The following is a 221983-nucleotide window of genomic DNA, read 5'->3' as shown; positions in this document are numbered from 1 at the left end:
GCTTCCTTCGGTCCCGTTTCACCGGGGCCCTCCGGGCGCTTCCCTTCGTTCTTGCGTTTCCGACTCTATCAGACTCTTTCGTGTCCGATTCCCGGCCGAAGCGGGTTCCTGCTCGACAGCTAATTCACTGCCGCGCTTTCCAGTTCTTCGCTTCCGCGTTTCCCTTTCCGGCGGTTCCAACTTTACCAGACTCTTTTTCGTTCCGTTTCCGGTCCGAATTTGATTCCGGCGACCTGTGGAGTGGTCTTTGCCTTTCGGCTGATCCGACTTTATCAGAGGTTCTGAGTCGAATTTCCCGCCTCATCGAGGGGCTCCTGGCGCACAGGTGCGCGGGGTGCTTCCCGTTCAGGCGGAATGGCAAACGTACTGGAGCGGGGCGCCTCGATGCAAATCGAGGCGCCCCGCTCCTGGTTGGTGGCCTGACGGCGGCCGTCGGGTCAGACCTCGACGACGACCGGAAGGATCATCGGACGCCGGCGGTAGGTGTCCGACACCCACTTCCCCACCGTGCGCCGCACGAGCTGCTGGAGCTGGTGCGGCTCCATCACCCCGTCCTGCGCCGACTTGTTCAGGGCGTCCTCGACCTTGGGCACCACCGCGGTGAAAGCACCGTCGTCGATGCCGGAGCCGCGGGCCTGGATATGCGGACCGCCCACGATCTTGCCGGACGAACTGTCGACCACGATGAAGACCGAGATGATCCCCTCGTCGCCGAGAATGCGGCGGTCCTTCAGGGATGTCTCCGTGACGTCGCCGACCGAGAGGCCGTCCACGTACACGTAACCGGCCTGGACCTTGCCGACGATCTTCGCCCTGCCGTCGACGAGGTCGACGACGACGCCGTCCTCGGCGATGACGATGTGGTCCTTCGGCACTCCGGTCAGTGCACCGAGTTCGGCGTTGGCCCTGAGATGGCGCCACTCGCCGTGCACCGGCATCAGGTTCTTCGGCTTGCAGATGTTGTAGAAGTACAGCAGTTCGCCGGCCGAGGCGTGACCCGAGACGTGGACCTTCGCGTTGCCCTTGTGGACGACGTGGGCGCCCCAGCGGGTCAGACCGTTGATCACGCGGTAGACCGCGTTCTCGTTGCCGGGGATCAGGGAGGACGCCAGGATCACCGTGTCGCCCGGGACGATCCGGATCTGGTGGTCCCGGTTGGCCATACGGGAGAGAGCGGCCATCGGCTCGCCCTGGGAGCCCGTGCAGACGAGCACGACCTCGTCGTCGGGCAGGTCGTCGAGGGTCTTGACGTCGACGACCAGCCCTGCGGGAACCTTCAGATAGCCCAGGTCACGGGCGATCCCCATGTTGCGGACCATGGACCGGCCGACGAAGGCGACCCTGCGGCCGTACTCGTGAGCGGCGTCCAGGATCTGCTGGATGCGGTGGACGTGGCTGGCGAAGCTGGCCACGATGATGCGCTTCTGCGCGTTGGCGAACACCGTGCGCAGGACGTTGGAGATGTCCTTCTCCGGTGGGACGAACCCGGGGACCTCGGCGTTCGTCGAGTCGGAGAGAAGAAGGTCGATGCCTTCCTCGCTCAGCCGCGCGAAGGCGTGCAGGTCGGTGAGACGGCCGTCCAGCGGGAGCTGGTCCATCTTGAAGTCACCGGTCACGACGGCCATGCCCGCAGGGGTGCGGATGGCGACCGCGAGGGCGTCCGGGATGGAGTGGTTGACCGCGATGAACTCGCAGTCGAACACACCGATGCGCTCACGCTGTCCCTCGGTCACCTCGAGGGTGTAGGGACGGATCCGGTGCTCCTGGAGCTTGGCCTCGATGAGCGCGAGGGTCAGCTTGGAGCCGATGAGGGGGATGTCCGGCTTCAGCCGGAGCAGGTACGGGACGGCGCCGATGTGGTCCTCGTGGCCGTGCGTGAGGACGATGCCCTCGACGTCGTCCAGGCGGTCCCGGATGGTGGTGAAGTCCGGCAGGATCAGGTCGATGCCGGGCTGCTCCTCCTCGGGGAAGAGCACACCGCAGTCGACGATGAGCAGACGGCCGCCGTACTCGAAGACCGTCATGTTGCGGCCGATTTCGCCCAGGCCGCCCAGCGGGGTGACCCGAAGGCCGCCCTTGGGGAGCTTCGGCGGGGTACCGAGTTCAGGATGCGGATGACTCAAAAGACTCTCCTTACCACGCGCGCCACGTACCGCTGAGGGCACGTGGCGCGCATGTCATTCGTGCACTTGCTGTTGTCAGGTGGTGTTTCCGCCGCGAGTGTCCTCGCGTATTCAGTTGTGAAGTCCGTGGTTAGAGCTGTACCCCACCGGCGGCAAGATCGATCTTGAGCTGGGCCGTCTCCTGCGCGGTGAGTTCCACGAGGGGCAGGCGCAGCGGACCGGCGGGCAGGCCCTGCAGGGTGAGCGCGGCCTTGGCAGTGATCACACCCTGGGTGCGGAACATCCCGGTGAAGACCGGGAGCAGCTTCTGGTGGATCTCCGTGGCCTTCTGTACGTCGCCGCCGAGATACGCCTCGATGAGGGCCCTCAGCTCCGGGGTGACGACATGGCCGACGACGGAGACGAACCCGACGGCGCCGACCGAGAGGAGCGGAAGGTTGAGCATGTCGTCGCCGGAGTACCAGGCGAGGCCGGACTGGGCGATGGCCCAGCTGGACCGGCCCAGGTCTCCCTTGGCGTCCTTGTTTGCGACGATCCTGGGGTGCTCGGCGAGTCGCACGAGCGTCTCTGTGTCGATCGGCACACCGCTGCGGCCGGGAATGTCGTACAGCATCACCGGGAGTCCGGTGGAATCCGCGATGGCGTTGAAGTGCCGCAGGAGGCCCTCCTGCGGCGGCTTGTTGTAGTACGGCGTGACGGCGAGGAGGCCGTGGGCGCCGGTGCGCTCGGCGGTACGGGCCAGCTCGATGCTGTGCCGCGTGTCGTTGGTGCCGACGCCGGCGACGACGTGGGCACGGTCTCCTACGGCTTCCAGCACAGCCCGTACGAGCTGGTCTTTCTCCGCGTCGCTGGTGGTCGGGGACTCGCCCGTGGTGCCGTTGACGACCAGGCCGTCATTGCCTGCGTCCACCAGATGGGTGGCGAGCCGCTGGGCGCCGTCGAGGTCGAGTGCGCCGTCCGCCGTAAAGGGCGTGACCATCGCGGTGAGGACCCGCCCGAAGGGGGTCTGCGGAGTGGAGATCGGAGCCATGGGTAACACGCTACTCGTTGCTCGACGCGCCGCGCTCCCTCGGGGGACGAGGAAGAGGAGCCCGGCACTGCCTGCTCGGGGGTTCAAGCAGTGCCGGGTCCGTTTGATCAGCCTAGATGAACTTCATGAAACGCCGCAATACGGACACTGCCTATGGGGCTACCCGTCCATTTTTGTTGAAGGCGGCATGAGTGAGCGGCATCAGGGTCTGCCAGTGCTGTTCCATCTGCTCGCCGACCATCTCGATCTCGCGCTGCGGGAAGGACGGCACCTTGGCCAGTTCGTGCTGGGTGCGCAGGCCCAGGAAGTGCATGAGCGAGCGGGCGTTGCAGGTGGCGTACATCGTGGAGAACAGGCCGACGGGGAGCACCGCGCGGGCGACCTCGCGGGCGACCCCGGCCGCGAGCATCTCCTGGTAGGCGTCGTACGCCTGGCGGTACGAGTCCTCCATGGCGCGGCTCGTGAGCTGGTGCTGCTCGGGGGTTCCCTCGACGAATTCGTACTTGCCGGGGCGGCCCTGCTGGATGAGCTTGCGGGACTCCCCCGGTACGTAGAAGACCGGCTCGAGCTCCCTGTAACGGCCCGATTCCTCGTTGTACGACCAGCCCACGCGGTGCCGCATGAACTCGCGGAACACGAAGATCGGGGCGCTGATGAAGAAGGTCATCGAGTTGTGCTCGAACGGGCTGCCGTGCCGGTCCCGCATCAGGTAATTGATGAGGCCCTTGGAACGCTCGGGGTCCTTGGTGACCTCTTCCAGGGACTGCTCCCCGGCCGTGGACACGCGGGCTGCGAACAGCACGTCGGAGTCGCTGGCCGCTGATTTCACCAGGTCAACGGTGACATCGCTGCGGAAGTGGGCCTTCGTGGGCTCGGGGGTGTCGGTCACCGGCGGGGGTCCTTCCAATGGCGTCGCTCGGGCGGCGTCCACTCTACGGGCCTCGGGGGCGGCATCCGTCAGCGGGAAATCTTGGACGGGTTCGGCGATTCGGGGCACCGATCGGGCCTCTCGTACGTCTGACTCATTAGCAGCACCCGTCACAGAGTTCAAGGAGAGTTTCCTCATGTTCCGCCGGCGTGAATCCGTCCCGTTCTCGTTCGTCGCCGAGTCCGACCGATTCCGCAGTAATGTCACCCCGCCTCCCCGCCGGCGTGCCAGCCGCTCGCAGCTGGCCGCTCATTGCCTCGTAGGTCTGACGCTGGTCGCCGGCTTCGCCGGATCGCTGCTTCTCGGCCTGCCCGCGCTCGACACCGACCGGACGCCGTCCCACGGCCAGACGTCCGAGGCCTCCCGGCACCGCTGACCCGTACGGACCCCCTGGGGTGGTCGGCCGGAGGGCTGCTCGGTAGCCTCACCGGGCACAGCAATCGAGCGTGCTTGTGAGTGAGGATCAGTCGTGCCCCTGCCCTTCCTGACGGCCGACCGCGCATTCGACGCGGACGCAGAGGACATCGCACTGCCGTTCGACGACCATGACAGCTGGCGGCGACCCTACCGACCCGGCCCGTGGCGCGTCGCGGCAGCAGCCACCCTGCTGCTCCTGGCGTCCTTCGTGCTGCTCGCCGCGATGATCATCACGTTCGCCGGGTCACTGTCCGGTGCCTCCGCGTGCTTCGTCATCGCCGGCATCATGATCGTGGGTGCGCTTCGGCTCCTGCGGGTCGGTGCCTGGGTGAGCCGGCACGGCGTGCGCCGCGTGGGCTTCTTCCGTACGACCACCGTGCGGTGGCAGGACGCCGCCACGGTGCGCACGGTGCAGCAGCCGGTGAAGTGGCTCGGCCTCCCGCGGACCGTCCAGGGACAGGCCCTGATCGTGGTGCGCAGGAGCGGCGAGCCGCTGCCGCCCCTGGTCACCGACCACAACGGGGACTTCCTGGCCCGCGCGGAGGCGTTCGAGCGCGCCACGGACTCGATCGAGGCGTGGGACGCCGAGTACCGCACGGGCTGACGGCAGAAGGCCCCGGAAGGGGCCGCGGAGAACACGCACAAGCCGGTACGGCGCCGCTCAGGCGCGTACCGGCTTGTTCGCGTGCAGGGCGATGGCACGCTGCATCGCCTTACGGGCGCGTGGGGTGTCCCTCGCGTCCTGGTAGGCGACCGCCAGCCGGAACCAGCAGCGCCAGTCGTCCGGGCTGTCCTCGGTCTCCTCACGGCGCCGCGTGAACACGGCGTCGGCGGAATCGCGGTCGATGCGTCCGGACGGGGTGCGCAGCAGCTCGTCGACGGGGAGACCGCCCTCCGCGTCCAGCTCGGCCGCAAGGGCGTTGGCCCTGCGGACGAACTGGGTGTTCTTCCAGAGGAACCAGATCCCGATCACCGGCAGGATCAGTACCGCGACGCCGAAGGTGACCGTGAGCAGGGTGCCGTGCCGGATGAGCATGAGGCCCCGGCTGCCGGCCAGGACGAAGTAGAAGACCAGGACGGCGGCGGTGACGGCGTAGGTGAGCTTTGCGCGCATGGGGTTGGGCCCAGTCAGTTCAGGTCGAGGAAGTGTTCCAGGCCGAAGGTGAGGCCGGGAGTGGTCACCACGCGGCGGGTGCCGAGCAGGATGCCCGGCATGAAGCTGCTGTGGTGCAGGGAGTCGTGACGGATGGTGAGGGTCTCCCCCTCGCTGCCGAGCAGGACCTCCTGGTGGGCGAGGAGGCCGCGGAGCCGGACCGAGTGGACCGGGATCCCGTCGACGTCCGCGCCGCGCGCACCGTCCAGCGCCGTGACGGTGGCGTCGGGCTGCGGAGCCGCACCGGCCCTCTCACGGGCCGCGGCGATGAGCTGTGCGGTGCGGGTGGCCGTACCGGAGGGGGCGTCGGCCTTGTTCGGATGGTGCAGCTCGATGACCTCGACGGACTCGAAGTAGCGGGCGGCCTGTTCCGCGAACCTCATCGTGAGGACCGCGCCGATGGAGAAGTTCGGCGCGATGAGCACACCGGTCCCCGGCGAACCGGAGAGCCAGGTGTTCAGCTGCGCGAGCCGTTCGTCGGTCCAGCCCGTGGTGCCGACGACCGCGTGGATCCCGTGCCGTACGCAGAAGTCGAGGTTGTCCATCACCGACGCGGGTGTGGTCAGCTCGACGACCGCCTGGGCGCCGGTCTCCTTCAGGGTCTCCAGCGTGTCGCCGCGGCCGAGCGCGGCCACCAGCTCCATGTCGTCGGCGGCCTCCACGGCTCGTGCCGCCTCGGAACCGATGCGTCCCTTGGCGCCGAGAACGGCTACGCGCAACTTGCTCATGTGCTCTTTCCTTACGGAGTGGTGAGAGAGACCGCTTCCTGGAGGCGGTCCGCCTGCTTGCCCTTCAGCGGGCCGATGACCGAGAGCGAGGGCCGCTGTCCGAGGACGTCGGCCGCCACCGCCCGGACCTCGTCCGGGGTGACCGCAGCGATCTTGGCCAGCATGTCATCGACGGACATCTGTTCGCCCCAGCAGAGCTCACTCTTCCCGATGCGGTTCATGAGCGCGCCCGTGTCCTCGAGGCCGAGGACGGTGGAACCGGCGAGCTGGCCGACTGCGCGGCCGATCTCCTCGTCTCCGAGTCCGTCGCTCGCCACGCGGTCCAGCTCGTCGCGGCAGATCTTCAGGACGTCGTGCACCTGGCTGGGCCGGCAGCCCGCGTACACGCCGAAGAGCCCGCAGTCGGCGAAGCCCGAGGTGTACGAGTACACGCTGTAGGCGAGGCCGCGCTTCTCCCGCACCTCCTGGAAGAGGCGGGAGCTCATGCCTCCGCCGAGCGCCGTGTTCAGCACGCCGAGGGCCCAGCGGCGCTCGTCCGTCCTGGCCAGGCCGGGCATGCCGAGGACGACGTGGGCCTGCTCGGTCTTCCGGTTCAGCAGTTCGAAGCGGCCCGCGGCGCGCAGGGCACGGGACCCCTGACGCGGTGCCGTGGGCACGGCGTCGGTGCGGCTCAGGGCCCCTGCCCGCTCGAACGCCTTGCGGACCTGTCGTACGACCGTGGCGTGGTCGACGTTGCCGGCGGCGGCGACGACCAGATGCGTGGGGTCGTAGTGCTTCTTGTAGAAGCGGGCGATCTGGCCTCGGTCGAGCGCGTTGATCGTGTCGACGGTACCGAGGACGGGGCGACCCAGCGGGGTGTCGCCGAGCATGGTGTGCGCGAACAGGTCGTGCACGCAGTCGCCCGGGTCGTCCTCCGTCATCGCGATCTCCTCGAGGATGACGCCGCGCTCGGCGTCGACGTCCTCCGGGGCGATCAGGGAGCCGGTCAGCATGTCGCAGACGACATCGATGGCCAGCGGCAGGTCGGTGTCCAGGACCCGCGCGTAGTAGCAGGTGTACTCCTTCGCCGTGAAGGCGTTCATCTCGCCGCCGACCGCGTCGATCGCGGACGAGATGTCGAGGGCACTGCGCTTGGCCGTGCCCTTGAAGAGGAGGTGTTCGAGGTAGTGCGTCGCGCCGTTCAGGGTGGGCGTCTCGTCGCGTGATCCGACGTTGGCCCAGATCCCGAAGGTGGCGGAGCGTACGGAGGGCAGCGACTCGGTGACGACCCGGAGACCGCCCGGGAGGACGGTGCGGCGGACCGTACCGATGCCGTTGTTGCCCTTGAGAAGCGTTTGGGTACGGGCGACGGCCCGCCCCTCCGAGGAGGGGCGGGCCGTCGTCACGGAACTACGGGACGTCACTTGTCGGTGTCGTCCTTCTTCTCGTCGGCCTCTTCGCCCTCGATCACGGGGATCAGGGAGAGCTTGCCGCGGGAGTCGATCTCCGCGATCTCGACCTGCACCTTGGCGCCGACGCCGAGCACGTCCTCGACGTTCTCCACGCGCTTGCCACCGGCGAGCTTGCGGATCTGCGAGATGTGCAGCAGACCGTCCTTGCCGGGCATCAGGGAGACGAACGCACCGAAGGTGGTGGTCTTGACGACCGTACCCAGGTAACGCTCGCCGACCTCCGGCATGGTCGGGTTGGCGATGGCGTTGATCGTGGCGCGGGCGGCCTCGGCCTGCGAACCCTGCTGGGCACCGATGTAGATGGTGCCGTCGTCCTCGATCGTGATGTCGGCGCCGGTGTCCTCCTGGATCTGGTTGATCATCTTGCCCTTGGGGCCGATGACCTCACCGATCTTGTCCACGGGGATCTTGACGGTGATGATCCGCGGGGCGTTCGGGGACATCTCGTCCGGGACGTCGATGGCCTCGTTCATGACGTCCAGGATGTGCAGACGCGCGTCACGGGCCTGCTTCAGCGCGGCGGCCAGGACCGAGGCGGGGATGCCGTCGAGCTTGGTGTCGAGCTGGAGCGCGGTCACGAACTGCTTCGTACCGGCGACCTTGAAGTCCATGTCGCCGAAGGCGTCCTCCGCACCGAGGATGTCGGTGAGGGCGACGTAGTGGGTCTTGCCGTCGATCTCCTGCGAGATCAGGCCCATGGCGATACCGGCGACGGCGGCCTTGAGGGGCACACCGGCGTTCAGCAGGGACATGGTGGAGGCGCAGACCGAGCCCATGGACGTCGAGCCGTTGGAGCCCAGCGCCTCGGAGACCTGGCGGATCGCGTAGGGGAACTCCTCGCGCGACGGCAGCACCGGCACGATGGCGCGCTCGGCGAGCGCGCCGTGGCCGATCTCACGGCGCTTGGGCGAGCCCACGCGGCCGGTCTCACCGACGGAGTACGGCGGGAAGTTGTAGTTGTGCATGTAGCGCTTGCGGGTCACCGGGGAGAGGGTGTCCAGCTGCTGCTCCATGCGGAGCATGTTGAGGGTGGTGACGCCCAGGATCTGGGTCTCGCCACGCTCGAACAGCGCCGAACCGTGCACGCGCGGGATGGCCTCGACCTCGGCGGCGAGCGTACGGATATCCGTGACGCCACGGCCGTCGATGCGGACCTTGTCCTTGATGACGCGCTCGCGGACCAGCTTCTTGGTCAGCGCGCGGTAGGCACCCGAGATCTCCTTCTCGCGGCCCTCGAAGGCCGGGAGCAGCTTCTCGCCGGCGATCTCCTTGATGCGGTCCAGCTCCGCCTCGCGCTCCTGCTTGCCGGCGATGGTGAGCGCCTTGGCGAGCTCGGTGCTGACGGCCTTGGTGAGCGCCTCCAGGACGTCGTCCTGGTAGTCGAGGAAGACCGGGAACTCGCCGGTGGGCTTGGCGGCCTTGGCGGCGAGGTCGGACTGGGCCTTGCAGAGCGCCTTGATGAAGGGCTTCGCGGCCTCGAGACCGGCGGCGACGACCTCTTCGGTCGGGGCCTCGGCGCCGTCCTTGACGAGCTGGATGGTCTTCTCGGTGGCCTCGGCCTCGACCATCATGATCGCGACGTCACCGTCGTCGAGGACGCGACCGGCGACGACCATGTCGAAGACGGCGTCCTCGAGCTCGGTGTGCGTCGGGAAGGCGACCCACTGGCCCTTGATCAGGGCGACGCGGGTGGCGCCGATGGGGCCGGAGAAGGGCAGGCCCGCCAGGATCGTGGAAGCGGACGCGGCGTTGATCGCGACCACGTCGTACAGGTGGTCGGGGTTGAGCGCCATGATCGTCTCGACGATCTGGATCTCGTTGCGCAGGCCCTTCTTGAAGGAGGGGCGCAGCGGGCGGTCGATCAGGCGGCAGGTGAGGATCGCGTCCTCGGAGGGCCGGCCCTCACGGCGGAAGAAGGAGCCGGGGATCTTGCCGGCCGCGTACTGCCGCTCCTCGACGTCCACCGTGAGGGGGAAGAAGTCGAGCTGGTCCTTGGGCCGCTTGGAAGCGGTGGTGGCCGACAGCACCATGGTGTCGTCGTCCAGGTACGCGACGGCGGAGCCGGCGGCCTGCTTGGCCAGGCGGCCCGTCTCGAAGCGGATGGTGCGGGTGCCGAAAGTACCGTTGTCGATCACGGCTTCGGCGTAGTGGGTCTCGTTCTCCACTAGTGATTTCTCCATACTCGTCGTCTTTCGTCCTGCCGCCCGTGTGGCGGAGGACGGTGCGGAGAAGCGCACTGTGTGTGCGGGCCGGTCTTCGATCGAAGCTCCCGGGCGTTGTCCCGGGGGCCACTACCGAGGACCGGCGGCGGCCGTGGGGCGCCTCTCCTCGTTCTGGTGTTGTGCGTCCAGGTTACTGAGCCTGACCCCGGTCACGCACGTACAGCAAAGGGAGCGGCCCCCTGGAATCGGGGTGCCGCTCCCTTTCACAGCGTCCTTACTTGGCGCCGCCGGCCGCACCGCGGCGGATGCCGAGGCGGTCGACGAGCGCACGGAAGCGCTGGATGTCCTTCTTGGCCAGGTACTGAAGGAGGCGGCGACGCTGGCCGACCAGGATCAGCAGACCACGACGGGAGTGGTGGTCGTGCTTGTGCGTCTTGAGGTGCTCCGTCAGGTCCGAGATCCGGCGGGAGAGCATGGCGACCTGGACCTCGGGGGATCCGGTGTCACCCTCCTTCTGGGCGAACTCGGACATGATCTGCTTCTTCGTAGCGGCGTCGAGCGGCACGCGTACTCCTCTTGGTGTTCGATGCGCCCACGAGTGCCCCTGGTCTTGATCTCAGGAGAGCTTCCATGACTCGGAGGCGAAGGTCCGATGAGCGCAGCCCCCAGGATGTTCCGGGGACGCGTACACAAACGGCCACTGGTCAGAGTACCAGCCGTTCGGAGCGTCCCCGACGGGCGTCAGCTGGTGAGTGCCCGGATCGAGTGGTAGACGTCGAAGACGGCGAGGCACAGCGGCAGCAGCGTCAGGAGCACGCAGGCCTCGGCGATCTCCAGGAAGCGTCCCCAGAAGGGGGTGACTCCCTTGCGCGGCACGATCAGCCCGATGGCGGTGATCAGCGCGGCGACCCCGGCGACCGCTGCGGTCAGCCAGATCGTACGGATGTCGAGGCCCGTGGTGTCTCCGCCGAGCGCCTCCTTGATGAGGCCGATCGGCGGGTTGAGCGACAGCCCGAGGCCGAGGAGCACGAGCGCGGCGAGGCCCGCACCCAGGGCGCAGCCGACCTGGGCCGTGTAACGGAACAGGTGGGCGCGCATCAGCATCGCGACCCCGGTGGCGAGCGCCAGCAGCTGGCCCCAGACGTTGTCCGAGAAGCCGAGCACCGCGGCGGATCCCACGGCGACCAGCGCGCATCCGCCGACGAGGCCGAGGAGCAGCTCGTGGCCGCGCCGCGCCTGGGCGGTGATGCGCTCGGCGTCGACCGGGCCCTGCGGCGCCGGCTCGGACGTCCCGTAGTCACCGACGGTGGTGCGGGGCGGCTCGAAGCCGATCGGGAGACGGGCGAAGCGGGTGGAGAGCCCCGGCAGGAAGGCGAGGAGCCCCACCGACAGGGGCGCGCACACGGCCGCGGTCTCGGCCGGCTCCATGCCGGTGAGGATCGCCACGAAGGTCACCAGCACACCGATGACGGAGGCGAACACGAACGCGACGAACGTCCCGTCGCCTTCGGGTGCGGCGATCATGAGGATCACCGACGCCACCAGGACGGCGGCGCAGGCGAGCAGGAACTGCAGCCTGCCGATCCCCTGGCCGGCGCCGAGCGGCAGGAGCCCCGCTCCGGCGACGGCGGCGTTGGTGAGTGCGCCGATCCCCAGCGCGATGGACGAACCGCGGTCCGCGTAGACACGCGCGCGTACGCAGGCCAGCGCGAGGAGGAGCAGGGCGGTGACGCCGGCGAGGATGCCCGGCAGGCCGTGCATGTCGTGCCGGACGTCCGAGGTCCACAGCACGAAGCCGAGCAGGGCGAGCAGGACGGAGCCGCCGAAGAGCCCGGCCGAGCGCATGAGGCGGTCGCCCCAGAGGGTCCGGTCCCTCGCGACGGCCGTGGCGACGGCGTCGGAGACGTCGTCGAAGACGGCGGGGGGCAGCGACTCCGAGAAGGGGCGCAGCGACAGCAGCTCGCCGTCGAGGATGCGCAGGCCGGCCAGCGTACGGCCGCTGTCGAGGACGCTGCCGTCACGGCGCACCAGGTGGTAGCCGACCGGGGCGCCCTGGGCGGGGCTCTGTCCCGACAGCCGGAGGATCTCCGGGTAGAGGTCGGCGACGGGAACGTCCTCGGGCAGCGCCACGTCGACGCGGCTGTCGGGCGCGACGACCGTGACCCGGCAGAATCCGGTTCCGTTGCCGGCCGGAACTCCGGGACCCGGCCGTCCGGATCCGGTAGCCGCCGTTTGGGCCGTCATAGTCACGTGCTGCTCCCCCTCATGGTTCTCCTGGACCTCCTGATATACGCACCCCTGCGTCGCGGGCTCCGACTGCGTCCCGAATGACCCATTTTTTTGCGGTAGTTAGCGGATGCGTACACGCGTCGCGACACCCTACCGCCCTCGGGTCACCGGGTACGCCAGTAGGATCCTCCCGCGTACGGAACCCGTCGCCACGGGGGCGCCGATAGGAACAGTTCCGTCCGGCAAGGGAATTGGTGAGCTGTGAGCCAGATCGTCGTGAAGCGCCCACCGCGGGCCCTCCCCTCCGAAGTTCCGGGCGAGCAGGTGCAGTTGCAACCTCCGCCCGAGTTGCCCCGAGGGCAGCAGGAGGGGGTGATGATGCAGTTGCTGCCGATGCTCGGCATGGGTGGCTCCGTCGTCTTCTTCTTCATGACGCCGAACCCGATCATGCGGATCATGGGCATGATCATGATTGCGTCGACGGTCGCGATGGCGATCGCGATGATCATCCGCTTCCGTCGCGGCACCCAGGGCCAGCTCGCGGACATGCGGCGCGACTATCTGAAGTACCTGACCCAGACCCGGCGCGCCGTGCTGCGGACCGCTCGGCAGCAACGTGACGCGCAGTTCTATCTGCACCCGTCCCCGGAGCAGCTGTGGGCCCTCGTGGCCGAGGGCAGCCGGGTGTGGGAGCGCCGCGTGGGGGACGCCGACTTCGCGCACGTACGCATCGGTCTGGGCAGCCAGGAGCTCGCCACGCCGCTCGTCGCACCCGACACGGCTCCGGTCGACGAGCTGGAGCCGCTGACCGCCGGGGCGATGCAGCAGTTCCTGACGACGCACAGCACGCTGGACGGGCTGCCGATGGCGGTCTCGCTCCGCGCCTTCTACCACCTGACGATCAGCGGCGAGGCGGAGTCCGCGCGTGCCACGGCCCGCGCGATGGTCGGGGCACTCGCCTCGCTGCACTCCCCCGAGGACCTGGTCATCGCGGTCGCGACCGGCCCGGACGCCGCTCCTCGCTGGGAGTGGACGAAGTGGCTCCCGCACGTCCAGGTACCGGGTTCGACCGACGGCGCCGGAAGCCGCCGTCTGATCAGCACGAGCGTCGCCGAGCTGGAGGAGATGCTCGCCGGCCGCCTCGAAGGCCGGCCCCGCTTCCAGCCGGGTGGTCAGCCGATCCTCGACCAGCCGCACGTCGTCGTCGTGCTCGACGGCGAGTCCGTCCCGGCGACGTCGGTGCTCGCGTCGGCAGAGGGCCTCCAGGGCGTGTCGGTCGTCGAGATCGTCACCGGCCAGGTGAACGGAGCGCGCGGCGGCCTCTCCATCGTGGTCGACCCTCATTCGCTGCAGCTGGAGTCGGGCCACGGCCTGGTGTACGACGGTCTCCCCGACCTGCTGAGCCATGAGGCAGCGGAGGCACTGGCGCGCCAGCTGGCGCCGCTCCACGTGGCCTCGGGCGGGGACGACGACGAACCGCTGCTCGCCAATCTGGAGTTCACCGATCTGCTGAATCTCGGTGACGCGGCCTCGGTCGACGTCGCCCGGACCTGGCGGGCCCGCTCGCAGGCGGAGCGGCTCCGGGTCCCGATCGGCGTGGGCGAGGACGGCTCCCCGGTGATGCTGGACCTCAAGGAGGCGGCGCAGGAGGGAATGGGGCCGCACGGCCTGTGTGTCGGGGCCACCGGTTCCGGTAAGTCCGAACTGCTCCGCACGCTCGTGCTGGGCCTCGCCGTCACCCACACCTCGGAGACGCTGAACTTCGTCCTGGCCGACTTCAAGGGTGGTGCCACCTTCGCCGGTATGGCGCAGATGCCCCATGTGGCGGCGGTCATCACCAACCTCGCGGACGACCTGACGCTGGTCGACCGCATGGGCGACTCCATCAGCGGTGAGCTCAACCGCCGCCAGGAGATGCTGCGCGACGCGGGCAACTACGCCAACATCCACGACTACGAGAAGGCGCGGGCGGCGGGCGCCCCGCTGCAGCCCATCCCCTCGCTCGTCCTGGTCATCGACGAGTTCAGCGAGCTGCTGACCGCCAAGCCTGACTTCATCGAGATGTTCGTGCAGATCGGGCGTATCGGCCGTTCGCTGGGCGTCCATCTTCTGCTGGCCTCGCAGCGCCTCGAAGAGGGGCGGCTGCGCGGCCTGGAGACCTATCTGTCGTACCGGATCGGTCTGCGTACGTTCTCCGCGGGCGAGTCCCGCGCGGCGCTGGGCGTCCCCGACGCCTACCACCTGCCCAACGTGCCCGGCTCGGGCTATCTGAAGTACGGCACGGACGAGATGGTGCGCTTCAAGGCGGCGTACGTCTCCGGGGTGTACCGCTCGGGTGCCCGGCCGGCCGCGTCCTCCGGTCCGCTGCCGGTGGACCGGAGGCCCGTGGTGTTCACCGCGGCTCCGGTGCCGGTGCGTTACGTACAGCCCGCGGCGCAGACGGGCGTACCGGAAGCGCGCACGTCCGAGGACGACGCCCTGGCCGACACGGTGCTCGACGTGATCGTGCGCCGACTGGAGGGCCGGGGGGCCTCCGCGCACCAGGTGTGGCTGCCGCCGCTGGACAACCCGCCGTCGCTGGACGAGCTGCTGCCGGGGCTCTCCGCGGTCGAGGGACGCGGACTGACCCAGCCCGGGTTCGAGGGCTCGGGACGACTCGTCGTACCGCTGGGTGTGGTCGACAAGCCGTACGAGCAGCGTCGCGACACGCTCTACCGGGACTTCTCCGGCGCCGCCGGCCACATGCAGATCACCGGCGGCCCGCAGTCGGGCAAGTCCACGCTGCTGCGGACGCTCATCGCGGGCTTCGCCCTCACGCACACGCCCCAGGAGGTCCAGCTCTACGGGCTCGACTTCGGTGGTGGCGGCCTGTCCTCGGTCTCCGGCCTCCCCCACGTCGGCGGCATCGCGTCCCGCCTCGACCCCGAGCGGGTGCGTCGTACGGTCGCCGAGGTGTACGGGATCATGGCGCGCCGCGAGGAGTACTTCCGCAGCGCGGGCATCGACTCCATCGCCACCTTCCGCAGGCTGCGGGCGCGCGGCGAGATCTCGGTGACGGACCAGCCGTGGGGTGACGTCTTCCTGATCATCGACGGCTGGGGCAACTTCCGGACGGATTACGAGGCCCTGGAATCGGCGGCCATGGACATCGCTCAGCGGGGTCTCGGCTACGGCATCCACCTGATCGTCACGGCGTCGCGTTCCATGGAGGTCCGGGCCAACCTCAAGGACCACCTGATGAACCGGCTCGAACTGCGCCTCGGTGACGTCATGGACTCCGAACTGGACCGCAAGGCCGCGGTCAACGTACCCCCCGGTGTACCCGGGCGTGGCCTGACGCCGGAGAAGCTGCACTTCATGGCCGCGGTACCGCGGATCGACGGCATCAACTCCGACAGCGACCTCTCCGAGGCCACGGCGGCCATGAACCAGGAGGTCGCCCGGCACTGGACGGCGGCGCCCGCCCCCGCGGTCCGCCTCCTCCCCCGCGAACTCCCGGTCCACGAGCTGCCCGCGGGTTACGCGCAGCCTGAGCGGGGCATCGCGTTCGGAATCGACGAGAACAACCTGGAGCCGGTCTTCCTCGACTTCGAGCGGGACCCGTTCTTCCTGGTGTTCGGCGAGAGCGAGTCCGGCAAGTCCAATCTGCTGCGCCTGCTCATCAAGCAGCTGACCGAGCGGTACGACGGGAACGCCGCCAAGTTCTTCGTCATCGACAACCGACGGGCGCTCCTGGACGTCACCCCGGCGACGCACCTTGCGGAGTACGTGCCGATGTCCAACAACATGGAGCACCACGCGGACGCGCTGTACGACCTGATGAAGCGCCGTACTCCCTCGCCGGATGTCACGGCGCAGGAGCTGCGTGACCGCAGCTGGTGGAGCGGCCCCATGGTCTACGTGGTCGTCGACGACTACGACCTGGTCTCCACGTCCAGCGGGAACCCGCTGGCCAGGCTCACGGAGATGCTGCCGTTCGCCCGCGACGTCGGCGTGCGGTTCATCATCGCCCGCAGCACGGCGGGGGCGGGCCGCGCGCTGTACGAGCCCTTCATGCAGCGCATGCTGGAACTGGGGGCGCAGGGCCTGATGCTCTCCGGCGACCCCATCGAGGGAGACATCCTCGGCAACGTACGACCGCGCCCGATGCCCCCGGGGCGCGGGGTGTTCGTCACCCGACGCCGCGGGAATCCGCTGGTCCAGTCGGGGCTCATGGACGGGTAGCGGCAGGACGTCACGGCAGCGACGGGGCGGCGCGGTTTCACCGGTGCACGGTGGCACGCGCCGCCCCGTCACTACGTCTCTCCCCCTACGGGCAGCAGAGATTCCGAAAGTCCGGCATCGTCGGCACACACGGGAGGATCCACCCGTGGCATGGGCTGAGTGGGAGCAACTGAAGACCGACGCGGCCGCCAAGAGCGGCGCGCAGATGCAGCTCAACAAGGCCGGCCCAGGAGGCGGTGGCGGCAAGAAGGGTGACCTCACGGTCAACGACACCAACTTGTCGGGCGTCCGCGACGAGGCTTCGAAGCTGAACGGGCGCCTGTGGAAAGAGGCACGCGTAGCCGTCCCCACCAGCGAAACGGCGGCAGGCGGCCTCACCACCCAGGGGTTCGCACTCGGCGGCGCCCTCCAGCACGTGGCGGACCGGTGGGACGTGCAGACTTACGAGCTTGTCGAGGTCGCAGCCAAGACCGCTGGAGAGCGGTCCGGAAACCCATCGTCGAACATTGTCGCCTCTGTGGCATCCGCCGCAGAGAAGGGGTTACCAGTGCCGGCTCCAACACGCATTCATATATTGACGGCGAGGGAAATCCGGCAAAGCTCGAGGAGAAGAAAAAATAATGACGAAAAGCAAGGCTTGCATTTACGCAGCAAGTCTAGCTGCAGGTACAGCTTTGGCAGCGGGCGCCGCCTACCTGCTTGAGATACCTCCGTTCGAAGGAGTCGGGACCATCGAGGCCGGGGACGTCTGCGCAAATCTCGGACCATCAAGCAAAGTCGTCCCAGTGATCAGAAAAATGGCGCCACCAGAACCAAGTTACACGTTCATCGAACAACGAAATCAAGGGTCGGTAGACTTCTTCTTTTCCGCGTGTTCCGGCAAGACGGGCGACTCAGAGTTCCTGGCCACCAGAACCGAGGTCACCATGCTGGGCAACAGCATCTTCGAGTCCTGGAGCAATGGACCGGCAAGCAAGATGGTAGAAACAGTCGCCCCCAAGAACTTCGACCGATTCAACACCGACGCAGACACGTGGGGAGTCGTGTCAAAGAACAAGGCCGCTATAGTCACCCCTTGCTTAAGTCACGGCCATCAAGGCCTGACCACCATTGTCTTGCTGCGGGGTTCGGCAGAGCCGGAGGGAACCGCGGGCAGGTATCGCCAAGAGCTGATCGAACTGGCCACCAGTACCGCCAAATTCGCACACGAAGACGCTGGCTGCACCCTTCCTTTCAAGATCTGAGGGCGCAAGATGTGGGTGCCCTGCGGCAACAGGCTCGCCACCCAAAGCCCCTACATGCAGAAGGAGACGGACCCTGTCCACACTGATCGTGATCGCCTTGATCTTGGCTGTCGGACTCGTTGCCATGGGCTGCGTCAAGGCGGAACGGGTCCGGGGGTGGCGCACGTTTTCCAATCCTTCGGCGCCTGAAATTTCTGATTCCGTCTTTGTTCTCGCGCGCGTCGTTCTCTTCGGGACGGCAGCGGTCTGCGTCTTTTCGGGGTTCCGACTGCTGGCAGTCTCCGCAGATGCGGAGTGGAGCGATGACGAACTGTCCAGTGTAGTCAGCCAGGCCACGTCGGAGCTGCACGGCACTTCACGCTTCGGCGACACCTTCGGTGATGACAGCGGCTTCGATCAGGACATCGCGAAGATGATCGAGGAAGAGGTCATCGAGAACGGCGGCGGCGGTGCCCCGCAGAGCGGTGTGGACGCCGGCGCCGCGGCCGGCAACAAGCCCTCCGACGCCGACTACACGGTCCAGGCCGCGGGCGCGGACGGCGCCTTCTGCGTACACGTCGTACGCACGCGGTCGAAGGACGGGGACTACGAGCCCCCTGGCGTGGCAGGCGGCCCCGGCTCCGTGACTGTCCCGAGTCATGACTTCTCGGTGACGAGCCGCGAAGGCGCGTGCTGAGGTCACCGGCCACCAACGGCGATCCCGAACCGATCGCACTGATCGCACCGGCCGGGCCCGGAGCGCAGCACCGCCGCCGTGTACCCGGCCGTGGAGGACAGCGCGGGCGGAACCACACATTCCATCCTCGAATCGGTGAATGTCGAAATGGCAAGAGGCACTTTTTGGCCAGGCGGTCGCCAGGGTCGATCCGCCGCAAACGGTGCACGAACTACCTTTGCCATGCCCCTCACAGGCCCCTGAGACGTAGCCCGACGCCGGATCCGATACCGGCCGGGACAGTCGTCCGCAAGCCAACGAGGCCGGAATCTGTCGTACCCGGCCGCCGTACGCCTTGCTAACTTCCGTCACAGAGGCATCGCACAGTACATGTGAAAGGGCGGTACATGACCACCCCAGCTTCAGCGCCGAAGATCCCTCAGCTCTGGGTTCCTCTCCCCTCGGGGATCCATCCCAGCTGGCGTGAGATCGACGACCGCTCGGCCGCTTGGCTCGATCGATTCGGCCTCTACTCCGACCGGGCACAGCGCGAACGACTGACACGCATCTCCGTGGGTGAGATCACCAGCCGCGGCGCCCCCTCAGGGCGCGTCGCGGCGTTGCAGTGGACCTCGGACTTCCTGATGTGGCTCTTCGCCTTCGACGACGAGTTCTGCGACGAAGGGCCGGTCGCGGCATCCCCGGACGCCACTGTGCTCATCACCACCAAACTCCAACGCGTGGTGGACGTCCCCTGGGCGGCACCCACCGACGACAACTACAGCGTCGCCTTACGCGAGTTACGCCTGCGGCTCGACGACCTGACCTCACCCGTGCAGACCGCCCGCTGGGCCTCCAGCTTCCGTGCGTACCTGCAGGGCCAGATCTGGATGGCCGCCAACAGCGCCGAAGGGAGGATTCCCAGCCTCTCCGACCACCTGGCGGTCAGACTCGACTCCTCCGGAGTCAAGATCTTCTCCACCCTCAGCGAGATCATCCACGGATACGACCTCCCTGCGGCCGACTACGAGCGCCACGACATCCGGGGGTTCGTCGAGGTCTTCGCCTCGATCATCGGCTGGTCCAACGACCTGGTCTCGTACCACAAAGAACGCCAGCGCAGCCAAGAGGGATACGGAAACATCGTCGACCTCATCGCGCACGAACGAAACTGTTCACTCGACGAAGCGGTGCGCGAGACCGCGGTGATGCACACCCGCGCCATGGCTCTCTATCTCCGACTCCGCGACCAGATACTGCGCGACGCCGGGCCTGAACTCCGCCGATGGATCACGGACTGCGACTCCTGGATCCGCGCCGACTACGACTGGTCCCTGACCACCCACCGCTACGTCAATCCGGAGAACCCCGCCGACCTTCCCGCGGGCAGCGCCGCCTCGCCCTTCCAGGAACGGGAAGCGGACAATCCTTTGCCGATCGCCAGCATCGCTTGGTGGTGGAATCTGCTGAAGGGCTGACGGCGTCGTGTCTCAGACGTACGGCCGGCCGAGTGCGAGGCGCTCGAGCCAGGGATGACACGACACAGGTCAGGGTGGGCACCTCCCGTGCGTGCCCACCCTGACCTGCCTGCTCCGCTCCGCAGAGCGCTTTACTCGAAGTTGGCCCGCGCCCGCTTGTCGCCGCCCTGGTAGGCCGCGCCGGCGTCGCGTACCTTGCGGGAGATCTCGGTCAGGGCCTTCTCGATCGCCTCGGCGTCACGGTCCCAACCGGCCCGCGACTGGTCGTACGCCGTCTTGGCCTCGCCCACCCAGAGCTCGGACGCGCTGGCGACCACGCGCTTGATCGCCGCAAGGTCCTCCTGAAGCTGCCTGCTCTGCCGGTCGATGTCACCGGCGGCCTGCTCCAGGCTCGAGTAAGTGACAACCATCGTGCCGTCGTTGGTCGGCATACGGTCCTCCAGTTCAATCTAGTTCGATGTGATGGTCCGTACGCGGTACGGATGCCGGAAGGCTCAGAGAGAGTTGAGCGCCGAGGGCGGAGGGGTGATGGCAGCGGTCTTGGCCTCAGCGCCGGCCGAGTGACCTTCGACGACGTCGACACCCTGGAGGGCCGCCTTGATCTCGTCTTCGGTGTTACCCGAGATCACGCGCGCCGCCTTGATCGCTTCCTGGAAGTTGGCCAACCGGACGGCGATGTTGCCCATCCTCCGGTTGACTTCATCCTGCTTGGTGTTGAAGGCGGTGGCGCCAATACCCTTCCAAGCGCCTTCCAGGCTGTCGATCGTCCCCTGCAGGGTCTTGATCTGAGCCTTCACGGAGTCGAATCGCCTGCCGAGCTCATTCTCGATCTTGATGAGTGCATCATCTGAAAGCTTCTGATCTGCCATGGTGCTGGCTTCCCTTCTGGTGCTCTTCTTCGGTCCGGCATGAGAGCCGGGAGTGCGTATGAGGAACTACGGTCAGTCAGGCGCTACGGCGCCTGCGAGCCAGCAGGAAGCCGCCGACGCCGAGTGCGAGCACTACGGCCACTCCGCCGATGATCAGGCCGAGTTGACTGCCGTCACTCTTCTCCGTGCTGGAGCCTGCCATGGCTGCGTCCTCAGCCTTCTCCTTCTCCGCAGGCTGTGACGAAGCTGATGCCGATGCGGCGGGCGAGGCTGCGGAGCCGGACGTCTTCTCCTTGGTGAGGGGGCTGATGTCCGGGGCGCCAGGGGTGCCCGTGCCCTTGAGGATGTTGACAGCCGGGCGAATGATGCCGTGACCGAGATAGTTGCTGAGCGTGCCCTTCTCCCAGTCACCTCGCCCAGCAGTGTCGAAGAGGACGTTGAGGACCTGGTTCGCCGTCCACTCCGGGTGGGCGGACCAGATCAGGGCAGCGGCGGCCGATGTGATGGCTGTGGCCTGGCTGGTCCCGCCCTCAGAGGGGCAGTAATCCTGAAACTTCTCGTCGCACCACATTGGAATGCCATCGCCGGGTGCTGCGATATCTACGCTGCCTCCATGCTGGGAGTAGGCGGAGGCTCCACCACTACTGTCAGTTGCAGCGACGCCGACGACCTGCGGGTACGAAGCAGGGAACTGGTCTTTATTTCCCTGCTTCGCATTGTTCCCAGCCGCCGCGAACAACAGCTTCCCTTTGTCTTGCGCATACTCCACTGCTTCGCGCTCTTCGGGGGTCGAAAAATCGCTACCGAACGACATGCTGATGATCTGCGCATCACTATCCGCGGCAGAGCGAATGGCGTCTCGCGTGTCGTACGCGTTCACCGACTTTTCGTTCTGGAGAGCCGTGTCGGTGATTCGGAACGGGATGATCTTCGCTCCCGGAGCAAGGCCTTGCAGACCTCCTCCTTTGCCCGTCCCGGCGATCAACTCGGCCATCGTGGTGCCATGCCCACCGTTGTCGTCGTGCTCGTCACCGTCGGTCCCTGAGGCATCAGCCCCTTTGAGTACCTGCCCCTCCAAGGAAGGCGTCGAAGGGTTGACCCCGGAGTCGATGACAGCGACTTTGATGCCTTCTCCAGTGGTCGTCTTCCACATTTCTTCGGCATGCATGGGTCCGAGGTACCACTGTTTCGACTGCACATCTGCGGCAAACGCAGAGGGAGTAGCCCCAACAAGTCCCATGCTCAGCACAGCGGCCACCGTGCCGAGCAGGCGTCCACCCATTCCCAGAGGCACACGACGCATTCGGGTCTGGCTCATTACTGCTGTCATTCTGACTTCCGAACCTTCCGTGTACCTACTCGATCACCGGCGGTGCGGTACCCCGCCGGCCGGCCTCCCACGTCTCTCTGTCTTCCGTCAGGTAGTCCGGGCGGGGCGTGCCGTCGTCCTGGTCCTCGTCTCCGGAGTCCTTCCGACCCGCAGGGCCGCGTACAAGACCTGCGCCTCCAGCGGTGAAGCCCTTCGCGCCGGGGCCGAGCCGCACGGCGCCACCACGGGGTGTGCCCACAACTCCGCTGGTACTGGGAGTGCCTCGTCCACCGGAACGAGACGTGGTGCTCGCGCCGCCGGCTCCGACTACACCCCGCTGGCCGAAGGCACCAGCGCCGCCGGCCCGTCCCGTTCCTCCAGCTCCGATGACGTTGCCGCGAGCCACACCACGGGGGCCTCCGGACGTCCCTGCGCCTGGAACCGTGCGCTGCGGGGTCCCACCGACAATGCCGCCTTGGCCCGTACGCGGGCTGGTCGCTCCGGACGCACCTGCCTGGCCTACTGCTGTTGGCCTACCTCCAGTGACACCGGAACGGCCAGCCGTGGGGGTTTGTGGCCCGCCACCGCCACCAGAACGTCCGGTGGTTCCGGAGGCCGAGCCACCGTTCATAGGCGCCGGGCGCCCCACCGGAGCTCCGGTACGGCCGTTCGCTGAGGGACCGCCCCCCGAGGGGCCACTCGCTCTTGCCTGGCCAACAGCTCTGGGTGCGCCCGTTGCCGTTTGGGACGCCCGGGAGCTATTTGCCACGGGGCTCACAAAGCCGTTCGCCATGGGAGGAGTCGGGCCTCCCACAGGTGCCGCAGGACTCGTGGTCGGTACTGGAGATGGCGTAACCGGGGTAGCCGCCGCGGACGGCAGGGTGGCGACGCTGTTGATCTCTGTTGATGTGCCCTTATCCAAGACAGGCGCCACCGCCACGGGGGCCTCGTACCCACTGCCGTTCGCTGCGGGACCCTGGTTGCCGGTCGCTGTAGGACCCACCACGCTTCCAGAGCTTCCGCTGCCTGACGATGCGGAGCCTTCCGGCGAGTTCCCTGACCCAGGAGATGTGCCACCGTCGTAACTCTGCGGCCGAGGCATCGCCACATCGAGCTTCTTCTCGAACCGAGGCGGCTCCTGCGCCGCCAGGGTCTCCTCCGAGACCGCGTAGTACGACGCCAGCCGGTTGGCCTGGTTGATGGCCTCCTGGCGGTCCTTCTCGACCTTCACCGCCGCCTCGTACTCCGCGTTGCCCTCGACCCGCTTTGGGGTCTCGACCTCGTCGGGGGTCTTACGGACCAGGCGGCTGTCACGCGGGGGGAGAGAACTGCGTACGGAAGCGAGCCCCGTGCCCGCGACCGTGATCTGCGTACCTGCCACATCCGCGAAGTCGCCCAGCCTGTTGGCATGGGCGACCAGGCCGTTGCCCCAGTCGCGGAAGGAGGTGCCGGACTCGCCACGCCAGTCGACGCCCTTGATGAAGGTCCCCAGCTCCTCCGCCGCTTTCCTGATCGCGTCCCTGGCCTCCCAGAGTGCCTTGCCCGCTTCCTCGAGCTGCTCCGGCTTGGACTGCTCGATCAGATCGATCATGGCGTTGAGCTCATGGCCTTCGAAGGAGGTCCGCCCCGAGAGGCCGGAGCCCCCGAAGGCCTCCATCACGTTCTCCATCACACGGCCGACGTCCGTGACGACCAACTGCCCCTGAACGCGTCCCTCGTCCTGCTTCTGCTGTTGCGCAGGCGTCAGTTCCGGCTGCTTCTCGTCACTCATCAGCTGTCACCCAAGTCGTCGTAGGCAGAGCCGGTCCTGCTGTCGGAGCGAGGCTGCTCAGGCTGGTCCTTCTTCTCGCCCTGCGCCCGCTTCCGCTCTTCCTCCAAGTCCATCCGGATCTCGTGGAACCGCCGCCTGGTGTCGTCGTCGACGTTGTCGAAGCCGACCGCCGCCGCGTGCACACCGAGGCTCAGATACTCGATCTGGTCACCCAGGGACTTGGACAGTGTGACGAGCGATTCATGGACCCGGTTGTACTGGGTGTAAAGGCCATCCGCTTCTGCGAAGGATGTGTTCTGGCCGCTGAAGGCGCTGCGCGACACTTCCTGTGCCGCGATCTTCGATTTGCCGGCCGGTGAGCTCTCGAGGTTCGCCAGCAACGTGTTCACGCTTTTCTGGAACTTCTCCAAGGCGCCTACTCCGCGCCGGAGATCCCCTTCGCCTTCAGTCACGCTGCTGCCCTTCCCCGTTTCCCCGTTTGCTCAGTCCGTTTCGCGTTGCTATCGCACTCGCAGGAACAGCACTGAACCCATCACATCACTGTAGCCAATGGCACTGACAGGGCCAACTGTCTTGTCCATCACGTGACTTCCCGGACGTCGACGCCCGGCCCGCACCTCACGTACCGCTCGGCCGCCCACGACGCCGCCGGTCGCGCAGCGCGACGGCCGTGCCCGCGATGGCGGCGACCAGCACCCCGCCGCCGACCACGACGTAGGTCGCGAGGCGGGCGTTGCGCTCGTCGGCGGTCTCGCCCAGGTGGAGTGCGGCGGGGACCGGTGCCTCGCCCTTACTCACGCCTTCGTGTGCCACCGGCTTCTCGATGGGCTTGTCGTCCTCGGTCAAGGCGCGCACGGGGTCCACGACTCCCCAGCCGACCAGGTGGTCATGGCCCGCGGTCGAGCGTTCCGCCGTCTGTTCGATCTGGGCGACGATCTGCTCCTGCGTCCAGTCCTCGTGCTTGGCTTTGATGAGGGCCGCGACCCCGGCGACGTACGGGGCCGAGAAGCTGGTGCCGTTGTCCGAGCAGTGGCCTCCGCCCGGGACCGTGGAGATCATGTCCACGCCGGGGGCCGCGACGCCCACGAAGTCGCCGGACTGGGAGAAGGCCGCCCGTTCGTTGTTACGGTCCGACGAGGCGACGGCCAGCACACCGGCGTACGAGGCCGGGTAGGTCTTCTTGACCTTTCCGCCCAGTCCGTCGTTGCCGGCCGAGGCGACCACGACGATCTCCTTGGCCAGGGCCTCGTTCACCGCCTGTTCCAGGAGGGGCGTGGGCTTCACCGCGTTGGCCGTGTCCTGGGAGATGTTGATGACGTCCGCGTCCCCCTCGCCGGCGGCGTAACGGATGGCCTCTGCCAGTTTCTCCGCGGTCCCGTGGCCCTCGGCGTCGTTCTGCTGGATCGGGATGATCGTCGCGTCGGGGGCCAGGCCGGTGAATCCGGTGCCCTCCACCTCGCGCGCGGCGATGATGCCTGCGACCTTGGTGCCGTGGCCGACCACGTCGGTGGTGCCGTTCTCCTTGCCGCGCTCGATCTCCCTGCCGTCGTCGTCCTTGAGGTCCTTCGGCAGGAAGTTGCGGCCGCTCCCGGCGTCCACGGCCTTCGTCAGCTGGGGGTTCTTGACGTCGACGCCGGTGTCGATGACGGCCACCCGCACGCCCTTGCCCGTGGACTGCTCCCACAGTTCGTCCATCAGCACGCGTTGCAGCGCCCAAGGGCGGCCCGCGTACTTCTTCGACGGGAAGGTGCACTGGGTGGCGTCGTCCGCCGCCGCCGGCAGCGCCGGCAGCGTGACGAGGAGGACACCGGTGGCGGCAGCGGCCGTGAGCAGCCGTCGGCAGCGGATCGGAGTGGGGTGCGTGGTCACGTGGTCGCTCCTCACGAACCCTGCGGCTGACGTGCGGCACCCGTCGAGAGGCGAGGCCCCGTCGGCAGGAAGGCGGACCACGCGGCGGGGACCGGCGCGGGATCGACGTCCTTGTAACCGAGCCGGTTCTGCGCCTGCTGGGCCTCCTGCCGGCTCTGCTCCCTCTCCTTCTCCGTGCCGGACTCGCCGATGCCCGAGTCGTCCTGCACGCCGTCGCCGTTGGACTGCATGGCGTACCGCAGGCCGGTGTCGGTCACCAGGAAGAGAGGACCGGATTCGGGGCTGGACCCCTTGAACTGCCGGAAGAGCTGGCCGGATCCGGGGGTGACGTAAGCGCTGCTGGAGCCGGTGGGGAGCGTGGCGGGGAAGGCCGTGCCCGCCCAGGTGCTGAGCGTGGCGGCTCCGTCGTCCTCGGACACGCCGCGCAAGACGTTGCACACGGTGTTGCGGCTCCCGCTCGCCGTGCTCGCGGAGTTGACGGGTGTCGGCTCGCTCTTGGGCCAGTCCCGCTCCTGCCCGAACGCCTCACCTGGCTCGAAGGCGCCGGCGCTGACGGGCTTGGCCTTGCCGTCCTGGTCGAGGCTGACCAGGGCGCGGCTGCTGAGCAGGAGTTTGGCGACGAAGTCGGAGACCGGGGCGACCCTGCCCTGGAGGACCACGTACTGCTGGGTCCTGGTACCGGAGGTCGCCGCCAGGATCATGCCCACCCTGTTGTCCTCGGGCTGCAGCTTCCCCGGAACGCCCGCGTCGGTCCCGGGAGGTCCCTCGATGGCCGGGAAGGTCACCTTGTCGCCGGTGTGCAGGGTGGCGAGCCAGTCGCCGGAGACCCGCTGCGGGGTGCGGTCCTGGTCGACCAGGGTGCGCAGCAGCAGTTCGTCGTTCTCCACCGGGTACGCCTTGCCCGCGGCGTCGACGATGTAGCGGGTGCGGTCCGGCCCCGGGCCCTCGACGTACATCAGCTCGCCGCCGCGCAGCTTGCCCGTGCCCTCGGTCTTCTTCTGCTCGCGCTCGGCGAAGACGAAGGCTGCCTTCTGGATGGCCCGTCCGCCCTCTCCGGGCCGCTCGCAGACCGCCCAGCGCTTCGAGGAGCCGGCGTCGGACGTGCCGGGCAGGCGGTCCGGGGCGTACGGGATGCCGAGGGTCGCCCCGTGCGGGATCTTGCCGCTGTCGAGGACCGATTCGTCGACGTTGACGACCTTCCCCTTGTCCGGGGCGAGGAGGAGCTTGGCGCTGGACATGTTGAGCACCGGGTGGAGCTGCGTCTTGCCGTCGGTCTTCAACACCACATAGCGGGTGGTGGATTTGCTGGCGATGATGACGTTCTCATAGGGGGTGTCCCATTCCTGGGGCGCAACCGGCTTGAACATCCCCCACGCCCCGAACACCGCGAGGACGACCACGCCGACGATCGCTCCCGGCACCACCGCCCGGAGCGGGCGCGGGGCGCCCTCCTCCGAGCCGGACGGGTGGGGCTGCAGGAACTGTGCGACCAACCTCCGCTTCGCGAAGGTGTAGGCATTGAGTTCGTCCCGCCGTGATGCCATGTGCGCGCTGCCCCTTCTCCCCAGTGGGCGACCAGGTTCCCACACCCTCCGCGGGCCGCTGCCCCCGACCGGGACCCCTACTATGCCTGTTGGCACTTGGCTCTCACCGCTCAGGTAGGGTGATCGCCCGATCAACGCCCGTGCAAAAAACGGTGAATACGGACACGAGGGGGCAACGCGGCGATGGCTGCAGCGACGGGGGAGCGCACCAGGCGGTCCACCCACCGAACGTCCGGCTCTTCCCGGCGGCAACGCAGCAACGGGCCTGACGGCACGGCTCCCCACCGGCCGGCGGACGCTCCCGCCGCGACCACGCTCCATTCGATCTCCAGGACCGGCCGCGTCGGACCCGCGCTCCGGCAGATGGTGCTCGTCGAAGCGGCCCTGGCGGTCGCCGTGGTGGGGGCGGCGCTCGGCGGTGCGTGGCTGATCCCCGCCGGTGTGATCGCCTGTCTCCTGATCCTCCTCGCGGTGGTACGCCGCCGTGGCCGGGCCGTGCAGGACTGGCTGTCGACCGTGTCGTCCCTCCGCCACCGCAGGCGTACGGCGACGGCACCCACCGCCGATACGGAGCCGCAGTTGGCTCCGGTGGCGGAGAACGTGCCGGGATTCGCTCCCTATATCTATGTGGACGGCGCACGCCGCACCGTGGGCATGGTCGGGGACGGCACGTTCCTGACGGCGGTCGTACGGGTCGAGGCCAGTGGTGAGTCGCTCCGCCAGGCCATGGGCGCGCGGGCGCTTCCGCTGTCCCTCCTGGGCGACGCGCTCGCGGTGGACGACATCGTGCTGGAGTCCGCACAGCTCGTGCAGCAGGTGCGGCCCGCTCCCGCACCGCATCTGCCGGAGCGGTCGGTGGCCCGGCTCTCGTACGCCCCTCTCCAGGACCGGACCGGGGCGCCCGCCCTGCGGATGACCTGGGTCGCGGTGAAGCTGGATCCCGAGCTGTGCCGGGAGGCCGTGGAAGCCCGCGGCGGCGGGATGGGAGGCGCCCAGCGCTGTCTGGTGCGGGTCGCGGACCATGTGGCGAGCCGGGTCACCGGCGCGGGGTTCCGTGCCTCGGTCCTGGACCAGGACGAGCTGAACTCCGCCGTGGCGACGTCCGCGTGCGCCAACCCCATCCTGTCTGCGCGCGCCGGACGCCCCGATGCGGCGCCGCAGCGACGGACGGCGGAGACGACGCGGGTCTGGCGCTGCGACGACCGCTGGCACACCACCTACGCGGTGGACCGCTGGCCCGAACTGGGCCGGGGGGCGACGCCGCTGCCGCGGCTCGTCGCGCTGCTGACCTCGGTGCCCGCGTACGCGACGACGTTCAGCCTGACGGTGCGACGCGGCGCGCACCAGGGGCATGTGTCGGTGCGCGGCCATGTGCGGATCACCGGCGGCTCGGACACCGAACTGGTCGGCGTACGACGGACGTTGGAGCAGGCCGCACGGCACGCGGAGGTCGGCCTCGTGCGGCTGGACCGCGAACAGCTGCCTGGTGTCCTGGCCACGCTCCCGCTGGGAGGCGCGCAGTGACGAAGCACCTCGCTCCGAGGCGGGGCCTGCTGGGCCCTCGCCACGCAGGCCACACCCTGGCCGCCGACCACCTCGGCGCACTGTCCCTGCCGGTGGGGGACGACGGCGTGATCATCGGCGACGACGCCGAAGGACGCCCGCAGATGATCGGGTTCCACCGGCCGACGCCGTACGACGTCCTGCTGATCGGCGGTCTGTGGACCGCGCAGGTGCTGGCGCTGCGTGCGGCCGGTACCGGGGCGCGGGTGGCGGTCGAGACGGGACGCACCCAGGCGTGGACCACGCTGGCTCAGGCGGCGGGTGCCGGCCTGGAGTGCATCTCGCTCCATGACGTGGGCCGGGTCCCGCCGACCGGGGCGACCGTGGGCAGCCCGGTGGTGGTGGTGCGCGACTGCGGCATGCGTCCGCCTCGCGGCCGGGTGGTGTCCTCGCCGTGGCAGTCGGTGCTGACTCTGCTGCCCTATCTGAGCCCGGTGGCACCCCGGTTGATGCGGGCGGCGACGCTCGTGGGCATTCAGCGGGTGTCGCCGGCCGAGGCGGAGCAGATCGGCCGGATCCTGGGACTCGCCCGCGCCGAGAGTGACGCCCTGCCCACGCTGGCGGACGGTGTCACCCTCTGGGTGGCGGGCCGTGAGCGCCACTGGGTGATGACCGGTGCGACGGATGTCGAGACGGGATTGCTGGGCACCGCTCGCAGGATGGACTGAATCCTCTCTCGTTCGCCCTCCGGATCCGCCGCTTTTCAGGATCATGGACGGGGAACGGCACAGTTCGACCGAAGGGACGGGCGCATGGGCACCCAGCAGGAAAAGGACGAGCTCTACGCTCTCGACATCTCGGATGTGGAGTGGCTGAGCGCACCCGGTACCGAGAACGTGGAGGAACGCGTCGAGATCGCTCATCTCCCGGGAGGCGCGGTCGCCATGCGCTCGTCGCTGGACCCGGAGACCGTGCTGCGCTACACGGAGGCGGAGTGGCGCGCGTTCGTACTGGGCGCGCGCGACGGTGAGTTCGACCTCACGTAGCCGAGGGCGCGGTGCGGGGGCGGCTGTCCGGGACGGCCGCCCCCGCACCTTGTCCGGCCCCGTACCGGTGCGCGACAAATGACCCGTTCCCTCATGTTCTGCCGCTCCCTTCTCATGTGAGGGCCGTACGTGACCTACGGGACAGTCACCGCTGCGCGATACGGCCTGCCGTAGTGCGCCCCATGGCGATTAGGGTGGGTGGTGCGCGGCAGAGGAACCTGCGGGCAGGCACTGCGCGTCGCAAGGGGGAGAGCCGGGCGGACCGGACAACGGGAACGGTCGCCCCCACCCACCACGGCACAAGGGTGCTCGACCACACCAGGAGGCAAAGTGAACGGCGATCGGGACGAAATCAGCGGGGGATGGAACACGCCCGTCGACGAGTCGTCCGACGCGGATCCCGCCGAGATGACGGGTGAGTTCACCATCGACTACACCCCGCCCGCCTGGTACACGCAGAGCGCGCCGGGTGACGCGTCCGGGGGAACGGGGTCGCACCTGGCGCCGCCTCCGCCGCAGGGTGCGCCGCTGTCCGGACCGGGGCTGTCGGCCTCCGGCCGGTTCGAGCCCGGCTGGCAGGCGGCGCCTTCCGAGGCGGCGTCCGCCGCCTCGTCCGAGCCGCCTTCGCCTTCCTTCGCGCCCGTTCCGCCGGCACCCGCCCCGGCCACTCCCGCTTCGGTCACTCCCGCTTCGGTGTCCGAGGAGCCGGAGGCCGTGAGCGGAGCGTTCGGCGGCGGCGATGTGGAGAGCGGCTCCACCATGCGGTTCTCTCCTGCCGCGCTGAAGCAGGAGATCGCCGAGCGCGAGGCGGCCAAGACCGAGGCCCAGGCCGAGCCCTCCGGTACCGGCGATTCCGCTGGGCCCGCATCCCCGGCCGTCCCGTCCGAGGCCGACGGCAGGGAGTTTTCCGGTCCCGTGGACGAGAAGGCCCCGGAAGCGGACGACGCGGCCGACGCCCCGGAGACGGACACGGCGCGGGAACCCGTACGGGCAGGCGGCGGACCGGACACGGATGACGAGCGGGCCGACGAGCCCGCGGACTTCGTGACGGACCCGCCCCGGCCTGCGGCCCCCCAGGCCCCGGCACCGCAGGCCCCGGCACCGCACGCCTCGGCACCCCGGGGCACGCCGCCGGGCGGCACACCGTCCGCCGACGCGCCTCAGGGTGCCGTGCCGCCGAACGCGCCGGCCCCGTGGTCCCCCGCGATGCCCCCGCCGAGCGCCCTTCCACCGTTGCCGCCCGCCTTCCAGCCGGCCGCGCCGCAGCCGAGCGCCCCCCAGCCCGCGCAGCAGTGGCCCGCACAGCACCAGCAGGCGCCGGCCGCCGGAGCTCCGGGCGGCTACGGATTCCCGCAGAACCAGACGCCGCCACCGCCCTCGCAGCAGCCGGTCCCGCCGGCGCCCCAGCAGCCGGTTCAGCCCAACGCGCCCGCGGCGCAGGGTGGTTACGGATTCCCGCAGGCCCCCCAGCAGGGCGGTTACGGATTCCCGCAGGCACCGCAGCAGCAGTTCCCCGCCCAGGGCGCACCGCAGCTGCCGCCGGGCGCACAGCCTCAGGGCGGTTACGGGTTCCCGGCTCCGGGAGCAGGTCAGCAGCCTCGGTTCCCCGCGCAGGGCCTCCCGCTGCCCCCGCAGCAGCCGGCCCAGGGCTCCCCGAACCTGCCCGCTCAGCAGCAGCCACAGCAGCAGCCCGAGGGCTACCAGCCCCAGCCGCCCGCTCAGCAGGCCCCCCAGGCCCCGCCCGTCGACCCGCGCACCGGGGCCGCCTGGCCGACGCCGGTCACCCATGACCAGCGCGAGCGCTCGGTGCCGGGTGCCCCGCTCGGTTACACGGCTGCCGTGGAGCTGTCGTCGGACCGGCTGGTCCGGGGCAAGCAGAAGGCCAAGAGCAGCCGTACCCCGTCCGCCGCCTCCCGTTTCAAGCTGGGCGGGAAGAAGGAGGAGATCGAGCGGCAGCGCAAGCTGGATCTGATCCGCACACCGGTGCTGTCGTGCTACCGGATCGCGGTGATCAGCCTCAAGGGCGGGGTGGGCAAGACCACGACGACCACCGCGCTCGGCTCGACGCTGGCCACCGAGCGTCAGGACAAGATCCTCGCCATCGACGCCAACCCGGACGCCGGCACACTCGGCCGCCGGGTGCGCCGCGAGACCGGGGCGACCATCCGCGACCTGGTCCAGGCGATCCCGTACCTCAATTCGTACATGGACATCAGGCGCTTCACCTCGCAGGCGCCCTCCGGTCTCGAGATCCTCGCCAACGACGTGGACCCGGCGGTCTCCACGGCCTTCAACGACGAGGACTACCGCCGGGCGATCGAGGTCCTGGGCAAGCAGTACCCGATCATCCTCACCGACTCGGGCACCGGCCTGCTCTACAGCGCGATGCGCGGCGTACTGGACCTCGCCGATCAGCTGATCATCATCTCGACGCCGTCCGTCGACGGCGCCTCCAGCGCGTCCACCACCCTGGACTGGCTGTCGGCGCACGGCTACGCGGAACTGGTGCAGCGCTCCCTGACCGTCATCTCCGGTGTCCGCGAGACCGGGAAGATGATCAAGGTCGACGACATCGTGCAGCACTTCGAGACCCGTTGCCGCGGTGTGGTGGTCGTGCCGTTCGACGAGCACCTGTCGGCCGGCGCCGAGGTCGACCTCGACATGATGCGCCCCAAGACCCGCGAGGCGTACTTCAACCTCTCCGCGCTCGTCGCGGAGGACTTCCAGCGGGCCCAGCAGCAGCAGGGGCTGTGGACGACCGACGGCAGCAACCCGCCGCCGCAGTTCGCCCCGCCCATGCCGGGAGGCCAGCAGGTGCCCGGCCAGCAGCCGTACGGTGGACAGCCCGGTCAGCCGTACCCGGGACAGCAGTACCCCGGACAGCCGTACCCCGGGCAGCAGCCGTATCCGCCCCAGCAGCCGTACGGGGGACAGCAGCCCTATCCGGGACAGCCGCAGCAGCAGCCGTACCCGGGGCAGCAGCCCCCGCCGCAGCAGTCGTACCCGGCGCACCCCGCGCCGGGTCCGCAGAACAACGCCTGGCAGCAGCAGCCGCCTCCCCAGGCGCAGCCCGGCGGAAATCCGGCCGGTCCGCCTCCGCAGCCCGTGCACCACGATGGCCAGGCACATCAGCCCGGACAGCCCGAACCGCAGGGCCCCGTTCCGCCGGCGGGCTGGCAGCAGCACCCTCCGCAGCCGCCGTCGGCGCCTCAGCAGTAGGGCAGTAGAGGTCTGAACCAATGAGGGCCCGCACCGTATACACGGTGCGGGCCCTCATCGCATTCCCGCAGACCACACACGGTTTGACGGACCGTTGACGCGCTCGACCGGCGCTGATAAACCTCTCCATCACCAGCTGGCGAACCAGAGATCATCCCGCCTTCACCGTGCGAGTCATGACGTGAGGTCCCGTCCATGGTCACAAGATTCCCTCCACGCCCCTCCCGCCCACGCGGCCGTCTGCGTGTCCTTCTCGCCTCCGGAGTCGCCGCACTGGCGCTGGCCGCCGGATCCGTGGTCCCCGGAAACCCGCTCGGCCCCGCGCCGCAGGAGGCGCGGGCCGCCGACGGGAAGTCGACGCTCACGGTCGCGGTCGCGCAGAGCGTCGACTCCCTGAGCCCGTTCCTCGCGCAGCGGCTGCTCTCCACGAGCATCATGCGGCTGATGTACGACTTCCTCACCAACTACGACGCCAAGGACAATCACACGGTCCCGGGCCTCGCCACCGCGTGGGAGCCCTCGGCCGACAAGCTGACGTGGACATACACCATCCGGACCGACTCGACGTGGTCGGACGGCGAGAAGGCGACCGCCGAGGACGCGGCATGGACCTTCAACACGATGATGACCGACGAGGGAGCCGCGACCTCCAACGGCAGCTTCGTCTCCAACTTCAAGAAGGTGACCGCGCCCAGCCCGGACAAACTGGTCGTCGAGCTGAAGCAGCCGCAGGCCACGATGACGGCGCTGGACGTGCCCATCGTTCCCGAGCACGTCTGGGAGAAGGTCGGCGACTTCTCCAAGTTCAACAACAACACGAAGTTCCCGATCGTCGGGAACGGCCCGTTCATCCTGACGGACTACAAGGTCGACAGCTATGTGAAGCTGGAGGCCAACAAGGACTTCTGGCGGGGTGCGCCCAAGTTCGACGAGCTCGTCTTCCGGTACTACAAGGACCAGGACGCCGCCGTCGCCGCTCTCCGAAAGGGTGAGGTCTCCTTCGTCGCCGGCAGTCCGAGTCTGACCCCCGCACAGGCCGCGTCGCTGAAGACCGCCGACAACATCAAGGTGAACGACGCCCCGGGCCGGCGCTTCTACGCACTGGCGACCAACCCGGGCGCGCGGACCAAGGACGGCAAGAAGTTCGGCGACGGCCACCCCGCCCTGCTGGACCAGAAGGTCCGCCGGGCGCTGTTCATGGCCGTGGACCGCACGGCCATCATCGACAAGGTCTTCCAGGGCTACGCCACGGAGGGCGAGGGCTACATCCCGCCCCGCTTCGACTCGTACTTCTGGAAGCCGTCGGCGGAGCAGAAGCTCGCCTACGACCCGGCGAAGGCCGGCGCACTCCTCGACGAGGCGGGCTACAGGAAGAACGGCGCGGGCAAGCGGACCGGCAAGGACGGCAAGCCGCTCGACTTCCGCATCCTGTGCCATGCCACGGACCCGAACGACAAGGCGATCGGCAAGTACCTCCAGGAGTGGTGGGGCGACCTCGGCATCGGCCTGGACGTCGACTGCCGTGACAACGTCTCCGACCCCTGGTACGCCGGTGAGTACGACCTGGCGTTCGACGGCTGGTCCGTCAATCCGGACCCCGACTTCGTGATGTCGATCCACACCTGTGCCGCGCTCCCGGCCGAGCCGAAGGAGACGGCGGCGACCGACAACTTCATCTGCGACAAGCCGTACGACGAGCTCTACGCGAAGCAGTTGGCGGAATACGACCCCGCCAAACGGGCCGACCTCGTGAAGCGGATGGAGTCGCGGCTGTACGACACGGGGTACATGAATGTCATGGCGTACCCGAATGCCGTCGAGGCCTACCGCACCGACCAGATCGAGTCCATCACGACCATGCCGTCGGACGCGGGCAACATCTACGGTCAGGACGGCTACTGGAGCTGGTGGTCGGCGGTCCCGGCCGCCGGTGCCTCGGGCGACTCGTCCGACGGCGGCAGCTCCACCGGAGTCCTCATCGGTGTCGGGATCGCCGTAGTCGTCCTCGCCGGTGGCGGGCTCCTGTTCGCCATGCGTCGTCGTTCCACCGCGGAAGACCGTGAATAGTCCATGAGCACTGAAAGCACTCCCGCGCTCCTGAAGGGCGCGGCGGGCGTGGACACCGTGCGGGTCGACGACCCGGCTCCGGCCGGGCCGTCGGCCCGTGGTCCACGCTCCCGCAGCACGACCGCGTACCTCCGGTATGCGGCGGGCAAGCTGGCCGGTGCGGCCGTCTCGCTGTTCGCCGTGCTGGTCACCAGTTTCTTCCTGTTCCGTCTGATCCCAGGCGACCCGGTCAAGCAGATGACCGGCGGCCGACAGGTGTCGACCGAGCAGATCGCCGCGATGCGCAAGGAATTCGGCCTGGACCTGCCGCTGTGGCAGCAGTTCACCGAGTACTGCGGCAAGGCCCTGACCGGGGACTTCGGTACGTCGTACCAGTTCCGCGCCCCCGTCATGGACAAGATCAGTGAGGCGCTGCCGGCGACGCTGCTACTCACCGGCTCCGCGTTCGTGATCTACACGGCGATCGGCATCTGGCTGGGGGCCAGATCCGCTTGGCGTAACGGTTCGGCAGGCGACCGCTTCCACACCGCCTTCGCGCTGACGCTCTACTCGGTGCCCTCGTTCTGGCTCGGTCTGCTCCTGATCATCACCCTTTCGGTCGGCATCGGGCCGATCCCCGGACTCTTCCCGACCGGCGGCATGGAGTCCGGCAGCGAGAGCGGTCTCGCCTACGTCCTCGACGTGACCCACCACCTCGTGCTGCCGGTCGTCACCCTCGTGGCCGTCGAGTACGCGCGCACCCTGCTGGTGATGCGCTCCTCGCTGCTCGACGAGATGGGCAGCGACTACCTGACGACGGCCCGGGCGAAAGGGCTGCGCGACGACCTCGTACGCCGCAGGCACGCCGTCCCGAACGCGATGCTGCCGACGGTGACGCTGCTCTTCGTCAACCTGGGCAACACGGTGGCGGGCGCCATCCTGGTGGAGACGGTGTTCTCCTGGCCCGGCCTGGGCGGACTGTTCTACCAAGCGCTGAGCGTTCCCGACCTGCCACTGGTGCAGGCGCTGTTCTTCCTCTTCGCCGCCGCCGTGATCCTGATGAACACGCTCGCCGATGTGCTCTATCCGCTCCTCGATCCCCGGGTGGGCCGATGACGACCACGACCGACGCCGCGCCCGCCATCGGCCCGCGCGCGCTGACCTGGACCCGCCGGCGTCTCGCGGCGGCCCGGTTCTGGCGGCAGTACCGCGGTCACCGGGCCGGTCTCGCCGGCCTGGTCGCGCTCGCGCTGATCGCCCTGACCGCACTGGCCGCCCCGCTGCTGGTGGGCGCCGGCTCGCAGAGCGTCACCGACGCGCCGGGCGGCCCGCTGGAGTCGCCGAGCGCCGAGTTCCCCCTCGGCACCGACCAGTTCGGCCGCAGTCTGCTCGCCCTCCTGGTCTGGGGGACGCGCGTGTCACTGACCGTCGGCCTGCTCGCCGCGTTCCTCTCCGTGGCCATCGGAACCCTGGTGGGCATCACGGCCGGGCACTTCAAGGGGTGGTACGGCAACGTCGTCATGCGGATCACCGACTGGTTCCTGGTGATGCCGACACTGGTGCTCGCCATCGCGCTGGCCACCGTTCTCTCACGGTCCCTCTGGACGACGGTGCTCGCCATCGGTGTGACGACCTGGCCGACGACCGCGCGACTGGTGCGCGCCCAGACCCTGTCCGTGGAGTCACGTCCGTACATCGAGCGCTCCAGGGCCCTCGGCGGCGGGCACGGGCACATCATGTCCCGGCACGTGCTGCCCAATGTGATGCCCCTGGTGCTCGCACAGACGACGCTGGTGATCTCCACCGCCATCCTCACCGAGGCGACCCTCGCCTTCCTCGGGCTCGGCGATCCCACGATCGTCTCCTGGGGCGGGCTGCTCCAGGACGCCCGTGAGGCCGGAGCGGTCAGCTCAGGCAACTGGTGGTACCTCGCTCCGCCCGGACTCGCCATCGCGGTCGTCGCCCTCGCGTTCACGCTGTGCGGCCGCACCGTCGAGTCCGTGCTCAACCCCAAGCTGGGGGTGTCCCGTTGACCGCCGTGAAGACCGAGAGCGTTCCGAAGCCGGAGACCGGGCGGCCGCTGCTCGACGTCCGGAATCTGCATGTGACCTACGGATCCGGGGCCTCGGCCGTCCCCGCCGTGCGAGGTGTCGACCTGCGGGTCGAGGCGGGCCGGAAGCTGGGCATCGCCGGGGAGTCCGGCTGCGGGAAGTCGACGCTGGCGCTCGCGCTGCTGCGACTGCTGCCCGCCTCCGCGACCCTGAGCGGCGAGATCCTGCTGGACGGCGAGGACGTCCTCACCATGAAGTGGGGACGGTTGCGCGCCGTGCGCTGGGCGGGGGCGTCGATCGTGTTCCAGGGCGCGATGCACTCCCTGAACGCCGTGCACCGCATCGGGGACCAGATCGCCGAACCGATTCTGCTCCACAGCAAGGAGACCCCGGCGGCCGCGCGCAGGCGGGCGGGTGAACTGCTGGAGCAGGTGGGGCTGCCGGCCGCCCGCGCCGACGCCTATCCGCACGAGCTGTCCGGGGGTCAGCGCCAGCGCGTGATGATCGCGATGGCGCTGGCCTGCGACCCACGGCTGATCATCGCCGACGAACCCACCACGGCTCTCGACGTGATGATCCAGGCGCAGATCCTGCGGCTGATCGAGCAGCTCGTCAGCGACCAGGACCTCGGCCTGATCATGATCAGCCATGACCTGGCGGTGCTCTCCGACACATGCGACCGGCTGTCGGTGATGTACGCCGGCCGGGTCGTCGAGGAGGGCCCCGCCAAGCAGGTGTACGAGAGCGCCAGGCACCCCTACGGCAGCGCCCTCTCGGCCGCCTTCCCCCGCATCGGTGACCTCACGTCGCGGCACGCGCCGCGCGGCCTGCCGGGCGACCCGCCGGACCCGTCGGCTCTGCCCTCCGGCTGTACGTTCCATCCGCGCTGCACCGCGGCGCTCGACTCCTGTGCCACCGAGGACCCGGCGCTGCGCCCGGCCGGCCCGTCGCGGCGGGCGGCCTGCGTGCTGGTGGGACCGGAAGCCACCGCGACGCCCGGTCCGCACGGCGGCACCGAGGAAGCAAGGAGCAGCTCATGACGACCACTCCCCCGGCTCCCCTGCTCAGTGCCCAGGCCCTGCAGGTGGCCTTCCCCGGCCGGCGGGGCGCGGCGACCGCGCTGGCGGTCGACGGGGTCGACCTCGACATCAGCCCCGGTGAGATCGTCGCCCTGGTCGGCGAATCGGGCTGCGGGAAGACGACGCTCGCCCGGTCGCTGCTGGGTCTGGTGCCGCCCACGGCCGGCCGGGTCACCTTCGACGGTGTGCCTCTGGACTACGGGGGCCGGGCCCTCAAGGCGTACCGCAAGCGGGTGCAGCTGGTGCTCCAGGATCCCAGCGGCTCCCTCAACCCCCGCCACACGGTGTACGACGCGGTGGCGGAGGGCCTGCGTATCCACGGCTACGCGGGCGACGAGCGCGGAGCCGTGTCAGGGGCGCTGGCACGGGCGGGGCTGCGGCCTCCGGAGCGGTTCTTCCTGCGTTACCCGCACGAGCTGTCCGGCGGTCAGCGCCAGCGCGTCGTCATCGCGGGCGCGCTGGTCCTGGAGCCGGAGCTCATCGTCGCCGACGAGCCCGTGGCCTCGCTGGACGCCTCGGTGCGCGGTGAGATCCTGGCGCTGCTGCTGCGGCTGCGTGACGAGCTGGGCCTGTCGGCGCTGGTGGTGACGCACGACCTGGGACTGGCCTGGAACATCGCGGACCGGGTGGCGGTGATGTATCTCGGCCGGATCGTGGAGACGGGTGACGTCGAGCAGATCCTCACGGCTCCCCGGCACCCGTACACCCAGGCGCTGCTGTCCGTGCTGCCGGAGGCGGACGGCGAGCCGGTGATCCTGACGGGCGAGCCGCCGGACCCCTCGAAGGTCCCGTCCGGGTGCCGCTTCCACGCCCGCTGCCAGGTCCTCGCCTCGGGCGAGGCGGAGCGGGCGGGCGTCGCGGACGCGTGCCGCACCCAGGATCTTCCGGTGCTGGAGGGGGGCGGTCTGACCCAGGTGGCCTGCCACTGGGCGGCGGGGACGGGCGTCTCCTGACTCGGGGCCTGGACTCGCGGCCGTGGCGGGTCGCCCCGGCCGGATCGCCCGGCCGTCCCGCTTCGCCCACCCGGGCACCCCGCCGCCCGGCGATCCGGTCGGTGCGGGTGCGCCGGCCGGCGTCAGGCCCGTTCGTACGCCGCGATCAGCTCGCCGGACCGCTTCACGTCGTCGGCCATCGCCACGATCAGGTCGTCGATCGACTCGAACTTCAGCATGCCCCGTACATAGGCGAGGAAGTCCACCGCGACGTGCAGCCCGTACAGGTCGAGGCCGACGCGGTCGATCGCGTACGCCTCGACGGTCCGCTCGACGCCGTCGAACTGCGGGTTCGTGCCCACGGAGATGGCGGCGGGCATCGCCTCGCCGTCGACCGTGAGCCAGCCGGCGTAGACACCGTCGGCGGGGATCGCGGTGTGCGGCAGGGTCTCCACGTTGGCCGTGGGGAAGCCGAGCTCGCGGCCGCGCTGCGCTCCGCGCACCACGACGCCCTCGACCCGGTGCGGGCGGCCGAGGATCTCCGCCGCCCCCGCGACGTCGCCCTCGGCGATCAGACGGCGGGTGAGCGTGGAGGAGAACGGCTCGCCGCCGCCCGCGTCACCGCTCACGTAGAGGTCGATGACCTCGGTCTCGTAGTCGTACGTCGGACCGAGCTCGGCGAGGAAGGTGACGTTGCCCGCCGCCCGGTGTCCGAAGCGGAAGTTGGGGCCTTCGATGACCAGCTTCGCGTGCAGCTTGTCGACGAGCACCCTCGTGATGAAGTCGGCCGGCGAGAGCTGCGAGAAGGCGGCGGTGAACGGCAGGATCAGCACCGCGTCCACCCCGAGCCCGGCCATCAGCTCGGCGCGCCGGTCGTGCGGTGCGAGCAGCGGCGGGTGCGTGCCGGGGCGGACGACCTCGCTGGGGTGCGGGTCGAAGGTGACGACGACGGAGGGCACCCCGAGCTCGCGCGCCCGCTCGACGGCCCGGCCGATGATCAGCTGGTGTCCGCGGTGCACCCCGTCGTAGGACCCGATGGTGACGACGCTGCGTCCCCAGCCCTCAGGGATGTCCTCCAAGCCACGCCAGCAGTGCACTGTGACCGCTCCTCGCCCGAACCTGTGTACGTGTGTGTGTCCATTACGCAGGTCTAAGACTGCCATGCTCACGTCCCGCGGCCTGCATCGGCATCGGGATGCCGGACCGCGAACCGTCGAGGGCCTCGACCGTGCGCCGGGCGCCCGAGCCCACGACGGCGGCCCACTCCTGTGGGGCGTCCGCCAGCCAGCGGGTGACGAGGGCCGCGAATCCGGGGACGTCCCGGGCGAGTTCGACGAGCCCTCGGTCGAAGCGGGCCGCGCCCTCGGGTGTCCGAGCGAGGAGCGTCCCGGTGCGGTGGACCAGGGCCCGTGTGCGGGCCTCGGGGCGGCGGCCGGATCCTGCGGCGGCCGCCCGCAGCAGGGCGTCGAGGGCCTCCGGGTCCCTGCCGGTGTCCTGTTCGAACTCCAGCAGCGCCTCCAGCAGCTCGGCCCGCAGCGGCCTCGAAGCGGCGCTCCCCGGGGCTGCCAGCACCTGGGCGAGCGCGGCACGTACGGGCGGTGGCACGGGAGGGTCGCGCAGCAGCCCGGCCAGCAGGGGAAGCAGCAGCGCCCGGGCGGCCGGGCTCTGCTCCAGCCTGACGTCGACGTAGGCGGCGGTCCCCGGCCCGGCGTCCTCGCCGTGGCGGCCGCGGCTGTCGATGTAGTCGCGTACGAGGCCCGGGGCGTGCAGGGCCAGGGCGGGCGTGTCTGAGGAGGCCAGTTCCCGCAGGACGTCGCCCGCGGCCGCGCCGGGCAGCGACAGGCGCGCCTGGAGCGCGGCGAGCACCGGCTCGGGGTGCTCGGCGAAGACCTTCGTGAGCAGGGTGACCGGGAGCCGGGGGTCTCCAGCGGCGAAGACCCGCAGGGCCTGCGGCAGATGGCGGCCCCCCGTATCCGGATCCCCTACGAGGACGGTGAGCGCCTGGGCGTGCAGGGCCGTGTCGTCCGGCCGGGCCAGCAGGGACAGGGCCGCGCCGCGCAGCAGCGCGCGTTCGGGGCCGGGAAGGGTGCGGTCGGCGGCGAGCGTGGCGTGGGCGGCCGCGGCCGCGCGCCGCTCGGGCCGCTCCTCGTCGCGCGCCCAGCGGTCGACGGCTCGGCAGAGAGCGGCGGGTTCGTCCTCGGCGAGGGTGGCGAGCAGTTCGGTGGCACGCGGGTGGTCCGTGTCGACGAGTGCCTCGGCCAGGTCGTCGACGGCGAGCTCCCGGCGGGCGTACAGGAGGGCCTGCGCGGCGGCGGCCACGGTGAGCCGCATCGGCACGCCTTCCTCCGCGGGCAGCGGGCTCTCGTCGGTGAACCAGCGGCACAGCAGTGCCTGGACGGTCGTGGGACGGGCGGCCAGACGCCGGGACACGGCGTCCAGATAGCGTTCGGAGCCGTCCGTGCGGGAGGCGCCGTCGGCGGGCAGGAGACGGCGCAGCAGGTCGATCCGGTCGTCCTCGGGCAGCCGGACACGGCGCCAGAACCACGGCCCGTATGCGGCGTAGGGGCCGAGCGAGGCCGGCCCGCCGCCGGACAGGGAACGCCGGGTGATCCGTCCGGCGAGTACCCGCAGCACCCCGACGTAGGGCCGGGCGTCCTCGACCCTGAGCAGGCTCTCCCGGAGCAGGCGGGCTGCCCACCAGGTCGCGTCGGTGAGTCGGTCCCGCTGCCCCGGCAGGGACGGCAGGCGGTCCATCGCCTCGATCAGGTCCGCCATCCGGTGGGCCAGCGCCGCGTGTCCCTGCCGCCGTTCCAGCAGGAGCATCGCCTGGAGCACCGGGCCGATGCGATGGCGCGGCACGGGAAGGTTCCGGGGTTCCGCCGCCTCCGGCGGACCGGGCACCGGCCGCGGGGCGGGTGCGTGCTCCTCGGGCGTTCCCTCCGCGTGCCAGCGGTGGACCAGCGAGTGCAGTGCCGAGTCCAGGTCGAGGTGGGCTCCCTGCACCCAGTCGCCCAGCTCCTCGTGGGCGAAGCGGTATCCCGCGCCCGCCGGGACCAGCAGCCCTTCGGTGAGGACCGCCGAGGCCCAGCCCGTGCGCCAGGGGAAGATCTCCTCGAACGCCGTCCTGTCCAGCTCGCCCTGGCCCGGCCCGAGGCAGCGCCTGGCCGCCTCATGGACCTGGCCGGCCACCTTCGCCGCCAGCCTGCGGACCTCCGCGCCACGGAGCCGGGGCTCGGCCTGAGCCCCGATCCGGACGGCGATGCGGACGCAGGTGAGGTCCAGGTGGGCGGCGAAGACCTCCTCGGTCCCGGGCCTGCCCGGCACATCGGGGGGCAGCGCGGCCCGCACCTCGGCGAGCAGGCGCAGGGTCAGGGGGTGCCGGTCGTGCCCCGGAGTGATCGTGCCGGGCGGGATGCCGTACCGCTCCTGGGCCCGCTCGGCCTGTTCCGCCGTGAGGTCGCCGAGCCTGACGGAGGGCGGCAGCCCTCCCGCGGGCCGCTCGGGCTGGTGCAGGGCGTCCGGCGGGTACAGCGCGCCGGCCGTTTCCCAGTGCTCGGGGCGGCAGGCCACGGCCATCCGCACCTCGTGGGCCTGGAGCCACTCGGCCGTCGCGCCGGCCCACCCCGCGAGCCGGTGGGCCAGCAGGGGCGGCATCTCCTCCGGGCCGTCCACGACGACCAGCAGCGGGTCCCCGGACGCCGCCGCGAGGCGGGCCACCCGCTCGGGGGTGGCCGCCTCCATGTCGCCCCGGCCCCCGGCGGCGGTGATGATCCTCCCGGAGCGCCGGAGCGCCCGGCTCATCGCGTCGGTGACCGAGGCGTCGTCGGCCAGCAGATCCGCTCCGCGCAGCCAGAGCGTCAGGGCGGGGACGGGCCCCCGTGCCCGGCGGTCGGCCAGCGCGGCGAGCTCCGTGGTGCGGCCGCTCCCTGGAGCGCCGACCAGGCCGAGCACGGGCCGGGCCCCGGTCTCGAAGGCGGTGAACTCCGCCCTGACGCGCGGGCGTTCGACGGTCTCCGAGCCGCAGGGCCGGCCGTCGGCGTGGCCGAGCGAGGTCGCGGTCAGCTGGAGCGCGCCCGCGAGGTTGAGGTCACAGCCGTAGCCGGGGACCGTGTTCGCGTTGCGCCGGAGCACCTCGGCCAGCGGCCCGGGGGCGCCCTCGGGTGTCAGTGGCACCGCGAGGCCCGCGGTCTCGCGCCCCGCGCTCAGTGCGGTCGAGAGGACGCCCAGGACCGCCCCCGTACGCGGATCCGTCACGGGCCCTCCCACGGCGGCTCCGCCGGAGCTCAGCGCGTCGCGCCCGTCCGTGCCGAGGACGAGCTCCAGCGCCTCGCTCACGGGGTGGTCGCGTCCGCCCTCGGAGTACGTCGCCCGAGTCGTGCCGAGGACCCGTGCCTCGCGCCAGCCGTGGGCGGCGATCCGGACATAGGTGCCCGTCTCGATCTGTTCGCGCACGGCGATGGGGAGCGGCTCCACGCCGAGGGTCGCGTGGCCGCCGGTACGCAGCAAGGCCAGGCCCTGAGCGGGCAGCGCGATGACGTCGTCGGGACCGACGGAGCACCCGCGGCCGTCCGCGGCCCGTAACGTCAGGAGCTCGTGGCGTGCGACGGCCTGATGGCTGGTGACGACCGTGCCGCGGTCGTCCGCGACGAATCCGGTCCCCCGCGGCCGGCCGGCCTGATCGCAGATTCTCACAAGTTTCGACCGGTCCCCGCTGCCCATGGACCGACGGTAGATGCCGGAGATCGCCACCGAAAACGAACGGGGCGAAAGCGCCCCCCTCGCACCCCTCGATCACTCCGAGCGCCCGTCCATTGGGGTGAATCTCCGGGTTCGATTGGACAGGAATGGTCGCGGGAGGGGGATCGTGGGGCGGGCGCTCGGGGTGATGATCCGGGGGGAGGCGCCCGCTCCACGATGGGCCGTGAGGAGCCCGTCAGGCGAAGACGGCGAGGCTCTTGGCCTTGCCCTTCTGCTCCTCGACGAGCACCAGGAACGTCCCGTCGGGCCCGAAGACCCCGACCGGCCCCGGCGGATACGACGGCATGTCCACCCGTACGCCGTTGAGCAGGAGCTTGGCGCGCCGCTCGTCCACGTCCCAGCGCGCGAAGGCCGAGGCGGCGGCCTCGGCCACCGGCATCACGGTCAGTTCCTGCTGATGCTGGTCGAGGGTGCGCGCCGCATCCAGGCCGTACGGTCCGACGCGGGTCCGGCGCAGCGCTGTCAGGTGCCCGCCGACGCCGAGTCCGGCGCCGAGGTCGCGGGCCAGGGCGCGGATGTACGTACCCGAGGAGCAGACGACGGAGACGACCAGGTCGACGACCGGGGTGCCGTCCGCCGCGACGGCCTCGCGGACGTCGTGGACCTGGAAGGACGAGATGGTCACCGGGCGGGCCGGGATCTCGAACTCCTCGCCGCCACGCACCCGGGCGTAGGACCGCTTGCCGTCGATCTTGATGGCACTGACCTTGGACGGCACCTGCATGATCGGGCCGCTCAGGGCGGCCACCCCGACGTCGATTCCCTCACGGGTCACTCCCGAGGCGTCGGTGGACGAGGTGATCTCGCCCTCCGCGTCGTCGGTGACGGTGTCCTGGCCGAGCCGGATCGTACCGAGGTACTCCTTCTCGGTCAGGGCGAGGTGGCCGAGCAGCTTGGTCGCCCGCTCGACGCCGAGTACGAGGACGCCGGTCGCCATCGGGTCCAGCGTGCCGGCGTGGCCGACCCGCCGGGTGCGGGCGATGCCGCGCATCTTGGCCACGACATCGTGCGAAGTGAAGCCGGACGGCTTGTCGACGATGACAAGGCCGTCCGGCGTTTTGTTCTGCGTCATGCGGAAGGTGAGCCCTCGCCGTTCTCGTGCTCGTCCTCCGGCTTGCGGTACGGGTCCGCGTCGCCGGCGTACGTGGCCCCCGAGGACGCCTCGCGGACCTTGGCGTCCGAGGCACGTGCCCGGTCGAGCAGGTCCTCGATCGCCTTGGCGTTGTCCGGCAGGGCGTCCGCCACGAAGGCCAGGGTCGGGGTGAACTTCGTCCCCGCCGCGGCACCGACCGCGGAGCGCAGGATGCCCTTGGCGCTCTCCAGTCCGGCGGCCGCGCTGGCCCGCTCCTCGTCGTCGCCGTAGACCGTGTAGAAGACCGTGGCCTCCCGCAGATCGCCGGTGACACGGGTGTCCGTGATGGTCACGTGCGTGCCCAGACGCGGGTCCTTGATACCGCGCTGCAGTTTCTCGGCGACCACCACCTGGATGAGGTCCGCCAGCTTCTTCGCCCGCGCGTTGTCGGCCACTGGTCCGTCTCCTTCTTAAGCCTTGCTCAATCGTCTTCGTCGCTGTGCAGCCGCCGTCGTACGGACAGCAGCTCCACCTCCGGCCGGCCCGCGATCATGCGTTCGCACCGGTCGAGTACGTCTGTGAGGTGTCCGGTGTCCCCGGAGACCACGGCAAGGCCGATCTCGGCCCTGCGGTAGAGGTCCTGCTCGCCCGTCTCCGCGACGCTCACCGCGAACTTGCGGTGGAGTTCGGCGACGATGGGGCGGACGACGGAGCGTTTCTCCTTCAGCGACCGTACGTCGCCGAGGAGCAGATCGAAGGACAGAGTCCCCACATACATGTGTGTCCGGATGTCCCGCCGGTTCGGGTTCGCGCCCCGCCATCGCTTGGCAGGGACACCCAGAACCGTACACGGAACGGCCGGGGCCGATCGACGGAATTACGACCCGTCGACCGGCCCCGACTGTGCAGGGGACCCGGGGGTCTCCCCCCGGGAATCCCCGTTGATCAGCCTCGCGGCTTCTCGCGCATCTCGTACGTCGCGATGACGTCGTCGATCTTGATGTCGTTGAAGTTCCCGAGGTTGATACCGCCCTCGAAGCCTTCGCGGATCTCGGTGACGTCGTCCTTGAAGCGACGCAGACCGGAGATGTTGAGGCTCTCCGCGATGACCTTGCCATCGCGCAGCAGGCGCGCCTTGGTGTTGCGCTTGACCTCGCCGGACCGGACCAGCACACCGGCGATGTTGCCCAGCTTGGACGAGCGGAAGATCTCGCGGATCTCCGCCGTGCCGAGCTCGACCTCTTCGTACTCCGGCTTGAGCATGCCCTTGAGGGCCGCTTCGATCTCTTCGATCGCCTGGTAGATGACCGAGTAGTACCGGACGTCCACGCCTTCGCGCTCGGCCATCTGCTCGGCACGCCCTGCGGCGCGCACGTTGAAGCCGATCACGATGGCGTCGGAGCCGGTCGCCAGGTTGATGTCCGACTCGGTGACCGCACCCACACCGCGGTGCAGGACCCGGATGTCGACCTCTTCACCGACGTCGAGCTGGAGCAGCGAGGACTCGAGAGCCTCCACCGAACCGGACGCGTCGCCCTTGATGATGAGGTTGAGCTCCTGGACAAGACCGGCCTTGAGCGCCTCGTCCAGGTTCTCCAGGGAGAACCGGACACCCTTGCGGGCGAAGTTGGCGTTGCGCTCACGGGCGGCACGCTTCTCGGCGATCTGACGGGCCGTACGGTCCTCGTCGACCACCAGGAAGTTGTCGCCGGCACCCGGGACGTTGGTGAGACCCAGGACCAGGACGGGGGTCGAGGGACCCGCTTCCTGGACGTTGTTGCCGTTGTCGTCGAGCATCGCCCGGACACGGCCGTACGCGTCGCCGACGACCATCGTGTCACCGATGCGCAGCGTGCCTCGCTGGACGAGGACGGTCGAGACCGCACCGCGGCCGCGGTCGAGGTGGGACTCGATCGCAATACCCTGCGCGTCCTGCTCCGGGTTGGCCCGCAGGTCGAGCGAGGCGTCGGCGGTGAGGACGACGGCCTCCAGCAGCGCCTCGATGTTGAGGCCCTGCTTGGCGGAGATGTCGACGAACATCGTGTCGCCGCCGTACTCCTCGGCCACCAGACCGAACTCGGTGAGCTGACCGCGCACCTTGGTCGGGTCGGCACCCTCGACGTCGATCTTGTTGACCGCGACCACGATCGGCACCTCGGCCGCCTTGGCGTGGTTCAGCGCCTCGATCGTCTGCGGCATCACACCGTCGTTCGCCGCCACCACGAGGATCGCGATGTCGGTGGACTTCGCACCACGTGCACGCATGGCGGTGAACGCCTCGTGACCCGGGGTGTCGATGAAGGTGATCCGGCGGTCCTCGCCGTTGACCTCGGAGGAGACCTGGTACGCACCGATGTGCTGCGTGATCCCGCCGGCCTCGCCCGCAACGACGTTCGTCTTGCGGATCGCGTCCAGCAGTCGGGTCTTACCGTGGTCGACGTGACCCATGACGGTCACGACCGGCGGACGGGAGACCAGGGCCTCTTCGCCGCCCTCGTCCTCACCGAACTCGATGTCGAAGGACTCGAGCAGCTCGCGGTCCTCCTCCTCCGGGCTGACGATCTCGAGGACGTAGTTCATCTCGTCCGCGAGGAGCTTCAGCGTCTCGTCGGAGACGGACTGCGTGGCGGTGACCATCTCGCCGAGGTTCATCATCACGGCGACGAGCGACGCCGGGTTGGCGTTGATCTTCTCCGCGAAGTCGGTCAGGGACGCACCGCGCGACAGCCGGACAGCCTGCCCGTTGCCACGGGGCAGCATGACGCCGCCCACCGACGGGGCCTGCATGGCCTCGTACTCCTGGCGCCTCTGACGCTTCGACTTGCGGCCACGACGCGCGGGACCACCGGGACGGCCGAACGCACCCTGTGTGCCACCACGGGCACCCGGGCCGCCGGGACGTCCACCGAAGCCGGGACGACCGCCGAAGCCGCCGCCACCACCGGGACGGCCCGCGCCGCCACCGCCGCCGGGACCACCGGGACGGCCGGCGAAACCGCCGCCGCCACCACCGGGACCGGCCGGACGGCCTGCGAAGCCGCCGCCACCCGGACGACCGCCGCCGCCACCGGGGCGACCGCCGCCACCGGTACCGGGACCACGGCCACCGCCGGGGCCACCACCGGGACGCGGACCCGCTGCGGGACGCTGCGGCATCATGCCCGGGTTCGGACGGTTACCCGAGGGGGCACCGCCCGGACGGGGAGCCTGCGGACGGGGCATGCCGCCCGGAGAGGGACGTGCACCACCCTGGCCCTGGGGGCGCGGGGCGCCACCGGGACCACCCTGCGGGCGCGGGGCGCCGGGGCGCTCCTGACCGCCGCCGGGGCGCGGGGCACCGCCGGGACGGGGCGCCTGGGGGCGCGCCATGCCGGTGGAACCGCCGGAGGTGAAGGGGTTGTTGCCCGGACGGGGACCCGCCGGACGTGCGCCGCCGGGGCGCGGTGCGCCCTGGCCCGCGGGACGTGCGGGGCGGTCTCCGCCGCGCTCGCCGCCACGGCCACCGTCACGCTGGCCGCCTTCGCGGCCGCCGTCACGCTGACCACCGTCGCGCTGACCGCCGGCCGGAGCCGGACGGGCGGGGCGCGGTCCAGGGGTGGCACCCGCGGGACGCGGGGCCTGCTGGGGTGCGGCCGGCTGCTGTGCCGGAGCCGGAGCCGAGAACTCCGCGGCGGGCACCGGAGTGACCGGGGCGGGCTTCGGCGCGGGCTTCGGACCCGGACGGGGGGCCGAAGACGTGGAGGGCGCAGACGGCGCGGACGGCGCCGCCGGGGTGCTCGCCGGAGCCTCGGCAGCGGCCGGCTTGGGGGCCGGTGCGCCGGGCTTCGGGGCAGCAGGACGTGCCGCAGCGGCCGGGGAGGGCGCTGCGGGCTTTGAGGGGGCGGCCTTGCGGGGCGCGCCAGGCTTTGCAGCGGACTTGCCGGCGTTGCCACCGGGACCCTGCAGTGCGTCAGTCAACTTGCGTACGACCGGCGCCTCGATCGTCGAGGACGCCGAACGGACGAATTCACCGAGTTCTTGGAGCTTGGCCATGACGACCTTGCTCTCCACCCCGAACTCCTTGGCGAGTTCGTATACCCGGACCTTAGCCACTTCGCTCCTTTTAGGTCCGGGTTACCGCCGGACCGTCGCTACTTCATGGGCGTACTCATCGCGTACTCATCGAGTGCTCATCGCAATCTCGACCTACTTCCAACTCGCGAGGTACCTGACCGCACGGGGACCCGTGCCGTTCACTTTCTTACGGTGTCACCCGCTCGACGAACCGCTGCAGTGCCGCGGCGTCGAACGGCCCCTTGGCCTTGAAGGCCCGGGGGAATGCCCGGCGGCGGACCGCCAGGTCGAGACAGACAGAGGCGGGGTGTACGTATGCACCCCGGCCGGGCAGCGTACCGCGTGGATCAGGGACAACTTCTCCCTCGTCCACCACGATGCGCAGCAGCTCGCTCTTGGCCGCTCGCTCCCGGCATCCCACACAGGTTCGCTCGGGGCAAGCGCGGGCGTGCGTCCGGCCAGACACGCTAAGTCTACCTCCCCGCATCGACCTCACCCCTTTGGGGCAAAAATCGAACGGATGTTGTCGTGATCTCAGCGCCCAAGCGCCTTGATCTATTCCTTCGGACCCCTGCCGGGCCGCCCTCGGGCGGCCCGGAACAGGCCCGGGGTCAGCCGCGCTCGGACCGCTCCCGGGCGCGCTCGGCGCGCTCGCGGTCGGCGACGTCGCGCTCGGCCTCGGTCTCGGTGTCCGGGCGGATGTCGATGCGCCAGCCGGTGAGCCGGGCGGCCAGGCGGGCGTTCTGCCCCTCCTTGCCGATCGCCAGCGACAGCTGGTAGTCGGGCACGGTCACCCGGGCCGAGCGCGTCCCGAGGTCCACGACCTCGACCTTGCTCACCCGTGCGGGCGACAGGGCGTTGGCGACCATCTCGGCGGGATCGTCCGACCAGTCCACGATGTCGATCTTCTCGCCGTGCAGCTCGGCCATGACATTGCGCACGCGGCTGCCCATCGGGCCGATGCAGGCGCCCTTCGGGTTGAGGCCGGCCCGGGTGGACCGTACGGCGATCTTGGTCCGGTGGCCCGCCTCGCGGGCGATGGCCTCGATGACGACCGAGCCGTCCGCGATCTCCGGAACCTCCAGGGCGAAGAGCTTCTTCACCAGGTTCGGGTGGGTGCGGGAAAGCGTCACGGAGGGACCGCGCACACCCTTGGCCACCCGTACGACGTACGTGCGCAGCCGCAGGCCGTGGGTGTACTCCTCGCCGGGCACCTGCTCCTGCACGGGCAGGATGGCTTCCAGCTTGCCGATGTCGACCAGGACGTTCTTCGGGTCCTTGCCCTGCTGGACGAGGCCCGTGACGACGTCACCCTCGTGGCCCGCGTACTCCCCGAACGTCCTGTCGTCCTCGGCGTCGCGCAGCCGCTGCAGGATGACCTGCTTGGCGGTGGTCGCGGCGATACGGCCGAAGCCGGACGGCGTGTCGTCGAACTCCTTGGGCTCCTGGCCCTCCTCGAGCTCCGCCGGGTCGTCCTTCGCCCACACCGTGACGTGGCCGCCGGCGTCCAGCTCGACGCGCGCACGGCGGTGACTTCCGTCGGTGCGGTGGTACGCGATGAGGAGGGCCGACTCGATCGCCCCGACGAGCACGTCGAAGGGGATCTCCTTGTCCTGCGCCAAGCCCTTCAGAAGCTTTACATCGATGTCCACGGCTACGCCTCCTCTTCCTTCTTGTCCTTGCGGTTGAATTCGATCTCCACGCGCGCCTTGGTGATCTCGTCGAAGGCGACACGGCGCGACGTGGGCTTGCGGCCCTTGACGCCCGGCACTTCCAGATCGAGGCCCTCGGCGTCCACCGCGAGGATGCGGGCCACCAGCTCGCCGTCCTCGCCCAGCGTGAGCCTGGCCAGCCGGCCGGTGGCGCGTACGTAGTGGCGGTGCTCGGTCAACGGGCGGTCGGCGCCCGGAGAGCTCACCTCGAGGACGTACTCGCCCTCACCCATGGCGTCGGTCTCGTCCAGCGTCTCGGAGATGTCGCGGCTCAGTTCGGCGCAGGTGTCCAGCTCCACGCCGTCCTCGGAGTCCACGACGACCCTCAGCACCCGTCGGCGGCCCGCACGGGACACCTCGATCTCCTCGAGGTCCAGCTCCTGGGCGCTGACGAGCGGCTCCAGCAATTCGCGCAGCCTGTCGCTCTGGGTGGTGCTCATCCGGGTGACTCCTCGGCCGCGTGTGCTGTTGTGGGGATCGTCGCGTGTCAGGTCAAAGGGTATCCGGTCCGCAGGGGTGTTGCCGTCCGCCTCCCGGCCGACCGCAGGTACGCTCACCATCGGTGATCACTTCGGGTCAGAAACTGTCAAAAACCAGGCTGAAGGAGACAAGTGCGCCGCATGGGGATGACGCGCAGGGGTGCGCTCACCACTACGGGAGCAGTCGCCCTGGGTGCGGTGCTGACAGGCTGCGGAGGCGGGGAGGCACATACGGCCCCCGGCGGCACCGACGCCGGAACCGCGTCGCTCCGGGCTCGGAACGCGCTGCGGGCCGCCGCCGCCCGTGACAGCGCCTCGCTGCTCTCCCGCTACGAACAGCTCGCGGCCGCCCACCCGGTGACGGAGGCGGGACTCGCGCCGATGGGAGCCGCCGTACGGGAGCACCTGGCGGCCCTGGGCGGGCCGGCTAAGAAGGCGAGCGGCTCACCCGCACCCGCTCCGCCGGCCGCCGTCACCGGCGCACGTGCGGCTCTGAAGGAACTGGCCGCCGAGGAGCGCCGGGTGGCCGACGGACGCGCCACGGCCCTGCTCACCGCCGAACCGGAACTGGCCAGGCTGCTGGCCTCGATCGCCGCGGCCGGCGCGGCCCACGCGTATCTGCTGACCGAACTGGCCAAGGAGACCCCGGCATGACGACACAGGCGGCCGGAACGGACGACAGGGACGACAGCGGCAGGGCGGAGACCCTGCGGGCCGCACAGGCCGCACTCGCCGCCGAGCACGCGGCGGTGTACGGCTACGGAGCGCTGGGCGGTCGGCTCGACGGCGACCGCCGCGGCGATGCGACAGCCGCCGCCGCTGCCCACCGCGCCCGGCGCGACGCGCTCGCACGGACGGTGCGTGACCTGGGAGGTACGCCGGTGGCGGCGCGCGCCGCGTACGCTCTGCCCTTCGCCGTGCGCGAGCCGTCGAGCGCGACGCGGCTCGCCTCCGTGCTGGAGGACCGGGTCGCGGGCGTGTACTCCGATCTCGTGCGGGCCGCCCGGGGGCCCCTGCGGCAGGACGCCGCGGGCGCGCTCCGCGAGGCCGCGGTGCGTGCGGTGCGCTGGCGCGGCACCGGCGTAGCCTTTCCCGGGCTCACCGAGAAGGCCGCCCCGCCTGACGACACGGCGGAGGCCGGCGCCACCGGCGCCACGCGCTGAGCCACCGGGTACGCATCGAAAGGGAACAGGGCAGGTATGGGTTTCGAACCGCCGCAGCGTCTGGTGCGAGCGCTCGGCGAGACGCACGGGGACTCGGGCGCGGCCGAGTGGCTCGGGCGGCTCCCCGCACTCGTCGACGAGACGCTGTCCGCTCACGCGGTCTCCCTCGACCGGGTGTGCGCCCCCGGCGGGCGCAGTGGCCTCGTCCTCCTGGTGCGCAGGGCAGACGGTACGCCGGCCGTTCTGAAGATCGCACCGCCCGGGGCGGCGCCCGCGCTCGAACGGGCGGCACTCGCGCACTGGAACGGCTGGGGTGCCGTCGAGCTCCTGGAAGCGGACACCGCGGTGCCGGACGAGGCCCTCCTGCTGGAACGGCTGCACCACGAGATGTCCCTGCGCTCCCTCCCCGAGGCGAAGGCACTGCTGGAGGCCGCCGGCACGGTGCGGCGGCTGTGGGTCGAGCCGCCGCCCGGCCACGCCTTCGAGACCGTCGCGGAGCGCACCGCGCGCCAGCTGGAGCCCATGCGGGCCGCCGCCGTGCGGGACCCGGCCCTCGGGCCGCTGGTCTCCGCGGCCCTGGCCGCCCGTGCGGAGCTGGTGCTGGACTCCCCCGAACTCCTCCTGCTGCACGGCAACTTCCGGCAGAGCAAGGTTCTGTCCGGCGAGCGTGCCCCATGGCTGGCGGTCGGCCCGGAACCGCTGGCCGGCGAGCGGGCGTACGACCTGGCGCGGCTCGTGCGTGACCGGGTCGAGGACCTGATCGCCTCACCCGGCGGCCCCGTGACGGCACGTCGCCGGGTCAAGAAGCTCGCGGACTCGCTGGAGGTCGACCAGGCGCGGCTGCGCGGCTGGACGCTGTTCCGCGCCGTCGAGTCCGGCACACGGGCACTGACGGCGGGACGCAGGCAGGACGGCGAGCTGTCGCTGGAGTTCGCGGACTGGCTGTAGCCACCCGCACGACGGGGCCCCGCGCGGTGCGCGGGGCCCCGTCGCCGTCCGTCCGGAATCAGCCCTGGTCGGTCAGGCGGGCGATCGCCTCGTCGACGGTGAGCTCCTCGCGCTCGCCCGTGCGGCGGTCCTTCAGCTCCAGGACACCCTCGGCCGAACGGCGGCCGGCGACGAGGATCTTCGGGACGCCGATGAGCTCGGAGTCCGTGAACTTCACGCCCGGCGAGACGCCCGCGCGGTCGTCGACGAGGACACGCAGGCCCGCGGCGTTGAGCTTCTCGGAGACGTCGAGGGCCAGCTCGGTCTGGAGCGCCTTGCCCGCGGCGACGACGTGCACGTCGGCCGGGGCGATCTCGCGGGGCCAGCACAGACCCTTGTCGTCGGCGGTCTGCTCGGCGAGAGCGGCGACCGCGCGGGAGACGCCGATGCCGTAGGAGCCCATCGTGACGCGGACGGGCTTGCCCTGCTGGCCGAGGACATCGAGGGAGAAGATGTCGGCGTACTTGCGGCCCAGCTGGAAGATGTGGCCGATCTCGATGGCGCGGTCCACCTGGAGGCCGGTGCCGCAGTTGGGGCAGGGGTCGCCCGCCTCGACGACGACGACGTCGAGGTGCTCGTCGACCTCGAAGTCCCGGCCCGCGACGACGTTCCGCGCGTGCTTGCCCTCCTTGTTGGCCCCCGTGATCCAGGCGGTGCCCGCGGCGACGCGGGGGTCGGCGATGTAGCGGACCTTCTCCAGACCCTGCGGGCCGACGTAGCCGCGCACCAGGTCGGGGCGGCCCACGAAGTCCTCGGCGGTGACGAGCTCGACGACGGCCGGCGCGAGGTGCTCGCCGAGCTTGCCGAGGTCGACCTCGCGGTCACCGGGCACGCCCACGGCCACGATCTCGCCGTCGACCTTGACCAGGAGGTTCTTCAGGGTGGCTGAGGCCTCGACACCCAGGTGGGCGGCGAGCGTCTCGATCGTCGGGGTGTCGGGGGTGTCCAGCTCCTCGACCGGGCCGGTCGCCGAGGCGTCGGCGGGGGTGGCCTTGAAGGTCACGGCCTCGGTGTTGGCGGCGTAGTCGCAGTTGGGGCAGTCGACGAAGGTGTCCTCGCCGGCGGGCGCGGGGGCGAGGAACTCCTCGGAGGCGGAGCCGCCCATGGCGCCGGAGACGGCGGAGACGATGCGGTGGTCGAGACCGAGGCGCTCGAAGATCTTGATGTACGCGGCGCGGTGCAGCTGGTAGGCCTCCGCCAGGCCCTCGTCGGTGGTGTCGAAGGAGTACGAGTCCTTCATCTGGAACTCGCGGCCGCGCAGCACGCCGGCGCGGGGGCGGGCCTCGTCGCGGTACTTGGTCTGGATCTGGTAGAGGATCACGGGCAGGTCCTTGTAGGACGAGCACATGTCCTTGACGACCTGGGTGAAGACCTCCTCGTGGGTGGGGCCGAGGAGGTAGTCGGCGCCCTTGCGGTCCTTGAGCCGGAACAGCAGGTCGCCGTACTCGTCGTACCGGCCGCTCGCCTCGTACGCCTCCTTGGGCAGCAGCGCGGGGAGCAGGACCTCCTGGCCGCCGATGGCGTCCATCTCCTCGCGGACGACGCGGGAGACGTTCTCCAGGACCTTCTTGCCGAGCGGCAGCCAGGACCAGATGCCGGCCGCGGTGCGGCGTACGTAACCGGCGCGGACGAGGAGCTTGTGGTTGAGCGTCTCGGCGTCCGCCGGGTCGTCGCGCAGTGTCTTGATCATCAATCGGGACATGCGCTGGACCTGGGCCATGGTGAACTCCTGCTCGGAAGGGTGGTGGGCCCGAGGTTAGCCGGGGGGCCCGTGCGGGCGGAAATCCATTCCTCAGGCCGGTCGGCGCAGCGGGAGGGGCGCGCCCATCACCGCGTACGGCCTGGGGGCGCTCGGGAAGAGCACCTGCCGGGCCAGGTCCCGGTAGCCCAGGGCGCGGTAGAGACCGCGGGCGGGGCTCTCCGTGTCGATCGCGGAGAGGATGGAGCGGGGCAGGCCGACCCCGTCCGTGATGGTGGTGATCAGACTGCGGCCGATGCCGCGCTGCTGGAACGCCGGGTGGACGTGGAGTTCGGTGATCACGAACGAGTCGTCGAGCCAGCCCTCGGATCCGGTGGCACGCAGATACGGTTCGACGACGCTCGACCACCAGTGCCTGCGGTCGTTCGGCAGCCCGTAGACGAATCCGACGAGCCGTCCGTCGGCGGCGGTGGCGCCGAGGGCGCGGGCCTGCGGATGGTCGAGGTGCCGCAGCACGATATGGCGGCGCACGTCGATCTCGTCCTGGGAGAGGCCGAAGGCGACGGCCTGCACGGCGAGGGCGTCGTCGACGCGGGCGACGAGGTCGAGCGGTCCGACCACGATGTCGGGGGTCCCGGAGTCCCGGGGGGACGTGGGGGTTGCTGCTGCCATGCCGGAACCCTACTGGCCCTGCCGTCCGGTCAGAACAGCACGCTCATGAACGCGCCCGTCTCACGGAAGCCGACGCGGCGGTAGGCCTTGCGCGCGGCGGTGTTGTAGTCGTTCACGTACAGGCTGACGACGGGCGCCACATCGCTGAGCGCGTAGCGCAGGACGGCCGCCATGCCCGTCTCGGAGAGCCCCTGGCCACGGGCTTCGGGGGCGACCCAGACGCCCTGGATCTGGCAGGCGCGGGGGGTGGCCGCGCCGATCTCGGCCTTGAAGAGCACCCTGCCGTCCTCTATGCGCGCGAAGGAGCGGCGGGTGGTGATCAGTTCGGCGACCCGGGCCTGGTAGAGGAGGCCGCCGTCGCCGGCGAGCGGGGAGATGCCGACCTCCTCGGTGAACATGGCCACGCAGGCCGGCATGAGGATGTCCATCTCCTCCTTGCGGACCCTGCGCACGAGTGGGTCGGCGGCCACCTCTGCCGAGGTGCGGTCGGTCACCATGAGGGGCTGGTTGGGCCGGACCTCGCGCGCGGGGCCCCAGCTCGGTTCGAGGAGGCGCCAGAGCTCGGCCGTGGGGCCGGCCGGGCCGACGATCGAGGAGCAGCGGCGGCCGGCCCGCCGCGCACGGTCGGCGAAGGCCCTGACGGCCTCGGGGGTGGCGCAGATGGGCACGAGGTTGGCGCCTGAGTAGCAGAGCGAGCGCAGTCGGCCGTCGGCGTACCAGCCCCACATCTCGCCGCCGAGGCGCCAGGGATCGAGTCCGGCGACCTGCACGCGGGAGGTGACGAACGCGTTGTCGACGGGTTCGCTCTCGAGGATGGCGAGCGCGTCGGGGAGCTCGCCGGGGTCGAGGACCCGGGTAGTGGTCTGCGTCAACACTGGGGCCTCACCGAACGGTCTGCTGATGTCCGCACTGTAACCGACGGGGCTGAGGAGCGCCGCCCCGGACGGAGTCCCCGTGGCCGGAGACATGACCGTGCCCCGCAGGGCGGGCCCTGCGGGGCACGGTGGGGCGCGGCGTCAGCCGGCGATGGAGACCTGGGGCTCGCCCGAAGCGATGCCGTCCTTCTCCATCTGCTCCGCGATCTTCATGGCTTCCTCGATGAGGGTCTCCACGATCTTCGACTCCGGGACGGTCTTGATGACCTCGCCCTTCACGAAGATCTGTCCCTTGCCGTTGCCGGACGCCACACCCAGGTCGGCCTCACGGGCCTCACCGGGTCCGTTCACGACACAGCCCATCACGGCGACCCGCAGCGGGACCTCCATGCCCTCCAGGCCCGCGCTCACCTGGTCGGCCAGCTTGTACACGTCCACCTGCGCGCGGCCGCACGACGGGCACGACACGATCTCCAGCCGCCGCTGCTTCAGGTTCAGCGCCTCGAGGATCTGCAGGCCGACCTTGACCTCCTCCGCCGGAGGGGCCGACAGCGACACCCGGATCGTGTCCCCGATGCCCTCCGAGAGCAGCGCGCCGAACGCCACGGCGGACTTGATCGTCCCCTGGAACGCCGGGCCGGCCTCCGTCACACCCAGGTGCAGCGGGTAGTCGCTCTGTGCCGCGAGCTGACGGTAGGCGTTCACCATGACGACCGGGTCGTTGTGCTTGACCGAGATCTTGATGTCCCGGAAGCCGTGCTCCTCGAACAGTGAGGCCTCCCACAGCGCCGACTCCACCAGGGCCTCGGGCGTCGCCTTGCCGTACTTCTTCAGCAGTCGGGCGTCCAGCGAGCCGGCGTTCACCCCGATACGGATCGGTGTGCCCGCGTCCCCGGCCGCCTTCGCGATCTCCTTGACCTTGTCGTCGAACTGCTTGATGTTGCCCGGGTTCACCCGGACCGCGGCGCAGCCGGCGTCGATCGCCGCGAAGACGTACTTCGGCTGGAAGTGGATGTCGGCGATCACGGGGATCTGGGACTTCCTCGCGATCGTCGACAGTGCGTCGGCGTCGTCCTGCGTCGGGCACGCCACTCGCACGATCTGGCAGCCCGAGGCCGTCAGCTCCGCGATCTGCTGCAGCGTCGCGCCGATGTCCGACGTACGCGTCGTCGTCATGGACTGCACCGAAACCGGTGCGTCCCCGCCGACCGCGACCGTGCCGACCTGGATCTGGCGGCTGACCCGTCGGTCGGCGAGCTTGGTCGGAACGGCCGGCATTCCGAGAGAAATCGCAGTCATGCGCTGAGCATCCCCAAGGTGTGGATCAGTGTGGATCGAGGTCCCGAGAACAACGGCGGGCTCCAGGCTCCGAGGTTACGGCACCGGAGGGGAACGAGGCGCACCCCGGCCGTGGAACCCCCGGACGGAGGGCGGCCGGACACCACGTGTGTGGCCGGCCGCCATCCATGAGACAGGTGAGGCGTGCGAGAGCTCAGGTGATCTTCACCGGGTTCACGATGTCGGCGACCAGCACCAGCAGGGTGAAGCAGATGAAGATACCGGCGACGACGTAGGCGACCGGCATGAGCTTCGCCACGTCGAACGGCCCGGGGTCGGGGCGTCTGAAGACCTTGGCCACATTGCGGCGCAGGGCTTCCCAGAGCGCACCGGCGATGTGCCCGCCGTCCAGCGGGAGCAGCGGGAGCATGTTGAACAGGAACAGGGAGAGGTTGAAGCCCGCCAGCAGGAACAGCATCATCGCGACCTGGTTCTGTGCCGGGATGTCCAGGTTCATCACCTCGCCGCCGATCCTGGCCGCGCCGACCACACCGACCGGCGAGTCGTCGGCACGCTCGCCGTCGCTGAACGCCGCGTTCCACAGGTCGGGAATCTTGGAGGGCAGGGCGATGATCGAATCGACGCCGTTCTCGATCATGTCGCCCATGCGGACGACCGAGTCGCCGAAGGAGAGGGGCAGGATCTCCGTCCGCGCTGCGAAGCCGAGGTAGCCGGCTTCGACGAACTCGCCGGGCACGACCTCGCCGTCCGCGTCCTTCTTGGCTACGGCGTTCTCCTCCAGCACGGCGCTGAGGGTGTGTTCCTGGCCGTCGCGCCGCACGGTGACGGTGGCGGGGCCGATGGTCTGCCGGATCCTGTCCGAGAGGGTGGCCCAGTCGTCGATCCTCTGCCCGTTGAAGGCGACGATCGTGTCGCCCTCCTGGAGGCCGGCGGCCTTGGCCGGCGACACCGGGTCCGACGCCTTGCAGGCGTCGCGGTCCTCACTCTGGTCGATCACGCACTGCTGGACGCCCGCGACCTCCGTGGTCTGGGTCTGGAAGCCGAAGGTCATGGCCACGCCCATGAAGATCGCGACGGCCAGGACCAGGTTCATGAAGGGCCCGGCGAACATCACGATCACGCGCTTCCACGGCTTGCGCGTGTAGAAGAGGCGCGTTTCGTCGCCCGGCTCGAGCTCCTCGAAGGCGGCGGACCTGGCGTCCTCGATCATGCCGCGCCACGGTGAGGTGGAGCGTGCCTCGATCCGCCCGTCGGGGCCCGGGGGGAACATCCCGATCATGCGGATGTAGCCGCCGGCGGGGATGGCCTTGATGCCGTACTCGGTGTCGCCCTTCTTGCGCGACCAGATCGTCGGGCCGAAGCCGACCATGTACTGCGGCACCCTGATACCGAACAGCTTGGCCGTCGACAGGTGGCCCAGTTCGTGCCAGGCGATCGAGAACAGCAGACCCACGGCGAAGATGGCGATCCCCAGGATCGTCATCAGGATCGTCGTCATGCTCATACGTGCGCCTCCGCTGTCGCTTCCGCCGAGAGTTCACGGGCCCTGGACCGGGCCCAGGCCTCCGCGTCGAGGACGTCGGCGACCGTCAGTGAGGTTCCCGTGGCGGGGGTGCCGTGCTCGGCGACCACCGTGGTGACCGTATCCATGATTCCGTTGAAGGGCAGCCGTCCCGCGAGGAACGCGTCCACGCACTCCTCGTTGGCCGCGTTGAACACCGCGGGGGCCGTTCCGCCCAGGGTGCCCACGTGCCGGGCGAGCCCGACGGACGGGAACGCCTCGGTGTCGAGCGGGAAGAACTCCCAGCTGGAGGCCGTGGTCCAGTCGAAGGCGGGGGCCGCGTCCGGGACCCGCTCGGGCCAGCCGAGACCGATCGCGATGGGCCCTCGCATGTCGGGCGGGGTCGCCTGCGCGAGGGTCGATCCGTCGGTGAACTCCACCATCGAGTGAACGTACGACTGGGGGTGGACCACGACCTCGATCCGGTCGAACGGGATGTCGTAGAGCAGGTGTGCCTCGATGACCTCCAGTCCCTTGTTGACCAGGGTCGCGGAGTTGACCGTGATGACCGGGCCCATGGCCCAGGTCGGGTGCGCCAGGGCCTGCTCCCGGGTCACATCGGCCAGCTCGCTCCTCGTGCGGCCGCGGAACGGACCGCCGGACGCGGTCACGACGAGCTTGCGGACATCGGCGCGCTTCCCCGCGGCGATGGCCTGGAAGAGCGCGGCGTGCTCGGAGTCGACCGGGATGATCTGGCCGGGGGCGGCGAGTTCCTTCACCAGGGGACCGCCGACGATCAGCGACTCCTTGTTGGCCAGGGCGAGGGTGCGGCCCGCCTTCAGCGCGGCGAGGGTGGGGGCGAGCCCGATCGAGCCGGTGATCCCGTTCAGCACGGTGTGGCAGTCGCTCGCGGCGAGTTCCGTGGCGGCGTCCGGGCCGGCCAGGATCTCCGGGAGCGGCTCCCCCGCCCCGTAGACGTCACGCAGGGCCTCGCGGAGCGCGGGCGCCTTGTCCGCGTCGGCCACCGCGACCGAACGCACCCGCAGCTTCCGCGCCTGCTCGGCGAGGAGCTGGACCCTGCCGCCCGCGGCGGAGAGCGCGGTGACGCGGAAACGGCCGGGGTTGCGCAGAACCAGGTCGATGGCCTGGGTACCGATGGACCCTGTGGAGCCGAGGATCACGAGATCCCGGCGGCCTTCGGTCGCGTCGAAGACGAGATGCGGATCGGCGAGGGGTGCGGGGCTTTCGCTCATGCCCCCCATTGTTGCCGCATCCGCTGTGCGTGTGGACAGCGAGTCCCCACCGAGGCGTGCCCCGGGACCACCCGACGTGGGCCGGAAGGCCCCAGGGGCACGTCAAAGGCCGTCAGGACCCCGCGGTGCGTGCCACGAAGTCCGCGAACTCCTCGTGGAAGGCGGGGAAGGTCTTCCGTACGCAGCCGGGGTCGTCGTAGCTCATGCCGGGCGTGCGCAGTCCGGCGACGGCGAACGACATCACGATGCGGTGGTCGCCGTGGGTGATGATCTCGGTGGGACGCGGGGTCCCGGGCAGGATCTCGATCCAGTCGGGTCCGGTGTGGACGGTGACGCCCATGTTCCGCAGGTTCTCCGCGCAGGCCTCCAGCCGGTCGCACTCCTTCACCCGGGTGTTGGCGACGTCCTCGATCCGGACGGCTGAGGTGGCGAACGGCGCGATCGCGGCGAGCGTGGGCATCGTGTCGGAGATGTCGCGCATGTTGACCGTCAGCCCGGAGAGCCCGCCGGAGGACCGTACGGTCGTGGAGTCGGCCGTCGTGACGACGTCGGCGCCCATCCGGCGCAGCACGTCGGTGAAGCGCAGGTCGCCCTGGAGCGCGTCGGCGCCGAGGCCGGGGACGGTGACCTCACGGCCGGTGAGGGCCGCGGCCGCGAAGAAGTACGAGGCTGTCGACGCGTCGGGCTCGACGGCGTACGTGGTGGCGCGGTAGCCGCCGGGAGGGACGGTGAACGTGTTCCCCTCACGGGCGACCTCGACGCCGAAGCTGCGCATCATCGCGAGGGTGATCTCGATGTACGGCGCCGAGACGAGCTCCGTGACGTCGATCCTGAGGCCTTCGGCGGTGAGCGGTCCGAGCATGAGCAGGGCGGTGAGGTACTGGGACGACTCCCCCGCGTCGAGCGTGAGTTCGCCGCCCTTGACGCCCGACGCCTCGATGGTGAGCGGGTGGTGGCCCTCGGCTTGTCCGTGCCGCAGGTCGACGCCGAGGGTGCGCAGGGCCTCGGTGAGCGGGGCGAGGGGACGGCGGCGCATCTGCGCGGAGGCGTCGAACCGGTAGGTGCCGGTGGCCGCGGCGGCGGCGAGCGTCGGCAGGAAGCGCGCGGTGGTGGCCCCGTCACGGCAGTGGACCTCGGCGTCCGTGGCGGCGGGTCCGGAGGGCCGGCCCTCGATGTGCCATCGGTCGGGCTCGCGGACGACGCCGTACCCGAGGCGGGTCAGTCCCTCGGTGAACCCCTCGGTGTCGTCCGAGTGCAGGGGGCGCAGGAGGGTGGTGATGCCGTCCGCCGCCGCAGCCAGGAACAGGGCGCGGGCGGTGACGGACTTGGAGCCGGGGATGTCGATGACGGTCACGGGCGCCCATTTTGCCCTGCGCCGGGCGTGGTCGCGGGGCGCGTCCAGGCAGTGGACGCGCCCCGCGGGGCCCGGATTCAGCGGACGGTGCGGTGGACGTCGTCCCCGGTGGCCGGGCCGGGGGTGGCGTCGGCGATCCAGGGGCCGTCGCCGCTGGGGTCGATGACCCCCTCCTCCAGCCAGGTGTAGGTCCCGGAGAGGACCCCGTCGACGACGCGCCTGTCGATGTCGTCGGTGTTGGTCCAGAGCCGGTCGAAGAGCTCCTCCACCCGGATGCGGGCCTGCCGGCAGAACGCGTCGGCGAGCTGGTACGCCTCGCGCCCGTGGTCGTCGTCGGCGCGCAGGTGCTCGGCCCGGACGCAGGCGGCGCTCATCGCGAAGAGTTCGGCGCCGATGTCGACGATCCGGCCGAGGAAGCCCTGCTTGGTCTCCATGCGGCCCTGCCAGCGGGACATCGCGTAGAAGGTGGAGCGGGCCAGCTTCCGGGCCGACCGCTCGACGTACCGCAGGTGTGTGGAGAGATCGGGGTGCCCGGGGACGCGGAACTCGCCGTAGGTGTGGGGCAGCTGACCGGGTCCGCCGATCAGCTTGGGGAGCCAGCGGGCGTAGAAACCGGCGGCGTCGACACCCGCCTTGGCCTTGTCGGACAGCGGCTTCTCGGGGTCGATGATGTCGCCGGCGACCTTGAGGTGGGCGTCGACGGCCTCGCGGGCGATCAGCAGGTGCATGATCTCCGTGGAACCCTCGAAGATCCGGTTGATCCGCATGTCGCGGAGCATCTGCTCGGCGGGGACGGCGCGTTCGCCGCGGGCCGCGAGCGAGGCGGCGGTCTCGAAGCCGCGACCGCCGCGGATCTGGACGAGTTCGTCGGAGATCAGCCAGCCCATCTCGGAGCCGTACAGCTTGGCGAGCGCGGCCTCGATGCGGATGTCGTTGCGGCTCTCGTCGGCCATCTGCGAGGAGAGGTCCACGACCGCTTCGAGGGCGAAGGTGGTGGCGGCGATGAAGGAGATCTTCGCGCCGACCGCCTCGTGCCGGGCGACGGCCCTGCCCCACTGCTCGCGCACCGCCGACCATTCCCGGGCGATCTTCAGGGACCACTTGCCGACGCCGACGCACATGGCGGGCAGCGAGAGGCGCCCGGTGTTGAGCGTGGTGAGGGCGATCTTGAGGCCGGCGCCCTCGGCGCCGATCCGGTTGGCCGCGGGGACCCGGACGCGGTGGAAGCGGGTCACGCCGTTCTCGATGCCGCGCAGGCCCATGAAGGCGTTGCGGTGTTCGACGGTGATGCCCGGGGAGTCGGCCTCGACGACGAAGGCGGTGATGCCGCCCTTGTGGTCCTCGGACTCGGGGACCCGGGCCATGACGACCAGCAGGTCGGCGACGACGCCGTTGGTCGTCCAGAGCTTCACCCCGTCCAGGACGTAGTCTCCCCCGTCGTCGGGCACGGCCGTGGTGGCGAGCCGGGCCGGATCGGAGCCGACGTCGGGTTCGGTGAGGAGGAAGGCGGAGATGTCCGTCCGCGCGAGACGGGGCAGGAAGGCGTCCTTCTGCTCCTGCGTGCCGAACATCTTGAGCGGCTGCGGTACGCCGATGGACTGGTGGGCGGAGAGCAGCGCGCCGATCGACGGGCTCGCCGAACCGGCCAGGGCGAGCGCCTTGTTGTAGTAGACCTGGGTCAGGCCCAGGCCGCCGTACCTGGTCTCGATCTTCATGCCGAGGGCGCCGAGCTCCTTGAGGCCGTTGATCACCTCGTCGGGGATCCTGGCCTCGCGCTCGATGAGCGCGCCGTCGACATGGGCCTCGCAGAACTCGCGCAGCCGGGCGAGGAAGGCCTCCCCGCGCCGTACGTCGTCCGGGGCCGGCAGCGGGTGTGGGTGGATGAGGTCCAGCCTGAAGCGGCCGAGGAAGAGTTCCTTGGCGAAACTCGGCTTGCGCCAGTCCTGTTCACGGGCGGCTTCGGCGACCTGCCGCGCTTCGCGCTCGGTGACTTTGGGGGCCTGGGGGATGTCGGATGGGGCGGACATGAGGAGCTCACCTCGCCGCGAGTCGGGGTAGGGGCGGACCGTACGCGTGCCGATCGGTACCACTCGTCCGTATCTACCCGATCTGCGTCGGCGCCACCACCCCTGCCGAGGGTCCCCGGGGGCGTGCGGGAGCGGCCGGGGCCCACACCCGGCGCCCCCTCCCCACGCACCGTACGGACACGGGGCCGGGCGGCCGCCTCCGCCGGTCGGGCGACCTCCGCCCCCGCGCCCGCCGGCGGGTTCCGTGCCGGTGGTCGGCAGCCGGTCTCAGTCGAAGACGTAGGTGGTGCCGAGGACCGCCGCGTGCTCCAGCACGTCCTCCAGGGGGTCGTCGATCTGCCCGGTCTGGACGAGCGCGAAGTGCGGCGCGTTGTGCGCGTCGGTGTGCGTCTCGTCGGCGTAGGCCGTCCCGGCGGACAGCCCCGCGGCCAGCAGAGCGGCACCGCACCCGAAGGCGCTTCGGAACAGTGCACGCGTCCGGTATGACTTCACTCGGTGACCTCGTCTTCTTTTCATCGGATGTGTCCACCCGTTCATCGCCTCAACCGCTGAACGGGGACCGAGGTCACGCAGGATCATCCCTACGGGGCCGGGCGGTACTGGACGACGGTGTCCTCGCATGGACCCTCGGCGAGCACCTTCAGCGCCTCCATCTCCGGGTTGTCGGCGGTGAGCCGCCAGCGGAGCTTCGTCGTCACCCACTCCCCCGCGTACCGGCAGTGAGCCTCCGGCACGGGCGGGAGCCACCCGGCCGGGTCCTGTCCGGCCTTCTGACGGTTCACGCGTGCCGTCACCACGACGAGCGTCGCCGCCGCACCCTGGTCGTTCGCGTACGCCTCACGCCTGGCCGCGCTCCACCCGGAGGCGCCGGAGGCCCAGGCCTCCCCGAGGGGCACCAGGTGGGCCACCTCCAGGGCCTCGGTGCCGGTCACCTCCTGGCCGTCCTGGTAGGACCTCCACGTCCCGCCGGTCAGCGCGCAGCCGGCCCCCGCCGCCGGGGCCACGACCGCCTCGGCGAGCAGCACCTCGTGGCGGGTGTCGCAGCCGTCGGAGGGGAGTTCGCCCGCGTTCCAGTGCGGGAAGCGCGAGGCGGCGTAGCCGGTCCGGTTCTCCTCGACGACCTTCACCAGGCCGACGGCGTCGGCGAGCGTCTTCACCTCGGCGGCCTGTGCCGGGGCCGCCCGGGCCGGACCGGGAGCGAGGAGCGGTACGAGAGCGAGTGCGAGGGGGAGCGCGCCGAAGCCGCGCAGGGGGATCCTGGTCACCTCCGCGTTCTACCGGCCGGGCGATCCCGGCCGGTGTCCTTCGGCCGTCTCTCACCCGCACGAGCGATATGAGGCCGGCCGGAGCCCCCGCACAGCGGGCTCCGGCCGGTCCGTCGCTCGCCCGGGCTACAGGGCCAGGCCGGTGAGGACGAGCACCCTCTCGTAGGTGTAGTCGTCCATGGCGTAGCGGACGCCCTCGCGGCCCACCCCGGACTGCTTGGCGCCGCCGTACGGCATCTGGTCGGCGCGGTAGGAGGGCACGTCCCCGATGATCACGCCACCCACCTCCAGGGCGCGGTGGGCGCGGAAGGCGGTCTGCAGGTCGTGGGTGAAGACGCCCGCCTGCAGCCCGTACTTCGAGGAGTTGACGGCGGCGAAGGCCTCGGCCTCGCCCTCGGCCTTCTGTACGTACAGGACGGGGCCGAAGACCTCTTCGCCGGCGAGCGTCGTGGTGCCGGGGAGGTCGGTGAGGACCGTCGGGGCATAGGTGGCGCCGTCGCGCTCGCCTCCGGTCAGCAGCGTGGCGCCGGCGGCGACGGCCTCGTCGACCCAGGCCCCGACCCGACGGGCGGCGTCCTCGCTGACCAGCGGGCCCACGTCGGTGGCCGCGTCGGAGGGGTCGCCGGTCACCAGGGCCTCGACGGCCGCGACGATCTTCGGGACGAGCCGGTCGTACACCGAGGCGTCCGCGATGACACGCTGCACCGAGATGCAGGACTGGCCGCCCTGGTAGTTGGAGAAGGTCGCGATGCGGGTCGCGGCCAGGTCCAGGTCCTCCTCGGAGGACCAGTCGCCGAGTACGACGGCCGCCCCGTTGCCACCGAGCTCCAGGGTGCAGTGCTTGCGCGGCACCGACTCCATGATCGAGTAGCCGACCGGGCCGGACCCGGTGAAGGAGATCACCGGGAGCCGCTCGTCCTGGACCAGGGCCGGCATCTTGTCGTTGGGCACGGTCAGCACCGACCAGGAACCGGCCGGAAGGTCCGTCTCGGCCAGCAGTTCGCCCAGGATCAGCGAGGAGATCGGGGTGGCCGGCGCCGGCTTCAGGATGATCGGGGCGCCGACGGCGATGGCCGGGGCGACCTTGTGGGCGCTCAGGTTGAGCGGGAAGTTGAAGGGCGCGATCCCGAGGACGGCTCCGCGCGGGAAGCGCCGGGTCAGCCCGAGCCGGCCGGTGCCGCCGGCGTCGGTGTCCAGCCGCTGGGCGTCACCGCCGTTGAAGCGGCGGGCCTCCTCGGCGGCGAACCGGAAGACGGACACGGCCCGGCCGACCTCGCCGCGTGCCCACTTGACGGGCTTGCCGTTCTCGGCGGAGATCAGCTGGGCGATCTCCTCGGTGCGCTCGGTGAGGCGGCGTACGACGTGGTCGAGCGCTGCGGCGCGCACGTGCGCCGGGGTCGCGGCGAACTCCTCGCGCACGGCGTGGGCGGCGGCGACGGCCTCCTCGACCTGGGCGTCGGTCGGCACGGCGACCGTGCCGACGAGACGGCCGTCCCAGGGGTTGGTGACGTCGAAGCTGTCCTCGCCGGTGGCCTGGCGGCCGGCCAGCCAGAAGGCGTGGGTGGAAGTCATGGCGGTTCCGGCCCTTCGGGGGTGGTGAACGACGATCGCCGGGCGCCGCACGGGCACCCTTCCGCCCCACCGTAGGGCGCCCCGGCACGGATGAGGTTTGTCCGCCGTGGAGTGGAGCGGGGGCGGGGTGCGCCGGATTGTCGGAGCCGGCGGACGCCCTACTGCGTCCCCGAGGAGGCGGCCGTCGTCTTGAGGGCAAGCCACAGCTCCATCCGGACGTCGGGGTCGTCCAGCGAGCGGCCCAGGATCTCCTCGACCCGCCGCATCCGGTAGCGCAGGGTGTGGCGGTGGACGCCCAGGTCGGCGGCGGCGGCGTCCCACTGGCCGTGCCGGGAGAGCCAGGCCCGCAGGGAGGCCGCCAGGTCGCCCCGCCCCTTCGCGTCGTGTTCGCGCAGCGGCCGCAGCATCCCGTCGGCGAAGGCGCGTACGGCGTCGTCGGCGAGGAGCGGCAGGACGGAGCCGGCCGCGAGCTCCTCGTGCTCGACCAGGACCCTGCCCCGGCGGCGGGCGACCGAGAGCGCCTGCTCGGCCTGCTTGTACGCGGCGGAGACGGCTATCGGCCCGCAGGGAGCGGACATGCCGACGACCGCCTCGGCCTCGTCGGAGCCCGGCTCACGCGCGGGACGGTCCTCCGCGGCCCTGGCGTGCCGCGCACAGGCCTCGACCACCGCCCCGCCGTCCACGGCCAGCACCACGAGGCGTTCCCCCTCGGGCACCATCAGCAGGGCCTCGCCCGAGCGGGAGGCGGCGGCCTCCATCGTCTCGGCGAGCGGATCCGTCCCGGGCGGGGCCGGCGCCTCGGCGATCAGCAGCCGGAAGGGAGCGTCGAGCAGCCCGCCGTACAGGTCCCCGGCGACGGCCCGGGCGTGGTCGGACTCCCCCGCCAGCAGCATGCGCAGGACCGCCGCGCCGAGGCGCTGCTCCGCGCCCTGGAGCGCGCGGGAGCGGGCCGTGGTCAGGGTCAGCAGGGCGACCGCGGAGTGCACCGCGTAACGCTCGGCCGTACCGAGCGCCGCCCCCGTGCCGACAGCCAGCGCACCCCGGTTCCTGCGGCCGGCGCCCAGGGACTGGAGCTCGACCCGGTCGTCGCCGTCGCTGTCGCCGACGACCACGCTGGCCGGGGCGGGGCGGTCCCGCAGCCGCTCCACCTCGGGGGTGAGCCGGGCGGCGCGCCGGGCGGCCCAGTCGGGCGCGGCGGCGACGACGGCGCCCGCGGAGTCGTAGAGCGCGGCCCATCCGTCGACGTGCGCGGCGAGACGGGTGAGCAGCTCCGCGGGGCCGTCGCCGGCGACGGCGGCACGGGTCAGTTCCCGCTGGGCCTCGAAGCCGGCCGTGACCGAGCGGTACTGGTCGGCGGCGATCGCCGCGGACACCGCCTTGCTGATGGCGAGGAACGGCGTGCGCCGGGGGACCTCCAGGAGCGGCAGCCCGGCTTCCTCGGCGGCGTCCACCAGGGCCGGGGGGATCTCCTCGTAGGTGACACCGACGCCGAAGCCGATCCCCGCGACGCCGGCGCCGACCAGCCGCTGCACGTACCGGCGCATCGTCGCCGGGTCCCGGGCGTCGAGGTTCGTCGCGGTGACGAGGAGCAGCTCACCGCCCTCCATGTACGGGACGGGGTCGGCGAGCTCGCTGGCGTGCGCCCACCGCACGGGCGTGCCGAGCCGGTCGGCGCCCGCCCGGACGGTGAGCTTGAGTGCCGAGTGCTGGACGAGCGAGGCGAGAGTAGGGGGCATGGACCGCCGGACCTCTGGGAGTCGATTGCGCCGTCCCGTACAGACGGCCGCAATCGATTCTGCCAGGGCGGCAGGGTCCTCGTAACCTCGCGTTCAGCCCCCCAGCTCGACCAGGAGCGGGGGCGCGTGCTCACCCTCCACGGTCGTGAGCGACAGGACCGCGTGCCCCGCGGGGAGCTGGTACGCGAGCTCCGACGCGGACCAGCGCTCCCGCTCGACCTGCCGCACGGTCACGGCGTCCCTGGTCACGGCCTTGCCGGTGACGAGCTTGCGCAGTCCGTGCAGGGCGCGGGTGAACGGCTGGTCCGCGAAGACCGCGTGCTGGGCGACCTCCCGGGTCTCCACCCACTCCTTGCCCCAGGCCTCGGCGAAGCGCTTGCCGTCCCAGGTGGTGATCCCGCTGAACGCCATGCGGCAGCCGACGGCGCCGAGCAGCGGGGTGTGCAGCCCCTCGGGGACGTCGTCGACGGTGCGCAGCGTCAGGACCGCTCCCGCGTTGACCGACCGCAGCCTCCTGACGCCCCGGACGGTCTCGGCGGTGACGGTGTGCGTGGCGTCGTCCAGGACCAGGCAGACGAAGAGCGTCCGGTCGGTGCGGGCGGCCGCGATCGCCGTGAACTGGGCGAGGACGAGCCGGGCGAGCAGCCGCGAGGCCTCGGCGTGCGCCCGCTCCGGGAGGTCGATCCTGACCCGGAGCGGCAGGTGTTCGAGGGAGCGCAGCGAGAAGGGCCGGGCCTCCTCGCCGGTGGCGAAGAACGGCGCGAACGCGGGCCGGTCGAGCAGGGCGATCCGGTCGGCGAGCACGGGCCCGGGGTCCCCGGCTCCGCCCCTCTGCCGGGTACGGGCGTCGAGCTCGCGCAGCATGGCCTGGTGGCCTCCTGACCCCAGGGCCTCCCTCAGCTCGTCGATCGCGGCGAGGTCCCCGTCCAGGAGTTCCCGGAGCGCGGGTACTCCGGGGAAGTGCCCGTGGACGGCGCGGAAGGGGCCGAGCAGCTGGGCGAGCACGGTGGCGGCGCGCCTGCTGTCCAGGTGGGTCACATCGCCGACCAGTCCCTCGGCGAGGACGCTCGCGGCCTCGTCGGGGTCGGTCGTGCCGCCGTACAGGTCGAAGTCGTGCACGGAGGTGGGGTCGCCGATGCGTACGACGACGTCGAACGCGTCGTCCGGACCGAGCTCGCCGCCGGCGGCACCGACGGCGAGCACCGCGGCCCGGCCGGCGAGTGCCTGCAGGGCGAGCGACTCGACGACCGGCCGCACCAGCCGGGCGGACTTGCCCGCGCCGGGCGGGCCGACCGCCAGCAGCGAGGTGCCCAGCAGGGCGGGTTCCAGGGCCATGCCCGAGCCGCGTCGGGCGTACGGGTTGTGCGGGTCGTCGGCGCAGCTGCCGACCCGCACCTGGCCGGTGAGCAGGTCGTGACGGGCGTTCCGGCGCGGCAGGTCACGGGCGCCCGAGGGGTGGAGCGCGGCGGCACCGCCGGCGCGCAGGACGGCCTCGGTGAGGGCGGCGAGGCGCTCCGGGTCGCCCCTGCCGACGCTCCAGGCGTGGCGCAGGCGGGCGACGTCGACGTCGTTCATCCGGCCTGTGCGCACCTCGGCGGTGAGTGCCTCGGCGGCGTCCGTCCGCCCCGCCGCACGGAGCTCCGGCCACTGTTCGGGGGTGGGGGCGTCCGGGGCCGCGGCAGGGGCCTGGCCCTCGGCGGCGCCCTTGCCGAACCGGTCGGCGACGAGCGCGCGCCAGCGGCCGAGGCGGGCGAACGGCCAGAGCACCCCGAGGGCGATCAGGATGTAGATCACGTTGACGACGGTCTGGCTCTGGTAGATCTCGCCGCCCGCGACCGAGGCGACGAGGATCAGCACCGGCCGGACGACCGGCACGCCGTCCTTCCACACGAGGAGCTGGGCCAGGGCCCCGCCGGCGGCGGCGGCCAGTCCGAGGAAGGGCTGCCCCCGCCCCGCGACGTGGCGCCGGAAGATCTCGGACCAGTTGCCCAGGCGTCCGCAGCCGTAGACCAGGAGCCCGAAGAGGACGGCCTCGTAGACCGTGAGCGCGTCGGTTCCCTCGATCGTGCGGGGCCCGCCGAACGTACCGGCGTACCACCAGTCGCCGGGGGTGAACAGCTTCAGCGGGACGAGCCTGTAGGGGATGTACCCGTTGCGCCAGAGCGACCACAGGAGCAGTCCGCTGAGTACGGAGATGAGCACCCCGACCAGCAACGAGCGGTCGGACACCCCCTCGGGCTTCTCGGGCGGGCGCGGGGTGTGCCCGTAGCGCCACACGCCTGGTTCCCGCACGGGGCGCGGGGTGCGCAGCCATGCCTCGACCCCGGTGTCGCCCTCCGGTGGGCGCCGGGGGCCCGGGGCGTACGTGGGAGGCGGTGGCGCGGCGGGCGGTGGCCCGGCAGGGCGGGGCACCCGGTCCGCGCCCGTGCCCCGTGCGTCGTACGTGCCTTCGGTGTCCATGAAGTGCTGCCCCCTGACCAGCCAGGTCCCGCCTTCTGCACCGGCCAATCTAGTGCCCGGGCACGGGGAGTTCAGCCATGCGGGCGGATGGCCCGTCGAGGGCTCGTGCGGAGACCGGGCGGGGCTTCTGTCCGTCACGGACAAGGACACGTCCCCACCACTCCCGATCGGAGCATGACCGCCGCCCGCGACCGCCCCTAGCCTGCAGGGACAGAAGCGTCCGGAACACCCCGAGGAGCCCCTCATGTCCGACATCCCGCAGGAGCGCCGCCTCGTCACCGCCATCCCCGGCCCGAAGTCGGCGGAGCTGCAGGCCCGCCGTCTCGCGGCGGTCGCCGCAGGCGTGGGCTCCACCCTGCCGGTCTTCACCGCGCGGGCGGGCGGCGGAATCATCGAGGACGTGGACGGCAACCGGCTGATCGACTTCGGTTCCGGTATCGCCGTGACCTCGGTGGGCGCCTCCGCCGAGGCCGTCGTACGCCGCGCGTCGGCGCAGCTCGCCGACTTCACGCACACCTGTTTCATGGTCACGCCGTACGAGGGATACGTCGAGGTCTGCGAGCAGCTCGCCGAGCTGACGCCGGGTGACCACGCCAAGAAGTCGGCGCTGTTCAACTCGGGTGCCGAGGCCGTCGAGAACGCGGTGAAGATCGCCCGCGCCTGGACCAAGCGCACCGCGGTCGTCGTCTTCGACCACGGCTACCACGGCCGGACGAACCTCACGATGGCGCTGACGGCGAAGAACATGCCGTACAAGCAGGGCTTCGGTCCGTTCGCGCCCGAGGTGTACCGCGTGCCGGTGGCGTACGGCTACCGCTGGCCGACCGGCGCGGAGAACGCCGGTGCCGAGGCGTCCGCGCAGGCCATCGACGAGATCACCAAGCAGATCGGCGCGGACAACGTCGCCGCGATCATCATCGAGCCGGTGCTCGGCGAGGGCGGCTTCATCGAGCCGGCCAAGGGCTTCCTGCCGGCGATCGCGCGGTTCGCCGAGGACAACGGCATCGTCTTCGTCGCGGACGAGATCCAGTCGGGCTTCTGCCGCACCGGCCAGTGGTTCGCCTGCGAGGACGAGGGCATCGTGCCCGACCTGATCACCACGGCCAAGGGCATCGCGGGCGGCCTCCCGCTCTCCGCGGTCACCGGCCGCGCCGAGATCATGGACGCGGCCCACGCCGGCGGCCTCGGGGGGACGTACGGCGGGAACCCGGTGGCCTGCGCGGGCGCGCTCGGCGCCATCGAGACGATGCGCGAGCTGGACCTGAACGGCAAGGCCAGGCGCATCGAGGAGGTCATGAAGGGCCGCCTCGCCGAGATGCGGGCGAAGCTCCCGAACGGCGACATCATCGGGGACATCCGAGGCCGGGGCGCCATGATCGCGATCGAGCTGGTGAAGTCCGGCACGAAGGACCCCGACGCCGCCGCAGCGGCGGCGCTCGCCAAGGCCTGCCACGCCGAGGGGCTGCTGGTCCTGACCTGCGGCACCTACGGCAACGTCCTGCGCTTCCTGCCGCCGCTCGTCATCGGTGAGGACCTGCTGAACGAGGGCCTGGACATCATCGAGCAGGCGTTCGCACAGCTCTGACGGGTGCGAAGACCCGTGCGAACCACCCCGGTGCGGGTGGAGGCGTGTGAAGAAGGTGTGCGGGGGCGATGGCGGGATACCGTTGTCACTTCCGGCGCCTCCCTCCCCTGACGTACGGTTTTCCCAGATGAGAGAAACACCCCGCCCGCAGGGGACTGCGGGTGATGCCGGGCCGGGGCTCCCCCAGCGCCGTCCCGGCCGTGCCATCGCGCACACCGCTGGAGCCTCGGGCTCCGGGACTCCTCACCGATCGGATGGCCGCTCGTCCCACACCCCCCGGGACACGCGGCAAACCGATCCGACCGGCCACCTCGGAACAATCCCCCCTGTTCCCCGGTGGCCGGTTCTTCTCGTTTCCGTCGCCGGAGCGCTCCTGGCGCTGCTCCTCGTGATCACCTGGCAGGTGCTGGCCGACGGCCCGCTGCTGAATCCCGACGAACGGCTCGGCCTGGAGCTGGCGGGACGCGGTCCCGCCCCGCTCGCGGAGCTCTTCGCCGATCTCGGCAACACGCAGGTCGCCCTTCCGGTGCTGGCGTGCGCCGTGGTCGTCGCCTGGTTCCGGCGAGCCCGGCGCACGGCGGTGTACGCCGCGCTGACCATGGCGGCCGTTCCGGCGCTCGTCGTCCCGCTCAAGCTCTGGACGGACCGTCAGGGGCCGCTGACCGACGCGACGGGCTACTACCCCTCGGGGCACACGACCACGGCGATGGTGGCGTACGGGGCCGCGGCGCTGCTGCTGGCCCCGTATCCGAAGCGATCGTGGGTGACGCCTGTTGCCGCCGTCGTGCTGACGGCGGCGACGAGCGTCGGTCTGGTGCTGCGCGGCTACCACTGGCCGCTGGACGTGGTGGCCGGCTGGTGCGTCGGCGGGGTGCTTCTGCTCGCGCTGCGGGCGGGCACCAGGAGCGGCCGGCCGCCGGAGTAGTGGCCGGGGGCGGCGGGGGCCGGGCCGTCTCACCCCCCGCCCCGCGCACCCCGGGCAGCCGCGGCCTCGTGCAGGGCCAGCTCCAGGAGGGCCTCGTCGGTGAGCGTGCCCGAGCCGTCCGGCGGGATCAGCCAGCGCACCCCGCCCACGGTGCTGCCCGGCCGGGGGACGACGATCCAGGTCCCCTCCCCGACCCCGCGGATGCCGGTGCCGACCCAGCGGGCCGCCGTACCCGGGGCCACGAAGAAGCCCATCCGGGACTCCCCGAAGTCCGCGAGAACGGGCCCCGGCCTGTCGAGGAGCCGGGTGAGCACGTCGAGCGTCGGGTACGCGAGCTCCCCCGGGACGAGCAGCACGTCCCAGCGCTTCCCGGCGGGAAGCAGCGCCATCCCCTGGGGGTCGCGCCGCCATTCCCTCCGGCAGGCAACCGGATCCGATGCCACCGATGCGAGCCATACGACCGCGGCTTCCGCCCCCGTGCCGGTCATGGACTTCCTCCCTCTCCGTGTGGGCACCGGCAGGGACCTGCCGGTGCGTTCACAGGAGAGAGAGGACCCGGACCGGATCATGACGCGGGTTCGGCCACCGACCGCAGGTGAGCTGGGTCACGGGCTCAGCTGTCGAAGCCGAGCCCCAGCCGGTCCATGGACCGCAGCCACAGATCGCGGTGTCCGCCATGGCTGTCGGCCCGGGCGAGGGACCTCTTGGTGAGCTCGATCCCGGCCCACGCGAACGGCTCGGGCGGGAAGGGCATCGGCTTGGAGCGGACCATGGCGAGCGAGGTCCGCTCGGTCTCCCGGCCCGACAGCAGGTCGAGCATGACCTCGGCGCCGAAGCGCGTGGCTCCGACACCCAGGCCGGTGTATCCGGCGGCGTACGCGACCCGGCCGCGACGGGCCGTACCGAAGAACGCGGAGAATCGGGAGCACGTGTCGATCGCCCCGCCCCAGGCATGGCTGAAGCGCACGCCGGACAGCTGGGGGAAGCACGCGAAGAACTGTCCGGCGAGCTTCAGGAAGGTCTCCGGCCGCTGGTCCAGCGAGGGATCCAGCCGGCCGCCGTAGGGGTAGACGGCGTCGTACCCGCCCCACAGGATCCGGTTGTCGGCGGAGAGACGGAAGTAGTGGAACTGGTTGGCGCTGTCCCCCAGCCCCTGGCGGCCGTGCCAGCCGACCGAGGCGAGCTGATCCGCGCTCAGGGGCTCCGTCATCAGCGCGTAGTCGTACACCGGGACCGTGTACGGGCGCACCCGTCTCACCAGCGACGGGAAGACGTTCGTGCCGAGGGCGACGTCCCGGGCGAACACCCTGCCGTACGGGGTGCGCACCGCCACCCCGGTCCCCGAGCGGGCGATCTCCAGGCCGGGGGTGTGCTCGTGGACCCGCACACCGAGACCGAGGCACGCGGCCTTGAGCCCCCAGGCGAGCTTCGCCGGATGCAGCATGGCGACGCCACTCCGGTCCAGCAGACCGCCCAGGAAGGTCGGTGAGTCGACATGGGAACGCACCTGCTCCCGGTCCAGGAACTCGAGGCCGCCCAGTCCGAGCTCCTCGGTCCTGCGGTGCCACTCCCGCAGCTCGTCGAGCTGGTGGGGCTGGGTGGCGACATCGATCTCGCCGGTGCGCTCGAAGTCGCAGTCGAGGGAGTAGCGGGCCACGGCCGCCTCGATGGCGTCGAGGTTCCGCGCGCCCAGTTCCTCCAGCGTCCCGATCTCGTCAGGCCAGCGCTCCAGACCGTTGGCCAGGCCGTGGGTCAGCGAGGCCGCGCAGAATCCGCCGTTGCGGCCCGAGGCGGCCCAGCCCACCTCCTGGCCCTCGATCAGGACGACATCGCGCCCGGGGTCCCGTTCCTTGGCGAGCAGCGCGGTCCACAGCCCGCTGTAGCCGCCGCCGACGACGAGCAGGTCGCACCGTACGTCGCCGGTGAGTGCGGGAAGGGCGGCGGGCCTTCCCGGGTCGTCGAGCCAGTACGCCAGGGGACGGGCGTCGGAGAGTGAGTGTGCGGCCGTGCGCATGGCGTCCGGGGCCATGGTTCCCAACTCCTTCGAGTGCTACTTTCCCGCGTTGCTCCTGCGCCGGTTCGCGACGAGCCGGCCGGCGAGGACCACCGCCACGGCGAGGACGAACATGGCGGTACCGATGACGTTGATCTGCACAGGCGTTCCACGCTGCGCCGAGCCCCAGACGAACATGGGGAAGGTCACGGTGGAGCCCGCGTTGAAGTTGGTGATGATGAAGTCGTCGAAGGAGAGCGCGAAAGCGAGCAGCGCGCCCGCGGCGATCCCCGGAGCGGCGATCGGGAGGGTCACCCGCAGGAACGTCTGCACGGGTCCCGCGTACAGGTCGCGGGCGGCCTCCTCCAGCCTCGGGTCCATCGACATCACGCGTGCCTTGACGGCTGTCACCACGAAGCTGAGACAGAACATGATGTGGGCGATCAGCACGGTCCAGAAGCCCAGTCGGGCGCCCATGTTGAGGAAGAGCGTGAGCAGCGAGGCGGCCATGACGACCTCGGGCATCGCCATCGGCAGGAAGATGAGCGAGTTGACCGCGCCGCGCGCCCGGAAGCGGTAGCGGACCAGCGCGAAGGCGATCATCGTGCCGAGCACGGTCGCGCCGAGGGTCGCCCAGAAGGCGATGCGCAGGGAGATCGAGAGCGATCCGCACAGGTCGGCGACGCCGCAGGGGTCCTTCCAGGCGTCCAGGGAGAACTCCTGCCAGGCGTAGTTGAAGCGTCCCCTCGGCCGGTTGAAGGAGAAGACCATGACGACGACGTTGGGCAGGACCATGTAGGCGAGGGTCAGCAGACCCGCGATCACGACCAGGTTCCGGCGGAGCAGACGGAGCAGGGGCATCAGACCAGGTCCTCCGTCCCGGAGCGGCGGATGTGGACGGTGACCACGAACAGGACGACCGCCATGAGGATGAACGAGAGCGCGGCGGCCGTCGGGTAGTCCAGGACCCGCAGGAACTGGCTCTGGATGACGCTGCCGACCATCTTGGTGTCGGTGGAGCCGAGGAGTTCGGCGTTGACGTAGTCGCCGCTGGCCGGGATGAACGTCAGCAGGGTGCCGGAGACGACCCCGGGCATGGAGAGCGGCAGCGTCACCTTGCGGAAGGTGGTGGCGGGGGTGGCGTACAGATCGCCCGCGGCCTCGTGCAGCCGGCCGTCGATCCGTTCCAGCGAGGTGTAGAGCGGCAGGATCATGAACGGCAGGAAGTTGTACGTCAGACCGCAGACGACTGCCATGGGGGTGGCCAGGACCCGGTTGTTCTCGGTCCAGCCGAGCCAGGCGGTGACGTCCAGGACGTGCAGGGTGTCCAGCATGCCGACGACCGCGCCGCCGTCCGCGAGGATCGTCTTCCAGGCCAGCGTGCGGATCAGGAAGCTGGTGAAGAACGGCGCGACGACCAGCACGAGCACCAGGTTGCGCCAGCGGCCCGCCTTGAAGGCGATCAAATAGGCGAGCGGGTAGCCGAGCAGCAGGCACAGGAGCGTGGCGGTGCCCGCGTAGAGGAGCGACCGGACGAACTGCGGGTAGTAGTCGGCGAGGGCGTCCCAGTACGTCCGGAAGTGCCAGGTGACCTCGAAGCCCTTCTCCAGGGACCCTGTCTGCACGGAGGTCGACGCCTGGTAGACCATCGGCAGCGCGAAGAAGACGAGCAGCCACAGGATGCCGGGGAGCAGCAGCCAGTAGGGGACGAGACGCCTACGGGTGGACGGCGTGCGGACCTCGGCCTTCGCGGGGGGCGCCGGTGGCGCCTCGGTGACGCTCACGCCGCTTCCTCCACGCCGTCCGCGTCGGCGGCACCGGCGTTGATGGACTGGGCCGCGTCGAGCCCGAAGGTGTGCTCGGGGTTCCAGTGGAGGACGACCTCCGCACCGGGGACCAGGCGGCTGTCGCGCTCGATGTTCTGCTCGTAGACCTGGAGCGCCGTGCCGGCCGGGCTCTCGACGACGTACTGCGTGGAGACGCCGATGAAGCTGGAGTCGGTGATGCGGCCGGTGACCCGGTTGCGGCCGTCGGGTATCGCGGCGGTGTCGTCGGTGTGGGTGAGGGTGATCTTCTCGGGACGGACACCCACGAGCAGCTTCCCCCCGCTCGCCGCAGGGGACGCGCAGCGCCCGCCGGGCAGCCTGAGCGTTCCTCCTCCGGCCGAGACGACGACGTCCGCCCCGCCGGAGACGATCTCGCCCTCGATGAGGTTGGAGGTGCCGAGGAAGTTCGCGACGAAGGTGGTCCGGGGGTTCTCGTACAGCTCGGCGGGTGCACCGAGCTGTTCGACCCGGCCGCCGTTCATCACCGCGACGGTGTCGGCCATGGTCATGGCCTCCTCCTGGTCGTGGGTGACGTGGATGAACGTGATGCCGACCTCGGTCTGGATCCGCTTGAGTTCGAGCTGCATCCGGCGGCGCAGTTTGAGGTCGAGGGCGCCGAGCGGCTCGTCGAGGAGGAGGACCTGGGGGTGGTTGATGAGCGCCCGGGCCACGGCGACGCGTTGCTGCTGGCCGCCGGAGAGCCGGTGCGGCTTGCGGTGGGCGAAGTCGCCGAGCTGGACGAGCTCCAGCATCTCGCCGACCTGCTTCTTCACGGACTTGATGCCGCGGCGACGCAGCCCGAAGGCGATGTTCTCGCTGACGTCGAGGTGCGGGAAGAGCGCGTAGCTCTGGAAGACGGTGTTGACGGGCCGCTTGTGCGGGGGCAGGCCGGTGATGTCGCGGCCGCCGAGCGAGACCGTGCCGGTGGTGGCGTCCTCCAGCCCCGCGATCATGCGCAGGGTGGTGGTCTTGCCGCAGCCGGACGCGCCGAGCAGGGCGAAGAACGAGCCCTGCGGGACGGTGAGGTCGAGGGGGCGGACTGCGGTGAAGGAGCCGTAGGTCTTGCTGAGCCCGGTGAGACGGACGTCGCCGCCCGCTGTCTGCTGTTGTGTCATGGGTCGCGGTCCCAGTGGTGTCGGAGGAGTTCGGGAAGGGGACGGGCCGGTCAGGCCCCGATGAGATCGGCGAACTTCTCCTCGTACGCCGTCTCCTCCGCGGAGCTGAGGGAGCGGAAGGCGTGCGACTTCGCGGCCATCGCCTTGTCGGGGAGGATCAGCGTGTTGGACGCCATCGACGGGTCGATCTTCGCGAGCTCACCGGCGACGCCGTCCACCGGGCAGACGTAGTTGATGTAGGCGGCGAGCTGGGCGGCGACCGGAAGCTCGTAGTAGTGGTCCATGAGCTTCTCGGCGTTGGTCTTGTGCCGGGCCCCGGCCGGGATCAGCATGTTGTCGCTCGACGTGATGTAACCGGCGGACGGGATGGAGAACTTGATCGCCGGGTTGTCCGCCTGGAGCTGGATGATGTCCCCCGCCCAGGCCACACAGGCCGCGATGTCGCCCTTGCTCAGGTCCGCGGTGTAGTCGTTGCCCGTGAACCGGCGTATCTGCTTCCTGTCGACGCCCTTCCGCATCCGGCCGATGGCGGCGTCGTAGTCGGCGTCCGTGAACGACGCCGGGTCCTTCCCCATGTCGAGGAGCGTCATGCCGACCGAGTCGCGCATCTCCGACAGGAACGAGACCTTCCCCTTGAGACGGGGGTCGTCGAGCAGCTGGGTGACGGAGTCGACCTTCCGGCCTCCGGTCGCCTTCTCGTTGTAGGCGATGACGGTGGGGATGCCGGTCCACGGATAGGAGTGGGCGCGCCCCGGGTCCCAGTCGGGCGTACGGAACTGGGCCGACAGGTTCGCGAAGGCGTGCGGGAGGTTCGCGTGGTCGAGCTTCTGCGCCCAGCCGAGCCGGATGATGCGCGCGGCCAGCCAGTCCGTGACGATGATCAGGTCACGGCCGGTGTCCTGGCCCGCGGCCAGCTGCGGTTTGATCTTCCCGAAGAACTCGACGTTGTCGTTGATGTCCTCGGTGTACTTGACCTCGATCCCGGTGCGTTTCGTGAACGCCTCCAGGGTCGGACGGCTCTTCTCGTCCTCGCCGACGTCCATGTACTCGGTCCAGTTGGAGAAGTTGATCTGCTTCTCCGCCGCCGAGTGGTCGTCGGAGGCCGGGGCCTCCCCTTCGCGTCCGGCGGGCGGGATGCCGCACGCGGTCAGCGCCCCGAGGCCGCCGAGCGCGAGGGCCGCCGTGCCCGACGCCCGGAGTAGGGAGCGGCGGGTGAGGGCTCCCCTGCCGTGGGTGAGGCTGCGCCTCATGGCTGCCAGCTGCGGCGCGGAGAGGCGCCCGGGCTCGTGCTGCTCCATACGCGTGTGCCCTTCCGGGTGGGTGGGGCCGCCGGCCGGCGGCCGCTGCTATCGGTCCCCGAAGACGGTGCGGTGCCAGTCCTTGCGTGCCACCGCGGTGTTGTCGTACATGACGTGCTTGACCTGCGTGTACTCCTCGAAGGAGTAGGACGACATGTCCTTGCCGAAGCCGCTGGCCCCGTACCCGCCGTGCGGCATCTCGCTGATGATGGGGATGTGGTCGTTGATCCACACGCAGCCCGCCCTGAGTTCACGGGTGGCGCGGTTGGCCCGGTACAGACCGGTGCTCCAGGCGGAGGCGGCCAGTCCGTACGGGGTGTCGTTGGCGAGGCGGATTCCCTCGTCGTCGGTGTCGAAGGGCAGGACGACCAGGACGGGGCCGAAGATCTCCGAGGTGACGACCTCGCTGTCCTGGGCGGCGCCCGTGATCAGGGTCGGCCGGTAGTAGGCCCCGTCGGTGAGTGCGCCTCCGGGTGCCTCGCCGCCGGTGACGACGGTGGCGTAGGCGCGGGCCCGTTCGACGAAGCCGGCGACGCGGTCTCGCTGCTGATGGCTGATCAGCGGGCCGAGGTCGGTCGACGGGTCGAAGGGGTCGCCCAGCCGCACCCTGTCCATCAGGTCGGCGACCCGGCTCACGAACGCGTCGTGGAGGGGGCGCTGGACGTAGGCGCGGGTCGCGGCCGTGCAGTCCTGGCCGGTGTTGATGAGGGAGGCGGCGACCGCCCCCTGGACCGCGGCGTCGAGGTCGGCGTCGTCGAAGACCAGGAAGGGCGCCTTGCCGCCGAGTTCCAGGTGCAGCCGCTTGACTGTGGAGGCGGCGAGCGCGGCGACCCGTTTGCCGACGGCGGTGGATCCGGTGAAGGAGGTCATCACGACGTCGGGGTGGCTCACGAGGTGTTCACCCGCGTCCCGGCCGGCACCGGAGACGATGTTGATCACGCCGTCGGGGAGGCCGGCCTCCGTGGCCGCCTGCGCGAACATCAGCGAGGTCAGGGGTGTGATCTCGGCGGGCTTCAGCACGATGGTGTTGCCCGCGGCGACGGCCGGGAGGATCTTCCAGGCCGCCATCTGGAGCGGGTAGTTCCAGGGCGCGATCGAGCCGATGACCCCGAGTGCCTCGCGGCGTACGTAGGAGGTGTGGTCGCCGCTGTACTCGGCGGCCGACCTCCCCTCCAGGTGGCGGGCGGCGCCGGCGAAGAACGCGGTGTTGTCGACCGTGCCGGGCACGTCGAACTCGGTGGAGAGCTTGACGGGCTTGCCGCACTGCAGCGATTCGGCGTGGGCGAGGTCCTCGGCCTGCCCGGCGAGTACGACGGCGAAGCGGTGCAGCGCCTCCGACCGCTCGGCCGGGGTGAGCCCCGACCAGCCGGGGAACGCCTCACGGGCGGCGGCCACGGCGGCGTCGACGTCGTCGGCGCCCGCCAGTTCGTAACGCAGTACCGATTTTCCGGTGGCGGGGTCGATCACGTCCTGGTGGCGTCCCGATGTGCCGGGCCGCAGTCGTCCGCCGATGTACTGCGCACCGCCGGCGAAGCGGTCCTGCACCTGGAAGCCGTTGCCCATGACGCTCTCCTCCGCTGCCCCGTGACCAGCACCGGCGTAGCTCCTCGTCGAATTGAGTGCCGATCCTGACAGAGGGACCCTCCACCAACAAGTGATTCCGTTGTTTCCTTTTGGTTACGCGACGGAATCTGTCGACGATGTGTCCTGCACATGCGGAAAACCCTCGACCGGTTGTCAGTGGCGGATGCCAGACTCGGCAGGCATGGAACAGGAACACATGGGCGGTCTCCTGGCGCGCACGGCCCGCGGGGAGAACGTGAAGTACCTGCCGTTCTGGGGGCATCGGCCCCGCCCGGACGGCAGGCTGGGGGAGAGCTGCCTCAGCCAGTGGTGGCCGGCGCCCTTCACGGTCGATTCGGTGACCTACGCCTCGGCGGAGCACTGGATGATGGCCGGCAAGGCGCGGCTCTTCGGGGACGCGGAGGCGGAGGCCCGGGCCGTGGCGGCGAGCAGCCCGGCGGCGGCGAAGAAGGTCGGCCGACTGGTCGAGGGCTTCGACGACGCCGTGTGGGAGCGGGAGCGGTTCGCTCTGGTCGCCGCGGGCAGCGTGCACAAGTTCGGGCAGGACCCGGCGCTCCGCGCGTACCTGCTGGGCACCGGCGATCGGGTGCTCGTCGAGGCGAGCCCCATGGACCGTATATGGGGCATCGGCCTCGCCAAGGACGATCCGCGCACCGCGGACCCGGCGTCCTGGCGGGGGCTGAATCTGCTGGGCTTCGCCCTCATGGAGGCGCGGGCGAGGCTGCGCGCGGGGTGAACACCGCCTGTGGCCGGGCCCGGGACCTGCGCCCCGGGCCCGGCCACAGGCGGCCGTTCACCGTCCGTCAGCGCGTGGCTCCGACGACCAGCGACGTGGCGTAGGGGTCTACGTAGTCGTACTCGGAGCCACTGCCCGACTCGTCGTTGGCGACGGCCCAGATCAGGAATCCCAGGAAGACCGCGCTGATGAAGATCGAGATCGACCCGAGGATGATCCCGGCGAGTGCCATGCCCCCGTTGGTCGCCTCACCGCGCTTGGCGCGGCCCCGGCCGATGATGCCGAAGATCAGGGCGAGGATGCCCAGGATGACGCCGAGCCCCCACATGCAGAAGCCCGCCACCGCGATGATGCCGAGGACCATCGCCGCGGTACCCAGCCCGTTCGCGGGGGCGGGGCCCCAGGGCTGCTGGCCGCCGCCGTAACCGGGGTAGCCCGGGTAGCCGTACGAGGCCGAAGGGGCGGCGGGAGCGGCCGGGTAGCCGTACGCCGCCGAGGGCGCGGCGGGGTAGCCGTAAGGGCCGGGCTCCCCAGGCCCGTTCGGCCCGACCGGCGGCGACGGCACCGGGGGCTGCTGCGGGGACTGCTGCGGACCGAACGACCCCGCAGGCCCGGGTATGGGCCCGGTGCCCGAGTCGGCACCCGGCATCGAGGTGACCGTGGGCTGGTTGTGCACAGCGGGCGGGACCGCGTCCGCGGGCTGCTTGCCGAGCTCGACCCTGTTGTCCGGCGGAGCCCACGGATTGCGCGGCGCGCCCTCGCCCCCGGGCTGCTGTGTGTTGTCTGACATGGGCCTCCCCCATCGTGGTCCCGCCATGCTACGGCCCGGCCCCCGGCCTCAGGGCCCCGCCTACGATGATCGGTGCAGCCGGGGCATCCGGCCGAGAACATCGATCCGGGAGTATCCGATGAACGATCTGCACCCCTTCATCGCGGGGCTGCCCAAGGCCGAGCTCCATGTCCATCACGTGGGGTCGGCCTCGCCCCGCATCGTGGCCGAACTGGCCGCCCACCACCCCGACTCCAAGGTCCCCACGGACCCGGAGGCGCTGGCGGACTTCTTCACCTTCACCGACTTCGGGCACTTCATCGACATCTATCTGTCGGTCGTGGATCTGATCCGCACCCCCGAGGACGTCCGGCTGCTGACCTTCGAGATCGCCCGGGACATGGCGCGGCAGAACATCCGGTACGCGGAGCTGACCGTCACGCCCTTCAGTTCCACCCGCCGGGGGATCCCGGAGCAGGGCTTCATGGAGGCCATCGAGGACGCCCGGAAGGCCGCCGAGGCCGAGCTGGGTGTCGTCCTGCGCTGGTGCTTCGACATCCCGGGCGAGGCCGGACTCGAATCCGCCGAGGAGACCACGCGGCTCGCGGTCGACCTGCGGCCCGAGGGCCTCGTCTCCTTCGGTCTCGGCGGGCCCGAGATCGGCGTGGACCGTCCGCAGTTCAAGCCGTACTTCGACCGCGCGATCGCCGCGGGGCTGCACTCCGTCCCGCACGCCGGGGAGACCACGGGGCCGCAGACCGTCTGGGACGCGCTGACCGCGCTGCGCGCGGAGCGCATCGGCCACGGCACGAGCTCCACCCAGGACCCGAAGCTGCTGGCCCACCTCGCCGAGCACCGCATCGCCCTGGAGGTCTGCCCCACGTCGAACATCGCCACCGGGGCGGTCGCGGACCTCGACCGGCATCCGCTGAGGGAGATGGTGGAGGCGGGCGTACTCGTCACGGTCAACAGCGACGACCCGCCCATGTTCGGCACGGACCTCAACAACGAGTACGGGGTGGCGGCCCGGCTGCTCGGCCTGGACGAGCGCGGACTGGCCGATCTGGCGAAGAACGCCGTGGAGGCCTCGTTCCTGGACCCGGCCGGCAAGCGGGCGCTGGCCGCCGAGATCGACACGTACACGACGAACTGGCTGGGGGCTCCCGGCCGGTGACCCCGACGGTCACAATGGCCTCATGACCACCACCGTCACCGCCGTGGCCCACCGCGGCGATCCTTACCGTGCCCGCGAGAACACGCTCCCCTCGATCCGGTCCGCCGTGGAGCAGGGGGCGGACGCGGTCGAGATCGATGTCCGCGTCACCCGGGACAGAGTGCCCGTCCTGCTCCACGACTCCACGCTGGAACGCCTGTGGGGCCACGACATCCGCCTCGACCGGCTGGGCGAGCGGGAGTTGACGGAGTCGACCGGCGGCGGGGTGCCGACCCTGCGTGAGGCGCTGTCCGCCGCCGGAGACCGCCGGATCATGGTCGACCTGCCCGGCGCGACCGACGCGTCCGTACGGGAGATCGTCGGTGTGGTGCGGGAGTGCGGGGCGCGGGAGCGGGTGTACTACTGCGCGGACACGCACGCGATGCTGAAGGTGCGCGCGGCCGATCCGTCGGCCGAGATCGCGCTGACCTGGACGACACTCGCCCCGCCCCGCCCCGTACTGCTCGACGCGGTGCGACCGCGCTGGCTGAACTACCGTTTCGGGCTGCTGAGCCGTGAGGTGGCCGACCGGGTCCACTCCGACGGGCTGCTGGTCTCCGCCTGGACGGTGGACACCCGTCGCACGATGCGCCGGCTGCTCGCGTACGGCGTCGACTCGATCACCAGCAACCGGATCGACACGCTCCGGTCCCAGTTGGCCAACTCCCGTTCCCTTAGCACCTCTTGATCGGTCCGGCATCATGGGCTGTCCGTACCGTCCGTGATCCCAGGAGCAGACGTGCCCGAGCCCGGCCGCCCCCGTACCGCACCCTCCAGAGTCCGCGCCGACATCGCCCACAACGCCCGGGTGTGGAACCACTGGCTGGGCGGCCGCGACCACTACCCCGTCGACCGCGTGGTGGGTGACCGGGTCACCGGCCTGTATCCGAGCATCGGCGAAGTGGCCCGTGCCGACCGGGCGTTCCTGGGACGGGCGGTGCGCCATCTGGCCGGTGACGCGGGTATCGGCCAGTTCCTGGACATCGGGACCGGCCTTCCGACCGCGGACAACACCCACGAGGTCGCCCAGCACACCGCGCCCGACGCACGTGTCGTCTACGTCGACAACGACCCGATCGTGCTGGCGCACGCGCGCTCCCTGCTCACCAGCTCGCCCGAGGGCGCCACCGAGTACATCGAGGCGGACGCCAGGGACCCGGAGCGGATCCTGCGTGCGGCGGGACGGACCCTGGACCTCGGGCGCCCGGTCGCGGTGATGATGCTGGGCATACTCAACTTCGTCCTGGACACCGACGAGGCACGGGGCATCGTGACGACGCTGATGGACGCCCTGCCGTCCGGCAGCCATCTGGTGCTCACCCATCCCACGCTGGAACTGGGCGGCGAGGGCAACGAGGCCGCGATGCGCTTCTGGAACGAGAACGCCACCCCGCCGATCACCGCCCGCGGTCGGTTCGAGTTCGCCTCGTTCCTCGACGGCCTGGACATCCTGGAACCGGGCATCGTGTCGTGTTCCCGCTGGCGGGCGGGTTCCTCGGGGCGGACTCCGGAGGTCGCCCAGTTCGGTGCGGTGGGCCGGAAACCCTGATGCGGAGTCCCCTCGCACGAAGACCGGGCGCGCGATGGTTCCCGCGTGGGGTGTGGGCCACCGACATCGGCATCGCGCTGCTGGTGCAGGCCGCGATGACCATGCCGTTCGTGGTGCCCCGCTCGGCCGAACTGCCGCCGGCCACCTGGGCGGCGTACGGGCTGACGACGCTGACCGTGCTCCCGCTGGTGGCCCGTCGGCTCATCGCCGAGTACACCCCGCGTCCCGCCGCGTCCCGTTCCGTGGTGGAGGCGGCCGGACTGGACGTGCTCACCACCCGGGAGCGGGAGACCCTGCTGCACCTGGCCCGGGGGCTCTCCAACGCGGAGATCGCGGCGGCGCTCGTGCTCAGCGAGCACACGGTGAAGACCCATGTGGGCAACGTCCTGTCCGAGCTGGGCCTGCGGGACCGCATCCAGGCGGTCATCCGCGCGTACGAAACGGGGCTCGTCACTCCCTCGCCCGAGGGAGGCACCACCGCGTCCTCCCCCGTGCAGGGGAGGAGAACTCCCCCGCACGACCCCTCGCTCGGGTGATCCGCAGGAGCCTCCGGATCAACAGGATGGAGCCATCGAGCAGTTACGGACTTCACCCGCCTCCCGGAGGCCCTGATGAACGCACGCACCCGCACACTCCTCGCAGCGGCACTGGTCCTCGGTGTCTCGGCGGGCCCCGCCGCTCCGAACGCCCTCGCACACGTCACCGCCGCGACGGCGCAGGGGCACACACACGCCGTTCCCGAGGCCGATGCCGCAGCACTGGAAGCGGCGATCGCCGGGCTGCCCGCCGCCGACGACGCCACGGCCGCGCTCGTACGGGTCGGCGGCACAGACGGCGGATGGCACGGCAGCTCAGGCGTGCACGACCTGGTCTCGAACCGCCCCGCTGATCCGGCAGGACGCTTCCGGGCCGGCTCGGTCACCAAGGTCTTCACCGCCGCCACGGCTCTGCAGCTGGCCGGCGAGCGGAAGCTGGACCTCGACCGGACCGCCAGGCACTACCTCCCGGATCTGATCCCTGCGGCGTACGGGACGGTCACCGTCCGGCAGCTGCTCGATCACACCAGCGGGATACCGGCCGCGCGACTGCCCGGCGACACCTTGGAGGAGCGGTACGCCCGCCGTTTCGACCTGCACTCACCGCGCGCGATGGCCGCCACGGCCCTGGCCATGGACCCGGAGTTCACCCCCGGTCACAGCCAGCACTACCTCAACATCAACTACACGCTGCTGGGGCTGCTGATAGAGAAGGTGACCGGCGACTCGTACGCCGGCCAGGTGAGCGAGCGCATCCTGCGCCCACTGGGCCTGCGCTCCACGTCGTTCCCCGGTACCGATCCGGGAATCCGGGGACCGCACAACCACGGTTATCAGCTCTTCGACACCCCGGGCGGTGGGGTGGAGTTGCGGGATGTGACGGTGTGGGGCGTGACCGACAGCTGGGCCGCCGGCGACATCGTCTCGACCACGGACGACCTGGAGCGCTTCACCCGGGCGCTGTTCGCCGGGAAGATCGTGCGCGGACCGCTGCTGGAGGAGATGTTCACGCTACCCGACGCCTCGGTGCGTACGTATCCGACGGGTGAGCCCGCCCAGTACAGCGCGGGGCTGAGTGTGCTGACCCTGGGCGGGCGTGAGGTGTGGGGCAAGACGGGCGGCCGCTGGGGTTACAACACGGCGGTGGCGGCCACCCGCGACCTGTCCAGGACGTTGGTGTACAGCGTCAATTCGACCGACGCGAAGGGAGAGGACATGAACGCCACGGCGATGGACATCGTGGTGGCGGCCTTCGGGGCCCCGTCGGCCGGGTGAGCGTCACGCCGTCGCTGTTGCCGCCTCCAGGCGCTTGATCATGCGGCGGACCACGAGCAGCGGGATGATCCCGAAGACACCGAAGGACATGTCGATGACCGACCACCAGAAGGGGATGTCCCGGATCGGCCCGCAGATCAGCGCGAGGGGGATGATCCCGGCGCAGGCGATCATGCCGAACTCGATCACCCAGATGTTGCGGACCGGGTCACGGTAGGGGCCGTAGAAGGCGACCGCGATGACGAGGTGGGCGAAGGCCAGCCAGTCGGTGCCGTACAGGACGAAGGGGTAGTTCGCGTCGGCCTCGTCGAGGCCGGTCCGGACCCGGGTGATCCAGTCCGTCAGGGCCGGGAGGTGCTCGGGGAAGGGAGAGGCGTCGGACCTCAACAGGTCCTCGGCCCAGCGGAGTTCGGTGACCAGCGGGAAGGCGGTGAGCCCGCTCAGCACCAGACAGACGATGAAGACGACCAACCACACGCGTATGCGCCGCAAGAGGGCTCGCTCGCTCATGGCCGCAGCGTACGCCCGCCATGAACGCGTTCAAAAACTGGGGGGCGCCTGTGGTTCGGCCTCCTGGTCCGGAAGCCACGGGCCCGGCTCGCGACCGCGACGTGCGCGCCCGCACGAATGCGATCCACCGGCGGACGCACGACATCTTCGGCTGCGCGCCTCGACGAAGGGGACGGTTGCTGGGACTGGGACGGGGACGGCCCACGCCTTAACGGCCCCGGGCGGGAGCCCGGGGCCGTTCACGCGCGCGCGTTCGCTCAGTCAGTCGTCGAGCGAGGTCATCACGTGCTTGATGCGGGTGTAGTCCTCGAAGCCGTACGCGGAGAGGTCCTTGCCGTAGCCGGACTTCTTGAACCCGCCGTGCGGCATCTCGGCGACGAGCGGGATGTGGGTGTTGATCCACACACAGCCGAAGTCGAGCTTCTTGGACATCCGCATGGCGCGGGAGTGGTCCTTGGTCCACACCGAGGAGGCCAGGGCGTACTCGACACCGTTGGCGTACTCGACGGCCTGGGCCTCGTCCGTGAAGGACTGGACGGTGATGACGGGGCCGAAGACCTCGTGCTGGACGATCTCGTCGTCCTGCCGGAGGCCGGAGACGACGGTCGGGGCGTAGAAGTAGCCCTTGTCGCCGACCCGGTGACCACCCGCCTCCACCTTGGCGTGCGCGGGGAGCCGCTCGATGAACCCGCTGACCTGTGCCAGCTGGTTGGCGTTGTTGAGCGGGCCGTACAGCACGTCCTCGTCGTCCGGCAGGCCGGTCTTCGTGTCGGCCGCCGCCTTGGCGAGCGCGGTGACGAACTCGTCGTGGATGGACTCGTGGACCATGACGCGGGTCGCGGCCGTGCAGTCCTGGCCGGCGTTGAAGTATCCGGCCTCGGCGATGCCGGCGACGGCCTTGGGGAGGTCGGTGTCCTCGAACACGACGACGGGTGCCTTCCCGCCGAGCTCCAGGTGGACCCGCTTGACGTCCTTGGCGGCGGACTCCGCGACCTGCATGCCGGCCCGTACCGAACCGGTGATGGAGGCCATCGCGGGCGTCGGATGCTCGACCATCGCACGGCCGGTCTCACGGTCGCCGCAGAGGACGTTGAAGACGCCCTTGGGCAGGATCTGCCCGATGATCTCGGCGATCAGCACCGTCGACGCCGGAGTGGTGTCGGACGGCTTGATCACGACGGTGTTGCCCGCGGCGAGCGCCGGGGCGAACTTCCACACGGCCATCATCAGCGGGTAGTTCCACGGGGCGACCTGGGCGCAGACGCCCACGGGCTCGCGGCGGACGATGGAGGTCAGGCCCTCCATGTACTCGCCGGCCGAACGGCCTTCGAGCAGCCGGGCGGCGCCCGCGAAGAAGCGGATCTGGTCCACCGCGGGCGGGATCTCCTCGGTGCGGGTGAGCCCCAGCGGCTTGCCGGTGTTCTCCGACTCGGCCGCGATGAGGTCCTCGGCCCGCTCCTCGAAGGCGTCCGCGATCTTCAGCAGTGCCTTCTGGCGCTCGGCGGGCGTCACGTCGCGCCAGGCGGGGAACGCTGCCGCCGCGGCGGCCATGGCGGCATCGACGTCGGCCTGTCCGGACAGCGGCGAGGTCGCGTAGACCTCTTCCGTCACCGGGTTGACCACATCGATGGTCCGCCCGTCCGCGGCGTCCCGGAACTCTCCGTTGATGTAGTTGCGCAGACGGCGCACCTCGGTGGTCACAACCACCCCTCCTGTCAGCTGTCCGATGGGTGAGACCCCAACACTAGACCGTCGGGTGACGCTTTCGACATACCCACCCGCCGCGAACTTCGGATTCAGTGAGATCTGAGTACGCAAACAACGAATTTCATCGGTCTGGGCTTGCCAGACAGACGAGGCTCGGTGCAGAGTGGAGGCGTGGCCAGTCGCAGCGCAGACTCCAGGACCGGGAACGGATCGTCACCAGCGGTCGATGCCGTCTCCCTCGCAATCATCGAGCAGCTCCAGGAGGACGGGCGCAGGCCGTACGCCGCGATCGGCAAGGCCGTCGGCCTGTCCGAAGCGGCCGTGCGCCAGCGCGTCCAGAAGCTGCTCGACCAGGGCGTGATGCAGATCGTCGCCGTCACGGACCCGCTCACCGTGGGGCTGCGGCGCCAGGCGATGGTCGGGATCAACGTCGAGGGCGACCTCGATCCCGTGGCCGAGGCCCTGTCGGCCATGGCCGAGTGCGAGTACGTGGTGATGACCGCGGGCTCCTTCGACCTCATGGTGGAGATCGTCTGCGAGGACGACGACCACCTGCTGGAGACGATCAACAAACGCATCCGGGCCATTCCCGGTGTGCGCTCCACCGAGAGCTTCGTCTACCTCAAGCTCAAGAAGCAGACCTACATGTGGGGAACCCGATAGCCGTGAGCAAGGACCTCAGCCGAACCGCGTACGACCACCTGTGGATGCACTTCACCCGCATGTCGGACTACGAGAACGCGCCCGTTCCCACCATCGTGCGTGGCGAGGGCACGTACATCTACGACGACAAGGGCAAGCGTTACCTCGACGGCCTCTCCGGCCTGTTCGTGGTCAACGCCGGGCACGGCCGTCACGAGCTCGCCGAGACGGCGTACAAGCAGGCGCAGGAGCTGGCCTTCTTCCCGGTCTGGTCGTACGCCCACCCGAAGGCCGTGGAGCTCGCCGAGCGGCTCGCGGACTACGCCCCGGGCGACCTCAACAAGGTCTTCTTCACCACGGGTGGCGGCGAGGCCGTGGAGACGGCCTGGAAGCTGGCCAAGCAGTACTTCAAGCTCAAGGGCAAGCCGACCAAGTACAAGGTCATCTCGCGTGCGGTCGCCTATCACGGCACCCCGCAGGGCGCCCTCTCGATCACCGGTCTGCCGGCGCTCAAGGCTCCGTTCGAACCGCTGGTGCCCGGCGCGCACAAGGTGCCGAACACCAACATCTACCGCGCCCCGCTCTTCGGTGACGACCCGGAGGCCTTCGGCCGCTGGGCCGCCGACCAGATCGAGCAGGAGATCCTGTTCGAGGGCCCGGACACCGTCGCTGCGGTCTTCCTGGAGCCCGTACAGAACGCCGGCGGCTGCTTCCCGCCCCCGCCGGGCTACTTCCAGCGCGTGCGCGAGATCTGCGACAAGTACGACGTGCTGCTCGTCTCCGACGAGGTCATCTGCGCCTTCGGCCGCCTCGGCACGATGTTCGCCTGCGACAAGTTCGGCTACGTCCCGGACATGATCACCTGCGCCAAGGGCATGACCTCGGGCTACTCCCCCATCGGCGCCTGCATCATCTCCGACCGGCTGGCCGAGCCGTTCTACGAGGGTGACAACACCTTCCTGCACGGCTACACCTTCGGCGGCCACCCGGTCTCCGCCGCGGTCGGTCTCGCCAACCTCGACATCTTCGAGCGCGAGGGCCTGAACCAGCACGTCCTGGACAACGAGAACGCGTTCCTGACGACGCTGCAGAAGCTGCACGACCTGCCGATCGTCGGCGACGTCCGCGGGAACGGCTTCTTCTACGGCATCGAGCTGGTGAAGGACAAGGCCACCAAGGAGACGTTCACCGACGAGGAGACGGAGCGCGTCCTGTACGGCTTCCTCTCCAAGGCACTGTTCGAGAACGGCCTCTACTGCCGGGCCGACGACCGCGGAGACCCGGTCGTCCAGCTCGCGCCGCCGCTGATCTCCGACCAGTCGACCTTCGACGAGATCGAGGGCATCCTGCGCGGTGTCCTGACGGAGGCCTGGACGAAGCTCTGACCGGCTCCGCCGACTGCCGCCGACAGGACTCCTTCCGGCAGTCGTCTCCCCCCGGACCACACGGCCCGGATGCGCCCTTTCGAGTGAGAAGGGGGCATCCGGGCCGCGTACTGTCCCGACACCTCGTTCCGGCTGCCTAGCGTGCCGGGTGACCGATCAGCTCTGTTCTCGTTGTATTCGTTCCCCCCGCGGGGACGGGAAATCTGATCCGAACCGAGGTGTACGCCATGGTGGCCCCGCCCGACAACGAAGTGATCTGGGCACGTTCCCTGCACCACTCCCACAACGGATCGCCGGGGCTCAGCGGCGTCTCGCTCGGTGTCCGCGACGGCGAGATCCTCGCCGTGACCGGTCCCCGCGGTTGCGGGAAGACGACACTGCTGCACTGCCTCTCCGGCCAGCTCGTGGCCCAGCAGGGCGAGGTCTGGTTCAACAGCCTCCCCGTGCACACCATGGGCCCCCGGCTCCGCGAACAGCTCCGCCGGGACAGGTTCGGCTGGATCGCGGCCGAGCCGCAGCTCGTGCCCGAGCTCAGCACCTGGGAGAACGCCGCCCTGCCGCTGCTGCTGCGCGGTGTCTCGCACCGGGCGGCGAAGAAGACGGCCACCGAGTGGCTGGAGCGGCTGGACATCGGCCCGCTGGCCAAGGAGCGGCCCCACACCCTGCTCCAGTCGCAGCGCCAGCGGATCTCCGTGGCCCGCGCGCTGGCCTCTTCACCCTCCGTGATCTTCGCGGACGAGCCGACCGCTTCGCTGCACCACGCCGAGCGGACACAGCTCCTGCGCACCCTCACCACCGCGGCGCGCTCCCACGGGATCACCGTCGTCCTCGCCACCCATGACCCGGAGGTCTCCGCGCTCGCCGACCGGGTGGTCGGCATGCTGGACGGCCGCCGCGTCACGACCGTCTCCCTGCCCGCCGCGTCCGATACGGAAGGCCGCTCGGCGTGCTCGCTCTCCGTCTGACCCGTGGCTCGCACCCCTTGGTCCTGATGCGGCGTCTGCTCCTGGCCGCCGCGTCCGCCGGGGTCGGCTTCCTGCTCCTGTGCACCCTGGGATACGCCTCCGGGCACCCGGCGCACGCGTCGAGCTCCGTCCTGCGGCTGCTGTGGTGCGCCGTCCCCCTCGCCGCGACCGTGCAGTTCGCGGTGGCGGTCGCGCGTACGGATCCGAGCACCCGCCCCCGGCCCGGGCTCTTCGCCGCCGGTCTCGGCCCGGCCCGGCTCTCCGTGCTGGCGGCGATCTCGACTGCGGTGTCCACCACGCTGGGATCGGTGGTGGCGCTGCTCTTCTTCCTCCACCTGCGCGGCGACCTGACCGGCCTGCCGTTCGACGGCGGCGCTGCCGAGTTCCTCGGCGCGGGCACCCCGCTGCCCCTCGCCGCGGCCCTCACGCTGCTGGCCCTGGTACCGCTGGCCTCGGCCACCGCCGGCGGGCTCGCGCTGCGCTCCAGGCCGGTCGCACCGTCGGAGGCCCAGGAGGCCGAGGAGGACCTCGCTCCGGCCCCGGCCCCGACGGGACTGCCCTGGGGAGTCGCGCTCGCCGCGGCCGGACTCGCCGTCGAGGCGTACGCGAGCCGCGGCTCAACGGGCAGCCCCTTCCCGCTGCCGGGCCGGCTGGACTCCACCCCGGCGGCCGTGCTCGCGGGCTGGATCCTCACGGCGATCGGCCTGGCCATGGCGGGCCCCGGCCTCACCCATCTGTGCGGACGGCTGCTCCAGGCGGTGCGCCCGGGGGCCGTGCGGCTGCTCGCGGGCAGGGTCCTGATGGATGAGGCGTGCCGGATCGGCCGCCCGCTGGGAATCGTCTGCGCGGTGCTGTCCGGGGTGATCGCCGCATCCGTTCTCCGCTCCGACGGGCCCCGCCCCTTCGGCCCGCTCACCGCGCTCGGCGCCGTACTCGTCATCGGCTGCACCATGGCGACCCTGCTGACCACCGCGCTGGAGGCCAGGCAGGCCCGTGCCCGCACGGCCAGGACCCTGCTGCGGCTCGGCGCCCCGGCCTCCGCGCTCCGGTCCGCCGCCGCCCTGCGCGCGCTGGTGCTGCTGGTCGTCTTCGCGCCGCTGACCTGGGCGGTCGCGGAGCTGGCGGCACTGCCCCTGACGGGGTGACACCTTCCCCCGGGGCGGTACGTAGCATGGCGGCGTGGAGAACACGGACGAGTACACGTACGCACCGGGTGTCGAGATAGAGACGCTCACCGCATTCGACCAGGCAGTCGCCGCCGGGACGCTCGCCGGTCACCGCGTCCAGGCCGTCGACCTGACGGACCGGAGCGACGCGCTGCTCGCGACCGGCGCCAAGGGCGCGGTCTTCCTCGGCTGCCGCATGGAGCCCCGCGCCGACGCGAAGGTACGCGCGGACGGGGCCTTCGTCTTCCCGCCGGTGCCCGGCCTCCCCTTCGACCCGTACCGCGGGCTGCTCTACACCCCCGACGCCCTGTACGAGGGCCTCGCGGAGGGCGGTTACGAGTCGACGCCCGACGCGCGGGCGTACGACTGGTTCCAGCTGACAAAGGCGAACGGCGACGTCTTCGCCTCGATGCTGCGGGCGCTCCACGACGACGCGGTCTCCGACGCCTTGGACGAACACCTCGTCGGAGCCCGCGTGGTGGGCGTGATGGGCGGCCACGCGATGGCCCGCGGCTCCGCGGAGTACCACGGCGCCGCCGTGCTCGGGAGGGAGCTGGCCCGCAGCGGTCTGACCGTGGCGACGGGCGGCGGCCCGGGTGCCATGGAAGCCGCCAACCTCGGTGCGTACGCGGCTCCGCACTCCGACGCGATGCTGGTCAAGGCCTGTGAACTCCTGGCGGAGGAACCCTCGTTCAGCCCGTCGATCACCGCCTGGGTGGAAGCCGCCTTCTCCGTACGCGAACGCTGGCCCGACGGCGGCTCCTCCGTCGCGATCCCCACCTGGTTCTACGGCCACGAACCGCCGAACGCCTTCGCGGACCACGTCGCCAAGTACTTCGCGAACGCCGTGCGCGAGGACGGGCTGCTGGCCCGCTCGACCGCCGGTGTGATCTTCCTGCCCGGTGCCGCCGGGACGGTGCAGGAGATCTTCGACAACGCGACGCCGAACTACTACGAGTCGCGTTCCGCGCCCACGCCGATGGTGCTGGTGAACCGCGCGCACTGGACGGAGAAGCTGCCCGCCTGGCCCCTGCTGAGCGCGCTCGCCGCAGGCCGTTCGATGGAGTCCCGCATCGCGCTCGTCGACACGGTGGAGGAGGCGGCCGGGGCACTCGCCCGACTGACCGGCTGATCCCCCTCGCCGGACCGGAGGGCGGGGCTCCTGGACGCTCAGGCCGGAGGAAGGACCACCGTCTCCGCCGGGTCGAAGGTCACTCCCACGACGGCCCCCTCGTCCGGGGTGTCCCCCAGCGCGCACTCCGCCTCCAGGGCCGGGCCGTCGGCGGGATGCAGGGTGACGGTGACGTGGTGGCCGCGGAAGGTGCGTACGCCCACGGTGCAGGGCAGGCCGTCCTCCGTGCCGCCGATCCGGACGCCGCCCGGCCGCACGAGCAGTTCGCCCGCGCCCTGGGCTGATCCCTCGGGTACCGGCACCTTGCCCCAGACCGTGTCGGCTGCCGTGCCCGTGACCGTGGCGTCCACCAGGTTGTCGAATCCCAGGAACCGGGCGACGAACGCGGACGCCGGGTGCTGCCAGACCTCCAGCGGGGTGCCCACCTGGGCGATCCGGCCCTCCCGCATGACCACCACCCGGTCGGCGAGCGCGAATGCCTCGCCCTGGTCGTGGGTGACGGCGAGCACCGTGGTGCCCAGCCGGCCGAAGAGGGTACGCAGTTCGACCACGAGCCGTTCGCGCAGGCTCCGGTCCAGCTGGCCCAGCGGCTCGTCCAGCATCAGCAGCTTCGGACGGGGTGCCAGGGCCCGGGCGAGCGCCACACGCTGCTGTTCGCCGCCGGACAGGGCGGCCACGGCACGTCGGTCCGCCCCGGGCAGGCCGACCAGGTCCAGGAGTTCGCCGGCCCTGCGGTCCCGCTCGGCGCGGGACACACCGTGCATCCGCAGCCCGAAGGCGACGTTGGCGCCGACGTCCCGGTGCGGGAAGAGCTGGTGGTCCTGGAACATCAGACCGAGCCCGCGCCGGTGTACGGGCAGCGGCCCCTGGTCGACGCCGTCGAGGAAGACCTGCCCGCCGTCCAGGGGCTGCAGCCCGGCCACGGCCCGCAGCAGCGTCGACTTGCCGCTGCCGCTCGGCCCCAGCACACAGACGATCTCGTGGTCGGCGACCTCCAGGTCGACCGCGTCCAGCGCGGTCCGCTTCCCGAACCGGACCGTGGCGGACTCCACTGCCAGCATCTCTAGAACTCCCCTGATCGGTCGGTGCGGATACGTTCGAGCAGGAGCAGCGACACCGCGCAGACGAGCATCAGGATCGTGCTGAGGGCCATCGCCTGCCCGTAGTTGAGCTCCCCGGAACGCCCGAGCAGCCGGGCGACGGCGACCGGCAGGGTCGGGTTGTCGGGGCGTGCGATGAACACGGTCGCGCCGAACTCGCCGAGCGACACCGCGAAGGCGAACCCCGCGGCCACCAGCACCGCCCGCCGCACCAGCGGGAGGTCGACCTCCCGCCAGGCCCGCAACGGCGAGGCACCGAGCACCGCGGCGGCCTCGCGCAGGCGCTCGTCCACGGCGCGCAGGACGGGCAGCATGGTCCGTACGACGAAGGGGACGCCCACCAGCGCCTGGGCCAGCGGCACGAGGATCCAGGACGTACGCAGGTCGAGCGGTGGCTCGTCGAGCGTGATGAGGAAGCCGAAGCCGACGGTGACCGCCGACACCCCGAGCGGCAGCATCAGCAGGGCGTCGAAGCCCCGTACCAGCCGGCCTGCCCTCCTGGTCAGCGCGGCGGCGGCGAGGCCGCCGATCACCAGGGCGATCAGGGTCGCGACCAGGGCGTAGCGCAGGGAGTTCCCGATGGCGTCGAGCGGCGGGACCAGGAAGGTGGAGCCGCTCGCGTCGGCCGACTGCAAGGCGCGGTAGAAGCCGAACCCGTAGCCGCCGGAGGTGTCGAGGGACCGCTCCACGAGCACGCCGAGCGGCAGCACGACGAGGAGCAGCACGGTCAGGAGGACGCCGCCGAGCAGCGCCCGCTGCCCGGCGCCTCGGGGCGGCCGGGAGGTCTGCGCCGGGTCGACGAGCCTCAGGGCCGTCTCCCGGCGCCGTACGGTCCAGGCGTGCACGGCGAGGATTCCGCCGACCGCGGCGAACTGCACCAGGGTCAGCACGGCGGCCGTCGGCAGGTCGAGCAGCTGGGCGGTCTGCCGGTAGATCTCCACCTCCAGGGTGGAGTAGGCGGGACCGCCGAGGATCTGGACCACCCCGAAGGAGGTGAAGGTGAAGAGGAAGACCATCAGAGCAGCCGCGGCGACGGCCGGGGCGAGCGCGGGCAGGGTCACCCTCCGCCAGGCGGCGAGGCGCCCCGCCCCGAGCACCCGGGCGGCTTCCTCCTGACGGGGGTCGAGCTGCGACCAGAGCCCGCCGACGGTCCGTACGACCACCGCGTAGTTGAAGAAGACGTGAGCGAGGAGGATCGCCCACACCGTGCTGTCGAGCCGGACGCCCCACAGTTCGTCGAGGAACCCGCCGCGCCCCAGCAGCGCCAGGAACGCCGTGCCCACGACCACGGTCGGCAGGACGAACGGCACGGCCACCACGGCCCGCAGCAACTGCTTGCCCGGGAAGTCGAAGCGGGCGAAGACGTAGGCGCCCGGCAGCGCGATCAGCAGGGTGAGCGCGGTCGAGGCGAAGGCCTGCCAGGTCGTGAACCAGAGGACGTCGAGGATGTCCGCCCGGCTCAGCACCTCGCCGATCCGGCCGAACCGCCAGTCGCCTTCCGGCCTCAGCCCCCGGCCGACGATCGCGACGACCGGGTAGGCGAAGAACAGCGCGAAGAACGCGACGGGCACGGCCATGAGACCGAGCCGCGCCGCGTTCCCCCCGCGCGGGGGCCGCGCGACTACTTCACGACGAGCGAGGACCACGACTGGACCCACTGCTCACGGTTCTTGGCGATCTTCTCCGGAGCCACGGTCACCGGCTCCTCGACGGTCGCACCGAACTTCGTGAAGAGTTCCGGAAGCTTCGTGTCCTCCACCACCGGGTTCACGAACATGTTCAGCGGCATGTCCTCCTGGAACCGCTCGCTGATGAGGAAGTCCAGCAGCGCCTTGCCGCCGGCCTCGTTCTCCGCGCCGTCCAGCAGACCGGCGAACTCGATCTGGCGGAAGCAGGTGCCGGTGGCGACCCCGGTCGGCGCCTCGGCGGGCTGCGGATCGGCGTACAGCACCTCGACGGGCGGGCTGGAGGCGTACGAGACGACGAGCGGGCGGTCGGCCTTGGCCTTCCTGCCGCCCGCGGAGCCGGAGAACTCCTCGTTGTAGGCCTGCTCCCAGCCGTCGACGACCTTGACGCCGTTGCTCTTGAGCTTCTTCCAGTAGTCCTGGTAGCCGGTCTCGCCGTAGGTGGCGACCGTGCCGAGGAGGAAGCCGAGGCCGGGCGAGGAGGTCGCGGCGTTCTCGGTGACGAGGAGGTTCTTGTACGCGGGCTTCAGCAGGTCGTCGAAGGACGTCGGCGGGTCGAGCTTCCTGTCGGCGAAGTACTTCTTGTCGTAGTTGACGCAGATGTCGCCGGTGTCGACGGGGGTCACCCGGTGCCGCTCCGCGTCGAGCTGGGTGTCCGCCGCGACGCGGTCCAGGCCCTTCGCCTCGTACGGCGTGAACAGGCCGTTGTCCAGGGCTCGTGAGAGCAGCGTGTTGTCGGCTCCGAAGAAGACGTCGCCGCGGGGCGAACCCTTGGTCAGGATCTCCTGGTTGAGCGCTGCTCCGGCGTCACCGCTCTTGAGCACCTCGACCGTGTAGCCGGTCTCCTTCGTGAACGCCTTCAGGACCGCGTCCGAGGCGTTGAACGAGTCGTGCGTGACCAGGGTGACGGTCTTGGAACCGGCCCCCTCGCCACCGGACGCCTTGTCGTCGGAGCCCCCGCAGCCCGCGAGCGCGGTGACGCCGAGTGCGGCGGCGAGCGCCGTCGCCACGTACTTCGTGGTGGTGTTCATGTGATTCCTCCTGGAGGTGACCAGGAAGAGACGCGGCCCCGCCCGCTCGGTGAGCGGGCAGGGCGCAACAGCTTGAGTAAGGTCCGAACTTCCTACCCGGAATGACCCGGGCGAGGTTCAGAGGGTCTGCGGCCGACCTGTTCTCGGTGCCGCACTCTCAGCGCTGTGGCGCTCCCCTGTCGGAATATGAAGTTGATTTCCGGGTCAGGCTACACCGGCCGGATCACGCCGTACCGGCCGGATAGTGCCCGTCCGCCGGTAACTCCTCAGCGCTCGGAGGCCGCCAGCTGCCCGCAGGCCCCGTCGATCTCCTGGCCGCGGGTGTCCCGGACGGTGACCGGCACGCCGTGGGCGGCGATCGCCTCGACGAACGCCTTCTCGTCCTCCGGCCGCGAGGCGGTCCACTTCGAGCCCGGGGTCGGGTTCAGCGGGATGAGATTGACGTGCACCCGCTTGCCCTTGAGCAGCCGGCCCAGCCGGTCGCCCCGCCACGCCTGGTCGTTGATGTCGCGGATCAGCGCGTACTCGATGGAGATGCGACGGCCCGACTTCTCCGCGTACTCCCACGCGGCGTCCAGGACCTCACGGACCTTCCAGCGCGTGTTGACGGGCACGAGGGTGTCGCGCAGCTCGTCGTCGGGGGCGTGCAGCGACACCGCGAGACGGCATTTGAAGCCCTCGTCGGCGAAGCGCAGCATCGCCGGGACCAGGCCCACCGTGGACACGGTGATCCCTCGCTGCGACAGCCCCAGCCCGTCGGGCTCCGGGTCCGTCAGCCGGCGGATCGCGCCGACCACGCGCTTGTAGTTGGCCAGCGGCTCGCCCATGCCCATGAAGACGATGTTGGACAGCCGCGCGGGCCCGCCCGGGACCTCGCCGTCACGGAGCGCCCGCATGCCGTCCACGATCTGGTGCACGATCTCGGCGGTCGACAGGTTGCGGTCGAGTCCCGCCTGTCCGGTGGCGCAGAACGGGCAGTTCATCCCGCAGCCGGCCTGCGACGAGATGCACATGGTCACCCGGTCCGGATACCGCATGAGGACGGACTCCACGAGGGTGCCGTCGTGGAGCTTCCAGAGCGTCTTGCGGGTGGTGTCGTCGTCGCAGCTGATGTGGCGCACGACCGACATGAGGTCGGGGAACATCGCCTCGGCGAGCTTGTCCCGCGACGCGGCCGGGATGTTGGTCCACTCCGCCGGGTCGTGGGCGTACCGCGTGAAGTAGTGCTGCGACAGCTGCTTGGCACGGAAGGGCTTCTCGCCGGTCGCGGCGACTGCTTCCTTGCGCTCGTCGGGGGTGAGGTCGGCGAGGTGCCGCGGCGGCCGCTTGGCTCCACGGGGCGCGACAAAAGTGAGTTCTCCGGGCTTAGGCATGGTTCTTCCAGTGTCGCAGACACGCCGTGGTACTCATGTCCGCCCGGGGCTCCCGGCCGTACGCCCCTCTGCGGCGGGGGGAACGGGGGCGGGTGGCAGTGACCGATCACACCCGCGCGCGCCTGCTCGGCGACCCGGCGGCCGGACGATCGCGGTGCAAGAGCGGCGGGGGCCGCCGCTCCCCGAGCGACGGCCCCCGCACACGAATCTCCCGGACAGCCGCTCAGCCGGATCCGACGAACAGCACCAGCAGCAGCCACACGACCGGCGCGCTCGGCAGGAGCGAGTCGAGCCGGTCCATGATGCCGCCGTGGCCGGGCAGCAGCGTGCCCATGTCCTTGATCCCGAGATCCCGCTTGATCATGGACTCGCCCAGGTCCCCCAGCGTGGCGCTGGCGGCGACGGCGACACCCATCAGTACTCCCTGCCACCAGCTTCCGCCGTCGATCAGGAACTCCATGCACAAGGCACCCGCCACCATGGCGAAACCGACCGCGCCGAGCAGTCCCTCGCGGGTCTTCCCGGGGCTGATCCGCGGTGCCAGTTTGTGCGTGCCGAAACGCCAGCCGACCGCATACGCCCCGGTGTCGCTGACCACCGTCAGCAGGAGGAAGGTCAGCACACGCCACGCACCGTCGTCCGCGGTGAGCATCATGGCGACGAACGTGGCCAGGAACGGCACGTAGAACACGGCGAAGACACCCGCCGTGACGTCCTTGAGGTAGCCCTCGGGCGGCGCGGTCATCCGCCACACGAGCACCGCGAGAGCCGTGAGGGCCATGGCGACCCAGGCGCCCTCCGCCTCCCGCACATAGCCGGCGACCACCATGGCGGCACCGCCGACGGCGAGCGGCACAAGGGGGACGTCGATGCCCTTGCGCTCCTTGAGGCGGGAGGTGAGCTCCCAGAGCCCCACCACCACCGCCAGTACGACGACGCCGACGAAGACGGCCTTCACGACGAAGAGCGACCCGGCGACGACCGCGCCGAGCCCGAGGCCGACCCCTATGGCAGCACGCAGATCACGCCCCGCACGCTTCTTCTGCGGCGGGGGCGACGGCAGCGGGGTGGACATGGGCTCCTGCGGCTTCTCGTCACGGAACAGGGGACCGCTGACGCGCGCGGCGTCCCTGTTCCGGTCGTCGCGGTCGTCAGCGTCTCTACCTGCGTCGGGAACGTCCGGCACGATGGGCATGGGCCGAGTCTGCTGGGCGCCCCGCACATCGTATGCAGGACCCGCCGGAGCGGCCCCCATCTCGGGCGCGCCCCAGTAGCCGGCTCCCTGCGGGGCCCCCCGGGAAGAGTCGTTCATCAGACTTCGAGCAGCTCGGCTTCCTTGTGCTTGAGCAGCTCGTCCACCTGCGCGACGTACTTCGCGGTGGTGTCGTCGAGCTCCTTCTCGGCACGGCGGACCTCGTCCTCGCCGGACTCCTTGTCCTTGACGAGCTTGTCGAGCGTCTCCTTGGCCTTGCGGCGGATGGAGCGGATCGAGATCTTGGAGTCCTCGGCCTTGGTCTTGGCGACCTTGATGAACTCCTTGCGGCGGTCCTGCGTGAGCTCGGGGAACGTCACGCGGATGATGTTGCCGTCGTTGCTCGGGTTGACCCCGAGGTCGGAGTCACGGATCGCCTGCTCGATGTTGCGCAGCGCGGTCTTGTCGAACGGGGTCACCACGGCCATCCGCGGCTCGGGGACCGAGAACGAGGCGAGCTGGTTGATCGGGGTCAGCGCGCCGTAGTAGTCCGCGACGATCTTGTTGAACATCGCCGGGTGCGCACGGCCGGTACGGATCGCGGCGAAGTCCTCTTTCGCCACCACGACGGCCTTCTCCATCTTCTCCTCGGCCTCGAGGAGGATTTCTTCGATCACCACGTGCTCCTGCGTGTCTTGAGCGGACCCGGCATAGCCCGGTCCTGCGGATCCTGCGTCGCGTCCTCACCTGCACGGTGTCCGACCGGCAGGCCGTTGTCCATCTCTTGGGGCTGTCAGGCCCGGGTGCTCCGGTCGCTCACCAGCGTGCCGATCTTCTCACCCTTGACCGCGCGGGCGATATTGCCCTCCGTCGTCAGCTCGAAGACCAGGATCGGGAGCTGGTTGTCACGGCAGAGCGTGATGGCGGTGGCGTCGGCGACCTTGAGGTCGCGGGAGATCACCTCGCCGTACTCCAGGGCGTCGAACTTCACCGCGTCGGGGTTGGCCCTCGGGTCGGAGTCGTAGACCCCGTCCACGCCGTTCTTCCCCATCAGCAGCGCCTCGGCGTCGATCTCCAGAGCGCGCTGGGCGGCGGTCGTGTCGGTGGAGAAGTACGGCATTCCCATGCCGGCCCCGAAGATCACGACGCGTCCCTTCTCCAGGTGCCGTACGGCACGGAGGGGGATGTACGGCTCCGCGACCTGGCCCATGGTGATGGCGGTCTGGACGCGTGAGTCGATGCCTTCCTTCTCCAGGAAGTCCTGGAGCGCCAGGCAGTTCATGACCGTGCCGAGCATGCCCATGTAGTCGGAGCGCGCCCGGTCCATGCCACGCTGCTGGAGCTCGGCGCCGCGGAAGAAGTTGCCGCCGCCGATGACGATCGCGATCTCGGCACCGTCGCGCACGACGGCCGCGATCTCACGCGCGATGGCGTGCACGACATCCGGGTCGACGCCCAGACCGCCGCCACCGGCGAACGCCTCACCGGACAGCTTCAGCATGAAGCGGCCGGACATCTTGCCGTCGTCGCGTTTGTGGTCGCCCTGGGTGGCGTCCGCGCCCTTGTTCATGGGAATTCTCCTCGTGCACATACGAAGAAGGCCATTGCCGGTGGGTCTGTTGTCCCTCAGCGGCAATGGCCTCCTCGTCAGATCTGCGGTCGTCCGGCTGGGTGCGGCCGACGACTGCACCAGACCCTATCGGGGTCCACCGTTGTTCGCGGACGGACTCAGATGCCGACCTTGATGCGCGCGAAGCGCGTCAGGCTGACACCGGCCTCGTCCAGGACCTTCTGGACCGACTTCTTGTTGTCCTTCGCGAAGGCCTGCTCCAGGACGACGACGTCCTTGAAGAAACCGTTGACGCGACCCTCGACGATCTTCGGGAGGGCGGCCTCGGGCTTGCCCTCCTCACGCGAGGTGGCCTCGGCGACGCGGCGCTCGTTCTCGACCGTCTCGGCCGGGACCTCGTCGCGGTTGAGGTACTTCGGGGCGAAGGCGGCGATGTGCTGCGCGACGTCCTTGGCGACCTCGGCGTTCTCCTTGTCCAGCTGGACGAGGACGCCGACCTGCGGGGGGAGGTCGGGCATGGTGCGGTGCATGTACGCGGCCACGTAACCGCCGGTGAACTGCGCGAAGCGGTCCAGGACGATCTTCTCGCCGAGGTTGGCGTTGGCCTCGTCCACGTACGCCTGGACGGTCTTGCCGGGCTCGATCTCCGAGGCGAGGAGTGCCTCGATGTCGGCCGGGGAGGTCGCGGCGACGTGCGCGGCGAGCGTGTTGGCGACGCTCTGGAACTTCTCGCCCTTGGCGACGAAGTCCGTCTCGCACTTCAGCTCGAGCAGGACGCCGGACGTCTTGTCCTCGGAGATGAGGGAGACGACGGCACCGTTCTCGGCAGAACGGCCTTCGCGCTTGGCGACGCCCTTCTGACCCTTGATACGGAGGGCCTCGACCGCGCCGTCGACGTTGCCGTCGGCCTCGTCGAGGGCCTTCTTGCAGTCCATCATGCCGGCGCCGGTGAGCTCGCGGAGCTTCTTGACGTCAGCGGCGGTGTAGTTCGCCATGAGTCTGTTTCTCTCTCGAAGTCTGAAAGATCTACGGGTGAACGGCGGGGGCGGTGCCGATGCACCGGCCCCCGCCGTCATTCAGCCGTGACTGACGGGTGTCAGGCCTGCTCGGCGTCCGCGGCCGGAGCCTCGGCAGCGGGGGCCTCGGCGGCCGGGGCCTCGTCCTGCTCGGCGGCGACGGCGGCCGGCTTGGCGTCCTCGTCGGCGTCCTTCTCGGTCTCGACCGAGGACTGGACCTCGGCCGTGGCCTCGGCGTCGTCCTTCTTCTCGCCCGTGAGCAGGTCGCGCTCCCACTCGGCGAGGGGCTCGCCGGCGGCCTTCTCGCCCGGCTTCGAGTCACCGGTGGCGGCACCGGAACGGGCGATGAGGCCCTCGGCGACGGCGTCGGCGATCACGCGGGTGAGCAGGGTGACGGAGCGGATCGCGTCGTCGTTGCCCGGGATCTTGTAGTCGACCTCGTCGGGGTCGCAGTTGGTGTCGAGGATCGCGACGACCGGGATGTGGAGCTTGCGCGCCTCACCGACGGCGATGTGCTCCTTCTTGGTGTCGACGATCCAGACGGCGCTCGGCACCTTCTGCATCTCGCGGATACCACCGAGGGTCTTCTCCAGCTTGGCCTTCTCGCGGGAGAGGACCAGGAGCTCCTTCTTGGTGAGGCCGGAGGCGGCCACGTCCTCGAAGTCGATGAGCTCGAGCTCCTTCAGACGCTGAAGGCGCTTGTAGACGGTGGAGAAGTTGGTGAGCATGCCACCGAGCCAACGCTGGTTGACGTACGGCATGCCGACGCGCGTCGCCTGCTCGGCGATGGCCTCCTGCGCCTGCTTCTTCGTACCCACGAACATGATGGAGCCGCCGTGGGCGACGGTCTCCTTGACGAACTCGTAGGCGCGGTCGATGTACGACAGCGACTGGAGCAGGTCGATGATGTAGATGCCGTTGCGCTCGGTGAAGATGAAGCGCTTCATCTTCGGGTTCCAACGACGGGTCTGGTGACCGAAGTGGACGCCGCTTTCCAGCAGCTCCCGCATCGTGACGACGGCCATGGCCGTACTCCTTGAGGTACTCGGTTATCGCGACCGCAGGATTGCTGTCGCGCCTGACGCCCCGACGCGCCGTGCCACGAGGGACCGAGGAGCGCGGCCACCGTCCGCAGAGAGGGAGGTGGCGGGGCGTGCGAAGTCGACCCGGTGACCCGGATCGCCAGAAGAAGTGTACGGGACCCGCCGGGTGCCGGGTGACGGCGATGTCCACAACCCCCCGACCGTCCACAGATCCGGACCATGATCCCCCTCGGTACGGGCCTCCGGGGGATCGTTCCCGTCATGCGCCGCTCACCTGGAGAGACCACGGGCCGGCCGCGTGACGCCCGCCCGGCTGCCACGCCGCCCGCCGCACCGCACGTGTATCTGCCGGCAGCACTGCTGACCGCACTGCTCCTGGTCCTGCTGGGGCCGGCCCCGGCAGGGGCCGAGGCGGGAGCGCCCTCCGACGGCGGCCGCGTCTGGCCGCTCGCGGGCCGGCCACTGGTCGTGCGGGGCTGGGAGCCGCCCGCCGGCCCGTACGGGCCGGGCCATCGCGGGGTCGACCTCGCCGCTCCGCCGGGCACCCCGGTGCGGGCCGCCGCCCCGGGGCGAGTCGCCTTCGCGGGGGCAGTCGCGGGGCGCGGGGTGGTCTCCGTCGTCGTGCGGGGGACCGGGGAGCCACCGCTCCGCTTCACGTACGAGCCGGTGCGTGCGCGGGTCGCCGCGGGCGACGAGGTGGTCGCGGGGCAGCTGGTGGGGGTGGTCGGGACGGAGCCGTCCCATTGCGCCTCCGGCTGCCTGCACTGGGGGCTGCGGCGTGGGGACATCTACCTGGATCCGTTGTCCCTGCTCCCTCCGTCACTGCTGCGACGGGGGCCCTCCCGGCTGCTGCCGGTGTTCGGCGTACCGCTCCCCGAGGGGGACCACGGGCCCGGCGCTCAGCCCCGTACGCCGCGCAGAACCATGGCCACGGCCGTGTCCGCCACGACGCCCGGTTCCTCCGCGGCGCCCAGCTCGATCCTGCGTACGGCGGCGTCCACGGAGCCCTGCAGCAGCATGGCCGCGAGTCTCGGCTCCGCGTGGCCCAGGTCGGCGAGCGCCTCGACGATCATGGCGATCAGTCCGCCGTGCGCCGCGCGGATCTTCTCCCGCGCGCCCGCGTCCAGCTCGCTCGCGGAAATGGCCACGACCGCGCGGTGCCGCCGGTCCCCCACCAGGTCGAGCTGCCGGCGCACATAGGCCTCGATCTTCGCCTCGGGCGCTTCGGCCCGCTCCATCGCGTTCTCGACCTCGGCGGCCCAGACGGGGAAGTCGACGGCGCAGAGCTCCTCGACCACAGCGGCTCGGGAACGGAAGTACTCGTAGACGGAGGACCTGGCGAGGCCGGTTCGCTCGGCGAGGGCGGGGAAGGTCAGCGCTTCCGTACCGCCCTCGGACAGCAAGGAGCGCGCGGCGTCCAGGAGGGCGCCGCGCTGCATGGTCCGGTGCTCGGCCACGGAGGCCGCTCGAATCCTGGGCACGCCTCCACTCTACGGCGGCAACAGTTCGAAGGGAGGTCCGCGTACGCGGTCGGGTGGCCGAAGCCGCTGCCCCTTCAGCGTCCCGCGTCGGCCAGCTTCGCCCGGAGCTGCAGCACCGACTTGGTGTGGATCTGGCTGACCCTGCTCTCGGTGACCCCGAGGACGTTGCCGATCTCGGCGAGGGTGAGTCCTTCGTAGTAGTAGAGCGTGACCACGGTCTTCTCCCGCTCCGGGAGGGTGTTGATGGCGCGTGCGAGCAGCCGTCTGAGCTCACGGTCCTCGGCGACCTCGACCGGATTGTCGGCCGCGGTGTCCTCCAGGGTGTCCATCAGGCTCAGCCGGTCGCCGCCCTCGCCGCCGACGTGCAGCAGCTCCTCCAGGGCCACCACGTTGGCGAGCGACAACTGACTGAAAACAGCGTGCAGTTCCTCGATGGCGACCCCCATCTCCCCGGCGACCTCGGCCTCCGAAGGCGTACGCCTCAGCTGCGCCTCCAAGGTGGCGTAGGCACGCTCGACGTTGCGCGCCTTCTGCCGCACCGACCGGGGGATCCAGTCCAGCGCCCGGAGTTCGTCGATCATCGCGCCGCGGATCCGGGTGATCGCGTAGGTCTCGAACTTGATGGCCCGCTCGATGTCGAACTTCTCGATGGCGTCGATCAGTCCGAAGACTCCGGACGAGACGAAGTCCGCCTGCTCCACATTGGACGGCAGCCCCACGCTGACCCGGCCGGCGACGTACTTCACCAGGGGGGAGTAGTGCAGGATCAGCTGCTCACGCAGCCTCTCGTCACCGGTGGACTTGTACGAACGCCACAACTCGTCGAGCGAGGAGGGGGCGGGAGGGCGCACAGTGCCACGCGCAGCCGGTGGTACTGCCGCGCGGTCAGACCCGGAGGTGTGCTGGGGCATGTGGTGCCTTGAGCCGTTCTGCTGTGAAGTGCTGGGACGTGTCTGTGGGGCGGATTCCTTGTGAGCGTAGCGTGACTGATGTGTAGCGGTGTGCTCACGACCAGGGAACCGAGGGGTGCGATTACGCCCGAACCCCCCGCTTTCGCCCCGCTTGCCGGCGGGGCCGACAGTGAGGGATCGCCACCATTCGCACCGCCCCGCACGCCTTACCGGGCGCTGCCGCGGCCACGGGGATCACCTTTTCACCCGAATGCTCCGGGTCAAGTACCGCCTCGCCGCGCGTCCTCATCGCGTGTCCGTACCGGCGTCAACCGCCACCCACCGGCCTCGCGTTCGACGAACCCCAGTGAGTGCAGTTCGTACAAACGACCGAGGGCTTCATCCGGTGACGTCCCGGCCCTCCGGGCCACGTCGCGCCCGTCCACCACACCCGTCCACGGCAGCGCGTCCAGCACCCGTCCGGAGACGGCGTCGAGTTGGTCCCTGGGCAGGACCGGGCCGCTTCTGACGGGAGCCAGTTCACCGATCTCCCCCACCAGTTCGGCGATGTCCGCCGCGTCGGTGACCAGGACGCCCTCGCCTCGCAGGAGTTCGTGGACTCCGGCCGAGAGCCCGCTGGTGGCGGGCCCCGGCACCCCCATCGTGAAACGGCCCAGCCGGAGGGCGTTCCTCGCGGTGACCAGTGAGCCACTGCGGTACTCCGCCTCCACCACCACGGTGCCGCGCGTGAGCGCCGCGATCACCCTGTTCCGCAGGATGAATCTGCTGCGCGTCGGATGGTCCGAGGGCGGCAGCTCGCCCATGACCATGCCCTGTTCCACGATGCGCCCGAGCAGCTCGGCGTGGCCCCGCGGGTAGGCCACGTCCACGCCGCAGGCCAGTACCGCCATGGTCGCCCCGCCTGCGGCCAGCGCTCCGCGATGGGCCGCGCCGTCCACACCGAACGCAGCGCCGGAGACCACGACCCAGCCCCGCTCGGCCAGCCCCGCGGCGAGCGTCGCCGCCATGTGCGCGCCGTAGGGTGTGCAGGCCCTGGCGCCGACCAGGGCCACCGAGCGCAGCGCCCAGAGGCGCAGGTCGGACCGGCCGCGCACCCAGAGCCCGATGGGCCGCGCGTCGCCCAGGTCGTCGAGCTGAGTCGGCCACTCCTGGTCACCGGGGCAGACGAACCGTCCGCCGACCGCGGCCACGTCCGCCAGGTCCTGCCCCGGATCGGCGCTCGATGCCCGCAGGCGGTAGCCGGAGAGCCGGGTCTCCGTCATCCCCTTGAGCGTCCGCGCCGCCCCGTCCGTACCGGAGAGACGCCGCATCAGCTCGACGGGACCGATCTCGCGGATCCAGCGGCCGCCGCGCTCGTCCCCCGGCTCGAACACGCGGGTGAGGGCCGCCCTCGCCAGCCGCTCCGGTGTGTGCGAGCCGGGGGCCGACGCCGGCCGCTCCGGCTCGCCGTGACCCGCCCGGGTGTTCACCGGGCACCCGCCCGCAGAGAAGCACCCCGCTGGATGCCCGTCCGCAGCTCCAGCGCCACCGCGACGTCGGAGGCGTCCGGCCGGTCGACGGCCCTCAGGTCCGCCACCGTCCAGGCCACACGCAGGACCCGGTCGAGACCGCGGGCCGTGAGAGCGCCCCGCTCCATGTCGCGCTCGGCCGCCATCAGGGCGCCGGGCGCCGTGACCAGCCTGGTCCGCAGCTCGTGGCCCGGCACTTCGCTGTTGGTGGTCCAGGGGGTACCGGCGAGCCGCTCCGCGGCCCGCGCCCTGGCCGCCCGCACCCGGGCCGCGACCTCGGCCGAGGACTCCCCCCGGCCGCCGGTCCCCATGAGGTCGGCCCTGCCCACCGGTTCGACCTCGACTCGCAGGTCCACGCGGTCGAGCAACGGCCCCGACAGCCGCGCCTGATAGCGGCGGACCGCGGAGGGCGGGCATTCGCAGCCCGCCCCGGTCAGGGTGTGCCTGCCGCACGGACAGGGGTTCGCGGCGAGGACCATCAGGAAGCGCGCCGGAAGCCGGACGACCCCGGCGGCGCGCGCGATCACCACGTGCCCGGACTCCAGGGGCTGGCGCAGCGCGTCGAGGGCCCGCCCGGAGAACTCCGGAGCCTCGTCGAGGAAGAGCACACCCCGGTGCGCCAGGGACACCGCTCCCGGCCTCGGCAGGCCGTTCCCGCCGCCCACGAGTGACTGCATCGTCGCCGAGTGGTGCGGCGCGCAGTACGGCGCTCTGCTGATCAGTGGCTCGCCCGGCGGGAGGATACCCGCGACCGAGTGCACCGCCGTGACTTCGAGGGATTCCTGCCGGGAGAGCGACGGCATGATCGCCGTGAGCCGTTCGGCCAGCATGGTCTTCCCCGCGCCCGGCGGCCCGGAGAGCAGCAGATGGTGTCCGCCCGCCGCCGCCACCTCCAGGGCCTTGCGCGCCCGGCCCTGGCCGGCGACGTCGGCGAGATCGGGCCGGTGTGCCGTGCCGTCGGCCGACAGCGGTGCCAGCCCCGTGCCGAGGCCCGCTCCCGGCACCATCAGCCCGGCGAGCATCGTGTCGGGGCGGCCCCGGTCGGCGGACGGCTCATCCGGCACGGGTTCGTCGCCGAGGACGGCGATCAGCTGGCGCAGGCTCCGTACGCCGAGGACGGAGACGCCCGGCACGAGAGCGGCCTCCCCCGCGGTCTGTTCGGGGACCACGACGTGCTGGTACCCCGCCTCCGCAGCGGCGAGCACCGCGGGCAGCACCCCGCGCACGGGGCGCACCGTGCCGTCGAGGCCGAGCTCACCGATCATCACCACATCGGCGATGGCGGCAGGGTCGATCCGCTCCGCCGCTCCGAGCACCGCACACGCGACGGCGAGATCGAAACCCGACCCGCTCTTGGGTACGGAGGCCGGGGACAGGCCCACGGTGAGCTTCTTCTGCGGCCACTCAGCCCCGGAATTGACGACCGCGGCCCTGACCCGGTCCCGGCTCTCCACCAGGCTCTTGTCCGGCAGACCGACGAGGGTGAACGCCGCCACGCCTGGTTCCAGATCGGCCTGGACCTCGACCACCACACCCTCTACGCCGACGAGGGCCACCGAGCACGCCCGCGCGAACCCCATCAGGCCACGCCCCGCACGTGTTCGGCGAACGGTGCGCCACGCCTGGGCAGGATCACGCCGACCAGATCGATCCGGACCCCGCCCGGCGGGGGACCACCGTGGCGGTCGAGCCAGATCTCGGCGAGCCGGCGCAGCCGGTCGGCCTTGGCCGGTGTGACGGCCTGCATCGGATGCTCGAAGGAGCCCGCCCTGCGGGCCTTCACCTCGCAGACGACCACCGCGTCGCCGTCCCTGGCGACGATGTCGATCTCTCCCGCGCGACACCGCCAGTTGCGCTCCAGCACGGTCATACCGGCGTCCGCCAGCAGCCGTGCCGCCAGATCCTCGCCGTACCGCCCGAGTGCCCCCCGTGCGTTCATGTCGGCACCACCTCCGGCACCGACTGTGACGCGCCCCGCCCGATCTATTGGATCTTGGTGGACAACCGGGTCGATGTGAATATCCCGGCCACTCGGACGAGTGAACCGGGACACCGGAAAGCGCGTCCGGAATCAGCCGCCCGGGAGTTCGAGATCACTCTTGTTGAGCTCCTCGATATTCACGTCCTTGAACGTCAATACCCGAACCTGCTTGACGAACCGGGCGGGCCTGTACATGTCCCAGACCCACGCATCCGCCATGGATACCTCGAAAAAGACCTCACCCTGAACCGAGTGCACCTGCATCTCGTAGTCGTTGGTGAGGTAGAAGCGCCGTTCGGTCTCGATCACATATTTGAACAGACCGACGACATCGCGGTACTCCCGGTAGAGCTTCAGCTCCATCTCGGTCTCGTACTTCTCGAGGTCCTCGGCACTCATGGCATGTTCCCCTTCAGCCGTGCGTCCCCCTATTGTGCGTCAGCCCCACGCACCCCTGGCCGATTAGACGATTTCGGGGGCGAGAACCAGCGGAACACGCGGGGGACCCTCGTCGAGCAGCGTGCGCAGCAGCCCGGCGAGCCTGGTCGGATACACCGTCTCACGCGTGGCGAGAAGTTCGGCGGAAGTCCACCACCTCAGACCGGCGACACTGCGCAGCTCCAGCTCTGTGAGGCCCTTCTGGTCGGTGGCCGTCTGCGACGTACGGGCCAGGAAGTACCACTCGTCCTGGTCCCAGCGCCGCCCGTCGAACGGGAAGGAGCAGATCCTTGTCCACAGAAGCTGACCGAGGGAGACGTCCGTGATCCCGGTTTCCTCGGCGAGTTCGCGCAGGGCCGCCTCCTCCCGGCTCTCCTCGCCCTCCAGACCGCCGCCCGGGGTGAACCACCAGTTCTCGTCCGGGTCCTCGGGCTCGAACCCGTGCAGCAGCAGGATCCGGTCGTCCGGGTCCAGGAGCACCACGCGAGCGACTTCGCGCTTCTCAGTGCGCATCGGTGGACACCTTCTGCTGCCGACCGCTCCGCGCGGAGCGCGCGGCGAGGGGGCCGTAGGCCGCTCCGCCGAGGATGAGCACCACCCCCACCACGAGGGCACCGGCCTGTGACGGCAACGGTCCTTCGGACGACACTCCGCCGGGCATGGCCGCGAATGCCTGGGGCCGGCCGATCATCCCGTCCATGGGCCAGGCCACGGCGTCCACCCGGGCCTGGACCGCACTCCGGGGCACCGATCCCTGCCCCGGGTCCCCCAGGTGGACGCGTGAGTCCAGGGAGGTGCTGCGCTCGTCCCCGAGGAGGAACAGCTGCCCCTCGGGTACGTCGGCCGTGAAGTCCTGGGGAGAGGCCGGGCTCCCACCGTCCGCCGAGGTGGGCGAAGAGGCGCCCTCCGCCCGCAGATACGGTTCTTCGACCGGCTCGCCGTTGACGGTGAGCCGCCCGTCCTTGTCGCAGCAGGCGACCTTGTCCCCGCCCACACCGACGACCCGCTTCACCATGGGCACGTCGCCCCACGTCGAGTCGGTGAAGACGACCACGTCGCCGCGCCGCACGTCGCCGCCGTCCACCCGCTCGGCGAGGACCCGGTCGCCGGCGTTCACCGTCGGTGCCATCGAGTCCGTCGGCACGGTGTACGGCTTGTACACCACCGCTCCCCAGGCGAACCCGCCGAGGAAGAGCACACAGCCGACGGCCACGGCCAGGTTCGACAACGTGTTGCCGAGCCGGCCGCGGCCGTCATGACGTCCTGGTCCACTCATCCCAGCGCTCCCCCATCGGAGATCGACAATCGCTGATCCGAGTGGGCACCCTACCCGGCGGTATGCCCGCGGGTCAGCCTGCGGCGGCGCCAGAACACGAGGGGCAGCGCCCCGGCTACGCCCAGTGCTCCGGGCACGGCGGCCGTGGCGGCCGCGTTCAGCGCGGGCTGGTCGAACGTGCTCGGCACCGGGAGGGTCGCCCAGCGGTCGATGGGCCAGGCCACGACGACGGCTCGCCCGACCACCTCGTCCACCGACACCGTGCCCTGTCCGGGCAGCTCCTGGTGGTAACGGGAATCCAGCGAATTCTGCCGGTGGTCACCCATCACCCAGATCCGGCCCTCGGGCACATGGATCGGGCCGAACGGCTCGTCGTCGCAGGCGCTGTTCCCCTCGAAGATGAACGACTTGTCCTCCAGCGCCTTGCCGTTGACCGTCACCGGTCCGTTCTTCTTGCACTCGACGGTGTCACCGCCGATGGCGACGACCCTCTTGATCAGGTCCTTCTCCTCGGCGGACGGCATCAGTCCGATGAAGCTCAGGAACTTCTGCACCGCGTTGGGCTCGGGCGTGACGGTGTCCTCCAGCCAGCCGCCCGGGTCATGGAAGACCACGACCTCTCCGCGCTCCGGCTCCGAGCCGAACCACGGGGTCAGCTTGTCGACCAGCACCCGGTCCCCCCGCTGCAGCGTGTTCTGCATGGAGTCCGAGGGAATCGAGAACGCCTGCACCAGGAACGTCTTGATCAGCAGCGCGAGAATGAGCGCGATACCGATGAGAAGGGGCAGCTCCTTCCAGAACGAACGCGGCTTCTTCACCGCCGTGCTGCCATCGCCCGGGGACTCGCCGTCACTCTCCGCGTCCACCGGGACCCCGCTGTTCGAAGGCCGGTCCTCGGGTTCGTCGTGTCCGGATCGTGCGCCGACCGCCAAATCCCCCACATCCACTCCTCACTCCGTGCCACCGCCCGCGTCCGATCCGGCGCAGGCCCACCACTCCCATAACGAGCGGGAGTTCCGCAGGGGTCGGGAGCAGGACCATTCCGTTGCGATCCTGGGAGGACACACTATTCGACGGGGACGCCCCGGCCGTCGCCCCGGCGCTGCCGTCGGGGACGGAATCGTACGTTCCGCGCTCCTCCAGCTTGCGCCAGTGCCCGAACGGCCAGGCGATCACCACGGCCCGGCCCACGACCTCGTCCTCCGAGACCGTACCCTTCCCCGGTTTGTCGAGATGGAAGCGCGAGTCCGCGGAATTCGACCGGTGGTCACCCATCACGAAGATGCGGTTCTCCGGAACCTCCACCTCGAACGTGAGGGTGGAGGGCACATCGCCGGGATTCAGGTACGGCTCGTCGAGCGCCACCCCGTTGACCGTCATCCTGCCGTCGGCGCCGCAGCACTTCACGGTGTCACCGCCGACCGCCACCACGCGTTTGATCAGATCCTGCTCGTCCTCGGAGGGGAGCAGCCCGATGAAGGTCAGCAGTTCCTTGACCTGTTTGACCCCGGCGGGCGGGTCCTCGGCGGCTGGGCTCTCCTGCTGCAGCCAGCCGCCCGGGTCCTTGAAGACGACGACGTCGCCCCGCTGCGGTTCGGAGCCGAACCAGGGGGTCAGCTTGTCGACCATCACCCGGTCACCGATCCGGATGGTCTGTTCCATCGACCCGGACGGGATCACGAAGGCCTGGACGAGGAAGGTCTTGAGCACCAGCGCGATCAGCAGCGCCACCAGGATGAGGAGGGGTATCTCCTTGATCGCGGACCGACGCCTGCGGCGTCTCACCTTGCGGGCCAGCTTGCGGCGCTCCGCCCGCGTGGGCAGTGAGCGGCCCGTGACCGGCCTCGGCCCGGTGGGCGGCGGCGGGCCGGTGTCCGGCTCTCCCCGCTTGCGCCCCCGGTTACCCATGGTGCGCGTCCGCCGGCCGTATGCCGGTGAAGGCCTCGGTGCCCTCCAGGGAGCCGAGCCTGCCCAGCGGCCAGCCGAGCCAGTCGACGCGCCCGATCACGCGCTCGACGGGCACCATGCCGCCCCCTGGCCGGCCCAGGTGGTCTCGGGAGTCCCGCGAGTTGCTGCGGTGGTCGCCCATCATCCACAGGGTGCCGTCGGGCACCACTATGTCGAAGGCGACCCCGGACGGCCGGTCCCCGGGGTGCAGGTACTCCTCGTCCACCGGAGTGCCGTTCACCTCGAGCCTCCCCCGCTCGTCGCAGCAGACCACACGGTCGCCCCCCACGCCCACCACCCGCTTCACGAAGTCGGTCCCGGCGGGTTCGGCCAGCCCCAGGGACGCTGCCGCGTCGCGCAGCAGCGCGGCGACGGGGTTCCCCCCGGACTCCGGCTCCTGCACGAAGGATCCGGTGCCGTCGAAGACCACCACGTCGCCGCGCCGGGGCTCCGAGCCGAAACGGTACGCCAGCTTGTTGACCAGGACCCGGTCCCCGACCCGCAGCGTGGGCTCCATCGAGCCGCTGGGTATGAGGAAGGGCTGCAGCACGAAGGTGCTGAACAGCAACAGGGCGACCGTGCAGAGCATGCCCAGGAAGACGCTGCGCCCCCAGTCCGTCGAAGTGGACGTGGACGCGAGCGTGTCCGGGTCCGTGTCCTGCGGGTCCGGGACATGCGTGAAGCGCGACCCCTCCTCGGGCCCGTCTGCGGGGCCGGAGGAGCGATCGCGCTCCGTGTGCTGTGCTTCCGTGTCCATCGGAGCCGGATTCTATCCGGCCGCGCTGTGGACGCCGGAGGTGAATCAGCGGTCGCGCTTCTCCTTGATCTTCGCGGCCTTGCCGCGGAGCTCACGGAGGAAGTACAGCTTGGCGCGACGGACGTCACCGCGGGTGACGAGCTCGATCTTCTCGAAGATCGGGCTGTGCACCGGGAAGGTGCGCTCGACGCCGACGCTGAAGGAGACCTTGCGGACCGTGAAGGTCTCGCTGACGCCCGAGCCCTGGCGGCGGATGACGATGCCCTTGAACTGCTGGATACGGGAGCGGTTGCCCTCGATCACGCGCACGTGGACGTTGACGGTGTCACCGGGGCGGAACGCCGGGAGGTCGGTGCGGAGGGTGGCGGCGTTGACGCCATCGAGCAGCGAAGTCATGTTGTCTGCTTTCTTCGCCGATGCCACAGGTCATCGACGGGAAGGGTAAGAGTGAGATTCGGGTGCTGGTCACATCGGGCGGGCGGCTTTCCCCCTGTGGCAGGGGCGCACGCCGGACGTACAGCGGACCTATTCTTCCACGGCCTCGGGCCTGCGCCAAAATCGCCCGTCGGGCGCCGGGGACCAGCCGAGGATGGAGAGCATCTCGCGGTCCTTCTTGTCGAAGCCGGACGCCTCGCACCGCTCGATGAGATCGGGCCTGTGGAGAGCGGTGCGGCGGAAGGCCTCGTCCCGTCGCCAGCGCGCGATCCGGCCGTGGTGGCCGCTGAGCAGCACCTCGGGGATCGCACGTCCACGCCACTCCGGGGGCTTCGTGTAGACCGGTCCCTCGAGCAGGTCGGCCATGGCCCCGGGCGCGAAGGAGTCGTCACGGTGCGACTCGGCGTTGCCGAGCACTCCGGGCAGCAGCCGGGCCACGGCCTCGGTGATCACCAGGACGGCGGCTTCCCCGCCCGCCAGGACGTAGTCCCCGATGGACACCTCGATGACCGGCAGGCGCGTCGCGTACTCGTCCATCACCCGGCGGTCGATGCCCTCGTAGCGGGCGGGCGTGAAGATCAGCCACGGTCGGCCGGAGAGCTCGACGGCCAGCTCCTGGGTGAAGGGCCTGCCGCTGGGGGTGGGCACCACGAGGACCGGGGAGTGTGCCCCTGCCTCGTACCCGCCGGCCAGCGCGTCGTCCAGCGCCTCGCCCCAGGGCTCGGTCTTCATGACCATGCCGGGGCCACCGCCGTAGGGGGTGTCGTCCACCGTGTTGTGCCGGTCGTGGGTCCAGTCCCGCAGGTCGTGGACGTGTACGTCGAGACCGCCCCGGGCGCGCGCCTTGCCGACGAGCGAGACGTTCAGGGGCTCCAGGTACTCGGGGAAGATCGTGACGACGTCCAGCCGCATCAGGCGTCGCCCTTCCCGTCACGTGCCGCGTCGCCGTCCTGGCCGGCGGCGCTCTCGTCCTCGTCACGCGTGGAGTCGTCACGCGTGGAGTCGTCACGCGTCGAGTCGTCACGCGTGGAGGCGATCACGGCCTCGCTCTCGTCGATCAGGCCCGGCGGCGGAGTGATGACGGCCCGCTGCTCCTCCAGGTCGATCTCGGCGACGATCTCCTCGACGAACGGGATCATCACCTCACTGCCGTCCGGCCGCTCCACGATGAACAGGTCCTGGGACGGCAGGTGCGTGATCTCGGTGATCCGGCCGATCTCCGTGCCGTCGGCGAGGACGACGTCCAGGTCCATCAGCTGGTGGTCGTAGAACTCCTCGGGGTCCTCGGGGAGTTCCGCCGGGTCCACCTCGGCGATCAACAGGGTGTTGCGCAGCGCCTCGGCGCCCGTACGGTCACGCACACCATCGAAGCGCAGCAGCAGCCTGCCGCTGTGCACCCGGCCGGTCTCGATCGTCAGCGGTCCCACCTGGGCGGGCTCCGTGGCCAGCACGGCCCCGGGCCCGAGCCGGAGCTCGGGCTCGTCGGTGCGCACCTCGACGGTGACCTCGCCCTTGATGCCATGGGCGCGACCGATCCGCGCAACTACCAACTGCACGCTACTTCTCCTGATGATCTCGTGGACCGGCCGGCACATGGGAAGGCGGTCATGTACGGACGACAAAGGCCGGGGACGGCTCGAAAGCCCTCCCCGGCCCCGGCCGGTGTTCAACTCTTAGCGAACCTGATCCACATCGACGAGGTCGACGCGGATTCCACGGCCGCCGATGGCACCCACGACGGTACGCAGGGCGCGCGCGGTGCGGCCGTTACGGCCGATCACCTTGCCGAGGTCTTCGGGGTGAACCCGGACCTCGAGCACGCGTCCACGGCGCAGGTCACGCGAGGCGACCTGCACATCGTCGGGGTTGTCGACGATGCCCTTCACGAGGTGCTCAAGAGCCTCCTCGAGCACGCTCAGGCCTCGGTCGACTCGGTGGACGCGGCAGCGTCAGCCGCCTCGTCCGCCTTCTTGTCCGACTTCTTGGCCTTCTGGGTGATGGCCTCACCCTTGGCCTCGTCGCCGTCCGCGGTCAGGGCCTCGAACAGGGCGCGCTTGTCAGCCTTGGGCTCCGGCTGCAGCAGCGGCGCGGGGGCCGGGAGGCCCTTGTGGGCCTGCCAGTCACCGGTGAGCTTGAGGATCGCGAGGACCGGCTCGGTCGGCTGGGCGCCGACGGAAAGCCAGTACTGCGCGCGCTCTGCGTTGACCTCGATGCGCGAGGGGTTCTGCACCGGGTGGTACAGGCCGATCTCCTCGATGGCCCGGCCGTCACGGCGGGTACGGGAGTCGGCGACGACGATGCGGTAGTGAGGCGAACGGATCTTGCCCAGACGCTTCAGCTTGATCTTGACTGCCACGGAAGTGGTGTCTCCTGGTCTCTGACGTGGGTGGGCACAAAAGATGCCACGTGGGGTTGCGGTACTCGGGTGCCCGACGGACGCGTCAGCCGGAGGAGAGAGGGGTCCTATGCGACTGTCGAGTACAGCTAGCCATTGTGCCACACGCCGTCGGGTCACCCCACCGCGACCGCCGCTTCCGGGATGCGGAAGGGCTTTCCGCAGCCGCCGCAGACGATCGGGGCCTGGGCGAGCACCGAGGGCACGACGCGGACGTTGCGCCCGCAGTCGCACACGGCCTTGACCCGCACGCCTCCCCCGGACGAGCCGTGCCGCGCGGCGGGACCGCGGAACGAGCGCTTGGTGTCCGCCGCGGTGGCGACGGTGTGCGCCTTGAGCGCACGCTGCAGCCGTTCCGTGGTGGGGCGGTACCGGCGTTTGGCCTCGGGATTCAGCGTCACCAGCGAGAATCCGCTGCTGGGGTGGGGCTCCTCGGCATGGTCGAGGCCCAGCTCCTCGGCGATCGCGAGGAAGCGTCTGTTGTGGTAGCGGCCGGCGCGGGAGGTGTCCCGGACACCCCTCGCGGCCGCGATGCCGTGGACTGCCTCATGGAGCAGTCGTTCGAAGGAGAGCTCGGCGCCACAGGCGGACGAGGACTCTCCGATCAGGGACTCTGGCGCGGCAAGATCGGGCAGCTCGGGGTGGTGCCGCTGAATGTCGGCCCACGCCTGTGCCAGCTCTGCGGCAAGTACAGGTGGTGTCGTGCTCACGTCGTGACAACGAGCCTGAGTGCTCCGGTGTTCCTATTCCGGGGCATCCCAAATAATTTGCACGTACCAGTCAGTTGCCCTTGATGCGTCCGGACGAGGGCGGGTGCGCAGATCAGCGGAGAAGTCTCACAGCTCGCACCAAGGTGGTACGTAGCAACGCGTACGCACCGGTGTGGACGGGTGCCCCACGGGCGACATTACCCGGCACGGAGCGACGGCCGCGCACCGGTCGCGACCCGGCCCGGGGCGCTCGACGTGCTGCGCCCCGCGTGTCGGGTAAGACTGTGAGGAAGCGAGCGGCAGGCGTGCTGTTCCCGGCGCCCGCACCGGTGTCGGCGCGCCCGGGGGCGCACGACCGGAGCACGCGAGCGATGCCGTCCCACCCCGTCCGGCCTCTGGACGGAACCGCCGATGCGGAGTTCTCTGACATACGAGGGCTGTGGGCGCACACACAGCACATGGACATGGGGGACCTCACTCGGGCACGACCGACCTCACGGCGGATTGGGGCGCATTCCATGACACCTACGCTCGTCCGGCACCACAGGTACGCGGATGCGTCCGCCCCGGTGGACGCCGGTTCCCGTGCCCGTGACTGGGCCGAGATCCAGGAGCGCATGCTGGCACCGCTCTACGAGGCGGTGTACGAACGCCTCGAAGTCGGGGCCGGTACGCGGATGCTCTCCCTCGGCTGCGGTTCCGGGCTCGCGCTGTTGATCGCGGCCTCCCGTGGGGCGCGCGTCACAGGCGTCGACACCGACCGTGAACGGCTCGCCCTGGCCCGCGAGCGTCTCGCGTCCGATCCGGGGCCGGAGGCGGTCCCGGGACGTGCGGATCCGAGGGCGAGGCTCGTCGACAGCGTGCAGGCGGCCGCCCCGGACGGAGGGGCCCCGTACAACCTGCTGACCGCCTTCCAGCCGATCGGCTGCACGGCAGGTGACTCCGAGGGACTCGCGCCCGCGCTGGCCTCCGCCGTCCCGCTGGCCGTGCGGGGAGCCACGGTGGTGCTGGCCGGCTGGGGACCGCCGGAGCGCTGTGCCACGGCTCCGGTGCTGCGGGTCGCCGCCCGGCTCACCGAGTCGGCGCGCACCCCGCGCTCCGGCAGCGGCTGGCGGCCGGCGCTGCGGGACGACCTGGAGGAGGTCGCCGCGCGGGCCGGACTCAGGCCGGACGGCTCGGGCCGGGTGTCCTGCCCGTTCGGGTACGCGGACGTGGACAGCGCGGTCCGCGGCCTGCTGTCGACCGGGCTGTTCGACACGGCGATACGGGCGACGGACCGTTCCCAGGTGGAGAAGGAGGTCGCGGAGGCCCTGCATCCGCACCTGCGGCCCGACGGCACGGTGTGGATGCCGAACGTCTTCCGCTATCTGGTGTGCGTGTCGTAGGCGGAGGGGCGCCCCGCGGTGCGGGGCGCCCCTCCGTCCGTGCTCCTGGCCGGTCAGCCCATGAACTTCTTGAACTCGTCCGGCAGTTCGAAGTTCTTGTCCTCCTGGGCCGGCAGACCGAACGCGCCCCCCTGCGCCGCCTGCTCACGGCGGGCGGCCTCGGCCTGCTCCTCGGCCTTGCGCTTCATCGGGTTGCCGCTCTTGCGCTTGCCCTTGGCCTGCTTGACCTGCTTCTTCTGACGGCCGGCGCCGCCGCCCGTGCCGGGCATCCCCGGCATCCCGGGCATGCCGCCTCCCTGGGCCATCTTCGACATCATCTTGCGCGCCTCGAAGAACCGCTCCACGAGGTTCTTCACCGCGGAGACCTCGACACCGGAACCCTTGGCGATGCGGGCCCGGCGAGAGCCGTTGATGAGCGTCGGCTCGGCGCGTTCCTTCGGGGTCATCGACTTGATGATGGCGGCCGTGCGGTCGACGTCGCGCTCGTCGATGTTGCTGATCTGGTCCTTGATCTGCCCCATGCCGGGCAGCATCCCGAGCAGCTTGGAGATGGAGCCCATCTTCCTGACCTGCTCCATCTGCGCCAGGAAGTCGTCGAGCGTGAAGTCCTTGCCCTTGCTCGACGCCAGCTTGGAGGCCATTTTGGCGGCCTCTTCCTGGCTGAACGTCTTCTCCGCCTGCTCGATCAGGGTGAGCAGGTCACCCATGTCGAGGATGCGGGAGGCCATGCGGTCGGGGTGGAAGGCGTCGAAGTCCTCGAGCTTCTCACCGTTCGACGCGAACATGATCTGCTTGCCCGTGACATGGGCGACCGACAGGGCCGCACCACCGCGGGCGTCGCCGTCGAGCTTGGAGAGCACCACGCCGTCGAAGCCGACGCCGTCGCGGAAGGCCTCGGCGGTGTTGACCGCGTCCTGGCCGATCATCGCGTCGACGACGAAGAGGATCTCGTCGGGGCTGACGGCGTCGCGGATGTCCGCGGCCTGGCGCATCAGCTCCTCGTCGATACCGAGGCGGCCGGCGGTGTCGACGATGACGATGTCGTGGACCTTGGAACGGGCGAACTCGATGGAGTCCTCGGCGACCTTGACCGGGTCGCCCACGCCGTTGCCCGGCTCCGGGGCGTAGACCGCGACACCGGCGCGGTCGGCGACGACGCTCAGCTGGTTCACGGCGTTGGGGCGCTGGAGGTCACAGGCGACGAGCAGCGGGGAGTGGCCCTGGGCCTTGAGCCAGAGACCGAGCTTCCCGGCGAGGGTGGTCTTACCGGCACCCTGCAGACCCGCGAGCATGATCACGGTGGGCGGGTTCTTGGCGAACCGGAGCCGCCGGGTCTCGCCGCCGAGGATGCCGACGAGCTCCTCGTTGACGATCTTGACCACTTGCTGAGCGGGGTTCAGTGCCTGGGAGACCTCGACACCGCGCGCCCGCTCCTTGACGTTGGCGATGAACGCACGGACGACGGGGAGCGCGACATCGGCCTCGAGCAGGGCGATACGGATCTCGCGAGCCGTGGCGTCGATGTCCGCCTCGGACAAGCGGCCCTTGCCCCTGAGGTTTTTGAAAGTCGCGCTAAGGCGGTCGGAGAGAGTATCGAACACGGCGCTCGTCGGTCCTCAGGGTCGGGGGCGGGGCAGGTCAGTCGCCCTCCAGGGTATCCGGACCCCGGAGAACGCGAAGCCCTCGCCCGTTTCTCGTGACGAACGGGCCTGGGCCGGCAGGTCAGCCGAGCTCCTTCTCGACCTCCCCGGCGACCTGAGCGGCGCGTTCGGGGAGCAGTGGTTCACCGGCGCCGTCCGTGACGTAGAAGGCATCCACCGCGTTGGCTCCCAGCGTCGAGACGTGGGCGCTGCGCACCCGCACCTCGCTCTGCTCCAGGGCCCGGCCGATCCGGTGCAGCAGCCCCGGGGCGTCCTGGGCTCGGACCTCGAGCACCGTGGCGAGGCGGGAGCCCGCCGCCGCGACGGTCACCGTGGGAGGCGGGGCCTTGACCCCGCGCCGTCGTGGATAGGCCGCCTCGCGTTCGGCGAGCCTGGCCCGGATGTCCAGCGAACCGTCCAGGGCGCGTACGAGGTCTGCCCGCAGCCGGGCTGCCTGCGGGAGGGAGCCGTATTCGGCCGCCACCCGCCAGCTGAGGACCAGCAGATCCGCCGATTCGCCCATCTCGGTGGGGAGTTCGACGGCGCGCAGGTCGGCGGCGCGCACGGTGAGGCGGTGCAGGGCGAGAACCCCTGCCGCCGCGGGCAGGACGCCGGGGCGGTCGGGCACCGCGATGAGGAGCTCGACGCCCACGGGTTCGGGTGCTCCGTCCTCGGAGCCCGGTTCGGACCTCGTGCGCAGGGAGAGGACGGGCTCGCCGGTCCGCAGGGCCTCGACGGCGAGGCGTTCCTGCTCGGCGCTCGGGCCCAGCGGCTCCGGCACGGGGGGTTCCTCGCCCGCCAGGAGTGCGGCGACGCGTCCGACCAGATCGGTGACGAGGGAGGCCCGCCAGGAGCTCCAGGCGGCGGGGCCGGTGGCCAGCGCGTCGGCCTCGGTGAGCGCGTGCAGCAGTTCCAGCGTGGAGGCGCTGCCCACGGCCGTGGCGACGGAGCGGACGGTCGCGGGGTCGTCGAGGTCGCGCCGGGTGGCGGTGTCGACGAGCAGCAGATGGTGGCGTACGAGTGTGGCGACAACGCCCACGTCCTGCTGGTCGAAGCCGATGCGGGTGGCCATGTCGCGGGCGATGACCTCGCCGGCGACGGAGTGGTCCCCGGGCCAGCCCTTGCCGATGTCGTGGAGCAGGGCGGCGGTCAGGAGGAGGTCGGGCCGGCCGACGCGGCGGGTGAGGTGGGAGGCGCGTACGGCTGTCTCGACGAGGTGCCGGTCGACGGTCCAGGTGTGGACGGGGTTGCGCTGGGGCCGGCAGTGGACCCGTTCCCAGTCGGGCAGCAGCCGGGTGATGATGCCTTCCGCCTCCAGGGCCTCCCAGACGCCGACGGTGGCTTCGCCGGCACCGAGCAGGGTGACGAGTTCCTCGCGGGCCTGGGCGGGCCACGGCACGGGCAGCGGCTGGGCCGCGGTCCTCAGGTGGCGTACGAGGTGGCGGGAGAGCGGCAGCCCGGCCTCGGCCGCCGCGGCGGCGGCCCGGAGGGTGAGCACGGGGTCCCGTTCGGGGCGGGCGGTGCGCGCGAGGACCACTTCGCCGTCGGCCTCGACGACGCCCTCGGCGAGCGGGGTCCGTTCCGGCGCGGCCTTGGCGCCGCCGAGGATCGCACGCAGCCGGGGTCGTACGGAGCGGGCCCGCAGGACACGGTTGACCTCGCGCCAGGTGACGTCGGTGGCGTACGAGACGGTGCGGGCGGCCTCGTACACCTGGCGCAGCAGGACGTCGGCGTCGAGGAGGCCGAGGGCGGTGGCGACCTGGTCCTGTTCCTGCAGGGCGAGGCGGTCGGTGGCCCGTCCGGTGGTGAGGTGGAGGGCGTCGCGGGCGTCGAGGAGCGTACGGCGGGCTTCCGCCAGCCCTTCGCGGGGGGCGTCGGCGACCCAGGAAGCGGCGACGGCGCGCAGCGCGGTCACGTCCCGGAGGCCGCCGCGGGCCTCCTTGAGATCGGGTTCGAGGAGGAACTGGAGCTCGCCCATGCGTTCGGCCCGCTCGCGGCACAGTTCGTCGAGGGCCGGGAGGCGTTTGGGGGCCTGGTTGCGCCAGTCGGCGAGGATCCCGGTGCGCAGCCCGGAGACGAGGCCGAGGTCCCCTGCGACGGGGCGCGCGTCGAGCAGTCCGAGCTGGACCTTGAGGTCCTCCCTCGCGGCTCTGTTCGCTTCGCCGGGGGTGCGCACGGAGTGGTCGAGGGCGAGGCCGAGGTCCCAGACGGGGTACCAGATCCCGTCGGCGAGGGCGGCGACGGCTCCGGCGTCGGCGGTGCCGTCGTGCAGGAGCATGAGGTCGAGGTCGCTGCGCGGGGAGAGCTCGCCCCGCCCGTATCCGCCGACGGCGACGAGTGCGGCGCCGCGGACGCCCGCCCGCTCGGCGGCGGCGGTGAACAGCCCGGTGAGCCAGTCGTCGGTGAGCCCGGCGAGCGCGGCACGGCGCGGCGGCCCGGACCGCGTCTCCTCATGGAGGAGGCGCAGTCGGGCCGCCGCGTAGCCGCTGGGTCCCGAGTCCTCGGATTCGGTGGTCACTTCGGTGCTCGTCACCCAGCTGCCTTTCCGTTCACAGGGACCGTCGGTCAGAGGGCGTCCGGGCCGCGTTCGCCGGTCCGGACGCGGATCGCGGTCTCGACCGGGACGCTCCAGACCTTGCCGTCGCCGATCTTGCCGGTCCGGGCCGCCTTGACGACCACGTCGATGAGCTGTTCGGCGTCCTCGTCCTCGACGAGGACCTCGATGCGGATCTTCGGGACGAGGTCGACGGTGTACTCCGCGCCGCGGTAGACCTCGGTGTGTCCGCGCTGACGCCCGTATCCGCTGGCCTCCGTGACCGTGAGGCCCTGGACGCCGAAGGCCTGGAGGGCCTCCTTGATCTCGTCCAGCCGGTGCGGCTTCACGACTGCGGTGATGAGCTTCATGCGTCCACCTTCTTGTTCGTCGGGGCTGCCGGGGTGCCGGGGGCCGGAGCCGTGGTGCGCGAGGCGGAGCCGCCGCCGGCGCCGCTGAAGTCGTACGCCGTCTCGGCGTGCTCGACCTGGTCGATGCCGGAGACCTCGTCGTCCTCGCTGACCCGCATCCCGATCGTCCTGTCCAGGACGAGGGCCAGGAGCCCGGAGACGATCAGGGAGTAGGCGAGGACCGCGAAGACACCGACGGCCTGCTTGCCGAGCTGGTCGAGCCCGCCTCCGTAGAAGAGGCCCTTGGCGTCGGACTGCACGCCACCGGTGGCGAAGAATCCGACGAGGAGGGAGCCGAGGATACCGCCGACGAGGTGGACGCCGACGACGTCCAGGGAGTCGTCGTAACCGAACTTGTACTTGAGGCCGACGGCCATGGCGCACAGGACACCGGAGATGATCCCGATCGCGATGGCGCCGAGCGGGCTGACCGCTCCGCCTGCGGGGGTGATCGCGACGAGACCCGCGACGGCGCCCGACGCGGCGCCCAGGGTGGTGAAGGAGCCGTGGCGGATCTTCTCGTAGGCGAGCCAGCCGAGGACCGCCGCACCCGTGGCGACCTGTGTGTTGACGAACATGACGGCACCGACACCGTCGTCGTTGCCGAGCCACGAACCGGCGTTGAAACCGAACCAGCCGAACCACAGGAGTGCGGCGCCGAGCATGACGAGCGGCAGGCTGTGCGGCCGCATCGGGTCCTTCTTGAAGCCGACCCGCTTGCCGATGACGAGGATCACGCCGAAGGCCGCGGCACCCGCGTTGATGTGGACGGCCGTACCACCGGCGAAGTCGATGACGCCCATCTCGAAGAGCCAGCCGCCGGCGCCCCAGACCCAGTGCGCGACCGGGAAGTAGACCACGGTGACCCACAGGGTGATGAACAGGGCCCAGGAGGTGAACTTGACGCGGTCGGCGAGGGCTCCGCTGATGAGGGCCGGGGTGAGCACGGCGAACATCAGCTGGAACACGGCGAAGACGTATACCGGGATGGTGTAGCCGTCCCAGAGCTCGGTGACGCCGATCCCGCTGAGGCCGACGAAGTCGGAACTCCAGCCGATGACGGAGCCGACGTCGGTGCCGAAGGCGAGGCTGAATCCGTAGAGCACCCAGAGGACCGTGACGATCCCGAGGCTGATGAAGCTCATCATCAGCATGTTCAGGGTGCTCTTGACGCGGACCATGCCTCCGTAGAAGAAGGCCAGGCCCGGGGTCATGAGCATCACCATCGCGGAGCAGATGAGCATGAACCCTGTGTTGGCGGCAGACAGCTCGGGGGCGTCTGCGGCAAGCGTCGTGATGCCTGGGGGCATCGGCGTCTCCTCGTCGTCGGTGCGGCCACGTGCGGGGGTGCGGGACCACGTGAAAAGGTGCGGGCCGGTTATGCGCCATGAGATTCGCGCAGCGCGGTTTCCACGGATGCCGCACGGTGTTTCACCGCAGTGACGAAGGAGCTCCGCGTGTTACGTACCGATGAACCGGGGGTGTCCGACCCGGTTCGCTGCCTACCATGCTGCCTGCACCGCATACGGTGCGGTGGGAACGCCCGGAGACGTGAACCGGCCACGACGGCGACCCGTTGACCTGGCGATGGGGGAGCCGAGTCGGATGCTTCGGGGCGGCCGTCGTGGCCGGTGGCGGGTGGGCCCGGTCAGACCGCTTCGGCGGTCTCCGGGAGCTGCTCTGCGAGCAGGTCGGTGAGCCGGGCGACTTCGGGGACGTCCCCGAAGTTCCTGGCAGCGGTGTCGACGGTCTTGCGGAGCCTGGTGTTGACGCGCTCCGACCTGACCTTCTTGGCGACCGCGAGGGCGGTGGTGGCGAGGACGGTCGACTCCTCCGGCTCGCGCTTGAGGAGATGCACGGTGGCCATGCCGATCAGATTGAGCGCGTAGGACCGGTGGTGCTCGTCGTCCTCGCCGAAGAGCTGGACCGCACGGGCCATGACGGGCTCGGCAAGCGAGGCGTAGGTGGGGCTTCGGCCGGCGACATAAGCCAGGTCGCGGTAGGAGTGGGCGTTCTCGCCGTGCAGTTCGGCGTCGGAGAAGAACCGGATCCAGTCGGGCTCCGGCTCGTCGTCGAAGGCGGCGTCGGCGAAGGTGTCCTCCGCCATCCGGACCGCTCGCTTGCACTTGCTCGGCTGGCCCATGTTGGCGTAGGCGCGCGCCTCCATCGCATACAGCATGGACTGGGTCCGCGCGGTGGCGCAGTCGCGGCTGCCGTACTGGGCGAGGTGGATGAGTTCGAGTGCGTCGTCGGGCCGGCCGAGGTGGATCATCTGGCGGCTCATGCTGGAGAGGATGTACGAACCCAGTGGCTTGTCGCCGGCCTCCTTGGAGGCGTGCAGCGCGAGCACGAAGTACTTCTGGGCGGTGGGCTGGAGACCCACGTCGTAGCTCATCCAGCCCGCGAGCTCGGCCAGTTCGGCGGCGCAGCGGAACAGACGCCTGGCGGTGGCCTCCGGCTGCGGTTCCTGGAGCAGGTCGGTGACCTCGTGGAGCTGACCGACGACGGCCTTGCGGCGCAGGCCGCCGCCGCACTGGGCGTCCCACTGCCGGAACATCGCCGTGGTGGACTCCAGCAGGTCCAGCTCGGGCCCCGAGAGCCGCGCGGGCCGGTTCTCCGCCGTGGGCAGCTCCTGTTCCGGCTGTCCCGGGCGGGCGGCGGGCACCAGCCAGCGCTGCATCGGCTCGATGAGGGTGGGGCCGGCGGCCAGGGCGAGGGAACTGCCGAGGAATCCGCGCCGGGCCAGCATGAGGTCGCTGCGGGAGAACTCGCTGAGCAGCGCGACGGTCTGCGGTCCCGCCCAGGGAAGGTCGACCCCCGACACCGAGGGTGCCTGGTGAGCGGTGCGCAGTCCGAGTTCCTCGACGGAGACGACGGTGCCGAAGCGCTCGGAGAAGAGCTCGGAGAGGATGCGCGGGATCGGTTCGCGGGGCTGTTCACCGTCGAGCCAGCGGCGCACCCGGGAGGTGTCGGTGCTGATGTGGTGGGCACCCAGCTGGCGTGCCCGACGGTTCACCTGGCGGGCGAGCTCACCCTTCGACCAGCCGCTGCGCACGAACCACGACCCCAACTGCCCGTTGGGGCGCTTCCCGGCATTCGCCTCGCCTGCGCCGCTGCCACTCACTGGAACGCCCCCATCCCGCCGAAACCTGTCGCGCGAACCTCTATCAGAATGCCGCGCCCCGGCGCTGCCCGTACGGGCGTTGCCCATGATCGAACAGGCGAGCGGATTGCCCGAGGCATAGTCAACTGCAGATGCAATTGCAGATTCGAGCACCCACGGTAATCCTACGATCACCGCTCCTGTGAGGGACGTTGCGGAATCGCCACCATTCGCCACCCCTTCGGATGAACCCGTTCGACGCGGTCCGCGCTTCACTTGACTGGCCGTGATCGGCCGCGAGCGGAGTGAGGCATTCAGGGGCGCACAGCGCGCACCCCTACGACACCACCCCGTGCGCCGCCGGACCGCGGTGCGCGGACTCCGGGTCGTAACCACCGGTGAGTCGGACCCGTTGGAGGGGGCATGGGCTTCACGATCGGCGGCATCCGGGAGATGCGGTCCGGCACTCGGCGCCGGCGGCGTTCGGCCGGGGCGACCGAGGTTGCCGAGTACACAGGACTCCGGGGCTGGGCTGTGACCCCGGGCGCGCGCGCCGCGGCGGGCGTCTGCTCATGCGGCGACTCCGCGTGCGCGGCCCCCGGCGCGCATCCGCTGGACTTCGCCCGCGAGGTGCCACCGGGTGCCACGCCCGGCATGGCCGCCGAGGCCTGGGCCGAGGTGCCGGGTGCCTCGATGCTGCTGCCGGTCGGCCGGACCTTCGACGTGCTCGATGTGGCCGAGGCCGCGGGGCGGCGTGCGCTGGTGCGCATGGAGCGGATGGGGCTGCCGCTGGGCCCGGTGGCGGTGACGCCGACCGGGCGTACGCAGTTCTTCGTCGCCCCCGGGGCCGCGGCGGGCCTGCCCGGGCTGCTCTACCGCATGGGCTGGGACGACGCGGATCTCGATCTGCGGGCCCTGGGCCCCGGCACGTACGTCACCGCTCCCCCGTCGGATCTCGCCGGCCTCGGACCGGTCCGCTGGCTGCGTCCGCCGGCACCGGACACGGCGGCCGACCTCCCGCAGGCCCGGCTGCTGCTGGGCACCCTCGCCTACATATGCCACCGCTGCTGAACGCCGAAGGGCGGTGAACCCCTCCTCGGGTCCACCGCCCTTCACGCGTCCACGGGGTACGTGGGTCAGTCGCCGATCAGCGCGTCGACGAAGGCACCCGGCTCGAACGGCGCCAGGTCGTCCGGCCCCTCGCCGAGGCCGATGAGCTTCACGGGGACGCCCAGCTCACGCTGGACGGCGATGACGATGCCGCCCTTGGCCGTGCCGTCCAGCTTGGTGAGGACGATGCCGGTGATGTCGACCACCTCGGCGAAGACGCGCGCCTGGACGAGGCCGTTCTGTCCGGTGGTGGCGTCGAGGACGAGGAGGATCTCGTCGAGCGGACCGTGCTTCTCGACGACCCGCTTGACCTTTCCGAGCTCGTCCATCAGACCGGTCTTGGTGTGCAGGCGGCCCGCGGTGTCGATCAGCACCACGTCGGCGCCCTCGGCGATGCCCTCCTTCACCGCGTCGAAGGCGATCGACGCGGGGTCGCCGCCCTCAGGACCGCGCACCGTGCGGGCGCCCACGCGCTCACCCCAGGTCTGGAGCTGGTCGGCGGCGGCGGCACGGAAGGTGTCCGCGGCACCGAGCACGACGCTGCGGCCGTCGGCGACGAGCACCCGGGCGAGCTTGCCCGTCGTGGTCGTCTTGCCCGTGCCGTTGACCCCGACGACCATCACGACGCCGGGCGTCGCTTCGCCGCCCTCCGTCTTCACCGCACGGTCGAGATCGGGGCCGAGCAGGGCGACGAGCTCCTCGCGCAGCAGGGTGCGCAGCTCCTCCGGCGTACGGGTGCCGAGGACGCGGACCCGCTCACGGAGCCGCTCCACCAGTTCCTGGGTGGGAGCGACGCCGACGTCGGCGGTGAGGAGGGTGTCCTCGATCTCCTCCCAGGTGTCCTCGTCGAGGTTGTCGCGGGACAGGAGCGCCAGCAGCCCCTTGCCCAGGGAGTTCTGCGAACGGGCGAGCCGGGCACGGAGCCGCACCAGTCGGCCGGCGGTGGGTTCGGGGACTTCGAGCTCGGGGGCTTCCGGCTCGATGACGACCGGGGTCTCCTCGACGGGAGTCCCGGCGCCGGGAAGACCGACCTCCTCGGTGGGGCGCCGCGCTTCGTCGCGCGGCGTCTCGGCTTCCTCGCCGGCACGGGGCTCGGCGGGAGGAGTGATGGTCGGCGTGCTCGACGGCGCCGAGGGCGGCAGCTGCTTCTTCTTGCGGCTGCTGACCACGAGCCCGCTGATCAGGCCGACCGCGACCAGGGCGATGACTACAGCAAGGATGACGATTTCCATAACGCGTCCAGTATCGGCCACGACCGTGGTCCGGCGCGGTTCCGTAGGACCAGGGGCGCCGGGCGTGGAGACGGTATGCCACGTTTGGGGGTAAAGGTACGCTGCTGCCCGTGGAGAACCGCGGCTTGGATCCCGTGCCCGACGAGGAGCGCACCGGCCGGGTCCGCGCGCTTCTCCCCACCTGGGCGACGGCCAACATGACGGTGCTGCTGCTGACCGTGGGCGCCGGGCTGACCGTCTTCAACGGGTTGGGTTTCTGGCAGGTGCTGGTCGTGGCGGTCACGGCCCCCACGCTCTCGTTCGGGCTGGTCGGCCTCGTGTCGATCGCGGGCAAGCGGGGTGGCGCGCCCGGCATGGCACTGTCCAGGGCGGTTTTCGGACAGCGCGGCAATCTCTTCCCCGGCGCGCTGCTGTGGGTGGCCCGCTGGGGCTGGGAGACCGTGAACGCGGTCACCGGTTCGTACGCCTCACTGGCGGTGCTCGCTCTGTTGTTCGGGGTGTGGGACACCCACACCCTGGCCCTGGTGACCCTGACCGCCTTCGTCGCGGCGAGCTTCCTGGTGTCCGGGCTCGGTATCAGGGCCCTGCGGATCTGCTCCCGGGTCTCCGCCTCGCTCTTCGGGGGCGTCAGTCTCCTCGTCCTGGTCCACGTGATCGGTTCGGCCCCGTGGCACACCGTCCTGGACCGGCCCCCGGGTCCGTCCGCATCGATGGTCGCGGGGATCGGGGCCCTGGCCGCCGGTGGCATCAGCTGGGTCCCCTCGGCGCCGGACTTCGCCCGCTACCTGCCTCGCTCCGCGTCCGGCCGGGCGATGGTCGGTGCGACCGTGGGCGGGGCACTGGTCACGGCTACGCCGATGGTTCTGGTGGGCGCGGTGATGGCCGTGAGCTCGCCGCACCTGGCGGTCGCGGAGGACCCGGTGGCGTTCATCGGCGAGCTGCTCCCGCGGTGGATCTCGGTGCCGTACCTCCTGACGGCCGTCGTCGGGATGGTGCTGATCAACGCGATGTCGATGTACTCCGCCGGATTCACGGCGCAGACGCTCGGGTTCGCGGTGCCCCGCACCTGGGCCGTGGGGGTGAACGCGGTGATCAGCCTGCTGCTGGGCGGCCTTCTGATGCTGGTGGCGACGAGTTTCATCGACACCTTCCTCTCGTTCCTCACCCTGCTCGGCGTGACCTTCTCCGCCTGGATCGGGGTCTTCGGCGTGGATCTGCTGAGAGGCCGTACGTACGACTCGGCGGCCCTCATGGACACCACACCCGGCAGCGGCTACTGGTACACCGCCGGATACAGCCGACAGGCCATGGCGGCCTGGGGGGCGGCACTCGTGGCGGGGCTGCTGTGCACCGACGTGGGGTGGTTCACCGGGCCGCTCGCCGCTTCCTGGGTCGGACATCACGGGCTGGGCTGGGCTCTCACGATGCTGGTCGCCGCGGGTGTGTACGCGGCGCTGCCGCGGCCGGCGGCCGGGCGGGGCGGCGGACCGGCCGGGTTCTGACGTCCGGCGGGCGGGAGGCCCGGCCGCGCGGAACGCTGCCCCGGGCCGGCATGGGCCGGACCGGGGCAGCGGGTCGAGGAGAGGGGCAGCGGGGATCAGCCCATCTCCTCCAGCGCCTTGCCCTTGGTCTCCTTCACGAACTTGAGCACGAAGGGGATCGAGAGCACGGCGAAGCAGGTGTAGATGATGTACGTGGCCGACAGGTTCCAGTCGGCCAGGCTCGGGAAGCTGGCGGTGATCGCCCAGTTGGCGATCCACTGCGCCGAGGCGGCGACTCCGAGTGCGGCGGCGCGGATCCGGTTGGGGAACATCTCGCCGAGGAAGACCCAGACCACGACGCCCCACGACAGGGCGAAGAAGAGCACGAAGACATGGGCCGCGATCAGGGCCACGACGCCCTGGGTGTTGGGCAGTTTGCCGTCGACCAGGTCCGCGGAGAAGGCCCACGCCTCGAACGCCAGCGCGATGGCCATGCCGGTGGATCCGATGAGCGCGAGCGGCCTCCGGCCGACCCGGTCCACCAGGATCATGGCGATCACGGTGCCGATGATGTTGATGATCGACGTGGTGAACGAGTAGAAGAACGAGCCGGACGGGTCGATCCCGACGGACTGCCACAGGGTCGACGAGTAGTAGAACGCCACGTTGATGCCGACCAGCTGCTGGAAGACCGACAGGCCGATACCGACCCAGACGATCGGCAGGAAGCCGAAGCGGCTCCCGAGCAGGTCGCTGAACTTCGACTTGTGCTCACGGCGCATGGCCGTCTCGATCTCGTCCACGCGCGCGTCGAGGTCGACGCTCTTGCCCTCGACCTCTTCGAGGATCTTCCGGGCCCGGTCCTTCTTGCCGACGGAGATCAGGAAGCGCGGCGACTCGGGGATGGCGAAGGACAGCAGTCCGTACAGGATCGCCGGGACGACCATCACTCCGAGCATCCACTGCCAGGCCTCGAAGCCGCCGATCTTGCCGCGCTGGTCACCGTCGGCGAGCTGCAGGATGCCGTAGTTGACGAGCTGGGAGATGGCGATGCCGATGACGATGGCGGCCTGCTGGAAGGAGCCGAGGCGGCCGCGGTAGGCGGGCGGTGAGACCTCGGCGATGTAGGCCGGGCCGATGACCGATGCCATACCGATCGCGAAGCCGCCGATGACCCTCCACAGGGCGAGGTCCCAGAGGGCGAACGGCAGCGCCGATCCGACGGCGCTGATCGTGAAGAGCACGGCGGCGATCTGCATGCAGCGGATGCGGCCGATCCGGTCCGCGATGCGTCCCGCCGTGGCCGCGCCGATGGCACAGCCGATCAGGGCGATGGCGATGACCTGGGCCAGGGTCCCCGACCCGATGTCGTAACGGTGCCGGATGGCCTCGACCGCACCGTTGATCACGGAGCTGTCGTAGCCGAACAGGAAGCCGCCCATCGCTGCGGCTGCGGTGATGAAGATGACATGGCCGAGATGGTCCGGATGGGCCTCCCGGGCTCCGGACTCCGGTCCGCGCGCTGTGCTGGTCACATGAACTCCTGGTACCTGGCCGCAACGTCAGGTGTGGGGGGGTGAGCCCTCCTAGTGGCGCACAACTTCCGACTGACCACCACTTGAAGGTAAAAACAACATTGCCGAGGTTATGCGTTCAAGTTTCGAAGTCAAGATGGCGACTCGATCCCGGAAGCCCCTCACAAGTACCCAGGAACACCCAAAAGGTGCGTTGAAGTGTTGAAGATTAGGTAAAGAGAGTGTGACTGCCCGTCAGCCGGTGCGGAGGAGGGCTCAGCGAAGCCGCTGACTGATCACCTTCGAGACCCCGTCGCCCTGCATCGACACGCCGTAGAGCGCGTCGGCGACCTCCATGGTCCGCTTCTGGTGCGTGATCACGATGAGCTGGGAGCTCTCCTGCAGCTCCACCATGATCCGGATCAGGCGCTGCAGATTGGTGTCGTCCAGCGCGGCCTCGACCTCGTCCATGACATAGAACGGACTTGGCCGGGCCTTGAAGATGGAGACCAGCAGGGCAACGGCCGTAAGGGATCTCTCACCGCCGGACAGCAGCGAGAGCCGCTTCACCTTCTTCCCCGGCGGACGTGCCTCGACGTCGAGACCGGTCGTCAGCATGTTGTCCGGGTCGGTGAGCACGAGGCGGCCCTCACCACCCGGGAAGAGCCGGGAGAACACCCCCTCGAACTCGCGCGCCGTGTCCCGGAAGGCCTCCGTGAAGACCTGCTCGACCCGCACGTCGACCTCCTTGATCACCTGCATCAGGTCGGCCCGGGTCTTCTTCAGGTCTTCGAGCTGCTCGGAGAGGAACTTGTGCCGTTCCTCCAGGGCCGAGAACTCCTCGAGGGCGAGCGGATTCACCTTCCCGAGTTGCTGATAGGCCCGTTCGGCCGCCTTCAGCCGCTTCTCCTGCTCGGCCCTGACGAAGGGCTTCGGCTGGTTACGCGGATGCTCCGGTTCCGCCGGGAGCTCCTCCCCCTCGGCAGCGGGGGACGGCGGCACCAGCTGCTCCGGCCCGTACTCGGCGGCCAGACCGGCCGGCTCGACGCCGAACTCCTCCAAGGCCTTGGCCTCCACCTGCTCCATGCGCAGCCGCTTCTCCGCCCCGAGCACCTCGCCCCGGTGCACCGAGTCGGTGAGCCGGTCCAGCTCACTCTTCAGGTCACGGCTCCGGCCTCGCTCGGCCGCCAGGTCCCGCTCACGCTCGGCCTTCGCGGCCTCGGCCCTGGTCCGTTCGTCCTCCGCCCGTACGACCGAGACCTCTACGTGGGCGAGCAGCTGCCGGGCGCCGGACGCCACGGCCGCGGCCACAGCCGCCTCGTGACGCAGCCGGGCGCGGCGCTGCTCGGCGCGGGTGCGCGCCTCGCGCTCGGCGCGGGCCCCCCGGTCGAGGGCGTCGGCCCGCCCGGCGAGCGCCTTGACCCGTTCCTCATGGGTACGGGCCTGGAGGCGGGCCTCCATCTCGGTCTGGCGCGCGTTGGCGCCGTCGGCGGCGAGCCTGTCCCGTACGGAGGTGTCCGGCTCTTCCTCGACCGGGGTCTCCTCGGCGACCAGCAGCCGTTCCGCCAGTTCCTCGGCCTCCTCGGTGGCCCGCTCCAGCGCCTCCTGCGCCCGGGCTGCGGAGGCGGTCGTCCGCTCGGCCTCCCCAGCCGCGCCGCGGGCCTGCCCGGCCAGCCGGCCGAGCTGCTGCGCCACCCCGGACCTCTCCCGCTCGCCGGCCCGGCGGCGCTCCCCCAGCTCCTCCACCCGGGCGGCGCACTCGGCGCGCCCGGCGGCAGCGGCCCGCTGGGCGGAGCCGAGTGCCTCGCAGCGGACGGCCAGCTCGGCCAGTTCGGCGGCGGCCTCGTCCACGGATGCCTGGACCTCCAGCAGGCTGGGCGCACCGGCGGACCCGCCGTGCGCGAAGTGGGTGCCCAGCACATCGCCCTCGGCGGTGACGGCGGTCAGCCCGGGGTGGGCTGCGACCAGCGCCTCGGCGTCCTCCAGGGTGCCCACGACGACCATGTCGCGCACCAGCCGCCGTACGGCCGTCAGCAGTTCGGCCGGCCCCCGCAGCAGGGCGGCGACCGGGGGCGCGGCGCACTCTCCGGTGGGGGCGGGACCCGCGCCGGAGCCACCGGTGGCCGTGACCGCCGTCAGGCTGTGGTCCGCCTCGGACACCTGCGCCGGGAGCTGACCGGCACCGACGGGCTCAGGCAGCTGTCCGGCGGCCTGGCCCTGCGCGGGGACCTGTCCGGCCCGTGTCCCACCTGGTACCAGCGCCGCGCGTCCCGCGTCCCGCTTACGCAGCAGACGGATGGCGTCCGCCGCGGTGGTCGGGTCGGTCACCGCGACGGCGTCGGCGGCCACACCCAGTGCGGCGGCCACCGCCACCTCGTGCCCCGGGGCCACCGTGATCAGCTCCGCGACCGGTCCGAGCAGCCCGGAGAGCCGGTCCCCCGCGCCGAGCAGCACCCCGGTGCCGTCCTTGCGCCGCAACCCCAGGGACAGTGCTTCGTGCCGGGCGGACACGGCCGCGCGGCTGCGCTCCGCCGCGGTGACCGCCTCGCGCGCCGCGCTCAGAGCCGCCTCCGCCCCGGCGAGCTCCTGCGCCGCGGCCTCGTACTGCTCCGTGAGCTCCGCCTCGCCCGCGTCCAGGCCTTCGACCTCGGCCCTGAGCTGCTCGTACTCCTCCTGGGCCGTGACCGCCCGGTCCCGCGCCTCGTCCCGCGAAGCGGCCAGCCGGTCGATCTCGGCCTGTGCCGAACCCGCCCGGCCGCGCGCGGCGTTGACCTGCCCGTGCAGCCGGGCGAGTCCTTCGCGCCGGTCCGCGATGGTCCGGGCCGCGTCCCGGAGCCTGCGCTCCTCGGAGGCCAAGTCCCGCTCCAGGTCGGCCCGGTGTGCGGTGGTGTCCTCCAGGGCGTGTTCCGCCGCTTCGAGCGCCGCCGCCAGCTCGGCCTCCTGCTCGCGGATCCGGGCGGCCTCACGCTCCATGTCCTCGGGGTCCCGCCCGCGCCGCTCCTCGTCCGGCGTGGCGGTCGCGCTCTTCACCCGGGCGTCGGCGAGCGAGATCGTGCCGCGCACGCGCTCGGCCAGTTGCGAGAGTTCGTACCAGGTCTGCTGGGCCCGCTGCAGTCGTGGCGCCAGCCGGCGTACCTCGTCCTCCAGATCCGCCTCGCGGGATAGTGCCGCCTTGAGCTCGGCCTCCGCCCCCTCCCTGCGCCGCTTGAGGGCGGCCTCGTCGGCGATCTCACCTCGCAGCGCCTCCCGCAGCCGCACCAGGTCGTCGGCGAGGAGCCGCAGCCTGGCGTCCCGCAGGTCGGCCTGGATCACAGCGGCGCGACGTGCCACGGCGGCCTGCCGCCCCAGCGGTTTGAGCTGGCGCCGCAGCTCGTCGGTGAGGTCCTGGACCCGGGCGAGGTTGGCGCCCATCGCCTCCAGTTTCCGTAGCGCCTTTTCCTTGCGCTTACGGTGCTTGAGCACACCCGCTGCCTCTTCGATGAAGGCGCGGCGCCCCATGGGGTCGGCGTGCAGGACCGAGTCCAGCCGGCCCTGGCCGACGATCACGTGCATCTCGCGGCCGATACCGGAGTCCGAGAGGAGTTCCTGGATGTCGAGCAGCCGACAGGTGTCGCCATTGATCTGGTATTCACTGCCGCCGTTGCGGAACATGATCCGGGTGATCGTCACTTCGGCGTACTCGATGGGGAGCGCGCCATCGGAATTGTCGATGGTTAGCGACACTTCCGCACGGCCGAGCGGTGGCCTTCCCGTGGTGCCGGCGAAGATCACGTCCTCCATCTTGCCGCCGCGCAGGGATTTGGCCCCCTGCTCGCCCATGACCCAGGAAAGCGCGTCCACCACATTGGATTTGCCCGAACCGTTGGGACCGACGACGCAAGTGATCCCCGGTTCGAACCGCAGGGTCGTGGCGGAGGCGAACGATTTGAAACCACGGAGGGTCAGGGCCTTGAGGTGCACGCCGCCGGACTCTACCTTTCACTCTCGGTTTCGCTGATGAAGGTGCAGGGCACATCAGACGGTAAGCGAAGAGCGATAGGCCGGGGGGCTGTCAGGGGCGGTTCAGGGGGAAAGAAAGAAGGGACGCCGGAGCGTCCCTGGTAAATCCTGCACGGTGCTGCCGTGCAGTCATCCGAACACAGTCTTACGCAACGGATCGCGAACGGACCGGATCGCAAGCAACCCGCAGTGTTCCGGACGACGATCCGTGACGAAGACTTCGGTGGTTGATCCCGAGCGGCTGGCGTCCGGCCCGACCGGCCCCGGCAGGGCCTTGGGGTCAGGTCAGCGCGGGCTCCGCCTGGGGTACGTCGATGTCGATGCTGTCGAGCAGCGACTCCTGGTGCTGAGCGGCGGCGTTGAGCGCGTCGTTCTCGTCCTGGATCCGTACGAGCTCGGATTCCAGGTCCTGGACGCGCTTCTGAAGCCGTCGCATCTCGGCGAGGAGTCGCGGATCGGAACCGCCGACGTAACCGAGAAGCGCCTTTGCCATGATGAAAGGTCCTCCACACTGAGTGACCGACCGATGCGGTGTGGGTCGTGAGGGAATCGCACCCGCGGTGCTCGACAGTGCTCTGTATCCACTGCTGTTCTGCTGTCACCAGCTCTGCCGAACAGCTAAGGTGCGCGGGGTTTTCAGCGTCTCACCAAAAAGTTTGACGGTCAACACGATCACAGGCCACGAGGCCGGGTGTCCCGGGGGTGCGCGGCCTGCGGATCATGCGGCGCGACTCTCCTGCGGGTCCCGAGGTGCGTGGGGATCTTCGTCAATCCCGCAGCCTGGCACGGCACGGGCTTCTTGGCAACCATGCCCGTGCGCCGGCTTCTTCCGCAGGTCATTTCGGGTGCGGGCTCTCCCCCGCACTCCTGGTAACCGCTCGCCGCGCCTCACTCACCCCCACGGATCCGCTCCGCTTTCCCTCCCCGCCGTCAGCGGATCACGAATCCCTCATACCCTCCCCGAGGCGTGTCCCAGATCTCAGTGACGCCGTCCACGCGACCGGGCGTGTCGGCCGATCCGAGCCAGTCGAGCAGGCGGTGGCAATTCTCACGCGGCCCCTCGGCGACCACTTGCACCCGCCCGTCGTCGAGATTGAGGGCGAAGCCGGTGATGTTTCCGATCTCCAAGGCATGCGCCCTGGTGAACCAGCGGAACCCTACTTGCTGTACCCGTCCGCGTACCCATACGACGAGTCGTGCATCTTCGTTCATGCCCGAACGCTAACGGTCCAATTGCACAAGGAGCACGCCACCCCAATCAGCCATGGCGTAAGGTCCCCATCGCAATAGCCTCACTCGAACGGGTGAGTTTGATCTTGAATACGGTGACGTCGGAAAGACGCCCGGAGCACGAGGAAGGCACAGCGCATGGGACGGCATCGACGCGCAGGCGCGGCCCCCGCCGCTGAGCAGCACGCGGCGCACCCGGAGGACGGGCCTCGGGGTTCCCGCAGGAAGAAGCGGGCCGGCATACCCGTGCGCGCCGGGCTTCTCGGCGTGTCAGCGGCTGTGGCCGTCGGAGCGGTGGCTGTCGCCTCCGGCCTGTTGCCCGGCGGCGACAGCTACAGCGTCAGCGGTGGCGGAGCCACGGACCAGGTCCACGCGGGTGGAGCCCCCGACCTCCTGACCCAGGGCGACTCGTCCGCCGAGCCGACCGGCCGCACCTCTGCCTCCGCGTCCGCCGGGGCCGACCGGGGTACCGGCCGTTCCGCCGCACCCTCGAAGTCCCCCTCCGCCTCCCCGAGCGAGAAGGCGAGCGCGAAGCCGTCCGCGACCGCCTCGAAGCAGGCGACGAAGGCGCCGAAGCGTACGAAGGCTCCTGCCCCGGCGCCGGAGAGGAGCGCGTCGTCCGGCCCGGCGGCCAAGACCCCGGACGATGCGAAGCCCTCGTCGGCCACACCGAGCCAGAAGGCCCCGGAGAGCCCGTCCGCCCCCAGCGCTCAGGCCGCCGTGCTCACCCTGGTCAACCAGGAGCGGGCGAAGGCCGGCTGCAGCCCGGTCACCACCAGCGCGTCGCTGACCGCGCTCGCCCAGGACTTCAGCGAGGACATGGCCGCCCGCGACTTCTTCGGGCACACCGACCCCGACGGGGCGACCCCGTGGGACCGCGCCGCCGCGGCCGGGGTGCAGGGCCTGGGCGGCGAGAACATCGCCCGCGGACAGGCCGACGCCCAGGCCGTGATGGACGCCTGGATGAACAGCGACGGCCACCGCGCGAACATCCTCAACTGCGATTTCAAGACGCTCGGCATCGGAGTCCACCTCGGATCCGGCGGCCCCTGGTGGACGCAGGACTTCGGCTTCTGAGAAGTCAGCGGTACCTCACTTACGCCTGTGCAGCGCTCACCCGGAGTGAGCGCTGCACAGGCGTAAGCTGTCAAGCATGGGTGAGACGGAAACAGGGTCCCTGCCGGACGGCTACTGCTCGGCCTTCGACGTCTTCTCGCGGAAGTGCCCCTCGCGCGGCACCCTGGAACACGTCACCGGCCGCTGGGGCGGCCTGACCCTCGGCGCGCTGTACGAGAGCGGCGCCCGCTTCAACGAACTGCGCCGCCGGGTCGACGGTGTCAGCGAGAAGATGCTCTCCCAGACACTGCACGCGCTGGAGCGCGACGGCCTGGTTCACCGGGAGGCCCGGCTGACCAATCCGCCGCGCGTCGACTACGAGCTGACCGCGCTCGGCCGTGAGGTCGCGGGCCGGCTGATGGACCTGATCCAGCTCGTGGAGGAGCGGATGCCCGAGGTCGCCGAGGCCCGGAGCCGGTACGACGCGGCGCGCGAAGCCTGACGGGGAGTCTCAGGAGACGCGCGGCGGACGCTGGCAGCGCGGGCAGAAGTAGCTGGAGCGGTTCATCCACGGCCTGCGGCGCATCGGCGTACCGCAGCGGTGGCAGGGCTCGTCCTCACGCCCGTACGCGTCGAGCGACCTGTCGAAGTAACCGGACTCCCCGTTCACATTGACGTACAGGCTGTCGAAGCTGGTGCCGCCCTGGGCGAGGGCCTCCCGCATCACGTCCCGGACATGGCCGAGCAGCTCCGCCGTCCTCGGGCGGGTCAGGGTGGCGGTCGGCCGCTCGTAGTGCAGTCGGCTGCGCCAGAGCGCCTCGTCGGCGTAGATGTTCCCGACGCCGCTGATCAGGGACTGGTCGAGCAGGGCGCGCTTGACCGTGGTGCGGCGCAGGCGAAGCGCCAGGTGGAAGGCGGTGTCGTCGAAGGCCGGGTCGAGGGGGTCGCGCGCGATGTGCGCGATGACGTCGGGCAGGCCCTCGGGGGTGTTCTCGTGCAGCGACAGCCCACCGAAGGTGCGCTGGTCGACGAAGCGCAGCTCGGTGCCGAGCGCGTCGTCGAAGCGGATCCTGATCCGGAGGTGCTTCTCGTCGGGGGCGGCCTCGGGCTGCACGAGCAGCTGACCGCTCATGCCGAGGTGGCCCAGGAGTGAGGACTCCGCCTCGTCGAGGGGGACCCAGAGGTACTTGCCGCGGCGCATCGCCGTGCCGAAGCGCAGGCCACGGAGCCGGGCCGCGAAGTCGCCGCCGCCCGCGAGGTGCCGGCGGACCGCGCGCGGATGCAGGACCTCGACGTCCTCGACGGTGCGACCGGCCGTCCAGCGCTCAAGACCCCGCCGCACGACTTCGACCTCGGGCAGTTCGGGCACGGCGGGCACTCCTACGGGGGGCGTGACATGACAACGGATGTGACGGGACGAGCGAACACGGCGGGGCAGCGGACGTGGGCGGGACAGCGGAAACCCCTCGGTGCCGTGGAGGCACCGAGGGGTTTCCGGATCGGTCAGGCCGGAGCCGCGTCCGAGTGCGGCGACGGGTCGGCAGGGACGTCGGCGACCCCTCCGTCGGCCACGGACGTTCCCGCGGCCTCCCGTGCTTCCGCGGCGGCGCTGATCTCGCGCCAGGCGGACTCCGCCGCCTGCTGCTCCGCTTCCTTCTTGCTACGGCCGGTGCCGGTGCCGTACGAGACACCACCGACGCGAGCAGCAGCAGTAAAGGTCTTCTCGTGATCGGGGCCGGTCTCCGTGACGAGGTACTCGGGGACTCCGAGGCTCTCGCTCGCGGTGAGCTCCTGGAGACTGGTCTTCCAGTCCAGGCCGGCTCCGAGGTTGGAGGACCTGTCGATCAGCGGGTCGAAGAGCCGGTGGACCAGCTCCGAGGCCGCACTGAGGCCCTGGTCGAGATAGACGGCGCCGAGCACCGCTTCAAGGGTGTCGGCGAGGATGGAAGCCTTGTCCCGGCCACCCGTTCCCTCTTCACCACGGCCGAGCCGGATGAAGGAGCCGAGTTCGAGGCCGCGGCCCACTTCCGCAAGTGCACGCGAGTTGACCACCGCGGCCCGCAACTTGGCCAGCTGGCCTTCGGGCAGGTCGGGGTGGGTGCGGTACAGCGTGTCCGTGACCACCAGGCCGAGCACCGAATCCCCGAGGAATTCGAGCCGCTCGTTGGTGGGCAGACCGCCGTTCTCGTATGCGTACGAACGGTGGGTCAGCGCACGCACCAGAAGGGCGGACTCGAGGTGATACCCGAGCCGCCCTTCCAGAAGCGTGTGGGACGAGGCTGTGTTGACGTTGTCTGCCTGCTTCTTGGCGCTGGACAACTCAGACATCGGGCCTCTCACCAGCCGCTCAGACCTCGAGGACCTGGCGCTTGTTGTAGGTGCCGCAGCTCGGGCACGCAATGTGCTGGAGCTTCGGCTCCTGGCAACGCTCGCACGAAACCAGGGTGGGGACCGCAGCCTTCCACTGCGACCGGCGGTGGCGCGTGTTGCTGCGCGACATCTTCCGCTTCGGAACAGCCACGGCTACTTCTCCTGCTTCTCGTCGACGCCCGGTTCGGCGCCGCCCATGTTGTCCTTCTCGCCGTCCTGAACGGTGTCGGCGAGTCCTTGCAGTGCCGCCCAACGGATGTCGACGGCATCGTGGTGGTGGTCCGGATTCTCGTCCAGCCTGATTCCGCATTCGGAACACAGACCGGCACAGGTCTCCTTGCACACCGGCTGCAGCGGCAGTGCGAGCACCACCGCGTCACGCAGCACAGGCTCGAGGTCGAACGAGTCGTCCTCGAGGAAGAGCCTGTCCTCGTCGTCCTCGGCGTCGTCGACCGGGTCCGCGGTCCTGCTGCGGTTCCGGTCATCGGCGTCAGGGTACGAGAACATTTCCTGGAAGTCCGCTTCGACCTCGATGGCCAGCGGCTCCAGACACCTTACGCACTCCCCCTCGGCAGTCGCACGGGCGGTGCCTGTGACGAGCACCCCATCCATGACGGATTCGAGGCGGAGGTCCAGCTCGACGGGCGCCTTCTCCGGCACACCGATGACCCCGTCGATACCGAGGACAGGTGCACCAGGGGCTTCCACCGAGCGGGTAAGCCGCTTCATGGCACCGGGACGCCGACCCAACTCGCGCGTATCGAACACGAGGGGGTTTCGGTGGTCGAGGTGGCCGTTCAGGGCTTTTCCTGCTTTCGAGAATCATGTGCGTGGTGCGGCTTCGGGTGGGCCGCCCCTGTCCGGAAGGAATGAGGGCAGCCGGGATCGCGGACATACACGCGACCGAAGAGCCAGGATACTGGACGTACCGCCCAGCTCCCAATCCGGTGGGGACCGCTCCGGTCAGCGGCCCTGTTCGTAGCGGCGCAGCTGCTCCAGGTCGATCATGCTCGTGTCGAAGAGGCTGGTCTCGTCCAGCGTGCCCTCGGCCTGCTGCGCGGGAGCCTGGGCCTGCTGCGGCCAGCCGTACTCCTGCTGCTGGTTCGGGTCGTACGTCTGCTGCTGGTAGCCGGCGTACGGGTCGGGCTGCTGCTGGTAGCCGTAGCCCGCCTGGGGCTGCTGCGGGTCCTGGTAGCCGTACGTCTGCGCGTACTGCGGCTCGGGCTGGGCCTGGGCCGGGAAACCGCCCTGCGCGGGTGCCTGGTAGTCGGCGACCGGTGCGTAGTCCGGCTGCGCGGGCTCGGCGTAGGAGGGCTGCTGAGGGCTCCGCAGCGGCTCGGGGGTGGAGAGCTCGGCCAGGCCGGCCCAGTGGTCCTCGTCGCTGGTGCGCTGCCCGCCGCCGGCGGCGTCCTGGGCGGCCATGTGTGCGCCGAGGTCGTCGGTGGCGACCCGGCCGTGCAGCTTCTGACGGCCCCGGCCCACGGCCTCCAGGGTCTTGGCGAGCACGGCCTCGAAGGCGCCGAACTTGGCGTCCACGTAGTCGTCGGCACGCCGGCGGAGCGTCTCGGGGTCGGCGCTGCGCTCCGGCGCCTCGGCGAAGTCGGGGTCCTCGTAGCCCTGCTCGTCGACTCCCCGGCCCCGGCCCAGGAGCTTCTCCCGGCCGCGGTCGACGGAGCCGATGGTCTTGGTGAGGACGACCTCGAAGTTGGCGAGCTTGCTGTCGACGTACTCGTCGGCCTCGCCCCGGACCTCGTCGGCCTCCCGGCGGGCCTCGGACAGGATCCGGTCCGCCTCGGCCTGGGAGCGCTGGGCGATCTCGGTGCCGGAGATCAGCGAGGCGCGTTCCGCACGGGCGGACTCGATGATCCGCTCGGCCTCCTGCCTGGCCTGCGCGACGAGCTGCTCACGGCCGCCGATGAGTTCCTCGGCGTGGGCGAGCGAGCCGGGCAGGGCCTCGCGTACCTCCTCGAGCATCGCGAGCAGTTCGGAACGGTTGACCACGCAGGACGCCGACATGGGCATGGAGCGGGCGTTACCGACCGTTTCGACGATCTCGTCGAGCTTCTTCTGCACGTCCACCGTGTGCTCGCCACTCTCTGCTGCTGTTGGAGACGGACGGGACGACTGTAAGGCCAGTCGCCTCCCGTCCGACACCTGGTGACGGGCCGTCAGCACATCACTGCCGGCGGAGACGCTCCGCCAGGGCCTCGTGGACCGTCGGCGGCAGCAGGTGCGCCACGTCGCCGCCCCAGGTGGCGACCTCCTTGACCAGTGAGGACGACAGGAAGCTGTAGGTCGGGTTGGTCGGCACGAAGAGTGTCTCGACCCCCGAGAGGCCGTTGTTCATCTGGGCCATCTGCAGCTCGTAGTCGAAGTCGCTGACCGCCCGCAGCCCCTTCACGATCGCGGGGATGTCGCGCTGCTTGCAGAAGTCGACCAGCAGGCCGTGGAAGGACTCGACCTCCACGTTGCCGAAGTCCGCCGTGACCTCGCGGATCATCTCGATCCGCTCGTCGACGGTGAACAGGCCCTTCTTGGACTGGTTGATCATCACGGCGACGTGCACGACGTCGTACAGCTTCGAGGCTCGACCGATGATGTCGAGATGTCCGTTGGTGATGGGGTCGAACGACCCCGGACAGACGGCGCGGCGCAACGTGATTCCCTCGCTCTCCGGTGCGGTCATCGTGCGTCTTCGCACGTAGAGGCGGCGCGACCGTACCAAAACGTGGCCTCGCCGTAGCGACGCGCCCGCTGTGGCTCGAATCCGTCGGGCCAGCTGAATTCCCCGCCTCTGGTGCTCCGTTCCACCGTGACGAGAGCGTCGCCCGTGAGCCACCCCTGAGCACGGAGTGTGAGGAGGATCTCCCGAAGATCGTCGTCCGTGACGGCGTACGGCGGATCGAGGAAGACCACGTCGTACGGTGCGGAGGGCGCCGGTCCCGCCGCGATCTGCTCCGCTCTGCCCGCACGGAGTTCGGCCCCGGGCAGACCGAGGGTGCGGATGTTGTCGCGGATGGTGCGCGCGGCCTTGGCGTCGGCCTCCACGAGCAGCGCGTGGGCCGCTCCGCGCGAGAGCGCCTCCAGGCCCACCGCTCCGGAGCCCGCGTACAGATCGGCGACACGGATGTCGTCGAGCGTGCCCAGAAGCGCCTGCCACGTGGAGAAGAGGGCCTCGCGCGCACGGTCGGAGGTGGGGCGGGTACCGGTTCCGGGCGGGACGGCCAGGCGGCGTCCGCCGGCCGAGCCGGCGATCACGCGGGTCATGGGCTATTCGTTCCTCGGGTCGCGGGCGACGCACAGGACGGGACGTGCGCCGTGCTCCCCACGATATGGCGTCGCCGGGAATCCGCCCCGTCACCCCTTGTCGAGGTACTCCTCCCGGTCCTTGTCGAGCAGGGCGTCCAGCGCGATGCGCAGCTCCGGCAGGCTCTCCAGCCCGGGATCCTCCGCGACGACACGGACGGCCTCCTCGCGTGCCGCCGCGATGACCTCCTCGTCGTCGATGACGCTGAGCACCCGGAGCGAGGAGCGGACCCCGGACTGGGCCTGGCCGAGGACATCGCCCTCGCGGCGCTGTTCGAGGTCGATCCGGGAGAGCTCGAAGCCGTCGAGGGTGGCGGCGACCGCGGCGAGCCTGGCCCTGGCGGGGCTCGCCTCGTGGGACTCGCTGACCAGCAGGCAGAGGCCGGGGGCCGAACCACGCCCCACGCGGCCTCTGAGCTGGTGCAGCTGGGAGACGCCGAAGCGGTCCGCGTCCATGATCACCATCGCGGTGGCGTTGGGGACGTTCACCCCGACCTCGATGACGGTGGTGGCGACCAGGACGTCGACCTGACCGGCGGCGAACCGGCGCATGACGTCGTCCTTGTCGTCGGGGTGCATCCTGCCGTGCAGCACCTCGGTCCGGAGGCCGGTGAGCGGGCCCTTGCGGAGCTGTTCGGCGATCTCCAGGACGGCGAGCGGCGGCCGCTTCTCGGCGTCGTCCGCGGGGGCGGCCTGCTTCTTCCCCTTCTTCTTCTCCGGGGCCTCGTCGTCGTCCCCGATGCGGGGGCAGACCACGTACGCCTGGTGGCCGTTCTCCACCTCCTCGCGGACGCGTTCCCAGGCGCGGCTGAGGAAGTGCGGCTTGTCCTTGGCGGGGACGACATGGGTGGCGATGGGTGAGCGGCCGGCGGGGAGCTGGTCCAGGACGGAGGTCTCCAGGTCGCCGAAGACGGTCATCGCGACCGTGCGGGGAATGGGTGTGGCCGTCATCACCAGCAGGTGGGGCGGCTGCTTCCCCTTGGAGCGGAGCGCGTCGCGCTGTTCGACGCCGAAGCGGTGCTGTTCGTCGACGACGACCAGGCCCAGGTCGTGGAACTGGACCTTGTCCTCGATCAGCGCGTGGGTGCCGATGACGATCCCGGCCTCGCCCGTGACCAGGTCGAGCAGTGCCTGACGGCGGGCCGGGACGCCCATCGACCCGGTGAGCAGCACCACTTTGGTGCCCCGGTCGGAGCCGCCGAGCATGCCGCCTTCCGCGAGCTCGCCCATCATCTCGGTGACGGACCGGTGGTGCTGCTGGGCGAGCACCTCGGTGGGGGCGAGCATCGCGGCCTGGCCGCCCGCGTCGACGACGGTGAGCATCGCGCGCAGGGCGACCATCGTCTTTCCCGACCCCACCTCGCCCTGCAGCAGCCGGTGCATCGGATGTTCCGTCGCCAGGTCGTCGAAGATCTCCGCGGTCACCTTCTGCTGGCCTTCGGTGAGTGTGAAGGGCAGCTCGGCGTCGAAGGCGTCGAGCAGTCCGCCGGGGACGGACCTGCGGGCCACCGCCGGAAGCTGGGTGTCCGCGTAGCGGCGGCGGGCCAGCGCGACCTGGAGGACGAAGGCCTCGTCCCACCTCAGCCGCTCCCGGGCGGCCGCGATGTCCGCCTTGGTGTGCGGGCGGTGGATCTTGAGCAGGGCCTCCGGCAGCGGGATGAAGCCGCGTCCCTCCCGGAGCGTCCCGGGCAGCGGGTCGACGGCGTCCTGCGCGCTGGGCAGGACCGTGTCCACGGCCTTGGCGATCCGCCAGGAGTCCAGCTGCTTGCAGGCCGGGTAGATGGGCAGCAACTGCCCGGCGAAGGCGTCGACGGCGTCGGACGCCTCCTCCTCGTCGTGCGCGTCGAGGAGTTGGTACGTGGGATGGGCGAGCTGCATCTTCCGGTTGAAGACGGAGGCCTTGCCCGCGAACATCGCCCGTCGGCCGGGGAGGAGCTCCTTGTGGGGTTTGTGGACGCCGTGGCCGAAGAAGACCAGCTGGAGCCGGCCGCTCCCGTCGGTGAGGGTGACCTCCAGCCGTTTGCCCCGGCCGTTGTTGAACATCATGATCCGCGCGTCGGCGACCTGGGCGACCACCGTCACGTGCTCGTCCAGCGGCAGCTCGGTGAGCGCCGTGAGACGGCCCCGCTCCTCGTAGCGCCGGGGGTAGTGGTGCAGCAGGTCACCGACCGTGTGCAGGTCGAGGTGCTCGGCCATCACCTTCGCGGTGGCACCGCCGAGCAGCTTCTTGAGGGGTTCATCGAACGCGGACACGTGGTCCATTGCACACCACACCACTGACAGACGGCGCCGGGCGCGGCGCCGCGCGACGTGTCATTCGACACCGATCAGCAGGGGCGCTGCCTGGTGGCCGCCCCGGTAGACGACCGTGTCGACGGCCAGGTAGCCCTCGCGGACGTGGTCGCTCAGCTCGTCGGCCAGGCCGTCCGGCACGTCCTCCCCCAGGACCAGGGTGACGAGTTCGCCGCCGGCCGACAGCATCCGGTCCAGGACCGTGCGGGCCGTGCCGGGAACGTCCGTACCGATGACGGCGACGTCCCCGTCGATCAGGCCGAGGATGTCCCCGGCCTGGCAGATGCCCGCCATGGTCCACGACTGCCGTTCGGCTACCGCCAGTTCGGCGTACCGGGTGGCTCCGGCCGCCGAGGTCATCGCGACGACGTCCTCGTCGAAGCTGCGGCCGGGTTCGTGGACGGCCAGCGCGGCGATGCCCTGGACGGCGGCGCGGGTGGGCACCAGGGCGACGCGGATGCCTTCGCTCCTGGCCTGTTCCGCGGCCGCGGCGGCCGTGTGGCGCAGCTGGGTGTCGTTGGGGAGAAGGACCACTTCGCGGGCGTGGGCCCGCCGGATGGCGTCGACCAGTTCGCCGCTGGCGGGGGGTTCCCCGGGGCGTGCCAGCACGGTGGTCGCCCCGGCCTCCGCGCAGAGCCCGGCGAGCCCGTCGCCGGGTACCACCGCGACGACCGCGCGCTGGGCGGGCTCCCGGTGGGCGGCGCCCCGGTCGGCCGCGAAGTGGGTGATCCGGATCCGGTAGGGCCGGCCTGCCTCGACCCCGGCCTCCACGGCCGCCCCCGCGTCGTCGACGTGGACGTGGACGTTCCACAGGCCGTCGCCGCCGACCACGACGAGTGATTCGCCCATGGCGTCCAGCCGGGACCGCAGCCGGGCGACCGCGTCGTCGGACGCCTCCAGCAGGTAGATGACCTCGAAGGCCGGCCCCCCTTCCGGGTCCGGGCAGTCACCGGCCGGGGTCAGGGCGCCGGTCGCCGGCGGGACGTCGGCGGCGGGCAGGACCGCGTGCTCCCGTGCCCGCCCGCCGACCGCCTCCAGGAGTGCGCCGAGCACGGTCACCAGCCCCTGCCCGCCCGCGTCCACGACACCCGCGCGACCGAGGACGGCGAGCTGGCCGGGGGTCGCGGCCAGGGCCGCGCGCGCCCCTTCGTACGCCGCCTCCGCCACGTCCGTGAGGCCGGCGCTCCCGTCCGTGGCCGCCGCCGAGTCGGCGGCGGCGGTGGCCACGGTGAGCACCGTGCCCTCGACCGGGTGGGCGACGGCCAGCCGTGCCGCCGCGGCCGCCACCTTCAGCGCGGTCCGCAGGTGAGGCGCGTCACCCGACTCGGACAGCACCGAGGCCATGCCGCGCAGCAACTGGGCCAGGATGGTCCCGGAGTTCCCCCGGGCGCCGATCAGCGCGCCGTGCGCCATGGCCCCTACGGCGTCGGCGGGCGCGGGCACGGTGGTGCCGGTCTCATGGGCGGCGAACACCGCTTCGACGGCGGCGGCCGCCGACTCGACGGTGAGGTACAGGTTGGTGCCGGTGTCCCCGTCGGCGACGGGGTAGACGTTGATGGCGTCGATGGCCTCCCGTTCCCTGCCCAGGGCGTCCAGGGCCAGTGAGCACCAGGTGCGCACCGCGACGGCGTCAAGATCGTCGGGGGGTTGCGGCACCGTTGGTCCTCCTTGGGGACGGCCGTGGGGGGCTGGCTGCACCGCAGGGTAGCCCTCGTCGCCAGGTCCGCCCGGGCGGAGGTGCGGGACGGAGTGCCCGGGGAGCCATGGTAGTTTCGTATCTCCGACGCAGCCGTTGTATGCTGCTTCGGTTGCCCGACGAAAGTCGGGACATTCCCCCGGTACCGCCACTTCAGTAAAATGATTCAGGCGTGCCGGAATTCACTGTAAGTGCATCTGAAGTCTTTGGAGTGACCCGTGGCTGCCAACTGCGACGTTTGCGGCAAGGGGCCGAGCTTCGGCAACAGCATTTCGCACTCGCACCGCCGTACGTCCCGTCGCTGGAATCCCAACATCCAGCGCGTGCGTGCAGTGGTCGGTCGGACGCCGAAGCGGCTCAACGTCTGCACCTCGTGCATCAAGGCCGGCAAGGTCGCGCGCTGACGTCCCCGTCGTAGCGCAGCCTTCCGGTTGCCCAAAAAGCCGGTCCACCTCGGTGGACCGGCTTTTTGCTGTGCTCAGTCCGCGGGGCGCGTGAGCCACCCGTGATCCACGGGGCCGATCCCGGCGCCCAGCGCGAAGCCGCCCCGGATCGCGCCGGTGACGTACTCCTTCGCGCCCCGCACGGCCGTCGGGACGTCCTGGCCTCGTGCGAGTCCGCAGGCGATGGCGGAGGCCAGGGTGCAGCCCGTGCCGTGGGTGTGCCGGTTGTCATACCTCGGTGCGCGCAGCCAGTGCTCCTCGCTGCCGTCCGTCAGCAGGTCCACGGCCTCGCCCGGCAGATGCCCGCCCTTGATCACCACCCAGCGCGGTCCGTACGCGAGGATCTCCGCCGCGGCCAGGCGCATGCCCCGTTCGTCGGTGACGGTGAGACCGGTGAGCTGGGTCACCTCGTCGAGATTCGGGGTGGCGACCGTGGCGACGGGCAGGAGCTTCGTGCGTACGGAGTCGAGGGCCTCGGCGGCCAGCAGCGCGTCCCCGTGCTTGGAGACCCCGACGGGGTCGACGACGACGGGGGCGCCGGTGCCCGCGAGGAGTTCCGCGACGAGGCCGACGAGCGCGGCGGAGGACAGCATGCCGGTCTTCACCGCCTGTACGCCGATGTCGTCGACGACGCTGCGGTACTGGGCCCGTACGGCGTCGGCCGGCAGTTCCCAGGCGCCCTGCACGCCCAGCGAGTTCTGGGCGGTCACCGCGGTCAGCACGCTCATCCCGTGGGTGCCGAGGGCCAGCATCGTCTTCAGGTCGGCCTGGATGCCCGCACCGCCGCCGGAGTCTGATCCGGCGACGGTGAGGACACGGGGCGGTATCGGGGCAGGTGCGGTCATGCCCCGGAATCTACTAGGACGTGTTTCGGACGTGCCGCCGTCCGCCCGGAAGGCGGGACTTCCCCGGCACGCCCTGAGCGTCAGCACGCCCTAAGCGTCCTCGATGGATCCGAAGTGGTCCCAGCCGCCCTTGCTCGTCCAGGGCGCCCCGTCGACGGTGACCTGGGGCAGCGCCGACGGTTTGAGGACCTCTCCGATGACCTTCCAGCGTGCCGGGAGCTTCACGTCGGACGGGAACGTCGCCACGATCGCGTGGTCCTCTCCCCCGGTGAGCACCCATTGCAGGGGGTCGATCCCGACGGCCTGCCCGATGTCCGACATCTGCGAGGGGATGTCGATGAGCCCCGACCGCAGGTCGATGCGGACCTGGCTGGCCTCGGCGATGTGCCCGAGGTCGGCGACGAGCCCGTCGCTGACGTCGGTCATGGCCGTGGCACCCAGCCCGGCCGCCGCGGGGCCCGCGTGGTAGGGCGGTTCGGGACGCCGGTGCGCCTCGACGAAGGCACGCGGTGAGCGGAACCCCCGGGAGAGCACGGCGAATCCGGCCGCGGACCAGCCGAGCCATCCCGTGACGGCCACGACGTCGCCGGGCCGGGCGCCGGACCGGGTGACGGGCTCGTGGTTGCGCAGGTCGCCGAGCGCGGTGATCGCGACGGTGATGGTGTCGCCGCCGACGACGTCACCGCCGACGACGGCCGCACCGGCGACCTGGCATTCGTCACGCAGCCCGTCCATCAGCTCGGCGGCCCAGGTGACCGGCAGATCGGCCGGCACGACGAGGCCGAGCAGCAGGGCCGTGGGCACGGCGCCCATGGCCGCGATGTCGGCGAGGTTCTGGGCGGCGGCCTTGCGGCCGACGTCGTACGCGGTCGACCAGTCGCGGCGGAAGTGCCGCCCTTCCAGCAGGATGTCCGTACTGGCCACGACCCTGCGGTCGGGAGCGGCCACGACCGCGGCGTCGTCGCCGGGTCCCAGCCGTACCGCCGGAGTGGTGGTGAGCCGGGAGGTGAGCTCTCTGATGAGCCCGAACTCCCCCAACTCGCCCACGGTTCCCTTCACCGAGTCTCACCTCTCATCTATCGCACCGGACGCCTGTCCGGGCTGCTGCTGCGCACCGGTGGGCTTGCGGTCGCGAGCCCCAACTGCTGTCGGTACCGTCAAGGGATACGTCAACTTCTGCGGCGCGTACGCCACGCTGTGGGCGCCGACCGGCCCGTAGGTCTCCCCGTGGCGCGGGGCGACGCGATAACGTGGCGTCCCTTTCCCCCACATGATCCTCGTGGCCGCCCTGGAGGTTCCGTGGTACAGGCGTACATCCTCATCCAGACCGAGGTGGGCAAGGCGTCGACTGTCGCCGAGACCATCGCAAAGCTCCCGGGAGTGATCCAGGCAGACGACGTCACAGGCCCCTACGACGTGGTGGTGCGCGCGCAGGCCGACACGGTCGACGCGCTCGGCCGGATGGTGGTCGCCAAGGTCCAGCAGGTGGACGGCATCACACGAACCCTGACCTGCCCGGTCGTCCACCTCTGACCCCTGTCTACGCTGGTCCGGTGACTCACACCCGCCGCCGGCCCTTCGGATCCCGCGTTCTCGTGCCCTCCGCCGTCCTGTTCGTCCTGACGGCGGCGGGCTGTTCCGCCGGCCCCTCCGTGACGGTTCCCACGCCGTCGTCGGAGGCCGCCGGGTACTGCGAGAAGCTGCACGAGGAGCTGCCGGAGACCGTCGTCGGTCTGGAACGGAGCGATCCCTCACCGGACTCGGACCTGACCGCCGGCTGGGGGGACGGGGCGATCGTACTGCGCTGCGGCGTCCCCCGGCCCGCGAAGATGGACACTTCCCGCGAGGGCGTCGACGCGGACGGCGTCAACTGGCTGCTGGAGCAGCCCGATGACGCCGGTCCGCGGTTCACGACCACCTACCGCAAGGCGTATGTCGAGGTCACTCTCGGTACCGAGTACGCCCATGACATCACCCCGTTGTCCGCGTTCGCCGAGCCCGTGAGGAAGACGGTCCCCGAGAGTCTGTGAGGGCCGTCCCGCGCGGGACGGCCCCCGGGGTCAGCGCAGGCCGGTGGAGCGGTTCAGCGCGGCCGTGATCAGCCGGTCCACCAGCTCCGGGTACTCCACGCCGCTCGCCTGCCACATGCGGGGGAACATGGAGATCGGAGTGAAGCCGGGCATGGTGTTGATCTCGTTGATGACGAACGTGCCGTCCTCGGTGAGGAAGAAGTCGGCGCGTACCAGACCTTCGCAGGAGGCCGCCTCGAAGGCCTCGACGGCGAGGCGCCGCACCTCGGCGGTCTGCTCCTCGGTGAGCGGTGCGGGGACCAGACCGGCCGCCGAGTCGATGTACTTGGCCTCGAAGTCGTAGAAGTCGTGCGCGGTCACGGGCGGGATCTCCGCGGGCACGCTGGCACGCGGCCCGTCCTCGAACTCCAGCACGCCGCACTCGATCTCACGGCCGCGCAGCAGGGACTCCACGAGGAACTTGGGGTCGTGCCGACGGGCCTCCTCGATCGCCTCGTCGAGCCCTGCCGCGTCGTCGACCTTGGTGATGCCCATGGAGGAGCCGCCGCGGGCCGGCTTGACGAAGAGCGGCCAGCCGTGTTCGGCGGCGAACTCCATGATGCGCTTGCGGGCGGCGGGGCGGTCCGACTCCCACTCCCGGGGGCGGACGACCTCGTACGGGCCGACCGGCAGCCCGAAGGAGGTGAACACCCGCTTCATGTACTCCTTGTCCTGGCCGACGGCCGAGGACAGGACACCGGCGCCGACGTAGGGCACACCGGAGAGCTCCAGGAGCCCCTGGAGCGTGCCGTCCTCGCCGTAGGGGCCGTGCAGCATGGGGAAGACGACGTCGACCTCGCCCAGGACCGTGGGCACCGACCCCGGTTCGCTCACGACGACGTCACGGTTGCCGGGGTCGACGGAGAGCGCCACGGCCCCCTGCCCGGACTCGGCCAGCTGGTCCACGTCGGGCACCTGCCGGTCCGTGATGGCCATGCGGGCCGGGTCGTCGGACGTGAGGGCCCAACGTCCGTCCCTGGTGATGCCGATCGGCAGGACGTCGTACTTCGTCCGGTCGATGGCGCTCATGATGGCACCGGCCGTGACGACGGAGATGCCGTGTTCGGAGCTCCGGCCGCCGAACACGACGGCCACACGCGGCTTGCGGCCCGGCTCGGAGCTCAGGGGGCTCTCAGGGCTCTGGGGGAGGTTCTGGCTGCTCATATCACGATGAGCGTACCTGCTGGTAGGGCTCGAGTCAGCGTCGCTCGGGCTTGGCGCTGCGCGACATCAGCTCCTTGAGCGCGACCACCGGCGGCTTGCCCTCGTGGACGATGCCGACGACCGTCTCGGTGATCGGCATGTCGACGCCGTACCTGCGCGCCAGATCGAGCACGGACTCGCAGGACTTGACGCCCTCGGCGGTCTGGCTCGTGACGGCGACCGTCTCCTGGAGCGTCATCCCGCGCCCGAGGTTGGTGCCGAAGGTGTGGTTGCGTGAGAGCGGCGAGGAGCAGGTGGCCACCAGGTCGCCGAGTCCCGCCAGTCCGGAGAACGTGAGCGGGTCGGCGCCCATCGCGAGTCCCAGCCGGGTGGTCTCGGCGAGGCCGCGGGTGATGAGCGAGCCCTTGGCGTTGTCACCGAGGCCCATGCCGTCGGCGATGCCCACGGCGAGGCCGATGACGTTCTTCACGGCGCCGCCGAGCTCGCAGCCGACCACGTCGGTGTTGGTGTACGGCCGGAAGTAGGGGGTGTGGCAGGCCGCCTGGAGGCGCCGGGCGACGTCCTCGTCGGAGCAGGCGACGACGGCCGCGGCGGGGCGGCGATCGGCGATCTCCCTGGCGAGGTTGGGGCCGGTGATGACGGCGATCCGGTCCGGGGTGACCTCGGTGACGTCCTGGATGACCTCACTCATCCGCTTGGCGGTGCCGAGTTCGACGCCCTTCATCATGGAGACGAGCACGGTGTCGGGCTCCAGGTGGCGCGCCCAGTCGGCGAGGTTGGCGCGCAGGGTCTGCGAGGGCACGACGAGGACGGCGAAGTCGGCGCCGCGCAGCGCCTCGGCCGGATCGGTCGTGGCCCGGACGGAGGCGGGCAGCTCGACGCCCGGCAGATAGCCCGGGTTGGTGCGGGTGGTGTTGATGACCTCCGCGACCTCGGCGCGGCGGCCCCAGAGGGTGACCTCGCAGCCGGCGTCTGCGAGGACCACGGCGAAGGCCGTACCCCATGAGCCGGTTCCGAAGACGGCCGCCTTTACGGGGTGCGTCACGTCGCTACCTCTCCCTTGCCTTCTGCCTTGCGCCGCTGTTCAGCACGGGCCTTGCGGTGATCGTAGAGCTCGGCGGGGGCCTTCTCGCCGCGCACGTCCTCCAGCTGGGCGGTGACCGCGGCCATGATGGTCTCGGTCGCCCGGCGCAGGACGTCGGGGGTCGGTTCCAGGCCGTAGAACGGGGAGAGGTCGACCGGCGGACCGGCCTGCACCCGCAGGGTCTTGCGGGGGAACAGCCGGAGCTTGTTCTCCTTGGCGTAGGGCGGCATCGCCAGGTTGGCGCCCCACTGGGCGACGGGGATCACCGGCGCCCTGGTCATCAGCGCGACACGGGCGGCCCCGGTCTTGCCGGCCATCGGCCACATGTCGGGGTCACGGGTGAGCGTGCCTTCCGGGTAGAAGGCGACGCATTCGCCGCGCTCGATGGCGTCGACGGCTGCCCGGAAGGCGTCGAGTGCGTTGGTCGTCTCGCGGTAGACGGGGATCTGCCCGGTGCCGCGCAGGATCATGCCGACGAAAGGCGTCCTGAACAGTCCGGCCTTGGCGAGGAGCCGCGGCACGCGTCCGGTGTTGTACTGGAAATGCCCGTACGACAGCGGGTCCAGATAAGAGTTGTGATTGACCGCGGTGATGAATCCGCCATCGGCCGGAATGTGTTCCATTCCCCGCCAGTCCCGCTTGAACAGAACCACCAGGGGCGGTTTTGCGATGACCGCCGCCAGGCGGTACCAGAAGCCGATTCTGCGGCGGGGCACTCGGACGCCTTCCTCTAGGAAATGAGCTGTTGCGCGGGCTCGTGGCAGCTGTCCTGCCCCGGGCCCCTGCTGTGTGGAGAACACCGTACGCCTCACCCGTGGGGGCGGACCTCCGGGTTGTCGTACCGGCAGGCGAGAATATGGACCGATGCGTACGGAGGGGGAGATCGCCACGAACACCGACCCGACCGGCCTCTGGTCACTGGTCGTCCCGCTGAAACCGCTCGCACGGGCCAAGAGCAGGCTCGGCAGGACGGTGGGCGGAGATCTGCGTCCGCGCCTCGCACTGGCTTTCGCGCAGGACACCGTGGCGGCTGCGCTGTCCTGCCGGGTGGTGGGGGATGTGGTGGTCGTCACGGACGACCCGGTGGCCGGGGCGGCGCTGACCGCACTCGGCGCGCGCACCGTGTCCGACGCCCCGGCGGCCGGGCTCAACGCGGCGCTGGAGCACGGTGCGCGGTCGGCGCGCGCCCGGCACGGGGACGTGGCGGTGGCCGCGCTCAACGCGGATCTGCCCGCCCTGCGTCCCGACGCATTGGCGCGGGTGCTCGAATTCGCCGCCGCATTTCCCCGCGCATTCGTCAGTGATACGCAGGGAATCGGCACCACTTTTCTTTCCGCGTCACCCGGCGTGGAATTGCGCCCGGCCTTCGGCGGGGCGTCGCGGGCACGGCATCTGGCCTCGGGGGCGGTGGAGGTCACCCTGTCCGGTCTCGATTCCGTCCGCAGGGACGTGGACACGGAAGGCGATCTCGGCGCGGCCCTCGTCCTGGGGGTGGGGCGGTTCACCTCGGAGCTGACGTCCCCTGTGACGCCCGCCGCGGACCGATAGGCTGCCGCGCATGCAGGCGACCTCGTTCACGTACGACTCCGAGACCCGCACCGGCAGCGTGCTGCTCGACGACGGCACCCCGGTGGACTTCGACGCACCCGCGTTCGACGCGGGAGGGCTGCGGCTGCTGCGTCCGGGGCAGCGGGTGCGGATCGAGACGGAGGGCGAGGGTGCCTCGCTGCGGATCACCCTGGTGACGCTGCAGACTCTCTGAACAGCCCTTGAACAGCCCGCGGGCCGGGCTCCCCTCGGGGAGCCCGGCCCGGCGCGTATGAGGAACGAGCGGCGCTCGGTCTCACTTCTTGCGTGCGGTGACCTTCTTGGCTGTGGTCGTGCGCGCCGTGGTCTTCTTCGCGGGCGCCTTCTTCGCCGTGGTCTTCTTGGCGGGCGCCGTCTTCGCGGCGGCGGTCTTCTTCGTCGCCGTCGTCTTCTTCGCGGGGGTCGCCTTCTTCGCGGCCGCCGTGGTGGCGGTCTTCTTGGCCGGGGTGGTGGCCTTCTTGGCGGTCGTGGCCTTCCTGGCCGGCGCCGTCTTCTTCGCGGCCGCCGTGGTGGTCTTCCTGGCGGCGGCGGTGGCCTTCTTGGCGGTGGCCTTCTTCGCCGCGGCCTTCGCCGTCGTACGGGTGGAAGAACCGCCCGAGAGGCTGCCCTTGGGCGCCTTCTTCACGGCCACGTCGTTCTTGGGGAGCTTCTTGGAGCCGCTCACCAGGTCCTTGAACCCCTGTCCCGCACGGAAGCGGGGCACGGAGGTCTTCTTGACCCGCACGCGCTCGCCCGTCTGCGGGTTGCGGGCGTACCTGGCGGGACGGTCGACCTTCTCGAACGAGCCGAAGCCGGTGACCGAGACCCGGTCCCCCGCGACGACCGCACGGACGATCGCGTCGAGTACCACGTCGACGGCGTCTGCGGCCTGCTGGCGGCCGCCGACCTTGTCGGCAATCGCTTCTACGAGCTGCGCCTTGTTCACGTCTTCCCCTTCGGAGACATTGCCAGAACGAAACTGTTCAGGCTTTTTCGCACGTTAGGCAGATATATACCGCAAATCAAACACGAAACGGGCTAATCACCCTAGTGCCGCAACGAAGTCGACCGCTGCGCTCTCCGCAGAGTCAGTCACCTTCGGGGAATCGGCCCTCATCGAGGTCCTTCATCAACCGGTCCAGACGCCTTGCCGCGCCTGGGAGATCGTGCTTAGCCGCGGCCGTGACGACCATCAGCTTCCGGGACAGCGCCATCCGTACGCCCTCCGGGACTTGCAGTGCGCGCACCTTTGAGTGCGCTTCCTTCAATCGGTCGGCGACTTGGCCATAGAGCTCGAGTTGGCTGTCGCGTTCCATGCACCGATTGTGCCATCTGGGGCGAGTTGTCGCCCGAGGGGGTCTCAACAAGCGACTGCGCCCCCTGCCGGGAGGCAGGGGGCGCAGTTCGGGAAAAGCGCTGCTCAGGCGTCAATCGTGCGCGGTTTGTGGGACGGCCTTGCCGCCTCGTAAGCCGCAATGTCCGCTTCGTTCTGAAGAGTGAGGCTGATGTCGTCGAGCCCGTTCAGCAGACGCCAGCGGGCGTTCTCGTCGAGCTCGAAGTCGGCGGTGATGCCGTCGCCGAGGACCTGCCGCGTCTCCAGGTCGACGGTGATCTCGGCCGTGGGGTCGGCCTCGGTCAGCTCCCAGAGCCGGTCGACGACCTCCTGGTCGAGAACGACGGTCAACAGACCGTTCTTCAGGGAGTTGCCACGGAAGATGTCGGCGAAGCGGGAGGAGATGACCGTCTTGAAGCCGAAGTTCTGCAGGGCCCAGACGGCGTGCTCACGCGAGGAGCCCGTGCCGAAGTCGGGACCGGCGACCAGCACCGAGGCCCCCTTGCGCTCGGGGCGGTTGAGGACGAAGTTCTCGTCCTTGCGCCAGGCCTCGAAGAGCCCGTCCTCGAAGCCGTCGCGGGTGACCTTCTTCAGCCAGTGCGCGGGGATGATCTGGTCGGTGTCGACATTGCTGCGGCGCAGCGGGACGGCCCGGCCGGTGTGTGCGGTGAATGCTTCCATGACTTCTCAGACTCCGGCGGGCGTACGGACGTCGGACAGATCGGCGGGCGAGGCCAGATGGCCCAGCACGGCGGTGGCGGCGGCGACCTGCGGGGAGACCAGGTGGGTGCGACCGCCCTTGCCCTGCCTGCCCTCGAAGTTCCGGTTCGAGGTGGAGGCGGAGCGCTCACCGGGGGCCAGCTGGTCGGGGTTCATGCCGAGGCACATCGAGCAGCCGGCGTGCCGCCATTCGGCCCCTGCGGCGGTGAAGACCTTGTCCAGGCCCTCCTCGACGGCCTGCAGGGCGACCCGCACGGAGCCCGGGACGACCAGCATCCGTACGCCGTCGGCGACTTTGCGGCCGTCCAGGATCGAGGCCGCGTTACGCAGGTCCTCGATGCGCCCGTTGGTGCACGAGCCTACGAACACGGTGTCCACGTCGATCTCACGCAGCGGCTGCCCGGCGGTCAATCCCATGTACTCCAGGGCCTTTTCGGCGGCGTTGCGCTCCGAGGCGTCCTCGTACGAGGCCGGGTCGGGGACGTTCGCCGACAGGGGGGCACCCTGGCCGGGGTTGGTGCCCCAGGTGACGAACGGCGCGAGTGCGGTGCCGTCGATGACGACCTCGGCGTCGAAGACGGCGTCGTCGTCGGTGCGCAGCGTCTTCCAGTACTCCACCGCGGCGTCCCAGTCCTCACCCTCGGGGGCGTGGTCACGGCCCCGCAGGTAGGCGAAGGTGGTCTCGTCGGGGGCGATCATGCCCGCGCGGGCGCCGGCCTCGATCGACATGTTGCAGATGGTCATCCGGGCCTCCATCGAGAGCTTCTCGATGGCGGGGCCGCGGTATTCGAGGATGTAGCCCTGGCCGCCGCCGGTGCCGATCCGGGCGATGATGGCCAGGATGAGGTCCTTGGCGGTGACGCTGTCGGGGAGTTCGCCCTCGACGGTGATCGCCATGGTCCTGGGGCGGGCCAGCGGCAGCGTCTGGGTGGCCAGGACGTGCTCGACCTGGCTGGTGCCGATGCCGAAGGCCAGCGCTCCGAATGCGCCGTGGGTGGAGGTGTGCGAGTCGCCGCAGACGACCGTGGTGCCGGGCTGGGTCAGCCCGAGCTGAGGGCCGACCACGTGCACGACACCCTGCTCGACGTCTCCCAGCGGGTGCAGCCGGACGCCGAAGTCCGCACAGTTCTTGCGCAGGGTCTCCAGCTGGGCGCGCGAGACCGGGTCGGCGATCGGCTTGTCGATGTCGAGGGTCGGGGTGTTGTGGTCCTCGGTGGCGATGGTGAGGTCGAGCCGCCGCACCGGGCGGCCGGCCTGACGCAGGCCGTCGAACGCCTGCGGGCTGGTCACCTCGTGCAGCAGGTGCAGATCGATGAAGAGGAGGTCGGGCTCGCCATCGGCGCGCCGGACGACGTGGTCGTCCCAGACCTTCTCCGCGAGTGTCCTACCCATCGCTTTCCCTCCGGCCGGCGTCGTCGCCGGCCCAACTAGAGATTCCGTGTGCCGCCGCCCTGACCCCCCGGGCGGGGCGGCAGCTGCGGGCCGTCGTACGGCCGCCTGTACAGGTTCGCAACTTCCGGGGAAAATTGAACTTGCGTTTCACAGAGTGAGACGCGAGTATCGTCGTATGGACAACTCTAGCGGCGTCGGCGTTCTCGACAAGGCAGCTCTGGTATTGAGCGCCCTGGAGTCCGGTCCGGCCACCCTCGCCGGGCTGGTCGCGGCGACAGGGCTCGCACGGCCCACGGCACACCGACTGGCCGTGGCACTCGAGCACCACCGGATGGTGGCGAGGGACATGCAGGGCCGTTTCATTCTCGGCCCCCGGCTCGCGGAGCTCGCCGCCGCGGCCGGCGAGGACCGCCTCCTGGCGACGGCCGGACCCGTACTCACACATCTGCGCGACATCACCGGCGAGAGCGCGCAGCTCTACCGCCGGCAGGGAGACATGCGGATCTGTGTGGCGGCGGCGGAACGGCTGTCCGGACTGCGGGACACCGTGCCGGTCGGCTCCACGCTCACGATGAAGGCGGGTTCCTCCGCTCAGATCCTGATGGCCTGGGAGGAGCCGGAGCGCCTGCACCGGGGTCTCCAGGGGGCCCGTTTCACGGCGACGGCCCTCTCGGGCGTACGGCGGCGGGGCTGGGCCCAGTCGATCGGCGAGCGGGAGCCGGGCGTGGCCTCGGTCTCGGCACCGGTCCGCGGGCCGTCCAACCGGGTCGTCGCCGCCGTGTCCGTCTCCGGGCCGATCGAGCGGCTCACCCGCCACCCGGGCCGGATGCACGCCCAGGCCATCATCGACTCGGCAGCGAGGCTGAGCGAGGCACTGCGCCGCGGCTGACCCACCTCCGCCTCATCCTCTCTCCGGCCGCTCCAGCGTCGTGGCGGCCCAAGTCACCGGTCCCGCACCCGTGTTGCGGACATGAGCTCATGCAAAAGGCCCTCCACCGAGGTGAAGGGCCTTGCCGTACTGCCGTGTTGTACCCCCGACCGGATTCGAACCGGCGCTACTGCCGTGAGAGGGCAGCGTGCTAGGCCGCTACACAACGGGGGCTTGTTTACTGCTGACTTGCGCTGGGCTACCAGGACTCGAACCTAGAATGACGGTACCAGAAACCGTAGTGTTGCCAATTACACCATAGCCCATGGTGTGACAAGTACCCCCGACCGGATTCGAACCGGCGCTACTGCCGTGAGAGGGCAGCGTGCTAGGCCGCTACACAACGGGGGCCCTAGCGATCCTGCATCAAGAACGTGGGTGCGACCCAGATGTTCTCGCGGGAAGGATCTGTACCCCCGACCGGATTCGAACCGGCGCTACTGCCGTGAGAGGGCAGCGTGCTAGGCCGCTACACAACGGGGGCTTGTTACTTCGGTCTTGCGCTGGGCTACCAGGACTCGAACCTAGAATGACGGTACCAGAAACCGTAGTGTTGCCAATTACACCATAGCCCACTGAAACGCAACCCCTGGGGGCTTTGTTTCTGTCTGCGCTCCCGTCCGGATCTTTCGGCCCGCTCGGGTGGCGCAGGAAGAACATTACCTGAAGGTGTCCGGCGCTCCAAAACGGGTATCGCCCGCCAGCAGGCCGGGAAGCTCGTCCAGACCGGTGATCCGCGTGAGTTCCGGACGCCCGCCCCGCCCCTCGCGGTCCAGCCAGATCCCCGTCAACCCGGCGGCCACCGCGCCGCCCGCGTCGATGTCGGGTTCGTTGCCGACGTACGCCACCTCGTGCGGGTCGAGCTCCATCACCTCGCAGGCGGCGTGGAACGCTCCCGCCTCCGGCTTGGAGATCCCGAGCTCGACGGCGCACACCACCGCCTCGAACCGGTCCCGCACGCCGAGGGCGCGCAGCTTGCGGTCCTGGTTGTGGATGCTGGCGTTGGACAGGACGGCATGGCGGAAGCCTCCTGCCAGCCGGTCCAGAACCGGCACGGTGTCCGGGAAGAGCGCCCACGCGGCCTCGTAGTGGGTGGCGTGCCGGCCGAACCAGCCGTCCGCCTCCGCGTCGCTCAGCCACCGCCCGAGGAACGCCCGCACGCGCTCCCGGCGCTGCCCGTGGAAGTCGAGCTCCCCGGCGGCGAAGCGCGCCCACTGCACGTCCGTGATGGCCTTCCAGGCGTCCAGGGCACGCTCCAGGCCGTCGTACCCCGCGGGGTAGCCCTCGTGTTCCAGATGCCTGCGCATGCCGATGCGATCGGCTCCGGAGTAGTCGAAGATCGTGTCGTCGATGTCCCAGAGGACCGCGCGGATGACCATGCGGCGAACCTACCCGCCCGGGGGCGTCCGGATGCCGGAAGCGGCTCCTCCCGCGGAACGGCGGAGGCCGGGACTCCCCCATGGGGACCCCGGCCTCCGACCGTGCCGCGGGAGGCTACGCCGCGAGCTTCGCCAGTGCCGCGTCGATGCGGGCGATCGTCTTCTCGCGGCCCAGGATCTCCAGGGACTCGAAGAGCGGCAGGCCGACCGTGCGGCCGGTGACGGCGACGCGGACCGGAGCCTGTGCCTTGCCCAGCTTCAGACCGTGCTGCTCACCGGCGGCGAGGACGGCGGCCTTGAGGGCCTCCGCGTTCCACTCCGCGGCGATCAGTCCGGCGCGGGCCGTGACGAGAAGGGCGTCGGAGCCCTCCTTCATGGCCTTGTTCCAGGACGCCTCGTCCTCGACGGGCTCGTCCAGGAAGAGGAAGTCGACGTTGGCCGTGATGTCCGAGAGGACCGTCACCCGGGTCTGGGCGTGCGGGGCGATCTCGGCGAACTGCGCCGCGTCGAAGGCCTCGGGCGCCCAGGGGGCGAAGGGGGCCTTCAGCCAGGGGCCGCACGCCTCGGTGAAGGTCTTCACGTCGAGCATGCGCAGGTGCTCGGCGTTGATGTGCTCGGCCTTCTTCAGGTCGAAGCGGGCCGGGTTGGCGTTGACGTCGGCGATGTCGAACGCCGCGATCAGCTCGTCCCTGCCGAAGATGTCGCGGTCCTCGGCGATGGACCAGCCGAGCAGCGAGAGGTAGTTGATCAGCCCCTCGGGCAGGAACCCGCGCTCGCGGTAGAGGTTGAGCGAGGCCTGCGGGTCGCGCTTGGAGAGCTTCTTGTTGCCCTCCCCCATGACGTACGGGAGGTGGCCGAAGGCGGGGGTGTCCTTCGCGATGCCCAGCTCGATGAGCGCCCGGTAGAGGGCGATCTGGCGCGGGGTGGAGGAGAGCAGGTCCTCGCCGCGCAGGACGTGGGTGATCTCCATCAGGGCGTCGTCGACCGGGTTGACGAGCGTGTAGAGAGGAGCGCCGTTGGCACGGACGATGCCGTAGTCCGGGACGTTCTCCGGCTGGACCGTGATGTCGCCGCGGACCAGGTCGGTGAAGGTGATCGCCTCGTCGGGCATCCGGAAGCGGACGATCGAGGTGCGGCCCTCGGCCTCGTACGCGGCCTTCCGCTCGTCGCTCAGGTCGCGGCAGTGGCCGTCGTAGCCCGAGGGCTTGCCGGCGGCGCGGGCGGCGTCGCGGCGGGTGTCGAGCTCCTCGGTGGTGCAGTAGCACGGGTAGGCGTACCCGGCGGCGAGGAGCTTCTCCGCGACGTCCTTGTAGAGGTCCATCCGCTGCGACTGGCGGTACGGGGCGTGCGGGCCGCCGATCTCGGGGCCCTCGTCCCAGTCGAGGCCGAGCCAGCGCATCGAGTCGAGCAGTTGGCCGTAGGACTCCTCGGAGTCGCGGGCCGCGTCGGTGTCCTCGATGCGGAAGACCAGGGTGCCCTGGTGGTGCCGGGCGAAGGCCCAGTTGAAGAGAGCTGTCCGGACCAGGCCCACGTGGGGGTTGCCCGTGGGGGAAGGACAGAAACGTACGCGGACGGGGGCGTTAACCACGCTTGATCACCTTGTTGGTGAGAGTGCCGATGCCTTCGATGGTGACGGCGACCTCGTCGCCGACGTGCAGGGGCCCGACCCCTGCGGGGGTCCCGGTGAGGATCACGTCGCCCGGGAGCAGCGTCATGGCTTCCGTGATGTGGACGACGAGGTCCTCCACGGAGCGGACCATGTCGCTCGTACGCCCGAGCTGACGCTGCTCACCGTTGACCGTGGCCTGGATGGTCAGGTTGCCGGGGTCGAGGTCGGTCTCCACCCAGGGGCCGAGGGGGCACGAGGTGTCGAAGCCCTTCGCCCTCGCCCACTGGCTCTCGCGCCGCTGGACGTCACGCGCGGTGACGTCGTTGGCGCAGGTGTAGCCGAAGATGACGTCCTTGACGCGTTCCCGCGGGACCTCGCGGCACATGCGGCCGATGACCACGGCCAGCTCGGCCTCGTGGTGCAGCTCCTCGGAGAAGGAGGGGAACTCGATGGAGTCGCCCGGGCCGATCACCGAGGTGGTGGGCTTGAAGAAGGCGACGGGCACATCCGGGACCTCGTTGCCCATCTCGGCGGCGTGTTCCGCGTAGTTGCGGCCGATGGCCACGACCTTGTTGGGGAGCACGGGCGGGAGCAGCCGGACCTTCTTCAGCGGGACCTTGGTCCCGGAAAGCTCGAAGTCGGTGTACGGAATGCCCTTGATGATGTCGAGGACGAGGCTGTCGGGGCTGTCGCCCTCGACCGCCCCGAAGGCGACATTGCCGTCGATGGAGAACCTGGCGATGCGCACGGGATGCTGTCGCCCCTCACTTGCTGCTGGCTGGCTGAAGACTGACGCTCCAGGCTATCGCCTCGCCAGGCCGGAGGTCGGCCGCTACTTCGCCGCCGTGTCCGGCGCGACCATGAGGACGGTGCGCCGGGGGTTGGCCGTCTGGGTGGGCAGGTCGACGGCGTGCTCGCGCAACTCCGGCGTCTGCAGCGCCTCGGCGTCCTCGAGGTGCGCCAGCGTCGTGCGCCGGGGGTTGGCGATGTTGCGGAACGTCATCGTCGTCTTCATCTGCCGTGTGGACCTTTGCGGCTGGGGCGCTGCCCGGAGGCGCGCCGGTTGTCGGATTCGCTATCCCTGTAAAGCGCCAGGCTAAACATCCGATTCCCCACCGTGGCCGGGATGAGACGGCGATCATGATGTGAGTTTGCTCACGAAGTTGACGACAAATTGCCCATTGCAGACAGTTGATCATGGGGTGCAAACCAGACAATACGTCACTGAATCTGTCATTCCGCTCCCGATCATGGCGTCTGGGACACCGAACGCCCTCGAAAAGCCGACCCCATATTGACCGATATAAACCCGTACGCGCTGCACGGCTTGTTACGCACCCATCACACCGTGTCATCCAGGTCACAGCCTGGTACGAGGGCCTTGTTGGAGATCCTCCACTGTGCTGGAATTCCACGCACCGCCGCGGGTTTCAGGCCCAACGCGCAGGGGCGCAACGCAGCGCCGAGTGGCGGCGGGAGGGGGAAGTACGCCGGTCACTCACGACCACCATGGGGCGCGTCCAGCGCCCCACGACGCCGACACCGTCCCGCCGTGCCACCGCGCGGAGGGACGCCTGGTCCAGAGGTTGCGACGCTAGTGCAGGGACGTTTCAAGAGGGATGGCATGGGGTCGCCCCAGCCCCGCCAGGGCCGAGGGGAAACCCCGGCGGAGCAGGAGCCGCGCGGCGGGAAAGACCGCGGCTCCTCGCCCCAGCACGCCCAGAATCCCGGTGCGGCCGGTGACGGCGGCGACCGCGCCCAGCGCTCCGGCACGACCACCGGCAGTGCGGAGGCCTCGGCACCCCCGAAGCCGACCGACCCCACCACCGCCGGCTCACGCGTAGCCCTGCGTAACTGGCGCATCAGTACGCGTCTGGTGTCCCTGCTCGCCCTCCCCGTGGTCGCGGCGACCACCCTCGGCGGGCTGCGGATCAACGAGTCGATGAACGACATCGACCAGCTGGAGCACATGCAGCTGCTCACCACGATGACCAAGAAGGCGACCGCACTCGCCAACGCGCTCCAGGAGGAGCGCGACAAGTCGGCCGGCCCGCTGTCGAACGGCGTGAAGGCCACCGACTACAGGGTCACCGACCCTCGTGAGCGCACCGACCGCGCCAAGGACGCCTTCTTCGAGGCCACCGACGAGATAGGCAACTCCCCGGGCGACGAGGCGCTGGACAGCATCCACGCGAGCGTCAGCCAGATCAGCAACCAGCTGGGCGACATCACCAGCATCCGTAAGGACGCGTACGCCGGGAACAACCCGAGTCTCAACACGGTCGACCAGTACAGCCAGCTGATCACCTCGCTGCTGAGCCTTTCCCAGGACATGGCGCAGGCCACCAGCAACCCGGAGATGATCAAGCGGACGCGTGCGCTGGCCGCCTTCTCGTCCTCGAAGGAGTACGCCTCCGTCGAGCGCGCGATCATCGCCGCGGCGCTGCCGGGCGGCGACGGCACGAAGGCGGACCTGGACGACAACGACCAGGCGTTCGGCCGTAACGCGCTCAACAAGGCGAGCTCGACCCTCAAGACCTTCGAGACGACCTACGAGTCCACCGGCAGGAGCTCCGCCGAGCTGCTGGCGCCGCTGGACAACGGGAATCCCGAGATAGCCGCCGCCGACATGTACGCGAAGAAGGTCCTCGACAGCCCGCTGGGCATGGAGGGCAGCGGCAAGACCCGCACGTACATGGACTGGTACGACCAGAGCTCCAACAAGATCCAGGCCATGACCACCATCGAGCAGACGCTGCTCGGTGAGATGGAGAGCAAGGCCCGCGAGCTCCGCAACGAATCGCGACGCGACGCGATACTCAACGGCGCGATGATCATCATCGTCCTCGGTGTGTCGCTGGTCGGCGCCTTCGTCGTGGCGCGGTCCATGATCCGCTCGCTGCGACGGCTGCAGGAGACCGCCACCCGGGTCGCCCAGGACCGGCTGCCCGAGCTCGTCAGGCAGCTCTCGGAGACGGACCCGCAGGACGTCGACACCTCCGTCGAGTCGGTCGGTGTGCACTCCCGGGACGAGATCGGCCAGGTGGCCGCGGCCTTCGACGACGTGCACCGCGAGGCGGTCCGTCTGGCCGCCGAGCAGGCGCTGCTGCGAGGCAACGTCAACGCGATGTTCACCAACCTCTCGCGCCGCAGCCAGGGCCTCATCCAGCGCCAGCTCTCGCTCATCTCCGAGCTGGAGTCCCGCGAGGCCGACCCCGACCAGCTGTCCTCGCTCTTCAAGCTCGACCACCTCGCCACCCGTATGCGCCGTAACGGCGAGAACCTCCTCGTCCTCGCGGGCGAGGAGCCCGGCCGCCGCTGGACCCGCCCCGTGCCGCTGGTCGACGTGCTCCGTGCCGCCGCCTCCGAGGTGGAGCAGTACGAGCGCATCGAACTGGCCGCGGTGCCCGCCACCGAGGTCGCCGGCCGCGTCGTCAACGACCTCGTGCACCTCCTCGCGGAGCTGCTGGAGAACGCCACGTCGTTCTCCTCGCCGCAGACGAAGGTCCGGGTCACCGGTCACGCGCTTCCCGACGGCCGTGTGCTCGTCGAGATCCACGACACCGGTATCGGCCTCTCCCCCGAGGACCTGGCCGCGATCAACGAGCGGCTCGCCTCGCCGCCCACCGTGGACGTCTCGGTGTCCCGCCGGATGGGTCTGTTCGTGGTCGGCCGGCTGTCCCTGCGTCACGGCATCCGCATCCAGCTGCGGCCCTCCGACTCCGGCGGCACGACCGCACTGGTCATGCTGCCCATGGAGGTCGCGCACGGCGGCAAGCAGCCGCCGAAGCCCGGCCAGCAGGGCAAGGGCCCGCAGGGCGGCGCCCCGGGCGGGCTCCTCGCCGGCGGTGGCGCTCCCACGGGCGGCCAGCGTCCCGGACTCGCCGGTTCGGCGCCCGAACCGGCCAAGGGTCTCGGTGCGTCCGCCCCTCGCGGGCAGGTCGGCGCGGGTTCGGCTCCCCGGGCCGCACTGCCCTCGCGTGACGGCGGACCGCGTCAGCCGCAGCAGGGCAACCAGCAGGGCCCCGGGCAGCAGGGATTCGGTCAGCAGGGCCCCGGTCTGCCCGGCCGGTCGGACGCCCCCCGTCAGGGTGGCGGCCTCGCCGGCGCCTTCGCCGGTGGTGCCCGCCCGGGAGCGCGTCCTCCGCAGGACCCCTCGGCCGGTGCGGACTCTGGACGGCCCAACCTCTTCGGCCACTCCGGCCAGCCCTCCCCCCGTGTTCCGCAGTCGCCGCAGTCCCAGGGCGGCCCGCAGCAGCCCGGTGGCCCCGGCCGCCAGCTGCCGCCCGTCGTTGGACCCCGGGCCGAGCTGCCCGGCGGCAACCCGCAGCCGAAGCGCACGCAGAACACCAGCTGGGGCGTCGAGGAGCAGGGCGTTCCCCGGCGTACGCAGCCGGACGCGCCCCGTGGACACGAGGAGCACGACACCGGCCGGTTCGCCCGCCCGGGCACCTCCGGCCCGAACGGACCTGACGGACCGAACGGACCGAACGCCCTGACCGGCCCTAACGGACACAACCAGCCGTTCAGCCCGCCGAACCAGCGTCCGCCGATGGACGACCGCCAGGGCCCCGGCGCCACCGCGGAGTTCGCCCGTCCGGACTTCTCGGCACCGCAGGCACCGCAGGCGCCGCAGTTCCCGCAGGCCCAGGACCCCGCGAGCACCGCGCAGTTCGCCCGCCCCGACTTCAACTCCCCGATGCCGCAGGACCAGGGCTTCGGCTCCCAGGCGCCCGCGCCCCGCCACTCCGACAACACCGACTTCGGCGCGCCGCGTCAGCCCGACCCCTCCGCGGGTGAGCTGCCGTACCGCCCGGCGCTGCCGCAGCAGCCCGAGGAACTGCCGCCGGCCGGTCCCGGTGACGGTCGTACGCCGCTGTTCGACACGCTGGAGACGAACTGGTTCCACGGCGTGCAGCAGGGCGGCCAGCAGCCGCCCGCCGCCGAGCCGCAGGCACCGGTCCCCTCCCAGCCCGCCGACGGCACCCCGCCTCCGCCCATGCCACGGCGTGGTGCGGCGGACACCGGCGCCACCAGTTCATGGCGCGCCTCACCCAATGACGAACTCGTACGGCAGGCGGAGCGGGTCAAGAAGCCCGCCGCCGGCGGGATCACCACTTCCGGACTGCCTCGCCGTGTCCCACGTGCCAATTTGGTGCCGGGCACTGCTCAGCAGCAGAATCATCAGTCCGGACCACAGGTTTCGCGTGCGCCGGATGACGTACGCGGCCGTCTGACCAATCTCCGCCGGGGCATCCAGCAGGGACGACAGGCCAACACCGGCTCGTCGACCGGCAGTTTCCAACTCGGCCCCACTCACCAGCAGGAGCGTTAGTTGAGCCCCATGAGTCAGGCCGCGCAGAATCTGAACTGGCTGATCACCAACTTCGTGGACAACACCCCAGGGGTGTCCCACACGGTGGTGGTCTCCGCGGATGGCCTGCTGCTGGCGATGTCCGAAGGTTTCCCGCGCGACCGCGCCGATCAGCTGGCGGCAGTCGCCTCCGGCCTGACGTCGCTGACCGCAGGTGCCTCCCGGATCTTCGAAGGCGGCGCCGTGAGCCAGACGGTCGTGGAGATGGAGAGGGGTTTCCTCTTCCTCATGTCCATCTCTGATGGTTCGTCACTCGCCGTTCTCGCCCACCCGGACGCGGACATCGGTCTGGTCGGGTACGAGATGGCACTCCTCGTCGACCGTGCGGGGACCGTCCTCACCCCTGACCTCCGTGCGGAACTACAAGGAAGTCTGCTCCACTAGACGGCCATGCGGCACACAGTTGACGTGATCCCCCCAGGTACTACTCAAAACCCTCACCCGTCCGGCCGACACAGCTCCCCACCGGCCACCTTCAGACGGCAAGCCGACACCCTGCTGTCACGCCCGGAGGATTTATGACCCCGCCACCCGCCTCACCTGATCCGTACGGCGCACTGCACCATGCGTCGTACGACGGTGAAGGCGACCAGCCGCTGGTTCGTCCGTACGCCATGACCGGCGGCCGGACCCGGCCGCGCTATCAGCTCGCGATAGAGGCGCTGGTCAGCACGACAGCGGACCCCGCCCATCTGGGGACCTTGCTCCCCGAGCACCAGCGGATCTGCCACCTGTGCCGCGAGGTCAAGTCGGTGGCCGAGGTGTCGGCCCTGTTGAACATGCCCCTGGGTGTGGCACGGATCCTCGTGGCGGACCTGGCGGAAGCCGGCATGGTGGCCATCCACCAGCCGGGCAATGGAGAGGCCGGCGGCGCGCCGGATGTGACACTGCTCGAAAGGGTGCTCAGTGGACTTCGCAAGCTCTAGCGGCGGTACGGGTACGGCCCGTGCCACCACCTCGGCGAAGATCGTGGTGGCAGGGGGCTTCGGCGTGGGTAAGACCACGTTTGTCGGTGCCGTTTCGGAGATCAATCCGCTGCGCACCGAAGCCGTGATGACGTCCGCATCCGCGGGCATCGACGACCTGACCCACACCGGGGACAAGACCACCACGACGGTGGCCATGGACTTCGGACGCATCACCCTGGACCAGGACCTGATCCTGTACCTGTTCGGCACCCCCGGACAGGACCGCTTCTGGTTCATGTGGGACGACCTGGTCCGCGGCGCCATCGGCGCCGTCGTCCTCGTCGACACCCGCCGCCTCGCCGACTGCTTCCCCGCCGTCGACTACTTCGAGAACAGCGGCCTCCCCTTCGTCATCGCCCTCAACGGCTTCGACGGACACCAGCCCTACACACCCGACGAAGTACGCGAAGCACTCCAGATCGGCCCCGATGCCCCGATCATCACGACGGACGCCCGGCACCGGGCGGACGCCAAGAGCGGCCTGATCACCCTGGTCGAGCACGCACTGATGGCCCGGTTGAAGTAGCCACAATTATTGAGTGATCTACGGAAGTTGTTGTAGTCGCCCGGGGGCGGCCTGTGTCCTTTGACACGATCCGCCCCCGTGTTCATAACATTTCGACAGAGATCTGGGTCCCCATCGACACCCGACGCGCACGGCCGGTGCCACTGCGCTCACATGAGCCTCGCCTTTTGGCGGGGCTCGCTCTTTATGCCCGTTTTATCGGGCGCCCGCCTCAATCCGAATCGCTCGTTCCGACTGTTTGGAACGCGCCCGGTCCCCGTGCTGCAATGCCTCGAACTACCCAGTAGCACGGCCCCTGAACGATAATCCGGCACAACGTAGGTGCCGACGCCGAGAGGTTGTTGGTCGAGTGAGGCGAAGCAACGAGGGCTCCGCGGCGCAGCCGGAGCGGGGCAACTTCACGCCGCCGCCGCGCGCTGCGGTGTCTCCGCCTGCGGACACGTCGTCCAAGGCGGAACCGGCCGGTGGCAGCACCAGCCGCATGTCACCGCGCAACTGGCGGGTGCCCACCCGACTGAACGCGATCCTCCTGATCCCGGCACTCGTCGGTCTGGTCATGGGCGGCTTCCAGGTGAAGGGATCGGTCGACACCTGGAACGAGGCCCAGGACGCCGAGAAGACGGCCCTGGTCGTCCGCGCCGCCTCGGTGTACGGGCAGGCACTGCTGAACGAGCGTGACCTCACCGCTCAGCCCCTGCTGTCCAACAAGCGCACCGCCCCCGAGGTGGAGAAGGTGCGCGCCCTCACGGACAGCGCCGCTTCGGACTTCGACGCCGCCGTGCGGAACATGCCGGACAAGGCGGGTCTGGACCGCCGCCTGAAGCTGTTCGAGGCGGAGGAGCCCCTGCTCCCCGAGCTGCGCAAGGCCGCTTACGCCGAGGCGATGGACCCGGTGAAGACGGAAGAGGGCTACACCAAGGTCCAGCACTCGCTGATGCAGTTCGCCAACGAGCTCGGCCTGGGCACCGGAAACATCACGAGTTACGGCCGTACCGTGTACGCGATCGAGCTGGCCAAGGCCGCAGAATCGCTTCAGCGCTCCATAGGCATGCACCTGCTGGTGCGTCCGAGCCAGGAGACCCGCAACTTCAACGGCCAGGTCACGGCGTTCAGCTCGTACAACTACCTGGAGCAGATCGCCCTCAACGAGTTCGTCTCCGGCGGCACGGAAGCCGACGCGGCCCGGCTCAAGGAGGTCATGGCCGGCAAGGCCGCCGAGGGTGCCAAGCAGCTGAAGGCCGCCGAAGCGCAGGCCAAGGCCGCGGGCAAGCCCTTCGTGGCGCCTCCGAGCATCGACGGTTCGGTCTTCGACGGCATGGCCCAGGAGATCGGCAAGGGCAGGCAGCCCGACGAGCTGAAGGCGAAGGGCATCACGCCCGAGACCTGGATGGCCGCGTCCACCGCGAAGTTCGAGGGTTACGCGACGGTCGAGGACGAGCTCGTCGACAAGGCCGTGACCGAGGCCGCGGAGATCTCGGTCGACGCCAGGAACGACGCCGTCATCAACGGCCTGATCGTGATCGTCGCCCTGCTCGCCGCCTTCATCATCGCCGGGCTCATGGCGCGCCAGATGAGCCGCTCGATGCGCCGGCTGCGTACGGCTGCCTTCGGCATCGCCGAGCAGCGGCTCCCGATGCTGGTCGACCAGCTGTCGCGGACCGAGCCGGGCCGGGTGGACACCCGGGTGCAGCCGATCCCGATCAACAGCCAGGACGAGATCGGCGAGGTCGCCCGCGCCTTCGACCAGGTGCACCGCGAGGCCGTCCGGCTGGCTTCCGAGCAGGCCATGCTGCGGGGCAACGTCAACGCGATCTTCACCAATCTTTCGCGCCGCAACCAGTCGCTCATCGAGGGCCAGCTGACCCTCATCACCGGCCTGGAGAACAACGAGGCCGACCCGGACCAGCTGGAGAGCCTCTTCAAGCTGGATCACCTGGCCACCCGTATGCGCCGTAACGGCGAGAACCTCCTCGTCCTCGCGGGTGAGGAGCCCGGCCGCCGCTGGAACCAGCCGGTTCCGCTGGTCGACGTGTTGCGGGCCGCCTCCTCCGAGGTGGAGTCCTACGAGCGCATCGAGCTCACCGGTGTGCCGGAGACCGACATCCACGGCCAGGCCGTGACCGACCTCGTGCACCTGCTGGCCGAGCTGCTGGAGAACGCCACCACCTTCTCCTCGCCGCAGACCAAGGTCCGGGTCACCGCGACCCGGCTGCCCGACGGCCGGGTCATGGTCGAGATCCATGACAAGGGCATCGGCCTCACCGCCGAGGACTTCGCCGACATCAACCACAAGCTGGCCAACCCGCCGACGGTGGACGCCGCGGTGTCCCAGCGCATGGGCCTGTTCGTGGTCGGCCGACTGGCCGACCGGCACGACATCCGGGTCCAGCTCCGCCCCTCGGGCGAGCAGGCGGGGACGACGTCGCTGGTCATGCTGCCGGACGCGATCACCCATGGTGGCGGCGGTGCGAGCGCTCCGCAGGACGACTTCACCGTCTCCTCGATCATGCCCGAGCAGCAGCAGCAGACGTTCGCCCCGGCGCCGCAGCAGGTTCCGATGCGTACGGCGGCGGAGCTCGGCTTCGACGACTCGCGCTACGACACCTCGGTCGCGGACTCCCCGCAGCTGGACCCGGTCAACCGCTCGCTCATGCGCGAGGAGCGCCGGGCCGCGCTCGAGGCGCAGTGGGGCGGCGAGCGTCCGCCGTTCCAGGGCGGCGGGGCCGGACAGCAGCAGGACTACTCCCCGGAGCAGTTCACGCAGGAGCAGTACGGCCAGGAGCAGTACGCGCCGGCCCCCGAGCAGTACGCCCCGGGGCAGCAGGAGTACGCGCAGGGCGGCTACGACCCGTACGCCAACGGTGGCGGCTATCCGAACCCGCCGCAGCAGAACGGCTACACGGAAGCCGCGTACGCCGCTCCGGACGGTTCACAGGAGCAGTACCCCGACGGGTTCGCCCCGCAGGACGGTGCCCCCCACCAGGGCGAATGGGCGGATCAGGGCGGATATCAAGGCGCTTACGAGCCGCCGGCTCAGCCTGAGACGGAATCCGGGCAGGGCGGTCCCGCCGGGAGTCAGGAACAGGCGGGCTTCGACCGCCCGGGGCCCACCCCGAATCCCGGTCACGACCTGACCCAGGCAGGTCTCCCGCGCCGTGGTCCGGGCCAGCAGCACCGGCAGCCCGGTGGTCGCGGAAACGATCAGCCTGCCGCGCCGGCGCAGCAGCAGGAACAGCCGCAGCCCCAGCCCCAGCCCGAACAGCCGCAGGAGCAGCAGGCTTCCGGCGAGGGCCCCGACGAATGGCGCTCGGCGAACGACGAGCGCTGGGAGCGGGCCGAGAAGCTGCGGGATCCGAAGGCGGGCGGAATAACCCCGTCCGGCCTCCCCCGGCGCGTGCCCAAGGCCAATCTCGTCGAGGGAACGGCGGAGCAGACCAACCAGGGCGGCCCACAGGTCTCCCGCGCCCCTGAGGACGTACGGGGCAGGTTGAGCAACCTACGCCGCGGTGTCCAGCGGGGACGTACCGCGGGTTCGGACACAAGTGATACCTACAACCAGGAGCGTTAGTGTGAGCCCGATGAGCCAGGCGGCGCAGAATCTGAACTGGTTGATCACCAACTTCGTGGACAACACCCCAGGGGTGTCCCACACGGTGGTGGTCTCCGCCGACGGACTCCTGCTGGCGATGTCCGAGGGTTTTCCACGGGACCGTGCCGATCAGCTGGCGGCAGTCGCCTCCGGTCTGACGTCGCTGACCGCGGGTGCCTCCCGGATCTTCGAAGGCGGCGCCGTGAATCAGACCGTTGTGGAGATGGAGCGAGGATTCCTCTTCATCATGTCCATCTCTGACGGATCTTCACTCGCTGTCCTCTCCCACCCGGATGCCGATATCGGCCTGGTTGGGTACGAAATGGCACTTCTCGTAGATCGTGCAGGAAGTGTTCTTACCCCGGATCTCCGTGCCGAACTCCAGGGAAGTCTTCTTAACTAATAGACAGACAGTGCGTTTCTCGTCACCGCGCCATAAGGTGCGGTGGCGCGGCACCACTGGGATGGCGATCGGCAGTCGGAGGAGGAAACGTGGCAGCACCCACAGGCGGACACCCGTATCAGGGCGGTCAGCGGGTTCCGGGTGAGCAGGGTGACAACCGCTTCGACCACCCCTCCATGCCTGGCAGACTGGGCGCGCAAGAGCCTTACCAGCCGTATCAGCCATACCAGCAGCCCTACCAGCAGCCCCCGCAGGGCTCGCAGGGCGGCGACTGGCAGCAGCCGCAGCAACCCGGTTCCGGGTGGCCGCAGCAGCAGCCGCACTACCAGCAACCGCAGGATCAGCAGCCGCCGCAGCACTATCAGGCTCCGCCGTCGCGCATCCAGCCCGTCCAGCGGCAGGCCCCGGAGCAGGCGGCGCCCGCGGCGCACAACCCGCTGGTCCGTCCGTACGCCATGACCGGCGGCCGGACCCGGCCGCGGTACCAGCTCGCCATCGAGGCACTGGTCAGTACAACGGCCGATCCGTCCCGGCTGCAAGGGCAGCTGCCCGAGCACCAGCGGATCTGCCGGCTCTGCATCGAGATCAAGTCGGTGGCCGAGGTGTCGGCCCTGCTCTCGATCCCGCTCGGCGTTGCCCGGATCCTCGTCGCCGACCTGGCCGAGGCCGGACTCGTCGCTATCCATCAGCCCGGCGGCGACGAGGCCGCCGGCGGCCAACCAGATGTGACACTGCTCGAAAGGGTGCTCAGTGGACTTCGCAAGCTCTAGCGGCGGAGCGGCCCGCTCCACTACCTCGGCGAAGATCGTGGTGGCAGGGGGCTTCGGCGTGGGTAAGACCACGTTTGTCGGTGCCGTTTCGGAGATCAATCCGCTGCGCACCGAAGCCGTGATGACGTCCGCATCCGCGGGCATCGACGACCTGACCCACACCGGGGACAAGACCACCACGACGGTGGCCATGGACTTCGGACGCATCACCCTGGACCAGGACCTGATCCTGTACCTGTTCGGCACCCCCGGACAGGACCGCTTCTGGTTCATGTGGGACGACCTGGTCCGCGGCGCCATCGGCGCCGTCGTCCTCGTCGACACCCGCCGCCTCGCCGACTGCTTCCCCGCCGTCGACTACTTCGAGAACAGCGGCCTCCCCTTCGTCATCGCCCTCAACGGCTTCGACGGACACCAGCCCTACACACCCGACGAAGTACGCGAAGCACTCCAGATCGGCCCGGACACCCCCATACTCACCACGGACGCCCGGCACCGGGCGGACGCCAAGAGCGCGCTGATCACCCTGGTCGAGCACGCACTGATGGCCCGCCTGCGCTGAGCCCGTCGCCGCACGGCGAAGGCCCCGTACTCCTCGAAAGGAGTACGGGGCCTTCGTCCGTAGGGGCCCTGCGGGCCTTGAACGGCCTCAGCGGCCGTTCTCAGCCCTGCCAGCTGTGCGGGGCACGAAAGCCGGGGGTGCGCTCCAGCCGGCGCCATCCGGCGGTGCTACGACCTCGGTGGGCGGGCGCGTCGGGCTGGGCGGCCGCGCGGGCGAGCAGGACCGCGGTGATCGCCGCGAGCTCCTCGGGGCCGGCCTCGCCCTTCTCGACACGCAGGACCGAATCGGCGGGATTGACGCTCATGGATGTCTCCGTCTTCTGGGCAGTGGGGTCATGACACGCGGGCGGGGGTCTGACCCGCCGCTGCGGCCGCGACTACTGCGGGGGGTTGCCGTGCTTGCGGGACGGCAGGTCGGCGTGCTTGTTGCGGAGCATCGCGAGCGAGGCGATCAGCACCTCGCGCGTCTCGGCGGGGTCGATGACGTCGTCGACCAGGCCGCGCTCGGCCGCGTAGTAGGGGTGCATCAGCTCGGCCTTGTACTCCTTGACCATGCGCGCCCGCATGGCCTCGGAGTCCTCGGCGTCGGCGATCTGACGGCGGAAGATGACGTTGGCGGCGCCTTCGGCACCCATCACGGCGATCTCGTTGGTCGGCCACGCGTAGGTGAGGTCGGCGCCGATGGACTGGCTGTCCATGACGATGTACGCGCCTCCGTAGGCCTTGCGCAGGATCAGGGAGATCCTCGGCACGGTGGCGTTGCAGTACGCGTAGAGCAGCTTCGCACCGTGCCGGATGATCCCACCGTGCTCCTGATCGACGCCGGGCAGGAAGCCGGGTACGTCCAGGAGAGTGACGATGGGAATGTTGAACGCATCACACATCTGGACGAATCGTGCGGCCTTCTCGGACGCCTCGATGTCCAGGACACCGGCCAGCGACTGCGGCTGGTTGGCCACGATGCCGACGACCTGGCCGTCGAGCCGGGCCAGGGCGCAGACGATGTTGCGGGCCCAGCGCTCGTGGATCTCCAGGAAGTCGCCGTCGTCGACGAGCTCCTCGATGACCTTGTGCATGTCGTACGGGCGGTTCCCGTCGGCCGGGACCAGGTCCAGGAGGACGTCGCCGCGCCGGTCGGCGGGGTCGTCGCTCGGCACGACCGGCGGGTTCTCGCGGTTGTTGGAGGGCAGCATCCCGATCAGGTAGCGGACCTCGGCGATGCAGGTCTCCTCGTCGTCGTACGCGAAGTGCGCGACGCCCGAGGTCTCGGCGTGCACGTCGGCGCCGCCGAGGCCGTTCTGGGTGATCTCCTCGCCGGTGACCGCCTTGACGACGTCCGGTCCGGTGATGAACATCTGGGAGGTCTCACGGACCATGAAGACGAAGTCGGTCAGCGCCGGGCTGTACGCCGCGCCGCCCGCGCACGGGCCGAGCATCACGCTGATCTGCGGGATGACACCGGAGGCTCGGGTGTTGCGCTGGAAGATCCCGCCGTATCCGGCGAGCGCGCTGACGCCCTCCTGGATGCGGGCTCCGGCACCGTCGTTCAGCGAGACCAGCGGGGCACCGGCCGAGATGGCCATGTCCATGATCTTGTGGATCTTCGTGGCGTGGGCCTCGCCCAGCGCCCCGCCGAAGATCCGGAAGTCGTGCGCGTAGACGAAGACCGTCCGGCCGTCGACCGTGCCCCAGCCGGTGATGACACCATCGGTGTACGGCTTCTTGGCCTCCAGGCCGAAGCCGGTCGCCCGGTGCCTGCGCAGCTGCTCGACCTCCTTGAACGATCCCTCGTCCAGCAGCAGCGCGATGCGCTCGCGGGCCGTCAGCTTGCCCTTGGCGTGCTGCGCCTCGGTCGCCCGGTCGCTCGGTCCACGCCGGGCCTGCTCGCGCAGTGCCAGCAGTTCGGCCACCCGGCCACGCGTGTCACTCGGCTCGCCCGGGATTTCGTCCACAACGGTCATACGTCGACCCTACGAACCCGACCGCACAAACCCTGCCGTCCACACCGAACAGTCTCCTGCCCCGTTTCCTGGTGGCACCTGACAGAAGCCGTGCATCATGCAGCCCATCCGCCAGCTCGGAGGGCTCGCGCGTTGTAGGGCTCCGACAAAGCGGAGCATGTGTCTCCGGCCACACAGCGACTCCCGCGCCACGCCGCGGATCCACCGGTGCGGGCGACCGGACGCACCACGACGGCAGGGGTGCGCCGGGGTCCCTTCACGTCGGCCATCGCGTTCGATTCCTGTTCACTCCGCGCATCGAGGTATCGACCAGGAGTGTCCAAATCCCGTCCAGCACCGTCGAGTTGTGAAGAACGGCGACTTTCTGAGAGCGCTCTCAGCCATAAGTCTTGACGCTTGCCGTACGCCTCGCGAGAGTGGTGCGCACCGCAGACGCCCCCCACTGCTCCATCCTCCCCACGTCTCCCCCGTCTGCGGCCCCCCACACACCTCGGGAGTTCCTTCGTGATTTCGCGCAGAATGTTCCTGACGGGCGCAGCCGCCTCCGCGACCGCGCTCTCCTATCCCCTCTGGGGCAGCGCCCTGAGCCCGCGTGCGTCGGCAGCGGCCGAGACCTGCGAACTGGCCCTGGAGAACCGCTCACTGCCCGGCACCGTGCACGCGTACGTCACCGGCCACGAGCAGGGCACCGACCGCTGGGTGCTCCTGCGCCCCGACGGCAGCGTCTACCGCCCCGACTCCCCCGGCGCTCCGCAGACCCCCCTCCCGGTGGACTGCGCCATCCCGCTGAAGGCCGCCGGCGCCGGGCCCGTGGTCATGACGCTGCCCCAGATGTACGGGGCGAGGGTCTACTTCGTACGGGACGACAAGCTGGACTTCTACCTCAACCCGGGCCCGTCCCTGGTCGAGCCGGCCTTCGCCACGCCCACCGACCCGAACTACGGCAGGACCTGGTCGTTCTGCGAGTTCACCTTCAACCCGCAGCAGCTGTACGCCAACATCAGCTACGTCGACCTGGTGACCGCGCTGCCGATCGGGCTGACCCTGGAGGGGGACGCCACGCACACGGTGGCCCCGCTCCCGGACGGCGCGGTCCAGCGCATCGCCGACGACCTCACCGCCCAGGCGGCCGCCGACGGGCAGCCCTGGGACAAGCTGGTCACCCGGGGCGACGACGGGCAGGTCCTGCGGGTCGTCTCGCCGCAGAACCTGATGGCGCCGTTCTTCGACCGGCCGGCCGAGATGCCGTTCCGGGACCTGTTCACGGCCCAGATCGACGAGGTCTGGGAGAAGTACCGCTCCACCGACCTCACGATCGACCTGCAGGGCGGCCGGGGCAGCCTCAAGGGCCGCGTCAGCGGGGACACGCTGACCTTCGAGGGCGGGCACACCTTCGTCAAGCCCACGTCGAAGGACATCTTCACCTGCAACCACGGACCCTTCACCAACAATCCTGGTGACTCCGACGAGAAGAAGGCGCTGCTGGCCAGGATCGCGGCGGGCTTCAACCGTTCGATCATGCTCAGTCACCCGCAGCAGCCCAACGGCACCACGGTGGCGGACTACTACAAGGGCGGGGTGACGAACCACTGGTCCCGCGTCGTCCACGCCAACTCCCCGATCGGCTACGCGTTCCCCTACGACGACGTACGCCCGGACGGCGAGCCCGACGTGTCGGGGGCGGCCCACGACGGCAACCCTCGGCGCTTCACGGTGAGCGTCGGCTCCTGACACCGGCCTTCGCCACGCACAGCAGGTGCCCCCGTCCCGCGCCGGGACGGGGGCACCCGTGCGTGCGGAGGGGGTCAGCAGCCGCCGCAGTTGTAGTACGTCACGTCCCAGTGGTTGCCCTCGTCGGCGTAGAGGTTGCCGGAACCGGACCTGTACTGCGGGGCGCCGTCGCCGCGGACGCCGATGTAGGTGAACACGCCCTTCACGTAGTTCGTCAGGCAGGTGCTCTTGCCGAAGTCCAGCTTGTAGCCGTTCCAGTGCGAGTACGTGCCACCGGCGTGCCCGGTCTCGGTGCCCCCGGTGATGTTGAGGGCGCAGCCCGTGGCGCTCTTCAGCGTCTGGGCGCCCTGGGCGCTGGTCAGATTGAGCTGGTCGAAGGACGTGCAGGTGGGAACGGCGCGGTCGGAGCAGCCGCCGGACGACGACCAGGTGATCCCGGACGAACTGAAGCGGGAGGTCGCCTGCGCGTGGGTCAGCTTCGTGACGGCGTGCGCCTCGGTCGCACCGCCACCGAGGACCCCGACGCCGGGCGCGAAGAGGACGCCCAGCACGAGGGCCAGTGCGGTGAGGACCGAGCGGAGTACGGGACGGGTCAGCATGGCGGAATCCTTCTGCTCATGACAATGAGACAGGGAGATGGTGCCCGAGATCTACGCGCGTCCGCCAGGGTGCGGCCGAGTCGGGGCGAGGCCGGTAGCGGTTTCCGGACCGGCCTGGACCCTTGATGTTGAATGTTGAACAAAAAGGGTCTACAGTGAATCTCGTTGAAGGTTAAACCAGATCTTCGGCAGCCACTCGTCTGAACGTCCCCCGAGGAGGAGCCATGGCTCTGTTCAACCGCAAGAACACCGAAGCCGCGTCCACCGCCACCGCCACCCTCGCGGTGGACCCCGCGCTGGCCGCGCTGACCGGCACATACACCATCGACCCGGCGCACAGCAGCATCGGCTTCACCGTGCGCCACGCCATGGTCACCAACGTGCGCGGCTCCTTCGGTGAGCACGAGGGCACCCTGGTGCTGGACGGCTCGGACCCCTCCAACTCCTCCGCCTCCATCGACGTCAGGATCGCCAGCGTCGACACCGGCATCGCCGACCGCGACGGCCACCTGGTGAGCGGCGACTTCTTCGACGCCGAGAAGTTCCCCCTGATGACGTTCCGCTCCACGAAGGCCGAGCAGCTCGGCGGCGACGACTACCGCGTCACCGGCGACCTCACCATCAAGGACGTCACCCGTCCGCTCTCCATCGACCTGGAGTTCAACGGCTCCGCGACGGACGTCTACGGCAACGAGCGCGTCGGCTTCGAGGGCAGCACGAACATCCTGCGCTCCGACTGGGGCCTGACCTGGAACGCGGCGCTGGAGACCGGCGGCGTGATGGTCAGCGACAAGGTCAAGCTGACCTTCGACATCTCCGCGATCAAGGCTGCCCCGCAGGCCTGACCCGCCTGACCTGAACCCGAGCGCGCCCGCCGGTTCTCCCCTTCCAGGGGAGGACGGCGGGCGCTCGGCGTCAGCGGCCGGCCTCGCGCCGGAGCTTCAGGGCGTTGTCCGTGCGGGTGGTGGGATTGCCCTCGGGGTCGTTCTGGATCCGCTCGTGCTCCTCGCTGAGCAGCACCTCCCACTCCCCCTCCGGGAGCGCGAGGGACGCGAGGACCTCGTCCGTCGTGGGCAGCTCCATGTCCGGGTGGTCGTGCTCCCAGGACGGGAACCCGGCGTGGCCGACGATCAGGAGTACGCCGCCGGGTGCGACGGCCGCGGCGGCCCTGCGCAGGATCTCCTCGCGCGGCAGGTCCCCCATCGAGTGCAGGAACTGCGCGGAGACCAGGTCGAACTCCCCCTCGGGGAACGAGGCCCCCAGGTCGTGCCACTGCCAGTCGACGCGGTCGGCCACATCAGCCTCGGCCGCGTGGACCGCCGCCCGCTCCAGGGCGACGCGCGAGATGTCGGTGGCCGTGACCCGCCAGCCCCACCGGGCGAGCCAGACCGCGTCCGCGCCCTCTCCGCACCCCAGGTCCAGGGCGCGGCCCGGCTTCAGGCCCTCCACCTCCCGGACGAGGACGACGTTGGGGTTGCCGCTCCAGATCCGGTCGCTCTCGCGGTACCGGTCGTCCCACATCTCCGCGTCGGTACGCGTGCTGTCGGTGGTCATCGTGAGGTCTCCTGAAGTCCGTGACGGCGGTCCCCGAGCACGCGCTCGGAGACCTGACGCTCGGCCTCGGCCGAGAAGGGGGCGCGGCGGGCATCGACCGCGCGCCGGGTGTCGTCGGTGACGAGGTCCATGTTGATGGCCGAAGCCGCCTTCAGCCCGGCGGCGGCGGCGCCGACGACCTGTTCCATGAGGTTGGCGACGTTCCCGGCCACCCATACGCCCGGCACCTCGGTCGCCCCCGTGGGGTCGGCCGCGATGTACGTACCGATGACCTGGTCGCCCACCAGCATCTCGGTCGGCGCCAGCCCGAGTCCCTCCAGGACCGCCGAGCGTGCGGTGAAGCGGGGCTGGACGACGAGCGCGTCGCGCGGGATCAGCGTGCCGTCCGCCAGCCGCACACCGGTGACCGCGTCGTCCGCCGCCTCCAGGGCGACCACCTCGCCGTCGACCACGGAGATGCCCCGGGCGGCGAGCTGCTCGTACTCCTCGTCGCTGAAGTCGGCCTGCTCGTGCCGGAACAGCGTCACGTCGTCGGACCACTGCCGCCACAGCAGCGCCTGGTGCGGGGCCATGGGACTGCCCGCCAGAATGCCGACGGCCCGGTCCCGCACCTCCCACCCGTGGCAGTACGGGCAGTGCAGCACGTCGTCGCCCCAGCGCTCGGCCAGGCCCGTCACGTCCGGCAGCTCGTCGACGATCCCCGTGGTCACGAGCAGCCGGCGGGCGTGGACGGTGGTCCCGTCCTCCCGCACGACGCGGAAGCCGTCGGACACCTTCTCGGCGGAGACCACAGTGCCCTGGACGATCTCGGCGCCGTAACCGGCCGCCTCGTCCCGGCCGGTGGCCAGCAGCTCCAGCGGTGGAACACCCTCCCGGCCCAGATAGTTGTGCGCGTGGGACGCGGGTGCGTTGCGCGGCTTGCCCCCGTCGACCACGAGCACGGAACGCCGCGCCCGGGACAGGGCGAGAGCCCCGCTCAGCCCGGCGGCCCCACCACCGATCACCACTACGTCGTACCGCTGGTTCTTGTCGCTCATGCGGAACACCTCCTGTTACGGAAGATGGTGCGCGGAGGGCGCCACTTCGACAAGTTTGCTTGCCGAAGCGGCAAACTCGCACCACACCGACTTCCCCGGGTCCCGCTCCCCCACCCCCCACGCGTCGGCGAGCACCCCGACGAGCATCAGCCCCCGCCCGTACTCGGCGAGGGGCCCGGGACGCACGGGCTCCCCGACCACGCCTCCCCCACTGTCGTGCACCTCGATCCGGAGCACCTCGCCCCAGGTGAGCTGGACGCGGAAACCCCGGCCGGGCGGGACGCCGTGGACGAGGGCGTTGGTGGCGAGTTCGCTCACGCAGAGCAATACGTCACCGAGATCCAGCTCGCACGCCCAGTCGATCAGCGCCTCACGGACGAACTGGCGCGCGAGGGGGACGGACCTGCGCTCACGACGGTAGAACGCCTCACGGAAGGAGGCGGGCGGAGTTGTTTCGTTCACGGGACGACTGTCACAGAACGTCACTACGCTTGTTCACCGCGTCAGGTCGTACACCCCGTCCGTACGACCGCTGACGGTCCCGCGGGGCTCGCGCACTGGGAAGGGCACACCTCATGCACTCGGCGAAGAACAAGAAGACCAAGCGGGTCACGTCCTGGCATCTGATCGGCGCCCAACTCGCCGCCTTCCGAAGGGCGGCCGGGCTGACCCAGACAGCCCTGGCCGACCGGGCCTGCGTGGGCGAGGACACGATCGCCTCGATCGAGCAGGGGCGCCGGCCACTCCAGGCGGACTTCGCGGCCCAGCTCGACGAACTGCTGGACACCAAGGGGGCGTTGTCGGTCGCGGTGGCGATGGTCCCGCAGAAGGAGCGATTCCCGGCGTTCGTGCAGGATTTCGTGGAGTACGAGCAGGAGGCGGTGACGCTGCTGTCGTACCAGAACCAGGTGGTGCCTGGGCTGCTCCAGACCGAGGAGTACGCGCGGTTCGTGTTCTCGTGCCTCTACCCGCCGATCGAGGCAGAGGAAGTGGAGGAGTGGGTCTCCGGGCGACTGGAACGACAAGCGCTGCTGGAACGCAGGCCGCGTCCGATGCTGCATTTCGTACTGGAGGAGAGCATCCTGCGCAGTCAGATCGGAAACCCTACGATGCTGCGGGAGCAGATCCAGCACCTGCGACGGTGCATGGAACTTTCCTTTCTGGGACTGCAGATCATGCCAATGAGACTCCCGAAACACGCTGGCCTCGCGGGACCTATGGTGCTACTGGAAACGCCTGATCACGACCACCTCGCATATATCGAAGGGCAACGTGTCAGCTTCCTCCATGAAGACCCGGACGACGTCAGCGTCCTGCAACAGATGTATGGGATGCTGCGTTCACAGGCGCTTTCCGTCGAGAACAGCGCGCGCCTACTGGACGACTTGCTTGGAGAGTCATGACTCGTGCAGCACGGGGCACAGCCCTCAGCTGGTTCAAGTCCAGCTACAGCAGCAGCCAGGGCGGCGACTGCCTCGAAGTCGCCTACGCCTGGCAGAAGTCCAGCTACAGCAGCGACCAGGGCGGCAGTTGCGTCGAGGTCGCCGCGCACCCCGCCGCCGTGCACATCCGCGACTCCAAGGTCACCGACGGCCCGGTCCTCACCGTGCCCCCGGCCGCCTGGGCCGTGTTCGTCGCCTCTGCCGTCTGACGGTGCGCTCATGACCGGCCCCCTCGCCCGGATCGCCGGACGGGTGGCGCCGCCCGCCGTGGCGGTCGACGGGCAGGGTGACTGGGCCGAGGCGGAGAAGGCACTGGGGACCCGGCTGCCGGATGACTACAAGCGGCTCGTCGCGACGTACGGGCGTGGGGACTTCTGGGGCGCGCTGCGCCTGCACACGCCGTTCGGTGTCGACAACCCCCGCCCCCTGGCGGCGGACCTCCTGGACGACTTCGGCCCACTCCGCGATCTCTACCCCGAGGACTACCCGTACCCCCTCTTCCCGGAGCCAGGCGGTCTGTTCGCCTGGGCCCATACGGAGAGCTCGGCATCCGTGTGCTGGCTGACCGAGGGGCCTCCCGACTCCTGGCCCGTGGTGATCTGGTCCCGGGACGACGACTACGAGCGCTTCGGCTGCGGGGCCGGCGCGTTCCTCGACGGTGTGACGGACCGCAGCATCACCTCACAGCTCCTGCACCACAGGACCGAGCTCGCCCCCTGGTTCGACCCCGACGTCACGCGCGACCACGTGTACGTCCGGCTGGGCGACGGGGCCCGCCCGTACGCCGAACGCCTGCGGCTCCTGCGCGACGCGCTCGGCCCCACGTCGGACCGTGGCGGCTACGAGAACGGCGAGCAGCGGCAGGACCGTTTCGCGGTCGGCGGCACCGACTGGCTCCTGACGTACGAGTCGGCCTACGGCCATCAGCTCCGGGTGGCGTTCCCGCCCTCGGACAGCGCGGCGGCCCGGCGGGCCGTTCTGGCGGCGGTGGACCTCATGGGATGTCCCGTTCAGTCGACCGACACCGTCCACGGCACCTCGTCCTGGAACCCGGTTCTCTGATTCACCGGTCGCGGTGACCCGCTGACCGGTGCTCACGTACCCGCTCTCCGCCGAAGCCTGCCGGAGGTCTGTACGCACATCCACGCGCCGGTGTACGGTCTCGGGCTCATGGACCCTGGGAGCGCTCCCACGCTCCTCGGCCCCCCACTGCTTCCGTTCCGCACGAGGAGGAGCACCATGAAACGCCTGTTCGCCCTACTCGCGACCTTCGCGACCGTCCTGGGCCTCACCGCAGCATTCAGTCCCCCCGCCGCGGCGGCCTCCGGCTGCAAGGTCGACTACACGGTCACCAGCCAGTGGTCGGGCGGCTTCCAGGGCGGAGTGAAGCTCACCAACCTGGGTGCTCCCGTCACCGGCTGGACGCTCGGCTTCACGATGCCGGACGCGGGCCAGAAGGTCGTCCAGGGCTGGAACGCCACCTGGTCGCAGTCCGGCTCGCTCGTCACCGTCGCGGGTGTCGACTGGAACCGCACGCTGGCCACGGGCGCTGCGACGGAGGTGGGATTCACGGGCTCCTTCACGGGCGCCAACCCGAAACCCACGGCGTTCACGCTCAACGGCGTCGCCTGTACGGGCTCCCTCGAGGAAGAGCCCCCGACCGACCCCGACGGCACCCCCGTGGACATCAACGGGCAGCTCCACGTCTGTGGCGTGAACCTGTGCAACCAGCACGACCGCCCCATCCAGCTGCGGGGCATGAGCACGCACGGCATCCAGTGGTTCGACCAGTGCTACAACGCCGCGTCCCTGGACGCGTTGGCGAACGACTGGAAGTCGGACCTGCTGCGCATCTCCATGTACGTACAGGAGGACGGCTACGAGACCGACCCCGCGGGATTCACCGCCCGCGTGAACGAACTGGTCGACATGGCCGAGGCCCGTGGCATGTACGCACTGATCGACTTCCACACGCTGACGCCGGGCGACCCGAACCACAACCTCGACCGCGCGAAGACGTTCTTCGCCTCCGTCGCCGCCCGTAACGCCGGCAAGAAGAACGTGATCTACGAGATCACCAACGAGCCCAACGGCGTGAGCTGGTCGGGCATCAAGAACTACGCCGAGCAGGTCATCCCCGTGGTCCGGGCAGCCGACCCGGACTCCGTCGTCATCGTCGGCACCCGTGGCTGGTCGTCACTGGGCGTCTCGGACGGCTCCGACGAGAGCGAGATCGTGAACAGCCCCGTCAACGCGGCCAACATCATGTACGCGTTCCACTTCTACGCCGCGAGCCACAAGGACAACTACCGCTCCGCACTGAGCCGGGCGGCCTCGCGACTGCCGCTGTTCGTGTCCGAGTTCGGCACGGTGAGCGCCACCGGCGGCGGCGCGATGGACCGGGCGAGCACCACGGCCTGGCTGGACCTGCTCGACCAGCGGAAGATCAGCTACGCGAACTGGACGTACTCCGAAGCACCTGAGAGCAGCGCGGCGTTCAAGCCCGGCACATGCAACGGCAGCGACTACAGCAGCAGCGGTGTGCTGACCGAGTCCGGGGCCCTGCTCAAGAGCCGGATCAGCACGCCCGACAGCTTCCCCACCGGCTGACGCACGGCGGTGATGGCGTGAGTCCGGTCAGCGCCCGTCCGGGACAGGCCGGCTGAGGAGCTGATGGACTCACGCCATGACGCCGTCACCGCCCCGCCTCGTCCGCACACTTCAGCGGTTCCACGCCACCCACCCCTGGGACCACAACGCCCACTACCACCGGTGGATCCTGCGGAGGCTCCCCCGCCGCGCGACCAGGGCGCTGGACGTCGGATCAGGCAGCGGTGACCTCGCCAGGCTCCTGGCCTCACGGGCCACTGCGGTGCACGGCATCGACGTCGACCCCACGATCGTCGATCACGCCCGGCAACTCACCGACCCCGCCGCCCCGGTGACCTTCCATGGTGCCGCGCCCCGCCTCCATGACCGCCCCGACCCGACCGGCGACCCTGACCTTCGCGGAGATCGTCCGTGACGCCCGCCAAACGCTGCCCGGTGCGCGACTGCGCCGACGGCTGTCCTGGCGCTACACCCTGGTCTGGCACCGGCACCAAGAGGGCGCTTCCTTGCCTTGACGACCGCTGGAACCGAAGGTCGGCCGATCCCTCCGGCAGGGGTGGTCGTTGGGAGAGTACGGACACGAGAAACGGACATAACGCCCGGATTTCTGTCCGTAACTGCACAATGACCGAAATCCTCAGTGGTGCGCGGGAGAGCGTGGTGCCGTAGGCCCGCATCTTGCGGTAGATCGTCGTACGGGAGATGCCGAGCCGCTGCGCCGCCAGCAGTTTGTTGCCGTCCGCCTCCAGCAGAGCCTGGACCAGGGTGTCGCGTTCGGACGTCTCCCAGGCGCTGAGGGACCGGCTGCCCGCACTGTGCAGGGACGGGGGCAGATCGCCGCCCCCCGCTCCACCTGGTCGCCCCCGGCGACGACACCGTGGTCCGCCCCGATCGAGACGGCCAGGTCCACCGCGTCGGGATTGCGGTCCACGACGACGATCTCGGCGGCCGTGACGGCCTTCAGCACCTGTACGCCGATGTGCCCCAGTCCGTCTCGTGCTGGCCAACTCCGCCGCCTCGGCCAGGCTCACCGGCGACGACCACCGCCTGCTGCACGAGGCCGCCGCCGAGCTGGGGCACGCGCCGCGCACCCGGAAGCAGGTGCGGCTGACCGGTGGGGAGGCCGTCCTGATGCGCTGCCGCCAGGTCGACAGCTCGGCGGGCGCGGCCGGATACCTGCTGGAGCTGGCCTTCACGGACGGCCCCTCCGACCGGACCCCGTCCTGCGTACGGTCGCCGCCGGCCGCCGTACGTACCGGATCGAGCTCGCGAGCTGACCGGCGGGCTGGGGGCGGAGGCGGTCAGCGACTTCGTCGGCGAGGGCGGCTCCACCAAGGACGGCGTCGGCATGCTGCGTCCGGCGGGCGAATACCACGTGGTCGGTTACGGCGAGAACATCGATGCGCCAACCATCGATATCATTTCCGCCGAGATCAATTTCATCGGCAACCTGGTCGGCTCCTACAACGACCTGTGCGAGCTGATGGTCCTGGCGGCGCAGGGACGCGTGAAACTGCACACCGTCACGTACCCTCTCGACCGCTTCCAGGACGCCCTGGACGATCTCGGGAACGGCCGGATCCGGGGACGCGCGATCCTCGTTCCATGACCTCCGGCCTTGACGACGAAGGAAGTGCCCTCTTGATTTTCATCACCGTGAAGTTCCGTGTCCGCCCCGAGCACGCCGACCGGTGGCCCGAGGTGGTGGAGGAGTTCACCCGGGCGACGCGCGCCGAACCGGGGTGCCTGTGGTTCGACTGGTCCCGCAGCCTCGACGATCCGACGGAGTACGTCCTGGTCGAGGCCTTCCGGGACGACGAGGCCGGTGCCGCGCACGTCGGCTCCGCGCACTTCAAGGCCGCGCAGCGGGACCTGCCGCCCCATCTCGTGGCGACGCCCCGGGTCGTCAACGTGAAGGTGCCGCAGGACGACTGGTCGCAGCTCGGCGAGATGGCGGTCGTCGAGAGCTGACGCGGGCCGTGGACTCGCGAGGGGGGTGGCACACACGTGGTGTGCCACCCCCCGGTGCACTACTAGGGGTGGTCCCCCGGCCCCTCCGTGTTCGGGGCGAGGCGGGTGGGCGACAGGGCGGTGTCCTCCTCGCCGGGCTCCAGCAGGGTCGCGGCGGCGCCCACGATGAGGGGGTCCGGCTTGCCCACGGCGTCGGCGTCCTTCGCCGCGTAGTCGACACGGGCGAGGAGGCTGCGCATCGCTTCGAGGCGGGCCCTGCGCTTGTCGTTGCTCTTCACGACGGTCCACGGCGCGTGCTCGGTGTCGGTGGCGCGGAACATGTCGATCTTCGCCGTGGTGTAGTCGTCCCACCGGTCGAGGGAGTCGATGTCCGTGGGCGAGAGCTTCCACTGGCGCACCGGGTCGACCTGGCGAATCGCGAAGCGGGTGCGCTGCTCGGCGCGGGAGACGGAGAACCAGAACTTGACGACGGTTATCCCGTCGTCGACGAGCATCCGCTCGAAGTCCGGGCACTGCTGGAGGAAGAGCTCGTACTCGGGCGGGGTGCAGAAGCCCATGACGCGTTCGACCCCGGCCCGGTTGTACCAGGAGCGGTCGAAGAAGACGATCTCGCCGGGCGCCGGGAGGTGGGCCACGTAACGCTGGAAGTACCACTGCCCGCGCTCGCGGTCCGTGGGCTTGTCCAGGGCCACGATGCGCGCGCCACGCGGGTTGAGGCGCTCGGTGAAGCGCTGGATGGTGCCGCCCTTGCCGGCCGCGTCCCGCCCCTCGCAGACCACGACGACCCGCGCCCCGGTGTCCTTCGTCCACCGTTGCAGTTTGAGCATCTCTATCTGCAGGATGCGCTTGATCCGCTCGTACTCCCCGCGGCGGATCTTGCGGTCGTACGGGTAGTTCTCGCGCCACGTCTTGATCGGCCGGCCCGCCGCGTCCAGCAGGATCGGCTGCTCCGGCCTGCTCGTGTCGACGGTCAAGCCGTCCAGCAGCTGCTTCTCCACCTGGTCACGGTCCACCCGGTCAAGCCTGTCACCCGTTCGCGCTCCGCGCCACCAGGTGACGCGGGGCGCGGGACGCGACGTGGTGCGGTCGCCTACTTCATCTTCTCCGCGAAGAGCGGGACGACCTTGTCGATCGCGTAGCCGGTCGACAGCACCGAGTCGGTGGCGAACGCCTGGCTGATGCCCTGGTCGTCGAAGACGAGGGAGTGCCCCGCCTTCACCGACGGGACCGCCTTGTACAGCGGGTCGTCGCTGATGTCGGTGGCCGGGATGCCGATGGGGGACATGACCGTCAGGTCGGCGTCGAGGAGGTCCAGGTTCTCCTTGGAGACGGAGATCGAGAAGCCCTCACCGGCCTTGGCCTCGACAGCCGGGTTGTTCTCGAAGCCGAGGCGCTCGACGAAGTCGACGCGCCCGGTGCCGGAGACATAGGCGCCGTAGCCCTCGGAGGTACGGGAGCCGAGCGTGATCGTGCTGCCCTTGAACTCGGGGTGCGCCTTCACGGCGTCCGCGAACTTCGCCTCGGTCTCGGCGATCAGCTTCTCGCCCTTCTCCGGGACCCCCATGGCGGCGGCGACCATCTCGGTCTGCTTCTCCCAGGAGAGCTTGTACTGGTCGCCGCCCTCGGGCACGCCCACGGTCGGGGCTATCTTGCTCAGGGTGTCGTAACGCGTCTGATCGCCGCTGGACTTGGTGTCCAGGATGAGGTCAGGCTGCAGGGACGCGATCTTCTCGAACTCGGGCTCCAGGGTGCCGATCATCTGGGGGCTCTTGTCGTACCTGCCCTTGGCCCACGGCCCGACGCCCTCACCGCCGAACGCCAGCCAGTCGCTCGCCCCGACGGGCTGACCGCCGAGGGCGAGGACCGTCTCGGCGTCGCCCCAGCCGAGCGCGACGATGCGCTTGGGGGCCTCGTCGACGGTGACCTCGCCGAACTTCGTCGCGACCTTCGCGGGGAAGACGCCCTCGGCCGCGCCGCCCGAGGAGGAGGCGGAATCGGAGCCCGCGGTGTCCTCGGAGGAGCCGCAGGCGGCCAGGCCGACGAGGAGGGCCGCGACGGCGCCTGCCATCAGGACCGGGGTACGGCGGGTACGTGGAGCGGAAGTGTTCATATCGCTTAGGCTAGCCTAATCTAAAAGGTGATCATGGTGCGGGGCGGACCACCGCGCCCCGCACATGATGACGGCCCAGCGGCACCACCATCGGCGTCGCCGACGCCGGGTCCTCCATCACCGAGCAGCGCATCCCGAACACCTCGCTGACCAGCGACTCCGTCACGATGTCGGACGGCCGGCCCTCCGCGACGATCCGCCCGTCCTTCATGGCGATCATGTGGTCGGCGTAGCGGCAGGCCAGATTCAGGTCGTGCAGCACCGCCACCATCGTGACGCCGTGCTCGTGGTTCAGGTCGGTGAGCAGGTCCAGGACGTCCAGCTGGTGACTGGCGTCCAGGAAGGTCGTCGGCTCGTCCAGCAGCAGGATGTCCGTACGCTGCGAGAGCGCCATCGCGATCCACACCCGCTGGCGCTGGCCGCCCGAGAGTTCGTCCACCGGGCGTTCGGCGAGGTCCAGGGTGCCGGTCGAGAGCAGCGCCTGGGCGACCGCCTCGTCGTCCTCGGCGCCCCAGCGCCGGAACCAGCCCTGGTGCGGATAACGCCCACGCCCGACAAGATCGGAGACCGTGATTCCCTCCGGGGCGGACGGACTCTGCGGGAGGATGCCGAGCACGGCGGCGACCTCCTTCGTGGGCATCTCCTGGACGCTCCGGCCGTCCAGCAGCACCGCACCCTCCGAGGGTGCGAGCAGCCGTGCCATCGCCCGCAGCAGGGTCGACTTCCCGCAGGCGTTCGGGCCCACGATGACCGTGATCCTCCCCGGCGGGACGCTCACGGTCAGGCCGGAGACGATCTCCCGGTCGCCGTAGCCGAGACGGACGTCCTGGGCTCGAAGAGTGTGCTCAGCCATGGCCCGGCCACGCCTTTCCTTGTCGTCGTCCGTCAGAGGTGTCCGCACGTCAGCCACCGCTGCCCCCACGGTTGGCGCGGGCCAGGAGCAGCAACAGGTAGGGGGCGCCGATGATGCTGGTCACCACGCCGACCGGCAGCTGGACCGACGGCAGCAGGTGCTGTGCGCCGAAGTCGGCGACCAGGACGATCAGGGCCCCGGTCAGCGCCGCGTGCGGCAGGGCGGCGCCCTGGCCCGGGACCAGACGGCGGGCGATCGGCCCCGCCACGAACGCCACGAAGTTGACCGGCCCCGCCGCCGCGGTCGCGACGCCCGCGAGGGCGGTCGCACAGCCCAGCAGCGCCAGCCGGCCGGGCTCGACGCGGGCACCGAGACCGGCTGCCGTGTCGTCCCCGAGCTGGAGGGGGCCCAGGGCGCGGGCGGCGAGGACGGTGAGCGGCACGAGCACGGCGAGGGCGGTCAGCAGCGGCCACATCTGGCCCCAGGAACGGCCGTTGAGGGTGCCCGTCAGCCAGAGGTACGCCTCCTGCGCGTCGGCGGTGTCGGAGCGGGCCATCACGTACCAGACCACGCTGCTCAGCCCGGTGCCGAAGCCCACGCCGATCAGCACGAGGCGCTGGCCGGCGACGCCCTGGCGCCAGGCGAGCAGGTAGATGGCGGCACCGGCGGCCAACGACCCGATCAGGGCGCTCCCGGACAGTGCGAGGCCACTGACCTGGAAGAGCAACGAGGCGGTGACGGCGACCGCGCTCGCCCCGGCGCTGATGCCGATGACATCCGGGCTGGCCAGCGGGTTGCGCAGCACGGACTGGAAGACGGCTCCGGAGAGCCCGAAGCCGATACCGACGAGTACCGCGAGCAGGGCGCGGGGCAGGCGGAGTTCCAGCACGACGAACCGAGAGCCGCCGTCACCGCCGCCGAACAGGGTCTCCACGACCTTGCCGAGCGGCATCACCATGTCGCCGACGCTGAGCGAGACGGCGAACATCGCCACCACGGCGGTCAGCAGGCCGGCCGCCACCAGCACGGAGCGCCGGCGCCCTCGGCCGCGTACCCGAGTCACCGTGCGTACGGCGTCCGCGAGGCGGGCGTCGGGCGTCTCCTTGATCGGGGGCCCGGTCACAGTTCCACCTGCTTCCTGCGCCGGACGAGCCAGATGAAGGGGATGCAGCCGATCGCGGCGGTGACCACGCCCACCTGTACCTCGCCGGGCGGGGCGACGACCCGGCCGACGATGTCGGCGACGAGCAGCATGACCGGCGCGAGCACCATGCTGTACGGGAGCACCCAGCGGTAGTCGGGGCCGGTGATGAGCCGGGCGGCGTGCGGTACGGCGAGGCCGACGAAGCCGATCGGGCCGGCGACGACGGTCGCCGCACCGCACAGCAGCACCACAGCGAGTGCCGAGGTCAGCCGGGCGAGGCCGACCCGCTGGCCGAGGCCGCGGGCCAGGTCGTCGCCGAGGGACAGGGCGTTGAGCTGCGGGCCGAGAAGCAGTGCGAGGACGGCTCCGGCCGCGACGAACGGGGACACCTGCCACAGCACGTCCGCGTCCCGGGCGGTGAGCGCGCCGAGCTGCCAGAAGCGGAATCGGTCGTAGCTCTCGCGGTCCTGGAGCAGGACCGCGCTGGTCACGGACGTGAGAACGGCGCTCGTCGCCGCGCCCGCCAGTGCCAGCTTCACCGGGGTGGCGCCCTCCCGGCCGAGCGAGCCGACGCCGTACACGAGGAGTGCGGCGAGGAGCGCGCCGAGGAAGCCGAACCAGATGTACTGCGTGGCGACCGTGAATCCGAAGAAACTGATCGAGCACACCACGGCGACCGAGGCGCCCGCGTTGATGCCGAGGAGCTGGGGATCGGCGAGCGGATTACGGGCCACGCCCTGCATCACCGTGCCCGCGAGGCCGAGCGCCGCACCGGCCAGCAGTCCCGCCACGGTGCGGGGGATGCGAACCTCCTGGACGATGAGCTGGCCCTTGACGCCGAGGTCCGGGTCGAACACGCCGTCCAGCACGTCGCCGAAGGCCACGTCACCGGAGCCGACCGCGAGACTCGCGAGGACGGTCAGCACCAGAACGGCCACGGAGGTGAGCAGTCCGAGGGCCAGGACGGGGCGGCTGCGCGCCCGCCGCCGCTCGGGCGTCCCAGCCTTCCGTTTCTCTGCTCCCTGGAGAACCGGGCCGCTCACAGCCGGTGCACCCGGGGCGGCGACATGCGGTTGCGCACTGTTCCTCACCCTTGCTTGTCGCCCCCGGGACGGGGCGCACCCGCGAGCATAAGTAAGGTGAGCCTAACAGTGTGCCAGGTCAGCGATCCGCTGCGGTGCCCCCATGAGCTACGGAGAACCCCTTGTCGAACGCCGCGCCCACGGCTACCACCGCCGACGTGCTCCCGCCCGGCGGTGCCCCCCTGGCCGGGGCGGTGTCCCTGCGGTCGGCCGAGCAGCTGCGCGAGATCCTGGGCGAGCCGTGGCCGATCGTCATCGACAAGGTCCACGAGGAGCTCACCGAGGACGACCTGGACTTCCTGGCCCGTGCGCCGTTCTGTGCCGTGTCGACCTCCGACGCCGACGGCAACTGCGACACCTCCCCGCGCGGCGGGGAGCCGGGCTTCACCCGCGTCCTGGACCCGCGCACCCTCGTGCTGGCCGACCTGCCGGGCAACCGTCGCGGCGACAGCTTCCACAACATCCTGTCCAACCCGCACGTCGGGCTGCTGTACCTGATACCCGGCGCGATGACCGTCCTGCGGATCAACGGCCGGGCCCGCATCCTCACGGACGCCCCCGTCTTCGACGAGATGACGGTGAAGGGCCGGCGTCCCGACCTGGCGCTGGTCGTGGACATCGACGAGATCTACCTGCACTGCCCGGCCTCGCTCAAGCGGTCAGGTCTCTGGGCCCCGCAGACGTGGGAGGGCGCGGCGGAAAAGGCCTAGAACCCGCCGTCGAAGCCGCCGCCGCCTCCGAACCCACCGCCGTCGCCGAAGCCTCCGCCGTCCCCGAAGCCGCCGAAGCCGGACGAGTCGAAGTCGGAGCCGGAGACGTCGCCGCCGCCCCAGTCGCCGCCCCCGCCGCCGAAGTCACCGCCGCCGTACTCCGTCGCGTACGCCGGGGTGGCGAGCATCGAGCCGAGCATGGTGCCGACCAGCAGGCCAGGGAGCAGGCCGCCGCCGAAATAGCCGCCGGCCCAGGGGCCGTAGGCGGGGCCCGCCTCCCAGTAGGGGCGCCGCTGTCCGCCGCCGACGTCGACCGTGCGGCTCATCGGGTCCTCGCCCTCGCGCAGCCGGACCTCGTCGGCGCCGCAGACCGGGACCTCGCGGGCCGCGCCGCCGGACGGCGTCCACCGGACGTCCGCGACCGAGGGCCCGTGGCGCGGGTCGAAGAAGCAGGGGGGACGGCGTGCCGGGAGCGCGCGGCCCTCGCGGCGGGCCTCCAGGACAGCGAGGGAGAAGCGGCCGTCCTCCAGGGCCTTGGTGACCCCGCGTACGTCGGAGGGGTGCTGGGCGTTGCCCATGCGGGACTTGGCGTCCTCGTAGGAGTCGAGCGCGCGTTCGTAGTCGATGCGCATCGCGTCGTCGGCGCCCTTCTCGGCGGGGTGGAAGTCCAGCCGGTCCAGGGTCTCGCCGTACGCGGTGATGTCCTCGTCCACGACGACCCGGAGCCGCTCCAGGGCGGCCCGCTCCTCTTCCTCCTTGCGCTTCCTGTTGCGGCGGACGACGGCGAACGCGGTGCCTCCGCCCACGAGGACGACGCCGCCGAGGACGATCAGTCCGGCCACCGGTACGCCGTTCTCCGCGCCGTCACCGGCACCGCCGTCGGACCAGGAGGCCGGGGCACTGCCCTTGGCCTCGTCGACGGCGCGGTCGACGAAGGCGTTGAGCTGAGTCGCGGCGGACGTGTCCGTGCCGGATGTCTCCACGGCTGTGGTCAGGTTGTCGACGGCCCGGACCGGCATGACCTGCGGGTCGGCGCCCGCGTCGAAGGCGTCGCCGAGGCGGACCGCGTAGACGCCGGTGATCCCGGTGTCGGTGCGCAGGTTCCGCAGGAGGTTCTCGGGCGGGTACTCCGAGGTCGCCGGCAGGACGGCCACGAAGACCGGCTTGTCGGCGTCCGTGATCTTCTTCTCCAGGGCGGCCTCCTGGGACGCCGAGAGCTGACCGGACGCCGCCGGGTCGACGTACACGGGGCCCTGGCGCAGGGCGCGGGCCGCGTCGTCGATCGTGGTGGGAGCGGCGGCCTGGGCAACGGGGACCAGGGCCAGCACGGCCGCCGAGAGCATCAGCAGCAGGCAGGCCCACAGGGGAGCGAACAGCCTTTTCCGCATACTCCGAAAGTAACCCGAACGGGCGCGAAATGCGTTGCCCGTCCGGGTCACGTTCGAGCTGTTACACGGCTGCCCGCCGCACAGCTGCCTGCTACACGGCGCGGTATGCCGTGCGCAGTTCGGCCACCGCTCCGGTGAGGTCGCCGGTGAGCAGCAGGTGATCGGCGTCCGCGAACGGCTTCGACACCGCCTCGGTCAGCCTCCCACCGGTCTCCTGCTGGACCAGGAGCCTCGCCCGGTCCACGATCTCCTTGCCCGCAGCGGTCTTCCCGAGGCCCGCCCGCTCCGCGAGCCGGGCGGCGACTGCGAGGCCGGAGAGGGTGGCTTCGCCGCCCGCCGGGGCCTTGCGCAGGGTGGTCAGTCCCCAGCCGTACGGGAACTGCGGGTCGTACGCCGTGTCGCCGACGTTGACCGGTAGCTGCGCCTCGGACTTCGGCCAGGTCACCGGGAGCTGCCCGGTGAAGGCCCGCTTGCCGTAGAGGACGTCGGCGACGCCGTCACCCTCGGTGCCCGGCAGCCAGGAGGCGACCAGGGCGTCGATGTCGCCGAGGCGGTCGCCGAGGAGCTGGGGTCGGCCCGAGACGACGAGGACCGCGCACTCCATGGCCGCGCAGACCGTGTCGACGGCCTTCTTGTCGGCGTCGGTGAGCTCCAGGTCGTGGCCGTTGCCGACGTCCCCGATGCCTTCGGCGTACGGCTTCTCGCCGACGACCACGACTCCGACGTCGTACCCGTCGGTGGGGGCGGTGGCGTCCTGGGAGAAGGTGGTCGAGGAGGTGTTCTTCCCGATGGCCTTCAGGATCGTCGTGCCCGGGGTGGTGGCACCGGAGGCGCCCTGCCAGCTGACGGTCCAGCCGCCGGCCTGGTTGCCCAGGTCGTCCGCGTTCGATCCGGCGACGTACACCTTCTGCGACGGCTTCAGCGGGAGCACCGCGCCGTCGTTCTTCAGCAGGACCTGGGACTTCGCGGCTGCCTCGCGGGCGACCGCGCGGTGTCCGGCGGAGCCGACCTCGTCGAGGTTCGACGTGTCGGCGTACGGCTTCTCGAAGAGGCCGAGGCGGAACTTCTGGGTCAGGATCCGGGAGACGGCGTCGTCGATGCGCGACCGGCTGATCCGGCCCGCGGTGACCTCGTCCTGGAGCGTCCTCGTGAAGTCCTGGTACGCGGTCGGGACCATGATCATGTCGAGGCCGGCGTTGACCGAGGTGCGGACGTCGCTCGCGTAGTCACCGGGGATCTGGTCGATGGCCTGCCAGTCGCTGATGACGAAGCCCTCGAAGCCCATCCGGTCCTTGAGCACGCCGTTGATCATCTCGGCGTGGGCGTGCATCTTCACCGGGCCCGCGTCGTCGCCGAGGACGTCCAGCGAGGAGTACGACGGCATGACCGTGCCGACGCCCCGCTTCACGGACTCGGCGAACGGCGAGAGGTGGACCGCTTCGAGCTCCTCGCGGGTGACCTTCGTGACGCCCTGGTCGATGGTGTACGAGCCGGTGGTGGACGAGCCGAACTCCGTGCCGCCGTCGCCGACGAAGTGCTTGGCGCTGGCCAGCACCTTGTCGTTCCGGTCGAGGTCCTTGCCGGACGGGCTGCCCTGCATGCCGGTGATGACCGTCTCCATGGCCTCGACCAGGGCCGGGTCCTCGCCGTACGCCTCGTAGGAACGGCCCCAGCGCTCGTCACGGGTGACGCACACGCAGGGGGCGAAGTCCCATGGGATGCCGGTGGCGCGCACCTCGCTCGCGGTGACGGCGCCCGTCTTCCCGGCGAGCTTCGGGTCGCGGCCGGCGCCGATGCCGATGTTGTGCGGCATGATCGTCGCGCCGATCACGTTGTTGTGGCCGTGCACCGCGTCCGCGCCGTAGATCAGCGGGATCTGGAAGCGGGTCGCCTGCGCGCGCAGCTGGTAGGCGTCGGTCATCTTCGCCCAGGCCTCGGGCGTGTTCGGGGTGGGTACGGAACCGCCGCCGGAGAGCAGCGAGCCGAGGTCGTACGTGGCGATGTCGCCCTGCGACCTCAGTGCGTTGCGCTCGGCCTGGGTCATCTGGCCGGCCTTCTCGGCCGGGGACATCCGCGCCAGGAGGTCTGCGACGCGCTTCCTCACCGGGAGCTTCGCGTTCTGGTACGGCAGCCCGTGGGCGTCGATGACGACCTGCGGGTTCTCCTTGGGCGCCTTCGCCCCGGTGACGGTGAGTTCCAACGGGATCGTCTCCGCCGACTCGGCGCCCTCGTCCTCGGCGGTGGCCACGGAGACGGTGTGCGTGGTGCCGGAGGCGGTGCCCGCGGGGAAGGTGTGCGTGCCGGTGACCGGGGTGTAGTCCTGGTCCGCGCCGGCGCTGCCGCCCTTCGTGGCGTACGCGACGGTGACGGGCTCCTCGATGGGGAGGGAGCCCGTGGTGGCGACGGAGATCTCGATGTCCGCGGTGGCGCCCTCCGTGACCGGGTGCACGGCCGAGCCGACGACGACGCTCGACTTCAGGGCCGGGTCGGCCTTCCCGTACAGCTCGACGGCGTCCATGGCGAAGGAGCCGGGGGCACCGGTCGGCAGGGTGAGGGCGTAGCCCCACATCTCGTTCAGGCCGAGGACCTGGTCGATGCCGCCGACGGGCTGGTAGTCGGCCCGGTAGACGAAGTCCGCGAAGGGGATCTCGACCTGGTGCCAGCCCTCCCAGTCGTCGGTGAAGGAGGTGGTCCACAGCTCGGAGGCACCGCCGTTCGCGCCACCGTCCTTGATCTCGAAGTTGATCCGCTTCCCCGAACCGGGCGGCAGGGGCGCGGTGTTCTGGCCGTACCACCAGAAGCGGATGCCCTGGTGCGCCGTCCAGTCCTTCGGGGGCTGGTCCACGGCGAACTCGTGGCTGAGCCCGCCGTAGGCGCTGATGTCGTAGGTGCCCTGGAGGACCTGGGCGCCTTCCGGGGCGTCGGCCCGCTCCTTCAACTCCAGAGCGGGGTGGTCGTCGGCGTCACCGCCCCAGGTGAACAGGGCGTCGGCGGGCGGGTTACCGAGGGGGACCTCGCCCTCGAAGCGGTCGACGAGGACGGGCGCGGGCTCGTCGCCGTCGGCCGCCGCGCTGGGGACGGCCCCGGCGAGCAGGGAGGCGAGGACCGTGGCTGCGGCGAGTGCGGCGGTCACCGGTCTCGCCCGGTGGCGGGCGCGGGCGTGAGGTGTGCGGGGCATGGAGGACTCTTCTCTGCTCCGGTGGTGGTTCGGCAGGGGGAGATCAGCCGGTGTGGGCGTCCCGGGTGAGGCGGATCGTGTCGCGGTACCACTTGGCGCTGTCCTTGAGCGTCCGCACCTGCGTGTCGTAGTCGACGCGGACGATGCCGAACCGCTTGTCGTAGCCGTAGGCCCACTCGAAGTTGTCCATCAGCGACCAGGCGAAGTAGCCCCGGACGTCGGCGCCCTGCCCGCGGGCCTCGGAGACGGCGGCGATGTGGTCGGCGAGATAGGCGGTGCGGTCGGCGTCGGGCACCGAGCCGTCGGCGGCGACGGTGTCGTCGAAGGCCGCGCCGTTCTCGGTGATGACGGTCGGCAGCGCGTAGTCACGCTGGAGCCGCACCAGCAGATCGGTGAGCTCGGTGGGGGTGATCTCCCAGTCCATGGCGGTCCTGGGCAGGTCGCGCTCCACCCCCCGGACGACGGGGAAGCCGTCGGCGCCCGTCGGGGAGCCGTCCTCGGTGACGCCGGAGAACAGGGCGCCCCGGTAGAAGTTGACGCCGAGCACGTCGAGGGGGGTGGCGATCGCCGCCAGGTCGCCTTCCTGGACCGGCAGCTCGATGTGCTGCGCCGCGAGGTCGTCGACGACGTCCTGCGGGTAGCGGCCGTGGACGATCGGATCGAGGTAGAGGCGGGTGCCCATGCCGTCTGCGCGGCGGCAGGCCTCTCGGTCGGCCTCGCTGTTGGTCTCCGGGGTGGCGGTGCCGAGGTTGAGGGTGATGCCGAGTTCCAGGGGGTTGCTCCCCGCCGCCTCGCGCATCTGCCGGGCGGCGAGGCCGTGGCCCAGGAGCAGGTGGTGCACCGCGCCCATGGCGTCGCCCAGGTCGGTGCGGCCGGGGGCGTGCGCCCCGTAGGCGTAGCCGAGCATCGCCGAGCACCACGGCTCGTTCAGGGTCGTCCAGTGCTCGACCCGGTCGCCGAGCGCCTCGTGGGCGAGCATGGCGTACTCGGCGAAGCGCAGGGCGGTGTCGCGGGCCGGCCAGCCGCCCGCGTCCTCCAGCTCCTGCGGGAGGTCCCAGTGGTAGAGGGTGATCCACGGGGTGACGTCCCTGGCCAGGAGCTCGTCGACCAGCCGCTTGTAGAAGTCGAGGCCCTTGGCGTTGGCGGGCCCCCGGCCGCCCGGCTGGATGCGCGGCCAGGCCAGCGAGAAGCGGTACGTGTCGACGCCGAGGCCCGCGATCAGCTCCACGTCCTCGGGCATCCGGTGGTAGTGGTCGCAGGCCACGTCGCCGTGCTCCGCGTTGTGCACGGCGCCCGGCACACGGCAGTAGGTGTCCCAGATCGACGGGGTGCGCCCGTCCTCGGCGGCGGCGCCCTCGATCTGGTACGAGGAGGTGGCGACGCCCCAGCGGAAGTCGGCAGGGAGTCCCTGGACGGCGGTGGGCTGCAGGCTGCCGCGGGGCGTGAGGGGATTCATGGTTCTCCGTAACTCCGGTTCTGCTGCGGGGTGGTGGGCGGCGGTGCGGTCGGTCAGTGGTGCAGCCAGCAGGCGACCTCGCGGTCCTGGCCGGTCTCCGGCGGGGCGAGGACCGGCACCCGCCGGTCGCACGGCTCGAAGGCCTTGCCGCAACGGGGGTGGAAGGCGCAGCCGGCGGGCATCGCGGACAGGTGCGGGGGCGAGCCGGGGATGCCGGTGAGTTCGCGGCGGGGGCCGTGCAGCGCGGGGAAGGAGTGCAGGAGGCCCTCGCTGTAGGGGTGGCGGGGGTCGCGGTAGATCTCGGCGGAGCCCGCCTGCTCCACGATCCGCCCGCCGTACATGATCGCGATCCGGTCGGAGAACTCGATCAGCAGTGAGATGTCATGGGTGATGAACACGACGGAGAAGGAGAGGCGTTCCCGCAGCTCCACCAGCTTGCGCAGGATCTGACGCTGCATCACCACGTCGAGTGCCGTGGTGGGTTCGTCCATGATGACGATCTCGGGTTCCAGGGCGAGCGCCATCGCGATCATCACGCGCTGGCGCATGCCGCCGGAGAGCTGGTGCGGGTAGGCGGCGAGCCGGTCGGCGGAGATGCCGACGAGGTGGAGCAGTTCCTCGGCCCGTGCGGTGCGCTCGGCGGCCCGCATGCCGGGGCGGTGCGCGGTGAGCACGTCGGTGAGCTGGCTGTGGACGGTATGCACCGGGTTCAGCGAGTTCATCGCGCCCTGGAAGACGATCGACAGCTCCTGCCAGCGGAAGGCGCGCAGCTGGTCCGGGGTGAGGGAGAGGATGTCGACGGACTCTCCGCCCGGCCGGTGGTAGTGGACGTCCCCGCCGGTGATCACCCCGGGCGGGGAGAGCAACCGGGTGACGGCGTACGCGAGCGTGGACTTGCCCGAACCCGACTCGCCGGCCAGGCCGAGGACTTCACCGCGGTGCAGGGTCAGATCGATGTCCCGCAGCGCGCGGACGCCGCTCGCGCCGGTGCCGTAGTCGACGTTCAGGCCGCTGACGGTGAGGATCGGCTCGGCGGTCATGAGCGGGGCTCCTTGCTGGGCGTTCCGTGCGACTCGGGTGCGGCGTCCCGTGAGGGGGCCGGCGCGGTGCGGGCCACAGGGGTGAAGCCGACCCGCATCCGGACCTTCCGGGACGCGCCCGTCGCGGTGCGCAGGCGCGGGTTGACGAACTCGTCGATGCCGAAGTTGATGAGAGAGAGGGCGGTGCCCAGCAGCGCGATGCACAGCCCGGCGGGGACGAACCACCACCAGGCGCCCTGGGCGAGGGCCTGGTTGGACTGGGCCCAGAAGAGCACGGTGCCCCAGTTCCAGTGGGAGATGTCGGCGACGCCGATGAAGGCGAGGGTGATTTCGGAGAGGACCGCGAAGATCACGGTGCCGACGAAGCCGGACGCGATGACTGCGGTGAGGTTCGGCAGGACCTCGAAGAGGATGATCCGCCAGGTGGACTCGCCGGTGGCCCGCGCCGCCTCCACGTAGTCGCGGCGCCGGAGCGACAGCGTCTGGGCACGCAGGACCCGCGCTCCCCAGGCCCAGGAGGTGAGGGCGATGACGGCGGCGATCAGCAGGTCGCCGGTGTCCTCGACGAAGCTCGCGATGATGATGATCAGCGGCAGGCCCGGGATGACGAGGAAGACGTTGGAGAGCATCGAGAGGATCTCGTCGGCGGCTCCGCCGAGGAATCCCGCGCTGACCCCGATGAGCACCGACAGCGCCGTCGCCAGGATGCCGGCGAGGAAGCCGACGAGCAGGACTCCTCGGGTGCCGACCAGGATCTGCGAGAGGACGTCCTGCCCGGTCTGCGTCGTACCGAACCAGTGCTCGGCGGACGGCGGTTGCAGCAGCTGGTCGCTCATCGCGTCCGGGTCGTACGGGGCGAGCCAGGGGCCCGCCACGGCGAGGACGACGAAGAACGCGAGGATCAGCAGCCCGGCGCGGGTCTTCCCGCCGCGCAGGAAGCGGAGTCTGGCCCGGGACGCGGCGGGGGGAGCGGCGTCCGTGACGACGAGGTCGGTGGTGGTGGTGACGGACATCAGGGCCTCTCTTCCGGGGCAGGCCGGAACAGGGAGCGCGGTCTGGTGCGTGCAGCCGCAAGGCGGAGGAGGGAGGCAACGCGGAGCGTCGAGGACTGACGACAACGCCGCGGGTGTGCGTGCCGGACCGCGCGAGCCCGGCCCGTCCGGGAAGAGAGGCCCACTAGGCCTCCTTGCGGGTGCGGGGGTCGAGGAGGGCGTACGCCATGTCGGCCAGCAGGTTTGCGGCGAGCACGGAGAGCGTGATGATCAGGAAGACGCCCTGCATCAGCGGGTAGTCCTTCGCTCCGACGGCCTGGAACAGCTGGAAGCCGATGCCCGGGTAGGAGAAGACCATCTCGACCAGCAGGGTGCCGCCGACGATGAAGCCCAGCGAGAGGGCGAAGCCCGAGATGTTGGGCAGGACGGCGTTGCGGGCGGCGTACGAGAACATCACGCGGCGCTCGGACAGCCCCTTGGCCTGCGCCACCATGACGTAGTCCTCGGAGGAGACGGTCACCATCATGTTCCGCATGCCGAGGATCCAGCCGGCGATGGCGCTCAGCACGATCGTCACCCCGGGGAGCACCCCGTGGTAGAGCGCGCTGGAGATGAACGGCCAGTCGAAGGCGGGGACCAGCGAGTTGTCGTACCCTCCGGCGGCCGGGAAGACCTGCCACTTCACCGCGAACAGCGCGATGGCGATGAGACCGAGCCAGAAGTACGGGATGGCCGAGATGAAGGTGGTCACCGGCAGCAGCCCGTCCAGCCAGGAGCCGCGCCGCCAGCCGCTGTAGACGCCGATGCCCGTGCCGAGCAGGAAGCTGATCAGGGTGGTGATGCCGACCAGTGCGAGCGTCCAGGGCAGTGAGGAGGAGATCACCTCGCTGACCGGGGTCGGGAAGAAGGTGAAGGACAGTCCGAGGTCGCCGTCGAGCAGGTGGGACCAGTAGTCGGTGTACTGCGACCAGACGGACTGGTCCTCGTCGAGCCCGAACAGCGCCTTCAGCGAGGCGATGGCGGTGGTGTCGAGCTGCCCCTGGTAGCGGCTCATCAGGGCCTCGACCGGGTCGCCCGGCATCAGGCGTGGGATCAGGAAGTTGATGGTGATGGCGGCCCAGGCGGTCACCGCGTAGAAGGCCAGCCTCTGGAGGACGTACTTCACTTCGCTGCTCCCTCGGCGGTGGTGCCGTCGTACAGCCAGCACGCGGCCCACTGGCCGTCCGCCAGGTCGAAGCGCGGTGGCAGTTCGGTGCGGCAGCGCTCCATGGCCTTCGGGCAGCGGGGGTGGAAGCGGCAGCCGTCCGGCGGGGCGATCAGCGAGGGCGGCTCGCCGCTTCCGGTCTCCTCCTGCGCCTCCTCGTCCGCCACCCGGTCGGGGTCGGGCGCGGAGGCGATCAGGAGCTGGGTGTAGGGGTGGGCGGGGTGCTGGGTGACGGTCTCGCTGTCACCGCCCTCGACGATCCGGCCCGCGTACATCACCAGGGTCGTGTCCGCGAAGTAGCGGGCGGACGCGATGTCGTGGGTGATGTAGAGGATCGCGAGGTGCAGGCGCTCCTTGAGGTCCCGGAGCAGGTTGAGGACGCCGAGCCGGATCGACACGTCCAGCATCGACACCGGCTCGTCGGCCAGCAGCACCTGAGGGTCGGCGCCGAGCGCGCGCGCTATCGCGACGCGCTGGCGCTGCCCTCCCGACAGCTCGTGCGGGAACTTGTCCAGGAACTGATGAGGAGGAGTCAGCTGGACGCGTTCGAGCAGAGCGGTCAGGTTCTTCTCCAGGTCCGCTTCGCCGTTGCCCGCCCGGTCGTGGATCTTGAGCGCCCGGGTCAGGTGGTAGCGCACGGTGTGCACCGGGTTGAGCGAGGCGAAGGGGTCCTGGAAGATCAGTTGGACCTGTTTGACGTACCTGCGGAAGGACCGGCCACGCCCGGCCTTGACCGCCGCACCGCCCAGGTGTATCTCACCCTCGGTGAGCGGGTACAGCTGGGCGAGCAGCCGTGCGACGGTGGACTTCCCGGAGCCCGACTCCCCCACCAGGGCCGTGACGGTGCCGCGCCTGAGCTTCAGCGACACGTCGTCGACGGCGTGGACGGTGCGGCGTCTGCGGGCGAGGAGGTCGCCCGCGGTGCGCCGTACGGGGAAGTGCTTGGTGACTCCGCGTGCTTCGAGCACCACGTCGTTCTCGGTGGGCGCGTCTGCGGACTGTTCGGTGGTCATGGACGGTTCTTCCCCGTGCTTACTTGGCGGGCTTCAGGTTCAGCACGACTTCCAGCGCGTCGGGCTGGGTGTGCTGCGGGGCCGCGTACGGGTCCTTCTCGGTGGGCCAGCCCACCCAGTTCTTGGTGGAGTACTCGGCGCCGATGGGCGCTGCGGCCGTCGGCACGACGGGGGCCTGCTCGACCATGATCTTCTGGAGGGCGTTCATGGCCTCGGTGCGTGTCGCGTCGTCCGTGGCGTTGGCGTACTCCTTGAGCGCGGCGGTGGCCTCCGGGCTCTTGAAGCGGCCGAAGTTGCCGAGCTGGGCGCTCTTGCCGATGGGCTGGAGGATCGCCCCGTCCATGATGTTCTGGTACATGTCGTACGGCGTGGCACCGCTGTTGGTCCAGTGCAGGGTGGCGTCGAAGTTGCCGGTGGCGACGTCGTTGCCCCAGGCCTCGGCCGTCTGTGTCTTGACCTTGGCCTCGATGCCGAGCTGCTTGATGTTGTCCTTGATGATGGAGAGCCCGGTGATGTAGTCGTTCCAGCCGGCCGGGTCGGTGAAGGTCAGCTCCACCGGCTTGCCGCCCGGGTCCTTCAGGACACCGCCGCTGAGCTGGAACCCGGCGTCCTTGAGGAGCGCCTTGGCGCCGTCCACGTCGGGCGCCGTGGTGGCGTTCTTGTACTCCGGGGCGAGGAACGGGGCACCGGCGGGCAGCGGGATGCCGGTCGGGTTGCTGATCTCCGGGTAGAGGGTCGCCTGTGCCTGCACGTGGATCGCCTTGCGGTCGATGACCATGGCCATCGCCTTGCGCAGGGCGGGGTTGTCGAAGGGCTTGCGGGCGGTGTTGAACCACAGGCCGTGGATGCCGAGCCCGGAGGGGAACCACAGCTTGTGGTTCTTCGGGTCCTTGGCGACGTACAGCTGCTTGTAGTTCGGCATGAAGACGAACGACCATTCGAGCTTGCCGTTCGCCAGGGCCGTCGTCGCCGCGCTGTTGTCGTTGTACGCGGAGTAGCGCAGCTCCTTGACCTTCGTCTCGCCCTTCCAGTAGGCGGGCGTGGCGGTCAGGGTGGTGGTCTGCGGGGTGAAGGTCTTCAGCTTGTACGGGCCGGAGCCGACCGGGGTGCGGTTGGGCCAGGTCTCCGGGTTCTCGACCTTCTCCCAGACGTGCTTGGGCACGACGAAGGTCGTGATGATCTTGTTCTGGTTGACGAACTGGGATTCCTTGAAGGTCAGGACGACCTTGTCCCCCTCGACCGTGACGCCGTCGTACGGGATGCCGTTGCCGTTGAGCGCCGGGTGCTTCTTGAGCAGCTCGAAGGTGAAGGCGACGTCCGCGGCGGTGAGCGGCTTGCCGTCGGCCCACTTGGCCCGCTCGTCGAGGGTGAAGGTGACCTTGGTGAAGTTGGACTCCCAGGCCCAGTCCGTCGCCAGCCAGGGGTCCGCCTTGTCGGTGGGGCGGATCTGGTTGGTCATCGCCAGCGGCTCGTAGATCATGAACCGGTAGCCCAGCGTGGCGCTCGCCGAGGTGGCGAGGAACGGGTTGCTGTTGTTCGTCTGCGGTCCGTCCGGCTTGCCGAGGGTCAGCACGCCGGAGGCCCCGGCGCCTCCCTTGTTGGCACCCGAGTTGGCGGACGAGCAGCCGGCGGCGAGCGCGACCACGGCGGTGGCGGCTGAGAGCGCTCTCAGGGTGTGACGACGGCGTACGGACATGGCGACTCCAGGAGGACTGCGGGTCTGGGAGATCCGGGGTGCGGGCAGCGCTCGACGCGCCGGGTGCGGGTGCGGCGGGTTCGGGGATGAGGACGGGTGACCGGCGGGGCCGGATCCCTTACGGCGCCGAGTGGCGCACGACCAGTTCGGTGGGCAGCACGACGGGGCCGTCCGGTACGGCTGTGCCGCCGAGGTGGGAGAGCAGCAGCCGGGCCGCCGCCTCGCCCATCTGCCGGGCGGGCTGACGCACGGTGGTCAGCGGCGGTTCGGTGTGTTCGGCCATCGGGATGTCGTCGAAGCCGACCACCGCGACGTCGTCGGGTACGCGACGGCCGGCGGCTCTCAGCGCGCGCAACACCCCGGCCGCGCTGATGTCGTTGTGGGCGAAGACGGAGTCGAACCGGACGTCCGCCGCCAGGAGTTCCTCCACGGCGAGACGGCCCTGACGCTCGGTGAAGTCCCCGTCCACGACCAGCTCGGTGGGCAGGACCGAACAGAAGCCCGCGAGCCGGTCACGTACGCAGCCGAAGTGCTGCGGACCGGTGACGACCAGCGGCCGGGTGCGTCCCCCGGCCCGCAGGTGACGGGCGGCGGACGCTCCTCCTTCGTGATTGGTGGTCACGACGGAGGGGAATTCCGGGTGGTGCCCCCTGTCGTCGATCAGGACGATCGGCAGACCGGACCGGTGGAGCGCGGTGAGCTGGTCGAGCGTGTTCTCCGGCTCCACGACGACGAGTCCGTCGAAGGCGCGCGCCGACACCTGGGTGGTGAAGCGCTCGACGGATTCGGCACCCCGGTTGCAGGTGAAGAGCAGCAGCCCGTAGTCGGCCGCCTCGACGGTGTCGACGACCCCCTGGAGCACCTCGCCCATCCACGGCCAGGTGAGCGAGGGGACCAGCATGCCGACGGTCCGGCTGCTGCCACGGGCCAGCCCGACGGCGCCCGAGCTGGGTACGTAGCCTAGGTCCGCGATCACTTCCCGAACGCGGGCGGCCGTCGAACCGTCCACCTCGCCCTTGAAGTTGAGGACCCGCGACACGGTCGTCTTGCTGACGCCGGCCTCACGGGCGACATCGGCGATGGTGACACGCAACGGGGCCTCCAGGGACAAGGCGGGGCAGGAGGTGGAGCGGGCTTCGGTACCGGTTCCGGAACCGGTACCGGCGTTGCGGCTGGAGTTAACCGCGCCGGAACAGGGGCGTCAATACTTCACGCCGAGATTGGTCCGTACCCATGCTCGGCTTAGCCCCGGAGAAGCTTTCGTTCACCTCTTGAACATACGAAACTCTTGACGCGAACACGTAATACCCGTTCACTCACGCTCGTTCGACGGCTTTTCCCCCACGCCCCTGCCGAGAAAGGCAGCAGCCCATGATTCGGACAAGCAGAGCGGTGAGAGTCCTCGTCGCCACGGCGCTCGCGACCGCGGGACTGGCCGGGCTCTCCTCCGGCACCGCACAGGCCGCAGGCGAGACGGTGAACATCGCGCTGACCACCACGGACGACTCCGGCGGCCGCCATGTCACCCGCGGTCTCGAACCACAGACCCCGATCGCCTTCGGAGCCGGCAACGGCGGCTCCGGCACGAACATCACCGTCGACGAGAACACCCGCTACCAGACCTTCACCGGCGGCGGCGCCTCGTTCACGGACACCGCGGCCTGGCTGATGAAGGGCAGCGGCGCGCTCAGCCAGGCCACCCGCGACGAGACGATGAAGAAGCTCTTCTCCCCCACCGAGGGCATCGGGCTGTCGTTCGTGCGCAACCCCATGGGCGGCTCCGACCTGGCCCGCTTCGGCTACACGTACGACGACATGCCGGCCGGACAGACGGACCCCGGCCTCGCCAACTTCTCGATCGCACACGATCTGCAGGACGTGTTGCCGCTGACCGAGCAGGCCAAGCGGCTCAACCCCGCGCTGACGACGGTCGCCTCCCCGTGGACGGCGCCGGCCTGGATGAAGGACAACGGCCGGCTCGACGGCGGCTGGCTGAAGGCCGAGAACTACGGCACGTACGCCGACTACTTCGTCAAGTACCTCCAGGCGTGGAAGGACCAGGGCGTCCCGGTCGACTACGTCACCGCGCAGAACGAGCCCACCTGCTGCTCCGGCTATCCCTCCATGAGCTGGAACGGCTCGGGCCTCGCCTACTTCACCAAGAGCGAGCTGCTGCCCGCGCTCCGGTCGGCCGGCCTGTCCACCAAGGTCCTGGCGCACGACTGGAACTGGGACACCTACGACGCGTACGCCGCCGAGACGGTGGACGACCCCGCGGTGCGCAGCCACCCGAACTTCGGCGGGGTCGCCTGGCACGGTTACGGCGGGGACGTCGCCAAGCAGACGGCGGTGCACGACCGGTACCCGGAGCTGGACGCCTTCCAGACCGAGCACTCGGGCGGTACCTGGATCGCCGACCAGCAGCGTGAGGACATGCTCAACATCATCGACTACACCCGTAACTGGGCTAAGTCGGTGACCAAGTGGTCGCTGGCCGTCGACCAGAACCGTGGACCCCACAACGGCGGCTGCGGCACCTGCGACGGCCTGGTCACCGTGCACAACGGCGACAGCAGGCACGGTCAGGTCGACTACACCGTCGAGTACTACACGATGGGCCACCTGACGAAGTACGTCCGGCCCGGCGCCGCCCGCATCGCCTCCACTGCCAGCTCGACCGTGCCGAACGTCGCCTGGCGCAACCCGGACGGCTCCAAGGCCCTGATCGCCTACAACGGTTCGTCCTCGGCCCAGCAGACCACCGTGAACTGGGGCGGGCAGAAGTTCACCTACTCCCTGCCCGGCCGCACCTCGGCGACGTTCACCTGGTCAGGCAGCCAGTCGGGGTCCTCGGACAGCAGTGGCGCCCTCTCCGGCAGCGGCAAGTGCCTGGACGCCACGGGGAACACCGGCGCCGACGGCACCCCCGTCCAGATCTGGGACTGCACCGGCGCGGCCAACCAACGCTGGACGGTGGGAACGGACGGCACCGTGAAGGTGCTGGGCGCCTGCCTGGACGTCACGTCGGGCTCGACGGCCGACGGAGCAAAGGTCCAGCTGTACACCTGCAACGGGTCCGGGGCGCAACGCTGGACGTACGACGCCTCGACGGGGGACGTGGTGAACACGGCGGCGGACAAGTGCCTCGACGTGGCCGACCGGTCCACCGCGAACGGGGCCCGCGTCCAGATCTGGACGTGCACCGGAGCCGCCAACCAGAAGTGGCGGCTCCAGTAGCGCGGTCCGTCAGTCGGTCGGCTCGACGCCCGCCCGCAGCAGGCCGTAGGTGTACGCGTCCTCCAGCGCCTGCCAGGACGCGGCGATGACGTTCTCGGCCACGCCGACCGTCGCCCAGTCACCGGATCCGTCACCCGTGGTGATCAGCACCCGGGTGGTGGATTCGGTGCCGGTGCGGCCTTCCAGGATGCGGACCTTGTAGTCGATCAGCTCCAGCTTGGCGAGTTGCGGGTAGATCCGCTCCAGACCGACTCGCAGCGCCCGGTCCAGGGCGTTGACCGGGCCGTTGCCCTCGGCCGTGGCGACGATCCGCTCGCCCTTGGCCCAGAGCTTCACGGTCGCCTCGTTGGCGTGGGTGCCGTCGGGGCGGTTCTCGACGATGGCCCGCCAGGACTCGACGCGGAAGTAGCGGCGGGGCCGGCCCTCGACCTCGGCGCGCAGCAGCAGCTCGAAGGAGGCGTCGGCCGCCTCGTAGGTGTAGCCCGCGAGTTCGCGCTCCTTGACCCGCTCGACGACCCGCTGGACGAGCGCGCGGTCGTCCCCCAGGTCGATGCCGAGCTCCTTGCCCTTGAGCTCGATGGAGGCCCGGCCTGCCATGTCGGAGACGAGCATCCGCATGGTGTTGCCGACGCGCTCGGGGTCGATGTGCTGGTAGAGGTCCGGGTCGACCTTGATCGCGGAGGCGTGCAGTCCGGCCTTGTGCGCGAAGGCGGAGACGCCGACGTACGGCTGGTGGGTGGAGGGCGTGAGGTTGACGACCTCGGCGATGGCGTGGGAGATGCGGGTCATGTCGGCGAGCGCGCCGTCGTGCAGGACGGTCTTGCCGTACTTGAGTTCCAGCGCGGCCACGACGGGGAAGAGGTTGGCGTTGCCGACCCGCTCGCCGTAGCCGTTGGCCGTGCACTGCACGTGGGTGGCGCCCGCGTCGACGGCGGCCAGGGTGTTGGCCACGGCGCAGCCCGTGTCGTCCTGGGCGTGGATGCCGAGCCGGGCTCCGGTGTCGGCGAGGACGGTGGAGACGACGGCCTGGACCTGCGCGGGCAGCATCCCGCCGTTGGTGTCGCAGAGGATGACGACGTCGGCGCCCGCCTCATGGGCGGTGCGCGCGACCGACTTGGCGTACTCCGGGTTGGCCCGGTAGCCGTCGAAGAAGTGCTCGCAGTCGACGAAGACCCGTCGGCCCTGTTCCCGGAGGTGGGCGACGGTGTCGCGGACCATCTCCAGGTTCTCCTCCAGGGTGGTGCGCAGGGCCAGTTCCACGTGGCGGTCGTGGGACTTGGCGACCAGCGTGACGACCGGGGCGCCCGAGTCCAGGAGCGCCTGGACCTGCGGGTCCTCGGCGGCCTTGCCGCCGGCCCTGCGGGTGGCGCCGAAGGCGACGAGCTGGGCGTGCTCGAAGTGGATCTCCTGCTGCGCGCGGGCGAAGAACTCGGTGTCGCGGGGGTTGGCGCCGGGCCAGCCGCCCTCGATGAAGCCCACGCCGAAGTCGTCCAGATGCCGGGCAATGGTCAGCTTGTCCGCGACGGTCAGGTTGATGCCTTCGCGCTGCGCACCGTCGCGCAGGGTGGTGTCGAAGACATGGAAGGTGTCGTCGGGGGCCGTGGCCTTGGTGGTCATGCTGATCTGACTCCTGTCGGGTGAGCGGATCCGGACGAATCGGCTCCACTTGCCCCCATACTCTCGCGTGCCTCGCCCCGGCCGTGGTGGGGGCCGTAAAACGAAAAAACCCCTCGCGGGTGCGAGAGGTCTGCGCGCGGGTCTGGGGCACGATGCCCGTTCCGTACGTGGTGATACGGGACGGTCACTGCGGACCGGCGCGCCTGCTGCCGATAATCATGGCGAACGAGGACACGCACGCAGTCTGGCACAGGGGCACCCCCGGGTCCCGCCCCGTCTCAGGATGCGGGCGTGACGTCCGTCGCACGGACGGCCGCCCCGGGAGGGACGAGGGTGTCGTCCGCGTACGCGCGCATCTGGTCGAGGACGTGAGCCCGCCCGGTGCCGGGGATGCCGACGGTGACATGGACGCTGAACCCGTCCATCAGGGCCCGCAGACGGGTCGCGGCCCGCCCCGTGTCGACGGCACGGAACTCACCGCGCGCGACGCCGTCGGCCAACAGCTCCACGAGGTCGCGGTGCCAGGCGTCCTCGATGGCCGCCTGCCGGGCGCGGGCGTCGTCGTCGGCGTCCTGGGAGCGGTTCCAGACCTCCAGCCAGAGCGTCCAGTGCGGATCGCGGTGGCCGTCGGGGACGTACAGCGCGATGTAGGCGTCGAGCCGCTCGCGTGCGGTGCCGGGCCCGGCGAGCAGGGCCCGGCGCTCGGCACCGAGCCGCGCCTCGCTCCACTCCAGGGTCTGCAGCAGCAGCTCGTCCTTGGTGCGGAAGTAGTAGAGGAGGTGCCCGCTGCTCATCCGCACCTCGCGGCCCAGCCCCGCCATGGTGAGGCCGTCGAGTCCGCGCTCGGCGACGGTGGCCATGACGGCGGCGAGCACGTCCTCCCTGGGCGGGGCGACGTTGCGGCGGCGCGGGGTTCGGGGCACGGTCTCAGATCCTGGGTTGTTGCTGCGTGATGCAGTGGATGCCTCCACCACCGGCAAAGATGGTACGGGCGTCGACGGGTGTCACCGTACGGTCCGGGAACAGGTCGCCGAGGACGGCGGCCGCCTCCTCGTCCCTCGGGTCGTCGAAGGCGCAGAGGATCACACCGTCGTTGCAGAGGTAGTGATTGATGTAGGAGTAGTCGGCCCAGGCGCCGTCCGGGTCGTGCAGCACCGTGGGTGCGGGGATCTCCACGACCTCCAGCGGGCGGCCCCCGGCGTCGGTGGCGGCCCGCAGGATCCGGACCGTCTCCCGGGTGATCGCGTGGTCCGGGTGGGAGGGGTCGGGCTGGACGTGGGCGACGACGACGCCGGGGCGGGCGAAGGCGGCGACGATGTCGACGTGGCCGAGGGTGCCGTAGTCGCCGTAGTCGCCGGCCAGGCCGCGCGGCAGCCAGATCGCCTTCTCGGTGCCGAGGCGGGCGTGGATCTCGTCCTCGACGGCCTGCCTGGTCCAGCCGGGGTTGCGTTCCTCGCCCAGCTGGACGGTTTCGGTGAGCAGCACGGTGCCCTCGCCGTCCACGTGGATAGCGCCGCCCTCGTTGACCAGGGGTGAGCTGTGCACGGGCACCCCGGCCAGCTCCGCGACACCGCGCGCGATGTGCCGGTCGTTCTCCCATCGGGCCCAGCCCTGGGCACCCCAGCCGTTGAACGTCCAGTCCACGGCGGCCAGCCGTCGGCCGTCGGTGACGAAGGTGGGTCCGATGTCGCGCATCCAGGCGTCGTCGAGGGGGCGTACGGCCGTCTCGATGCCGGGGCCGAGCAGGGCGCGGGCTTCGTCCTCCTGGCCGGGGCCGGTGATCACCGTGACCGGTTCGAAGCGGCGTACGGCCCGTGCGACGGCGGCCCAGGCCCGGCGCGCCCCGTCGAGTTCGGCGCCGGTGGTGAAGGTGGGGTTGGGGCCGGGCCAGGCCATCCAGGTGCGTTCGTGCGGGGCCCATTCGGGCGGCATACGGAAGGTCATGGGAGCGGTCCTTGGCGGGATCAGAGGAAGTAGAGGCGGTTGAGGGAGACGGCTTCGGCGGCCGGTGAGCGCAGCGGGTCGCCGTCGAGGGTGACCAGGCCGGTGTCGCCGTCCACGGCGACCTGTCCGGTACGCGAGTTGAGGCGCAGGTCGGCCGGTCCGATGCCGCGCGTGCCCCGGACCGCGACCCTGCGGCGGCGGGTGGGCATGAGGTCGGCGCCCAGCTGGGTGGCGGCCTCCGCGACGAACGCCACGGAGAGATCGGCGGCGGCGGCCCCGTACGCACCGAACTGCGGTCCCAGGACGAGGGGTTCGCAGGTGTCGGTGGCGGCGTTGGGGTCTCCCGTGACCCCGTACGCGGGAAAGCCGGACTTCAGGACCAGCTGGGGCTTCGCGCCGAAGAACTCCGGGCGCCAGAGCACGATGTCGGCGAGCTTCCCCGTCTCGATGGAGCCGACCTCGTGGGCGATGCCGTGGGCGATAGCGGGGTTGATCGTGAGCTTGGCGATGTAGCGCAGCACCCGGGCGTTGTCGTCACCGGGGCCGTCACCCTCCATCGGGCCGAGCTCGGACTTCATCTTCGCGGCCATGGCGAAGGTGCGGCGCACGGTCTCACCGGCCCTCCCCATGCCCTGGGCGTCGGAGGAGGTGATCCCGATGGCGCCCAGGTCGTGCAGCACGTCCTCGGCGCCCATGGTCCCGGCGCGGATCCGGTCGCGGGCCATGGCCGCGTCGCCGGGGAGACCGGTCTTGAGGTCGTGGACGGAGACGATCATCCCGTAGTGCTCGGCGACCGCGTCGCGGCCGAAGGGGAGCGTCGGGTTGGTGGAGGAGCCGATGACGTTCGGGACGCCCGCCATCTTCAGCACGTTCGGCACGTGCCCCCCGCCGCAGCCCTCGATGTGGAAGGCGTGGATCGTGCGGCCTTCGAGCACGCTCAGGGTGTCCTCGACCGACAGGCACTCGTTCAGCCCGTCGCTGTGCAGGGCGACCTGGACGTCGTACTCCTCGGCGACCCGCAGGGCGGTGTCCAGGGCACGGGTGTGGGCGCCCATGTCCTCGTGCACCTTGAAGCCGCAGGCACCGCCCTCGGCGAGGGCCTCGATCAGCGGCGCCTCGTCGGAGGACGAACCCCGGCCCAGGAAGCCGATGTTGACCGGCCAGGCGTCGAAGGCGTTGAAGGCGTGGCGCAGGGCCCACGGGGAGTTGACGCCGACACCCCAGACCGGGCCGAACTCCTGGCCGATGACCGTGGTGACGCCGGAGGCCAGCGAAGCCTCCATGATGCGCGGGGAGAGCAGATGGACGTGGGGGTCCACCGCGCCGGCCGTCGCGATGAGCCCCTCGCCGGAGACGATGGTCGTACCGGTGCCGACGACCACGTCGACCCCGTCGAGGGTGTCCGGGTTGCCGGCCCGCCCGATCGCGGCGATGCGGCCCTCGCGGATGCCGACCGAGACCTTGCGGATGCCCAGCACGGCGTCGATGACCAGCACGTTGCTGATGACGATGTCGCAGGTCTCCCGGACCGCCGCGGCCTTGAGGTGCAGGCCGTCGCGGGCCGTCTTGCCGAAGCCGGCGAGGAACTCGTCCCCCTGCTTCTGGGCGTCGGTCTCCACGCGTACGGTCAGCCCGGAGTCGCCGAGCCTGACCCGGTCCCCGGCGCGCGGCCCGTGCACGGAGGCGTACTCGTACGGGTCCGTCACGCGCCCTCCCCCGCTCCGAGGTACCCGCAGGCGGCCGCTCTGCGCAGCGCCTCCTCCTTGGCGCCCGGCGCGTCCAGCGGTCCGTCGACGAGCCCGGCGAAGCCGATGGCGATCCGGTCGCCTCCGATCGGGACGAGCGCCGCCTCGGCACTCTCCCCCGGGCCGAAGCGGACGGAGGAGCCGGCGGGCACGCTCAGCCGCATGCCGTACGCCGCCGCGCGGTCGAACGCGAGCCGGGGGTTGGCCTCGAAGAAGTGGAAGTGGGAGGTCACGCTGACGGGGACGGTCGCGGTGTTACGGACGGTGAGCCGCAGGGCGGGCTCCCGTGCGGGCGTCGTCGGGCCGGGGAGGAGCGCGCCGGGGGCGTCGTCGCCGAGGGTCCCGCCGTCGAGGGGGCCGGTGACGACGGCGAGCCGGGAACCGTCGTCGAAGACGGCCTCCACCTGGACCTCGGTGACCACGTCGGCCACGCCCGGCAGCACGTCGTCCGGCCCCAGCACGGCACGGGCGGCCTCGATCGCCTCGGCCAGCCTGCGCCCGTCCCTGGCCGCCTCGCAGACGGTGTCCGCGATCAGGGCGGTCGCCTCGGGGACGTTGAGCCGCAGGCCACGGGCGCGCCGGGCCCTGGCCAGCTCGGCCGCACCGAAGAGCAGCAGCCGGTCTCGTTCGGTCGGGGTCAGTCGCACGTCACGGCACCTCCTGGTTGGAGCAGCACTCTAACCAGGTTTTGAGCGGTGCTCAAACACGGGGGACGACAAAGGCCGCGCCCCCGATCAGGGACGCGGCCTTCGCGGTCACGACAGTTACGGCGGATTACCGGCCGAGCCCGTGCATCCAGCCGTGGGTGTCCTCGGCGATGCCGCGCTGGATGTCCAGCAGGCGCTCGCGCAGCTTGAGGGTGACCTCACCGGGGGCGCCGTCACCCTGGGTCCACTCGCCGTCGGCGGACTTCACGGTGCCGACGGGGGTGATGACGGCGGCGGTACCGCAGGCGAAAACCTCGGTGAGGGTGCCGTTCTCGGTGTCGGCACGCCACTGGTCGATGGAGACGCGGCCCTCCTCGGAGGCGTAACCGAGGTCACGGGCCACGGTGAGCAGGGAGTCACGGGTGATACCGGCGAGCAGCGAGCCGGTGAGGGTGGGGGTGACGATCCGCTTGCCGCCGTCCTCCTGCTCGTACACGAAGTAGAGGTTCATGCCGCCGAGCTCCTCGACCCACTTGTGCTCGACGGCGTCGAGGTAGGCCACCTGGTCGCAGCCCTGAGCGGCCGCCTCTGCCTGGGCGAGGAGGGAGGCCGCGTAGTTGCCGCCGGTCTTGGCGTCACCCACGCCGCCGGGAACGGCGCGCACCCGGTCCTGGGAGAGCCAGATCGAGACCGGCTTCACACCGCCGGGGAAGTAGGCGCCGGCGGGAGAGGCGATGACGATGAAGAGGTACTCGTTGGCCGGCCGGACCCCGAGGCCCACCTCGGCGGCGATCATGAAGGGGCGCAGGTAGAGGGACTCCTCGCCGCCGTGCGGCGGGACCCATGCCTGGTCCTGCTGGACCAGGACGTCACACGCCTCGATGAAGGTCTCGATGGGCAGCTCCGGCATCGCGAGCCGGGCGGCTGACCGCTGGAAGCGGGCGGCGTTTGCCTCCGGACGGAAGGTGGCGACCGTGCCGTCGGGCTGCCGGTAGGCCTTGAGCCCCTCGAAGATCTCCTGCGCGTAGTGCAGCGTCATGTTGGCCGGGTCGAGCGACAGCGGACCGTACGGCACGAGCTGCGCGTCGTGCCAGCCCCGGCCCTCGGTCCAGCTGATCGTCACCATGTGGTCGGTGAAGTGCCGGCCGAATCCGGGGTTGGCCAGGGCCGCCTCACGCTCCGCGTCGGACAGCGGGTGCGAGGAGGGCTTGAGCTCGATCGTGGGCGTCGTCATGAGTGCGTGTCCTTCACCGGTCTTGTGTGTGATGGACCGCGCCCACGTCTGCTCCCGTCCGGCGATTGCCGGACAGGTTGTAGGACGTCCGAGCTCTACGGCGAGCAGCGGTCCCGCGTTCGATTATCTCCCGGGGGCGGCTCTGCACGAAATGACTCGATTGCGGTGACGTTCTGCGGTCGCTCGCGCGACGCGAAACGCGGTCCTGGGTCGATGGTGGCACCCGGAGACCGCAAGGTGAAGCCGCCGGGTGCGGTTGCGACCCGGCGGCTTCGAAGTGGAGTCGTCGGGTCAGCTCGCTACGCGTACCGCGAGCGCGTCGCCGATCTCGTCGGTGGTACGCGCGGCGGCCCCGTCGCGCTCCGCGAGGTCGGCGGAGACGGCCTCCTCGATGCGCACGGCCTCGGCCTCGTAGCCGAGGTGGCGCAGCAGGAGGGCGACGGAGAGGATCGTGGCCGTCGGGTCGGCCTTGCCCTGGCCCGCGATGTCGGGCGCGGTGCCGTGCACCGGCTCGAACATGGACGGGAAGGCGCCCGTCGGGTTGATGTTGCCGGAGGCGGCCAGGCCGATGCCGCCGCTCACGGCCGCGGCGAGGTCGGTGAGGATGTCGCCGAAGAGGTTGTCGGTGACGATGACGTCGAAGCGCTCCGGCTGGGTGACGAAGAAGATCGTCGCGGCGTCGACGTGCAGGTAGTCGGTGGTGACCTCGGGGAACTCGGCCGCGACCTTGTCGAAGGTGTTCTTCCACAGGTGGCCGGCGTGCACGAGGACGTTGTTCTTGTGGACCAGCGTCAGCTTCCTGCGGGGGCGGGCCGCGGCACGCGCGAAGGCGTCACGCACGACGCGCTCGACGCCGTAGGCGGTGTTCACGCTGACCTCGGTGGCGACCTCGTGCTCCGTGCCCGTGCGCAGGGAACCGCCGTTGCCCGTATACGGGCCCTCGGTCCCCTCGCGGACGACGACGAAGTCGATCTCGGGGCGGCCGGCCAGCGGAGTGGCGGTGTTCGGGAAGAGCTTCGACGGCCTCAGGTTGATGAAGTGGTCGAACGCGAAACGCAGCTTCAGCAGGAGTCCGCGCTCCAGCACGCCCGAGGGCACGGAGGGGTCGCCGATGGCTCCGAGCAGGATGGCGTCATGGCCCTTGAGGGCTTCCAGCTCCGCGTCGGGGAGGGTCTCACCGGTGCGGTGCCACCGCTGGGCGCCGAGGTCGTACTCCTTGGTCTCCAGCTTCACATCCTGCGGGAGGACAGCGTTGAGAACCTTGAGGCCCTGGGTGACGACCTCCTGGCCGATACCGTCGCCGGGGATCACTGCGAGATCGATGCTGCGAGACATATGGGCACCCTAACGTCCGTCCCACCCCATGACATTCCGCGTCCACCATGCGGACGCGACTCCGGTGACTCAGTGCCCCGTCGACCCGCCGTTGTCCCGGCGGTCGAGGGCGCGCTGCAGGGCGGCGGCGGCGTTCTTGCGCTCCGACTCGGCGGAGCGGGTGCCGTGACGGACGCGGCGGACGGTGGTCTCGGCCATGAGGGATCGACTCCTTGAGATCGCGTGGATTTCGAGATCGGGACTTCGCGCGAACGGATTCCGAGATCGGGATTCGGAGGCGCCGACAGGGGCGGGGAGCTGATGCCGCAGGGATTGCCTGCTCGGGGCACGCTCACGCACGCCGGTCGCTGGATCAGCGATTCGTTCGGCTCCTACAACGCTAGGACAGCCGGGACCATCTGTCTCTACAGATACTCGGACTTCCTACTATCTGAGACGGCCGCTCGAGCGGACCGTGCTGCGGGCCCTCACAGATCCACGGTGAGCTGCGCCCGGATGTGCGCCCGCAGGACGCCGGGCATGTCCGTGGCACGGTCGCTCAGGAGCCACTGCACCTGGAGCCCGTCCATCAGTGCGATCAGCTGCCTGCCCGCGGCGTCGGGGGCGATACCGGCCCGCAGCGCACCCGCCCGCCGCGCCTGTTCGTAGGCGAGCCGGGCACCCGCCACCGAGTTCTCGTAGCGGCGCACGAAGTATCCGTGGGCAGGGTGATCGGCGGCCGTCGCCTCGGTGGAGACCACCGAGAACAGCTCGACTATCCCGCGCCGGGTGGCGTTCAGCTCGGCCAGCTCGGCGAACCGCCGCAGCCGCCCGACGCCCGTGGTGCCGCCGAGCGAGAGCCAGGCGTCGTCCACGTCGTCGCGGTGCTCCAGGACCGCGAGCAGCAGCGCCTCCTTGGTCGGGAAGTGGTGCAGCAGACCGGTGTGCGAGATGCCGCACCGGGTCGCGATCACCCGCAGCGACGCACCCCGGTAACCGGCCTCACCGAACAGGGCCATCGCCTGGTCCAGGATCTCCCGCCGCTTCGCGCGGCCCTTCGCGTAGCCGCGCCGCTCCTCGGCCGTCATGCTCCACTCTCCCCCGCGCTCCGGTGCACCGGATGCTCCCTGCGACTCCCCGCAGATACCTACCAGGTGGTCGGGATTGACTCTATGGTGAAGACGAACCGTGTCGCGAAAGGACCCCTCGTGTCCCCTTCCCCCTCCCTGCCCTACCTCGACCCCGCGCTTCCCGTCGCCGAGCGGGTCGACGACCTCCTCGGCCGCATGACCCTGGCCGAGAAGACCGGCCAGATGCTCCAGTTGAACGCCAAGGACGGGGTACGCCACCTCATCGAGGACCAGCACGCGGGTTCGATCCTGCACGCCTCCCCCGAGCGCGTGCGGGAGGCGGCGGCGCTCACCGGACGGACCCGGCTGCGTATCCCGCTGCTGATCGCGGAGGACTGCATCCACGGCCACTCCTTCTGGGAGGGGGCCACGATCTACCCCACGCAGCTCGGTCTGGCCGCCACCTGGGACCCCGAGCTCGTGGAGCGCGTCGCCCGGGCCACCGCTGTCGAGGTCGCGGCGACCGGCGTCCACTGGACGTTCTCACCGGTGCTCTGCATCACCCGGGACCTGCGCTGGGGCAGGGTCAGCGAGACCTTCGGTGAGGACCCCTTCCTCATCGGCGAGCTGGCCTCGGCGATGGTCCGCGGCTACCAGGGCGAGGGCCTGGACGACCCCACGGCGGTCCTGGCGTGCGCCAAGCACTTCGCCGGCTACTCCGAGACGCAGGGCGGCCGGGACGCGAGCGAGGCCGACATCTCACGGCGCAAGCTGCGCTCCTGGTTCCTTCCCCCGTTCGAGCGGGTCGCCCGCGAGGGCTGCCGGACGTTCATGCTCGGCTACCAGTCCATGGACGGGGTGCCGATCACGGTCAACGACTGGCTGCTGAACGAGGTCCTGCGCGGCGAGTGGGGCTACACCGGCACGCTGGTCACCGACTGGGACAACGTCGGCCGCATGGTGTGGGAACAGAAGATCTACGCCGACCACACCCAGGCCGCGGCGGCGGCCGTCCGGGCGGGCAACGACATGGTGATGACCACCCCGCAGTTCTTCGAGGGAGCCCAGAACGCGGTAGCCGAAGGCACCCTGGAGGAGGCGGAGATCGACGCGGCCGTACGCCGCGTCCTGACCCTGAAGTTCGAGCTGGGCCTCTTCGAGGACCCCCGGCACCCCGATCCCGCCCGGCAGGCCGCGGTCATCGGAAGCGCCGGGCACGCCGTACTGAATCTGGAGGCCGCCCGCCGCTCGCTGGTCCTGCTCACCAACGACGGCACCCTGCCGCTGGCCGGCGGACTCACGGCCGGCGAGGACGGACGCGCCCTCGCCGGGTCAGGACAGACCCCGCGTACGGTCGCCGTGATCGGGCCCAACGCCGATGACGCGCAGACCCAGCTGGGCGACTGGGCGGGCTCCTCCGGCCAGGCGGACTGGCTGCCGGACGGCCATCCGCGCGCCATGATCCGCACCGTGCTCGACGGCTTCCGTGAGCACGTCCCGGACGGCTGGGACGTCACCTACGCGCGAGGCGCCGAGATCCTCTCCGTGGGCCCCGACCCGGAGGGGGCGTTCTTCCCGGACGGGCAGCCCCGCCCTGACGTCGTCGTCCCCGCGGAGCCCTCCGAGGCCCTGATCGGTGAGGCCGTCGCCGCGGCCGAGGCCGCCGATTACGTCGTCGCCGTGGTGGGCGACCGTATCGAGCTGGTGGGCGAGGGGCGTTCGACCGCGACGCTGGAACTCGTCGGCGACCAGGTCGCGTTGCTCGACGCGCTCGCCGCGACCGGCACACCGCTCGTCGTCGTGGTCATCAGCTCCAAACCGCTGGTGCTCCCGCCGTCCGCACTCGGCGCGGCGGCGGTCCTGCACGCCTTCAACCCGGGCATGCAGGGCGGCCGTGCGGTGGCCGAGGTCCTGCTGGGCCTCGTCGAGCCCTCGGGCCGGCTGCCCGTCTCCTTCGCCCGGCACGCGGGCCAGCAGCCGACGTACTACAACCAGGTCCGCGGCCAGCACGGCTCCCGGTACGCCGACCTCACCCAGCGCCCGGCCTTCGCGTTCGGCGAGGGTCTGAGCTACACGGCCGTCGCGTACTCGGGTCTGGAGGTGCTCGCGGCGACCGTCGGGGTCAACGACACGCTGAGGGCGCGCGTCACCCTCCGCAACACCGGCGCGCGGCCGGCCCTGGAGACGGTGCAGGTGTACGTCAGCGACACCGTGACGTCCGTGACCTGGGCCGAGAAGGAGCTGAAGGCCTACCGGCAGGTGACGCTCGCCCCGGGCGAGGAGCGCGTGGTGCTGCTGGAACTGCCGGTCTCGGAGTGCACCCTCGTGGACGCCGCGGGCCGGCGGGTCGTCGAGCCCGGCGCCTTCGAGCTGCTGGTCGGCCCGTCCTCACGCGACGACGCACTCCTGCGGGCCGGCTTCACCGTGAAGGGCTGAGCCGCCGGGAATGGAAACCGCCTCCCGGCAGGCCGGGGGGGTGCCTCTATGTCGTTCGTCAATCCTGCGCTGTCGGTTTTGGGGGTTTCGGTCCCGTTCATGTGGCGAGGGTGACGGCGGGGGTTCGGGAC

Annotated in this window: 194 protein-coding genes, 5 tRNA genes and 5 pseudogenes; 64 read left to right on the top strand and 140 right to left on the bottom strand. The window is 70.5% G+C overall.

Annotated elements, in window-relative coordinates; all coding sequences use genetic code 11:
• Nucleotides 1-437: 437 nt before the first annotated feature.
• From ABT001_RS13895 to thyX, 3 genes are all read right to left on the bottom strand, one after another.
• A complete protein-coding gene (locus ABT001_RS13895; protein WP_351276371.1) occupies nt 438-2123 on the bottom strand; it encodes a ribonuclease J in 1686 nt (561 codons plus the stop codon).
• Nucleotides 2124-2253: 130 nt separating this feature from the next.
• Nucleotides 2254-3153, bottom strand: a complete 900-nt coding sequence (dapA, locus tag ABT001_RS13890) for a 4-hydroxy-tetrahydrodipicolinate synthase (protein ID WP_351276369.1) — start codon at nt 3151-3153, stop codon at nt 2254-2256.
• A 151-nt stretch (nt 3154-3304) separates the two neighbouring features.
• Nucleotides 3305-4042: an FAD-dependent thymidylate synthase gene (gene thyX / locus ABT001_RS13885; protein ID WP_351276367.1), complete on the bottom strand. Its 738-nt coding sequence runs from the start codon at nt 4040-4042 to the stop codon at nt 3305-3307.
• A gap of 175 nt (nt 4043-4217) precedes the next feature.
• Between thyX and ABT001_RS13880 the strand changes: the two genes are divergently transcribed.
• Entirely contained in the window at nt 4218-4457 is a 240-nt protein-coding gene (locus tag ABT001_RS13880; RefSeq protein ID WP_351276365.1) for a hypothetical protein, read from the top strand.
• Nucleotides 4458-4550: 93 nt separating this feature from the next.
• Nucleotides 4551-5102 carry an SCO5741 family PH domain-containing membrane protein gene (locus ABT001_RS13875; protein WP_351276363.1) on the top strand — a complete coding sequence of 184 codons (552 nt, stop codon included), beginning with the start codon at nt 4551-4553 and terminating at the stop codon, nt 5100-5102.
• A gap of 57 nt (nt 5103-5159) precedes the next feature.
• On the opposite strand, the gene ABT001_RS13870 is transcribed toward ABT001_RS13875, so the two are convergent.
• The 6 genes from ABT001_RS13870 to eccD all read right to left on the bottom strand — a co-directional run bounded on the left by ABT001_RS13870 (nt 5160) and on the right by eccD (nt 12236).
• The gene (locus ABT001_RS13870) at nt 5160-5612 is read right to left on the bottom strand and encodes a tetratricopeptide repeat protein (protein ID WP_351276361.1); all 453 of its coding nucleotides are present in this window, start codon (nt 5610-5612) and stop codon (nt 5160-5162) included.
• 14 nt (nt 5613-5626) lie between these two features.
• A complete protein-coding gene (dapB, locus tag ABT001_RS13865) occupies nt 5627-6379 on the bottom strand; it encodes a 4-hydroxy-tetrahydrodipicolinate reductase (protein WP_351276359.1) in 753 nt (250 codons plus the stop codon).
• Between the two features lie 11 nt (nt 6380-6390).
• The gene (locus tag ABT001_RS13860) at nt 6391-7782 is read right to left on the bottom strand and encodes a M16 family metallopeptidase (RefSeq protein ID WP_351276357.1); all 1392 of its coding nucleotides are present in this window, start codon (nt 7780-7782) and stop codon (nt 6391-6393) included.
• Complete coding sequence (locus tag ABT001_RS13855; protein ID WP_351276387.1) at nt 7779-9995, bottom strand: polyribonucleotide nucleotidyltransferase; 2217 nt, start codon at nt 9993-9995, stop codon at nt 7779-7781. The genes ABT001_RS13860 and ABT001_RS13855 overlap by 4 nt, the downstream gene beginning before the upstream one ends.
• 271 nt (nt 9996-10266) lie before the next feature.
• On the bottom strand, nt 10267-10557 hold the full coding sequence (gene rpsO, locus ABT001_RS13850) for a 30S ribosomal protein S15 (RefSeq protein ID WP_003965855.1): 291 nt from the start codon (nt 10555-10557) through the stop codon (nt 10267-10269).
• 176 nt (nt 10558-10733) lie between these two features.
• Nucleotides 10734-12236 carry a type VII secretion integral membrane protein EccD gene (gene eccD, locus ABT001_RS13845; protein WP_351276355.1) on the bottom strand — a complete coding sequence of 501 codons (1503 nt, stop codon included), beginning with the start codon at nt 12234-12236 and terminating at the stop codon, nt 10734-10736.
• Nucleotides 12237-12482: 246 nt separating this feature from the next.
• Here eccD and eccCa point away from each other — a divergent pair, with 246 nt between their 5' ends.
• The 5 genes from eccCa (at nt 12483) to ABT001_RS13820 (ending at nt 19822) form a co-directional block, all read left to right on the top strand.
• Nucleotides 12483-16445 (top strand): type VII secretion protein EccCa, encoded by a 3963-nt coding sequence (gene eccCa, locus ABT001_RS13840; RefSeq protein WP_351276353.1) that lies wholly within the window; start codon nt 12483-12485, stop codon nt 16443-16445.
• 145 nt (nt 16446-16590) lie between these two features.
• Nucleotides 16591-17148: a hypothetical protein gene (locus ABT001_RS13835; protein ID WP_351276351.1), complete on the top strand. Its 558-nt coding sequence runs from the start codon at nt 16591-16593 to the stop codon at nt 17146-17148.
• Nucleotides 17066-17689 (top strand): hypothetical protein, encoded by a 624-nt coding sequence (locus ABT001_RS13830; RefSeq protein WP_351276349.1) that lies wholly within the window; start codon nt 17066-17068, stop codon nt 17687-17689. Before ABT001_RS13835 ends, ABT001_RS13830 begins: the two co-directional genes overlap by 83 nt.
• A gap of 88 nt (nt 17690-17777) precedes the next feature.
• A complete protein-coding gene (locus ABT001_RS13825; RefSeq protein WP_351276347.1) occupies nt 17778-18365 on the top strand; it encodes a hypothetical protein in 588 nt (195 codons plus the stop codon).
• Nucleotides 18366-18751: 386 nt separating this feature from the next.
• Complete coding sequence (locus ABT001_RS13820; protein WP_351276345.1) at nt 18752-19822, top strand: (+)-(1(10)E,4E,6S,7R)-germacradien-6-ol synthase; 1071 nt, start codon at nt 18752-18754, stop codon at nt 19820-19822.
• A gap of 131 nt (nt 19823-19953) precedes the next feature.
• On the opposite strand, the gene ABT001_RS13815 is transcribed toward ABT001_RS13820, so the two are convergent.
• From ABT001_RS13815 to eccB, 6 genes are all read right to left on the bottom strand, one after another.
• A complete protein-coding gene (locus ABT001_RS13815) occupies nt 19954-20253 on the bottom strand; it encodes a WXG100 family type VII secretion target (protein WP_351276343.1) in 300 nt (99 codons plus the stop codon).
• 63 nt (nt 20254-20316) lie between these two features.
• Complete coding sequence (locus ABT001_RS13810) at nt 20317-20691, bottom strand: WXG100 family type VII secretion target (protein WP_351276341.1); 375 nt, start codon at nt 20689-20691, stop codon at nt 20317-20319.
• 76 nt (nt 20692-20767) lie between these two features.
• Complete coding sequence (locus ABT001_RS13805) at nt 20768-22021, bottom strand: S8 family serine peptidase (protein ID WP_502967466.1); 1254 nt, start codon at nt 22019-22021, stop codon at nt 20768-20770.
• A gap of 1749 nt (nt 22022-23770) precedes the next feature.
• On the bottom strand, nt 23771-24223 hold the full coding sequence (locus tag ABT001_RS13800; protein ID WP_502967465.1) for a DUF2563 family protein: 453 nt from the start codon (nt 24221-24223) through the stop codon (nt 23771-23773).
• A gap of 166 nt (nt 24224-24389) precedes the next feature.
• Nucleotides 24390-25640: a type VII secretion-associated serine protease mycosin gene (gene mycP / locus ABT001_RS13795; RefSeq protein WP_351276335.1), complete on the bottom strand. Its 1251-nt coding sequence runs from the start codon at nt 25638-25640 to the stop codon at nt 24390-24392.
• 11 nt (nt 25641-25651) lie between these two features.
• Complete coding sequence (gene eccB / locus ABT001_RS13790; protein WP_351276333.1) at nt 25652-27184, bottom strand: type VII secretion protein EccB; 1533 nt, start codon at nt 27182-27184, stop codon at nt 25652-25654.
• Nucleotides 27185-27367: 183 nt separating this feature from the next.
• Between eccB and eccE the strand changes: the two genes are divergently transcribed.
• The 9 genes from eccE (at nt 27368) to ABT001_RS13745 (ending at nt 39081) form a co-directional block, all read left to right on the top strand.
• Nucleotides 27368-28708, top strand: coding sequence for a type VII secretion protein EccE (gene eccE / locus ABT001_RS13785; protein ID WP_351276331.1), 1341 nt, complete (start codon nt 27368-27370; stop codon nt 28706-28708).
• A complete protein-coding gene (locus tag ABT001_RS13780) occupies nt 28705-29415 on the top strand; it encodes a hypothetical protein (protein ID WP_351276329.1) in 711 nt (236 codons plus the stop codon). Before eccE ends, ABT001_RS13780 begins: the two co-directional genes overlap by 4 nt.
• 84 nt (nt 29416-29499) lie before the next feature.
• On the top strand, nt 29500-29733 hold the full coding sequence (locus ABT001_RS13775) for a DUF397 domain-containing protein (protein WP_351276327.1): 234 nt from the start codon (nt 29500-29502) through the stop codon (nt 29731-29733).
• 330 nt (nt 29734-30063) lie between these two features.
• On the top strand, nt 30064-32952 hold the full coding sequence (locus tag ABT001_RS13770) for an SCO5717 family growth-regulating ATPase (RefSeq protein WP_351276325.1): 2889 nt from the start codon (nt 30064-30066) through the stop codon (nt 32950-32952).
• Nucleotides 32953-33147: 195 nt separating this feature from the next.
• Nucleotides 33148-35019: an ABC transporter substrate-binding protein gene (locus ABT001_RS13765; protein WP_351276323.1), complete on the top strand. Its 1872-nt coding sequence runs from the start codon at nt 33148-33150 to the stop codon at nt 35017-35019.
• Nucleotides 35020-35022: 3 nt separating this feature from the next.
• Nucleotides 35023-36114, top strand: coding sequence for an ABC transporter permease (locus ABT001_RS13760; RefSeq protein ID WP_351276321.1), 1092 nt, complete (start codon nt 35023-35025; stop codon nt 36112-36114).
• On the top strand, nt 36111-37031 hold the full coding sequence (locus ABT001_RS13755) for an ABC transporter permease (protein WP_351276319.1): 921 nt from the start codon (nt 36111-36113) through the stop codon (nt 37029-37031). The genes ABT001_RS13760 and ABT001_RS13755 overlap by 4 nt, the downstream gene beginning before the upstream one ends.
• The gene (locus tag ABT001_RS13750; RefSeq protein WP_351276317.1) at nt 37028-38089 is read left to right on the top strand and encodes an ABC transporter ATP-binding protein; all 1062 of its coding nucleotides are present in this window, start codon (nt 37028-37030) and stop codon (nt 38087-38089) included. The genes ABT001_RS13755 and ABT001_RS13750 overlap by 4 nt, the downstream gene beginning before the upstream one ends.
• Entirely contained in the window at nt 38086-39081 is a 996-nt protein-coding gene (locus tag ABT001_RS13745) for an oligopeptide/dipeptide ABC transporter ATP-binding protein (RefSeq protein WP_351276315.1), read from the top strand. Before ABT001_RS13750 ends, ABT001_RS13745 begins: the two co-directional genes overlap by 4 nt.
• 122 nt (nt 39082-39203) lie before the next feature.
• Here ABT001_RS13745 and ABT001_RS13740 read toward each other — a convergent pair whose 3' ends face one another.
• The 9 genes from ABT001_RS13740 to rimP all read right to left on the bottom strand — a co-directional run bounded on the left by ABT001_RS13740 (nt 39204) and on the right by rimP (nt 51095).
• A complete protein-coding gene (locus ABT001_RS13740) occupies nt 39204-40157 on the bottom strand; it encodes a bifunctional riboflavin kinase/FAD synthetase (RefSeq protein WP_351276313.1) in 954 nt (317 codons plus the stop codon).
• A 43-nt stretch (nt 40158-40200) separates the two neighbouring features.
• Complete coding sequence (locus tag ABT001_RS13735) at nt 40201-43779, bottom strand: trypsin-like peptidase domain-containing protein (protein ID WP_351276311.1); 3579 nt, start codon at nt 43777-43779, stop codon at nt 40201-40203.
• A 214-nt stretch (nt 43780-43993) separates the two neighbouring features.
• A complete protein-coding gene (truB, locus tag ABT001_RS13730) occupies nt 43994-44890 on the bottom strand; it encodes a tRNA pseudouridine(55) synthase TruB (protein ID WP_351276309.1) in 897 nt (298 codons plus the stop codon).
• Nucleotides 44887-45345, bottom strand: coding sequence for a 30S ribosome-binding factor RbfA (rbfA, locus tag ABT001_RS13725; protein WP_351276307.1), 459 nt, complete (start codon nt 45343-45345; stop codon nt 44887-44889). The genes truB and rbfA overlap by 4 nt, the downstream gene beginning before the upstream one ends.
• 26 nt (nt 45346-45371) lie before the next feature.
• Nucleotides 45372-45668 carry a DUF503 domain-containing protein gene (locus tag ABT001_RS13720; protein ID WP_351276305.1) on the bottom strand — a complete coding sequence of 99 codons (297 nt, stop codon included), beginning with the start codon at nt 45666-45668 and terminating at the stop codon, nt 45372-45374.
• A gap of 167 nt (nt 45669-45835) precedes the next feature.
• A complete protein-coding gene (gene infB, locus ABT001_RS13715) occupies nt 45836-48982 on the bottom strand; it encodes a translation initiation factor IF-2 (RefSeq protein ID WP_351276303.1) in 3147 nt (1048 codons plus the stop codon).
• Nucleotides 48983-49130: 148 nt separating this feature from the next.
• Entirely contained in the window at nt 49131-49409 is a 279-nt protein-coding gene (locus tag ABT001_RS13710; protein WP_351276301.1) for a YlxR family protein, read from the bottom strand.
• Nucleotides 49410-49554: 145 nt separating this feature from the next.
• Complete coding sequence (gene nusA / locus ABT001_RS13705) at nt 49555-50595, bottom strand: transcription termination factor NusA (RefSeq protein WP_351276299.1); 1041 nt, start codon at nt 50593-50595, stop codon at nt 49555-49557.
• 2 nt (nt 50596-50597) lie between these two features.
• Nucleotides 50598-51095, bottom strand: coding sequence for a ribosome maturation factor RimP (gene rimP, locus ABT001_RS13700; protein WP_351276297.1), 498 nt, complete (start codon nt 51093-51095; stop codon nt 50598-50600).
• 171 nt (nt 51096-51266) lie between these two features.
• Between rimP and ABT001_RS13695 the strand changes: the two genes are divergently transcribed.
• The 3 genes from ABT001_RS13695 to ABT001_RS13685 are packed head-to-tail and all read left to right on the top strand — an operon-like array spanning nt 51267 to nt 53245.
• Nucleotides 51267-51788: a hypothetical protein gene (locus tag ABT001_RS13695; RefSeq protein ID WP_351276295.1), complete on the top strand. Its 522-nt coding sequence runs from the start codon at nt 51267-51269 to the stop codon at nt 51786-51788.
• Nucleotides 51785-52297, top strand: coding sequence for a ferritin-like domain-containing protein (locus ABT001_RS13690; protein WP_351276293.1), 513 nt, complete (start codon nt 51785-51787; stop codon nt 52295-52297). Before ABT001_RS13695 ends, ABT001_RS13690 begins: the two co-directional genes overlap by 4 nt.
• Nucleotides 52298-52333: 36 nt before the next feature.
• Nucleotides 52334-53245, top strand: coding sequence for an aminoglycoside phosphotransferase family protein (locus tag ABT001_RS13685; protein WP_351276291.1), 912 nt, complete (start codon nt 52334-52336; stop codon nt 53243-53245).
• Between the two features lie 58 nt (nt 53246-53303).
• Here ABT001_RS13685 and ABT001_RS13680 read toward each other — a convergent pair whose 3' ends face one another.
• The 13 genes from ABT001_RS13680 to ABT001_RS13620 all read right to left on the bottom strand — a co-directional run bounded on the left by ABT001_RS13680 (nt 53304) and on the right by ABT001_RS13620 (nt 70997).
• The gene (locus ABT001_RS13680; protein WP_351276289.1) at nt 53304-55004 is read right to left on the bottom strand and encodes a proline--tRNA ligase; all 1701 of its coding nucleotides are present in this window, start codon (nt 55002-55004) and stop codon (nt 53304-53306) included.
• Nucleotides 55005-55076: 72 nt separating this feature from the next.
• A complete protein-coding gene (locus ABT001_RS13675) occupies nt 55077-55655 on the bottom strand; it encodes a GNAT family N-acetyltransferase (RefSeq protein WP_351276287.1) in 579 nt (192 codons plus the stop codon).
• A gap of 29 nt (nt 55656-55684) precedes the next feature.
• On the bottom strand, nt 55685-56530 hold the full coding sequence (locus ABT001_RS13670; RefSeq protein WP_351276285.1) for a GNAT family N-acetyltransferase: 846 nt from the start codon (nt 56528-56530) through the stop codon (nt 55685-55687).
• 141 nt (nt 56531-56671) lie between these two features.
• Nucleotides 56672-57829: a flavodoxin-dependent (E)-4-hydroxy-3-methylbut-2-enyl-diphosphate synthase gene (gene ispG / locus ABT001_RS13665; RefSeq protein ID WP_203182760.1), complete on the bottom strand. Its 1158-nt coding sequence runs from the start codon at nt 57827-57829 to the stop codon at nt 56672-56674.
• Nucleotides 57830-58022: 193 nt separating this feature from the next.
• Entirely contained in the window at nt 58023-59333 is a 1311-nt protein-coding gene (locus ABT001_RS13660) for a M50 family metallopeptidase (RefSeq protein ID WP_351276283.1), read from the bottom strand.
• Nucleotides 59330-60592 carry a 1-deoxy-D-xylulose-5-phosphate reductoisomerase gene (gene dxr / locus ABT001_RS13655; RefSeq protein WP_351276281.1) on the bottom strand — a complete coding sequence of 421 codons (1263 nt, stop codon included), beginning with the start codon at nt 60590-60592 and terminating at the stop codon, nt 59330-59332. The genes ABT001_RS13660 and dxr overlap by 4 nt, the downstream gene beginning before the upstream one ends.
• 103 nt (nt 60593-60695) lie before the next feature.
• A complete protein-coding gene (gene aroA, locus ABT001_RS13650) occupies nt 60696-61937 on the bottom strand; it encodes a 3-phosphoshikimate 1-carboxyvinyltransferase (RefSeq protein ID WP_351276279.1) in 1242 nt (413 codons plus the stop codon).
• A gap of 77 nt (nt 61938-62014) precedes the next feature.
• Complete coding sequence (locus ABT001_RS13645; RefSeq protein ID WP_351276277.1) at nt 62015-63964, bottom strand: acyl-CoA dehydrogenase family protein; 1950 nt, start codon at nt 63962-63964, stop codon at nt 62015-62017.
• A 267-nt stretch (nt 63965-64231) separates the two neighbouring features.
• Entirely contained in the window at nt 64232-64432 is a 201-nt protein-coding gene (locus ABT001_RS13640; RefSeq protein WP_502967469.1) for a hypothetical protein, read from the bottom strand.
• 113 nt (nt 64433-64545) lie between these two features.
• A complete protein-coding gene (locus ABT001_RS13635) occupies nt 64546-65229 on the bottom strand; it encodes a DUF1524 domain-containing protein (protein ID WP_351276275.1) in 684 nt (227 codons plus the stop codon).
• 126 nt (nt 65230-65355) lie between these two features.
• Nucleotides 65356-66801: an aldehyde dehydrogenase family protein gene (locus ABT001_RS13630; RefSeq protein ID WP_351276273.1), complete on the bottom strand. Its 1446-nt coding sequence runs from the start codon at nt 66799-66801 to the stop codon at nt 65356-65358.
• A 158-nt stretch (nt 66802-66959) separates the two neighbouring features.
• Nucleotides 66960-68537, bottom strand: coding sequence for a PucR family transcriptional regulator (locus ABT001_RS13625; RefSeq protein ID WP_351276271.1), 1578 nt, complete (start codon nt 68535-68537; stop codon nt 66960-66962).
• Nucleotides 68538-68630: 93 nt separating this feature from the next.
• Nucleotides 68631-70997 (bottom strand): ATP/GTP-binding protein, encoded by a 2367-nt coding sequence (locus ABT001_RS13620; RefSeq protein ID WP_351276269.1) that lies wholly within the window; start codon nt 70995-70997, stop codon nt 68631-68633.
• A gap of 244 nt (nt 70998-71241) precedes the next feature.
• On the opposite strand from ABT001_RS13620, the gene gabT reads away from it, so the two are divergent.
• Nucleotides 71242-72582, top strand: a complete 1341-nt coding sequence (gene gabT / locus ABT001_RS13615; RefSeq protein ID WP_351276267.1) for a 4-aminobutyrate--2-oxoglutarate transaminase — start codon at nt 71242-71244, stop codon at nt 72580-72582.
• Nucleotides 72583-72709: 127 nt separating this feature from the next.
• On the top strand, nt 72710-73507 hold the full coding sequence (locus ABT001_RS13610; RefSeq protein ID WP_351276265.1) for a phosphatase PAP2 family protein: 798 nt from the start codon (nt 72710-72712) through the stop codon (nt 73505-73507).
• A gap of 29 nt (nt 73508-73536) precedes the next feature.
• On the opposite strand, the gene ABT001_RS13605 is transcribed toward ABT001_RS13610, so the two are convergent.
• From ABT001_RS13605 to ABT001_RS13575, 7 genes are all read right to left on the bottom strand, one after another.
• Nucleotides 73537-73995 (bottom strand): hypothetical protein, encoded by a 459-nt coding sequence (locus tag ABT001_RS13605; RefSeq protein ID WP_351276263.1) that lies wholly within the window; start codon nt 73993-73995, stop codon nt 73537-73539.
• 125 nt (nt 73996-74120) lie between these two features.
• A complete protein-coding gene (locus ABT001_RS13600) occupies nt 74121-75536 on the bottom strand; it encodes an NAD(P)/FAD-dependent oxidoreductase (RefSeq protein ID WP_351276261.1) in 1416 nt (471 codons plus the stop codon).
• Between the two features lie 21 nt (nt 75537-75557).
• Entirely contained in the window at nt 75558-76361 is an 804-nt protein-coding gene (locus ABT001_RS13595) for an ABC transporter permease (protein ID WP_351276259.1), read from the bottom strand.
• On the bottom strand, nt 76361-77284 hold the full coding sequence (locus ABT001_RS13590; protein WP_351276257.1) for an ABC transporter permease: 924 nt from the start codon (nt 77282-77284) through the stop codon (nt 76361-76363). The genes ABT001_RS13595 and ABT001_RS13590 overlap by 1 nt, the downstream gene beginning before the upstream one ends.
• Nucleotides 77281-78441 (bottom strand): ABC transporter ATP-binding protein, encoded by a 1161-nt coding sequence (locus tag ABT001_RS13585; RefSeq protein WP_351276255.1) that lies wholly within the window; start codon nt 78439-78441, stop codon nt 77281-77283. Before ABT001_RS13585 ends, ABT001_RS13590 begins: the two co-directional genes overlap by 4 nt.
• Before the next feature lie 50 nt (nt 78442-78491).
• The gene (locus ABT001_RS13580) at nt 78492-79739 is read right to left on the bottom strand and encodes a polyamine ABC transporter substrate-binding protein (protein ID WP_351276253.1); all 1248 of its coding nucleotides are present in this window, start codon (nt 79737-79739) and stop codon (nt 78492-78494) included.
• A 48-nt stretch (nt 79740-79787) separates the two neighbouring features.
• On the bottom strand, nt 79788-81302 hold the full coding sequence (locus ABT001_RS13575) for a gamma-aminobutyraldehyde dehydrogenase (RefSeq protein ID WP_351276251.1): 1515 nt from the start codon (nt 81300-81302) through the stop codon (nt 79788-79790).
• Between the two features lie 217 nt (nt 81303-81519).
• On the opposite strand from ABT001_RS13575, the gene ybiA reads away from it, so the two are divergent.
• Entirely contained in the window at nt 81520-82059 is a 540-nt protein-coding gene (gene ybiA, locus ABT001_RS13570; protein WP_351276385.1) for a riboflavin biosynthesis intermediates N-glycosidase, read from the top strand.
• Nucleotides 82060-82126: 67 nt separating this feature from the next.
• Here the strand turns inward: ybiA and ABT001_RS13565 are convergent, their stop codons facing one another.
• Nucleotides 82127-82849, bottom strand: coding sequence for a DUF4190 domain-containing protein (locus ABT001_RS13565; RefSeq protein ID WP_351276249.1), 723 nt, complete (start codon nt 82847-82849; stop codon nt 82127-82129).
• Nucleotides 82850-82967: 118 nt separating this feature from the next.
• Here ABT001_RS13565 and ABT001_RS13560 point away from each other — a divergent pair, with 118 nt between their 5' ends.
• The 5 genes and pseudogenes from ABT001_RS13560 to ABT001_RS13540 all read left to right on the top strand — a co-directional run bounded on the left by ABT001_RS13560 (nt 82968) and on the right by ABT001_RS13540 (nt 87401).
• The gene (locus ABT001_RS13560; RefSeq protein ID WP_351276247.1) at nt 82968-84002 is read left to right on the top strand and encodes an adenosine deaminase; all 1035 of its coding nucleotides are present in this window, start codon (nt 82968-82970) and stop codon (nt 84000-84002) included.
• 22 nt (nt 84003-84024) lie between these two features.
• Nucleotides 84025-84729: a glycerophosphodiester phosphodiesterase gene (locus tag ABT001_RS13555; RefSeq protein WP_351276245.1), complete on the top strand. Its 705-nt coding sequence runs from the start codon at nt 84025-84027 to the stop codon at nt 84727-84729.
• Between the two features lie 51 nt (nt 84730-84780).
• A complete protein-coding gene (locus tag ABT001_RS13550) occupies nt 84781-85590 on the top strand; it encodes an SAM-dependent methyltransferase (protein ID WP_351276243.1) in 810 nt (269 codons plus the stop codon).
• Nucleotides 85591-85772: 182 nt separating this feature from the next.
• Nucleotides 85773-86126 (top strand): annotated as a pseudogene (locus ABT001_RS13545) (response regulator transcription factor); the annotation flags it as partial.
• Between the two features lie 75 nt (nt 86127-86201).
• A complete protein-coding gene (locus ABT001_RS13540; RefSeq protein ID WP_351276241.1) occupies nt 86202-87401 on the top strand; it encodes a serine hydrolase domain-containing protein in 1200 nt (399 codons plus the stop codon).
• A 3-nt stretch (nt 87402-87404) separates the two neighbouring features.
• Here ABT001_RS13540 and ABT001_RS13535 read toward each other — a convergent pair whose 3' ends face one another.
• Both ABT001_RS13535 and ABT001_RS13530 read right to left on the bottom strand, forming a co-directional pair.
• Nucleotides 87405-87911, bottom strand: coding sequence for a hypothetical protein (locus ABT001_RS13535; RefSeq protein ID WP_351276239.1), 507 nt, complete (start codon nt 87909-87911; stop codon nt 87405-87407).
• 261 nt (nt 87912-88172) lie between these two features.
• Entirely contained in the window at nt 88173-89612 is a 1440-nt protein-coding gene (locus ABT001_RS13530) for a gamma-aminobutyraldehyde dehydrogenase (protein ID WP_351276237.1), read from the bottom strand.
• A 177-nt stretch (nt 89613-89789) separates the two neighbouring features.
• Between ABT001_RS13530 and ABT001_RS13525 the strand changes: the two genes are divergently transcribed.
• From ABT001_RS13525 to ABT001_RS13505, 5 genes are all read left to right on the top strand, one after another.
• A complete protein-coding gene (locus ABT001_RS13525; RefSeq protein ID WP_187281839.1) occupies nt 89790-90281 on the top strand; it encodes an Lrp/AsnC family transcriptional regulator in 492 nt (163 codons plus the stop codon).
• Nucleotides 90266-91645, top strand: coding sequence for an aspartate aminotransferase family protein (locus ABT001_RS13520; RefSeq protein WP_351276235.1), 1380 nt, complete (start codon nt 90266-90268; stop codon nt 91643-91645). The genes ABT001_RS13525 and ABT001_RS13520 overlap by 16 nt, the downstream gene beginning before the upstream one ends.
• 227 nt (nt 91646-91872) lie before the next feature.
• Complete coding sequence (locus ABT001_RS13515; RefSeq protein ID WP_351276233.1) at nt 91873-92610, top strand: ABC transporter ATP-binding protein; 738 nt, start codon at nt 91873-91875, stop codon at nt 92608-92610.
• Nucleotides 92592-93755: a hypothetical protein gene (locus ABT001_RS13510; protein ID WP_351276231.1), complete on the top strand. Its 1164-nt coding sequence runs from the start codon at nt 92592-92594 to the stop codon at nt 93753-93755. Before ABT001_RS13515 ends, ABT001_RS13510 begins: the two co-directional genes overlap by 19 nt.
• 34 nt (nt 93756-93789) lie before the next feature.
• Nucleotides 93790-94908, top strand: a complete 1119-nt coding sequence (locus ABT001_RS13505; protein WP_351276229.1) for an LOG family protein — start codon at nt 93790-93792, stop codon at nt 94906-94908.
• A gap of 38 nt (nt 94909-94946) precedes the next feature.
• Here ABT001_RS13505 and ABT001_RS13500 read toward each other — a convergent pair whose 3' ends face one another.
• From ABT001_RS13500 to rpsB, 9 genes are all read right to left on the bottom strand, one after another.
• A complete protein-coding gene (locus tag ABT001_RS13500) occupies nt 94947-95969 on the bottom strand; it encodes an ABC transporter ATP-binding protein (RefSeq protein ID WP_351276227.1) in 1023 nt (340 codons plus the stop codon).
• Between the two features lie 2 nt (nt 95970-95971).
• A complete protein-coding gene (locus ABT001_RS13495) occupies nt 95972-97585 on the bottom strand; it encodes an ABC transporter permease (RefSeq protein WP_351276225.1) in 1614 nt (537 codons plus the stop codon).
• Between the two features lie 44 nt (nt 97586-97629).
• Nucleotides 97630-98724, bottom strand: a complete 1095-nt coding sequence (locus tag ABT001_RS13490) for a thiamine ABC transporter substrate-binding protein (RefSeq protein ID WP_351276223.1) — start codon at nt 98722-98724, stop codon at nt 97630-97632.
• 266 nt (nt 98725-98990) lie between these two features.
• Nucleotides 98991-100097, bottom strand: coding sequence for a dual-specificity RNA methyltransferase RlmN (gene rlmN, locus ABT001_RS13485; protein ID WP_351276221.1), 1107 nt, complete (start codon nt 100095-100097; stop codon nt 98991-98993).
• Nucleotides 100098-100320: 223 nt separating this feature from the next.
• Nucleotides 100321-101409 carry a phosphatidate cytidylyltransferase gene (locus ABT001_RS13480; RefSeq protein ID WP_351276219.1) on the bottom strand — a complete coding sequence of 363 codons (1089 nt, stop codon included), beginning with the start codon at nt 101407-101409 and terminating at the stop codon, nt 100321-100323.
• Nucleotides 101409-101966 carry a ribosome recycling factor gene (gene frr / locus ABT001_RS13475; RefSeq protein ID WP_351276217.1) on the bottom strand — a complete coding sequence of 186 codons (558 nt, stop codon included), beginning with the start codon at nt 101964-101966 and terminating at the stop codon, nt 101409-101411. The genes ABT001_RS13480 and frr overlap by 1 nt, the downstream gene beginning before the upstream one ends.
• A gap of 116 nt (nt 101967-102082) precedes the next feature.
• Nucleotides 102083-102859: a UMP kinase gene (gene pyrH, locus ABT001_RS13470; RefSeq protein WP_351276215.1), complete on the bottom strand. Its 777-nt coding sequence runs from the start codon at nt 102857-102859 to the stop codon at nt 102083-102085.
• 158 nt (nt 102860-103017) lie between these two features.
• The gene (gene tsf, locus ABT001_RS13465) at nt 103018-103854 is read right to left on the bottom strand and encodes a translation elongation factor Ts (RefSeq protein WP_351276213.1); all 837 of its coding nucleotides are present in this window, start codon (nt 103852-103854) and stop codon (nt 103018-103020) included.
• 101 nt (nt 103855-103955) lie between these two features.
• The gene (gene rpsB, locus ABT001_RS13460) at nt 103956-104900 is read right to left on the bottom strand and encodes a 30S ribosomal protein S2 (protein WP_351276211.1); all 945 of its coding nucleotides are present in this window, start codon (nt 104898-104900) and stop codon (nt 103956-103958) included.
• A gap of 237 nt (nt 104901-105137) precedes the next feature.
• On the opposite strand from rpsB, the pseudogene ABT001_RS36070 reads away from it, so the two are divergent.
• Nucleotides 105138-105659, top strand: a pseudogene (locus ABT001_RS36070) (M23 family metallopeptidase); the annotation flags it as partial.
• Nucleotides 105660-105817: 158 nt separating this feature from the next.
• Here the strand turns inward: ABT001_RS36070 and ABT001_RS13450 are convergent.
• The 17 genes from ABT001_RS13450 to ABT001_RS13370 all read right to left on the bottom strand — a co-directional run bounded on the left by ABT001_RS13450 (nt 105818) and on the right by ABT001_RS13370 (nt 118757).
• Nucleotides 105818-106375, bottom strand: a complete 558-nt coding sequence (locus tag ABT001_RS13450; protein WP_351276383.1) for a TetR/AcrR family transcriptional regulator — start codon at nt 106373-106375, stop codon at nt 105818-105820.
• Between the two features lie 98 nt (nt 106376-106473).
• The gene (whiG, locus tag ABT001_RS13445) at nt 106474-107310 is read right to left on the bottom strand and encodes an RNA polymerase sigma factor WhiG (RefSeq protein WP_351276209.1); all 837 of its coding nucleotides are present in this window, start codon (nt 107308-107310) and stop codon (nt 106474-106476) included.
• A gap of 260 nt (nt 107311-107570) precedes the next feature.
• Nucleotides 107571-108893 (bottom strand): DNA-processing protein DprA, encoded by a 1323-nt coding sequence (gene dprA / locus ABT001_RS13440; protein WP_502967468.1) that lies wholly within the window; start codon nt 108891-108893, stop codon nt 107571-107573.
• Complete coding sequence (locus ABT001_RS13435) at nt 108776-110398, bottom strand: YifB family Mg chelatase-like AAA ATPase (protein ID WP_351276207.1); 1623 nt, start codon at nt 110396-110398, stop codon at nt 108776-108778. Before ABT001_RS13435 ends, dprA begins: the two co-directional genes overlap by 118 nt.
• A complete protein-coding gene (locus tag ABT001_RS13430; protein WP_351276205.1) occupies nt 110398-110757 on the bottom strand; it encodes a YraN family protein in 360 nt (119 codons plus the stop codon). The genes ABT001_RS13435 and ABT001_RS13430 overlap by 1 nt, the downstream gene beginning before the upstream one ends.
• 132 nt (nt 110758-110889) lie before the next feature.
• Nucleotides 110890-111198, bottom strand: a complete 309-nt coding sequence (locus ABT001_RS13425; RefSeq protein WP_003965949.1) for a DUF2469 domain-containing protein — start codon at nt 111196-111198, stop codon at nt 110890-110892.
• 63 nt (nt 111199-111261) lie between these two features.
• Nucleotides 111262-111750: an NUDIX hydrolase gene (locus tag ABT001_RS13420; RefSeq protein ID WP_351276203.1), complete on the bottom strand. Its 489-nt coding sequence runs from the start codon at nt 111748-111750 to the stop codon at nt 111262-111264.
• Nucleotides 111740-112513, bottom strand: a complete 774-nt coding sequence (gene lepB / locus ABT001_RS13415) for a signal peptidase I (RefSeq protein WP_351276201.1) — start codon at nt 112511-112513, stop codon at nt 111740-111742. The genes ABT001_RS13420 and lepB (ABT001_RS13415) overlap by 11 nt, the downstream gene beginning before the upstream one ends.
• A 50-nt stretch (nt 112514-112563) precedes the next feature.
• Entirely contained in the window at nt 112564-113445 is an 882-nt protein-coding gene (lepB, locus tag ABT001_RS13410; protein WP_351276379.1) for a signal peptidase I, read from the bottom strand.
• A complete protein-coding gene (lepB, locus tag ABT001_RS13405; RefSeq protein WP_351276199.1) occupies nt 113363-114421 on the bottom strand; it encodes a signal peptidase I in 1059 nt (352 codons plus the stop codon). The genes lepB (ABT001_RS13410) and lepB (ABT001_RS13405) overlap by 83 nt, the downstream gene beginning before the upstream one ends.
• Nucleotides 114414-115217 carry a signal peptidase I gene (gene lepB / locus ABT001_RS13400; protein ID WP_351276197.1) on the bottom strand — a complete coding sequence of 268 codons (804 nt, stop codon included), beginning with the start codon at nt 115215-115217 and terminating at the stop codon, nt 114414-114416. Before lepB (ABT001_RS13400) ends, lepB (ABT001_RS13405) begins: the two co-directional genes overlap by 8 nt.
• 45 nt (nt 115218-115262) lie before the next feature.
• Nucleotides 115263-115613 (bottom strand): 50S ribosomal protein L19, encoded by a 351-nt coding sequence (rplS, locus tag ABT001_RS13395; RefSeq protein WP_351276195.1) that lies wholly within the window; start codon nt 115611-115613, stop codon nt 115263-115265.
• Nucleotides 115614-115742: 129 nt separating this feature from the next.
• Nucleotides 115743-116564, bottom strand: coding sequence for a tRNA (guanosine(37)-N1)-methyltransferase TrmD (gene trmD / locus ABT001_RS13390; protein WP_351276193.1), 822 nt, complete (start codon nt 116562-116564; stop codon nt 115743-115745).
• Nucleotides 116564-117208, bottom strand: a complete 645-nt coding sequence (rimM, locus tag ABT001_RS13385; protein ID WP_351276191.1) for a ribosome maturation factor RimM — start codon at nt 117206-117208, stop codon at nt 116564-116566. Before rimM ends, trmD begins: the two co-directional genes overlap by 1 nt.
• A gap of 117 nt (nt 117209-117325) precedes the next feature.
• Nucleotides 117326-117565: an RNA-binding protein gene (locus ABT001_RS13380; protein WP_014048589.1), complete on the bottom strand. Its 240-nt coding sequence runs from the start codon at nt 117563-117565 to the stop codon at nt 117326-117328.
• Nucleotides 117566-117567: 2 nt separating this feature from the next.
• Nucleotides 117568-118008 (bottom strand): 30S ribosomal protein S16, encoded by a 441-nt coding sequence (rpsP, locus tag ABT001_RS13375; RefSeq protein ID WP_351276189.1) that lies wholly within the window; start codon nt 118006-118008, stop codon nt 117568-117570.
• Between the two features lie 155 nt (nt 118009-118163).
• Nucleotides 118164-118757, bottom strand: a complete 594-nt coding sequence (locus ABT001_RS13370; protein ID WP_096626346.1) for a hypothetical protein — start codon at nt 118755-118757, stop codon at nt 118164-118166.
• A gap of 518 nt (nt 118758-119275) precedes the next feature.
• Here ABT001_RS13370 and ABT001_RS13365 point away from each other — a divergent pair.
• Nucleotides 119276-120142, top strand: a complete 867-nt coding sequence (locus ABT001_RS13365; protein ID WP_351276187.1) for a methyltransferase domain-containing protein — start codon at nt 119276-119278, stop codon at nt 120140-120142.
• Between the two features lie 53 nt (nt 120143-120195).
• Here the strand turns inward: ABT001_RS13365 and ffh are convergent, their stop codons facing one another.
• The 5 genes from ffh to nsdA form a co-directional block, all read right to left on the bottom strand.
• Nucleotides 120196-121743, bottom strand: coding sequence for a signal recognition particle protein (gene ffh / locus ABT001_RS13360; RefSeq protein ID WP_351276185.1), 1548 nt, complete (start codon nt 121741-121743; stop codon nt 120196-120198).
• Between the two features lie 121 nt (nt 121744-121864).
• Nucleotides 121865-124315: a [protein-PII] uridylyltransferase gene (locus ABT001_RS13355; RefSeq protein ID WP_351276183.1), complete on the bottom strand. Its 2451-nt coding sequence runs from the start codon at nt 124313-124315 to the stop codon at nt 121865-121867.
• 32 nt (nt 124316-124347) lie between these two features.
• Nucleotides 124348-124686, bottom strand: a complete 339-nt coding sequence (locus ABT001_RS13350) for a P-II family nitrogen regulator (RefSeq protein ID WP_014048583.1) — start codon at nt 124684-124686, stop codon at nt 124348-124350.
• A complete protein-coding gene (locus ABT001_RS13345; RefSeq protein WP_351276180.1) occupies nt 124683-126035 on the bottom strand; it encodes an ammonium transporter in 1353 nt (450 codons plus the stop codon). The genes ABT001_RS13350 and ABT001_RS13345 overlap by 4 nt, the downstream gene beginning before the upstream one ends.
• Before the next feature lie 338 nt (nt 126036-126373).
• Nucleotides 126374-127849 carry a transcriptional repressor NsdA gene (gene nsdA / locus ABT001_RS13340; RefSeq protein WP_351276178.1) on the bottom strand — a complete coding sequence of 492 codons (1476 nt, stop codon included), beginning with the start codon at nt 127847-127849 and terminating at the stop codon, nt 126374-126376.
• 402 nt (nt 127850-128251) lie between these two features.
• On the opposite strand from nsdA, the gene ABT001_RS13335 reads away from it, so the two are divergent.
• Entirely contained in the window at nt 128252-128899 is a 648-nt protein-coding gene (locus tag ABT001_RS13335) for a bifunctional DNA primase/polymerase (RefSeq protein WP_351276176.1), read from the top strand.
• Between the two features lie 65 nt (nt 128900-128964).
• On the opposite strand, the gene ftsY is transcribed toward ABT001_RS13335, so the two are convergent.
• Complete coding sequence (gene ftsY, locus ABT001_RS13330) at nt 128965-130170, bottom strand: signal recognition particle-docking protein FtsY (RefSeq protein WP_351276174.1); 1206 nt, start codon at nt 130168-130170, stop codon at nt 128965-128967.
• A gap of 110 nt (nt 130171-130280) precedes the next feature.
• Between ftsY and ABT001_RS13325 the strand changes: the two genes are divergently transcribed.
• Nucleotides 130281-131672, top strand: coding sequence for a purine-cytosine permease family protein (locus tag ABT001_RS13325; RefSeq protein WP_351276172.1), 1392 nt, complete (start codon nt 130281-130283; stop codon nt 131670-131672).
• Nucleotides 131673-131767: 95 nt separating this feature from the next.
• On the opposite strand, the gene ABT001_RS13320 is transcribed toward ABT001_RS13325, so the two are convergent.
• The 4 genes from ABT001_RS13320 to ABT001_RS13305 form a co-directional block, all read right to left on the bottom strand.
• On the bottom strand, nt 131768-133186 hold the full coding sequence (locus ABT001_RS13320; protein ID WP_351276170.1) for a sugar porter family MFS transporter: 1419 nt from the start codon (nt 133184-133186) through the stop codon (nt 131768-131770).
• Nucleotides 133187-133441: 255 nt separating this feature from the next.
• Nucleotides 133442-137125: an AAA family ATPase gene (locus tag ABT001_RS13315; protein ID WP_351276168.1), complete on the bottom strand. Its 3684-nt coding sequence runs from the start codon at nt 137123-137125 to the stop codon at nt 133442-133444.
• Between the two features lie 319 nt (nt 137126-137444).
• Nucleotides 137445-137657, bottom strand: a complete 213-nt coding sequence (locus ABT001_RS13310; protein ID WP_033304037.1) for a hypothetical protein — start codon at nt 137655-137657, stop codon at nt 137445-137447.
• A gap of 437 nt (nt 137658-138094) precedes the next feature.
• The gene (locus ABT001_RS13305) at nt 138095-138376 is read right to left on the bottom strand and encodes an acylphosphatase (protein WP_351276166.1); all 282 of its coding nucleotides are present in this window, start codon (nt 138374-138376) and stop codon (nt 138095-138097) included.
• 156 nt (nt 138377-138532) lie between these two features.
• On the opposite strand from ABT001_RS13305, the gene ABT001_RS13300 reads away from it, so the two are divergent.
• Both ABT001_RS13300 and ABT001_RS13295 read left to right on the top strand, forming a co-directional pair.
• Nucleotides 138533-139471 (top strand): CAP domain-containing protein, encoded by a 939-nt coding sequence (locus ABT001_RS13300; RefSeq protein WP_351276164.1) that lies wholly within the window; start codon nt 138533-138535, stop codon nt 139469-139471.
• Nucleotides 139472-139547: 76 nt separating this feature from the next.
• The gene (locus ABT001_RS13295; RefSeq protein WP_351276162.1) at nt 139548-139952 is read left to right on the top strand and encodes a winged helix-turn-helix transcriptional regulator; all 405 of its coding nucleotides are present in this window, start codon (nt 139548-139550) and stop codon (nt 139950-139952) included.
• Nucleotides 139953-139961: 9 nt separating this feature from the next.
• On the opposite strand, the gene mutM is transcribed toward ABT001_RS13295, so the two are convergent.
• From mutM to ABT001_RS13250, 9 genes are all read right to left on the bottom strand, one after another.
• Entirely contained in the window at nt 139962-140819 is an 858-nt protein-coding gene (gene mutM / locus ABT001_RS13290) for a bifunctional DNA-formamidopyrimidine glycosylase/DNA-(apurinic or apyrimidinic site) lyase (protein ID WP_351276160.1), read from the bottom strand.
• A 134-nt stretch (nt 140820-140953) separates the two neighbouring features.
• Nucleotides 140954-141778 carry a ribonuclease III gene (rnc, locus tag ABT001_RS13285; RefSeq protein WP_351276158.1) on the bottom strand — a complete coding sequence of 275 codons (825 nt, stop codon included), beginning with the start codon at nt 141776-141778 and terminating at the stop codon, nt 140954-140956.
• A gap of 19 nt (nt 141779-141797) precedes the next feature.
• Nucleotides 141798-141971 (bottom strand): 50S ribosomal protein L32, encoded by a 174-nt coding sequence (gene rpmF, locus ABT001_RS13280; RefSeq protein ID WP_003965982.1) that lies wholly within the window; start codon nt 141969-141971, stop codon nt 141798-141800.
• A gap of 2 nt (nt 141972-141973) precedes the next feature.
• Nucleotides 141974-142588, bottom strand: coding sequence for a YceD family protein (locus tag ABT001_RS13275; protein WP_351276156.1), 615 nt, complete (start codon nt 142586-142588; stop codon nt 141974-141976).
• A gap of 195 nt (nt 142589-142783) precedes the next feature.
• Entirely contained in the window at nt 142784-143899 is a 1116-nt protein-coding gene (locus ABT001_RS13270; RefSeq protein WP_351276155.1) for a F0F1 ATP synthase subunit B family protein, read from the bottom strand.
• 97 nt (nt 143900-143996) lie between these two features.
• Nucleotides 143997-144476, bottom strand: a complete 480-nt coding sequence (gene coaD / locus ABT001_RS13265) for a pantetheine-phosphate adenylyltransferase (RefSeq protein WP_351276377.1) — start codon at nt 144474-144476, stop codon at nt 143997-143999.
• Nucleotides 144477-144502: 26 nt separating this feature from the next.
• A complete protein-coding gene (rsmD, locus tag ABT001_RS13260; protein ID WP_351276153.1) occupies nt 144503-145087 on the bottom strand; it encodes a 16S rRNA (guanine(966)-N(2))-methyltransferase RsmD in 585 nt (194 codons plus the stop codon).
• 90 nt (nt 145088-145177) lie between these two features.
• Nucleotides 145178-147388, bottom strand: coding sequence for an ATP-dependent DNA helicase RecG (gene recG, locus ABT001_RS13255; protein ID WP_351276151.1), 2211 nt, complete (start codon nt 147386-147388; stop codon nt 145178-145180).
• A 51-nt stretch (nt 147389-147439) separates the two neighbouring features.
• The gene (locus tag ABT001_RS13250) at nt 147440-149074 is read right to left on the bottom strand and encodes a DAK2 domain-containing protein (protein WP_351276149.1); all 1635 of its coding nucleotides are present in this window, start codon (nt 149072-149074) and stop codon (nt 147440-147442) included.
• A 258-nt stretch (nt 149075-149332) separates the two neighbouring features.
• On the opposite strand from ABT001_RS13250, the gene rpmB reads away from it, so the two are divergent.
• Complete coding sequence (rpmB, locus tag ABT001_RS13245) at nt 149333-149518, top strand: 50S ribosomal protein L28 (protein ID WP_003965989.1); 186 nt, start codon at nt 149333-149335, stop codon at nt 149516-149518.
• A gap of 74 nt (nt 149519-149592) precedes the next feature.
• On the opposite strand, the gene thiD is transcribed toward rpmB, so the two are convergent.
• Nucleotides 149593-150402: a bifunctional hydroxymethylpyrimidine kinase/phosphomethylpyrimidine kinase gene (thiD, locus tag ABT001_RS13240; RefSeq protein WP_351276147.1), complete on the bottom strand. Its 810-nt coding sequence runs from the start codon at nt 150400-150402 to the stop codon at nt 149593-149595.
• A gap of 90 nt (nt 150403-150492) precedes the next feature.
• The gene (locus tag ABT001_RS13235) at nt 150493-151461 is read right to left on the bottom strand and encodes a thiamine-phosphate kinase (RefSeq protein WP_351276145.1); all 969 of its coding nucleotides are present in this window, start codon (nt 151459-151461) and stop codon (nt 150493-150495) included.
• Between the two features lie 240 nt (nt 151462-151701).
• On the opposite strand from ABT001_RS13235, the gene ABT001_RS13230 reads away from it, so the two are divergent.
• Nucleotides 151702-151935, top strand: a complete 234-nt coding sequence (locus ABT001_RS13230; RefSeq protein ID WP_351276143.1) for an Lrp/AsnC family transcriptional regulator — start codon at nt 151702-151704, stop codon at nt 151933-151935.
• 20 nt (nt 151936-151955) lie between these two features.
• The gene (locus ABT001_RS13225; RefSeq protein WP_351276141.1) at nt 151956-152432 is read left to right on the top strand and encodes a DUF3515 domain-containing protein; all 477 of its coding nucleotides are present in this window, start codon (nt 151956-151958) and stop codon (nt 152430-152432) included.
• 30 nt (nt 152433-152462) lie between these two features.
• Here the strand turns inward: ABT001_RS13225 and ABT001_RS13220 are convergent, their stop codons facing one another.
• Genes ABT001_RS13220 through ABT001_RS13210 form a run of 3 tightly spaced genes read right to left on the bottom strand, consistent with a single transcriptional unit; the run spans nt 152463 to nt 155435 of the window.
• The gene (locus ABT001_RS13220; RefSeq protein WP_351276139.1) at nt 152463-153635 is read right to left on the bottom strand and encodes a D-alanine--D-alanine ligase family protein; all 1173 of its coding nucleotides are present in this window, start codon (nt 153633-153635) and stop codon (nt 152463-152465) included.
• Between the two features lie 34 nt (nt 153636-153669).
• On the bottom strand, nt 153670-154680 hold the full coding sequence (locus ABT001_RS13215) for an NAD(P)H-dependent glycerol-3-phosphate dehydrogenase (RefSeq protein WP_351276137.1): 1011 nt from the start codon (nt 154678-154680) through the stop codon (nt 153670-153672).
• Complete coding sequence (locus tag ABT001_RS13210) at nt 154677-155435, bottom strand: lysophospholipid acyltransferase family protein (RefSeq protein WP_351276135.1); 759 nt, start codon at nt 155433-155435, stop codon at nt 154677-154679. Before ABT001_RS13210 ends, ABT001_RS13215 begins: the two co-directional genes overlap by 4 nt.
• 148 nt (nt 155436-155583) lie before the next feature.
• Between ABT001_RS13210 and cofC the strand changes: the two genes are divergently transcribed.
• Together cofC and ABT001_RS13200 are read left to right on the top strand one after the other, a co-directional pair.
• Nucleotides 155584-156267, top strand: coding sequence for a 2-phospho-L-lactate guanylyltransferase (gene cofC / locus ABT001_RS13205; protein WP_351276133.1), 684 nt, complete (start codon nt 155584-155586; stop codon nt 156265-156267).
• A gap of 10 nt (nt 156268-156277) precedes the next feature.
• Nucleotides 156278-156481 (top strand): hypothetical protein, encoded by a 204-nt coding sequence (locus tag ABT001_RS13200; RefSeq protein WP_147959669.1) that lies wholly within the window; start codon nt 156278-156280, stop codon nt 156479-156481.
• Between the two features lie 81 nt (nt 156482-156562).
• On the opposite strand, the gene ABT001_RS13195 is transcribed toward ABT001_RS13200, so the two are convergent.
• The 4 genes from ABT001_RS13195 to leuC all read right to left on the bottom strand — a co-directional run bounded on the left by ABT001_RS13195 (nt 156563) and on the right by leuC (nt 159730).
• Nucleotides 156563-157231, bottom strand: a complete 669-nt coding sequence (locus ABT001_RS13195; protein ID WP_351276131.1) for an HU family DNA-binding protein — start codon at nt 157229-157231, stop codon at nt 156563-156565.
• A gap of 142 nt (nt 157232-157373) precedes the next feature.
• Nucleotides 157374-157601, bottom strand: coding sequence for an SCO5555 family protein (locus tag ABT001_RS13190; RefSeq protein ID WP_351276129.1), 228 nt, complete (start codon nt 157599-157601; stop codon nt 157374-157376).
• A gap of 104 nt (nt 157602-157705) precedes the next feature.
• Nucleotides 157706-158299 carry a 3-isopropylmalate dehydratase small subunit gene (gene leuD, locus ABT001_RS13185; RefSeq protein ID WP_351276127.1) on the bottom strand — a complete coding sequence of 198 codons (594 nt, stop codon included), beginning with the start codon at nt 158297-158299 and terminating at the stop codon, nt 157706-157708.
• A 6-nt stretch (nt 158300-158305) separates the two neighbouring features.
• Nucleotides 158306-159730 (bottom strand): 3-isopropylmalate dehydratase large subunit, encoded by a 1425-nt coding sequence (leuC, locus tag ABT001_RS13180; RefSeq protein ID WP_351276125.1) that lies wholly within the window; start codon nt 159728-159730, stop codon nt 158306-158308.
• A gap of 175 nt (nt 159731-159905) precedes the next feature.
• On the opposite strand from leuC, the gene ndgR reads away from it, so the two are divergent.
• Complete coding sequence (ndgR, locus tag ABT001_RS13175) at nt 159906-160619, top strand: IclR family transcriptional regulator NdgR (protein ID WP_325750019.1); 714 nt, start codon at nt 159906-159908, stop codon at nt 160617-160619.
• Between the two features lie 140 nt (nt 160620-160759).
• Here the strand turns inward: ndgR and ABT001_RS13170 are convergent.
• From ABT001_RS13170 to ABT001_RS13130, 9 genes are all read right to left on the bottom strand, one after another.
• Nucleotides 160760-160832, bottom strand: a tRNA-Glu gene (locus ABT001_RS13170).
• Between the two features lie 20 nt (nt 160833-160852).
• Nucleotides 160853-160924, bottom strand: a tRNA-Gln gene (locus tag ABT001_RS13165).
• 12 nt (nt 160925-160936) lie between these two features.
• Nucleotides 160937-161009: transfer RNA gene (locus ABT001_RS13160), tRNA-Glu, on the bottom strand.
• A gap of 60 nt (nt 161010-161069) precedes the next feature.
• A tRNA-Glu gene (locus ABT001_RS13155) sits at nt 161070-161142 on the bottom strand.
• 19 nt (nt 161143-161161) lie between these two features.
• A tRNA-Gln gene (locus ABT001_RS13150) sits at nt 161162-161233 on the bottom strand.
• A gap of 84 nt (nt 161234-161317) precedes the next feature.
• Entirely contained in the window at nt 161318-162037 is a 720-nt protein-coding gene (locus ABT001_RS13145; protein ID WP_351276122.1) for an HAD family hydrolase, read from the bottom strand.
• 115 nt (nt 162038-162152) lie between these two features.
• On the bottom strand, nt 162153-163625 hold the full coding sequence (gene gltX, locus ABT001_RS13140; RefSeq protein ID WP_351276120.1) for a glutamate--tRNA ligase: 1473 nt from the start codon (nt 163623-163625) through the stop codon (nt 162153-162155).
• Entirely contained in the window at nt 163618-164394 is a 777-nt protein-coding gene (locus tag ABT001_RS13135) for a fumarylacetoacetate hydrolase family protein (protein ID WP_351276118.1), read from the bottom strand. Before ABT001_RS13135 ends, gltX begins: the two co-directional genes overlap by 8 nt.
• Before the next feature lie 84 nt (nt 164395-164478).
• Entirely contained in the window at nt 164479-164661 is a 183-nt protein-coding gene (locus ABT001_RS13130) for a hypothetical protein (protein WP_351276116.1), read from the bottom strand.
• Nucleotides 164662-165270: 609 nt separating this feature from the next.
• Between ABT001_RS13130 and ABT001_RS13125 the strand changes: the two genes are divergently transcribed.
• The 8 genes from ABT001_RS13125 to ABT001_RS13090 all read left to right on the top strand — a co-directional run bounded on the left by ABT001_RS13125 (nt 165271) and on the right by ABT001_RS13090 (nt 175838).
• On the top strand, nt 165271-168981 hold the full coding sequence (locus tag ABT001_RS13125; RefSeq protein ID WP_351276115.1) for a sensor histidine kinase: 3711 nt from the start codon (nt 165271-165273) through the stop codon (nt 168979-168981).
• Between the two features lie 9 nt (nt 168982-168990).
• Nucleotides 168991-169404 (top strand): roadblock/LC7 domain-containing protein, encoded by a 414-nt coding sequence (locus ABT001_RS13120; RefSeq protein WP_006127850.1) that lies wholly within the window; start codon nt 168991-168993, stop codon nt 169402-169404.
• 134 nt (nt 169405-169538) lie between these two features.
• Nucleotides 169539-169946, top strand: a complete 408-nt coding sequence (locus ABT001_RS13115; protein WP_351276113.1) for a DUF742 domain-containing protein — start codon at nt 169539-169541, stop codon at nt 169944-169946.
• Complete coding sequence (locus ABT001_RS13110) at nt 169927-170514, top strand: GTP-binding protein (RefSeq protein ID WP_351276111.1); 588 nt, start codon at nt 169927-169929, stop codon at nt 170512-170514. Before ABT001_RS13115 ends, ABT001_RS13110 begins: the two co-directional genes overlap by 20 nt.
• Before the next feature lie 349 nt (nt 170515-170863).
• The gene (locus ABT001_RS13105; RefSeq protein ID WP_351276109.1) at nt 170864-174082 is read left to right on the top strand and encodes a sensor histidine kinase; all 3219 of its coding nucleotides are present in this window, start codon (nt 170864-170866) and stop codon (nt 174080-174082) included.
• Nucleotides 174083-174092: 10 nt separating this feature from the next.
• Nucleotides 174093-174506: a roadblock/LC7 domain-containing protein gene (locus ABT001_RS13100; protein WP_124272100.1), complete on the top strand. Its 414-nt coding sequence runs from the start codon at nt 174093-174095 to the stop codon at nt 174504-174506.
• Nucleotides 174507-174595: 89 nt separating this feature from the next.
• Nucleotides 174596-175276, top strand: a complete 681-nt coding sequence (locus tag ABT001_RS13095; RefSeq protein ID WP_351276107.1) for a DUF742 domain-containing protein — start codon at nt 174596-174598, stop codon at nt 175274-175276.
• Complete coding sequence (locus ABT001_RS13090) at nt 175257-175838, top strand: GTP-binding protein (RefSeq protein WP_014048542.1); 582 nt, start codon at nt 175257-175259, stop codon at nt 175836-175838. The genes ABT001_RS13095 and ABT001_RS13090 overlap by 20 nt, the downstream gene beginning before the upstream one ends.
• Before the next feature lie 100 nt (nt 175839-175938).
• Here ABT001_RS13090 and ABT001_RS13085 read toward each other — a convergent pair whose 3' ends face one another.
• Together ABT001_RS13085 and ABT001_RS13080 are read right to left on the bottom strand one after the other, a co-directional pair.
• Nucleotides 175939-176142, bottom strand: a complete 204-nt coding sequence (locus ABT001_RS13085) for an acyl-CoA carboxylase subunit epsilon (RefSeq protein ID WP_351276105.1) — start codon at nt 176140-176142, stop codon at nt 175939-175941.
• A 72-nt stretch (nt 176143-176214) separates the two neighbouring features.
• Entirely contained in the window at nt 176215-177798 is a 1584-nt protein-coding gene (locus ABT001_RS13080) for an acyl-CoA carboxylase subunit beta (protein ID WP_351276103.1), read from the bottom strand.
• 519 nt (nt 177799-178317) lie between these two features.
• Between ABT001_RS13080 and ABT001_RS13075 the strand changes: the two genes are divergently transcribed.
• On the top strand, nt 178318-179529 hold the full coding sequence (locus ABT001_RS13075) for a glycoside hydrolase family 64 protein (RefSeq protein ID WP_351276375.1): 1212 nt from the start codon (nt 178318-178320) through the stop codon (nt 179527-179529).
• A 74-nt stretch (nt 179530-179603) separates the two neighbouring features.
• Here ABT001_RS13075 and ABT001_RS13070 read toward each other — a convergent pair whose 3' ends face one another.
• Complete coding sequence (locus ABT001_RS13070; protein WP_351276101.1) at nt 179604-180128, bottom strand: hypothetical protein; 525 nt, start codon at nt 180126-180128, stop codon at nt 179604-179606.
• A gap of 224 nt (nt 180129-180352) precedes the next feature.
• On the opposite strand from ABT001_RS13070, the gene ABT001_RS13065 reads away from it, so the two are divergent.
• Nucleotides 180353-180973, top strand: a complete 621-nt coding sequence (locus tag ABT001_RS13065; RefSeq protein ID WP_351276099.1) for a YceI family protein — start codon at nt 180353-180355, stop codon at nt 180971-180973.
• 70 nt (nt 180974-181043) lie between these two features.
• On the opposite strand, the gene ABT001_RS13060 is transcribed toward ABT001_RS13065, so the two are convergent.
• Genes ABT001_RS13060 through ABT001_RS13050 form a run of 3 tightly spaced genes read right to left on the bottom strand, consistent with a single transcriptional unit; the run spans nt 181044 to nt 183181 of the window.
• Nucleotides 181044-181682 carry an SAM-dependent methyltransferase gene (locus tag ABT001_RS13060; protein ID WP_351276097.1) on the bottom strand — a complete coding sequence of 213 codons (639 nt, stop codon included), beginning with the start codon at nt 181680-181682 and terminating at the stop codon, nt 181044-181046.
• A complete protein-coding gene (locus tag ABT001_RS13055; protein WP_351276095.1) occupies nt 181679-182719 on the bottom strand; it encodes an NAD(P)/FAD-dependent oxidoreductase in 1041 nt (346 codons plus the stop codon). The genes ABT001_RS13060 and ABT001_RS13055 overlap by 4 nt, the downstream gene beginning before the upstream one ends.
• A 15-nt stretch (nt 182720-182734) precedes the next feature.
• Nucleotides 182735-183181 (bottom strand): ATP-binding protein, encoded by a 447-nt coding sequence (locus ABT001_RS13050; RefSeq protein ID WP_351276093.1) that lies wholly within the window; start codon nt 183179-183181, stop codon nt 182735-182737.
• A gap of 113 nt (nt 183182-183294) precedes the next feature.
• On the opposite strand from ABT001_RS13050, the gene ABT001_RS13045 reads away from it, so the two are divergent.
• The 5 genes and pseudogenes from ABT001_RS13045 to ABT001_RS13025 all read left to right on the top strand — a co-directional run bounded on the left by ABT001_RS13045 (nt 183295) and on the right by ABT001_RS13025 (nt 187286).
• A complete protein-coding gene (locus ABT001_RS13045; protein WP_351276091.1) occupies nt 183295-184122 on the top strand; it encodes a helix-turn-helix domain-containing protein in 828 nt (275 codons plus the stop codon).
• Nucleotides 184119-184370 carry a DUF397 domain-containing protein gene (locus tag ABT001_RS13040; protein ID WP_351276089.1) on the top strand — a complete coding sequence of 84 codons (252 nt, stop codon included), beginning with the start codon at nt 184119-184121 and terminating at the stop codon, nt 184368-184370. The genes ABT001_RS13045 and ABT001_RS13040 overlap by 4 nt, the downstream gene beginning before the upstream one ends.
• A gap of 10 nt (nt 184371-184380) precedes the next feature.
• On the top strand, nt 184381-185223 hold the full coding sequence (locus ABT001_RS13035) for an SMI1/KNR4 family protein (protein WP_351276087.1): 843 nt from the start codon (nt 184381-184383) through the stop codon (nt 185221-185223).
• A 177-nt stretch (nt 185224-185400) separates the two neighbouring features.
• Nucleotides 185401-186771, top strand: a complete 1371-nt coding sequence (locus tag ABT001_RS13030) for a cellulase family glycosylhydrolase (RefSeq protein ID WP_351276085.1) — start codon at nt 185401-185403, stop codon at nt 186769-186771.
• A gap of 76 nt (nt 186772-186847) precedes the next feature.
• A pseudogene (locus ABT001_RS13025) lies at nt 186848-187286 on the top strand (class I SAM-dependent methyltransferase).
• Nucleotides 187287-187448: 162 nt separating this feature from the next.
• Here the strand turns inward: ABT001_RS13025 and ABT001_RS13020 are convergent.
• Nucleotides 187449-187802, bottom strand: a pseudogene (locus tag ABT001_RS13020) (helix-turn-helix domain-containing protein); the annotation flags it as partial.
• 233 nt (nt 187803-188035) lie between these two features.
• On the opposite strand from ABT001_RS13020, the pseudogene ABT001_RS13015 reads away from it, so the two are divergent.
• Nucleotides 188036-188380: pseudogene (locus ABT001_RS13015) on the top strand (zinc-binding dehydrogenase); the annotation flags it as partial.
• 32 nt (nt 188381-188412) lie between these two features.
• Entirely contained in the window at nt 188413-188742 is a 330-nt protein-coding gene (locus tag ABT001_RS13010; protein WP_351276083.1) for a putative quinol monooxygenase, read from the top strand.
• A gap of 62 nt (nt 188743-188804) precedes the next feature.
• On the opposite strand, the gene ppk2 is transcribed toward ABT001_RS13010, so the two are convergent.
• The 5 genes from ppk2 to ABT001_RS12985 all read right to left on the bottom strand — a co-directional run bounded on the left by ppk2 (nt 188805) and on the right by ABT001_RS12985 (nt 193892).
• Nucleotides 188805-189755 carry a polyphosphate kinase 2 gene (gene ppk2 / locus ABT001_RS13005; RefSeq protein ID WP_351276081.1) on the bottom strand — a complete coding sequence of 317 codons (951 nt, stop codon included), beginning with the start codon at nt 189753-189755 and terminating at the stop codon, nt 188805-188807.
• A gap of 77 nt (nt 189756-189832) precedes the next feature.
• Nucleotides 189833-190852: an iron-siderophore ABC transporter substrate-binding protein gene (locus tag ABT001_RS13000; RefSeq protein WP_351276079.1), complete on the bottom strand. Its 1020-nt coding sequence runs from the start codon at nt 190850-190852 to the stop codon at nt 189833-189835.
• Nucleotides 190853-190883: 31 nt separating this feature from the next.
• Entirely contained in the window at nt 190884-191705 is an 822-nt protein-coding gene (locus ABT001_RS12995; RefSeq protein ID WP_351276077.1) for an ABC transporter ATP-binding protein, read from the bottom strand.
• A gap of 49 nt (nt 191706-191754) precedes the next feature.
• A complete protein-coding gene (locus ABT001_RS12990; protein ID WP_351276075.1) occupies nt 191755-192828 on the bottom strand; it encodes a FecCD family ABC transporter permease in 1074 nt (357 codons plus the stop codon).
• Complete coding sequence (locus tag ABT001_RS12985; protein WP_351276073.1) at nt 192825-193892, bottom strand: FecCD family ABC transporter permease; 1068 nt, start codon at nt 193890-193892, stop codon at nt 192825-192827. The genes ABT001_RS12990 and ABT001_RS12985 overlap by 4 nt, the downstream gene beginning before the upstream one ends.
• A 161-nt stretch (nt 193893-194053) precedes the next feature.
• On the opposite strand from ABT001_RS12985, the gene ABT001_RS12980 reads away from it, so the two are divergent.
• A complete protein-coding gene (locus tag ABT001_RS12980; protein ID WP_351276072.1) occupies nt 194054-194641 on the top strand; it encodes an MSMEG_1061 family FMN-dependent PPOX-type flavoprotein in 588 nt (195 codons plus the stop codon).
• Here ABT001_RS12980 and ABT001_RS12975 read toward each other — a convergent pair.
• From ABT001_RS12975 to ABT001_RS12935, 9 genes are all read right to left on the bottom strand, one after another.
• Entirely contained in the window at nt 194638-196029 is a 1392-nt protein-coding gene (locus tag ABT001_RS12975; protein ID WP_351276070.1) for a hypothetical protein, read from the bottom strand. The genes ABT001_RS12980 and ABT001_RS12975 overlap by 4 nt on opposite strands.
• A 91-nt stretch (nt 196030-196120) precedes the next feature.
• Entirely contained in the window at nt 196121-199207 is a 3087-nt protein-coding gene (locus tag ABT001_RS12970) for a glycoside hydrolase family 3 N-terminal domain-containing protein (RefSeq protein WP_351276068.1), read from the bottom strand.
• 43 nt (nt 199208-199250) lie between these two features.
• The gene (locus tag ABT001_RS12965; RefSeq protein WP_351276066.1) at nt 199251-200663 is read right to left on the bottom strand and encodes a GH1 family beta-glucosidase; all 1413 of its coding nucleotides are present in this window, start codon (nt 200661-200663) and stop codon (nt 199251-199253) included.
• A gap of 53 nt (nt 200664-200716) precedes the next feature.
• On the bottom strand, nt 200717-201703 hold the full coding sequence (locus tag ABT001_RS12960; protein WP_351276064.1) for an ABC transporter ATP-binding protein: 987 nt from the start codon (nt 201701-201703) through the stop codon (nt 200717-200719).
• A complete protein-coding gene (locus ABT001_RS12955) occupies nt 201700-202716 on the bottom strand; it encodes an ABC transporter permease (protein ID WP_351276062.1) in 1017 nt (338 codons plus the stop codon). The genes ABT001_RS12960 and ABT001_RS12955 overlap by 4 nt, the downstream gene beginning before the upstream one ends.
• 163 nt (nt 202717-202879) lie before the next feature.
• Complete coding sequence (locus ABT001_RS12950) at nt 202880-203860, bottom strand: ABC transporter permease (protein WP_351276060.1); 981 nt, start codon at nt 203858-203860, stop codon at nt 202880-202882.
• Nucleotides 203857-204912 (bottom strand): ABC transporter ATP-binding protein, encoded by a 1056-nt coding sequence (locus tag ABT001_RS12945; RefSeq protein WP_351276058.1) that lies wholly within the window; start codon nt 204910-204912, stop codon nt 203857-203859. The genes ABT001_RS12950 and ABT001_RS12945 overlap by 4 nt, the downstream gene beginning before the upstream one ends.
• 19 nt (nt 204913-204931) lie before the next feature.
• Nucleotides 204932-206608 carry an ABC transporter substrate-binding protein gene (locus ABT001_RS12940; protein WP_351276056.1) on the bottom strand — a complete coding sequence of 559 codons (1677 nt, stop codon included), beginning with the start codon at nt 206606-206608 and terminating at the stop codon, nt 204932-204934.
• A gap of 118 nt (nt 206609-206726) precedes the next feature.
• The gene (locus ABT001_RS12935) at nt 206727-207701 is read right to left on the bottom strand and encodes a LacI family DNA-binding transcriptional regulator (RefSeq protein WP_351276054.1); all 975 of its coding nucleotides are present in this window, start codon (nt 207699-207701) and stop codon (nt 206727-206729) included.
• Between the two features lie 278 nt (nt 207702-207979).
• Between ABT001_RS12935 and ABT001_RS12930 the strand changes: the two genes are divergently transcribed.
• Nucleotides 207980-209845, top strand: coding sequence for a ricin-type beta-trefoil lectin domain protein (locus ABT001_RS12930; protein WP_351276052.1), 1866 nt, complete (start codon nt 207980-207982; stop codon nt 209843-209845).
• Nucleotides 209846-209854: 9 nt separating this feature from the next.
• On the opposite strand, the gene cimA is transcribed toward ABT001_RS12930, so the two are convergent.
• The 9 genes from cimA to ABT001_RS12885 form a co-directional block, all read right to left on the bottom strand.
• On the bottom strand, nt 209855-211462 hold the full coding sequence (cimA, locus tag ABT001_RS12925; protein WP_351276050.1) for a citramalate synthase: 1608 nt from the start codon (nt 211460-211462) through the stop codon (nt 209855-209857).
• 278 nt (nt 211463-211740) lie between these two features.
• Entirely contained in the window at nt 211741-212385 is a 645-nt protein-coding gene (locus ABT001_RS12920; RefSeq protein WP_351276048.1) for a TetR/AcrR family transcriptional regulator, read from the bottom strand.
• A 4-nt stretch (nt 212386-212389) separates the two neighbouring features.
• Nucleotides 212390-213406, bottom strand: coding sequence for an agmatine deiminase family protein (locus tag ABT001_RS12915; protein WP_351276046.1), 1017 nt, complete (start codon nt 213404-213406; stop codon nt 212390-212392).
• Nucleotides 213407-213426: 20 nt separating this feature from the next.
• Nucleotides 213427-215142, bottom strand: coding sequence for an urease subunit alpha (locus tag ABT001_RS12910; protein ID WP_502967467.1), 1716 nt, complete (start codon nt 215140-215142; stop codon nt 213427-213429).
• Entirely contained in the window at nt 215109-215798 is a 690-nt protein-coding gene (gene ureA, locus ABT001_RS12905; protein WP_351276042.1) for an urease subunit gamma, read from the bottom strand. The genes ABT001_RS12910 and ureA overlap by 34 nt, the downstream gene beginning before the upstream one ends.
• A gap of 127 nt (nt 215799-215925) precedes the next feature.
• Complete coding sequence (locus ABT001_RS12900) at nt 215926-217032, bottom strand: branched-chain amino acid aminotransferase (protein ID WP_351276040.1); 1107 nt, start codon at nt 217030-217032, stop codon at nt 215926-215928.
• A 291-nt stretch (nt 217033-217323) separates the two neighbouring features.
• Nucleotides 217324-218367: a 3-isopropylmalate dehydrogenase gene (locus ABT001_RS12895; protein ID WP_351276038.1), complete on the bottom strand. Its 1044-nt coding sequence runs from the start codon at nt 218365-218367 to the stop codon at nt 217324-217326.
• Nucleotides 218368-218436: 69 nt separating this feature from the next.
• Complete coding sequence (locus ABT001_RS12890; RefSeq protein ID WP_351276036.1) at nt 218437-218565, bottom strand: hypothetical protein; 129 nt, start codon at nt 218563-218565, stop codon at nt 218437-218439.
• Between the two features lie 269 nt (nt 218566-218834).
• Nucleotides 218835-219434 carry a TetR/AcrR family transcriptional regulator gene (locus ABT001_RS12885; RefSeq protein ID WP_351276034.1) on the bottom strand — a complete coding sequence of 200 codons (600 nt, stop codon included), beginning with the start codon at nt 219432-219434 and terminating at the stop codon, nt 218835-218837.
• Nucleotides 219435-219554: 120 nt separating this feature from the next.
• Here ABT001_RS12885 and ABT001_RS12880 point away from each other — a divergent pair, with 120 nt between their 5' ends.
• The gene (locus tag ABT001_RS12880) at nt 219555-221852 is read left to right on the top strand and encodes an exo-beta-d-1,3/1,6-glucosidase (RefSeq protein WP_502967464.1); all 2298 of its coding nucleotides are present in this window, start codon (nt 219555-219557) and stop codon (nt 221850-221852) included.
• The last annotated feature ends 131 nt before the right edge of the window (nt 221853-221983 follow it).

Source organism: Streptomyces sp. NPDC002793 (assembly GCF_040295485.1).
Lineage (GTDB): Bacteria > Actinomycetota > Actinomycetes > Streptomycetales > Streptomycetaceae > Streptomyces.
This window is presented reverse-complemented; position numbering and strand designations above follow the sequence as displayed.

Coding starts and splice junctions, on each gene's coding strand:
- dapA (WP_351276369.1), bottom strand. CDS start 3,153: ATGGCTCCGATCTCCACTCCGCAGACCCCCTTCGGGCGGGTCCTCACC.
- ABT001_RS13880 (WP_351276365.1), top strand. CDS start 4,218: ATGTTCCGCCGGCGTGAATCCGTCCCGTTCTCGTTCGTCGCCGAGTCC.
- ABT001_RS13870 (WP_351276361.1), bottom strand. CDS start 5,612: ATGCGCGCAAAGCTCACCTACGCCGTCACCGCCGCCGTCCTGGTCTTC.
- dapB (WP_351276359.1), bottom strand. CDS start 6,379: ATGAGCAAGTTGCGCGTAGCCGTTCTCGGCGCCAAGGGACGCATCGGT.
- eccD (WP_351276355.1), bottom strand. CDS start 12,236: ATGACGGCCCAAACGGCGGCTACCGGATCCGGACGGCCGGGTCCCGGA.
- ABT001_RS13830 (WP_351276349.1), top strand. CDS start 17,066: ATGACGAAAAGCAAGGCTTGCATTTACGCAGCAAGTCTAGCTGCAGGT.
- ABT001_RS13820 (WP_351276345.1), top strand. CDS start 18,752: ATGACCACCCCAGCTTCAGCGCCGAAGATCCCTCAGCTCTGGGTTCCT.
- ABT001_RS13815 (WP_351276343.1), bottom strand. CDS start 20,253: ATGCCGACCAACGACGGCACGATGGTTGTCACTTACTCGAGCCTGGAG.
- ABT001_RS13810 (WP_351276341.1), bottom strand. CDS start 20,691: ATGGCAGATCAGAAGCTTTCAGATGATGCACTCATCAAGATCGAGAAT.
- ABT001_RS13805 (WP_502967466.1), bottom strand. CDS start 22,021: ATGACAGCAGTAATGAGCCAGACCCGAATGCGTCGTGTGCCTCTGGGA.
- eccB (WP_351276333.1), bottom strand. CDS start 27,184: ATGGCATCACGGCGGGACGAACTCAATGCCTACACCTTCGCGAAGCGG.
- eccE (WP_351276331.1), top strand. CDS start 27,368: ATGGCTGCAGCGACGGGGGAGCGCACCAGGCGGTCCACCCACCGAACG.
- ABT001_RS13775 (WP_351276327.1), top strand. CDS start 29,500: ATGGGCACCCAGCAGGAAAAGGACGAGCTCTACGCTCTCGACATCTCG.
- ABT001_RS13765 (WP_351276323.1), top strand. CDS start 33,148: ATGGTCACAAGATTCCCTCCACGCCCCTCCCGCCCACGCGGCCGTCTG.
- ABT001_RS13760 (WP_351276321.1), top strand. CDS start 35,023: ATGAGCACTGAAAGCACTCCCGCGCTCCTGAAGGGCGCGGCGGGCGTG.
- ABT001_RS13755 (WP_351276319.1), top strand. CDS start 36,111: ATGACGACCACGACCGACGCCGCGCCCGCCATCGGCCCGCGCGCGCTG.
- ABT001_RS13745 (WP_351276315.1), top strand. CDS start 38,086: ATGACGACCACTCCCCCGGCTCCCCTGCTCAGTGCCCAGGCCCTGCAG.
- ABT001_RS13735 (WP_351276311.1), bottom strand. CDS start 43,779: ATGGGCAGCGGGGACCGGTCGAAACTTGTGAGAATCTGCGATCAGGCC.
- truB (WP_351276309.1), bottom strand. CDS start 44,890: ATGACGCAGAACAAAACGCCGGACGGCCTTGTCATCGTCGACAAGCCG.
- ABT001_RS13720 (WP_351276305.1), bottom strand. CDS start 45,668: ATGTATGTGGGGACTCTGTCCTTCGATCTGCTCCTCGGCGACGTACGG.
- rimP (WP_351276297.1), bottom strand. CDS start 51,095: ATGAGCACCACCCAGAGCGACAGGCTGCGCGAATTGCTGGAGCCGCTC.
- ABT001_RS13690 (WP_351276293.1), top strand. CDS start 51,785: ATGACGACACAGGCGGCCGGAACGGACGACAGGGACGACAGCGGCAGG.
- ABT001_RS13685 (WP_351276291.1), top strand. CDS start 52,334: ATGGGTTTCGAACCGCCGCAGCGTCTGGTGCGAGCGCTCGGCGAGACG.
- ABT001_RS13680 (WP_351276289.1), bottom strand. CDS start 55,004: ATGGCCCAGGTCCAGCGCATGTCCCGATTGATGATCAAGACACTGCGC.
- ABT001_RS13675 (WP_351276287.1), bottom strand. CDS start 55,655: ATGGCAGCAGCAACCCCCACGTCCCCCCGGGACTCCGGGACCCCCGAC.
- ispG (WP_203182760.1), bottom strand. CDS start 57,829: ATGACTGCGATTTCTCTCGGAATGCCGGCCGTTCCGACCAAGCTCGCC.
- ABT001_RS13660 (WP_351276283.1), bottom strand. CDS start 59,333: ATGAGCATGACGACGATCCTGATGACGATCCTGGGGATCGCCATCTTC.
- dxr (WP_351276281.1), bottom strand. CDS start 60,592: ATGGGGGGCATGAGCGAAAGCCCCGCACCCCTCGCCGATCCGCATCTC.
- ABT001_RS13645 (WP_351276277.1), bottom strand. CDS start 63,964: ATGTCCGCCCCATCCGACATCCCCCAGGCCCCCAAAGTCACCGAGCGC.
- ABT001_RS13630 (WP_351276273.1), bottom strand. CDS start 66,801: ATGACTTCCACCCACGCCTTCTGGCTGGCCGGCCGCCAGGCCACCGGC.
- ABT001_RS13625 (WP_351276271.1), bottom strand. CDS start 68,537: ATGCCCCCTACTCTCGCCTCGCTCGTCCAGCACTCGGCACTCAAGCTC.
- ABT001_RS13620 (WP_351276269.1), bottom strand. CDS start 70,997: ATGGACACCGAAGGCACGTACGACGCACGGGGCACGGGCGCGGACCGG.
- gabT (WP_351276267.1), top strand. CDS start 71,242: ATGTCCGACATCCCGCAGGAGCGCCGCCTCGTCACCGCCATCCCCGGC.
- ABT001_RS13610 (WP_351276265.1), top strand. CDS start 72,710: ATGAGAGAAACACCCCGCCCGCAGGGGACTGCGGGTGATGCCGGGCCG.
- ABT001_RS13605 (WP_351276263.1), bottom strand. CDS start 73,995: ATGACCGGCACGGGGGCGGAAGCCGCGGTCGTATGGCTCGCATCGGTG.
- ABT001_RS13600 (WP_351276261.1), bottom strand. CDS start 75,536: ATGGCCCCGGACGCCATGCGCACGGCCGCACACTCACTCTCCGACGCC.
- ABT001_RS13595 (WP_351276259.1), bottom strand. CDS start 76,361: ATGCCCCTGCTCCGTCTGCTCCGCCGGAACCTGGTCGTGATCGCGGGT.
- ABT001_RS13585 (WP_351276255.1), bottom strand. CDS start 78,441: ATGACACAACAGCAGACAGCGGGCGGCGACGTCCGTCTCACCGGGCTC.
- ABT001_RS13580 (WP_351276253.1), bottom strand. CDS start 79,739: ATGGAGCAGCACGAGCCCGGGCGCCTCTCCGCGCCGCAGCTGGCAGCC.
- ABT001_RS13575 (WP_351276251.1), bottom strand. CDS start 81,302: ATGGGCAACGGCTTCCAGGTGCAGGACCGCTTCGCCGGCGGTGCGCAG.
- ybiA (WP_351276385.1), top strand. CDS start 81,520: ATGGGCGGTCTCCTGGCGCGCACGGCCCGCGGGGAGAACGTGAAGTAC.
- ABT001_RS13565 (WP_351276249.1), bottom strand. CDS start 82,849: ATGTCAGACAACACACAGCAGCCCGGGGGCGAGGGCGCGCCGCGCAAT.
- ABT001_RS13560 (WP_351276247.1), top strand. CDS start 82,968: ATGAACGATCTGCACCCCTTCATCGCGGGGCTGCCCAAGGCCGAGCTC.
- ABT001_RS13555 (WP_351276245.1), top strand. CDS start 84,025: ATGACCACCACCGTCACCGCCGTGGCCCACCGCGGCGATCCTTACCGT.
- ABT001_RS13540 (WP_351276241.1), top strand. CDS start 86,202: ATGAACGCACGCACCCGCACACTCCTCGCAGCGGCACTGGTCCTCGGT.
- ABT001_RS13535 (WP_351276239.1), bottom strand. CDS start 87,911: ATGAGCGAGCGAGCCCTCTTGCGGCGCATACGCGTGTGGTTGGTCGTC.
- ABT001_RS13515 (WP_351276233.1), top strand. CDS start 91,873: ATGGTGGCCCCGCCCGACAACGAAGTGATCTGGGCACGTTCCCTGCAC.
- ABT001_RS13500 (WP_351276227.1), bottom strand. CDS start 95,969: ATGCTGGCAGTGGAGTCCGCCACGGTCCGGTTCGGGAAGCGGACCGCG.
- ABT001_RS13495 (WP_351276225.1), bottom strand. CDS start 97,585: ATGGCCGTGCCCGTCGCGTTCTTCGCGCTGTTCTTCGCCTACCCGGTC.
- ABT001_RS13490 (WP_351276223.1), bottom strand. CDS start 98,724: ATGAACACCACCACGAAGTACGTGGCGACGGCGCTCGCCGCCGCACTC.
- rlmN (WP_351276221.1), bottom strand. CDS start 100,097: ATGCCTAAGCCCGGAGAACTCACTTTTGTCGCGCCCCGTGGAGCCAAG.
- ABT001_RS13480 (WP_351276219.1), bottom strand. CDS start 101,409: ATGAACGACTCTTCCCGGGGGGCCCCGCAGGGAGCCGGCTACTGGGGC.
- pyrH (WP_351276215.1), bottom strand. CDS start 102,859: ATGAACAAGGGCGCGGACGCCACCCAGGGCGACCACAAACGCGACGAC.
- tsf (WP_351276213.1), bottom strand. CDS start 103,854: ATGGCGAACTACACCGCCGCTGACGTCAAGAAGCTCCGCGAGCTCACC.
- rpsB (WP_351276211.1), bottom strand. CDS start 104,900: ATGGCCGTCGTCACGATGCGGGAGCTGCTGGAAAGCGGCGTCCACTTC.
- whiG (WP_351276209.1), bottom strand. CDS start 107,310: ATGCCCCAGCACACCTCCGGGTCTGACCGCGCGGCAGTACCACCGGCT.
- ABT001_RS13435 (WP_351276207.1), bottom strand. CDS start 110,398: ATGGGGTTCGCGCGGGCGTGCTCGGTGGCCCTCGTCGGCGTAGAGGGT.
- ABT001_RS13430 (WP_351276205.1), bottom strand. CDS start 110,757: ATGAACGCACGGGGGGCACTCGGGCGGTACGGCGAGGATCTGGCGGCA.
- ABT001_RS13425 (WP_003965949.1), bottom strand. CDS start 111,198: ATGAGTGCCGAGGACCTCGAGAAGTACGAGACCGAGATGGAGCTGAAG.
- ABT001_RS13420 (WP_351276203.1), bottom strand. CDS start 111,750: ATGCGCACTGAGAAGCGCGAAGTCGCTCGCGTGGTGCTCCTGGACCCG.
- lepB (WP_351276201.1), bottom strand. CDS start 112,513: ATGAGTGGACCAGGACGTCATGACGGCCGCGGCCGGCTCGGCAACACG.
- lepB (WP_351276199.1), bottom strand. CDS start 114,421: ATGGGTAACCGGGGGCGCAAGCGGGGAGAGCCGGACACCGGCCCGCCG.
- lepB (WP_351276197.1), bottom strand. CDS start 115,217: ATGGACACGGAAGCACAGCACACGGAGCGCGATCGCTCCTCCGGCCCC.
- rplS (WP_351276195.1), bottom strand. CDS start 115,613: ATGACTTCGCTGCTCGATGGCGTCAACGCCGCCACCCTCCGCACCGAC.
- trmD (WP_351276193.1), bottom strand. CDS start 116,564: ATGCGGCTGGACGTCGTCACGATCTTCCCCGAGTACCTGGAGCCCCTG.
- ABT001_RS13365 (WP_351276187.1), top strand. CDS start 119,276: ATGACACCTACGCTCGTCCGGCACCACAGGTACGCGGATGCGTCCGCC.
- ABT001_RS13350 (WP_014048583.1), bottom strand. CDS start 124,686: ATGAAGCTCATCACCGCAGTCGTGAAGCCGCACCGGCTGGACGAGATC.
- ABT001_RS13345 (WP_351276180.1), bottom strand. CDS start 126,035: ATGCCCCCAGGCATCACGACGCTTGCCGCAGACGCCCCCGAGCTGTCT.
- ABT001_RS13335 (WP_351276176.1), top strand. CDS start 128,252: ATGGGCTTCACGATCGGCGGCATCCGGGAGATGCGGTCCGGCACTCGG.
- ftsY (WP_351276174.1), bottom strand. CDS start 130,170: ATGGAAATCGTCATCCTTGCTGTAGTCATCGCCCTGGTCGCGGTCGGC.
- ABT001_RS13310 (WP_033304037.1), bottom strand. CDS start 137,657: ATGGCAAAGGCGCTTCTCGGTTACGTCGGCGGTTCCGATCCGCGACTC.
- ABT001_RS13305 (WP_351276166.1), bottom strand. CDS start 138,376: ATGAACGAAGATGCACGACTCGTCGTATGGGTACGCGGACGGGTACAG.
- ABT001_RS13300 (WP_351276164.1), top strand. CDS start 138,533: ATGGGACGGCATCGACGCGCAGGCGCGGCCCCCGCCGCTGAGCAGCAC.
- ABT001_RS13295 (WP_351276162.1), top strand. CDS start 139,548: ATGGGTGAGACGGAAACAGGGTCCCTGCCGGACGGCTACTGCTCGGCC.
- rnc (WP_351276158.1), bottom strand. CDS start 141,778: ATGTCTGAGTTGTCCAGCGCCAAGAAGCAGGCAGACAACGTCAACACA.
- rsmD (WP_351276153.1), bottom strand. CDS start 145,087: ATGACCCGCGTGATCGCCGGCTCGGCCGGCGGACGCCGCCTGGCCGTC.
- recG (WP_351276151.1), bottom strand. CDS start 147,388: ATGGACCACGTGTCCGCGTTCGATGAACCCCTCAAGAAGCTGCTCGGC.
- thiD (WP_351276147.1), bottom strand. CDS start 150,402: ATGACCGCACCTGCCCCGATACCGCCCCGTGTCCTCACCGTCGCCGGA.
- ABT001_RS13220 (WP_351276139.1), bottom strand. CDS start 153,635: ATGAGCAGCCAGAACCTCCCCCAGAGCCCTGAGAGCCCCCTGAGCTCC.
- cofC (WP_351276133.1), top strand. CDS start 155,584: ATGCGTACGGAGGGGGAGATCGCCACGAACACCGACCCGACCGGCCTC.
- ABT001_RS13200 (WP_147959669.1), top strand. CDS start 156,278: ATGCAGGCGACCTCGTTCACGTACGACTCCGAGACCCGCACCGGCAGC.
- ABT001_RS13190 (WP_351276129.1), bottom strand. CDS start 157,601: ATGGAACGCGACAGCCAACTCGAGCTCTATGGCCAAGTCGCCGACCGA.
- leuD (WP_351276127.1), bottom strand. CDS start 158,299: ATGGAAGCATTCACCGCACACACCGGCCGGGCCGTCCCGCTGCGCCGC.
- leuC (WP_351276125.1), bottom strand. CDS start 159,730: ATGGGTAGGACACTCGCGGAGAAGGTCTGGGACGACCACGTCGTCCGG.
- ndgR (WP_325750019.1), top strand. CDS start 159,906: ATGGACAACTCTAGCGGCGTCGGCGTTCTCGACAAGGCAGCTCTGGTA.
- ABT001_RS13145 (WP_351276122.1), bottom strand. CDS start 162,037: ATGGTCATCCGCGCGGTCCTCTGGGACATCGACGACACGATCTTCGAC.
- ABT001_RS13130 (WP_351276116.1), bottom strand. CDS start 164,661: ATGAAGACGACGATGACGTTCCGCAACATCGCCAACCCCCGGCGCACG.
- ABT001_RS13125 (WP_351276115.1), top strand. CDS start 165,271: ATGGGGTCGCCCCAGCCCCGCCAGGGCCGAGGGGAAACCCCGGCGGAG.
- ABT001_RS13120 (WP_006127850.1), top strand. CDS start 168,991: ATGAGTCAGGCCGCGCAGAATCTGAACTGGCTGATCACCAACTTCGTG.
- ABT001_RS13115 (WP_351276113.1), top strand. CDS start 169,539: ATGACCCCGCCACCCGCCTCACCTGATCCGTACGGCGCACTGCACCAT.
- ABT001_RS13100 (WP_124272100.1), top strand. CDS start 174,093: ATGAGCCAGGCGGCGCAGAATCTGAACTGGTTGATCACCAACTTCGTG.
- ABT001_RS13085 (WP_351276105.1), bottom strand. CDS start 176,142: ATGAGCGTCAATCCCGCCGATTCGGTCCTGCGTGTCGAGAAGGGCGAG.
- ABT001_RS13080 (WP_351276103.1), bottom strand. CDS start 177,798: ATGACCGTTGTGGACGAAATCCCGGGCGAGCCGAGTGACACGCGTGGC.
- ABT001_RS13075 (WP_351276375.1), top strand. CDS start 178,318: ATGTTCCTGACGGGCGCAGCCGCCTCCGCGACCGCGCTCTCCTATCCC.
- ABT001_RS13070 (WP_351276101.1), bottom strand. CDS start 180,128: ATGCTGACCCGTCCCGTACTCCGCTCGGTCCTCACCGCACTGGCCCTC.
- ABT001_RS13065 (WP_351276099.1), top strand. CDS start 180,353: ATGGCTCTGTTCAACCGCAAGAACACCGAAGCCGCGTCCACCGCCACC.
- ABT001_RS13060 (WP_351276097.1), bottom strand. CDS start 181,682: ATGACCACCGACAGCACGCGTACCGACGCGGAGATGTGGGACGACCGG.
- ABT001_RS13055 (WP_351276095.1), bottom strand. CDS start 182,719: ATGAGCGACAAGAACCAGCGGTACGACGTAGTGGTGATCGGTGGTGGG.
- ABT001_RS13045 (WP_351276091.1), top strand. CDS start 183,295: ATGCACTCGGCGAAGAACAAGAAGACCAAGCGGGTCACGTCCTGGCAT.
- ABT001_RS13040 (WP_351276089.1), top strand. CDS start 184,119: ATGACTCGTGCAGCACGGGGCACAGCCCTCAGCTGGTTCAAGTCCAGC.
- ABT001_RS13035 (WP_351276087.1), top strand. CDS start 184,381: ATGACCGGCCCCCTCGCCCGGATCGCCGGACGGGTGGCGCCGCCCGCC.
- ABT001_RS13030 (WP_351276085.1), top strand. CDS start 185,401: ATGAAACGCCTGTTCGCCCTACTCGCGACCTTCGCGACCGTCCTGGGC.
- ABT001_RS13000 (WP_351276079.1), bottom strand. CDS start 190,852: ATGAACACTTCCGCTCCACGTACCCGCCGTACCCCGGTCCTGATGGCA.
- ABT001_RS12995 (WP_351276077.1), bottom strand. CDS start 191,705: ATGGCTGAGCACACTCTTCGAGCCCAGGACGTCCGTCTCGGCTACGGC.
- ABT001_RS12975 (WP_351276070.1), bottom strand. CDS start 196,029: ATGCGGAAAAGGCTGTTCGCTCCCCTGTGGGCCTGCCTGCTGCTGATG.
- ABT001_RS12970 (WP_351276068.1), bottom strand. CDS start 199,207: ATGCCCCGCACACCTCACGCCCGCGCCCGCCACCGGGCGAGACCGGTG.
- ABT001_RS12965 (WP_351276066.1), bottom strand. CDS start 200,663: ATGAATCCCCTCACGCCCCGCGGCAGCCTGCAGCCCACCGCCGTCCAG.
- ABT001_RS12960 (WP_351276064.1), bottom strand. CDS start 201,703: ATGACCGCCGAGCCGATCCTCACCGTCAGCGGCCTGAACGTCGACTAC.
- ABT001_RS12955 (WP_351276062.1), bottom strand. CDS start 202,716: ATGTCCGTCACCACCACCACCGACCTCGTCGTCACGGACGCCGCTCCC.
- ABT001_RS12945 (WP_351276058.1), bottom strand. CDS start 204,912: ATGACCACCGAACAGTCCGCAGACGCGCCCACCGAGAACGACGTGGTG.
- ABT001_RS12940 (WP_351276056.1), bottom strand. CDS start 206,608: ATGTCCGTACGCCGTCGTCACACCCTGAGAGCGCTCTCAGCCGCCACC.
- ABT001_RS12930 (WP_351276052.1), top strand. CDS start 207,980: ATGATTCGGACAAGCAGAGCGGTGAGAGTCCTCGTCGCCACGGCGCTC.
- cimA (WP_351276050.1), bottom strand. CDS start 211,462: ATGACCACCAAGGCCACGGCCCCCGACGACACCTTCCATGTCTTCGAC.
- ABT001_RS12915 (WP_351276046.1), bottom strand. CDS start 213,406: ATGACCTTCCGTATGCCGCCCGAATGGGCCCCGCACGAACGCACCTGG.
- ABT001_RS12900 (WP_351276040.1), bottom strand. CDS start 217,032: ATGACGACGCCCACGATCGAGCTCAAGCCCTCCTCGCACCCGCTGTCC.
- ABT001_RS12895 (WP_351276038.1), bottom strand. CDS start 218,367: ATGTCTCGCAGCATCGATCTCGCAGTGATCCCCGGCGACGGTATCGGC.
- ABT001_RS12890 (WP_351276036.1), bottom strand. CDS start 218,565: ATGGCCGAGACCACCGTCCGCCGCGTCCGTCACGGCACCCGCTCCGCC.
- ABT001_RS12885 (WP_351276034.1), bottom strand. CDS start 219,434: ATGACGGCCGAGGAGCGGCGCGGCTACGCGAAGGGCCGCGCGAAGCGG.